We start from the raw sequence: 230,686 nt of genomic DNA, 5'->3' as shown, positions 1-230,686 counted from the left end.
CAAGCTGTTCGATCGGGTATCCGCGGTAACGAAGGATTCCCTGGTCGCCGTCGATGTAGGTAATCGCCGACTTCGTCGAGGCAGTGTTGACGAACCCACCGTCGAGAGTCGTGTAGCCGGTCGTAGCCAGCAGCTTTCCCAGCTCGATGCCGTCATTGCCTTCGGTCGCCTTGGCAATGGACATGATGTGTTCGCCACCGGGATAGGTGAGGGTGGCTTTGGCGTCATTCTCAGCGGGCACGAATGGTCCCTCTCGAACTCTTGTAACGGACACGTACGTAAAACGGACACTTCTATCGTCGATAGAGAAACTAGTCTCTCGGCGCCTCGGACGCCCACGGAGGGTCGGCACCCGGGCGAGAAACCGTGATGGCTGCTGCTCGCGCGGCGAACCCCAATGCTCGTTCCCAGTCTCGCTTGCCCATGTCACTCAGGGCACTCGATGTGACAATGTTCTCTTTCTCCAAATATGCGAGCAGGGCCCCGTGGACCGTGTCACCAGCGCCGATGGTGTCGACGACGTCGACCTGCACGCCGTCCACCCCAATCTCACCGGACGTCGTGAACACCGAAATTCCGTCGCCGCCACGCGTCATGACCACTGCGGTGACTCCGGCCGCGAGCCAGTCGTCGACCGTCGAACCGTCCGAACCCAATCCCAGCCAGTGAGAATCATCCTCGGACACCTTCAGAATGTCGACCGCAGGCAACCACGTGAGAAACCGTCGTCTGAACCCGTCGGCCGTGATGTCTCCGCTCGTGCTGTCGATGGCTGCGGGACGGATGTTCGGATCCAGCATCGTCAGTTTCCCAGCCGCGTGCGCGCGGTGGAGCAACGCGGCATACATCGATGCACCCGGCTCGTACAGCAACGAGAGCGTTCCGAACGACAGCGTCGTGATCTCGTCCGGCAGGTCACCTGGATCCTGCACCAGACGGTCCGCCGTACCGTCCGCGTAGAACGAGTACTGGGCGCTGCCGTCGTCGGCGAGATTGGTCATGGCAAGCGTCGTCGGCTCGTCCCCTCGCTGGACAAGCGAGACGTCGACGCTCGCATCACGCAGGCTCTGCAGAATCTGCTCGCCGAACGGATCGGTCGAGACCCGCGACAGGAACGACACCTTCTCGCCGAGACGGCCGAGCGCGATCGCGACGTTGAACGGCCCACCGCCGAGCTTCGGCGACAACAACGGGCCTTCGTGGACCGGAACGAGGTCGACCAATGCCTCTCCGCACACCAGTATCGTCATGCTGCTCGATACTCCATTCCCCAAGTGCCCGTCCAGGATTCGCCGGGCTTCAAGACGAGGAGATCGATCTCGGAGTTGAACGCATCCGGCGGGCACGTCATCGGTTCGATTGCCAGCGCTCGCCCGCGATCGGGGTACGCCTGGTCCTTCGCCGGGTCCGCGGTGAACACCTGCACCCAGTCGAATTCCCGGTCGGTCCACAGAATTGTCGCAGCGCCGTCCGGGCTCCGGAGGTAGTGCCTCGCCCTGCCGTCGGGGTCCGGCAGCTCGGCGCTGAAGGGTGTGTCCAGCCAGATCCCTTTCAGCGACTTCGGCTCGGTGAAGTCGTAATCCGACCCCGCCGTCGGCACCGATGGGCCGTTGGGCAGGTTCCGCACCGGGTCCAGCTGCAGACGCGTACCTGCCGAGAACTCGAGCGCGCAGTCGTCCAGAGGAACGTCGCCGACGCGTACGAAGGTGTGAAAGCCCATCCCGTAGGGCGCGTCGGTGTCACCGTCGTTCTGCGCCGTCGCCGTGACGACCAGCCCGTCCTCGGTGAGTTCGTGCGCGACGGTCACCGTCAACCGATACGGCCACCCCTCGTGCTGACCGACATCGACGGATTGCTCGACGCGTGACGGCGAGCGGTCCACCAACGTCCAGTCGACGCGACGGACGAACCCATGGCTTGCATTGTTGCGGGAAGGCTCGGTGATCTCGAGCCGATGTTCGGTACCTTCGAACGTGAAAGTGCCGTCGGCGACGCGGTTGGGCCACGGCGCAAGCACGAGTCCGGCCGACAGCGGCGGCTTCTCGCCCACCTTCCAGGTCTCGGTCAACGGCACACCGTCGAATTCGAGCATCCGTAGCCCCGCGCCCGTCGAGGCGACCTCGGCTCGGTACCTACCGCTGGTGAGCAGATAACTCTGTACGTCAGCCATGGGTGCCATTGTCCACCACCTTCCCTACTCGATAGCGAATGAACGCCGGAAGAGCCAACGCGGCGATCGAGACGCCGATGACGACGAGCACTCCACCACCCGCTGCAGCCGCCGCCGTCCCGACCGAAGCGGCCGCCGCGCCGTGCAGAACATCGCCCACTCGGGGGCCTCCCGCCACCACGACGATGAACACTCCTTGCAGGCGGCCACGCATCTCGTCGGTGGCAACTGTTTGAAGCATCGTGGATCGGAACGCGGCCGAAATCATGTCGGCGCCACCACCGAGGGCAAGGAACGCCAAGGCGAACCACAGCGCGATCGCCGTTGCACCGTCCGCTGCGAGACCGACCGCGACACCGAACCCGATCATCGCGACGCCCCAGACCACGATGCAGATCAGCACCGCGAGACCTTGGCGCCGCACTCGGGGCAGCCAACCGGAGAAGACTCCGCCGATCACCGCACCGGACGACATCGCTGCGAACAACATGCCGAGTACCGGCCCGCCCGTCGCCGGATCCCCGAAGCTCTCGTGTGCGATCTGTGGGAACAGCGCGCGCGGCATGCCGAACACCATCGCGATGATGTCGACGACGAACGACGCCAACAGCACCTTCTGCGTCGCGAGGTAGGCGAAACCCTCGAACACCGACCGCAATCCAGCTCGTTGCCCGGTCTTGGCCGGGGGAATAGCGGGCAACTTGAACACGGCCCACAGCGTCGCGAACAGTGCAATGGTGTCGATCAGGTACAGCGTCTCGAGTCCGATGAGATAGATCAGGATGCCCGCGCTGAGGGGACCCGCGATCGCTCCGAAGTTCATCACGGTCATGTTGAGCGAGTTCGCGGCCGGGAGCTGCTGGGCCGGGAGAATCCGCGGAAGGATCGCACTTCTGGTCGGCTGGTTCACCGCGAAGAACGCTTGTTGAACTGCCAACAGCACGAGAATGATCCAGACGTTGTTCAGGTCGAGAAACGCCTGCAACCAGAACAGCGCCGAGGTCCCGATGAGACCGCACGTGGTGATCATGAGCAGAGTGCGGCGATCCATTACGTCCGCGAGTGCTCCACCCCATAGACCGAAGACGATGAGCGGGACCAGCGCGAACACACCCGTCAGCCCGACGTAGGCGGAGCTCAGGGTGATCTGAAAAACCTGTTGCGGCACAGCCACGATGCTCAGTTGGGCACCGATGACCGTGACGATGTTGGCGAGCCACAACCGGCGGTATGCCGGGGTTTTCAGAGGCGTCGTATCGGCGAGAATGCCGCGAAGCGTGCTCACGGCTGCAGGCGCTCAACTTTTCCCGTGGCGACCGTGAGACGGATTCTGTTGTGCAGACGAGACTTTCGTCCCTGCCAGAACTCGACAGTCTCCGGCCTTACCCGGAAACCTCCCCAGTGCGGCGGAACAGGTACGTCCCGGCCCTCGAACTCCGCTGTCACCGCGTCGAGCGCATCGTTCAACGCCGCACGCGAGGAAATCGGCCTCGACTGCTGTGACGCCCACGCACCCAACTGCGAACCACGAGGACGCGACGCGAAGTACTCGGCAGTCATCTCCGCCGACACCTTCTCGGCGGTGCCTCGGATCGTCAACTGACGCTCGATGCCGATCCACGGAAACGTCAGCGATGCATAGGCAGTGTGCTGCAGCTGGGCGCCCTTGTCGGAGTCGTAATTGGTGTAGAACACGACACCGTCGGCGTCGAGTCCCTTGCACAGAACCGTCCGGGTCGACGGGCGGCCGTCGGCGTCCACGGTGGCCAGGACCAGCGCGTTCGGCTCGGGAATCAAGGCCTCGATCGCGTCGGCGAGCCACTCCCGGGCTACCGGCAGCCAGCCGTTCTGCAACCGGTCGACGTCGAGATCGAGGTCTTCCTTGTAGTCGACACGCATGTCGGCGAGGGGTGGTTTGTCGTTCCGCACGAACCCAGACGCTACTCCCGGGTACGACCCGCTAAAGTTCACCCACAGGCAAGCCCGGAGATGGAATCGACCCTTGCAGTTCCACGGGCCCGATCAGGAAGAGTCCACGCGAAATGGCTGTTCAGCAGATACCGGAAGATTTCGTCAGTGGGCTCGAAGGCGTCGTGGCGTTCACCACCGACATCGCCGAACCGGACAAGGACGGCGGCGCACTGCGCTACCGCGGCGTCGACATCGAGGATCTCGTCTCCAAGAACGTCACCTTCGGCAACGTGTGGGCGCTGCTCGTCGACGGTCGCTTCGGCCCGGGACTGCCGCCAGCCGAGCCCTTCCCCTTGCCCATCCACACCGGCGACGTCCGCGTCGACGTCCAAGCCGGACTGGCGATGCTCGCCCCGATCTGGGGCTATCAGCCGCTCCTCGACATCGACGACGCCACCGCCCGCGACCAGCTCGCCCGCGCGTCCGTCATGGCGCTGTCCTACGTCGCGCAGTCGGCCCGCGGTATCTACCAACCCGCTGTGCCGCAGAAGAAGATCGACCAGTGCGAGACCGTCACCGCACGCTTCATGACGCGATGGAAGGGCGACCCCGACCCCGCGCACACCGAAGCCATCGACGCCTACTGGGTTTCCGCCGCCGAGCACGGCCTCAACGCATCGACGTTCACCGCACGCGTCATCGCGTCCACCGGCGCCGACGTCGCTGCCGCACTCTCCGGAGCCATCGGCGCCATGTCAGGCCCACTGCACGGCGGAGCACCGGCTCGTGTGCTGCCGATGATCGAAGAGGTCGAGAAGACCGACGACGCCCGCGGCCTCGTCAAGGGCATCCTCGACCGCAAAGAAAAGCTCATGGGCTTCGGCCACCGCGTCTACCGCGCCGAGGACCCCCGGGCCCGGGTGCTGCGCGCGACCGCCAAGCGTCTCAACGCACCGCGCTACGAGGTTGCGGCCGCGTTGGAGCAGGCAGCACTTGCCGAACTGCGTGAGCGTCGACCCGACCGCGCCATCGAGACCAACGTCGAATTCTGGGCCGCAGTGATCCTCGACTTCGCCGAAGTTCCGGCACACATGATGCCGGCGATGTTCACCTGTGGCCGTACCGCCGGATGGTGCGCGCACATCCTCGAGCAGAAGCGCTTGGGCAAGCTCGTGCGTCCTGCCGCGATCTACACCGGACCCGCGCCCCGTACCCCCCAGTCCGTCGACGGGTGGGGCCAGATCGTCTGAGGCGGGCTCGGGGGGTTGGTGCTTGCCTCATCGAGGTGACCGAATGACTCATTCGGTCACTTTCGGGCGCGAACGCGCACCTTCCAGCCGAGGCGCAGGTTGCAACCTCCGCGCTGGCTGAAACCTGCGCGGCGCACCCACACCGGACCGAATGACTCATTCGGTCACTTCCGGGTGTGAACGCGCACCTTCCAGCCCAGGCACGCGTTGCAACCTGCGCGCTCGCTGGAACGTGCGCGGAGCGGCGCAGTCTACACGATTTTCGGCTATCCACAGGCTGGCTATCCACATCTACCGCTCCGATCGGGCAGCGGTCAGCATTGCCGCATGCACATCGGTGAAGATCCCCTGCTGCTACGACGCGTGCTGATCCGCAGCGGATCGACGGACAGCGATATTCGGAGCGCGAAAGCAGACGGATCGATCACCACCCTCCGCCGGGGCGCCTTTGCGGCGACGGCTGCACTCGATGCGATGCGCGCTGAAGACCTGCATCTACTCGCGATCCGAGCGAACCTGTCCGCGGCCAAAAGCCAGCTGGTGGTGAGTCACCAATCAGCCGCCGTCCTACACGGATTCGCAATGTGGGCTCCGGAACTCACGCGGGTGCACGTCACAGCGAATCGAACTTCAGGCGGTCGGAAAACGAAGTTCCGTCATGTCCACGCAACTCCTCTCACTGCCGCTGACCTGGTCATGGTCGATGGCATCGAGGTCACTTCCCCGGACCGAACCGTTGCAGATTTGCTCAGGATTCTCCCGTTCGAGGCGGGCGTATGCGTCGGCGATTCCGCACTTCGGGCCGGTTCGGCGACCAAGCCCGGGATCATTGCGGCGCTCGAACGATCGGGTGGCCGAGGACTTGTCACCGCCCGACGCACGCTTGACTTCTGCGATCCACGAAGCGAGAGCGTCGGCGAGTCTCGCACCCGCGTGTTGCTTCACCGACTCGGCTTTCCTGCGCCTGAGCTGCAGGTGAATCTGTACGACGAAGCGGGCCGTTTTCTGGGCCGAACGGATTTTCTGTTCGTACTCGGCGTCATCCTCGAGTTCGACGGCATGGTGAAGTACACCAAGCACCTCCGCCCTGGGCAAACAGCAGCCGACGTTGTCGTCGCAGAGAAGCTTCGCGAAGACGAGATGCGCGCGCTGGGTTGGGTGCTTCTGCGATGCACGTGGTCCGACCTCGACCATCCGGAGCGATTCGCCGCCAAGCTGAAGCGCGCATTCGAGCTTGCTGTGTCGCTCCCGTCGCCGCGCACCAATTCTCGCCCCTGAACGCGCACCTTCCAGCCCACGCGCCGGTTGCAACCTGCGCACCCACTGGAACGTGCGCGGAACACAGTGGAAAACTCCCCAAGCCCAACCAGCCGTGGGCACCACCTTCCAAACCTGCGCGCAACCGCCCGACGTGCAGCGACTACCCTGTAGCTGCCATAATCCCTCGACGCTAGGATGCGCTGCTCAATGGCCGATTTGCCGATCATTCCCGCCGATCTTCTGCCCGCCGACGGACGTTTCGGCTGCGGACCATCCAAGGTTCGCCCCGAGCAGCTGCAATCCCTGGTCGACGTCGGTGCATCCGTGTTCGGTACGAGCCACCGTCAGAAGCCGGTCAAGGACGTGGTTGCACGCGTACGCAGCGGACTCAAAGATCTGTTCGACCTTCCCGAGGGTTACCAGGTCGTGCTCGGCAACGGTGGCACCACCGCGTTCTGGGACGCCGCCGCATTCGGCTTGATCCGCGAGAAGTCCCTGCACCTGACCAACGGCGAGTTCAGCTCGAAGTTCGCCTCGGTGGCCAAGAACAACCCGTTCATCGGCGATCCGATCGTCGTGAAGGCCGAGCCGGGCAGTGCCCCGGAGCCGACGTCCGATCCGTCCGTAGACCTCATTGGGTGGGCACACAACGAGACGTCGACGGGTGTCGCCATCCCAGTGAGCCGTCCGGCCGGATCCGAGAACGCGCTCGTCGCCATCGACGCAACGTCCGGCGCAGGCGGTTTGCCGGTGAACGTCGCCGACTCGGACGTCTACTACTTCGCACCGCAGAAGTGCTTCGCTGCCGACGGTGGCTTGTGGGTTGCACTGATGAGCCCGGCAGCACTCGCCCGCGTCGACGAGATCGCCTCCAGTGGCCGTTGGGTCCCGGACTTCCTGTCGCTTCCGATCGCGATCGACAACAGCAGCAAGGACCAGACCTACAACACCCCCGCGGTGGCGACGCTCTTGCTGTTCGCGGACCAGATCGAGTGGTTGAACTCGCAGGGCGGCCTGGATTGGGCTACCGGACGCACGGCTGATTCGTCGTCGCGCCTGTACGACTGGGCCGAGAAGAGTGAGTTCGCGACGCCGTTCGTCGAGAACCCGGCGCACCGCAGCCAGGTCGTCGGCACCATCGACTTCGACGAGAAGATCGATGCCGCGCAGGTCGCGAAGGTCCTTCGCGCCAACGGCGTCGTCGACACCGAGCCGTACCGCAAGCTCGGGCGCAACCAGCTGCGCGTCGGCATGTTCCCTGCGATCGAGCCGGACGACATCACCGCTCTCACCAAGAGCATCGACTGGGTCGTCTCCACGCTGAACTAGCAGCACGCTCACAGCTCGGGCGCCCTCAGCGAGGCATAGACTGGCGAGAAATTCGCAAGTCGACTTACCTCGAAAGGGCGCCCGATGCGTGTTCTCGTCGCTCTGTCGAGGCTGCGCGTCACCATCGCCTACGTCGCAATCTCGGTCGTGGTCGCGCTCCTGATGGACCGACTTGGACCACACTCTCAGTGGCGTGTTCTGCACGAGGCAAGTACCAACCTTCACAATCTGAGTGACGGCCATGTCGCCACCCTTGTCACCAGCGCATTCCTCACCGACGGTGAGCTGAACTGGGGATGGCTTGCGGCCGTGGCCTTGGTCTTCGCGGCCGCGGAATGGATCTCGGGATCGAAGCGATTCCTTCTGACTGCAGGCGTGGGCCACGTCGGTGCCACGGCAGCTGTTGCCGTGGGCCTGTCCGTCGGGATTCACGCCGATCTGCTTGCCGATTCCCTCGCTATGACTGTCGACGTCGGGATCAGCTATGCGGCAGCCGCTGTCGTCGGATCCATGATCGCCTACCTGCCCGCCCGCGGGATGGTCGTCTGGGCCACCGGGTGGATCGTCGCCGTCGTCGCTGCTGCGATCTCGGATCCGTCCTTCACAGCCTTCGGCCATGCGGGCGCGTTGGTGATCGGTTTCGCGTTGGGCGCAGCGTTCGTACACAACGATGGAAAACGGTTGCTTTCCAATCGATCTCACTCCGACGCTACCGAACGTATGCAACCGCAGCACTCGGTGACTAGTCTTTGACACTGGCACGAAACAAGCGTGTCGGACACCAGCTGAACATCACGAGTGGATTACAGTCGAGGGACGATATCGCGAGTCGGCGCGATGAGGAGGTCAAGGTGCGAGATCTACGCGTGGTCGGTCTCGAACCGGACGGGCAGTACGTAATCTGCGCAGATCCCAAAACCGGCGACAAATTCCGGCTTCCGGCCGACGACAAGCTCCGCGCGGCCTCCCGCGGTGACATCGCTCGACTAGGACAGATTGAGATCGAAATGGACAGTTTGCTTCGCCCCAAGGAGATCCAGGCTCGCATCCGAGCCGGCGCCACCGTCGAGCAGGTTGCCAACGACTCCGGGATGGCGCTGAGCCGTGTCGAGGTGTTCGCACACCCCGTGTTGCTGGAACGCTCACAGGCCGCGTCGATGGCCCAGGCAGGTCACCCCATGCGTCACGACGGTCCGGCGGTGCAGACTCTCGCAGAGATCGTCGCCCTCGCCTTCCGCGCCCGTGGCCACCATCTCGACGAGGCCACATGGGACGCGTGGCGCGACGAGGACAACAAATGGGTCGCCCAGCTGAAGTGGCAGGCAGGACGCACAACCAACAAAGCTCACTGGCAGTTCCTTCCAGACGGCCACGGCGGAACGATCACCGCGTTGGACGACGCCGCAGCGGAATTGGTCGATCCTGACTTCGGACGCCAGCTCCGCGGGCTCGCTCCGGTTCGTGCACTCGAGGTTGCCCCCGAGGAATCCCAGCAGTCGTTCGACGATTACTACGGCACGACCGCGGACAGCGAACTCGAAGCCGACGTCGAAATCGAGGAAGACGTCCCGTCCGCGGTGAACGAGCCCAAGCACGACTCAGCTCCAGCACCCAAAAAAGATAAGAAGGGCAAGCCCGCGATGCCGTCGTGGGAAGATGTTCTGCTGGGTGTCCGCAGCAGCGGTCACAACTGAACATGGTCGGCTGACACCGATCGAGAAGGGTGCCGGGAGTGGGGGCCAAAGCATCGACCATCTGGTACATCGACGCACCCGATCCGATCTCGCTGTTGCGGGAAACGACGTCGTCGGACTGGGATGCAGCTACAGCCCTGGTGGGGAGATTGTTCCCCGACAACATCGCTGTACCGAACGGCGAAGGACCGATCACACGGTCGGCGGGCGCCTCGCCTGACGAGGTGTTCATCGGGTGCTACCCGGGAGCCACCGTCATCTGCGGAAACAACCTGTCCATCGCGAAACCGTCACTCATTCCCGAATTCTGGACCAGGCCCCTGGCGTCGGAGCGCACCTACCTCGTAGCGACCGATCCGACGACTGCATGGGGCGCTTTCGCCTACTGGGAACGCGGCACGCTACGCAGGTCGTTCAGCGCGACACCGATCTACATCTACGAGGACACCGGTCTGCCGCTTGTCTGGGAGCGACCGTTCTGGGCCGGCGAACGTCCATTGATCTATCCTCCTGACGTCATGCCGGACCCGCTGTCTCTGCCCTTTCACCCGCAGGAATTCGCCGAGACCGCCAACGCGGAGTGGCTAGGATTTCGCTACACAGGTGTCCCGCGTGGGGACGAGTTCGACGCGAGTTCGTTGCCGGTGTGTGGGTTCACAATGTACGAGCCGGGTCAGCAACCTCAGCCAGCAGTGGTGGAACCACCGTCGGTGCCCGAGGAGAAGAAGTTCATGCGCTGGCTACGACGGAAATCCCCAGAACCACAAAGCTGATCACGGCTCCGACGCACGCTCCGTAAACAGGCCATCTCCAGACTGGCGTAGCACGCCACCGCACCACCGTCGGTGCTGCTCCACCGACGACGATCAGGTTGATCCCGATTGCAAGAAGGACATTGATGTCGGCCAGTTCACGGCCGAATGCGGTGAGCGCAGCGCCGACGAGAACTGCACAAAACAGTGCGACGGGGATGCCGGTGTAGAGGACCTCATGGTCGGGGGCAGGAGTGGAGCCTGCGGGAACGACCCGGGAGGCAGGAGTGGAGCCTGTCGGAACGACCCGGGAGGCAGGAGTGGAGCCTGTCGGAACGACCCGGGAGGCAGGAGTGGAGCCTGTCGGAACGACCCGGGAGGCAGGAGTGGAGCCTGAGGGATCGACCTGGTTCACAGGAGTGGAGCCTGCGGGGGTGTCTGAAGTCGCACACGCTCGTAGAACGCCATGGCGGCGGCGGTGGCGACATTGAGTGAATCCGTTCCTGGCGCCATCGGGATGCGTGCACGAACGTCGGTGGCGCGCATGGCGTGTTCGGTCAGTCCGGGCCCTTCGGCTCCGAGTAGTAGTGCCACTTTCTCGCCCGTCATTGCCTCGGCGAGCGGTATCGCCGTCGGATTGGGAGTCAGCGAGATTGTTTGAAAACCACTCTCTCGCAGTATGTTCAGCCCCCTCGGCCAGTCGGGAACACGTGCGAACGGAACCCGCAGTACGTGGCCCATCGACACCCGCACCGCGCGTCGATACAGCGGATCAGCGCATGCCGCACCGAAGAGCACCGCATCCGCGCCGAGTCCGGCCGCGTTGCGGAACATCGACCCGAGATTTTCATGGTCGTTGACCCCTTCCAGCACCACGACCGTTCGTGCGCGCTCGAGCACCTCGGCGAGGTCCAGTTCCGGCGGTCGATGCGCCGCAGCGAGCACTCCTCGATTGAGGTGAAACCCGATAGCCTCGGCCATGACCTCCGCGCTCGCTCGGTAGAAGGGGACGTCGACGCCATCGAGGCAATCACCGAGTTCTTGCAGCCGACGGTCGACCCCGAGCAAACTGATCGGACGGAACCTCGACGAGAGCAAGCGCTCCGCCACCAGAACGCCTTCGGCGATCACCAAGCCTTTCCCGTCGGGTAGGTCGGGACGGCGATCGGACGAGTTGAGATCGCGGAAGTCGTCCAGCCTGGAATCGGCGGAGTTTTCGATGTCGATTACGTGTACCACGTGTCCATCTTGGCACCTGTATGAAAAGCTCGACTGCGATGACTACCGAAGACACGATCAACATCAGAACGGCCACCGACGACGACTGGGACGCGGTCGCACTTCTCGACGCCCACGCGTTCGGTGAGCACCAAAATTCGGAGGACCTCGCCGAAACTCAGATTCTGACGAGCTCCGAGCACGTTGTCATGGCGTGGGATGGAAGCACGCCCGTCGGCGTCGCGATGCATTTCCCGATGTCCGTGACGGTCCCCGGCGGCGAACAGGTGGACGCGTCGGGTGTGTCGTGGGTGTCGGTCGCGCCCACCCACCGAAGGCGCGGCATTCTCCGCCGCATGTTCACCGAACAACACCGCAAACTCGACGCCGCGGGAGCGCCGCTGTCGCTCCTCACTGCCAGTGAAGCGACGATCTACCGTCGGTTCGGATACGGTCCTGCGACGGAGGAACACGCAATCGTGCTCGACCGTCGGTTCGCACAGTTCCACAAGTCGGTTCCACCCGTCACCGGAGTCCGTCTGATCGAGTCGACGGAAGCGTCGACACTGCTGCCCGAAATCTACCACCGCTGGCAGTGCAAAACTGCTGGGGCACAGCCGAAGCCGCCGATTCGCTGGCAGCGATTCTTTGCCGACCGGGAGAACCGTAGGCATGGACTGACCGAGCTGTTCTTCATCGCGCACGCCGACGGTTACGTCGCCTATCGCCGGAGTCCTACCGAAAGCAAGGTCGTCGTTCAGGAGTTCATCGCCGTCACAGATCAGGCATACGCCGAGATGTGGCAAGTACTCGCGGGGATCGATCTCGTCGACACAATCGAGGTCAGCCAGGCCCCGGACGAGGCGCTGCCATTCTTGCTGACGAACAATCGTCTGCCCAAGATCACCGGCCTTCACGACGCACTGTGGTGTCGGATCATGGATGTGAAGGCAGCATTGGAAGCACGCACCTACGGCGTCGACGCCCAGTTCGTCCTCGAGGTGGAAGACCCGTTCCTCGACGCAGGCGGCACCTTCGACGTGACGATCTCTGCGGGCGCAGCGACTGTCACGCGTACCGAAGCTGCACCAGACGCGAAGGTCGGTCTCGACGTCCTCTCGTCGATGTACTTCGGAACGCACCGTGCGACGCGATTCGCCGCCGCGTCGAGGCTGTGGACCCGCGATCCGGAGGCACTCCATACGGTCGACATCGCCTTCGCGACCGATCGGGCCTCGGTCATGGGCTGGGCGTTCTAGAGCGTGTCTCTTAAATTGGGTCCGTTTTCGTTTTCATCGCCGGGCGGTGGTTGTGGTTGCGGGAGTGCAGAACTGCCGCGCACAGGACAACGCCCCCGAGGAATGTCATGGCGTACTTGTCATATCGAGTGGCCACACCACGCCACTGTTTGAGCCGCCCGAAGCCACGCTCGACGGTGTTGCGGTGCTTGTACATCGTCGGATCGAAACCCGGTGGACGACCACCGGCGGACCCCTTGTCGGCCCGTCGCTGCTTCTGGTCGCTGCGCTCGGGAATGGTGTGTTTGATCTTGCGGCGACGCAGTTCGGTGCGGGTACTGGGATGGGTGTACGCCTTGTCGGCGAGCAATCGGTAGTCCTGGTCCCCACCGGCAGCTCGGTGGGCATCGAGCAACGGCACCAACTGTGGATTGTCCCCGGCTTGCCCACCGGTCAGCAGCATCGTCACCGGCGAGCACGTCAGGTCGGTCAGTGCATGGATCTTCGTGGTGAATCCTCCGCGAGATCGACCCAACGCGTGGTCAGCGGGTTCGTCGACGGATTTCTTGTAATTCGACAAGGCCCCCTGTGAGAGTGTCGGCTCGCGCACCGGCCGCATGCTGATGCGCCCGGACGCTGGTCGAGTCGATCGAGAGCACCGCCCCGATATCGCCGTCGAGTTCTTCCGGGTCGAGACCGAACACCTCGGCCACCGCGGCAAGCATCTCGTCGTAGGTGCCATCGAAGGACCATCGGTGGTGGCGTTTCCACACCGTCTGCCACGGACCGAAGTCCTCCGGCAGATCTCGCCACGGACACCCGGTACGGAATCGGTATGCGATGCCCTCCAGAATTCGCCGGTGCTCGGCGAACCGCCGCCCACGTTTTCCCACGTCGGTGGGTATCACTGGCTCGACGATCTCCCAGAACTCGTCACTGATCACTCCCACGCGCGTCATCGAAATATCATCGCTGACAGCACCTCTCAAATTTGGGAGACACGTTCTAGACGATCCCGGCCCCGCCCAGTGACCGAATGTCTCATTCGGTCACCCCAGGAGGTGTACGCACACTTTCCAGCCCGCGCGCAGGTTGCAACCCGCGCCCTCGCTGCAACCTGCGCGTTCAGCGGCGCAGGTGACCGAATGAGACATTCGGTGCGGCCAGACCGCCCAGACCGCCCAGACCGGCCAGACCGGCCAGACCGGCCAGACCGGCCATAGGCTGACATTTGTCATGCCCCGGCCATGACTCTGTCACCGCAACCGATGACGCCGTGCACTACTGGTGGACACGCGATCCGGCGAAGCTTGGAGGCATGAGACAACCGGATGAAGGAAACCTGTTCACGGACATGATGGAGCTCGGACCCGCTCCGACGATGGCACGGGAGATCGTTGTCATCGTCATCACGCTGGCAGTGTTCGGGGTCGTGTTTGCACTCGTCGGGTCACCATTGCCCATGATCATCGTCGCAGCGCTCGCAGCGGTGTTCATGGCCGGTCGGTTCGTGCTGGGGCTGCGCGAATGGAGCAAGCGATGAGCATCATCGAGGTGGCGGGTATGACACGCCGATACGGAAGCGGCAAGTCCGCTTTCGAGGCAGTGAGCGGGCTGGACCTTTCGGTTCAGGAAGGTGAGCTGTTCGGTCTTCTGGGCACCAACGGTGCAGGCAAGACATCGACTCTCGAAGTGATACAGGGCCTTTCGACCCCCAGCGAGGGAACGGTGTCGATCATGGGCATGGAACCGATTCGGGATCGCCGCGACGTACGTCCGAATCTCGGGATCATGCTGCAGAAGGGCGGATTGCCGTCCGACCTGACCGCGCTCGAGAGCCTCGAGATGTGGGCGGGCACCTGCAGCAATCCACTGTCGGCCATGGATGTGCTCGGCCGCGTCGACCTCGCAGATCGCGCCGGCACCAGGGTGAAGTTCCTGTCCGGTGGTGAGCAACGCCGCCTGGATCTGGCGTGCGCGATCATCGGCCAACCTCGCGTGCTGTTTCTCGACGAACCGACGACGGGTCTCGATCCCGAAAGTCGTCGCAACACATGGACACTGATCGAAGAACTTCGAAACTCGGGTGTCACGATCATGTTGACGACGCACTATCTCGACGAAGCCGAGCGACTCTGCGACCGACTGGCGATCATGCACAAGGGGCGCGTCGTGCGGAGCGGAACCGTCGCAGAGGTCGTCGGCGATCACCCGGCGAGTATCCATCTCGAACTGCCTTCCGTACCACTGCCGGAACTGCTGTCCGCTCGTATGAGCATCGAGGACGGCAAGCTCGTCGTCGTCACGTCCGAATTGCAGGACACGTTGACCGAACTGCTCGTATGGGCTCAGCGAGCCGGCGTCCGAATCCAGGGTCTCGATGCTCGGGCCGCATCGCTCGAAACCGTATTCCTCTCCATTGCAGACGAATTCGACGACCGTAGGGAGATTGCCGCATGAGCACCATGACCACACTGTCCCGGGCGGAGTTCACGCTGCTGGTCCGCAACCGCGTACTGCTGTTCAACGCGCTCGTCATGCCGCTTCTGTTCCCGGTGGTGTTCCTGTTCATCGGGCGCGAAGACGGCGCCCTGCCCGACGCCATCGTGTCCTCGGCGCTCGAGGTATTCGCCCTCTTCCTCTTGGTGTTTCTCGTCTACTACAACCTGTTGTCGTCCTACGCGACGAGGCGGGACGAGTTGGTACTCAAGCGACTTCGCACCGGCGAAGCGACCGACAATCAGATCCTCCTCGGCCCCGCGGTACCGTCGTTCGCGCTGACCGCGCTGCTCACGGTCGTCGTCGCCGGTATCGTCCTCGTTCTCGGTGGCAACCTGCCGGTCAATCCTCTGCTGCTCGTCGCGGCCCTGGGTGGAGGTGCTGCGATGTTCGCGGCGCTAGCCCTGATCACGTCGACGTTCACCAGAAATGCCGAAGCAGCGCAGATCACCAGCTTGCCGATCATTCTGCTGGCGATGGCGGGTACTTCCTTCATGCGTGACATCGCGCCGGACTCCCTCGCCCCGGTCATCGACCTGACTCCGATCGCGGCGGTCCTGGATCTGGTCAACCTCGGTTGGATCGGCACGACGGATCCGACGACGGATTCACTCTCGTTCGCCGAGACTTTCTCCCCCGCCCTGCAGCCACTGCTCGTCATCGCGGCATGGATCGTCGGTTCGATCGTGATCGCCAAGACGCACTTCCGCTGGGAACCGCGCGCGTAGTGCTGACCTGAGTCGACTGTGGAAATGTGGAGTACATGGAACTGAGGCGCTATCTCGACCCCCGCACCACGTGGCGGGACACCTCGGAGGTCGACAAGGTGCGGCTGTACACCCGGCAGTCGTTCGTGGGAATCGTCCTGGCCTTCACGGTCCCCGGCTTGGTCGAGTCGATCTCGAACGCGTCCTGGTTGTCGGCGGTAGCACTGAGTGTGTCCGCCGTGGCTGCGGTGTTCGTGTTGTTGCGGTTACCACGCATCGGCGGAACCGGGGCCGGAAGCATCCGCATCCCCCTTGCAGTGAGTGTCGGGGCCGCAATCCTCGCCGGGGTGACCGGAGCTGCCGCAGTTCCGGTCTGGGCATTGCTGGTCGGATCGATCCCCGTATGCGTCCTCCTCACTCCTGTATGGACATTGGTACTCGCGATCGCACTCGGTGTAGCGACGTCGATGACTCGCTTCGGAGTGCCCGGAGCGGTGACGGCTTTCGCTGTGGTGATGCTCATGTCTGCGACTGCGCGACTGTCGATCTGGTTGCTGCGCATCGTGACCGAGCTGGATGATTCGCGCCACGCCGCAGCACAATTGTCGGTTGCCGAAGAGCGACTGAGGTTCTCCCGGGACCTACACGACGTGGTGGGCCGGGCGTTGTCGGCCGTCGCAGTGAAAAGCGAACTGGCGGCCATGCTCTCACGCCGGGGCGACGACCGAGCGGCAGCACAGATGGACGAGGTTCGCGAGCTGGCGCAGCAGTCGATGGCCGAGGCTCGCCAGCTCGTACGAGGGTATCGGTCGATCGACCTCGAAGCAGAACTCGGCGGTGCCGCGTCGCTTCTGAGCGCCGCGGGCATCGATACCGAAGTTCATGGTGCAGCCGAATCGGTGGCACCCGAGTTCGCCGAGGCTGCGGCGTGGGTCGTGCGTGAGGGCGCCACCAACATCCTCCGGCACTCGGAGGCCACTCGTTGCCGCATCGAGGTGACACACGATTCGCTCCGTATCACCAACAATCGTCCACGTGCATCGACGTCGACGGACGGGACCGGTCTCGCGGGACTGGCCGAACGCCTGGCAGCCGTCGGGGGAACCCTCGACACGACCGGTGATTCGGACGAATTCACCGTGACCGCGACGTTCGCACCTAGGGTGGCATCATGATTCGAGTACTGCTTGCCGACGACGAGAATCTGATCCGCACGGCGCTCGCGACAATGCTGGCGCTGGAAGACGACATCGAGATCGTCGCACAGACGGAATCCGGCGAAAGCGCTGTCACCGCCGCGAAGGAATTCGCCCCCGACGTCGCTGTTCTCGATCTGCAGATGGGTGGCATCGACGGCATCGAGGCGGCCTCCGCGATCGCTGCGGCAGTCCCGTCGTGCGCGTCGATCATCGTCACCAGTCACGGCCGTCCCGGGTACCTGAAGAAGGCGCTATCGGCGGGAGTGCGCGGTTTTCTCCCGAAGACCACTTCGGCGTCGACGCTCGCCGAGGTCGTACGCACTGTGCACGGCGGTGGACGCTACGTCGATCCCACACTTGCGGCAGAGGCAATCGGGGCCGGGGACTCGCCGTTGACTCCGAGAGAGTCCGACGTACTCGAATTCGCAGCCGACGGCGCAACAGTGGCTGAGATCGCTGCTCGTGCACACCTCTCCCAGGGCACGACAAGAAACTATCTGTCCGCGGCAGCCGCGAAGCTCGGTGCGGCCAACCGCCACGAGGCGTCGGCGATCGCACGCCGTCACGGCTGGATCTGAAGCACATCCAACACAGGCAGCCGACGCCCGGTCGCCTGCCGGGACACTCGGACCCGGAGATTGTTGTGCCGCAGCAGATACACGGCCGCGAACAGTCCCGATGCCACCGATACGACGCCGCCCACGATCAGCGGCGCCCGAGGATCGACGACGTCAGCGAGCCAACCGAGCACCGGGTTGCCGATCGGTGTTCCACCGAGGAAGCACAACATGTAGATGCCCATCACCCGGCCGCGCATGTCCGAGGGCACGGACATCTGCAGAATGTTCATCGCCGAGGTCGAGAACGTCAGGTTCAGCGCGCCCGTCGGGATCAGCAGCACCGCAACGAGAATGTAATTCGGCATCAGTCCAACGAGCAGTTCGAAGATGCCGAAGCCGAGCACGGCTCCGATGAACAGGCGTAACCGCGGCGCGGTGGCACGGCGGGCAGCGAGCGTCGCACCCAGCAGGGTGCCGACAGCAAGCGTCGTCGACAGGAGCCCGTACGCGTCGGCGCCACTGCCGAAGGAGTTGCGTGCCAGCACTGCCAGACTCAGCGGAAAATTCAGGCCGAACGTAGACACCATGAAGATCGTCGCAAGCAGCACTCGGAGATCCGGTCTTCCCCACACATAGGCGAATCCAGCGCGGACCTGCCCCTTGGCTCGCGGTGCCCGTTCGACCGAGTACAGATCTTTCGCCCGCATGGCGACCAGCGCACCGAACACGGCGGCGAACGACACTGCATTGATCAGGAACACCCAGCCGGTGCCGACGAACGTGATCAGCACACCCGAGATCGCGGGGCCGATGATGCGCGCCATGTTGAACGTCATGGAGTTCAATGCAATTGCGTTGGCCAGCGTCTTCTCGCCGACCATTTCGATCGTGAACGACTGACGTACCGGGGCGTCGATGGCCGACGAGCAACCGAGAATGAACGCGATGACGTAGACGTGCCACAGTTCGACGACGTTGCCGACGTCGAGTACGCCGAGAACGAGGCCGCACGCCGCTGCGAAAGCCTGGGTGATCATCAGGAGCTTGCGTTTGTCGTACCTGTCGGCGAGTACACCGCCCCACACCGACAGGATCAGAGTCGGCCCGAACTGGAGCGCCATGACGATACCGACGGCAAACCCGTTGCCGCCGGACAGCGTCAGAACAAGCCAATCCTGCGCGACGCGCTGCATCCAGGTACCGATGAGCGACACGATCTGCCCCGACGCCCACAATCGGTAGTTGCGCGTGTGTAGCGCAGCAAAGATCGTAGGCACGTACCTGATAGTAACCCTAGGTAACTACTCCGAGTCGTTCACGAGCGCGCTGATGATCCCGACCGCTTCGCGCAGGATGGTGAGCTGACCCTCGTTCAATCCCGCCAGCTGCGCGGTCATCCATGCCTCGCGTGCGCTGGCCTCGTCCGCGATCAACGTCTGCCCTGCTGGGGACAACGACACGATGACCTGGCGGCCATCGGTGGGGTGAGCTGTACGCACGACCAGACCCAACTCTGCCAACGATGCGATGACCCGCGTCATCGAGGGTGGCTGCACTCGCTCACGAGCGGCGAGCGCTCCGGGCGTCATATCGCCCTCACGGCTCAGCGTCGCGAGAGCTGACAGTTGAGTCAACGACACCTGCGAGTCGACCCTCCTCCCCCTCAGGTGGCGAGTCAAACGCACGACGGCCAGCGAGAGATCGCTGGCCAATTCACGGTTGTCCTTAACGCTATATCCCGACGTCACAGCGCAGAGACTACGCCTAGCTGGACGAATCAGCTCAGGTAACCGCCTCGGTGATCGGTCCAAGCGAAAAATACGCCACGAAGAGCAGCGCGACGATCCAGAGCAAGGGATGAACCGACTTGATCTTGCCGCGTCCGACAGCGAGCACGACCCAGGTGATGAATCCGACGCCGATACCGTTTGCAATCGAGTACGTGAACGGCATCACAAGGATCGTCAGGAACGCCGGTAGGGCGATCTCGAACTTCGTGAAATCGATGTCGCGGACCTGACCGATCATCAGCGCACCCACGACGACCAGGGCTGGAGCGGCAGCTTCGATCGGAACGATGGCAGTCAACGGCGTCAGGAACATCGCGGCGAGAAAGAGAACTCCGGTCACGACGTTGGCCAATCCGGTTCGCGCACCCTCGGCGATGCCCGATGCCGACTCGACGAAGACGGTGTTCGACGACGCCGACGCCCCGCCACCGGCGATCGCGCCGGTCCCCTCGATCACGAGCGCCTTGCCGATTCCGGGCAAGACGCCCTTCGAATCGACGAGTTTGGCTTCCTTGCCCAAGCCGGTCATCGTCCCCATGGCGTCGAAGAAGTTTGCCAACACGAGCGTGAACACGAGCAGGCTCGCAGCGAGCACACCGATACGGGTGAACGCGCCGAACAGGTTCACATCTCCGACGAGCGACAGATCCGGAACACGAAACAACTGCTCCGGCAGGATCGGCACGCTCAGATTCCAGCCCTTCGGATCGACCCCGTTCGACGGGCCGACGTCGGTGAAGGCTTCGACGATCGCAGCTACGAGCGTGGTCACGACGATTCCGATCAGCAGACCGCCCCGCACCTTCCGGACGACGAGGATGCCCATCAGCAGCAGACCGAAGACGAATACGGCCGTCGGCCAGGATGCGATGGAGCCGTCGATACCGAGCCCGACGGGGACGGTTGTGCCCGCGGTGTCGGGAATTCTCCGCACGAAGCCGGAGTCGACGAGGCCGATGAACGCGATGAACGCGCCGATGCCCGCTGCGATTGCCGCTTTGAGCTCAGCCGGAATCGCATTGAACACAGCAGTCCGGAAACCGGTCACCGCCAGCAAGACGATGATGATGCCGTCGATAACGACCAAGCCCATCGCCTCGGGCCACGTCACTTGCGGGGCGATCGTCACCGCGAGCAGCGTGTTGATTCCGAGACCAGCGGCAATCCCGAAGGGGTAGTTGGCCACGATGCCGAACAGGATGCTCATGAAGCCGGCGACCAGTGCCGTGACCGCCGCGACTTGTGCCACGGGAAGGATGTTGCCGAGTACGTCGGTCTTGGCCGCTGCGTCGTCGGCGGAGAAGCTGCCGAGGATAAGCGGATTCAGCACCACGATGTAGGCCATCGCCACGAAGGTGACGACACCACCACGTACCTCGGATCCGACAGTGGATCCTCGTTCGGTGATCTTGAAATAGTTGTCCAGGAGCCGGGACTGGAAAGCCATAGGGGTAACCTACATTTCGTGGAGCGAGAGCCGGAACCGACCGAGCTCAGCCGCAGGCTGACCGACCCCGCGCCCGTCATCGCCCTCGGAATCGCACTGTGGGTGGCGGCAACAGTCGTCGTGCTGATCGTCGATCGATGGTCGTCCGCTCTGCCCGTGTGCCTGGCCGGTATCGGCGTCGGCACCGTCGGCTTCGTACTGTTTCTCGTCCAGCGCGCTGCGGCCAGACGGGGGAGTAAGACTGCCCAGCGTGGCCTCGACTGAACGTGCTTGCCGTCACTCGCCCGCTGTAGAAGTAAGCGTCATCACTGAATATGGCCGTTGACGTGCGGAAACTCACCTCTGAATCGGTTGAGTTACACAGAATTAACGTGGACGATGGGTTATGTCAGATACACGAAACCCATTGATATACGAAAGCAAGGCCATGAAGCTCGTTTCGCAGTTCCGTACCCGTCGCAACCACGCTCGTTCCCTCCGCGCCCTCTACGCCCGCGCGCACGCCGTCAGCAGCCCCTCGATGCGCGACGAACTCCTCGTCATCGCGCAGCGATCCGATTTCTCGCGCTGACCGCTCCGCTCCCGTAGATCCACAGCAGTCCCCATAGGGTCCCGAACGCCCAACCCGCGAGCACATCCGTAGTCCAATGCGCGCCCAGGTAGATCCGAGAAAACCCGATCACCAGGCTCGACGCAACAGGCAGTGCCAGCACCGCGGGACGATGCAGCCACGGGGTGGTCGATCGCAGCATCATCGCGATCGCCACCGTGGCCAGCAACGCCGACATCGTGGCGTGGCCCGACGGAAACGAATGGGACGAGATCTCGACCAATCGCTCCGGTATCGGTGGCCGTTCGCGCCCGAAGATCAGCTTCGCCAGGCTCATCACACCCCAGCCGGTCAGCATCGCACCTGCCACTACGACGGCGTCGGCACGTCTGCCCCTCCTGAGCAGCAACACGCAGCCCACGATCGACCAGACGAACATCGACACGGTGTTCCCGAGCGTCGTGATCACCCAGAACATCGTCGTCAACCACGCGACACGGTGCTCGACCATAGCCTGCAGCACATCACCGTCCACTCGGACGCTCCGCTCCGTCGGCCAAGTGAGTGATGCCGTCCGGCGTCACCCACCACGCAACATCCCGCTCCCCCGTGATCGCTCCGGACAACCGAACGACGAGATCGCGGTGAACGACGACCTGCCCGACGGGAAGCTCCAATCCGAGGGCCGCACAGGCCAGCACTGCCCTCGGCTCCCGGTCCCATGAGCTGACCCGCCCGACGCCCACCACTTCCGCGTCGACCGCCTCCGAGGCGGTGCGCACATCGAGTATCGAGGCAAGCACCGACGCGGTCTCCATCGAGGACAACACCGCGACCTCGGCGGGCACGACGGATACCAACCACGGTCGATCGAGCACGAGCGCATCGTCGGGATCGACCAGCGCACCCGAGATCGCACGAATTCTCGGTGGCAGGTCCAGGTCGTCGAGATGCACTCGTCCAGCGATGACAGCATCCGCGACAAGGCGGTGTGCCCTCGCAATCACTGCTGGGGTCGGTGAGCGCAGTGGATCCGCGAGCCGCTCTATGATCAGGCGCGCAAACCACGCGCTGTCACACCTGTTCGATGCCAACGCGGAAGCGAGCGCGTCGGCGTGTGGATGGTCGAAGGGGTCGAGAAGCCCGTCGAACGTCTCCTCGGACGGGGGCCGGAAGGACTCCAGTCGCTCGCCGTCGATGTCTGCGTGGGTGCGTAGCCACCAGGCGGTGTAACCGAGCCGGTCCTGCAGCGCCGCCGCAGTGCCCGGATCGGTGACGAGCTGCGTCAACGCCTGCGGCCACCGACGCTCGTCCACCAGGTCCAGATCGCGCACGGCAAGAAGAACGTCGGGCTCCTCCGGCAACGACTCCCACCACGACTCCTCGTCGTCGAGTTCGTGGTCCGGCGCCGTCGGAAGTTCGTCCGTGACGATGCCGAATCCCCATCCGACTCCGACCGCGCGAAGCGCCTCTGCACCGAACCTGTCGACGACTTCCGTCGCCACGAGACCGAAGGGAGATTCCTTCGACAACACACTTGCCAGTGGCGCGTCGGGAAGAAGCAGTTCGTCTGCCGCGCGGAGTTCACCCTCGGAATCGGTCAGCGGAAGCGACCCGAGCCACGACGGCAATGCGCGCGCAGCGGCAGCGAGGGACAGAATCGACTCGGTGAGCGTCTCGACTGATTCCGTGTCGTCCCAGTCGAGATCGTCGAGGAGTGCTTCCACCGCCGGATCGGACAACAGATCGGACGCCGTCGCCTCGACCGCACCCAATCGCGACAACAGTGGACTGGCAGCGTCGGGATGGACCAGTCGTGCCCAGTGGACGGCCCCTGCGGCTCGGATGTCCTCACCGAGAACGGTTGTTCGAGGCCCCGTCACCGTGCGGCCGTCGGTCAGTGGAACTGGTAGCGCAGCAAGCTCTTCCGCGGCGATACCGTCGACGACCAGCGGAGCCAACGCGTCGTACAACGCTCTCCACCACGACGGCTCCCGGGCTACACCCGTGAGCATCTCGGCAAGCTCGGCGAGACCGAGTCGGTGAACTCCGACAGCTGCGAGTGCAGTGGCGTCACGAGGACCCGACAACGAAGCGGACACCAGTCCGGGGAAGACGTCGACGAGTACGTCGCCCAGTTTCTCCGTCAACCCCGGCAACACCGTCGCTCTCGACGGCACGAGATCGTCCCCCGAACATCCGAGAAGCCATGCAGTCGTGGTCGATTCACGCAGCATCCGCTCTCGCAACACACCGTCGACTGCACTACGCGCGAACCCGGGAACGGGCACGAACGACGGCCGGTAGCGGCCAGGGAGCGCAGCGAGCACGTCGCCGTAGCCATCGGCGACTCCGCGCACGTCGGCTCCGGGAAGGACGCGGCGACGATCGGGTTGCATCGCCACGTCGGCAACGACCAGCACTGGCAGAGACAACTCCTCGTCCGAACGAGTCGGTGCACGAAGGACATCCGGGCTCGCCGGACGGGGAACGTCGTCGACGAGCGGAATCAGCCACCTGGCGTGCTCGGTACGGTACTGCCACCATCGAAGATCGCCGATCGTGACCAGGTCCAGCCCGCCATCGAGTTTCTCGACGTCGCGGTGGATCACATCTCCGGCTACGTCGATCGACTCGAGGGATTGAAGTTCGAGCAGCAGATCCACGGCCTCGCTGCGCATCGAGTCCAATACGGCGTCGGCGTCGGCGTCGCGAAGCCGCAGCACGATCTCCGATGCGAACCCCGCGGCCGGTGGCTCGCGGGACGGCCATACCAGCCGAAGAACCGGGATCCCGACGCCAGGTGCGGACAGCCCAGCGTCGGCCAGCGCCTGCTGCGTCGCGCTCCTGCTGAACGCCACACCGCCTGCAGCCGAACGGAACTCGATGTCGTCGCTGACGGCTCGGACAGCGGTGAACCCGACCCCGAACCGGCCGACACCGTCGGTTTTCGCCGACACACGAAGCGCGGTCAATGCATGGACACCACCGATGTCCAACGGGGCACCGGTGTTGGCAACATGAACAGCACCGCCGGACGACCACACTCGCATCGAACCGAGAATGCCTGCGCGGGAGGCTGCATCAGCGGCGTTCTGCGCGAGTTCCGTCAACAGCCGGTCTCGATAGCCACCGCGAACGAGGTCGTCCTCGGTGGCGGCATCTTCCTTCAGCCGAGTCGGCGAGGACGACCACGCCGAGAGCGTTGCGGCCCGGATGGACTCGGTGTCGAACGGATCTCTCAGTTCGTCGATTGCGCGTCCTGCGGTGCACTCTCGGTCTCGGCCACTGTTTCGGTCGGAGCCACTGCTTCGGTCGGAGCCGCCGTTTCGGTTCCAGCCTCCGGTGTCGGCGCGCGCTCTGTCACGTCGAGAGCGGCGTCGTCGTAGGGATCGAACTGCGGAGATCCTGCACCAGTGGGCAATTCGGTGTCCGAATGAGCACCGCAGCCGTACTCGGCGTGCACGACGCGTCCGTCCGCGGCGTACTCGTTTCCGCACACTCCGAATGCCGCGGACAGCGATCCGGCGATCGGAAGGTAGAACCCGCACAGCCCACACGTGGACGGCGCCGCCTTGGCCGTCTCGCTGTCCGGGCCGAAGTCGCCGTCGTGCCAGCGCTCAGCGGCGTCGAGACGCCCTTCCCTGCTCGTAACCTGGGTCCGCCCCAAGCCGAGCTCGTAGGCGACGTCATCCACAGCCGGGTCGCCGGTCGCGACGTATCCGGGCACCAGACGGGGGTCCTGATGCCGTGGAGGCAGGAGATCACCGGGGCCGAGATCGCCGGGGCGAATCCGCTCCTCCCACGGCAGCCAGCCCGGCGCGACGATCGCATCGGGGCCGGGAAGAAGAACGATTTCACTGATCGTGGCCACGTCCGCCCCATCGGGTGCAGCAACGACGACGGCCCATTGCCAGCCTCGGTAGCCCTGTAGCTCGGCGAGAAAACGGTGGGTTGCGGCAGTGTCATCTTCCGAGGTGACGCCGAGATAATCACCGACACCGCCCTCTGCCGCATCGATCAGCGCTTCGTGGGCCAACTCCCTGGCATCGGCTAGGACTGGACGAATCTGGTCGAGTTCTGGAGAAGATGTGAAACTCACACATTCATTTTGCCGCATCACTTCGAAAGCGCCCAGTTCGGGCTGCCATGATGAGGTCATGTCGGCCTCGTTTCGTGTCCTGCTTGGCCTTCTCGTGTGGGCCGCACTGCTGGCGGGCTGCACATCCTCCACCCCTGCCGCTACGGATTCTTCGGCCACGGACCTGTCCGTATCGGTCGTACGCACCCTCCCGCACGACCGGACCGCGTTCACCCAGGGGCTGGAAGTATCCGACGGTCGCCTGTACGAAAGCACTGGTCGCAACGGGTCCTCTTACATCACAGTGTCCGATCTCGTCACCGGCGCCGAACTCCGCCGAATGGACCTGTCCGCTGACTACTTCGGCGAAGGGTTCACCGTCGCCGGCGACACCGCATGGCAGATCACCTGGCAAGACGGGGTCGCGATCGCGCGCGACCCGCAGACTCTCGAGGAGCTCCGCCGCGTCGAGTACGACGGTGAAGGCTGGGGGCTGTGCGACATCCCGGACACCGGCCTGGTGATGAGCGACGGGTCGTCGACGCTGACCTTTCGTGACCCAGTGACATTCGAGGAGACTTCGACGGTCGAGGTGACCTCGGGCGGACAACCGGTGGCGAACCTCAACGAACTCGAATGCACCGAGGACGGTTCGGTGTACGCGAACGTATGGCGCACCTTCGACATCGTCCGGATCGATCCGAGCACCGGAGCCGTCACCGCCATGATCGATGCCCGTCCGCTGTGGGATGCGATGACGGCAGACGAGCGAGCCGGCGCCGACGTGCTCAACGGCATCGCGCAGATCCCCGGAACCGATCGCTTTCTGCTGACTGGAAAGCTGTGGCCGACCATGTACGAGGTGGAGTTCACAGACTCCAAGTGAGTCGGTGTTCTCCACCGCCGCAGATTTAGGACAGAATTGACTCGTGACCGATCCCCGCGACTCCGACGCCCCACCGGGTGAGGACCATCCAGGGTTCGACAACTATCCGCCCGCTGGTCAGGAGCGGAGCCTGCGGAGTGACCCGCATGGACACGTTCCGAGCCGGCGGACGCCGCTGCCGCCCCTGCATCCCACACCCCAGAAGTCCCCGACGCAACCGTCCGCGGGAGCGAAATCACAGGGTCCGAAGCCTCCGCCGATGCCCCGCAAGCTGACCGTCACGCGCGTTGCTGCGATGCGCAGCCGTGAGCTGACCGGCAAGGGCATCGCAACGTTCCAGCGAGCAGCCAAAGCCGATGGTGCCGACAAGTCGGGGTTGACCGCACTGACCTACGCCACGATGGCGAACTTCGCATCCGACGCCGCCATGGCCGTGGCCCTCGCGAACACGCTGTTCTTCTCCGCGGCGACCGGCGAGGACAAGACGAAGGTGGCGTTGTATCTCGTCATCACGATTGCACCGTTCGCGTTGATCGCTCCGCTCATCGGACCGATGCTCGACCGGCTTCAGCACGGTCGACGGATCGCGCTGGCAACGTCGTTCCTGTTACGTACAGTGCTCGCGGTGGTGCTGGTGTTCAATTTCGACAGTTGGCTCCTGTACCCAGCGGCCCTCGGAATGCTGGTCCTGAGCAAATCGTTCGCAGTGCTCAAGAGCGCAGTGACGCCCCGCGTGCTGCCGCCCGAGATCGACCTCGTCAGGGTCAACTCGCGGCTGACGGTGTTCGGTCTGCTCGGCGGAACCATCGTCGCCGGAGGTATTGCCGGAGGTATCGCATTCATCGCCGATTCACCCGGTGCACTGTGGTTCGTTGCGGCCGTCACCGTGTTCGGTGCGTGGCTGTCGATGCGCATTCCGTCGTGGGTGGAGGTCACCGAGGGCGAAGTTCCGGCCACGCTCAGCTATCACGGCGACAACGCCCAGACCGAGGTCATCCGGCGTGGAAAGTCGACTGCTGCGCCGGCAAAGGCCCGGCGGCAGCCGCTCGGTAGATCGGTCATCATCGGATTGTGGGGCAACGGAACCATTCGAGTGCTCACCGGATTCCTGACGCTGTACGTCGCCTTCGTCGCGAAGGCCCAGACAGACCACGAACCCATCAAGCAAGCAGCGATGCTCGGACTCGTCGGCGCGGCCGCTGCGATCGGCAATTTCGCGGGCAACGCCACGGGTGCGCGCCTCAAGCTCGGCAAACCTGCCATCGTCGTACTCAGGTGCACAGCGGCAGTCACGTTCATCGCGATCGTCGCTGCCGTCACCGACAGTCTGTTGACGGCAGCCCTGGCGGCCCTCGTCGCCTCGTGCGCGAGTGCCCTTGCCAAGGTCTCCCTCGACGCATCACTGCAGGCGGATCTGCCTCCGGAGTCGATAGCCTCCGGCTTCGGGCGGTCCGAGACAGTTCTACAGCTCTGCTGGGTGCTCGGCGGCACCTTGGGGGTTCTGCTGCCCACCGAGTACTGGCTGGGCTTCACCGTCGTATCGGTAGTGCTTACGATCGGTCTCGTCCAAACGTTCCTGACCTACCGCGGGCGATCCCTGCTCCCCGGCTTCGGCGGCAACCGGCCCGACCACGCCGACCAGGAAGTACCGACTACCGTTTCGTAGTCTTTCCACATCGACAGAACGTGAGCCAAGTGAACTTCGCACCGAAGACCAAGAAACTACTGGCCATCGGAACCGCCGGTCTCCTCGTCATCGGCGTCGCATCTGTCGCTGTCCTGGCGCTCCTGATCTCGGATGCGCCAGATCATCGACCGACCATCACCGCGTACGCCGACGGAACGGCCGTCACGGTCGAGCCCTACCTGTACTGCCCCGTCGAGGCGCCGCTGTGCGCCCCCGACGGAGTCAGTGCGAGCGTTCCGGTGCGAGCCGGCCGTCCGCTGCAGCTATCGCTACCCTCCGAGATCACCTCGGCACCGTGGATCGTCGCAGCCGTGTACTCGGACGGCAGTGACTCGAACGGCAGTGGCAACGTTGTGGAGACCGACACGCTGTACCTACCCGACCAGAAGCTCGGACTTACAGTCGCACCGGTCGACGACGGCGGCCGGGAACTGCTCGGCGTCGAGATCAGACTGCCGTCCGGGGTGATCTCCTCCGATACCGCGCAGGAGGAGATCATCAGCCACGCGATCTGGTCGATCGCGACGAGCTAGACGCCGACGTTTCCGGGGGTCAGCTGTCGAGTTCCCGGGCCACCGCGCGAACGACCTCGGAGATCTTCTGGGCGGTCTTGCGGTCCGGGTACTTACCCTTGCGCAGCTCGGGCTGAATCGTTGCCTCGAGCAGCGTGATCATGTCCTCGACCATGCCGTGCAGCTGGTCCGGGGTGTGCTTGCGCTCGACCGGCTCACGGCGGTTCGGCGTGTTCTGACGCACGGTCGGTGCAGGTTCGATGACCGTCAGGCTGAGCGCCTGCGGTCCACGGCGTCCCGCGGCCATCCCGAACTCGACGCGCTGGCCCGCCTTGAGGCCCTCGACACCTGCCGGGAGCGCCGACGAACGGACGTAGACGTCCTCACCTTCCTCCTGCGAGAGGAAGCCGAATCCCTTGTCGACGTCGTACCATTTCACCTTGCCGGTAGGCACTGCGCTCACCCGTCCATTTGTCTCGTATGGTCTTGCTGGCATAAAATTTCGCGCCCCGCACAACTAGGCAGGACGCGAATGCACCAGTCTAGCGCGAAGGGAAGGTGCCGGGCACCTCGGTTTCCTTCGCGGCTACCGTTGCCCGTGTGACCGAACGACGACACAGCGCGAACTCCCTACTCCTGCGGTTGGCAATGACTCTGTTCGCAGCGGGACTTCTCGCCATCGCAGCGATATTCTTGGTGCCTGCGGTCGGCGGGAACGAGCCACCCTTGTGGCTGTACCTGACGGCGATGATCGCCGCGCCGCTCGGGTTCGTCCTGGCGCTGGTTTACGCACTGATGTCCGGCCGGCGTGCGCGATAGAGAGGGAGTACTGGCGATGCGAGTGATTCTGAACATCATCTGGTTGATCTTCGGCGGGCTGTGGCTCGCGCTGGGCTACTTCGCAGCGGGCATCATCTGCTGCATCCTCATCATCACGATCCCGTTCGGCATCGCCTCGTTCCGGATCGGCGTCTACGCACTGTGGCCGTTCGGCAAGACCGTCGTCGAGCGGCCGACGTCGGGAGTCGCGTCGGTCATCGGAAACGTGATCTGGCTGATCGTTGCCGGGGTGTGGTTGGCGATCGGCCACATTGCCACGGCGATCGCGATGGCCATCACCATCATCGGCATACCGCTCGCCGTCGCGAACCTGAAGATGATCCCGATATCGCTCATGCCGTTGGGCAAGGACATCGTCGACGCCTGAAGTCAGCGCACAGTCTCATTGCGAAACGACACGGGAACCTTTCGGCATGGCCGCAGCATCCAACTTCCGGTGGAGGTAAATTCCTTCCCGGCCGGGGCACCTCGATGCCCGGCCGATGCGAGAAGGGCGGATGGACTGTGTACAGGTGCACTGTGACGGCGCGATGCCGTGGATGCATGTTCGACTCCCGTCGCGAGGCTCGGCGGTGATGGCGGCACGCGACTGGGTACTCGCGATCGATTTCGGTACCTCCAACACCGCTGCAGCGCATACGAGCCCGATCAGCGGTGCGGTGGAGGCGCTGCCCCTGTCGCACAATCGCACGACGATGTCGTCGTCGGTGTTCGTCGAATCGCCGGATCGCATCGCGGTCGGCGACGTAGCCAGCGACCGCGCCGAATCGAACCCTGCCGCATTCATCCCGGCCCCGAAACGCGCGATCGGGCAGGGAGTGGTGACGGTCAACGGGTACACCGTCCCCGCGGCGGTACCCGTGGCTGCTGTTCTCGACTCGGTCATCGCACGTGCCACCGCTGCCCACGGCGGTTCCGCGCCGTCGAAGTTGGTACTCACACACCCCGAAGCCTGGTCTCGACGCGAGATCCAGGTGTTACTCGACGCCGCCGCCCAGCTCGGTCACGATCCGTCTCGGGTGACCACGGTCTCCGAACCTCGTGCTGCCGCGCACTACTACACCCGCGCGCACACGGTGACGCCGGGAATGAAGATCGCCGTCTTCGACTTCGGCGGAGGCACCCTCGACGTCGCGGTGCTCGAAGCGAACAGCCACGGGAGCTTCGACGTCGTCGCCGCCCGCGGCGACAACGGATTGGGTGGAAAGAACCTCGACGCGCATCTGCGGCGTTGGGTGGATCAGCAACTCGACGTCCGCGACCCCGACCTGCTCGACTTCCTGCGCACCAGGGCCCCTCTGGACGTGCGATATGCCCTCGACGATTCGATCCGTCGAGCGAAGGAACTGCTGTCGGAGGCACCGTCCGCGACGATCGCGATCACCGGCGACGGACGCACCGAGCGTTTCCAGATCACCCGGGACGAGTTCGAAGAGCTGATCTCCCCGGTGTTGGACAAAGCTGTCGAGCTGGCCAGGTCGACGCTGCTCGACGCCCGCATCACCGAGCCAGGCCAACTCGAAGCGCTGTACCTCACCGGCGGGTCGTCGAGGATCCCGGCGGTACACGAAAGACTGCGCCCCCTCGGACCGATCGCGACGCTGGACGATCCGAAAACCGTGGTGGCGCAGGGAGCGTTGGCGGCCGCCGCACCAATCGTCCACAGCTCGCAGGGCCCGACACACAAGCAGCAGGGCCCGACACGCACTCCTGGACCACAGCCGACGCGGCCGGCTCCAGCGGTACCGAAGCCGCCGACGACGGCATTCGCCGAGTGGCCGAGTCCGCCGACCGAAACACCTGGGCACCCCGATCCCGCTACGGGTGGGCGCAAGAAGTTGGTGATGGCAGGTGCCGCAGTCGCGGTCGTGGCGATGGCAGCCTTGGCAGGATTCTTCGTCCTCGATCGAAGCGGCGGCGATTCGGACGCACCGACTGCTGGGGGACCCAGCTCGAGTGCGGCACAGGACGTCGATCCGGCCGTCGCGTCGGGAGGCGGAGCTGCGGGCGATACGCCGCCGACGACGAAAGAGGCTGTCGTCGCGGGTCTTCCGCCGGCACTGCGCTCGGAGCTCTCGGAGTGCAAACAGACCGGAGAGACCGACAACGGCGGGGCGCAGCTGCAATGCCAGATCGCGGCGGACAGCTCGTTGACGAGCGGGATAGTCGAAGAGAACAGCGGGGCGTCGTACATCACGGTCTCAGTGGATGTCCGTGAGGCAAAGAAGCAGGTCCTGCGGCTCCGGCAGGGGAATCAGAACGACACCGCGGCCGCCGACAATCAGATCGTGGAGAACGTCGCTCGCACTGCCGCGGCACACCTGTCCGCTGCAGAGATCACCGGCGCTTACTCCATCGCTTACGCGAACGGCGCGACCGGTGTGATGGTGGGGTACTACGACGCGGTCGGAGCCGACGGTGCGAAGACCTTCCTCAGCCGCGCAGGATTGATCAACTAGCACCCGGCGACAACGCTTTCCACAGAAGAGCTGCCACAGGAGGGGCTGCCAGGACCGATCCGGTCCAGGCTGCCCCTCCTGCTGCTTTCGACAGAAGCTGTCGAGCACTGACCGATCCTCGAGTCGCGGGATTTCTTTTCGGTGCCGGGAACCTTTCGCAGAGCCGGGTGCATCCAACTATCGACCGCAACAACGAGAGCACGCCCGAAAGAGGACATGCCATGCAGAACGACGACAAGACCGTGTACGACAGCACCGACGCCGCCGAGTACAAAGCCGAACTCGACGCGATCGCCAACGATCCGAACATGAGTGTCGAGGAGAAAGCCGATGCCATCACCAACGCCATGGAGGCCGAAATGAACGAAATCTCCTCTGCCAGTTCTACATCCGACGCAAAGGTAGCTGCCTCCGAGCCGGCAGCGTCCTCGGCAGAGGTGACCGCCGACCCGTCGACAGCCTCCTACGGCGACTCCTCTGCCGCCGCATCGGAATCGGCGCCCTCTGCAGAGGTACCGCCTGCCGAGGCTCCCTCTGCATCGACGGTCAACGAGGCCATCGGGGTCAGCGGTCAGGTCGACTACGTCTCGCCACGCGACGTGGACGGTGACGGCCTCATCGATCTGACCCATTCGCGAGTCGACGGAATCGACACCATCACCCACTACAACGAAGATGGCACGATCACCCTGATCGAGCAGGACACCGACTCGAACGGCACCTACGAGACCGCCGCAGCGCAGCACTCCGACGGCACCATCCGTGTCGCCGAGGATCTCGACGACGACGGCGACGTCGACCTGGCAACGTTCCACGACCCCGTCAGCGGCGCGCCGGTCCGCCAGGACACCATCGAGGGCAATGCGATCACTGAAACATTGATCGACTCGAACCTGGACGGCCAGGTGGACGTCGTGCTGATCGACTCGAACGGCGACGGCCGGTTCGACACCGCGATGGTCGACTCCGATGCGGACGGCCGCATCGACGCCACCCTCGTCGACACCGATGGTGACGGCCGATTCGATCTGGGCGAGCTCGACAGCAACGGCGACGGGACCTTCGACACCGTGGCCACCGGCGCCGACACGGACCTCGGCACCATCGAGAGCCTCGAATCGGCCATTCCCGCCGACGACAACTACCACGCGCAGGCCGGCACTTACCCCGCCGAATCGCAGAGCGACCTCTGACCGAACTTTCTTCGACGACATTCTTCGACGACAAGGGGCCGACCGATGCACGAGTTCGATCCGACCGCGATGTGGCCGTCCGATGCGGCAGATGATGTCGCCGACGGGTGTGTCGCAGAGCAGGCCACCGCGGACTACTCCGACGACAGCATGGCAGTCGCCGAGTTGATCGGCGCATCGGCCGGCCCCCATCACGAAGACCAGTACCAACCCGAACCCGTCTACACACGCCCCGAGCCGGGTGCAGCCTCCGCGGCCGACTCCCTGGCAACGGGCAACCCTGCACTCGATATAGACCTGTCCGACATAGATCTCTCCGACACCTCAGGCGCCGATTCCGACAGCACCGAAGGTGCTTCTACGCCACCTGGTGACGCCGACGCAGTGCACGGAAACCCCGCGCAGTGGACGATCAACTGGTTCTACCAACAGTTCGACGGATACTGCGGCCCCGCGGTCGTCGGACAACTCGTCGCCGAATACACCGAGGCCGACATCAGCGACCCCCGACATCTCGTCGACCGCGCAGTCGAGTTGGGCCTGATGGCCGGTGATGATCCTGCCGGCGGAATGACACTGCCCGACATCGAGATCCTTCTCGAAGATCAGGGCGTGCCCGCCACCATCAGTTCCGGGTCCCTCGACGATCTCCGCGCAGCCCTCGACAACGGGCAGGGCGTCGTCGCGATGGTCGACTCCGGCGAAATCTGGAAACCCGAGCACGAAGGCGTCGAGGACAACCGCCCCGACCATGTCCTGGTCGTCGCCGGCATCGACGACGCACGCGGCGTCGTCATTCTCTCCGACCCCGGCGTGCCGAACGGCAATCAGCTCGAAGTTCCGATCGAGCAGTTCGAGCAAGCCTGGGCTGACTCCGGTAATCAGATGCTCGTGGCCGACGATTCGGATCCCGACTTGGTGCCGGCCGACAGCGACTCGACCACCACGACACCGCCCGTGTCCGACACGCGGACGGCCAGAACGACGGTCATCTCGCTACGCTCGTGAACCACCAGGCACAATGAACACACCAAACCTCAGGGCGCGCCAGCACAGCCCGCGGCGAAGTCAACCGAACAGTAGCGAGGTGAACGATGACCGACGACCACATGGCCTTACTGCGTGAGCTCGCCGGCGACCTGCCACCGCTTCCCGACGAGGTCTGGAACTGCGCCCTCGACGCCGCGTTCGACCCCGATGCAGCCGCCGACTCCGACCTCGTTCCCGAGATGGACGATCATCCCGTCGTCCCAGAAGACGAGGACATCGTGCTCGACGACATCGTGCTCGAGGATGAGGACATCGTGCTCGACGACGCACTTCAACCCGCCGACGACAGCGATAGCGATAGCGACCTCTCCCTGGCCGACGACCTGGCGATCGACCCCGTGGGCACAGAACCCGGCGACGACGGCATTCATCACCTCGACATCGATCTCGAACGCGTCGACGAGCCAGGCGAAGACCTGCTTTGACGCGACCTACCGCTGGGCCGTGCAACGCTCCGTGGAAGCTCGGTGCTGCCGCGGGCATGCTCACCTCCGCTCGGGTTCGTACCGGTGGGTACTATCCTTCCGCCGGGGTGGAACGGCAGGGATTCGCAGCATCGGGGGTGGAATGAGCGAGTCAGAGCTGATCGCGGCATGCCGTCTAGGTGACCACCGCGCATTCGCCGACCTCGTCGGCCGATACCGCAACAACGCGTGGCATGTCTGCCTGCAGATCACCGGCAACACTCACGACGCCGAAGACGCGTTCCAGGACACCGTCACTGCCGCCTGGCAGAATCTGCACAGGTTTCGCGGCGAGGCACGCTTCAACACCTGGCTGCACCGCATCGCGGTCAATGCAGCCCTCGCTGTCGTACGACGCCGAAAGCCCACCGCGAGCCTCGACGACGACACCACCGACGAGCCTGGCATCGACCTCGGCCATGATCAGCCTCGAATCGACGACCGGATCGCGACCGCATCGGTCGTCCATCAGGCCTTGAACGAGCTGCCCGAGGATTTTCGCGTCGCGATCGTGCTCGCCGAGTTCGCCGACCTGCCCTACGCCGATATCGCCGAACATCAAGGTGTGTCGGTGGCAACGGTCAAGACCCGCATCCACCGTGCACGTAAACAGCTCGCAGTCCTGCTCGGTCCCCGCACCGACGTCCACTGACAATCGCCGGTGCCGGGCCCACAGAGATCGAACGCCGCAAAGCCGTCCGGCACACCCCATTCGCTGGGTGCGCCGGACGGCTCGAGTTGAAGTCGGCCGCTCTACTCTGCGTTCTGATCAGCCTGCTCGAGGATCAAATACTGTGCGCTGATCTTCTGGTCGACGTCCTTCTTGTCGTCCGTTCCGTACGCTTCGCCGACGTATCGCCCGTTGGCGACCAAGCAATAGTCGGTCGTCCCGTCCGTGGTGTCCTTGCTCAGGCACACGGCGTCGGGAAGTCCCTGTGGTGACGGCGCTTCCACATATCCCTGCGAGGTGAGGTCGTTTCCGAATTCCTCGACGATCATCTGTGCGCCTGCGTCGTCGGACGCCCGGTAGACGTTCGTCTTGTACACAGCGTTGTGGTCGGAACCGGCCTCCGTGAGGACGCGGTAGGTCAACGGCGGGTTGATCGAGCGGTGTGCCATTCCGCGAGGACCGTAGGAAGCCATGTCGTTACCGGAATCGGCCTGCTCGTCTCCTTCGGGAATGGCATAGAGGAGGATCTTGTCCTGGTCGATCATGGGCAGTTCGGCCGGCTCGCCCCCGTTTTGAGCCAGGGTTGGTTGCGCCGGGAACTGGTCGATCAGCGGGCCCTGCAGATCGAGCGCGCGGGCCACGGCCTCAGCGGTCCACTCCTTGTCGTCGGCGGGCGCTTTGGCCCACGTGTAGAGCAGGTAGTTGTTGTGCGCGGTGAACGCGTTGACCGACACCTCGGGACCAGCACTGTAGGAGTATTCCGACGTCGAGACCAAGGTGTTGGGCAGGATGCCGATCGTCTCGGGGGTCTCGACGCCGGTGCCGTCGGTATCGACGGTGGTCAACCCGGTGTGCATCTCCTGAGCTGCTGCCGAAGCGTCGTCGGCATTCTCGAAGCGCAGGACCATCTGCACGAGTGAGCGCGATGGGTCGGTGACGGCCGTGGTCGACGTTGCGGCCGTGGAGACGTACCCGTAGAGCATGCCGTGGGTTTTCGCGACATCGGCTGCATTTCCGCTGAGGACCGAGTTGAGGTTCTCATGGCTGCGGATGACCATCGTGGGCATTTTCGCCGTGACCAAGTTCGGGTCCACCTCGAAGGGCACCACGACGAACTCGGCCAGTCGTTGGGTCTCCACATCGAGAATGTTGTCCTTGGTGGCACGACCGAATTCCGGAGCCGGACTAGTGGGATAGCTCCCGGTATCGAGTGCCGCCGGGTCGACCGTGCTCGCCGAACTCGCATCTCCCCCAGACTTCGCGACGGATAGGCCGTCGCTGCTGTCGGTGCCGCATCCGGCAAGTACCGCACCAGCGCAGGCAATCGCCCCTGCACGCCTCAGCCATGTTCTCGAACGCACGCGAAGATCCTCTCGGTTGAAAGCCCGGTCGCACAACGACTGCGCCGGGCTCGTTGTCGGTGTCACTGACTGTTGGATGCATCCGGCACTGCACAAGGTTCCCGCACCGAGGGCACCAATTCCTCTCGACCGATCCACGGAGGTGTCGACCGGGCACCGTTCCGCAATCCGACGGTGGCCGGGGTTAGAGTCGACACCCGCGCAGATCGTGGCGCACCGGTGTCGACAATCGAGGGCGAACGAAGCGGAGGGACAGCGAACGTGAGTGACACAGCAGCGCCTCCTGCCCCGGCGACCGATCGCGCCGCGGCACTACTCGAGACGATCACGACCAAGATTCTGCGCCCGTTCCAGTACGACGCGATCGCCGACCTCGCCGCTCGCCGCGCCGCGCAGGACCTCGCCCGCACCGTCGTTGTGGTCGGTGAAGTCAAGCGCGGCAAGAGCTTCCTCGTCAATGCTCTCGTCGGATTCCGGGACGCCTCCCCCGTCGGTGTCGACGTGACCACCTCGACGACCTTGTCGTTCACCGACGCCGACGCAGGTGCACCAGGCGGGGGCGCCGAACTGATCTATCCCGACCGCACCGAGGCGATCACCCACGCAGACCTGGAGGACTGGGTCTCCTGCGAAGGCGCACGCGTCCGCGATGCCCGAGCGGTGGAGCTGCCGACTCGCGCAGTGGTTGCCGTGCCCGACAACCGGATGGGGGCCACGACGGTCATCGACACTCCCGGCGTCGGCGGCCTCGATCCCTCGTACGCCGCTCTGGCGGCCGACAGCGCAGCTCGAGCGTGCGTGGTGGTGATCGTCTGCGACGCGTCCACCCCGCTGACCGCACCGGAGATGGAGTTCATCTCCTCCACTGGTGCCGGTGTCGAGGCACTGATCGTGGTGGTGACCAAGACCGACAAGAACGTGCGACGGTGGAGGCCGATCGTCGAGCAGAACACCACCCTGTTGCGCGAGCATCTCGGTCGCGAAATCCCGGTGCTTGCGGTCTCGAGCCTGCGGGCCGTCGTCGCCGCCGAGATGCCACCAGGCGCTGCCCGCGACGCGGCCGAGCATCGTTCCGGGATCACGGCGCTACGCGCATTGATCGAGACGAAACTTGCTGTCGCCGGTCAGCTTCCGGCTGCCAGCGGACTCCGGACCGCAGTAGATGGGTTGAAGAGCCTCGCTGACGACCTCGCCCTTCAGATCGCTGCGATCAACGATGCCGCTCGGGTGGTCCCAGATCTGACCGCGCAGCTCGACGAACTGAAGGAGCTCAAAGACCACTCCCAGCAGTGGGAGCAATATCTCCAACGCGATCTGACGCTGATCCGCCAGAACGCCACCGCCGAACTCGACCGACGCCTGGATGCGATCCGCGAGAAATGGACGAGCCGGATCAACAAGAACGGGATGGAAGTGCTGCGGAAGAATCCGCAGCACTTCACCGCCGAAATGGAGAGAGACTTCCAGTCGGCGATGGCCGAGTCGATGACGGTCTTCCTCGAGCAGCTCTACACCACCATCGTGCAACCGCGCTTCGATTCCGATGTTGTCTGGGAGGAGATCTACGAGCAGGTCGTGGCGACCCTGTCCGGCCGCACGCTCGATACGCACTCCGTCGCCGGCAAACGTCAAGGCCTGCTGGATCCGTCGATGCTGACCATGGGAGTGATGGGATCGTCGATGCTCGGTGGCATCGTCGGACTCTCCACGGTAGTGGGAGTCGGAGCAGTGGTGGGGATCGCGTGGGTAGGTTTCAACCTGGGGTTTCGTGCCATGCGTGCCGGAAAGACGAATTTGCTGACCTGGATGAGGGAAACGACGGCGGCGACCAAGACAACGACCGCCCGCACATTCGAATCGACCATCGCCCTGGCCCGCCCGGAGATCGTGATTCGCTATCGCCAGCATCTCAAGACCTCGATCGCACAGTTGCAGACACAGATCAAGGACGCCGAAGAGAGTGCTCGGTCGGATACGGCCGTGCGGGAGAAGAAACGCGACCGTCTGGAGAACAATCTGAAAGTGGTCAACGGCAACATCGCACGCGCCGAAGCACTCATCGCCGAACTCGCCGGAGCAGGGCGATGACTGCGTCTTCAATGCCGCTCGATCCGGTCCGCGCAGGACTCGATCGCGCCCTGCACGCCCTCGCGGCACTCGGCCCGGATTTGGCCGGTCACGCCAATCGCATCGGCGCCATCTTGTGGTCGCCGCCGCGGATCGTCGTCGTCGGCCGTCTCAAAGCCGGAAAATCGACGTTGGTGAACGCCCTGATCGGCGCCAAGATCGCCGACACCGCCGCGCTCGAGGCCACCAGTGTCGTCTCGGTGTACCAAGAGGGTGCGCCAGCCCGCGTCGAGGCAGTGCTGCTCGACGGCACCCGGACACCGGTGCGCACCGACCGCGGCCGGATCCACAGCCTCGACATCGCGCCGCACGACATCGCCTACCTGCACCGGTGGTTGCCGTCAGCCGCGATCCGCGAGTACACCCTCGTGGACACCCCCGGGTTGGCGACGTTGACGGCCGAGAACGAAGCTCGAACCCGGCGGGTCCTCATCGACGGATACGACCAGACCCGCACCGCGTCCGTCGATGCCGACGCCGCAGTGTTCCTGTTCGACGGGGCTCCCCGGGCAGACGAGATCGATTTCCTCCGCCAACTCGGCTTCACCCCATTGACCGCCTTGGGAGTGCTGTCGCGCGCAGACGGCTTCGGTGAAGGTGCTCTCGGAGCCCGCGATCCGCTCGCGCATGCGGGCGAGCACGCGATACGACTGTCGGCCCAGCTCGCCGATACCGTGATGACCGTCGTTCCGATCGCAGGTCTGCTCGCCGAGACCTCGCACACCGGAGCTCTCACCGAAGCCGACGCCCGCGCGCTGCACGCCATGCACGGCATCGACCCGTTCGATCTGATCGACCTGCTCGACTCCGACGACGACGCGCTCGTCCCTCCGCACATGCGTGGCCGGTTGGTCGACCTACTCGGCGAGTACGGCACGATCCACGGCCGGAGCATCGCCGCACAGGGCGCTGCAGTGCTCAACGACTGGCTCGTCACGCATTCCGGCGTGCCGAGATTGCAGAATCTGCTTGCCTCTCATCTCGGCGTGTTCGCTGCGGTGAAACGGGCCCACCGCATCCTCGGCGAACTCGACCGCCTCGCCTACAGTCGCCCCGAACGCGAGCACATTCGCGACATCGTCGATCGCCTGCGGTCCGACCCGGCGCTACACACCGTCGTGCTGTTCGGTCACCTCGAAGCGATGCTCGGCACCGATCCGGCATCCCCGGTCACCCAGGAATTGCGTCGCCTCGTCGAACACTCCACACCAGCACTGAAGCTGGGTCTCTCCCCCACCGCCGGGCCCGACCACGTCCGCGCAGCCGCGCTGGACAAACTCGCCTGGGCGCACAGCCAAGCCCTCGTCACGCTCACCGCCGCCGAAGATGCCGCGCTTGTCGCCCTGATCCACACGTACGGAAACCTGAGCCGATGACGGCGGCGGCGTCCGAAGCTGGACACTCGGTCACTTCTGTCACTTCAGCCCCACCCGAAGCGATGTGACTTCTGTCACATAACGATGGGGTAACGGAAGCGCAACGCCCGAGCGTCACCCGCACTCCAACCCTGTTAGCTGCAGGTTCGTTCGTTACCGAGAATTGGGTTCGCCGACGCGGCAGTTCGGACCCAAAATGAAACAGTTACCAAATGGTGACACTCCGGGGGAACTTCAGTACGGTCAGTGGCGGCTGAGAAACTTCGGCCGAATCCGTACCCGTAGCGCCAAACCTCGTCCCGCGGGAACGGACCCCCACAAGAACACCCAGGGGACGAGGACGGGGGACCCACACGTCCTCTCGGATAACCGGAAAGCTGTGCTAGAGCACAACTTTCCTTGGGGTGAAGCCCAACATCTCTTTCGGGAGAGTTGGGCCGGGCTACCTCTCAGCCCGAACCCGACAGCTGACCTCGCAGGCGCCAGTGGAGAGGATTTCAACTCGTATGAGCGGACGTCATCGCAAGCCGACCACCACCGGCCGCACCGTAGCCAAGGTCGCCGTGACCGGCGCGATCATGGGCACAGCAGGTCTGGCCTTCACCGGCACCGCCAGCGCTGCCCCTGATTCCGACTGGGACCGCCTCGCACAGTGCGAAGCCGGCGGCAACTGGGGCATCAACACCGGCAACGGTTTCCAGGGCGGCCTGCAGTTCTCGCCGAGCACCTGGACCTCGCACGGCGGCGGGCAGTACGCCGCCTCTGCCAACCAGGCCAGCCGCGAAGAGCAGATCGCTGTCGCCGAGAAGGTGCTCGCGTCGCAGGGCTGGGGCGCATGGCCTTCCTGCTCGTCGAGCCTCGGGCTCAGCAGCGCGCCTTCCGAGCGCAGTGTCCCGGCGTCGCCGGAGACTGCTCCCGAGGCACCGAAGCTTCCTGACCTCACCAGCATCCCGACGGTCGACGGCACCGCCGAGGTCATCGACGGCATCACCGGCGCAGTTCAGACGATCACCAACGACCCGCAGATCGCCACGCTGATCAAGGACGCGACCCAGGGCATCCAGCTCGATCCCCAGTTGGTCGAGTTCTACCAGGCGAACAAGGCATTCCTGCCTCAGTAAAGTCCTACGTCACTACGAAGAAGGCCCCCGATCACTCGGGGGCCTTCTTCGTTGTGGAGAAGTTTCAGATGTGGGGTAGTTCTAGCGATTGACGACGGTCACGGGGTGGGCATACGGCAACTCGTCCAAAGGCAGCGGGAACTCGGTGTCCTCGCCGTAAGGAGACAAGCCTCCCGAGCGTGAGGAGGCCAACTCACTCACCGCGTGGTCGCCGCGTGCGGTTTCCGGCCAGCCTGGATCGACGTAGGGCTTCTTCGACTTGTTCACCATGCGCCTATTTTGACACCTGCGCTGCGGCATCCGCCAGCCCAGGTCACTAATCTGATAGGCGATGACCGAAACAGCAGCGCCACCGGACCTCGCCACCTGGTTGAAGTCCCGTACCGATACCGAACTCGTCGGCACCCTCACGCTGCGCCCGGACCTGACCGTGCCGCCGCCGTCGACCATCGCTGTACTCGCCGGACGAGCCGAGCAGCGTGCCTCGATTCTCCGAAGCGCCGACACTTTGGACACCCTTGCCCTGACGGTTCTCGAGCTGCTCGCCATCGAGGGCGCCCACGAGATGCCAGTGCCACGCACGCAACTCGACGCTGCCATCGACAAGCGCGCAAGCGTCAAAGCCGTCGACAAGGCGCTGACCGCGCTTCGCGAGCGTGCACTCGTGTGGGGTACCCGCTCGCTCCGCATGACGCCCGCTGCTCGTGATGCGGTGCCGTGGCGGATCGGCCGCATCCTCGACTCCACCGAGGTCCTGACCCCGGAGCGCATCACCGAGGCGCTGACCGGAATCGACGAGAGCTCGCGCAAGCTGCTCTCCACGCTCGCCCGCTCGTCGCCTACCGGCCGCACACGCGACGCCGCGCCGGGCACCTCACCCGACCGGCCCGTCCAAAAGCTCTTGCAGGCGGGCCTGCTGATCTGGCTCGACGAGCAGACCGTCGAACTTCCCGCTCAGGTCGGCCAGGCGCTGCGCGGCGAACCGATCTCGGACCCTACGTCGATGACACCGCCCAAGCCACAGGCGACCAAGAACGCTCTCGCCGACATCAACGCGGCCGCCGCAGGCGAAGCACTCGAGTTGATTCGACACTGCGCAGCGATCATCGATGCGCTGGCGGTCAGCCCGGCTCCCGCTCTGAAAGCCGGCGGTCTCGGCGTGCGCGAGGCGAAGCGCATCAGCAAGGCCACCGGTCTGGACGAGGCTCAGGTGAGCCTGCTTCTCGAGCTGCTGGCAGGCGCATCGTTGATCGCGAGCGGAACTCCCGACCCGGTGCCGTCGAACGATTCCGGCGACGACTATTGGGCACCGACTGCTGCGGTCGACTCCTGGATCACCGCAACTCCGGCCGCACGCTGGCACGCGATCGCATCGGCATGGCTCGATCTTCAGCGAGCGCCATGGTTGATCGGCATGCGCGATCCCAACGACAAACCCGTCGCTGCGCTGTCCGAGGAAGTGCGGTCTCCCGCCGCGCCTCGCGATCGTCGGACCATCCTCGAATATCTTGCCGAATTGAGTTCGGGTACGGCGACGACCCCGACCGACGTCTCACGTGGACTGGCGTGGCGGCGGCCACGGTCTGCTGCACGCTTCGGGCTACGCCCAGTGGAGAAGATGCTCGACGAGGCCACCACTCTCGGCATCGTCGCGCGCGGTGCTCTGTCGACACCGGGCAAAGCACTACTGCACGGGGGCGACGCCGAGGCCGCGATGCGCGACGCACTCCCGACGCCGATCGACTACGTGCTGCTGCAGGCCGACCTGACACTCGTCGCGCCAGGGCCGCTGGAGCCAGACCTGCACGACCGAATCGGGCTCGTCGCCGACGTCGAATCGGCAGGCGCAGCGACGGTGTATCGCATCACCGAGGACAGTCTTCGCCGCGCTCTCGATGTCGGGCTGAGCGCAGCTGAGCTGCACTCACTGTTCGGGACACATTCACGAACCCCGGTTCCGCAGGGGCTCAGCTACCTCATCGACGACGTCGCCCGCCGCCACGGCCGATTGCGGGCGGGCATCGCGTCGTCCTTCGTACGATGCGAAGATCCGGCACTGCTGGCCGAGGTCCTGACCTCGAGCGCTGCGGAACAGTTGGCGCTGCGGGCATTGGCGCCGACGGTCGCCATCTCACAAGCATCTCTCGCGGAAGTAATGAATGTTCTCGGCGCGGCGGGCTTCGCCCCCGCAGGCGAGGACGCGAACGGCGCCATAGTGGACCTGCGGAGCCGCGGCGCGCGGGTCGCTGTCCGGCGCTCGCGTGCCCACTTCCGTAGTCCAGCCGTACCGACCGACGAACAGCTCGGACGCCTCGTCACCGAATTGCGGGCGGGTGAACGGGCGTCGACTGCCGGCGGGCAAGCTGTCCGTTCCGACGGAACGCGTGCCACCGGCACCGCAACGTTGGCATTGCTGCAGACGGCGTTGAAGGTACGTCGCAGCGTCACCATCGGCTACGTCGATGCACAGGGCACGGCGTCGCAACGCGTCGTCGACCCCGTCGGAATGGGTGGCGGGCAGCTGGAAGCCTTCGATCCGGCGACCGGCGAGATCCGGCGATTCACGCTGCATCGAATCACCTCGGTCGCCCTGGTCGACTGACGCGGCTCCGCCTGAAATTCGGCATGGGCGGCTCCGCCGCAGTGACATGGTTGAGTGCACCCTGGTGCACTTATTCATGCCACTAGAGCGGAGCGACTCGTGCGCACATGGCGCTACTGGCCCGAAGTCTGGACAATGGAGAAGTTGCGCACTTTCACGTGCGTCCAGAAGTGCTCTAGGAGGAACAAGTGACCGACGGACCTTTGATCGTCCAGTCCGACAAGACGCTGTTGCTCGAGATCGACCATGCCCTTGCCGGTGAAGCGCGCGGCGCGATCGCCCCGTTCGCCGAGCTCGAACGCGCCCCCGAGCACGTCCACACGTACCGCATCACGCCGCTTGCCCTGTGGAACGCTCGCGCCGCCGGACACGACGCCGAACAGGTCGTCGATGCCCTCGTGAACTACTCACGCTACGCAGTTCCGCAGCCGCTGCTCGTGGACATCGTGGACACCATGGCCCGCTACGGACGACTGCAGCTGGTGAAGAGTCCGGTGCACGGACTGTCGCTGATCAGCCTCGATCGTGCGGTCCTCACCGAGGTCATGCGGCACAAGAAGATCGCTCCGATGCTCGGCGCCATGGTCGACGAGGACACTGTCATCGTTCATCCGAGCGAGCGCGGGCACCTCAAGCAGATGCTGCTCAAGATCGGCTGGCCCGCCGAGGACCTCGCCGGTTACGTCGACGGTGAAGCACACCCGATCGAACTCGACACCGAGGGCGCCAAGTGGACGCTGCGCGACTACCAGGAGATGGCCGCGGACTCGTTCTGGGCCGGTGGCTCCGGTGTCGTGGTGCTTCCGTGTGGCGCGGGCAAGACGATGGTCGGCGCCGCTGCCATGGCCAAGGCGAAAGCGACGACGCTGATTCTTGTCACCAATACCGTCGCTGGACGCCAGTGGAAACGCGAACTCATTGCGCGGACCTCGCTCACCGAGGAGGAGATCGGCGAGTATTCGGGTGAGCGCAAGGAGATCCGACCTGTGACAATTGCCACGTATCAGGTCATCACTCGTCGGACCAAGGGTGAGTACAAGCACCTGGAATTGTTCGACTCCCGAGACTGGGGATTGGTGATCTACGACGAGGTGCACCTCCTCCCCGCACCCGTGTTCCGCATGACGGCCGATCTCCAATCGCGCCGCCGCCTCGGTCTTACCGCGACCCTCGTACGAGAGGACGGCCGCGAAGGCGACGTCTTCTCTCTCATCGGGCCCAAGCGCTACGACGCGCCGTGGAAGGACATCGAAGCGCAGGGTTGGATCGCGCCCGCCGAGTGCATCGAAGTACGCGTCACGTTGACCGACGCCGAGCGGATGGCCTACGCAGTGTCCGAGCCGGAGGAGCGCTACAAGCTCTGCTCGACCGCTCACACCAAGGTCGCCGTCGTGAAGTCGATTCTGGCCAGGCACGAGGATGCTCCGACACTGGTCATCGGCGCGTACCTCGACCAACTGGACGAGCTGGGTGAGGCATTGAATGCTCCGGTCATTCAAGGTTCGACGAAGAACAAGGAACGCGAAGTACTGTTCGACGCCTTCCGGCGGGGCGAGATCCAGACGCTCGTCGTCAGCAAGGTCGCAAACTTCTCCATCGATCTTCCGGAAGCATCCGTGGCGGTGCAGGTTTCGGGAACGTTCGGTTCGCGACAGGAGGAAGCTCAGCGACTAGGACGGCTCCTACGGCCCAAGCACGACGGCGGGCAGGCCCATTTCTACTCGGTCGTGTCCAGGGACACACTCGATGCCGAGTACGCGGCGCACCGTCAGCGATTCCTGGCCGAGCAGGGTTACGCCTACCGCATCACCGATGCCGACGACATGCTCGGACCGGCCATCTGAGCTGCGGAGTGTCACATGCCACGTGGCGTGCGTGCTACTAATGGGCATGTGCGCCGATTCCAGTTCCCTGTCGATGTAGCCCACGCCAAATCGGTGAACGAGACGATGGCCGATGTTCGGCGGCTGCGCGTCTCGGCCATCGTCACTGCGGTGGTGTTGATCGCTGCGGCAGCGTGGTTCTTCTGGCTTGCGCACCCGTGGTCTTACATTCTGGGCGCGGTGTTCGTGATCACCGCGGCAACCTCACTGTGGGTCACGGTGTGGGCGCCGCGAAAGGTCGGCACCGTCGAAGATCTGTACAAGAAAGGGAGCCTGGTTCCGGCGGTCATAGCCGAGACACGCGCCCGCGGCGTCACTCTGCTGGCGCTGATCGACATCGCCAAACCCGAGGCAGATTCTCCGCATTACGCCCTCGTCACGCGAAGCATCAGATCGCTCCCCGGCCACGAGTTGGTCGAAGGTGAGTTGGTTCCGTCGATCTCGGTCCTGTCCGACCGCACCAAGAACACGATCAGCGACAGCTGGCAGATGGTATCGCCCATGCCGATCGCGTGGGGGACGACGGACATGTCGGTTATCGAGCGCGCAACCGCTGAAATCAGCGAGGCGGAATGGTCGCTGCTGGTGGCGAATATCGGTCTGTCGGAGAAGGTTCGTGAGGCCGACAATCAGCAACTGCTGGTCGACCCGCACGACCTTCCCGACGACCTTAGGTAGCCCGCGCCCACGTCGATCAGCTCAGGGCAGGGATGACTTCCCGCTCGAAGAGTTCGATGCCGGTCCGGTCGTAGGCGGCTTCCGGGAAGTAGAAGATGCCGTACTCGAGGCCTTCGTTCTTCAGCGCGGTGAGGTTTTCTACGATCTGTTCCGGGGTCCCGACGCCCGGTAGCCCGCGAAACGCACCCAGCGCACCCTCTGCCTTCTCGGCGCCGACGTACGTCGTGAGCCGGTCCTGCAGCTGCTTCAACCGATCCTCGACCTCCGCTTCGGTGGACCCGATCGCCACGTTGTAGTTGGCCGAACGAACGATCGCACCGAAGTCGCGACCGACGGTCTCGCAGTGCCCTCGCAGCAGCTCCGACTTGTGGGTGAATCCTTCCAGTGTGCCGTCGAAGTTGGTGTAGTCGGCGTACTTGGCCGCTATCTTCAACGTCACCTTCTCGCCGCCTCCGGCGATCCACAGGGGAATACCGTTCTCCTGCAACGGCTTCGGCCAGACGCGAGCACCGTCGACCTGGTAGTACTTGCCATCGAGAGTAGCCGAGCCGGTCTCCCACGCCTGCTTGAAGATCTGCACGCCTTCGTCGAGCGCACCCAGCCTCTGCCCACCGGAGGGAAAACCGTAGCCGTATGCGCGCCATTCGTGCTCGTACCAACCGGCACCGATGCCCATCTCGACGCGTCCACCGGAGATGAGGTCCACCGTCGCAGCGACCTTGGCCAGGTATGCAGGATTGCGATACGCCATCGCAGTGCACATCTGTCCGAGACGAATGCGCGACGTCGACGCCGCGAATGCCGACATCAGCGTCCAGGCCTCGTGCGTCGCCTCCTCGGTCGGTTCCGGAACGGTGTGGAAGTGGTCGTACACCCAGAGGGACTCCCACGGACCGGAATCGGCTGCAGTAGCGAGATCCCGCATCACCCCCCACTGCTCTGCAGGGTCGATACCGACCAGGTCGAGTCGCCAGCCTTGGGGAATGAACAGTCCGAATCGCATGCTCCGAATTCTACCGATGCGGCAGGCATAGACTGTGCGACCATGAGCACAGGCTCGCTCGCCCAACTGTTTCAGTCGCACCGAAGCCATCTCCTCGCGGTCGGTTACCGCGTCACCGGAAGTGTCGCCGACGCCGAGGATGCAGCACAGGAAAGCTGGCTCAGACTGTCCGCTTCCGAGGCCGAATCGATTGTGGACCTGCGTGCGTGGCTCACCACCGTCGTCGCGCGGATCTGCCTCGACCGGCTGAAGTCGGCAGCGTCACGGCGGGAAAGCTATGTCGGCCAATGGCTTCCGGAACCGGTCGTGTCGGCGTGGAACGCTCCGCCATCGGATCCGCTCGACGTCGTCGTACAGCGGGAGGACAGCAGACTCGCAGCCCTCGTCGTACTCGACACACTCACACCCGCCCAGCGCGTGGCTTTCGTGCTGCACGACGGCTTCGCCGTGCCCTTCGACGACGTGGCGTCCATTCTCGACGTGTCCCCCGCCGCAGCCCGCCAGCTGGCGTCGCGTGCCCGTAAGCAGGTCGACGCGACGCCTGCTGCGGTCCCCGATACCGAGCACGACGAGGCGGTCACCCGACTCATGACGGCGATGGCGAGCGGTGACCTCGACCGCGTTCTTGCCGCTCTGCATCCGGACTGCCGGATGATCGGCGACAGCGGCGGCACCACTCGCACAGCGGCGCAGGTGGTACGCGGCCCGAGCAAGTGTGCTCGGTTCTACCTCGGCCTGGTGTCGATGTACGGTCCGGAGTCATTGACGTCGATGTCGCCGGCGTCGGTGAACGGCCAGCTCGGTTACTACTCCCGTGGTCTTGTCGGACAGCGAAGCTTCCCCGCCCGCGCCGGCGGCTTCACCGTCCGCGACGGGCTGGTGTGGGCGTCGTACGACTTCGCGAACCCTGCCAAGCTCGGAGGCGTCAGCGCTGAGCTGGATGCTCGGCCTGCGGAGTGAGCCGAGCGTCTGCACTTTCCCATGGCACGCGACACGCATCACCTGAGCTGAAGCCCTGTTCGGTGATGCCTAGTGACGAGTTGATTCGAGCGCGCATGTTCTCCAGGCCGATCTGGAAGGTCAGCTCGACGACGCCTGCGCGGCCGAACCGTTGTTCCAGATCGGCGACCTGAGCGTCGGATACGGAATCCGGCGTGGCAGTCATGGCATCGGCATAGGCGATGGCTGCTCGCTCGTCGTCGGTGTACTTCGGCGACGTCTCGTAGTCACCGATCTCTTTCAACCTGTCGACATCGAGGCCGTCGAGTCGTTGGATCATCGTTCCGAAATCCACACACCACGAGCAGCCGAGCGTCCACGCGACCCGGTAGACGGCGAGCTCCCGAACGCTGGGAGGCAGCGTCGTCGACGCTTTGTCGGCCGCGAATTCTTGCGTGAGGGAGGTGAAAAACAGCTTCGGATGGTGCGCGAACACCGCGAAAGGCTCGGGCACTTCACCGACCATCTTGGCGGCGGCGCGGTATGCAAGGCGGACCAGAATTCCAGCGTCGGACGGAGCGACCGGTGGTATGCGCGACATGAGTTCTCCCGAAAGTAGTAGGACATCTACTCTCTTCGACGAGCTGCCGGTCGGAAATGTGACACCAGCTACGCTGCAAGAATGTCCGCGGAGCATCAGAGCCGAACTGTCGAACGTCTACGACCCTTCGGATCGACGATCTTCGCCGAGATGACAGCACTCGCCGTCGCAACAGGCGCGGTCAATCTCGGCCAGGGATTCCCCGACACGGACGGCCCTGCGTCGATGCTCACGGCAGCGAAGGACGCCATCGCCGGCGGGCTCAACCAGTACGCCCCTGGCCCCGGTATGCCGGTGTTGCGCGAGGCCATCGCCGCCGATCGCAGCCGCAACCACGGCATCGAGTACGACCCCGCAGATCAAGTTCTCGTCACCGTCGGTGCCACCGAGGCAATCGCCGCGACCATCCTCGGGCTCGTCGAACCGGGTGAGGAGGTTCTGCTGATCGAGCCGTACTACGACTCCTACGCCGCAGCGGTCGCGCTTGCCTGCGCCAGGCGCACGACTGTGCCACTGGCCCCGGACGGTTCGGGCTTTGCCGTCGATCTCGACGCTCTCGAGCAGGCGATCACTCCACGGACGAAACTGTTGGTCGTCAACTCGCCACACAATCCGACCGGGATGGTCATGACGCGCGACGAACTCGTCCGAATCGCCGAGATCGCCTGCGAACACGACCTGCTCGTCCTCACCGACGAGGTCTACGAACGCCTCGTCTTCGACGGCTCCACCCACGTACCCATTGCCACCCTCCCCGGCATGTTCGAGCGAACCGTCACTGTGTCCAGCGCGGCGAAGACGTTCAACGCCACTGGTTGGAAGACCGGCTGGGCGCTCGGTCCAGCCGATTTGATCGATGCGGTCCGCGCCGCGAAACAATTCATGACGTTCGTCGGCGGAACCCCGTTCCAACCCGCGGTGGCGCACGCACTCATCCACGAGGCCGAATGGGTGAATGCACTGCGGTCCGGTCTCCAGGCCAAACGCGATCTCCTGTCCACGGTGCTGTCCGAAGCCGGATTCGACGTGAAGTCCAGCAGCGGAACGTATTTCGTGTGCGCCGACGTCGCACCTCTCGGCGAGAGCGACGCGGTCGAATTCTGCCGATCGCTACCGCACCGAATCGGCGTCGCCGCCGTACCGGTGGCAGCCTTCGTCGATCATCCGGCACCGTGGAAGACATTGGTACGCTTCGCTTTCTGCAAGAAGGACGAAGTCCTGAATGAGGCAGCCGACAGGCTGCACACACTCGCCGCGGGCCGATGACAGCCAGAACGATCCCCGTCGACTTCGTCGTCAAAGCAGTCTCGCTCGCCGCCAGTGGTGGCGTCGACCTGTCCTATCCGCTGTCGATCGCCGGCATCGGTCCAGAGACATTGAAAGATCCCCACTCTCGGCTCACCGCAAAGCAAGTCACGTTGTTCACCCAGGCTACCTGGCAACTCACCGACGACGAGTTGTTCGGATTGTCCTCGACGCCCATGCGCCGTGGGAGCTTTCGGGTCATCTGTCTGACGCTCATTCACAGTCCGGATCTGGCCGCAGCCATGGAACGGATGTCGGAGACGACGCGAGTGCTGTCGGGGATGCCGCCGATGCTGATCACTCGCGGCGAGAAGTCGACGCGATTGACCATTCCACCTGCGGACAACAGCCACCTACCCGACAGTGCACGGGAAGTGGCAGGCCAACTGCTCACCGACTTCCGGATGGTCCTCGTCCACCGTTTCGCTGCGTGGCTGATCGGTGGCAGGGTGAAACTCCATTCCGTGGAGCTACCGTACGAACTCGGCGATCCCGCAACGGGAAAACTCTACGACCGAATGTTCGGCACCCATGTCACCTACGGTGCGCCTGCAGCGGTGCTCGAATTCGACAACGCTGCGATGCGCGCACCGATAGTTCAGACCGAAGAGACGTTGGCGGACTACCTCCGCGAGTCGCCGAATCTACTGTTCACTGCCCGAGATTACGACAGCACTGCATCGTCGCAGGTTCGTCGGGCATTGGAGCTCGGGCTGCACGGCGGGGCTCCGGGTACCGTCGAGATGGCCGAGATGCTGTCGGTCAGTACTGCGCATCTTCGACGCCTGTTGCGCCAGGAAGGGACGTCGGTCAACCAGATTCGCGAAGAAGTGATGCTGGACGCGGCCGTATCAGGGTTGAGTCGAGGGGATTCCGTCGACGATATCTCCAGCAGACTCGGGTTTTCTGAACCGTCGGCGTTTCGACGGGCGTTCAAACGGTGGACCGGCCGAACGCCGGGTGCCTACCGCTAGACCTCGTAGGGGAACTGATTATCTTCCCTCGTGTACTCGAGCCTCCAGGGGTCCTCGGAACGGCTCAGTAGACGCCACCCGTCGTTCTCGACCTGCTTTTCGATCTCGCGCAGGCTCTGCCGCATGTCGGCCGCCCACTCGTCCCGTGGCGAAAGGAAGCCCCAGGTTCGAGGTACCGGGAACGTTGCGCTGAAGTACCTCGGTTCCTTTCCGACCACTCCGACGAAGCGCATGTACGCAGCACCTGACTGCGAGCTGAGCGTCGCGAGTAGGGCCTTCCACCATTGGCGGGCCCCCACCTCTTCGATTCCGATCACAAGATTCGACGACGTGTCCGGCATGAAGTAAGTGTGCACGCGACGGATGATCGTGGGCCGCGGTCGACGGTCACAGATTGGGGAGTCGAACGACCCTATTGGGCGCCCTCGCCGTTGCCGTTGAGTGATAGACGGATCAGTCATCGACGAGGAGGGGCAATGCAAACAACACACACCAACGCACGGTCACCACGAATCACCAATAGCATCTGGTCGAACATCGCGGCGGTGGCGGCCGCCGTGACCGGAGTTCTCGCGTTCACCGGAGCGATCGGACTCATCGGTGGCGGTACCGACTTGGGCACTGAAGTCCCACAACGCTTGCCGTGGAACAGCATCGTCCTTGCAGGTGTCGCTCTTGCACTCGTGGTGGGAGTGCCGACGACGGCTGCAGCTTTGGCGCTCTGGAGCGCCATTCCTCGGGCGTCCCTGATCACGATGACTGCAGGGGTCCTTCTCATCGTGTGGATCGTCGGGCAAATAGCTGTCATTCGCGAGTTCAGCATTCTGCAGGTCGTGTTCGGCCTGGTGGGCGTGCTACTGGCAGCAGTCGGATGGCATTTGAGTAGAAGCCGAACAACCGAGGATGTCGGGAACGGCTGAGATTCGACAGTTGGAATGCGCCGAGGATTCTCCCGCCCGCTGTCGTCACTCCTAGCTCACACAGAACTCGTTGCCCTCCGGGTCGGTCATCGTGATCCACGTACTCGGGCCGACCTGCCCACGATGCAGAACTGCGGCACCCGCGTCGACCAGTTGTTGCGCGACGGCCTCCCGTTCGTCGCCGACCCGGATATCGAAGTGCAGCCGGTTCTTGACTGTCTTGGACTCCGGCACCGTCTGGAACAACACCCGCGGACTCCCGGGTCTTTCCGGGTCCGTGATGGCAGCTCCCATCTTCCAGACGAGCTGGCCGTCGAATACGAGGGTGTCTTCCTCGCTGGCATGACCGGCCTGAACGAGGCCCTGGATGAAGTCGCTGTCGGACGGCTCGACCTGCCAGTGCAGAGCTGCTGCCCACCACTTCGCCTGCTGGTGAGGATTCTCGCTGTCGATCGCAACCTGAATGTCGTAGCCCATGGGGACACGATAGAACCCGACACCGACATATCGTCGGGAGTCAGCCGACATTCTCCGCTGCGGTGTTCAACGCGGCAGCGACGTCGTCGAGGATGTACGGAATCGTCAGGACCGTGAGCCCACCGAACGCGAAGTTCTTGTCCGCGGTGAACGACTCGGTGGAAGCGGTGCGGCCTCCGGATACGACGGGCTGTTCGGCGACGAGGGGTTCGGCGAGGAACGCGGCGAGCGAGGGCTTGTCGTACGCGACGACGAACATCAGATCGGACGCGATCAGCGGAGCCTGCTCGTAACTCAGTTCGAAGTAGACGGCGTCGTCGTCCTTCTTCGGATCGGCCTCCTGGATCGACTCCTCGTTGACCAAGCCCAGCTGCTCGAGGAATTCGATTCGAACGTCGTGGCTCTTGCTCACCGAGAACACTCCAGGCCCACTCGGGAGCGTGAGGGTGATCGTTTTCCCTTTCAACGCAGGATATTCCGCGGCGACGTCGGCGATCTCCTGCTCGGTCGCGTCCACGAGTGCGGCTGCATCGGACTGCTTGCCGAGAACCTGCCCCGCAATGGTGAGCTGTTCCTCCCACGATGCTGTCCATGGCTGATCCGGGTAGGCGACGACGGGGGCGATCTCCGACAGCGCGTCGAACTCTTCCTGGGTGATGCCCGAGTAGGGAGCAAAGATGACGTCCGGCGCTACCTCCGCGAACTTCTCGACCGGAACCTCACCGGTGCCGTCACCCTCGAACAGAGTCGGCGTTGGGGCACCGAGATCGTCGAGAGTCTGCCTGTCCCAGGTCAGTACGCCCTCCGCGTCGGCGCCGTAGGTCTCCCCCACGAACGAGGGCATCGCCGCCGGAACGACACCGAGCGCGAGCAGGGCGTCCTGGTTGGACCAGCCCCAAGTAGCAATTCGTGTCGGAGCCGACTCGATCGTCGCGCTTCCGAGTGTCGACTCGATGGTGACCGGGAAAGTATCCCCGGAACCCGCTGTACTCGTCGTCGCCGACGCGTCCTCTGCGGGGCCGGAACCGCATCCGACCAATGCGACAGCAGTGGACAGCGCGGCCATCAGCAATGTCGTACGACGCAGCACTGTGGCGTTCTTCATGAGCGGCGACCTCCGGGTTCGGATCGAGACGCGCAAAGGTAGCACATAAACAAGGGTTGCCTACCCTGCATTCAACTACTGGAACATACGTTCGAATGGCGCTAGACTCACCGGCATGAGTATCGAGGTGCAGGGTTCGTTGTTCACCGACGAGGACTCGGACCTCGGACACCTGGGCGCATCGGTCACCCGACGCGAACTCAGCCGCGGCGCCTGGGTGGACGTGCGGCCCGGATGGGCAAGTTCGGTGGACCTGTTCGATCGACTCGTCGGAGACGTCGACTGGCGCGCAGAGCGACGTCAGATGTACGACCGAGTCGTCGATGTTCCACGGCTCGTCAGGTTCTACTCCGAGACCGAACGGTGGCCGAATGCTGCCTTGATCGACGCCAAGACGGCACTCGACGCGCACTACCGCCAAGAACTCGGCGAGGAGTTCGCCACCGCCGGTCTGTGCTACTACCGAAACGGATCCGACAGCGTCGCGTGGCACGGCGACAACATCGGCCGAAGCGCCACCGAAGATACGATGGTGGCCATCGTATCCCTCGGCGCTACAAGGCAATTGATGCTCAGGCCGCGAGGAGGTGGGCCGTCACTCAAGTTCACCCTCGGACACGGAGATCTGATCGTCATGGGCGGTTCGTGTCAGCGAACCTGGGAACATGCCGTTCCCAAGAGCACCCGCGCGACCGGCCCACGCGTGAGCGTGCAGTTCCGGCCGCGCGGAGTACGTTAGGCCCTGCGCCCCTCCACTGCTGCGGCGAGAGCGTCGAGTTGCGTTGCAGTGGTGGACCAGTCGAGGCACGCGTCGGTGATGGACTGCCCGTAGGTGAGCTCGTCCTTGTGCCCGAGGGTCAAGTCCTGGCGACCTGCTTCGATGAAACTCTCGAGCATGACGCCGACGATTCCGTGCTCGCCCGCTGCGATACGCGCGGACAAGTCGGTGACCACGTCGACCTGCTTGTTGTGGTCCTTGCGACTGTTGCCATGGCTGGCGTCGATGACGACACGTTCGGGCAGCGACGACTTCCGCAGCCGGGCGACGGTGTCGGCGACCGAGTCGGCGTCGTAGTTCGGCCCGTCGGTTCCGCCACGCAGGATGACGTGGCAGTCGGGGTTGCCCGTGGTCCGAATCAAGGCCGCCTGGCCGTCGAGATCGGTACCCGGGAACACGTGGCTCGACGCCGCCGCGCGGGTTCCGTCGACCGCGACCTGGACGTCACCCTCGGTCGAGTTCTTGATTCCGACCGGCATCGACAGTGCGCTGCAAAGCTGCCGGTGTACTTGGCTGGCTGCGGTGCGAGCACCGATGGCGCCGTAGCTGACCAGGTCGGCGATGTATTGCGGTGTGATCGGGTCGAGGAACTCGCACCCCACCGGCAGACCGAGCGCGGAGATGTCGACGAGTAGCTGGCGCCCCACGCGCAGCCCCTCGTTGATATCGAACGAGCCGTCGAGGTGAGGGTCGTTGATCAGGCCCTTCCAACCCAGCGTCGTACGCGGCTTCTCGAAGTAGACACGCATGACGATGTGGAGGCGATCGCCCAGCTCGGCGGCCTTCTCCGCGAGCCTGCGCGCGTAGTCCATGGCCGCAGCGGTGTCGTGCACCGAGCATGGTCCGACGATGACGATCAGGCGGTCGTCGCGGCCGTCGAGGATGTCGACGACACCGTCGCGGCCGCGGCGAACTGTCGCGGATACCGCGTCGTCGGCCGCATGTTCACGGCGCAGCAACGACGGCGCCACGAGCGGACTGATGCTGATGGTGCGCTGATCGTCGAGATCTGTGTCCATGGGGGTGATGTCGATAGTCATGAGAAGTTGTCTACTTTCTCAGACCGGCTCTCGCAGAGCTCCACGCGCACGTCGAGCCGGTCTGTATCCGGCTCGTGGGGTGGGGGCTTCAGCGCATGGCGTCGCTGGCTGACCCACCCGGGGCCGGCCTGCTAAACCAAAAATATGCGCGCTGCATGGGCACGACGGTAGCACGCCTTCCCGACCGAGGGCCTCCGGCCCCAGTGGCACGCTCGAGTGTCCGGGAGTGCACTTAACCGTGCCACTATGCCCGGAGGGCATCGTTCAACTTCACCAGCGTCGGCAGCGCCTTTTCCACTGCCCGACGCTCGGCAGCCGACAGCTTCCCGATCTCGGCGGCAAGCACTTCCGCCCGACGGTCCGTTCGACGCGCCCGTCGGGCAGCACGTTCGTCGTTCACCCGCAGCACGACGGCACGCCCGTCCGCCGGATCGGGAAGCCGATCGAGCAAACCCTTGTCGACCAAGGTCCGCACGAGCGTGCTGACCGTGTTCGGGCGAAGCTTCAGACGCGAAGCGATATCGCCGATCCGGCTGTCGGGAAACACTGCGACGGTGCGAACGACCTCTGCCTGAGCGAGAGGCAGCGTCTCGTCGGTACCGGATTCGTCGAGATGCGCACGGAGGACGCGACGAAGATCGAACGCTGCATCGAGCAGACCACGTGCAATGCCTTCGTCCGGGTGGCTCATGACACAGAACTATATCTGTCACAGATATTGTTTATCCATCCCGCGCAGGATAGCGTTCCCTTACCTTCAGCACGATTCCGATTCAAGAGGCCCCGTGAAACGAACATCGATCGTCTTTTCCCTCATCGCCACAGCCGCACTCGTGACCTCGTGCAGTTCCGGAGATGCACCCGCCGACGAATCTGTCACGACGACCACCGTCGAAGCGGTAGCCCAATCCCCCGGGCCCACCGGGATTCCCGACGGCATGGGCTCGCCCGGCGTCGACGACGGCGTATTCCCCCGTACCGTCGGCCACTTCGGAGGCAGCACCGAAATCCCCGCCGAACCGAAGCGTGTAGTCGTCATCGCCACCGGGCAACTCGACGCGGTACTGACACTGGGAGTCGTGCCGACCGGCGTTGCTTACGGCGATGGGGCAGCACTCGTCCCTGACTACATCACTCGAGAATTTCCGCAGTACAGCGACGAACTCGCCGGCTTGGTCGACGTAGGTAGTCGCCAGGCCCCGAATCTCGAAGCGATCGCACAACTGGAACCAGACCTCATTCTTGCCAACAAGGCAGCATCCGAGGACAGCTACGACACGCTGTCCGCTATTGCACCGACCGTACTCACCGAGGGGACGGGCGTGAACTGGAAGCAGGACTTCCTACTCCTGGCAGATGCCCTCGGCCGCACCGAACAAGCGCAGTCGTTCATCGACGACTTCGTCACGCGAGCAAAGGATCTGGGCCAGGAGGTCAGTACCGCCAAGCCGACTGTTTCGTTCGTCCGATTCACCGCCGACCGAGCCCGCGTGTTCGGAGTCCCGTCGTTCGCCGGATACATCGCCTGGGATGCAGGTCTCGCTCGACCCGAAAGCCAGCAGTTCGACAAAACCTCGCAGGACTTCAGCGAAGAAGAGATCCAATTGGCAAACGCCGACTGGGTTTTCGTCGGCAGTCAGACGTCCGAGACAGGCTCGCGCGCCGAGACATACACGACCAATCCACTGTGGACCGGAATGAGCAGCTCGACCGAGGGGCACATCGTGACGGTCGACGACGATCCCTGGTACCTCAACGCGGGCCCGACCGCCGCGACCATCGTGCTCGACGGACTGTCCGAGTCGTTGACGAGCTGACCCCCGGTGCGTGCGCAGTCGCACGCACCGGCTTTCCCAAATAGGTTGCGCACAACTTAAATGTGCACTACTGTTCCTGAGGTGACCAACGAACTCGCACTCGATCGCCAGGTGTGCTTCGCGCTGTACTCCGCATCGCGGGCAACCACCGCGGTGTATCGCCCGATGCTCGAGCGTCTCGGCGTCACCTACCCCCAGTACCTCGTGCTCCTGGTGCTGTGGGAAAAGGACGGGCGCGGTGTCCGCGAGATCTGTGCCGAACTCGAACTCGACACCGGCACACTGTCACCGCTGCTCAAGCGACTCGAAGGACTCGGTTTCATCGAGCGTCGCCGTCTCACATCGGACGAACGCCGGGTCGAAATTCACCTGACGGAGTCCGGAAGCGCACTACGGTCCGAGGCACTCGACATCCCCAGACAGCTCGCTCACAAGACCGGCATGACGGTCGAAGACCTGGAACATCTCCGAGACTCGCTGGTCAAGCTGACCGGCGCGCTACACGACACAGAAGGGCAGTCACTCACATGAAAACCATCTACACCGCCGAAGCACTGGCTACCGGCGAAGGCCGCAACGGCCACGCACGCACCTCCGACGGACGACTCGATCTCGACCTCGCGATCCCCGAGGCAATGGGCGGCAGCGGCCAAGGTACCAATCCCGAGCAGCTCTTCGCCGCCGGCTATGCAGCATGCTTCCATTCGGCACTGCAGCTCGTCGCTCGCCAGGCGAAGGCCGACATCACCGATTCTGCAGTCGGCGCACGTGTCGGCATCGGCCCCAACGATGCCGGCGGTTTCCAGCTCGAGGTCACCCTCGAAGTCACGCTGCCCAATCTCGCTCACGACGAGGCCCAGGCACTTGCCGACCAGGCACACCAGGTGTGCCCGTATTCCAACGCCACCCGCGGCAACATCGACGTCACCGTCACCGTCACCGACGACTAGAAAGAGGTTCCAACTGTGCAAGCCAAGGAAATTCATCTCGCATCGCGCCCCAATGGCGAACCGGTATCGGACAACTTCCGCACCGTCGCCACTGAACTGCCATCCCTGAATGACGGCCAGATTCTGGTGCGGAACATCGTCATGTCCGTCGATCCCTACATGCGCGGCCGCATGAACGACGTCAAATCCTATGTTCCCCCATTCGCACTCGACGCACCGCTCGACGGTGGAGCCGTCGGAGAGGTCATCGAGACTCGCAACGATGCGTTCTCGGTCGGCGACGCAGTCAGCCACGGGAAGGGTTGGCGCGACATCGCCGTCGTCGACGGAAAAGGTGCGCGAACGGTGGATCTGTCTCGTGCGAAAGCGTCGGCGTACCTCGGCGCACTCGGAATGACCGGCCTCACTGCCTATTCCGGTCTGACAGATGTCGCGCAGTTCAAGGCAGGCGACACCGTCTTCGTGTCCGGCGCGGCTGGAGCGGTCGGATCGCTTGTCGGCCAGATCGCCAAGGCTCTCGGCGCCGCACGCGTCATCGGCAGCGCTGGCTCGCCCGCGAAAGTAGCACGTTTGCTCGAGCTCGGCTTCGACGCGGCGTTCGACTACCACGATGGATCCGTGAAAGAGCAACTGGCACAGGCCGCCCCCGACGGAATCGACGTCTACTTCGACAATGTGGGCGGTGACCACCTCGAAGCTGCGATCGCGTCCGCGAACAAGTACGCACGGTTCGCGCTGTGCGGCGCGATCTCTCAGTACAACGCCACCGAGCCGACACCTGCTCCACGCAATCTGGCCTTGGCCATCGGCAAGGAGTTGACGCTGAAAGGCTTCATCGTCGGGTCGTACAGCCACCTTGCCGGCGAGTTCTCCGAGAAGATGGCCCAGTGGTTGGCCGACGGCGTCATCGAGTGGGACGAGACCGTCGTCGACGGTCTCGAGAACGCTCCAAGCGCATTCATCGGTTTGCTCCGCGGCGAGAACACCGGAAAAATGGTCGTCTCGATCTGACCCGTGAACGACCCGTCAGTGGGTAGTCCCGTCGGTGGGTAGTGATGTCCCGACGTCACTACCCACCGACGGGCGCGAAGCGCACACCGGTAAGTTCCTCGGACTTGCTCCACAGCGCGGACGCGACCGCGCGGTCCCTCGCACGCGAACTCGGGCCGACGATGGTGGGATAGTCGCTCAGTTCGGATCGCCCGTCCGGGCCGATATACAACCCGCTGGTCACCTCGGGTGAAGTGGCTGCGTACAACTCGGGCAGCGCACCCATCTCAGCGCTCTGTGCAAGCATCTTTCCGCCAATGGCCATCACAGTGTCCTGAAACGACTCGGTCCGCCCCTGCAGATTCGTTCGAGCGTAGCCAGGATGCGCTGCAACCGATTTCAACTCCGAACCCACCGCAGCCAGTCGTCGATCGAACTCGAGAGCGAACATCAGATTGGCCAGTTTGGACTGTCCGTACGCCGGCCAACGGCGATAGGACCGGCGCTCGTAGTTCGGATCGTCGAGGTGAATACGCCCGATCTGATGCAATCCACTGGACAGTGTCACGACACGATCGGTGACCTTGCTCGCCAGCAGACCCGTCAGCGCGAAGTGCCCGAGATGGTTGGTACCGAATTGCATCTCGAATCCGTCGGCCGTGCGTCGAAACGGCACGGCCATGACGCCGGCATTGTTGATCAACACGTCGACCGAGTCCACGGTGCTCGCGAACGATCGAACCGATTCCAGATCCGCCAGATCCAGTCGTCGCACATGTGCTCTGGGACCGATGCTACGAGCCACCGCATCGCCCTTGGCCGTGTCCCGACAGGCCAGAAGGACATCAGCCCCGGCGCCCCCGAGCGCCCGGGCAGTCACCTCACCGAGTCCACTGTTGGCACCGGTGACGATGAATTTTCGACCCGTCAGATCGCCGAGGTCTTTCGCGGTCCAACGGCGATCCGGTGTCATGCTGGAAAGCCTAGCGCTTCCGGACTGAAGCGGGCCTGAACACCTACTGAGGCATCATTAGAGTGAGGCCATGGTCCGTGCTCCCCTTCCTCTCCGCGACGGTCTCGGACCCACCCGCATACGCATGCCCGACGCGTCGCAGTTCGGGACGATCCTGGATTACCTCGTCGACAGATTTCCGCAGGATTCCGCTCGGCTGCGAGAGAAGATGGACCTGGGGGAAATTTTCGATTCGTCGGGAACTCCGCTGGCAGTGGCGTCGCCGATCGTTCCGCGCGCCGACATCTATCTCTATCGTGATCCCCCCGTCGAGCCGGTTGTGCCGTTCGCGACCCCGGTCCTTCATCGAGACGAGAACCTGTTGGTCGTCGACAAACCGCACTTTCTCGCCACGATGCCGCGAGGGGCATACATCGCACGGTCGGCTCTGGTGGTACTCCGCCGGGAGTTGGATCTGCCCGAGCTCAGTCCGGTACATCGCCTCGATCGGCTCACTGCAGGTGTCCTGATGTTCACGGTGCGCCGCGAGGTTCGACGCGCCTACCAGGAACTTTTCGCCGAGCGGGCTGTCACCAAGGTGTACGACGCAGTCGCGCGTTACGAACCGAATCTGTCGCTGCCTGTCACGCTGCGCAGCCGAATGATCAAGGAGCGTGGCGTACTTCGCGCCGAAGAAGTGCCGGGTGAACCCAATGCGGAGACCTTTCTGGAGCTGTCCGAGCACGATGGGCGACACGGGATGTACACGTTGCACCCGAGAACCGGACGCACACACCAGCTCCGGGTGCACATGAATTCGCTCGGCATTCCCATTCTGGGAGACAACTTCTACCCGGAGTTCTACGACGTGGCTGGAGACGACTACTCGACGCCGCTGCAGCTCCTGGCGCGATCGATCGAGTTTCGTGATCCGTTCAGCGGAGAACGACGTCGCTTCGAGAGTGACAGACGGCTTCGTCTCCCTATTTAGGCATGGACAGCACATCGCCGTGCGCTGCATTGTTCTCGGCGATCTCGACGGTACGAACATCGATTCGATGTGACAGCACTGCCAGCGTGAACAATCCGATTGCCACGCTTATCAAGGCGAGGAATCCCTCCTGAGCGAAATCCACCAGTGCGTTCAGCAAGGTGAAGATCAGCGCCGCGATTCGCAGCGTTCGAAGCGGCCACAACTTGCCGCTTCGAAGTCGGATGACCGAAGGAAGCGCCAATGACAGAGTGAGACAGGACGATACGAACAGAATTCCGCTCGCGATTCCCATTCCGTCGATATCGATCGTGGTGTCGGTCGTATCCACATGGAGGTCGCCCAACACCAATTCCACAATGCCGAACACGACGCCGACGAATGCCGCGAGCGTCATGGCCCAGGAGACGAGCGGCACCCATCGAGGACTCTTGAAGAAACGCGGAATCAAACGTGGAGCGAACTTCTGTGCGTCGTACAGGCGAGAACTGCCGGATCTGCAGTTCTCGAGTAGTAACCGTAGACCTGCGACGGTTTGCGGTTCGGCGCCCTCGGCCTCGGCACGATCGACCATCCGTAGCGCCCAGGCTCGTCGATGCTCGGGAAGCCCGTGCGTGACGCCCTGCGCCGCGATATGCGCTGCGTTGGCCAGAGTCTCCTCCTGCGAGGGCCGTCTGGCGTCGCGGACGATGCGATTACCGACGAGGACGACGACCACCAGGATGTACATGATCTCCGACGACGGCCCGTAGAAGTAGTCGTTGTCCTTGGTGACGAACTTGCCGACCTCGTCGAGGAACAGACCGAAACCGATGCCACCGAGCACGACGGCGAGCGCTCGCACCCCGAACCCGAGGAACATCCATCCGAGCAGTAGCGCCAGCATCATCAGCGCCCCGCCGTAGAGTGCATGCGCGATGTGCAGCGTCTTGCCACCCACCTGCGGATAGTTGGTAAGTTCGAGATACAAGCGAGTGACGAGAATCGTTGCGACGGCGATGATCATGAAGGCTTCGGCACTGGTACTGCCATATGCATCACGAAGCACACGCGAGCGGCGAACCGGGACGTGCGTCGCGGTAATTTCCCTGGTCACCGCTCAAGTATGGGCGTCAACCACGGTGCGCACTCGAGTTTGTCCGAACTTGATCAGCGATCGAGTAACTTGACAAATTAGTTTGCCGAAACTGCAATGTATGGATGAGTACCGCCGATCCGAACATCGATGACGTCATTGCTGGAGTCGGTCCCAGACTCCGTAGCCTACGGACCGAACGCGGAACGACGCTGGCATCGCTGGCCGAGACGACCGGCATCTCGCTCAGCACCCTTTCGCGACTGGAGTCCGGGGACCGGAAGCCGAGCCTGGAGTTGCTACTCCCCATCGCGCGTGCACATCAGATACCCCTCGACGAACTGATCAGCGCTCCGCCGGTCGAAGACCCCCGCGTGAAGTCGAATCCGGTTCGACGCGATCAGGTCACCATCCACCCGCTCACGCGTCGACCCGGCGGTATGCAGGCGTACAAGATCGTCGTCGACGGAGGACGTAGTGAACCAGACCCGCGCGTCCACGAGGGCTACGAATGGCTGTACGTCCTCAACGGCAGGCTGCGTCTCGTGCTCGGTGAGCATGACATCGTCATGAAGCCTGGGGAGGCCGCCGAATTCGATACCCGCGTGCCGCATTGGTTCGGCTCCGTCGACGAACGGCCTGTCGAGATACTGAGCCTGTTCGGTCCGCAGGGTGAACGAATGCATGTTCGTGCGAAGCCAGCAGAGTCTTGAGTCACGTGCGGAAGACAGTATCTCCGCGTAGTTCAGGGAAGCGAGCTGTCATGTTGTCGATCTGCCGGTACATGTCATAAAGCTCACGGCGCAGGGTGGCCGCTTCCGAATCCAGTTCCTTCGCTCGTTTCGCAGCCTTGTCGGCACGTGCGCGGAATGCTCGTGCTTGAGCAATCTCGATCGATGCCGTGCACGTCTCTATGTACTCGGCCAGCCCAGCTGCGAACAGCCGTGCCTGTGCGAGGTTCACCGCGTACAGCTCGTCGCCGTAGCTGTCGTCACGCCGGGTGTCGTCGATGGTGCTGCCCTTGCCACTAGCAGAATATTGTCTGTCGAAACCTTACGCTTGCATCTGACAATCGGACCATTCGTCTACGAAAACACGATTGCCAACACTACCGAAGCCGAAGTCGCTGCGATCGCGAGGATGATGAGCGCCGCTACGACGCGTTGATGCACCGAGCGTCCGCCAGGCCCGGAGCTGCCGTCCGGGAAGTCCTCGTCGAGGAAGTCGTCCGAGTCGACTCCTGTTTCGTCGAAGTAGACGGTGTCCCTCGGGGGAACCCAGTCCTGCCCGTTGTTGCGAATCGCCGTCGTCAGCCGTTCGAGGCGGTTCCTGGCGTGCGTTGGGTAGTACTCCGACGGGGCGTTGATCGGCAGTGCCCGCGCAACACCGATCGCAGACCCATGGCGCGCCTCCAATGCCGCGAACGCGGACGCTGCCGTGGGATCGTCGTCGGATTTGCCGGTCAGGAACCATGCCGCCCCTGCCGAGGCACGGTCCCCCATCACCAGGTATGTGTAGGCAAGCAACTCGAGTATCGGTTGCGACGCAGGCTCACGACGCAATGCTGCGTACAGTCGGTCGCGCGCACCACCGTGGTCCCCACGAGACAAGTCCTGCTGTGCCTGATCGATCACGTCCACCCGGTCAGCCTAGCGCCGGGGCGGTCGTACCAGCATCTGCGCGTGGCAAAGTTCGCCGATGGCAACAAGAGTCATCTGTCGACGGTTTTTCGACAAGCGACGAACAGGCGGGTCTCGGAAATACGAAATCCGACCCTCGAGTGTCCCCACCGAAGTGACATCGCTGTCGCCCAGGCATCCGCTCGATCAGCTTCCGGGATGAGCGGATGGACCTGACGGCGCTCATCGAAAGTCGGCATCGGGTTCGGCTACCGCAACATCGGCAAGCAGTCACGATTCTGCACCCTCGGACCCGCTGTACGCAGCAGCGACGGCCGCAGTGGCTTCATCACAGCTGGGCACTGCACATCAGGGAAGGCCTCCACCCCGGCGTACCTCTCGCAGACCAGCGACGCTCTCGGTCCGCAGGCACTGATGGGCAACGTGGAGTCCGCCGTTGACGCCGACGCGGCCAACGACTCCGCGATCATCTGGGCCCCCGCCGCTGCCGACGCCAGCCGCATCGCCGGTCGATGGCCCGTCGCCGGGATCATGGCCAATGCGGACGTGCCGAACCTCGTCCAGCCGGGAGACCCCGTCTGCATCAACGGCGCCCGCTCGGGTGTCGTATGCAGCCGCTTGATCAGCGCCGACGGCTACAACATCCGTACTGAGGCCGTCACGCAGGGCAACGACTCCGGCGCGCCGGTCTTCGTGGTCGCCCCCTCCGGGTCGGCGATCCTCATCGGTATCCACCGCTGCGTTGACGGCAACGCCGGCATGGCGACCTTCATCAGCACCGTACTCGACCGGCTGCACGCCACCGTCGCTCTCGGCACCGGCCAGTAAGGCGTCTCGGGCCCGTTTTCGCTGGTAGAGCTGGCATCCTGGAGCGCATGGCACCCTCAGGAGAGCATCGCCCGGAGAATCTCGGACAGGCGGCGGTTCATGCAGCCGCCGTTGCGACGAGCAACTCGGCCATCGCGCTACGCAAGCAGGTAACCGACCTCACTAGGCATGCGTCCGGCAAGACCATCACCGAGCAGCTCAAGATCCTCACGAAGCAGGCGGGCATCGCGGAGAAGGCCGCGGCGAACTTGGCGATCGTCGCAGCGGCTCTGAAGATCCGCGAGGACGCGGCCAAGACGTGGAACAACAACGCGCCCAAGGACTCCGAACTCGACGCCGCACGCAAGGCCATCCAAGATGCGCGACAAAAACTCAAGGACGCTGCCACAGCGAGTGGCGATACCAGCGCAGCCAAGACTGAGCTCGAGAACGCGTCGAAGAAGCTCAAGGAGCTCAACGACAAGCGGAAGGCCGCCGACGCCGCGTACGACAAGGCCGAGGAGAAGGCCGAGGAGAAGCTCAAGGAGATAACCACGGGTAGCGGTACCGAGCAGGACTCGTCCGGGCGCGATGTACCCGGCGGCACCGACTCTGGCACGCCCGCTCCCGGCACCGGCTCCCCTCGACCGAGCGGCGAGAACGGCAAGCGCAGCGACCCGAGCAAGACCAGCACCGGTACCGGTACCGGCACACCGAAGCCCAGCAACACCCCCGCCGCCACTCCCGCGGCGGCGAAGCCCACCGAGACCAAGACCAGCGGCGGCGATGACCTCTCGTCGCTGCTCACCCAGCTCGCCTCTCAGCAGCAGCCCCAGTCGCAGCAGGGGCAGCAGCAGGCGCAGCCCGCCGCGTCCACTCCCGCGACCACCCCGCAGCAGACCCAGCAGCCGGAGAAGGACAAGACGAACCCGCTCGACAAGCTGTTGGGCGAGGACGGCGTGCTCGATACCGCCGACCTCACCGGTCTCATCGGCACGCCGCTCACGCTCGGCGGAGGCTCGGCGCCGACTACCAGCGCTCCCGCCGCAGTGACGCCGTCCTCCCCCGCGGCGCCGTCGACTCCGTCGGCCACGGGTCTCAGTGCCAGTGCCACGGCGAACGCACAGCCTGTGACCTCCGGTACCTCCTCGACCGGCCTGAACACGGGCAGCGACGTGTCGGGTCGCTCGGGTGAGCCTCGGTCGGCGTTCTCGGTCGGCCCGGAGACCAAGACGTCAGGCGCCACGGGCACCAGCGCAGGCGGTGCGGCTCCGGCCAGCGCGACGGGTACGCGACCGATGGGCGCCGGCGGCATCCCGATGATGCCGATGGGCGGCATGGGAGGGCCGGGTGGCGCGGGCAAAGACCGCGAGCAGGCGCAGACGGTCAGCGCTGCTGGCAACCCCGAGTCCGATGCGCTGCACGGCCGGCACACGGCGTCCGAGTCGGTGCCCGGCGGCACGATCGCACGCGGAGACGGAAGACGGAGCGGTCCGCCGGCTGATGCCGCATAGTCCGCCACCGGCGATCGGTTCGGCTTCGGGTTTAAGCCAAGCTGCAGCGCGTTTCTCTACTCAGGTTCAGTCGCTACCTTCAGCGCTGTCCACGAACCCGCGTGCTTGATGTGCGACTCGGTGGCGAACACGTAGTGCCAGTCTCCGAACTCGCCCTTATCCCGGACGAAGCGCGCCCAGTTCTCGGCGGCTTCCCGTTTCCGGAGAACGTCGGCGTCGAGAGCATTCTTGTCGGATTTGCCTTCGATCAACCAGTAGACCCCCGCAGTGTCGATCGCGATGAAGTCCGGGAAATAGCTGCCATCTCGACTCGTCGGAATGAAGGCAGGGCCGTTCGTGTACAACCGCAGCCACCATGCGATGTCGTCGTCGCGGTCGAGCAAATGGGCGATCTTCCACTCAGTCGACCCGGCGTCGAAGGTTGCTACGGACATGATGTTGCGCTGCCAGCCAGTGAATTGGACGTGCTTGACGAACTTGTCGCTGTAGGCATCGCGCGCCGCGTCGATGATCACCGGCTCGACCGGCAGTGTGACGGGTTCAAGGTCGTAGACCATCTGACGAAGGCGCTTACTGTAGGCATCGTTGATGAGGCGGGTCATGCCTCCGATCGCCTGCTGACGACGGTTCTCACCCCATTCGGCGGTCTCGTTCCCCGTAACGACACCAGCGCCCTTCAGGAAGGCATTGGTGATCCGCCGCGCCGCGCGCTTCTCCGAAGCCGATTCCTCAACCTGACGGAAGATCGCTGCGGTCAGGTCCTCGCGGATCGTGTCGATCCCGAGGTACATCTGCTGGGCCTCGACGTTCTTCTGCGGCGCGACCTTGATGGTGATGTCGTCGTGGTCGTCGCGGGTTGCGATCAATGCGTCTTTGGCAAGGAAGGTCGGGATCTCAGTGATGAACCGAGCACCAGCAGCCTGCGCATCCCCATCCGGAATGTCTGAGAGGCTGAACGACGCCACCGACATTCGGGCGACGCGTCTCGGGAACAGAATCTGTGGCGCGTTCCCGACTCGTCCCATCGGCTGGGGTGCGGGCTCGGCGATCCTGTCATCGGTCTCTTGGGTGAAGAGAGTCGGCTCAGAATCTTCGCCGCCGTCCGTATCGATGAACGTGAGTGGCTGAACGCCGGTGCCCGGCTCTAGGACGTCCTCATCGGGATCTGCTTGGCCTTCGAGCCCCGCCCCGCCCAGGTTCGTCGGGCTGGTTGGTAGCTCTGGGTCGGGCACTGCAAGGTCGCCAGCAGTCGTCGCCGCGCCTTGCTCATCGACGTCGACCTGTGAGGGGGCGATCTCGATGCGCTCACGAAGCGCATCTTTCTGCGCCAACAGCTGCTGGTACGAGTCGTGCGCTACCAGGTCAACCTGATCGACCATGGCCACCTGCGTGAGAACTCCGAACGGCAACCGGAGACCTCGGCCTAGAATCTGCTCGGTCAGTCCTTGCGACGCCAACCGCCGCAGCGCGACGATCACTGCGATATTGCGGACGTCCCACCCTTCGCGGAGCATGTTGACGCTGACGATCGCCCGGATGGGTGACTCCGGCGCTTCACAAGCAGCGAGGGCGGCAAGAGCCTCGTCGGAGGACTGGGACGTGATCTCCAAGACCGCAGCGGGATCCCCGATGAATCCGTCCTGGGCGAGTGTCTGTCCGACCTCCGTCGCGTGGTCAATCGAGGAGCATACGACGAAGAGCACTGGCTTGATCTGGGGTAGATCTGGCCGGGTAAGGAGAAACTGCCGGTACGCGGTCTCCTTCTTCCGGAGCAGGTGGCATGCATCAGCCAGCTGAGTGCGCTCGTCCTTAGTCCCATCTTTTCGGTACACGATCACGGGGGTCTTCACGTGACCGTCCGCGATCGCCTCCCCGAGCGTGTACTGAAAAATCACTTTGCCCAGATCCGACTTGGAAGGTGTCGCGGTCAGACCGATCAGCGCCAGCGGGTTCAACTCTCGAATCGCCGCCGAGAACGCCGTGGCCTTCTCGTGGTAGATGTGGTGCTCATCAGCGATCACTAGCAGGTCGTCGGCTTGCTCCAGATAGGAGTACAGGTCATCGCCGAGGTTCTCGTCGGTGTCGCGGACCTTGCGGGAGACCTTGTCCGAGGGCCGAATCAACTGCTGGACGTTGAACACGAACACCTTCAAGGCGTCCGGGTCACGTAACGCCGCGCCAACAGCGCCCGCTCTGAAATTGTCGGGAGTGATAACGATGGGCTCGTGGTCGGCACCGGCCACGTACTTCGCCGACGCCGCGTCAAAATTGTCCAGGGTCTTGTTCTGGATGACGCTCCCCGGCGTCACCACCAGCACGTGCCGAACTCCCTGCGCGGCGGCGTAGTCGACCAGCGAAGACATCAGGTAGGTCTTGCCAACACCGGTGGCGAGGTCGGTTACAAGCTCCGGGAAGCCCTCCGCGGGGGTGGCAATACCGACAGCCTTAATGACTGCCTCCAGCGCGCGTCTGTTGGGATCTCGCAGATCAAACCGAGCGGCGATCTCGTTGATCAGGAGTTCATCGAAGACGATGTCGACGGACATAGTCACTTCACCGTCCTCTTCGGGAACAGGTCCCGCGGCGCCTTCCTCAGGCGTGACCCGGGGGACAGCTCCGTCAGCAGCGCCTGCGCTTCTGGGAGCACAACCTTCGCTACCACCACAGCTTTTTCCTTGACGCCGAGCTGCTCGACCACCGTGTGTACTACGATCTCGTCTGCGACACCGTCCACTACCGCAAGCCTCTGACGACCTCGGACGCCGCAGAACACCGGGTGGTCGGGCGTGAACGTGAACTTCAACTGTGCCGCTACCGACCGCGACCACATTCCGTTGATTGCTTCCGGGGACAGGTAGACATCACCGTCTTCGTCGTCCACCTCATACATCGACGGAGCTACCTCGAGGTGGGTGAACCCGCCACCGCCGTGCCACTTAACTGTGACCGCGTCTCGCGTGCGAGTCCTCCTGTTCAGCTCGGTCTTGACCGATTTGGTGACGTCGACCTCCGACAACGCCCCATTTTTGCCAACCTGCCCCAGAAGAGCAAGCAAAGTCGCGGTGTCGTCAGCGCCGAGACTGAGTTCGCCTCGCTTCTGAGCATCCCGAACAGCACCGGCCAACACCTTCGCGGCGTTAAGCGTCAGCGGCGGCGCTTCAAGATCATCGCCTTCTGCGGGAGGGTTGCCGAGTACGCGCCCGAGGGTTGTCTGGAATTGCTGTGCAGCTTTGGGGTCTACATCCAGCGGGAGTGAGACCCCGTTCGCTGCTACGCGCACGGATGAGGTCGTCACGCCTCCAGGGTCGTCTCCCTTGAGCATCCGAATCAGCCGGGGCTTGGTGAACGCCTCGACAGTGTCGGCGATCAACTCACTAGTGACCCAGCGGCGCCCCATCTTGTGGGCTACCGCGGCTGTAGTCCCGGAGCCGGCGAAGCAATCCAACACGATGTCGCCCGGATCGCTCCCGATCTGAATGACGCGTTCCAAGAGTCGTTCAGGCTTCGGGGTGGCGAAGGCGTTCAGGTTCGGGAAGATCGCCTTGACTTCGGCCTTGGCCTCGCGGTTGTGGCCGACTAGGTCGTTGGTCCACCAGGTGGAGGCGACAAGGCCCTTCTTCGGCACGTAGGCCTTACGGCCCAATCTGCCTTCACCGCCTGAGCGGAGCAGGATCTGCGGCCACTCCCCCTGGTCGTACCGTTCGCGCGCGCGGACGCGAGCTTCTGCGAGTGGGACGGTCAGCGCTACCGCCATTACGTTCTGCCGAACGTCGTCGGGCTTGACGCCACACAGTTCAGCGCGCTTGTGAACGTCGCCCAAGTCGCGAAGTTCATACGGCGCGTACTCGTTCATGATCTCGAGGATCTGAGACTGTTGAGTCCACCAACAACGACCACGAGCGGGGTAGACACGCTCGCCCGTCATCGGGTGCTCGATGGCGTAGACCATGCCTTGGTGGGTCTTGGCCCCTGGGGCGGTGGGGTTGTCGTCGAACCACGGCCGCGGGTCTCGGTCTGGCGAGGAGAATCGCGCGTCGGACTCAGCGGTTCTCGGAAGGCGGTTGGGGCTCCACTCGGGAGACGCCCGATAGACGAGCAGCGTGTCGTGGTCCACCGACAGCGTCTTTGCATCGTTCCGAGTCGAGTCAGCCTTCTGCCACGCCACTTCTGCAGCAAAGTTATCCGAACCGAGAATCTCGTCCATCACGGACCGGCAGCGGTGCACCTCAACGTGGTCGAGATGCACCCACACCGACCCGTCCTTCGAGAGCAGAGGCTTGATTTGCCGCAGCCGGTCTCGGAGCATGGTGAGCCAGATCGAATGCTCGATGTTGTCCTCGTACTGAGTAAACGCCTGGCCGGTGTTGAAGGGCGGGTCGATGTAGACGAGCTTGACCTTGCCCCGATACTTCGCCGCCCACTCAGGTGTCTTCGCTAGCGCATCGAGAGCATGCATGGCATCGCCCGTGATCAAGAGGTTGTCCACGGTTGGCTCGGGAAGGTCATTGGGTCGATCCGCCGGCGTGGGGGCTTCGATCCGGTCGACCTCGCGTAGGAGTCGCACTTCGCGGACGCGGGGGTCGTCATGGTCAGTGAAGGTGTAGTCGTACTTGCCATCACCGGTCGAAAGGAGCGCCCGGTCCTTGTCCGTCCACGTAAGTTCGAGCCGACCTGTGTGCCTCGCCATGCCCTCGCCCTCAATGACCTTCTGTGACTACTACGGGAACTACCTTACGGCGGGGACGAGGAGGGCCCCAGCAATGCATCTCCCGGTGGCGCGGCGGATGCAGTGGCACCGGAGGAGACCTCGCAATGCATCCCGGTTTCGGCCTACGGTCGAGCCATGGAACCGGACCAGTTGCTCACCATCCCCGAAGCGATCGAGAAGCTGCGCATATCGAGAACCCATTTCTTCCGGCTGAAGCGCGAGGGCATCATCACCGACATCCGCCTCGGGCACCGCACCCTGATCCCAAGCCGCGAGATCACCAGACTGATCGACGAGAGGTACCGTCCGCCGACACCGGGGAGCTGCTACTCCATCGCCGCGGCCTGCACCGCAGGGTCCGCCGCGACCGCGGCGGCGAGCTCGGCGGCGGTCATCTGGTACGCCGCGGCGAGGGGTAAGAGCTCGGTCACCCGCGCCGGACGCTCTCCCCGCTCCGTTCTACTCAAGACCGCCTTGCTGATCCGACTCGCCTCGGCGGCCTGGTAGACCGTCAGTCCGGCACGTTCGCGTACCCGTCGTAGCACTGTGCCGGCGTCGGCGTCGGCGTCGGCTCCTGTGACTCGTTTCGGTGTCCATTGCGGCTCCTCGTCACCCATGTGGCCATGCTCCAGGGATTTACTGAGGCATGGGTGGCGGCGCGCCGGGACGATGGCGAACTCATAGCCCGGTGAACGATCGACCCGCGAGCAAACCTCCCCCAACCTGCTACGTCGCCTGGATACGCTTCGGAGATGGGAGACGATGACGCGGCCGAGGACCGCATTGCGGACCTGAAAGCTCCGCGACTTGGTGAGGAGACCGCCGATGTCATGATCACAGTCAAGACCTACCCCAACCCCAGCGAGACCTACGGCGAGACCGTGTGCGTGGCCGGTGTACGCCTCGACCGCGGCCAGCCCGATTGGATCCGGCTGTACCCGGTGAAGTTCCGCAACGCCGACTTCGATAGCCAGTTCAAGAAGTACGAGATCATCCGGATCAACGGCACCTACCACCAGGCCAACGACAACCGTCCCGAGTCTTTCCGGCCGCGCCAGGACGAGATGGTGCACGTTGAGCGGCTCGACACCAAGAAGAACTGGCTGCTGCGGCGCACCAAGCTCGGCTCCCTCATGGGGGAGACGACGATGTGCGACCTGCTCGCACAGAATCCGAAAGGGGCATGGCGACGCCGTCGCCGTCACTCGGGCTGATCAAGCCCACCGACATCGAAACGTCCGTGGTGAATGGTGACCCGTGGACCACGGCCGAACAGACGAAGGTGAATCTCGCGTCCGAGCCCGACCTGTTCGGGACCTCGATGGAACCGCTGGAACCTGCACCGTTCGCGGTCCGATACAAGTACCGATGCGCCGCCTCGAAGTGCCCCGGGCACGACCAGAAGAATCTCGACTGGGAGGTGGGGCAGGCTGGCCGACGGTGGCGAACCGAATACGGCGACGCTGGTGCTCGCGAAGCAATGTTGAAGCGGTGGCGTGACGACATGGTTTTGTCCGAGAAGGACATCCACTTCTACGTCGGCAACCAGAACCGGTACCGACGCAGCTTCTCCGTGCTGGGCACCTGGTACCCGAAGTTCGAGAACGCTTTGTTCTAGACGTGCACCACAGCGGCGTTGGGGCGGGTCTGAAGCACCCGGTCCACGACGATGTTCCGGTGGCACTCGGCGTGGTCGTGCTCGAAGCACAGCAGTGCCACCGCACCTCCATCCAGGAGCTCGCACACGTGCGCGAGCGCATCGGTCGCGTCGGCGGTGTCGAGCACCTCGCGGTACCTCGCCAGAGATTCGGGCTCGCCAGCGCGGAACCCCGCGCGGTTGTCCTTCGGGTTGCCCAGGGCGCGGTGATGGACGTACTCGATCCCAGCGGCACGTAAGGCCGCGGCGAGCTTCGTCTTCGACAGACCCGGCTTACGGCTGAGGGGTGTCAGGCGCACGTCCACGAGCACTCGCACGTCCTGGTCGAGGAGTTGAGCAACGAGGTCACCGACGGTCTTGCCCTCGTAGCCGACGCTGACCAGGGTGCCGTTCTCGTCGTACTTGAAGTCAGCTGATGCCACCTGACTATCCTGCACCACGCCGTGCGCGGGGATTACAGCAACCGGCGAATACGCGGCGCGGGTCACAACCGCTGCTGGATGAACAGCGGCCGATGGAACCGCTCACCCTCCGGGTGATCGAACCGCTCCCAGCCGAGCGACGCCCAGAACCCGTGCGCCTCCTCCGAGTACGCGAACAACCGCCGATCCGGATGCCGCTCCTGCAGTGCCCGCACCACTCGGGTGCCGACACCACGACCACATTCGGCGGTGGCCACCTCGAGGAACTGGATCTCCAACCGCTCCGGTCCCAACTCCGGCACATCGACGTACTCGGGGTTGATGCCGCCGGGGTCGTCGAGTTCGACGCGAGCGACTTCGGCACCGCCGTCCAGCACCTGTACGTACCAGGGGTCGTCGAACAGGTACGGGACGTCGCCCCACCACCGCTCGTTCTCGTAGGCGGTCTCGAAGTTGAACGGCGGCACCCAGGAGTACCGGTTCGCGTCACCGCGACGCAGGTCTACGAGTTCGAGCGACATCTCGGTGGTCAGTCCTGGAGTTCGAACGGCACCGAGGAGTAGTACCGGTCGAACTCCCGGTACTCCCCGATGTCGCTGAGCAGCCGCGCCACCGCGAGCTCGTACCGGGTGATGCGCAGCCCCTGATGTCCGCCGCCCAAGGGAAGGATGCCGCGGGCGCCGTCGACGTTTGCGTAGTTGAGTCTGTCGACCAGCGATCCGTGCCAGAAGAAGTCGACCAGGCTGATCTCACGGATTTTCGAGTCGGGGAAGTTCTCCGACCACTCGAAAGACAGGTCACGGTCGTCTCGGTTCTCGGCCATCCCGTAGCGATCGTGAGGTCGATGTCGGGCCGGTACACCACTATCTCGGCGTGGCTGTCGTGGTCGAGACCGGAGGTATCACCCGGACCTGACCATGCGCCGAAGCGGTCGCGGTAGGTGGGGCCGATCTTCAGGATGCGGTGCCAGTCGCTCGCGGTGGAGTCGGCTACTAGGGTGCGCAGCTCGTCGAATGTCATGGGGGCCTCCGTATAGGGATGGTCGCGAGCGGAGCGCTCGCGCGGTGGCGTCAGGGTAGGCGGCGGTACCGACAGTCGACGTGGCGTTCGGTGCCCGCGACAAGGCGAGGCGCGGCTCTGGTGCCCACCGGACGGTCGGCGCGACTGGCCTACTCCCGCGCGAACACCTTCGGCCATATGCTCCGCCAGTTCCGTGCATCGCGCTCGAAACGGCTGTTTGCGCGAACCGCGCCTGCCAAACGCTCCGGTGGAACTCCCGCCTCCAGCAACAGGCACACGGTCAGGACCCATCGCAGGGACCGGGTGATGTAGTGCATCTCGGTGAGGTCTGGATTCTCCCCCTCCTGGCGCAGCCCATGTGCAAGCGTGTTCCGCTGATCCGTCACCGCGCGCTTCCAACGGTTGATCCGACCGACACACTCCGGAACAGCCTCGGCCGCCCGGCCCGCCAATGCCTCGATGCGGCTGGGGAACGACGGCTCGTAGAGGTATTGCCCGACTGCCTGCTGAAGCGCCTGTCGCACCTCGTCGGGAATGTCGGCGTCCTCCAGTCCCGCTGCGGCCGCGTCGACAGTCTCCCCCGTCCACCGACGTTCGCCCGGATACAGCCGCCGGTGGAGATTCTCGGCTGCGGTGCACAGGCTCAACGCTTCGGTCTCCACCGTCTGGAACTCCCCGGCGTAGGACGCCGCGAGAATCTGTGGCACCGGCGATACCCGCTGCGAGAGTTCAAGCCACCGGCCGATGAAGTCGGCGCCACCGGCACCTTCGAGCGTGAGGAGAGTTTCCTCGGTGCAGTCGCGGGGCGCGGACGCGTCGACCACGTGGCCGTACACGTCTGCGGAGTCCCCACTCGGGACTGACAGGTTCAGCTGGCGGACGCGGCACTCGGCCCCGTTGAGAATCGTGAGCGCGGTTGCGATTGGTGTCGCGACGGTGGACACAATCGTGGACAACGGAAGCTCGTGGTCGAATGCCAACTTCAGGCGTGTGCCCGTCGTGAGAACGATGTCCGGACCACCGAGCGTCGGGATTGATGCCAGCGGCTCGAACCGCACCTTCCCGGTTGCGGGAGTCGACACAACCCCCTCGGCGGCGTCCGGCGGGTCATAGACCCACTTCATCGGTGTCATACCGGTGTCGGGCAACTCGGTGTGGACCGAAGGCAGGTTGGCGAACGCGTGGAGTCCGGTGACATCCAAGGTCACCGTGTCGAACTCGGTCTCGTCGTCGGGGAGCAGCGCGCCGACGAAGCACCAGTCCGCGCGCAGCACCTCGCGGCTGCGTGGTTCGTCTTCCCCGGGGCTCGGGAACCCGAGCAGGTGGCGACGCATGGAACGCAGACCCCATAGCGACACTTCGCCGGGGTTGATCGCGGTCGCGCCCAGCACGACGGCGTCGTCGGTGACGCGTTGCTGCGAAGGGCCGCCGGCGAAGGATCCGGGTCCGCGCTGGGTCCACTCGACGATCGGGTTGAAGCTGGGACTGACCTCAAGCTCAACGCGGTTGTCCCGGAACCTCAGCACGCCGGTTCGGGGTGGCGTTGCCGTCGTCTCGGCTGCCATTGCCTTGGACACCACCTGGAACTGTCCGATGGTCTCAGGGGTCTGCTCCGGGAACCGATCCACCATATGCAGCTACTCCTCTGCCAGTACAGGTGTCGGCGACTCGCCGAACGGGCGGCGCCAGAGCGCTCCCACTTCGTCGGCAAACTGGATGTCGGCGCGAACCTCGGCGTCACCGTCGACGACGTACAGCACACCGGCAGACTGGCCGGCCGGAATGACCCGGGGAAACCTGTCGATCATCTGCTGCTGCATGTGTTGGAGCACCTGGGACCCCTGCGGCGAGTTCACGAACTGGCCGGACAACATGGGACCGAAGCTACCCAGTTGACCCAGCTGTGACATCTGCGAACCGAATCCGGACCCCGGCGGCAATCCCGAGTACATCGACTGAGCCCGCTGCCCGATGGCGTCGAGACCTCCGCTCAAGCCCTCTGACAGCACATCGTGCACAAGCTGCCGCATGGAGATGTTCCCCTTCGCCGGTCGGCACCGGTCCGACGAATGGTCGCCGTCGTCCTCCACCGTGTACACGTCGACATCGAGATCGGTGATGGGTCCGGAGGTGCCGTTGTTCACCTTCACGGCCCAGAGGTTGGTTCCGATCGGCAGCGCTTCGATCGAGACGGTCACTGCACGGATGCGCCCACCGCTGTTGCCAGCCTCCGTGGGCGCCCCGTAGTTGACGTTGGTGATGATGTCGCGGCCGGCGTTGACGTTGCGCTGCGACGAGGTGAAGGCCTGCGCGGGAGCAGACGAACCGTCTACTGCTCCCGCGCCCGTGGAGGGTGGGGCGGCTCCTGAGGGGCGCGAGCCGACACTCCACCGATCCGCACCGAACCGTCCGCGGCGATGTCCTCGGCGATGACGCCGCTTCCACCGTCGACCGAGACATTCACGACTTCGATGTCACCACCCACCGACGCACGGCGGATGGCGACGCCGACCGTTGCCGGGAGCTCGGGAGCCTCATCCTCGACCGCGGCAATCAGGACCTGCGCGAGGTTGAGCAGTTCTACGTCGCTGCCCGCACCGGCCTGATCTAGCTTCTTCGCGAGAAGCGCGCGACGGAGCTCTTCCTCAGGGTCTTGCTCCAGGCCCACGACCTCGCCGCTGACCGATCCGTACTTGCTCGTGATCCAGCCCTTCACCGCAGCGTAGGCATCGCCGATCGCCTTCTTCGTGGTCTCCCGCGCACCGTCCGATGCGCCGAGTGCGATCGCAGTTGCGATCACTGTGACGGGTTCCATGTGCCACCTCCAGCCGTGGGCGCTGCGTCGCGGCGCCCTGCATTGAAGGTAGCCACCGGTACCGACAGTCATCGGAGGGAGGAGGGTCCAGCTACATCCTCGCTTGGGAGACACGCACAGACTCAGGGTCACGCGGAGGGTCACGCAGGGTCACGTTTTCTAGGAATGTGCAGGTCACAGGGTCATGCGGAGGGTCACGCAGGGTCACGGATAGAAATCCGCCGAAATCTATCGCGTGACCCCCTCCGTGACCCTCTACGCGGAGGATGCACCCCGCGGTTCCACCACCGTGAGGCCCGTCGACGCGGTGTAGACGGTCGCGCCACCCACGTTCCCCGCGGTGATCTTGCCGCCGCCGTGGAGCTTGTTGAGCTTCCGCCGAGCCTTCTCGCGTTGGGCATCGGTCGGCTTCTCCACATCGAACAGGGCCTGCGCGGCGGACGTCACTGTGACCCCGCCGGGGCGCCGCGCCAGCTCCTCGAGGTCGGTAGCGTCGTGGATCGTCATGGTGCCGTGACCCCGTCGTGATTGATCTGGAACGGGCCGACCTCGGCGGAGGGCTGCTTCAGGTGGCTCAGCCGAACGATGGGGTCGCCCGGCTCTCCGCCGAGGTGGATCACCGAACCGGCGCCCGACGTAATCCAGACGCTGCCGTACAGCTTCTCGATTGCCGGCGCGGTGACGTCGCTCGTCTTGCGGTCGTGGTGCAGTTCGAGGACGTCGACCCCAGCCGCGAGCACCGTCTGCCGGGCCCGGTTCCAGCCGGCGCCGACTTCATCGGAGCTGAGTCCGAGCGCTGCGTCTTTCAACGAGTCGACGATCACCACGTCGGCCTTCGCCTTCTCCGCCATCGCCAGCAGCCGCTCCGGGTGCGCTGCGAGATCCTCCGGCGGCGGTCCCTGCCACACGATCAGCCGCTGCGCGAGCTCGTCCTCGGGGACCTCGCCGAGCTGCCGCCGGAGGGCACGCGCGATCTGCTTCGGGCGGTCCATCGCCAGGTACAGGATCCTGTCGACACACTTGACCGGATAGGCCAGCACATCGCCGCCGGTGATCATCGCCGCGACCAGGTTGCCCGCGAGGGTGGACTTGCCGACGCCCTGAGGGCCCGCCACGATCAGACCTTCACCCTCGGCCCACAGGACTTCCTCCCCGGCGCCCCAGACGGCAGGCGTGACGTCGGTGATGCTGTGGATGAAGCTGCCGCCGTCGACGAACCGGTCACCACTCACCTCGGGCTCCCGCAGCCGTTCCCACGCGCTTCGGGCGGTGCGGGAGAGGGCGGCGTCGACCGCTTCCGTGCGATCCGCTCGGGTCATGCTCATCGCCGCTGCGACCTCGATACCGCGCTCCTCGGGCGGCAGCATCGTGAGGTACGGAGCCAGCCTGACGTACAGCGAATTCCGCTCGGAGTTCCGCTCGATGATCGCATCGGCGACGAGTTGCTGCTCGGCGCTCAGGGGCTCGGCCGGGGCAACAGGCGGGAGTGCTACTGCCGGCGCCGGAGGCGTAGGGGCACCCGGCGCGGGCGGCACCGTGAACGGCTCCGCACCTGGAGTCGAAGCTGAAGCTCGGATCGAAGTGGATCGACAGCGGCTACGTCGTCGCGGACGAGCTCGGCGTCGCACCGTACCCGGACACCCTGACCGCTGCGTGGCCTAATGCGCTCGCCGGTGTCGGTCTTCCCATGTCCGGCTCCACGATGCACGCCACTCGTGCGCCACCCTGATGCACCTGAACGGCGTCCCCGTGGTTGTGATCGCCGCGTGGCTCGGGCACCAGGATGCCGGCTTCTCGCTGAGGACGTACGCGCACAGCACGAACGACGCACGCGCTGACGCCGCAGCCACTCTGGGGAGCATCACGGCGGGAAAGAAGAAGGACGCGAAGTGACACGGACTGTGTCACCTTGGGGAGCCGCCGGAGGAATAAGGAATCCGATGTGTCAGGTCGTGTCAAATCGGGCCGATCAGGAACCGTCTCCGGAAACAGAAAAACCACCCGTCACCAGGTGGTTCTTGAAGTGGCCAGGGCCGGGATCGAACCGGCGACCTTCCGCTTTTCAGGCGGACGCTCGTACCAACTGAGCTACCTGGCCGGGCGGCACCGGTGACAATGCCATCTCGTGAACTACACGCAACTCGGAACTTTCGAACCGATTTTGCGACCCTGACGGGACTCGAACCCGCGACCTCCGCCGTGACAGGGCGGCGCGCTAACCAACTGCGCCACAGGGCCTTGCTGTAAAACATCTCCCCTGAAGGAGACTTGCCGTCGCATACTCTAGCAGGCGATAAACCTGCTTCGAACCGCGGCGGCCTGAAAGAGACTGCTGTACTGCTGGCCGGTTTGTCAATTCCGACCTTTTCCTACGTACCCCCTACGGGATTCGAACCCGCGCTACCGCCTTGAAAGGGCGGCGTCCTAGGCCGCTAGACGAAGGGGGCCCGACGAAATCATCCGACCTCGAAGATCTTCGAGACCGAACTGCTCCGCCGTTACCCTCAACGGCGTTCCGTTGGGAGCTGGGATAGCTTAGGACACTTTTCGCGCAAAACTCAAACCGTGAGGTCAGAGGCTGTTTCAGTCGCGTCGAGGCCGAGGTCGCACCATCCCTCGGTGCGCCAACGACCGAGCCACTGGGGCGTCGCCATCGCGTAGAGCACCACTTCCAAGGATTCCTCGAACAGCGCACGGAGGTTGCTGCTGCCAGAGACGAGATCTGCCATGTATCGCTGCCCCGCCATGGAAGCCGCCAGCACGCGCATGAACTTCTCCGGGCCGAACTCGGGATCGAGGTCGCCCATGTCCTGCGCGCGACGTGCGAGCTCCGCGCCTGCGGTACCCCACACGCGCCCACCACCGTTCTGTACCTCGCTGTAGAACTCCGGCTCGACGATCAACCGGAATTCAGCTCGGACGATGACGTCGTCCTGGAAGCTCCGCGCGATGTCGTCGATGATCCCGTGGATCACATCGAACGGGTGCCGAGTGGACGACTTCCACTTGTCGGTTATTGCAACGTACTTCTCCAGCGCGGCGCTCAGCACTGCTCTCGCCAGGTCTTCCTTCGACTGAAAATGGAAGTACATCGCACCCTTGGTGGCATTGGAGCCCTCGAGGATCGTGTTGACCGACGCTGCCGCGTATCCGCGTCGCGCGAACTCCGATGCTGCGGCCTCCACTATTGCCGCTCGGGTTCGCCGAGCGCGCTCCTGTTGTGCCATTGCTTCCGTGCCTCCGAACCCGAGCGACCTGCATCTATCAGCAGGCATGATCGCTTGCCGAGCGTATGTCAAACGACGTACACAGGACCGACCACTTGATCGGAAAACGCATTCGAAACCGGAATTCGGACAAATCTCCGACGATACGCAAACAATCCGAGTGGTACGATCCAAACGGCTCGAGTGCGCTGCAGGGGGTGCGCACTCGAGCTGCCAATCCACGAAGCCGGTCGACTCGACTGCTGTCGAATGCGACACCGCTGCGTGGTCACGAGCAGACTTCGCTCGCCTTACAAACAAGTCGTCATTGTAAGGCACGAATTCGACGAATCACCCCCGAGATCTCGCCCACATGCCCACATGCGCACATCGAATGTCGGTTTCGACTCGTCGACCGGCATTGTGTCCGTTGTGTCACGACGCCTACATCGAGACTTCGCGTTCAGCGACAACAAGGATTCAACCCGCTGCACCGCGACCGAATCGACGGATGCCCGGTTTCGAGAACAATCCGCAGATGGCCGAGAAAATTCGGTGACATCACGAATGTGATTGCCCAACAGAACAATCAGGATCGATCAGCGGCATCGGTCGGCACCGAAATCCGATTTCGTAATTCGTTGTAGTGATTGACTATTCGACGACAATCTCGTCGAATTCCCTGCAGCGGAGCAGTTCTCAATGGGGGTTCGTATAACAGTTGCGCCTCGACCTACGAGGAAATGCCCCGACGTAGCGCCCGAACCCTAATGTGATTCGCAACACATCGTGGTCAGCGTCGACAACGAATTCAGGTGAGAGCATGACTCTTCGAACAACCATCGTCCGCTCGACAGGAACCGTTCTCGCGTGCGTCATGGCCCTGATCGGCCCCTGGACAGCCGGTGCGGATCCGGTCGGTGACTTTCTGAACCCTCCGCAGGACCCGTCGCTGGCGACACCCACACCGCTCGGCGAGCCATGGTTCGTACCCCCTCCCGGATTCGAAAGCGCCTTGCCTGGAACAGTTCTCAACACTCGATCAGTCCAGGTCGGGCCATTGATCACTCCGGTTCGTTCCACTCAGATCCTCTTCCGAACGACCGACTCCAAAGACCGACCAGTCGCGGGCGCGACCACTGTGATCGTGCCGACCGCCCCCTGGACGGGTCAGGGATCGCGCCCAGTCGTGGCCTACAACATGGCCATCGACTCTCTCGGAAACACGTGCGCACCGTCATGGACGCTGCCGCGCGGAATTGCGCCGGAAATTGCTGCGGTACAACTCTTTCTCGCCAAGAACTATGCGGTCGTCGTCACCGATCATCAAGGACCACGCCAGGCGTACGCCGCCGGACGCATGGCCGGGCATGCAGTTCTGGACGCCCTCAGGGCGATGGTCAATCTCCCCACCCTCGGGTTGCCTGCAGAATCCCCGATTGCCATGACCGGATACTCGGGAGGCGCGATCGCGTCGGGCTGGGCCGCGCAACTGGCACCGGTCTACGCACCCGAAGTCAACATCGTCGGAACCGCTTTCGGCGGCGCACCGATCGACTATCGGATTCTGCTCGGTTCGATGAACGGCAATGCTGCATCGACGTTGTTTCTTGCCGCGGCGATGGGCGTTGCTCGCGAATACCCGGAGATGTTCCAGTTGATGAATGCAAATGGGCTGCGCCTTGCCCAGATAGCCAAGGACATGTGTGTCTACCTACTCGCCCCTGGCGGCCTCGTTGCCCCGATTCCGGTACAGGCACTGTCCGATGTTCCCAACGTCGATCGGACCCCGATCGCCGAGGAGATCATCCGACAGACCCGCATGGGCGGCGACCTGGCTCCTACGACGCCGGTGTTCATCTACCACGGTCAGCAGGAATTCTGGATCCCGAAAGAGGGCGCCGAAACCCTGTACGACGAATGGTGCGCCAACGGCACACAGGTTCGACTGGAAGAGTATCTAGGCGAGCATCTGGTCGTTGCGATCTCCGGGCTACCCGGTTCGCATCGATGGATCGACGACAGGCTCGCCGGAATCCCCGCACCCGCCGGGTGCAGCAGTTTCGGCAGATAGTCGGAGGTGTCCAGGGGCGCGTATGTCAGCTCGCAAGTGGACCCACTACACTTTCGATCCGCGCCCCTATAGCTCAGTTGGTAGAGCTACGGACTTTTAATCCGCAGGTCGTAGGTTCGAGTCCTACTGGGGGCACCATTGTGACCAAAAATTCGCTGGTCGAGCGGGTGCAGTGCGAACAATCGACCTCTTTTCCACGATCTGCCAGCAAACACGGAGCAGCAGAGGTCCGCGTCATGCGAGCACGGCCGTACACTCGGTAACGGTTCGACGTCGGGGAACGAACAAGTCCTGGGGGACATTCTCCGACTATCAGCCGGTAGCTGTGGCGCGCCGCGGAACTCGACAGAGTTCCCAGCGAAGTTACGGTGCCGTAGGCTGGCCACGGTTATCCGCAATGTATGGAGGCAATTCAATGGCGAGGGATCTGACACAGCTGGAGCTGCTCCAGGAGCTCGTTCCGGTTGCGGAAGACAACGTCAACCGGCATATGTCGATGGCGAAGGAATGGCACCCGCACGACTACGTGCCGTGGGACGAGGGCCGCAACTTCGCCGAGTTGGGTGGCGTCGACTACAACCCCGAGCAGAGCAAGCTCTCCGAGGTCGCCAAAGCTGCGATGATCACCAATCTGCTCACCGAGGACAACCTCCCCTCCTACCACCGTGAGATTGCCGAGAACTTCTCACAGGACGGCGCCTGGGGGACGTGGGTCGGTCGGTGGACCGCCGAAGAGAACCGCCACGGCATCGTCATGCGCGACTACCTCGTCGTGACCCGCGGTGTCGATCCCGTTGCACTCGAAGAAGCACGCATGATCCACATGACCAACGGCTTCGCCTCGCCCGCCGGATCCCTCACGGGACTGCTGCACTCGGTGTCGTACGTGACATTCCAGGAACTCGCGACGCGCGTGTCGCACCGCAACACCGGCAAGGTGTGCGACGACCCGATCGCCGACCGCATGCTCCAGCGCATCGCGGCGGACGAGAACCTGCACATGATCTTCTACCGCAACATCAGCGCTGCGGCTCTCGACATCGCGCCCGACCAGACGCTCGACGCGTTGTCGGACATCGTCATGAACTTCCAGATGCCCGGCGCAGGAATGCCGAACTTCCGCCGCAACGGCGTGCTGATGGCCAAGCACGGCATCTACGACCTCCGTCAGCACCTCGAGGACGTCGTGTGGCCCGTTCTGCGGAAGTGGAGGATCTTCGAGCGCGACGACTTCACCGGTCGCGGCGAGAACAAGCGCGAGGAACTGGCCGCATTCTTGGAGGATCTGGAGAAACAGGCCACCAAGTTCGAGGAAATGCGCGACCGCTCACTCGCACGCGAGGCCAAGAAGGCGGAAAAGCAGGCTTCCTAGTAGCTGCCTGACCACAGATCACGCCCGGCACCATCACGGTGTCGGGCTTTGATCGTTGAAAAGACCGAACACGAAAACGAACGAGGCTCTCCCCCTATGACACTGCGGATCGGTTCACTCGAACTCCAGAGCCCGGTAGTGCTCGCCCCGATGGCCGGTGTGACCAATGTTGCTTTCCGGACATTGTGCCGTGAGCAGGAACTCGAGCGAGCCGGGAGTACTTCCGGCCTCTACGTGTGCGAGATGGTCACCGCTCGCGCCCTCGTCGAGCGCCAGCCCGCAACGATGCACATGACCACATTCGGCCCGAAGGAGACTCCGCGGTCGCTCCAGCTCTACACGGTGGATCCCGAGACTACATACGCTGCCGCGAAAATGATCGTCGACGACGATCTGGCCGATCACATCGACATGAACTTCGGCTGCCCCGTCCCGAAAGTGACCAGGAAGGGTGGCGGCGCTGCGCTGCCGTACAAACGAAACCTCTTCGGGCGGATCGTGGCGGCAGCAGTGAAAGCCACTGCAGGAACGGACATTCCGGTCACCGTGAAGTTCCGAATCGGTATCGACGACGAGCATCACACACATCTCGACGCCGGGCGAATTGCGGCGTCGGAGGGTGCGGCTGCCGTGGCGCTCCACGCACGAACCGCATCACAGCGGTATTCCGGGACCGCAGACTGGACCGAGATCGCGCGACTGAAGGACCACGTCACCGACGTTCCAGTTCTCGGCAACGGGGATATCTTCTCTGCCTCCGACGCGGTACGCATGATGGCGGAGACGGGCTGTGACGGCGTCGTCGTCGGCCGCGGGTGCCTCGGGAGGCCGTGGCTTTTCGCCGAACTCAGTGCTCGCTTCGCCGGTCGCGAAGAACCTGCCCCGCCGACTCTCGGTGAGGTCGCAGTCGTGATCAGACGGCACGCAGAGCTGCTGGCAGCCCACCATGGCGAGGACAAAGGCCTCCGGGAGCTACGGAAGCATGTTGCCTGGTACCTACGCGGGTTCCCGGCAGGCTCCGATCTGCGGGTGTCGATGGCACTGGTGAAAACATTGTCCGAATTGGACGACCTTCTAGGACAACTGGACCCGACGGTTCCGTTCCCCAAGGACGCTGAAGGTCCGCGCGGGCGACAGGGGTCCCCTGGGGCGGTGTCCTTGCCGGAGGGTTGGCTCGACGACCCGGAAGACATTTCGGTGCCCGTGGGTGCAGACCTGATGCACTCGGGCGGCTGACCCGCTCCTGACGTGGTCGATTGCCGCCGAAGTGGACCGCACAGCTTTCCTAAGTATCATGGCTGGGATCGCCTGACGGACGGCGAATGATTCGCAAGGAAGGTCAGGGAAAGAACACGTGGGTGACGATCGAGATTCGGGCCCCCCTGTGTCCGACGGTCGGGCTCCGTGGGAGCGCCCGATTTCGCAGATTCACCGGCCGACCCCCGACCCTGTCACCCCTGCGAGCCCACCCGAACCCGATCGTGAGACCGACAGCGGACGGCTGAGGCGCCTCGGCAAGCGATCGACTACCAACTCCGACGCAGTCTCGGTGGCCGAATTGATGGGCCGAGGGACCGAGACCAGGGCGCCCGCGGCTCGTCGACCGAAAACGGCCGCCGCGCATCCGGACGTCGACGCTCCCACCGAGAAAATCGACCCGATCACGGCCCACACCCCACCGCCGATTCAAGCGCAGCCCGAGGCAGTCGGCGTTCCCGCCGACGAACGCCCGGCCCTCACTCGACTGGCGATGAGCAAGGTGCGCCGCCGGAAGCGGGTACGCAACGTCACCCGCGGGTTCGTCTCGATCATCGCGATTCTGGCGGTCGCACTCACTGGAGTCGTGTGGGGCTACCTTCGCAGCACCGACCGAGGCTTCGCACAGGTTGCAGCCCTGGATCCGGACTCGGCGGATGTCGTCGATGCCGCAGGCCAGTACGGCGACGAAACCTATCTGATCGTCGGAACCGACACGCGAGCCGGAGCCAGTGGTGAGATCGGCGCCGGCACAGTCGCAGATGCTGAAGGCGCCCGATCGGACACCGTCATGCTCGTCAACATTCCCGCCGATCGCAGCCGAGTCGTCGCAGTGTCGTTCCCTCGCGATCTCGACGTCGAGCGGCCCGAGTGCGAGGGCTTCGACAACGACAGCAACACGTACACCGGCGAGATGTATCCCGCCGCCGACGGCGACAAGCTCAACGCAACGTACGCACTGGGCGGCCCGAAATGCCTGGTGAAGGTCATTCAGAGGATCTCGGGACTGAAGATCGGGCACTTCGTCGGCATGGATTTCGCCGGCTTCGAATCCATGGTCGACGAAGTCGGCGGCGTCGAGGTCTGCACGCCCCAACCCCTCGTGGACTACGAGCTTGGAACCGTATTGCCGAACGTCGGCGAGCAGCGAATCGACGGTCGTACCGCCCTGAACTACGTGCGCGCCCGAAACGTCGAGTCCGAGGGCAACGGCGACTACGGTCGCATCAAGCGCCAGCAGCGATTCCTCTCCTCGCTTCTGCGGTCCGCACTGTCGAACAACGTGCTCCTCGATCCGGGCAAGCTCAACGGCTTCGTCAGCGCCTTCACTCGCGACACGTTCGTCGAGAACGTCAAGACTCAAGACCTGGTGACGCTGGGCCGTTCGCTGCAGAACGTCGACGCGGGGGCAGTCACATTCCTGACGCTGCCGACAGACGGCACCAACGACTGGGGCAACGAGATACCGGTCGACAGCGCGATCGATGCGCTGTTCACTGCGATTATCGACGACCTCCCACTCCCCGGCGAAGAACGAGTCGAGCCGACACCGGCACCCGAGGAGTCGGCAGCGACCGCGGTTCCGACGCTGGCCGTGGATCCGGAGACCGTCTCCGTCCAAGTATCCAACGCGTCGGACATATCCGGAATGGCTGCGACAGCGTCGGCCGAACTGGCGACGTACGGATTCCAGATACTCGAGGTCGGCAACTTCGTCGGAACCGCAGCCCAAACCGTCGTTCGATACACCCCCGGCCAGGAATCCGAAGCCGCCACGGTCGCATCCGCGATCCCCGGAGCCGTCGTCGAGCAGGCCGCAGGGCTGGACAACGTCGTCGAGGTCATTCTGGGCGCCGACTACCCCGGCTATACCGCTCCGCCGGCAGCGTTGGGTACTACCGTCGAGGTGACGGAGGTCGACGGCAGCACCGCGGCACCGCCGTTGCCGGAAAACCTCGCTTTCACCAACGCTGCCGACGACACCTGCGCCTGAGCTGATCCATTCACGCCCCGTTCACCCACGCGACCACGAATAGGTCGGTACGACGCACTAAACTTCGGCCTATGCGCGTCGCCTACAACGAACAGATGAACGATTTGGCCGATCTCCTCGGTGAGATGGCCTCCTTGGCCGGTTCCGCCATGGACAAGGCCACCCAGTCACTCCTCCAAGCCGATCTGGTCCTCGCGGAGCAGGTCATATCGGAACACGACAAGATCACCGAACTCAGCACTGTGTGCGAGGAGAAGGCGTTCTCGTTGCTCGCGCTCCAGGCACCAGTCGCCACCGACCTCCGCTCGGTCGTCTCCGGCATCCAAATCGTCGCCGACATCGACCGAATGGGCGCCCTTGCCCTGCACGTCGCGAAGATCACTCGTCGACGCCACCCCAAACATGCCCTCCCCGAAGAGGTCAACGGGTACTTCGCCGAGATGGGTCGTATCGCAGTCCAGCTCGGGGCTTCTGCCCGCGAGGTCCTCGAAACCCGCGACCCAGAGCGTGCAGCCAAGCTCCGCGAAGAAGACGAAGCGATGGACGATCTGCATCGCCACCTGTTCACGGTCCTGATGGACCGCGAGTGGCAGCACGGTGTGGCAGCGGCGGTCGACGTCACCCTTCTCGGACGCTTCTACGAGCGCTTCGCCGACCACGCAGTAGAGGTCGGCCGTCGAGTGATCTTCCTGGTCACCGGTGAGCTGCCCGTCGAACTGGGCTCCACCTCCAAGATCCCGAACGCCTGACCCTCGGGTCTGCCCGGGCCTGGTCTGCTGGCGCCCGAATTCCACCGAATGACCCATTCGGTCACCGACTGTGGTGACCGAATGGGTCATTCGCTTGTGCAAGGGGTGACCGAAAGAGACATTCGCTCCGCTCACGAGACCGAAAGAGACATTCGCACACTCAGAGTGACCGAACTAGACATTCGCTCCGCCCACGAGACCGAAACAGACATTCGCACACTCAGAGTGACCGAACTAGACATTCGCTCCGCCCACGAGACCGAATGAGACATTCGGTCACACCAACCACGAACCAACCCCCGCGCACGAAAAACCCCCGCACGCGCATGGCGTCCGGGGGTCCTTACGTCACTGCTGGTTATCCGAAGCGTCCGGAGATGTAGTCCTCGGTTGCCTTCTGAGACGGATTGGAGAAGATCTTCTCGGTGTCGTCGATCTCGATGAGCTGACCGGGCTTGCCGGTGGCCTCGAGGTTGAAGAAGCCGGTCTGATCGCTGACGCGAGCTGCCTGCTGCATGTTGTGCGTCACGATCACGATCGTGAAGTCCTTCTTGAGCTCACCGATGAGGTCTTCGATGGCGAGCGTAGAGATCGGGTCGAGTGCCGAGCACGGCTCGTCCATGAGAAGGACGTCGGGCTGTACGGCGATCGCGCGGGCGATGCACAGACGCTGCTGCTGACCGCCGGACAGTCCGCCGCCGGGCTTGTCGAGGCGGTCCTTGACCTCGTTCCACAGGTTCGCGCCCTTGAGGGAGCGTTCGGCGATCTCGTCGAGCTCCTTCTTGCCCTTGCCGCCCTGAAGCTTGAGGCCTGCGACGACGTTGTCACGGATGGACATCGTCGGGAACGGGTTGGGGCGCTGAAAGACCATACCGATGGTGCGTCGCACACCGACAGGATCGACGCCGTTGCCGTAGATGTCCTCGCCGTCGAGCAGCACCGATCCTTCGACGCGGGCACCCGGGGTGACCTCGTGCATACGGTTCAGCGACCGCAGAACGGTCGACTTTCCGCAGCCCGAAGGTCCGATGAATGCGGTGACGCCACGCGGCGGAACAGCAAGGGTGACGTTCTGGACGGCGTGGAACTTGCCGTAGTAGATGTTTACGTCTTTGAGGTCGAGACGCTTTGCCATGGTCGGCTCCTGTTATTTCTCGAGCAGGGTGTCTGGGTGGGGTGAAGTCGTCAGAAGTTCTTGGGCGAGAAGAACTTGGAGACCAACTTCGCGCCGATGTTGAGCAGAGCAATGATCAGGATCAGCGTCAGTGCTGCTCCCCACATGCGCTCGGAAGTGAGCGCGCCGGTTCCTGCTTTCTGCAGGTCGACCATCATCAGCGGCAGTGAAGTCTGCGGCCCGGCAAAGAGATTGAAATTGATTGCAGTGGCCGATCCCACGAGGATCAGCACCGGTGCTGTCTCACCCATCACTCGTGCAAGGGCGAGCATGATGCCGGTCACGATGCCGGACAGAGCCGTTGGCACGACGATCTTCGCGATCGTCTTCCACTTCGGAACACCGAGTGCATACGACGCTTCGCGAAGGTCCTGCGGAACGATCCGCAGCATCTCCTCCGAGGACCGCACGATCACCGGGATCATGAGTAGCACCAGAGCGAACGACACTGCCAAGCCGGATCGTTCGAATCCCAGTGTCGCGATCCACAGTGCGTAGATGAACAGTGCTGCGACGATGGACGGCACACCGGTGAGAATGTCGACCATGAACGTCGTCAAGCGGGCCAGGCGAGTCCCGACGCCGTACTCGACGAGGTAGATGGCGACGAAGATCCCGATCGGGATGGAGATCAACGCGCAGAACAAACCTTGCGTGAGTGTCCCGATGATGGCGTGGTACGCGCCTCCACCCGCGATGAACTGGGTGATGCCGGCCTGCGAGTTCTGCCACCACGCCGGTGCCACTACTGCGCTGATGCCTCGCGAGACGACCGTATAGAGGACCCAGATGAGCGGAACGAGCGCGACCAACACAGCGAGACTGACCAGAACGGTTGCTGCGTTGTTCGAAAATTTACGACGGACGCTGACGCCCTTGAAGGTCGGTTCCTTGACCGGACGATCCATGGTTGCGGTCATGGCCTAGTCCTTCTTTCCTGCGATCGCGGCGCGAGCGCCTGCGTTGACCACGAAGGTGAGCACGAACAGGACCAACCCGGCGGCAATGTAGGCGCCGGCCTGCAGCTGATTGTTGAACTCGCCTGCCGCGAGGGCGATCTTGGTGGCGAAGGTGCTGCCGCCGTCGAACAGGCTCCACCCGAAGCTCGACTGCACGCTGCGGATGATGATGTAGAGCGCGATGGTCTCGCCGAGAGCGCGGCCGAGGCCGAGCATCGAACCGCTGACGAAGCCGGACTTACCGAACGGTATGACCGTCGTACGAACTACTTCCCAACGGGTGGCACCGAGAGCGAGAGCCGCTTCGATCTGTCCCCTGGGCGTCTGTACGAAGACCTCGCGGGTGACCGCGGCGATGATCGGCAGAATCATGACGGCGAGGACGATGCCGCCCGTGAAGATGGTGCCACCACCCGCGATCGAGACCGAGCCGGTCGCGAACAGCGGGAACCACGCGAGATTGGCATTGAGCCACTCTGCGAACGGGCTGATGGCAGGCGCCAGAACGTACAGGCCCCAGAGTCCGAACACGATCGACGGGACGGCCGCCAAAAGGTCGATGACGTATCCGAGCGGCCCGGCGACCTTTTTCGGCGCATAGTGCGTTAGATAGATGGCAATTCCGAGCGCCACCGGCATCGCGAGAAGCAGAGCGAAGATCGACACAGTCGCCGTCACCAGGAACAGGTCGCGGATACCGAACACCATCGCCGCCGTGTCCGAGGTGTTCCACTGCCCGTTGTAGGTGAGGAAGTTGACCGTGTTGTTCTGCAGCGACGGGATTGCCCGCCACAACAGAAACGCTCCGATCGCGGCAATGAGGACGATGATGAAGACACCCGAGCCCGTGGCGAGGGTGGAGAAGATCCTGTCACCTGGGCGAGTTACAGTGCCGCCCTTGGCCTTTTTGTCCGACAATTGCTTGGGTTCTTCCGTGTTCCGCGGCGCGCCGCCAGCGGAGATGCTCGCCGCAGATGGAACGCCGGTGATCGAGTGGGTGTCGCTCATACCGCTCACGTCTCTCGTGTGGTGGTTGACGACGGGGGTCCTGCTTCGACGCCGCAGCCTTCAGACCGGGGCGTCGAAGCAGGATCTCGTCTCATTGAATCAGGCGATTGCGTTGATCGCAGTGACCAAGCGCTCTTTGAAGTTCTCGGGAAGCGGGACGTAGCCTGCTTCTTCCAGGCCCTGCTGTCCTTCGTTGGCTGCACTGAGCAGGAACGACTTGACTGCTGCCGAGGTGTCGGCGTCGTAGCCTGCCGAGCAGACGATCTCGTAGGTAGCGAGGACCAGCGGGTAGGTGTCCGCGGCGTTGCTGGCGTAGAGAGCGTCGATGTCGATGACGAGGTCGTTGCCCTCACCCGAGAACTCGGCGGTGTCGATGGCAGCACCTGCCGTCTCACTGCTCAGCTCGACCGGTCCGTTGCCGAAGTCGACCGACGCCGTTCCGAGGCTCTCCTGGTCGGCGAAGCCCTTCTCGACGTAGGTGATCGAACCGGGGGTAGCTGCCACAGCCTGTGCGACGCCGGACGAACCGTTTGCACCCTCACCGACGCCACCGGCCCAGTCGGAGCTGTGATCCAGCGTCCATGCCTCGGGAGCAGCGGCGGAAAGGAAGCGCTGGAAGTTGTCGCTGGTGCCCGAGGAGTCGGACCGGTATACCGGGGTGACTGCTGTGGCGGGAAGATCGACGCCCTCGTTCAACGCCGCGATTGCCGGATCGTTCCAGGTCGTGATGGCGCCGGTGAACATCTTCGCGGCGACGTCGGGAGTCAGCACTACGGTGTCGACGCCTTCGAGGTTGTAGGCGATCGCGACAGGTCCGAAGACGAGCGGGAGATTCCAGGCCGGGTTGTTCTCGCAACGCACTGCTGCCTCGGCGGCCTGGTCTTCCTTGATTGCCGAGTCGGAGCCTGCGAAGTCGACAAGGCCAGCGACGAACTGAGTGCGGCCGTTGCCGGAACCACTGGTCGTGTACTCGACGGCCTTGCCTGCGCAGACACCCGAGTAGATGGACGTGAAGTTGGACATCGCGTTCTGCTGCGCGGACGAGCCTTCACCGGTGAGGGGCGACTTGCCCTCACACGTAGCTGCCGAGTCCGTGCCCGCAGCAGATTCGACGTTCGCGTCGCTACCGCATGCGGTCAGCATCATCGCGCCGATCGCCACTGCGCCTACGAGAGACGCGCTGCGCTTGAGCTTCACCTGTTTCCTCCGAGGAATCTTGTGCCGTGTTCGTCGTGCGAAGCGAAAGCCTTCGAACGACGAAGATAAAGGTGCCGGCCTCGAGATGACCCTCGCACCGGGCAGCGTCGGCGCCACCCAGTGCAAAAGGTAAGGGCAGCCGGTTGACGGCTGCCCCCAGAAGGGTGAACGGAAGATGAACAGCGTGGTCAGAATGTCCGTTTCAGTGACGCATATATGCGGCGTCGACGTGAAAACGCGTGAAACCAAGGCGTTCGTATGTGTGGACCGCGGCCGCGTTGTCGGCCTCGACGTACAGCAGAACGTCGCTGAGCTCGCGGTTTCGTAGATAGTGCAGCCCGGCAAGCGTCAGAATTCGACCGAGTCCGCGTCCCTGAGCCTGCGGATCGATGCCGACCACGTAGACCTCACCGATCTCGTTCTCGCCTGCTTCGGCGGGGTGCACCTTGGTCCAGTGGAAGCCGAGGAGTGTGTCCGTTCCCTCTTCGAAAGCGAGGAATACTCCCGCCGGATCGAACCACGCTTCGTCTCGCCGCTCGGCGATGTCTTTCTCCGTCCACCCGCCCTGCTCCGGATGCCAGGAGAATGCTGCGTTGTTGACGCGCAGCAACTCTGCGTCATCCTGGTGCCCCCGGTACGTGCGCAGCGAGATGCCGTCCTGCACGACCACGTCGGGCAGCTCCGGCGTTCCGAGGGGACGTCGCATCTGCAGCAGTTCGCGCGCGACTTCCAAACCGAGCGCGCGTGCCACTGCCTGGGCGGGTTCGAGATTGCCGTGTGCCCAGACTCGCGCGCCGGGTCCACCTTCCGACAGCGCTCGCTCGACGAGCATTCTGCCGGTACCGCGCCTGCGAAACTCCGGGTCGACGACCACCTCCGCCATCGGCGGCGTACCCGCGACGACTCCCGCGTAACCGACGATCGTGAATCCGCTTGTGGCTACGAGGTGTGTCACCTCATCCGACGCGACCGCTTTCACGGCCTGCTCGGACAGTGGCGCCGTGCCGTCCACCTCGGTGGCACGCAGCACGATGGAACGGATCTCCTGCGCCACGATCGGCGTGATCGCGGCAGGGTCCAGCCGGGCAATATCGAACGAAACAGTCATCGTCGGTCAGTTCTTGCTTCCGTGAGTCGCGCCGCCCAGAGAACTGAATTCGACGCTGGCGGTATCCGTACCGTCGAGGTCATCGTCACCGTCGACTACGACGGGCCCGCCCTTCGAACTGCGACTCGGCCGAACTGCCTTGTAGCCGACGTTGCGCACGGTCCCGATGAGGGACTCGTATTCGCTGCCTAGCTTCGCTCGCAAGCGACGGACGTGGACGTCGACAGTTCGGGTGCCACCGAAGAAGTCGTAACCCCAGACCTCCTGCAGCAACTGAGCACGAGTGAATACCCGGCCGGCGTGCTGAGCGAGGTACTTGAGGAGCTCGAACTCTTTGTAGGTGAGGTCGAGCGGACGACCACGAAGACGCGCCGTGTAAGTGCCCTCGTCGATGACAAGTTCGCCGAGCGTGATTTTCCCCGACGCTTCAGGACTTGCGACGCCTCCGGAGCGCCCGACCAGAAGACGCAACCGTGCGTCGAGTTCGGCTGGACCGGTCCCTGGCAGCAAGATGTCGTCGAGACCCCATTCGGAGTTGACGGCGACGAGGCCACCTTCGGTGAGTACCGCAACGACCGGAATCGCCGAACCGGTGCTCCCGAGTAGGCGACACAATCCGCGCGCTGCAGCCAGATCCGTGCGCGCATCCACCAGCGCAATATCCGCAGAGCCCGCTTCGAGAAGCGAAGAAACTTCGGTAGGTGCGGGCCGGACATGATGCGCGAGAAGTGCAAGGCACGGTAGAACCGCCTCCGGGTTCGGGTCGGAGGTCAGTAGCAGGAGTTCCACTCGGCCTCCATTCTTACCGCTGTCACGTCGGCTCCTCCAGCGAGGTCGACTGCTTGTCCAAGCAATCAGACTAGCGTGTCATCGGGGTCGACCGCCCGTTGCAGTGCCCGACTCGCGAGAGTGGAGCCTGCGGAATGACCCGGCTTGGCGAGAGTGGAGCCTGCGGAACGACCCGGCTTGGCGAGAGTGGAGCCTGCGGAACGACCCCGGGGGCGCGGGAGTGGAGCCTGCGGAACGACCGGCGCCGATCGGTCACAATGGTCGTCATGCGCAAACTGATCATCGGACTCGTGAGCCTGGCGGCTCTGGCACTCGTCGTGGATTTCGGGGCGGCGGCGTACTCGGAGTACCGCGTGTCTCGCGCGATTCGTGACGGCGGAGATCTGTTGTCCGATCCACAGGTCATCGTTCATGGCTTCCCCTTCCTGACCCAGGCCGCGGACGGCAAATATCAGAACGTCGAGATACGCGCGCAGGATGTGCCCAACGACTATGTGGGTTCGACGACGATCGAAGCGAACCTTCGCGGCGTTTCGGTACCGCTGTCCGACCTCGTGAACGGGTCTGTGAACGCGGTACCCGTCGACGAACTCGACGGCCGCGTGCGCATCGAGGCGACGGACCTCGGCCGCTTCCTGGACATCGTCGACCTGCAGGTGTCCGCTCCGCCGGCTGACAAGTCCGACGGCACGGGCGGGTCGGGGGGCTCGGGGATGACCACGAACGGCGGCGTCGTTCTGACCGGGACGGTGCCGGTCGGACCGATTAGAACCGAAGTGAGCGTGCAAGCCGATCTGATCCTCGACGGTGACAGCGTCGACATCGTCGCCAGTGACTTCTACTTCGGTCCTGAGGGAAATGCCGATTTCACGATTCCCGATTTCGCGAAGCCGACGGTGCTCGGCCTGTTCACCAAGACCATCGACCGGCAGACGCTCCCGTTCGGGGTGCTCCCGACCGACGTTTATGCGGAGGGTTCGCAAATCGTCATCGAAGGCAACGCAAAGAACGTGACGATCGACCTGGAGCAGATCGAAGCGCCATGACCGGTCTCACTGTTTTGCTCGTCGTTCTGATAGCGGCGACAGCATTCGGTCTCGTGTACAGGTCCCGCGCTGGGAAGGTGCGCGTGTCCGAATCCGCAGGTTCACCCGAGCTGCGCGCACTGCTTCTCACTGCGGGCGTCCCTCTCGATGCGCCTGTCGTGCTGCACTTCTCGGCGGATTGGTGCGGTCCATGTGCCGCAGTCCGACGAGTAGTGAGTCAGGTGCTGTGCGACCTCGACGGACCGGTCGAGGTCGAACTGGACATCGATGCGAATCCTGAGCTCGCCCGTGCGATGAACGTCATGTCCTTGCCGACGACATTCGTCCTCGGCGAGGGTCTCGTCGAGCGGGCACGTATCTCCGGCGTTCCGAAAGCCGAGGCACTGCGCTCCGCCCTGGTGAACCCGTAGTTTCTGCTGGTCCGAGTTGTCCGGTAGGATGCTCGATGTGTTGTCCCGCCAAGAGCTGTTGCTCACCAGTCGCCGCACGGTTGACCTGTGCCGTCTGGGCGGTTGTTGCTGTCGCTGCTGCTGATCCGTTCGTGCCGCTGCGCCGTCGTGCGTAGATAGGCCGCTGAGTCCGTCAGGACTCGAGCCGAGATCATCGAGAACGTGCACGTTCGATGCCGTTCGCATTAGCTGCATTTCCCCGACGCAGGAGCATTCACTCACGATGTCAATAGACACCGCACCGTCAGTTTCCCAGGTCGATGTACGGGGCCCACGCTTTGCTGCGTGGATCACCACCGCCGTCCTCGCCGCCGTTCTGGTTCTCTCCACGTTCGCCACCACGGCGGCTGGTGTTCTCCTCGCCGTACAAGCCGTGGTCTTCGCGATCGGCGCCGCTCGTGGACCCCGGAACAGTCCGTACGGCACTATTTTCGCCACATTCGTCGCACCGCGTCTGTCGCCGACGTCCGAACGTGAGCCAGTCGCACCACTGAAGTTCGCACAGCTCGTCGGCTTCGTGTTCGCTGCTGTCGGCGTTCTCGGTTTCGCGCTCGGATCCCCCGTCGTCGGCACCGTCGCCACCGGCTTCGCACTGTTCGCGGCCTTCTTGAATGCCGCGTTCGCGTTCTGCCTCGGCTGCCAGATCTACCCCCTCGTGGCGCGGCTGCGGACACAATCCGCACGCGCCTGATCGCTCGACCCACCATTCACCGAAGTACCGAAAGATCGAAAGGAAACCCATGGCTCGCTCCGACGTCCTGGTCTCTGCCGACTGGGCCGAGCAGAACCTGAATGCCCCGAAGACCGTCTTCATCGAGGTCGACGAAGACGCAAGCGCCTACGACGGCGGTCATATCGAAGGCGCAGTGAAGCTCGACTGGCGCAAGGACCTCCAGGATGCGGTCCGCCGCGACTTCCTGAACCAGGAACAGTTCTCCGATCTGCTCTCGTCCAAGGGCATCGCCAACGACGACACCATCGTTCTGTACGGCGGAAACAACAACTGGTTCGCGGCATACGCCTACTGGTACTTCAAGCTGTACGGGCACAAGGATGTCAAGCTCGTCGACGGCGGCCGCAAGAAGTGGGAGCTCGACGGACGGCCCCTCTCGAAGGACATCGTGACCCGCGAGGCCACCCAGTACCACGCCGAGGCTCCCGACCTGTCGATCCGCGCGTTCCGCGACGAGGTCATCGACGCCATCGGAAACAAGAACCTGGTCGACGTCCGTTCGCCCGACGAGTTCTCCGGCAAGATCCTCGCGCCTGCGCACCTTCCGCAAGAGCAGGCACAGCAGCGCGGGCACGTCCCCAGCGCCATCAACATTCCGTGGAGCACCACGGCCAACGAGGACGGCACGTTCAAGGACGACGACGCTCTCGAAGCTCTCTACAAGGACAAGGGCTACGACGACGGCAAGGCGACCATCGCCTACTGCCGCATCGGCGAGCGCTCGAGCCACACGTGGTTCGTCCTCAAGGAACTGCTCGGCAAGTCGGACGTGAAGAACTACGACGGCAGCTGGGTCGAGTACGGCTCCCTCGTCGGAGCACCCATCGAGTTGGAGGTCCACTGATATGTGCGGTGCACCCGTTCAAGGTCAGACCATTCCTGCAGGAGTCGACGTCGAGAAGGAAACGGTCATCACCGGCCGCGTCCTCGCGACCGACGGTGAGCCAGTAGCCGGCGCGTTCGTGCGTCTGCTCGACGGCACCGGCGAGTTCACGGCAGAGGTCGTGGCATCCGGTACCGGTGACTTCCGCTTCTTCGCCGCACCGGGCACCTGGACGCTGCGTGCGCTCTCGGCGTCGGGCAACGGCCAGGCCGACATCACCCCCGAAGGCGCAGGCATCCATTCGGCGAACGTGACCGTCGGAGTCTGAGTTTCAGCTGACATCGAAGAACCCCGCACCCTTAGGTGCGGGGTTCTTCGTGTTCTATGTGGCTGCGCGCCGGGGCGCTGGGGTGACCGAATGAGTCGTTCGCTCCAGCCCGGGCCGCCACGCGCACCTTCCAGCCCAGGCACACGTTGCAACTTGCGCGCTCGCTGCAACCTGCGCGCCAGGGCGCTGGGGTGACCGAATGAGTCGTTCGCTCCAGCCCGGGCCGCCACGCGCACCTTCCAGCCCAGGCACACGTTGCAACTTGCGCGCTCGCTACAACCTGCGCGCCGGGCCGCTGGGGTGACCGAATGAGTCGCTCGCTCCAGCCCGGGCCGCCACGCGCACCTTCCAGCCCAAGCACACGCTGCGCGCCCGCGAATGCTCAGCCCTGTGCAGGCTCCGGAACGATCGCGGTCGCCGGTTGCTGGGCCTGCTCGGGCACCGTCGAGTACTGCGGCGGAAACACACCGGGGGGCGCGATCCCTAGCGACTCCAGGAATGCTCCGAGATCGCTGTCACGCGTGACGGTCCCGGGTGCCGGCACGACCTGCGAGCTTGGCTCCGCCGACTGCTCCTCGACCGGGGATTCCTCGACGGGAGCGTGCTCGGCGTCGTTGTTCTCCCGCTCGGTCTGTGCCAGATCGGTCACCCAAGCGACAATCTTTTCGCTCTCCCACTCCCGACCGTCGCCGGGATTGTTGTTCCAGTACAGAAGATGCTGGAGGAACCCGATGAAGATGTATGGCTCGACCACGACGTCGACGATGCCTTTGTTGTTCTCGACGAGTCCGACGCCTTCCTTGTGCAACTTCTCGCGAATCTTGTCCGCGCCTGGACCCATCGCCCAGTTGAGGTCGGCCAGCAGCTGGTCAGGCGTCAGCTGCTCCCAGGCTTTCTGTTCGTCGACCTCGTAGAGCTGATCCGAGACTTTCAGCAGAACCTCGAGGAGCGTCTCGTCCGATTCGAGCCAGTTCTTGTTCGTGACGATATCGACGATGGCACGCGTCGCGATCGAGGTGACTGCGCGCGCGAAATCCGCGACGGTCTGAACCGGATTCAGAACAGTCAATCGCATCTGCCCCAGAACCCCCAGGGCCAGTTGCAACGCGACGATGTTGTCCGGTGCATCGCATGCCAGGTCGTACGGCCGGCACGACCACGTCACCTTGTCGTTCAGCGTCCCGTAGTCCTTCGGCGTCCTGGATTGGAAGCCGCCGCGGGTCGGGCCTGGCTCGTCGAAGTTCGGAGCACCCGCCGGGCGGTACGGGTCACCGATCATCATGACGCCGGCAAAGTCGTCGCCGGTCACGAGTGCGTTCGGGTCTCGATGCCCGAGTTCCAACGCGACCCGCTCGACGACCTCGGCGCCGACGCTGTAACCGAGCAGCACAAATTTCGTGTTGTCACCGCACTTGGTCTTGTACTCGTCGAGCAAGCGGTTGGTGGAGGCAATGCCGCTCGCGACCGACTGCTGGTAGGTCTCGACGTCGGACAGCAAACCGACGCCGTACGTCGACGGGTACGGCACGTAGAGCCACCCGACCGAGCCGGGGCTGTTGGCGTTGACCTCGCCGATCGGGAGTGTGACATTTCCCACCCAGTTCGACGCCACCGAGCGGGGCTCCTCGTTCAAAGGATCACGATCGGCGTCGGAGTCCGTCGCTCCCGAAACCGCAAGCATCAGAACGTCTGGACAGTCCTGGGCGTAGTTGTTCGGATCGATGTTCGGCCCCTCCGAGGATCCGGTCCCCGCAGAACCACTGTCCGAAGACCCTGAGTCCGCGGACCCAGTCCCCGGCGCCGCGGACGCTGCACCAGGCACCACCAGCAGCAACGCCGCAGCCATCGTCACCGATACGGACAGAAACGAGCCAGCACGAAATTGGCGCGGCATCAACAGATCCTTCCCCAAGCCTGAAACCCCTCGAACGCACAGCAGCGTCGGACTCGATCGACCCCCAGTCCGACGCTTCTTGGAGAAAGTACCGTGTCGACTGCGTTCTGTAGACCCAGAACGCTGTGTTCGGCTAATCGCACGGCCGAACACTGTGACACGCCACTATCCCTGCGTTCCTCTCATAGGCCGAATTTCCAGCCGTGGTCCCTCTGGGTCTAAACTCGGCGACGTGGTCATCTTCTTCGAGGTTCTGCTTGCGCTCGCCGCAGTCGCCATCATCGCGTTCTCGCTGTACGTCGTCTTCCGCTTGGTCACCGACGAATCGTGAGTGAGCGCGCCGCCGACGAACCGGACGGCACTCGGTCTGCCAATGACGCGATCGCCGAGGCCGCCGAGAAGTTCGCGTCTACCTCGGCGCGCAACATTCCGATTCTTCCTGACATTCCACACCCCGAGGACACAGCGAACCTTCGCCTCGGACCGGATCTGAATCCCGCCCTGCTCGCGCTGCTGCCGTTGGTCGGCGTCTGGCGTGGCAACGGCGAAGGCCGCGACCCCGAGACCGGCGAGGAATACGCGTTCGGTCAGCAAATCGTCGTGACACACGACGGTGGCGCTTACCTCGGCTGGGAGTCTCGCTCGTGGCGCCTGGACTCGGATGGCAATTACGCCCACCCGGACCTCCGAGAGGTTGGGTTCTGGCGAGTCAGTGGCGGCGACGGTGAAAAAGGTAGCGCGAACGAAGAGGTCCTCGAGCTCCTGCTGACGCACAGCACCGGACTCGTCGAGCTCTACTACGGCCACGCACTCAATCAATCTTCGTGGGAACTCGCGACCGACGTCGTGATTCGATCCACCTCGGGCGCACTGGTCGGCGGCGCCAAACGGCTGTACGGAATCGTCGAGGGCGCCGATCTGGCCTACGTCGAGGAGCGCATCGGCGCCGACGGAGAGCTGGCGCCCCGGCTGTCTGCACGTCTTTCTCGCTACATCGGCTGACATCCGCACACGCGAACGGCCCCCGAGCCATACCTGATCTGTCAGGTCTCGGTCGGACGGACCGAGGGCTCGGGGGCCGGGTAGCTGCCGGGGATTCGCTCGCCGCTCGCGCGGGTGTGAATCCGTCAGCGGTAGCGGCTAGCTGGCAGCCACCTCACGCGTCCTAGAGTTCATCAACTTCAGACCACCTCCTCTCTCGTGTACTCGATAAAGTACGCCGAGATTCGTGGGTGCGCAAAGGATTATTCGACTGTTCCTCCGACAGCGAAAGTCCGAGGTCGATCACCTGGTCAGCGACGGAATCGGCGGGTAGTCGATGGGTGACGAGCACGACTGTTCGGTCCCGCTCGACCACCCCGCCGTCACGGTCGAGCAGGCGCCTGAGTAGCTCGGCGCCGCTGCGGTCGTCGAGGTGTTCCGTCGGTTCGTCCAACAGCAGAACCGGTGCTCTGGACAGCACAGCCCGAGCCAACAGAAGCCGTCGTCGTTGACCTCCCGAGACGGCCCGAGCGCCCCCGATCAAGGTCGTATCGACACCCTCGGGCAACTCCGCCACCCACTCCCCCAGCCCCACCGTCGCGAGCGCATCACGGGCTTCGTCGGCAGAGACGTCTCCGCGAGCGACCCGCAGATTCTCCAGTATCGAAGTGTCGAAGAGATGTGCATCCTCGGCGAAGAACAGAGCGCCGTCGACATGCTGCACTGACGGAATCAGGCCGGCGAGACCCACCAGCAGGGTCGTCTTTCCCACCCCACTCGGCCCGACGACGGCAATCCGACTCCCCGCAGGAATATCGAGCGGCTCCGCCGTAGCCACACCGGACGGCTCCACCGTAGTGGCACGGTTGAGTGCACCCTGGTGCGCTTTTCCGTGCCACCGGGGTTCAGCAGCATCCAGCAGCCCCATGATCCGTGACGCCGCCACCCGAGCCCTCGTCAGCGCGACGGCTGCGCCAGGCAAGACGGACGTCGCCTCGAACGCCGCCAGCGGTACGAGCACGATGATGGCCAGGGCCATCGGAGTCATTCCGCCTTCGGCGCCCCCGGTCGGTCCGTACAACGAGATGCCGACGAGCAACGATCCGAGCACCGACGCCCCGATCGACAACGGGAGCGCGGCGTCTGCGAATGCACCGGGCAGTGCAGCACGATCCCTCGACGTCACCGACGAACGGTTGGCCGCTGCGGCCTCCCCGAGGGTGTCGTCGAGTCGACCCGCGACCCGAAGCTCTGCCCCGTGGTCGAGCGCACGAACCGCAGCTTCGGTGAACTCGGTGCGGGCCGTGGCGCCCTCGGTCTCGGCCATGCGCGCTGCCCGTCCCGCGAGAACAGGGGCAAGTACACCGGCCAGCAGCAGAGCCAGGAACAGAATCGACGCAGCTGCGGGCGAGACGAATGCCACCAATGCCACCGCAGCAACCATCATGATCACCGACACGCAGATCGGCACGATCGCGCGCACAACCACGTCGCCCAGCGCATCGATATCGGCGCCTGCCCTGGCCATCAGATCGCCTCGGCGGAGTGTCAGTGTGGCGGCCGGGGGTCCGTCGGCGAGTCGTTCGTACAGGCGAGTTCGTGCGGACGTCATTCCGCGCAAGGCGGTGTCGTGCGTTGCGAGCCGCTCCAGATAGCGGAAGACTCCACGAGAAATTCCGAGAGCACGCACTGCAACGACCGCGACCGTGAGGTCGAGGACCGGGGGCATCTGCCATGCTCGCGTGATCAACCACGCCGATACGGCAGCCAGCGTCAGCGCGCTACCGAGTGTGGCGACACCGGCGAGGGTAGCAATGGCAACTCGGCCAGGTCGAAGCTCGAACAATCCGAGCGCGCGACGCAAGTCAGTGAACATGACGAGCGCTCACTTCCACGACCTTGTCTGCGGACGCGAGCACTGCAGGTCGATGTCCCACCATGATCACCGTGCGGCCCTGAGAGGCGAGTTCCCGGATCGCGCCGAGCACACGCGCTTCGGCAGCGTCGTCGAGATGGGCGGTCGGCTCGTCGAGCAACACCACAGGGGCGGGCGAGCCGAGGACACGCACCAACGCGAGACGCTGGAGCTGACCGAGGGACAGTCCTACTCCTCCAGATCCGACCGTCGTCTGCCAGCCGAGCGGAAGTTCGGCCAGAACATCGTCGAATCCAGTTGCTGTGCAGACTTTTTCGAGAATTCGAGCGTCGGGCTGGATGCCGGTGAGCGCGAGATTGTCCTCGAGGGTTCCCGGCAACAACAATGGACGTTGGGGCAACCAGGCGACCTGCGACCACCACGACGCCAAGTCCACATCTGCCAGCTCGGTGCCGCCGATCGTGACAGTCCCCTCGCTCGCAGTCGTCAGACCCAGCAGCACGTTCAGCGCAGTCGTCTTTCCTGCCCCGTTCGGCCCCGCCAGCACGGACACGGAACCGGGAGCGAAGGCCGCGTCGAGGCGATACGGAGCACTCCCGTTGCGCGCGTCTGCCGAGATCGACCTCAGTGTGATCACTGCGCCCCTCGCGTCGACGATGTCCGTTCCGCGTGCCACATGACGTGGACGATCCAGGATCCCGAACGCCTGGTCGGCTGCCGCAACACCATCCTCGGCGGCATGGAACTGAGCGCCGACGCGCCGCAGCGGGACGTACACCTCTGGCGCCAGCACGAGCGCGATGATTCCTGCTTCGAGCGCCATGTCGCCGAACACCAACCGCAAACCGATACTCACAGCGACGAGCGCAACACACAGTGTTGCAAGTAGTTCCAGCACCATCGAGGACAAGAACGCAATCTTCAGCGCTCTCATCGTCGCGCGCCGATGTGCATCTCCGAGCGCACGCACGCGAGCCGCCGGGCCCCTCTCACGCCCCAGAGCGCGAAGCGTCGGCAATCCGGCAAGCAAATCCAGCAGCTGCGCCGACAGCCGAGTCATCGACTCCAGTGTTTTCTCGGCTCGTCCTTTGGTCAACAAGCCGATCAGGATCATGAAGATCGGAATGAGCGGCAACGTGAAGAAGATGATCAACGCCGACGTCAGATCCTGCGTCACGATCACCACGAGCGTCAGAGGTGTGAGCGTTGCCGCCAGGACCAGTGAGGGAACATAGCCGGTCAGATACGGCTCCAGGCCGGTGAGAGCACGGGTGACGACGGTGGCAATGGACTCCCGCTCGGCATCGAGGTCCCTCGGATCCATCTTCGACGCCACCGCGAGGACCTCGTTCTCGAGTTCCTCGACGACCCTCGACGCAGCGCGGTGGCCGTATCGCGACTGTGCCCACGCCGCGACGGTACGAACTGCGATGGCCCCGAACAGAATCCACAGGTGCACCAACCAGTCCGAGAGCGAACGCGCGTCCGAGGTTATGACCCCTGCCAGCACTGTGCCCAGCGACACCGCGGTGACGATGATCGCCGCGGTATCGATCAGCGCAAGGACGACGATCAGCACCAGATAACGGCGAGCCGACCGCGAGTAGCGCCACAGCCGTGGGTCGACCGGTCCGCGTGACGTGCGCTCGGTGGTGGTCACTTGGAGCGGCCGAGCGACAATCCGATCGAATCCGGAATATGTGTGGTCGAGATGCGCTTGCGGAACACCCAGTACGTCCACGCCTGGTACCCGACGACGACCGGTGTCATGAACGCGGCGGCCCACGTCATCACCTTCAACGTGTACGGGCTCGACGACGCATTCTCGATGGTGAGGCTGTAGGCGACGTCGGTCGTCGAGGGCATGACATCGGGAAACAGCGAGCCGAACAGCAGCACGACGACGGAGACGATCGCGATCGTCGTGAACACGAACGCCCACCCCTCACGGACGCGCGCGGTGAGAGCCACGACGGCGATCAGCGACACTGCAGCGAGCGCGACCATGATCCACGTCCACGATGTGCCGTAGGCGAGCTGCGTCCACACTGCGAATGCGCCACCCACCACAACCGCTGGAATCGAGAGCCGCACAGCCATTTTCACGGCATCTTCGTGGACGTCGCCGGACGTTTTGAGCGCGATGAACACTGCTCCGTGCAGCGCGAACACGAGCGCCATCGTCGCACCACCGAGCAGCGCGTACGGTCCGAGCAGGTCGAAGAAACCGGCTGTGACCTTCTTGTTCTCGTCGATCGCCACCCCACTGACGATATTGGCGAAAGCAACTCCCCACAACACCGCCGGGACCCAGGATCCGATACCGATTCCGAGGTCACAGCGTCGCCGCCACACCGGGTTGTCGATCTTTCCGCGGTATTCGATGGCGCAGATCCGCAGGATCAGTGCCACGAGGATGAGCAGCAGCGGAATGTAGAAGCCCGAGAAGAGCGTCGCGTACCACTCGGGAAACGCGGCGAACAGCGCTCCACCTGCGGTGATGAGCCACACCTCGTTCCCGTCCCACACCGGGCCGATGGTGTTCAGCACCGCGCGACGACGCTTTTCACCCATCTCCGGGTCAGCGTGTCGGCCGAACACCGGCATCAGCATCCCGACGCCGAAATCGAATCCTTCGAGAACGAAGTATCCGGTGAACAGAACGGCTATAGCGACGAACCAGAATTCTTCGAGTCCCATGGTCTTCTTCCTCAGTACGCGAACGAAAGTTGCGTGGTCTCATCGTCGTCCGACTCATCCTCCGTGTGCGGGTGCGCGTCGTGTTCGAGCGGCCCCTCGATCACGTATCGGCGAAGGAGAAAGAACCAGACGCCTCCGAGGGCCGCGTAGATCAGGGTGAACGTGACGAGCGAGGCGACAACCAACGTCACGGGATGATCGGACACCCCTTGGTCGACGGTGAGTCTGATCTGATCGATTCCATTGAGATTGGGCGCTACGACCCAGGGTTGGCGGCCCATCTCGGTGAAGATCCAGCCTGCACTGTTGGCCAGGAAAGGCGTCGGGATGGCGGCGAGACTGAGCCACGAGAACCATCGCTGGTCAGGGACTCTGCCACCCCGCGTCACCCACAGCCCGGCGAAGGCAAGCAGAGCCGATCCGGCTGCGAGGCCGATCATCATGCGGAACGCCCAGTAGGTGACAAACAAGTTCGGCTTGTAGTTGCCCGGTCCGAATTGCTGCTCGTACTGCTCCTGCAGTTGGTTGACGCCCTGCACTGTCGCGTCGAAGTCGTTCTCGGCGAGGAACGATGTCAGGCCTGGAATCGAGATCAAGTGGGTCACGGACTCGCAGTTGTTGTGCGTGCCGACGGTCAGCAGGGAGAACGACGCTCCGGTTTCGGTGTCGCACAACGATTCTGCCGATGCCATCTTCATAGGCTGCTGCTCGAACATCAGCTTGCCCTGGATGTCACCGGTGAGCGCGAGCGCTCCGCCTGCGACGATCATCACCACGAACGACAGACGTGCAGCCGGTCGGAACATACTGCGCGAGTCCGTCTGCTTGCCCTTACGAGCCTCTCGCACCATCCACCACCCCGAGATGCCGGCGACGAACGTGGCCGCGGTCAGGAATGCGCCTGCGACGGCATGCGGGAATGCCGCCAATGCAGTGCTGTTGGTCATCAACTCCCAGATGCTCGTCAGTTCCGCGCGACCGGTCTCGGGGTTGTACCGGGCGCCGACGGGATGCTGCATCCACGAGTTCGCGGCAATGATGAAGTACGCGGAGGCGTTGACTCCGATCGCGACAAGCCAGATCGTCGCCAAGTGAACGAGTTTCGGAAGCCGATCCCAGCCGAAGATCCACAGCCCGAGGAAAGTCGACTCGAGGAAGAATGCGACGAGCCCCTCGAGCGCGAGCGGTGCGCCGAAGACGTCGCCGACGAAACGGGAGTATTCGCTCCAGTTCATGCCGAACTGGAATTCCTGCACTATTCCGGTGGCCACACCGAGGGCGAAGTTGATCAGGAAGAGCTTGCCGAAGAACTTGGTGAGCCGGTACCAGGAGTCCTTCTTGGTGATGACCCACATCGTCTGCATGGCGGCGATGATCGGCGCGAGCCCGATCGTCAGCGGAACGAGGATGAAGTGGTAGACGGTGGTGATGCCGAACTGCCACCTCGAGACGTCCAAGGCGTCCATGGATACTCCGAACTCTTCGGCCCCGCGGGAAGGTAACGATGCGTTACCGCTGCACAAGGGCTTGCCGCAGCAAGTCCGAGACTACTACTACGTGTAGTAGTAGTTCAACCGGCGCTTGCCTCGTCGCCGATCGTCTCGACCGCCAGATCGACCATCGAGCGGAACTCGTCGGCGATGGCAGGCGTACCAAGGGCGACGCCGTTGAGCGAGACCACCCGGGCCGCAAGCGTGATACTCGAGATCAACCAAACGCCATCTGCCGCAATGAGATCGGCAGGGAACACATCGGCCCGCTCGCACGTGTATCCCTTGTCGGCGGCAACGCGGAACAGGGCCTCGACTGTCGTGCCCGCGAGAATGCCGTGATCAGGGGGTGGTGTGATGAGTGTCTTACCCCGGGCGATCACCACCGTCGACCGCGGTCCTTCCAGGACTCGCCCCTCACTGCTCGTGAAGATCACGTCGTCGGCGCCACGGCGCGCCGCGTGGCGCAGTGCCGCCATGTTCGTTGCGTACGACAACGTCTTCGCACCGAGCAGCTGCCATGGTGCCTGGGCTGCGAAATCCACCGAATACCCGCGTTCGAGGGTGATGACCGCCACACCATCGGCCCGCGCCTTGGCTACACGCTCGTGCAGCGGGCCCACCGTCGCGTAGCCGGTAGGTTCGCCGCCGCATTCACGCCCGCGACTCAGAACTAGACGCAGGACCCCTTCGTCCTCGGACGTCCGAGTCCATTCGTCGACGGCGAGTCCGATCACCAGACGCCACTCGTCCGGATCGGGCGCCGGAAGATCCAAGGCACGCGCCGACGCCAGCAGTCGTTCCACGTGGAGTTCGACGGTGCACGGCGCACCACCGCGTACCAGAATCGTCTCGAAGATGCCGTCGCCACGCACCGCCGCCAGATCGTCTGCGTACAGAAGAGGCATGTCTGCGTCGTGAACCTGCCCGTCGAGGGTGACTACTACGCGTTCGGACATGCCGCCACCCTAGAGCAGTGGGGTCAGTCGGCCCGATCCGCTTGGGCCATGACGTCGCGGTACTCGTCGAGATCGATCTCCTCTGCCACGACCGTCTTGGTGCCGTTGTACACGTCACGGTCGATCTCGTCGTCTGCATTGGCTACCAGCATTGCGACGAACGTATCGCCGTTGACGTTGAGGAAGGTACGGAAGATCCCGGCAAACCAGTCGACGGCGATGAGCAGGCCGACCGCCTCGAACGGCAGATCCAACGACGTCGCGAGGAACATCGCGACGACAGGGAACCCGCCGGGCACGGTGATGGTGCCCATGTTCAGCAGAATCGCCAGACCCATTCCGAGGGCGATCTGGCCGAAACTCAAACTGATGTCGCCGGCCTGTGCGAGGAACATGACGACGATCATGTAATTGAGGACCGCTCCGTAGGAGCCCATCGTCAATCCGATCGACAGCGTGAAGTTCGCGACCTTCTGACTGACGCCTACCTTCTCCACGGTGTTCTTGAGAACCGTCGGGAATGTCACTGCCGAACTGGTGGTCGTCACCGCGATCGCTGTCTGCTCGGTGAGCTTGCCCGGCAATTTCCTGGGATCCAGCCGGGTTCGGATCGTCACGACCACCACGAACAGAACGAAGAGGATGAGGACGCCGAGGAGGGTGGTCCCCAGGTAGCTCAGTGCAGTAGAGACGACGGAGACACCGACATCACCGGCAAGAGCAGCGAGCAGGCAGAACACACCGACCGGCGCAATGAACATCACCAGACGGATCATCGTCAGCACGATTTGCTGGATCTGATCGACGAACGTGAGTACCCCGGTGTCGCCGGTCTTGTTGATATGACTGCGCAGTGCAATGCCGAAGAGGAGTGAAAAGACGATGATCGGCACCATCGTCGCCGTCGACATCGCGCTGAAGATATTGGTCGAGACGAAGTTCAGCAGCGTGTCCTGCCAGCCCAACGCCTCGCCTGCGGATTCCTCGAGACTGGGATCGAGGGACTGGCTGAAGACCATGCCTGCACCGGGCTGGATGAGGCTGCTGAGCAACCACGCCAGTACGGCTGCAACGACGGAGAATCCGATCATCCACTTGAAGGTTCGTAGCGCGATCTTGCCGGTGCCGGTGCCGGACATGGATCCGGTCGCCACGATCACCGACGCCATCACCAGCGGCACTATCGACATCTGGATCAACCGGATGAACAGATCACCGACGAATTTCAGGTTTGCGGCCCAGTCGCCGACCACGAGACCGAATACGATTCCTCCGACGGCAGCGAGACCGATTTGTGCTGCCGGGTGACCCATGATTTTCACGTCCACGAAACTAGATCCGACGAATCGCGAGACGGTATCGGACGTGTTGCGCGCACGTAATTCGTCGGCCATGTGCCGCCGACAACCCGGGACTTCCATCGATGCTCCTACTATGGAAGCCGTGTCCGATTCCGCCGTCATCAGTCCTAGCCCGCTTCTCACTCTCCCCGGCGCTGTGCCGTCACCGGAGGACACCGCCGACAGCGCTGTGGCCTGGCATTACGGCAACCCGTTCGGTGAGCAACGCGACGCGACATCGGGAGCGGCAGTCATCGACCGCTCGCACCGCTTCGTCATCGCGATCAGCGGTGCGGAACGACTGACGTGGCTCAACACGATCTCCAGCCAGCTCGTCTCCGACCTTCCCGACGGGCGGTCCGCAGAGAATCTGTCCTTGGACGTCAATGGACGTATCGAGCACCACTTCGTTCAGACCGACCTGGGCGGTGTGACGTGGATCGACACCGAACCCACGTCGGGCCTCGATCTTCTGTCGTTTCTGAAGAAGATGGTGTTCTGGTCCAAAGCCGAACCTCGTGAGGGCAGTGAGCTCGCCGTCGTGAGCCTGTTGGGAGCCGAGTCGGCCCGGATCCTCGAGTCGGTCGGCGTCACCGTACCGACCGAGTTCTACGACGCCAGTGCGCTCGAGGGCGGCGGCTTCGTCCGGCGGATGCCGTGGCCGGGCCCGACGGCATTCGACCTGCTGGTCCCCCGCGCCGCGCTGACCGAGTGGTTCACCCGGCTGCGCGACGCCGGCGCCACACCTGCCGGAACCTGGACGTACGACGCCCTCCGCGTGGAATCGATTCGTCCTCGCGTCGGTGTCGACACCGACGAGAAGACCATCCCGCACGAGGTCCGTTGGATCGGGGGCGTCGCCGAACTCGGAGCGGTGCACCTCGAGAAGGGGTGCTACCGCGGCCAGGAAACCGTGTCGCGGGTGCACAACCTCGGTAGGCCACCTCGGCACCTCGTCCTGCTGCACCTCGATGGATCCGCCGACGGCCGACCGGTCACCGGCGACCCGGTGACCGCGGGAGGACGCACGGTAGGTCGACTCGGCACCGTCATCGATCATTTCGAGCTGGGGCCCGTTGCGCTTGCCCTGATCAAACGCACCATCCCGACGGACACCGAACTCGTCGCCGGACCGTGTGCCGCGTCGATCGACCCGGACTCGATTCCGAGCTACGACGACGTTCAGGCGGGTCGGGCCGCCGTCGACCGGTTGCGCGGCCGGTGACAGGACGGGTCGAAGCCGTGTGCGTCGTGCACGCCGATGTTCCGCTGGGCCGACGTGGGGTTGTGAGCAGTGCCATCGACAAGAGGCCCGTGGACGGCCCCGTCGACGTCCACGAACTCGGTCTTGCCGGCGATCACAGCAGCGACACCAAGTTCCACGGTGGCGTCGACCAGGCCGTGTACGCCTACGACGAAGCCGAGGCCCAGCAGTGGGCGTCGGAATTGGGACGCGACATTCCATCGGGCTGGTTCGGCGAGAATCTGAGGACGTCCGGTGTCCCGGTGACCGACGCCGTCGTCGGCTCGCTCTGGCGCGTCGGCGACCTTGCGTTGGAAGTGACGATCGCGCGCACGCCGTGCGGGACGTTCGCGCGCTGGGTCGGTGAGTCCGGTTGGGTCAAGCGGTTCACTGAGCGAGGGGATGTCGGCGCCTACCTGCGGGTGGTGGAGCCGGGCACTGTCGAGCGCGGCGCAACGATCCTCGTCGAGCATGTCCCGGCGCACGGAGTCACCGTCCGGGACCTCTTTCGGGGCACCAACAAGTCGGGGTTGACTCGGCTTCTCGAAGACCCGAAACTACCGGTCAAAGTCGCCCGCGACGCGCGGGCTGCGCTGAAAAAACCGGTGTGAGTCGAAATCGTTACCTTAGCGACGGGTATTTGCGCTGGTAAAGGGTACTGAGAGCAACCGAACAGCTCGGACACGGACTCCGTATGAGCATCTAAGCGATTCGCGCGCTAGAGTGTGTGCCAGGAAGAAATACCAAATCTAACGGGGCGCCCAAATTTCCCCAGGCCGCCCCGCAAGTCCGCGAGGGGGCAACGCCATGGGCCGAGGCAGGGCTAAGGCAAAGCAGACAAAGGTCGCTCGTGAGCTCAAGTACAGCTCGCCGACAACGGACTTGGAGAGTCTGCAAAGAGAGCTCTCCGGTGGTTCGTCCAACTCCCACCGTGGCGGTATCACCTCGGGCGGCATCTCTTCTTCTGACGCGGACGGCTATTCCCGCGTCGAAGAAGATGAATACGAGGACTGGCGACGCTGAGAAAAGCGATAGACACGAATGAGGGGGAGCCGCAGTGCGGCTCCCCCTCATTCGTGCGCTGTTGATTCAGAAACGCGGGTGGTTGCCCACGAGCAGCGCACGTTCGGTCGTGGCTGTCTTGTCCGTCGACTTCTTGACCGATCCGAGGGTCCAGCAGTCGATGTGACGAGCGGTCAACACAGCAAGTGCGCGATCGACGTCCTCGGGCGCGACGATGGCGACCATTCCGACGCCCATGTTGAACGTCTGCTCCATCTCGGCGCGCTCGACTCGTCCGCGCTGTGCGATGAGCGAGAACACCGGTGCTGGACTCCACGTGGTGCGATCGAGTTCGGCGACCAGTCCCGCAGGCATGACCCGTCCGAGGTTGTTCGCAAGTCCACCGCCGGTGACGTGGCAGAACGTCCGCACGTCGGTTTCCGCGGCAAGCGCAAGGCAGTCCTTGGCGTAGATCTTCGTCGGCTCGAGCAGTTCCTCGCCCAGGGTGCGACCGAACTCCTCGACGTGACTTCCCAGGTCCATGTGGTTGATCTCGAGCAGGACCTTGCGGGCAAGCGAGTAACCGTTGGAGTGCAGGCCCGAGGAGCCCATTGCGATGACGACATCGCCGGGGCGCACGCGATCGGGTCCGAGCACTGCGTCCGCCTCCACGACACCGACTCCGGTGGCCGAGAGGTCGTAGTCACCGTCGGCCATCAGTCCGGGATGCTCAGCGGTCTCCCCGCCCAGCAGCGCACATCCGGCGATGATGCAGCCCTCGGCGATGCCCTTGACGAGCTCGGCGACCATCTCCGGGACGACCCGGCCGACAGCGATGTAGTCCTGCAGGAACAGCGGCTCCGCTCCGCAGACGACCAGATCGTCGACGACCATAGCGACGAGGTCGAGGCCGAGGGTGTCGTGCTTGCCTAGGGCCTGCGCGACGGCGACCTTGGTGCCGACGCCGTCGGTCGATGCGGCCAGGATCGGCTCGCGGTAGTCGCCCTTGAGCGCGAAGAGTCCGGCGAATCCGCCGAGGCCGCCCATGACCTCGGGTCGCGATGCCTTCTTCGCGAGCGGCGCGAACAGCTCGACTGCCCGATCACCTGCGGCGATGTCGACACCTGCCGCGGCGTAGGAAGCACCACCCGAGGAGGTTGCGCGGGGTGGTCGGGTTTCCTCGGTCATGCGGCTCCAGCCCTTGTACTCGTATTCGTGTTGCGCGTTGTCTGCACGCAATTGCGCTCTAACGGTACCGGAGCCGGGATGCGGTGCGGCGACTCCGTCGCCAGTGGCACGGTTGAGTGCGCCAGGACACACTTAACCGTGCCACTAGCGCGGAGCGGCTCGGTACTCCTACGGTCGACTGAGTGCACTCGCGTTGGCGTTGGAGGACTCCGAGGGCTGACCGGCCGCGGAGGCAAGCATCCCTTCGAGAACGTGCTTACCCAGCGCATTGTCCGCGGGCAGTTCGATGGGGTACTTGCCGGTGAAACAGGCTGTGCACAGCCTCGATTCGGGCTGCTCCGAGGCTGCGATCATGCCCTCGGTCGAGATGTACCCCAGAGAATCGGCACCGATCGCTTGCCGGACTCCTTCGAGGATGCCGTCCTCGGAGTCGACACCGTTGGCGATCAACTCTGCCGGAGAAGCGAAGTCGATGCCGTAGAAGCACGGCCACCGGACCGGAGGAGACGCGATGCGGACGTGGATCTCCAGCGCACCGGCTTCACGCAACATGCGAATGAGCGCGCGCTGGGTGTTTCCGCGGACGATCGAATCATCCACTACCACGAGTCTTTTGCCGCGAATGACCTCTTTGAGAGGATTGAGCTTGAGCCTGATACCGAGCTGACGAATGGTCTGCGACGGCTGAATGAAGGTGCGTCCGACGTAGGCGTTCTTCATCAAACCCTGGCCGTAGGGAATCCCCGAGCCCTGCGCGAATCCCACGGCTGCGGGAGTACCGGACTCCGGCACAGGAATGACGAGATCGCCCTCGGCGGGGTGCTCTTTAGCGAGCCGGCGGCCGATCTCGACACGAGTGGAGTGCACCGACCGTCCGCCGATGACACTGTCCGGACGCGCGAGGTAGACGTACTCGAACACGCACCCCTTCGGCTCGGGCGCAGAGAACCGTGAGGAGCGAACTCCGTCCGCGTCGATCGCGAGCAACTCTCCCGGTTCGATGTCGCGGACGAACGCAGCGCCGACGATGTCGAGCGCGGCAGTCTCGCTGGCGACCACCCAACCGCGATCGAGACGCCCGAGGCACAGCGGGCGAACCCCGTGCGGATCACGCGCGGCATACAGGGTGTGCTCGTCCATGAAGGTCAGGCAGAACGCGCCCTTCAGCGTCGGCAGCAATTCCATCGCGGCCTGCTCGATGGTGCAGTCGGCTGCCTTGTGCGCCAGAAGAGCTGCCACGACATCGGAATCCGACGTGCCATTGCCCTGCAGACGGTCACTGATGAGTCCCTGCTCGCGGGCACGCGTCGCGAGTTCGGCGAAGTTGACCAGATTGCCGTTGTGCCCGAGCGCGATACCCGTCCCCGCTTTGGTGGTACGGAATATGGGCTGTGCGTTCTCCCAGGTCACCGAGCCGCTGGTGGAATAGCGGCAGTGTCCGATGGCGACATGACCCGGCATCGCGCCGAGAGTCTGCTCGTCGAACACCTGACTGACCAGGCCGAGATCCTTGAAGACCAATACCTGCGAGCCGTCGGACACCGCGATACCCGCGGCTTCCTGGCCCCTGTGCTGCAGCGCATAAAGCCCGTAATACGAGAGCTTTGCCACATCCTCCCCCGGTGCCCAGACTCCGAAGACACCGCACTCTTCGCGCGGCTCGTTCTCGGGTTCGTCTACGGGTTTGCCTAGCAGAAGATTTGGACTTGTTACCGACAGATCGGCAGAGGTCACAGCACTGCTCCCTAAGGGGGCCGGGGCGGGGGGCACGGCCTAGTCTACTGGCCGTCAGGGCGTAGCAACGCATCGTGGGCGTTCTTCCATTCCCGAGTCGGCCATCTGCCGTCCATGTGTCGCTCAGGCGCGAAGGATCGGCAGCCAATGCCCCACTTCGCTCGCGCGGCTTCCCGACGCGGTGATCGACCCGTCTTTCAGTGCGTCGTCGAACTCTCGAACTCCTGTGGCGACCTCGAGCCAGGTGCGCGGATCGGTCTCGACGACGTTCGGCGGCGTCCCACGGGTATGTCGCGGTCCTGGAATGCACTGGACTGCCACGAACGGCGGTACGCGCACCTCCACGCTTGAACCGGGCGCACTCTGAGCGAGTGTGCGGGCGGTGGTGCGGACAGCATCGGCCAGGGCGGCGCGGGGCGGGGCGTCGCGCGAACCGTCGCGCACCCACTCCGAGACGGCGAGCACGGCCGCTCGGACTTGTTCAGGGGTCACGGTCTTGCTCGGAGCCATGCGGATCAGCCTAGGACCAGGGCTGCAGGGCCGGTGCGTCGCGCAGCCAACACTGCACCCGACGCATTCACCGCGTAGTGCAGCAGAGCGGGCGCCAGCACACTGCCGCTTCGCCGACGCAGGCACGAGAACACCCCTCCCGCCAGGGCAGTGCCGACGACCGTCCCGAGCACCGAATCTCCGGCCGCACGAGCCGGGTGAATGTGCCACAGCCCGAAGAAGATCGGCGACAACGTGGGTGCCACCGCATCGAAGACGCTGCGGAACACCAACTCCTCTGCCACTACCGTTCCGACGGGTATCCGCAGCAGCACCCACTCGGCCAGGTCGTCGTCCGACGGTCGAACCCGCTGAGCCAGCGCCGGGACGGACGCGACCACCGCCGATCCCACGACGGGCACCGCCGCGGCGCCGAGACCCCACGCCAGACCGCTTCTCCAGTTTTTCAGGCCGAGAGGTGCTCGGGTGACAGCGACGAGCGATACCCCGAAAGCTGCGTTCACGACTGCGCGACTGCGGTCGGAAAGCGCCAGATGAGGGACGACAGCACCGCTCCACGCCGTCGTCACTGCACCGAGCACGAGGGCTTTCACTTCTCCGGGCCGTCCCGGCCCGCGTACTCGTCCATGACGGCGCGAACCTTCTCGGTGTCCTCGTCCGTCCAACCTTCCGGTGCGGCGATCGCGACCCATCCGTCGAGCACGAGCGTTCCGTAATTGTGGCCGTGCCCGTCGGGGACTCCCGCGGCGTTCGTGAGGTCTGCGGCGACCTGCCAGAACGTGACGATCGGGAACCAGCGCATGTCCGGCAGTCGATCCGGCCCCGGGGCTTCGGACAGCCAGTCGGGACGGGAGAACAGCAGATCGGGCGACCACCAGACCACAGGATCCGACGCGTGTTGCACGTACAGGACTCGCGGACTGAGCCACGGCTCGCCCTCGGGCGGGATGCCCGACGAGTTGTCGGCGAATCGGACGACGAGCCCATCGGCGTAGACGGGCCGCACCTCGGGGCTACCAGGGTCGCGGCGGGTGACGAACTGCCCCCACAGTCGGTTCGCGTTCGGTGGGCCGACCCACAGGACACCGTCGACGCTGTCGCGGATCTCGGCCAGACCGTCGAACGCGCCCTCACCGGACTGAGTGCCGAGGCTTTCGCCGTACACGTACAGGCGCGGACGCGTCTCCTCCGGTTCCTGCAGCCAGCGCGCGCGAACCTTGTCGATGAGCGCCTTTCCGGCTTCTGCTGCTTTTTCGCGCTCCGCGAGGAAAGATATCCAGCTCGGCAAGTACGAGTACTGCGCGGCGACGGTGGCGACGTCTCCGCCGAACATCAGCTCTTCGGCCTCGATCGCGGTCGGGTTGACCCACCCGGTACCGGTCGTGGGAACTACGACCAGGGCTTGTCGTTGGAAGGCGCCGGTTCGTTCGAGTTCTCGCACGACGATGTCGAGTCGCTCATCCTGCGTCCCAGCGGTCTCCAGACCGGAGTAAACACGAATCGGCTCGAGCGCAGGTCTGCCGAGCCCGTCGGAAATTTCCTCGGCACTGAGACCGCTGGCGACGAAGTTGCGTCCCTCGAAACCGAGTGTGTCCCACGGCGCCGAAGATTCTGGACTACCCGAACGTTCGGACCTGGCCGGTTGTTCTACGCCCTCACGAGTTTCGTTGTTCTGCAGGCTGAAAGCCGAGTTGGTGACGTCGGAGACAGCGCGCAGCAGTACGCCCTGAACGAGCGCGATGACGAGCACAAGAACCAGCACGACGCCGATGACGTTGGCGACCTCGCGAGGCATCTTGACGACCCGGTTGATCTGACGGGCCACGAAACGAACCAGATCTCGCAGCACACGCGTCGCCGAGATCGACAGTGCCCCAACAGCAATACTGAGAGCGCCGGTGCGGAAGTATCCAGTAGTGGTGGTGCCTTCGGCGTCCATCAGCTCCGCGAGCTCTCGTTGCCAGCCCGCGGACAGGAAGAGCATGTACAGAGCTGCCAGCGCCGCAATCGGAGGAATGGCGTACTTGATCCGCAGTTCGACCCTCCGCGGCAGCGGCCACCACGACTTGCTCGCCAGGAACCATCGTCGCACCGCCCACCCCACTGCGACGCCGAAGCCGTACCCGATCGCGGCATTGATACCGCCGATCAGCCCCTGAAACAGCCAATCTCGCGGCAGCAACGACGGTGTCAGAGACCAACAGAAGAACAGGGCGCCGAACGCGATACCGGTGAAGTCGAGCTGGAGCAGCCCCCACAGCCACATGACGAAGGGATGCTTGCCGGGAGAGGGTACGGCGAAATCGAGAGCATGACGGTGGTGCGTGTGTTCGTGCTCGACCGTCTCGGTGCCTGCCCGCCGGGCCTTCGGAGCTTCCGATGCCTCCGGGGTCTCCGAAGCCTCTCCCGTGGACACAGACCTACCCGAATAGTCTGGGAAGTGTGCTCTCGAAGGTGTCACGGAGTTCGGTCATCTTGACCGCGAACTGACCCTGTACCTCGATCTCGTCCGAGCCTTCGTCGACGACGCCGATACGCGTCCACGGCAGACCACGGGCGGTGCACATGCCGGTGAAGCGAGTTTCCTCGGTGCGCGGGACAGCCACGAGAACGCGACCGGAAGACTCCGAGAAGAGCGTGACGAACGGGTCCGCACCTTCGGGAAGCAGGATGCGGCAACCGGTTTCGCCGGCCAACGCGGCCTCGACGACGGCTTGCGCCAAGCCACCTTCGGACAGGTCGTGTGCGGCGCTGACGAGGCCGTCGCGTGATCCTGCCAACAGAATATCGGAGAGCAGCTGCTCCCGAGCCAGGTCGACTCTGGGCGGAACTCCCCCGAGGTGATCGTGCTCCACCTGCGCCCAGATGGATCCGTCGAACTCGTCGTGGGTGTCACCGAGCAGAATCAACGTTTCGCCCGGTTCCAGACCAAGGCCCGTCGGAATGCGGCGATGCACGTCGTCGATGACTCCGAGAACGCCGACCACAGGCGTCGGCAGGATGGGCTCGGAACCGGTCTGGTTGTAGAAGCTGACGTTTCCGCCGGTGACCGGGATGCCGAGCGTGACGCAGCCGTCGGCGAGACCGCGTACTGCCTGCTGGAACTGCCACATGACGCCCGGGTCCTCGGGCGATCCGAAGTTGAGGCAGTTGGTGACGGCTTTCGGCGTCGCACCGGTGACGGAGACGTTGCGGAACGCCTCGGCCAACGCGAGCTGGGCGCCCTGGTACGGATCGAGCGCGGTGTAGCGACCGGATGCATCTGTGGCGAGCGCGATTCCGCGGCCAGTCTTCTCGTCGATCCGAATCACTCCGGCATCAGCGTTCTCGGCAAGAACAGTATTCCCGCGGACATAGCGGTCGTACTGTTCGGTGATGAACTTGCGGCTGCACAGCTGCGGCGAGCCGATCATCTTCAGAAGCGTCGCCTTCAGCTCGTCAGCGGTCTCGGGACGCTTCAACGACGCCGTGGTGTTCGCGACGAGCGCGTCCTGAGTCGCCGGACGCTGCACGGGGCGCGAGTAGACCGGGCCGTCGTGCGCCACCGTCTTCGGCGGGACGTCGACGACTGTCTCGCCGTGCCAGGTGATCTCGAGGTTGTCGCCGCCGGTGACCTCGCCGATGACCGTCGCGAGTACATCCCACTTCGCGCAGACGGCCATGAACTTCTCGACGTTGTCGGGCGTCACCACAGCACACATGCGCTCCTGGGATTCGCTCGACAGCACCTCGGCGGGCGTCATACCGGTTGCGCGCATCGGCACCTGCTCGAGCGCGATGTGCATGCCACCACTACCGGCGGACGCGAGTTCGGACGTGGCACAGGACAGGCCTGCGCCACCCAGATCCTGGATCCCGACGACGAGCTTGTTGGCATATAGTTCGAGGCAGGCCTCGATGAGCACCTTCTCGGTAAAGGGGTCCCCCACCTGCACCGCCGGAAGCTTCTTCCTGCCCCCTCCGGTCTCGTCACCGTCGAAAGTCTCCGAGGCCAGGACGGACACGCCGCCGATTCCGTCAAGACCCGTGCGGGCGCCGAACAGAATGATCTTGTTTCCCACGCCCGACGCGAACGCAAGGTGCATGTCCTCGACGCGCATGACGCCTGCACACAGCGCATTGAGCAGCGGGTTGCCGGCGTACGAGGCGTCGAACACCGTCTCGCCGCCGACGTTGGGGAGGCCGAGGGAGTTTCCGTACCCGCCGACTCCCCGCACGATGCCTTCGAGGACACGCCGGGTGTCGGGCGCATCTGCAGCACCGAAACGCAGCTGGTCCATCACGGCGATCGGACGCGCACCCATGGCCATGATGTCGCGAACGATGCCGCCGACACCGGTCGCGGCGCCCTGGTAGGGCTCGACGTACGACGGGTGGTTGTGGCTCTCGACCTTGAACGTGACGGCCCACCCGTCACCGACGTCGACGACGCCCGCGTTTTCACCGATACCCGCGAGCATCGAGGTGCGCATCTCGTCGGTGGTGGTTTCACCGAAGTACTTCAGATGGACCTTCGAGGACTTGTACGAGCAGTGCTCGCTCCACATGACCGAGTACATCGCAAGCTCGGCATCCGTGGGGCGGCGACCGAGGATCTCCCTGATACGGGCGTACTCGTCGTCCTTGAGCCCGAGTTCTCGGTACGGCTGCGCCACATCGGGCGTAGCAGTAGCGATCGAAACGGTGTCGGTCTTTGCTGAGCTAGCGGACACGAGGAGTGGGGTCCCTTCCTGGAGCGAAATGCCAGTGGGAGTCTATCCGTGCAGGGCGACAGGCCCCAAAGTGAGCATGCGAACATACCTGCGTGGACATTGCACTGACGGAGAACGATCTGGCCTTTCCGGGCGTCCTGACGCCTCAAATGGTGGTCAAGGGTGTCGATATCCCCAGCAAGGCCGTCGTGTGCTTCTTTGCCGAAGTGATCGAATCCATAGCCGGTCAGGGTCGGGCACGAGTGCTGTCGATCCTGCGGTCCGAGCACGGTGAACATCCCGTGTACGAGATCGAGCGCGGCGGCGAGCGGCTCGCAGTGTTCCATCCAGGCGTCGGCGCGCCCCTTGCAGCGCTGTTCCTCGAAGAGGCCATCGCGCTCGGATGCTCGGAATTCGTGGCCGTCGGCGGTGCGGGAGCGCTGACCGATCAGCTAGGGATGGGCCACGTCATGGTCGTCGACAGTGCGGTTCGTGACGAGGGCACGTCGTTCCACTACCTGGCGCCGGGACGTGTCGTCGACGCCGACCCGGACGGGGTCACGGTGCTCCAGCAGGTGCTGACCGAGGCCGGAATCGATCACGTTACGGGCCGATCGTGGACGACCGATGCGCTGTACCGCGAAACCCGCAGCCGAGTGTCGCGGCGGGTCGAGGAAGGGTGCCTGACGGTCGACATGGAGGCGTCTGCGTTCTGTGCGGTCGCGAAGTACCGCGGGGTGCGGTTCGCACAGCTGCTGTACGCGGGCGATTCTTTGGCCGCCGACTGGGAGCACCGCGGCTGGACCAAGGCCGGCAGCGTCCGCGAGCAGCTGTTCTGGCTCGCCGCCGATGCGTGCCTGCGGTTGGAGCCCCAGTTGTCGAGCTAGCACGCTTTTTGCCGAGCGTGGACTCCTGCTCGGAAGCTAGCAGGGGTCCATGCTCGGCAAAACTGGTCCTAGTGTCGCGTGTTTGAATTGGTTTGACAGTGTCGGGATGCGAAAATGAGGGATGCGAATCGCACCTCTCGGGTTGATCGACGGCGACAGGGACAAGCTCGAAGCGATCTTGCGGGCACCGACCGCGCCTGCAGGGTTGGCGTTGCGGGCGAGGATCGTGTTGCTCGCCGCCGATGGGGTGTCGAATTCGGAGATCGCACGCAGGTGCGGCGTTTCGCGTCCGACGGTGATCACCTGGCGTGGACGGTACGGCGAACGAGGCATCGACGGCCTGTCGGACCTGCATCGATCGGGCCGGCCGCGGACGCTCGATCACTCGGCGATCGTGACAGCGACGTTGATGCCGCCACCGAAGAAACTCGGTGTCACACATTGGAGTTCGAGGTTGCTAGCCGACCATCTCGGGATAAGTTTCTACGCTGTAGCCAACGCTTGGCGTGAGTACGGTGTGCAGCCGTGGCGGGCGGAGACGTTCAAATATTCCACCGACCCGGAGCTCGTCGCCAAGGTCCACGATGTCGTCGGTCTGTACCTCGATCCACCCGAGAACGCGATCGTATTGTCACTGGACGAAAAGTCCCAGATCCAGGCCCTCGACCGCACCCAACCGATGCTCCCGATGCAGCCCGGTTCGGTCGAGAGGCACACCCACGACTACAAACGACATGGCACCACAACACTGTTCGCAGCACTCGATATCGCCACCGGCAAGGTCACCGCCTCCTGCAAACCGCGCCACCGCAGTACCGAATACCTGGCGTTCCTCAAACAGGTCGCACGGGCCTACCCCAGCCAGGAGCTGCACCTGATCGCCGACAATTACGCCACCCACAAGACCCCCGAAGTCAAAGCCTGGCTAGCCGAGAACCCCCGCATCGCAGTCCATTTCACTCCGACATCAGCGTCGTGGCTCAATCTCGTCGAAGTGTGGTTCGGGGTCATCCAACGTCAAGCACTCGGCCGCGGCGTCTTCACCTCCGTCACCGATCTGACATCGAAAATCCGTGCGTTCATCAACGGCTGGAACACCCGCGCCACACCATTCGTCTGGACCAAAACCCCGGAGGAAATCCTCAAGAAAGCGACCCGTAAAACGACTTCAAACACGAGCCACTAGCTACTCGGCCGGCGCGAGGAAAGCCCCGAGTGCATCGGAGTACGCCGCGACATCCGACGCCCCCATCAGCTCGCGCGAGCTGTGCATCGCCAACTGAGCGGCGCCGACATCGACGGTCGACAATCCCGTGCGTGACGCAGTGATCGGCCCGATCGTCGACCCGCAGGGCAGATCGGCTCGATGGACGTACCTCTGCAACGGCACGTTCGCCTGATCGCAGGCCAGCGCAAAAGCGCCCGCACCGGCCGAATCCGTTGCATACCTGAGGTTCTGATTCACCTTCAGTACCGGTCCGCCGCCCAGTTCGATGCGATGGGCGGGCTCGTGCCGGTCCGGATAATTCGGGTGCGTCGCGTGTGCCATGTCCCCGGATGCGCAGACGGAACCGGCCATGGTTCGCAGGAATTCCTCACGCCCACCGCCGCGTCCGAGAACGATGCGCTCGAGCACCGTGTTCAACAGGTCCGAAAATGCCCCGCGGTCGGACATACTGCCGACTTCCTCGTGATCGAACAGCGCGAGGACAGGTGTCACCGCAGTCGGATTCTGCACTGCTGCAATCAAAGCCTGAGTTCCGGCGTAGCAGGTCCCCTGATTGTCCAGGCGCGGCGCACTGACCAATTCGGATTCGACTCCGACCACCGCGCTCGGAGCGAGATCGTGCGTCATCAATTCCCACCCCAGCACTGCCGACGGGTCGACTCCTTCACGTTCGGCAACGTATCCCAAGAACGACCGGGGCGAATTCCCCACGCCCCACACAGCATTGACGTGGCGCTGCGGATCGAGGGTGACACCTTTGCGGTCCTCGGACAGATGAATCGCCAACTGGGGTACCCGCAGGATCGGTTCGTCGACCTTGACGAGAACCTCACGCAAGCCGTTGCCGTCACGAACGCTCAGTCGACCGGAAACTCCGAGATCGCGATCGAGCCACGAGTTCAGCCATGCACCGCCGTATGGTTCGAGGCCGACCATCTGCCAGCCTGCGGACTCGAGATCTGGATGCTGCTTGACCCGCAAGTTCGGACTGTCGGTATGACCGCCGACGATACGGAACGGTCCAGAGCTTTCGGTGCTCCACGCGACGAGGGATCCGCCGCGGATGAGGTAGTAACGCCCGGCCTCGGTCGGCCACGCGTCGGTTTCGTCGACGCGAACGAATCCCACCTCCTCGAGCTGCACCGACACCGTCCGACACACATGGAACGGCGAGGGTGACACATCGACGAAATTGCACAGACCGGCAGCAGACGCGTTGGACGACATGGGAACCATTGTGTCAGTTGCTGCGTCGAACAGACCAAGGAGCACAGAACCAAGTCCATTGAACTTCGGAGGAACAGTGAAATTCGAATCGTCGTTGGCCGAGCAGGCCTCGTACGCAACAACCGTCGCGTTGATCCGCAGGAAGGTGATCGCCGCGTTCGAACGGCACGGCGTCAAGGTGACGAAGGTCGACGCCATGACCTTGAAGTCCGGCTCCGATGGCTACATGGGACTGGACAACCTGGTCGAACGGTGCCGAAACGCGCAACGCCGACATTGGGACGACATCATCGAAGCGCACGTGAAAATCATGATCGAGTCGCAGAAACTCAGCGATCCGGACTACGTGCTGGGCCTTCCCGACGACGAGTTCTACATGCGCCTCCGTGAGCGCGTCGTGCCCTTGGGCATCCTTCGGGATACCGAAGAGCATCAATACTCTCGGCCGCTGGTGGACACGCAGGATTCACCGAGGCGAGTGCTCAATCTGACGTTTCCAGACCTCGCCTTGACCCTGTCGGATCGATACCTGAAGAACCGAGACATGGAGGCTGCGTGGGCATTCGGCCGCGAGAACACCGGTGCGATGGCATTCGACACATCTGAAGCCATGGTCAAGGACGGCATAGCCATCGAAGTGCAGCGGGGCGACTCGATCTACCTGGCGTCGAAGATTGCCGACATGCCCACCCTCATCGCAAACCATCTGGGAGAGGCACCGTTCGGCGTGCTGTTCGCCATTCCGAACGCGTACGAGATCGACTACTACCGCCCGCGCGATCTCGACGAGATCACGCAGGCGACAGAGCTTTTGGTAGGTCTTGCACAGGCGTTGTCCAAGAACACCCCGAACCCGCTGTCACGAGATGTGTTCTTCTGGAGGGACGGCGAATTCTGCCAAGTGTCCGATCGAGATGAGATCACCCCGAACGGAATCTTCGCAGACACACTCGTCGAACTCGCGGACCGATGAGGGCTAGTGCATACCCGATATACAGAAGACGTTGCCGTCCGGGTCGGCCAGCGTGACCCACCTGAAGTCACCCATGGTGTGCTGTTCTTTTTCCGACGCACCCGCTTCGACGAGCCGAGCGAGTTCGCTGTCCAGATCGGCCGTCGTCAGATCCATATGGATACGGTTCTTGCCGGGCGTCGGATCGTCGGTCTTCTGAAACGCAAGCCGATACGGGGCCCCGGCGAGAGCGACGACGTAGAACCAACCCTCGTTCTCCTCGACGATCTCGCCGCCGGTCTGCTCGGCCCACCACCGCGCGAGCGGGCCGGGGTCCAGGGAATCCATCGTGATCATGCCAAGTGTCAGAGTCATGTCGGCAGACTAGCCCGAGCTACCGACACGTCAGGCGGAGACGATGGCGTCCAATGCCGAGTAGAAGATGCCGAGACCGTCGTCGCTCGGGCCGGTGAGTGGCTCGGTCGCGTGCTCGGGGTGAGGCATGAGTCCCACGACGCGCCCGTTGGCCGAAGAGATGCCGGCGATGTCTCGCTGGGATCCGTTCGGGTTGGTTCCGCTGTAGCGGAAAACCACCCGGCCCTCACCTTCCAGCTCGTCCAGGACATCCTTCGACGCCTGGAAGCGGCCCTCGGCGTTCTTGACCGGGATGAGGATCTCGGCACCGGTTTCATAGCGCGAAGACCACGCGGTTTCGCTGTTCTCGACCTTCAGCCACTGGTCACGGCATACGAAGTGCAATCCTTCGTTGCGAGTCAAGGCACCCGGAAGCAAACCGACCTCACAAAGCACCTGAAATCCGTTGCAGATACCGAGCACAGGCATGCCGCCCTCGGCTGCTTTCACGACCGATTCCATGACGGGAGCAAACCGGGCGATGGCGCCTGCGCGTAGGTAGTCACCGTAGGAGAACCCACCGGGGACGACGATGGCGTCGACGTTCTTCAAGTCGGCGTCGGCATGCCACAAGCTGACAGCCTCGCCGCCTGCGAGGGTGACTGCGCGGGAGGCGTCGACGTCGTCGAGAGTCCCGGGAAAAGTGATGACACCGATGCGTGCACTCATGAGAGGCGGGTTACCTTCCAGTCCTCGATCACCGTATTGGCGAGCAGGGACTCGGCGATCTTCTCGAGTTCGGCGTCGTCGACACTGTCGTCGACCTCGAGCTCGAAGCGCTTGCCCTGACGGACATCGGTCACTCCGGCCACGCCGAGACGTCCGAGCGCACCTGCGATGGCCTGACCCTGAGGGTCGAGAATTTCGGCCTTGGGCATGACGTCGACAACAACACGGGCCACGTGGGAGCTCCTCGAGATATAGGTACCGGCAGGTGGAGAGTCTACGCAGGACCTCGTGCAGGCGCGAAACTGCGCTTACTGTGGAGTCATGCGGCTGACTCACTTCGGACATTCGTGTGTACTCGTCGAACTCAACGGAACGACCGTCCTCTTCGACCCCGGCAATTTTTCGCACGGGTTCGACGGAATCACCGATCTCGACGCCATCCTCATCACTCACCAGCATCCGGATCATGTCGACCTGGAACGACTTCCGGCTCTCCTGGAAGGCAATCCAAGTGCAGCGCTCTATGCCGACCCGATGACGGCGTCGCAGCTGGGTACGCGGTGGACGGCCACTCAGGCGGGCGATGCCTTCTCCGTCGGCGGCATCCAGGTGACGGGCGTCGGCGGCACCCACGCCGTCATCCATCCCGAACTGCCCGTGATCGACAACACTGGCTACCTGCTCGGTACCCCGGAGAATCCCGGTCAGCTCCTGCATCCGGGTGACTCGCTGTTCGTGCCCGAGCAGAAGGTCGACGTTCTCGCGCTGCCTACCGCCGCGCCGTGGTCGAAGCTGTCGGAGACGATCGAGTTTCTCCGCGCCGTGGCACCCCGGACGGCCTTCCCGATCCACCAAGCCGTCGTCGCCGAACAAGCGCGCGGAATCTACTACGGGCGTTTCAAGGACATGGCCGACGAGAACACCGAGTTCCGCACGTTCGACGAGGAAACGAGCGTACAGATCTAGCCGGTGACCTCGGGCGGCAGCACATCGAGCATCATGACCTGCGAACCGTCCCACTGGTAGCGGATTGCCACCGGTCCGCCCTCAGGGGCGGCAAATGCTTCGTCGCGCACGAGCCAGCGATAGTTCACGGTCACGGTGTCCACGGTCTGGCCCACCACCGACGAGAATCTGTACGGCTCGGCCGTCGCCGTACCGAGGTAGACGCCGTCGTGGAAGAACAGATGGTGGTCTGGGGTGCTGGCAGTTGCCCGTTCCGACGTGGCGGAAACCCAGGTGAACGACGCGCACGGGTCGCCCATCGAGTAGGCGACCCACGGCGCATCGTCGAAATACAGCGGCAACGACGCCACTGCATCCGTCACGACGGGAGACTTCAGGGCCAGGCACACCACGGGCGGCCCTGGAAGGGCTTCCGGTTCCGCGGCCGGAACAGTAGGAATCTGAACCTGCGGTGGGAGGGCTGGAACCTGGTCGCTGACGTCGGGTAGCGCTCCGACCGACGGCGCGATCGTCTTGGTGACATTCTGCCGCCCCGGTGCTGCGGACGATTCCGAGACAGCTGTTGCCGTTCCGTTGTCGGACTGCGCGCATGCCACCAGGGAAATCGCACTGAGTCCCACGAGCAGAAGTCGTTTCATGAGCCACCTCGAGTTCGTTGCACGTCTCGAGGGAACATCGTCCGGAACCAATCGGTCTGTTACGGGCATCCCGCCCAGTGGCACGATTGAGCGCATCGGAGTGCACTTAACCGTGCCACTAGCGGCGGAGCCGCGGCCACTAGCGGCGGAGCCGCACCGGCAGAACAGCGGCGGAGCCGAACCTTCGACTAGGCCGCCCGACCGATCTTCCGGACGTGCTCGTACACACCGGGCGTCGCTCCGCTGTACAGCGAGAGATCGACAGCATCGAGAATCGCTTGTCTCGGACCGGAGCGGCCGAGTTGCTTGGCGCTCACGGCCAGTCGGACCAATCCACCGCGACGCGCGGTGCGCCCTGCACCGATCACGAGCGCGCGGCACCACCACGGTTCGGCTTTGAAACCCTCACCGATTCCCAGAACACGCCCTCGCACATGCGAACCCGATTCGAGATCGTGAATTGCAGTCACCCCTGCAATCATTCGGAACCCGGCATCCGGAAGTGCGGACACAGCACCGGGCGAGGCGATCCAGCGAGGCGCTGCGAAAACCCGTGTACGCAAACCGGTCTGCTCCATGACGCGGTCGGCGGCCATCAATCGAAGTCGGGCTTCGTGCCGCGGCAGAGTCGCGAACTCCGCGCGACGACGCTTGGTCGCGGCCTGGTCGTAGCCATGAAGGATGATCGCATCGCCCTGATCCCGACGTCCTCGCAACCAGTCCTGCGTGCTCTCGTCCTGTGTCAGGCGATATTTGTCCTTGAGCCTGGGCGCGACCAGCAGCGAGAGCGCAACGCCACGCTTGTCGAGTTCACGGGCGAACTCTGCCGCGTTCTCGCAGGTGTCGTCCTTGATTCCGCTCACCGACACGATCAGTGCTCCTGACATGAGTCGAGCCTCGCACACCAGGGTGAACGAGGCTCGACGGCAGAATTGATCGCGTCTAAACGGCGATGGTTTCCTTCGGCAGGATCTTGTCGATCGCGGCGAGGACCTCGGGCGCATCCGGTTCCGTGCGAGGGCGGAATCGGTTGGTGACCACACCGTCCGGAGAGATGAGGAACTTCTCGAAGTTCCACTGAATGTCTCCCGCGGTGCCGTCGGCATCCTCGGTCTTGGTGAGTTCGGCGTACAGCGGGTGCTGATTCTCGCCGTTGACGTCGATCTTCTCCATCATCGGGAAGGTGACGCCGTAGGTGGTGGAGCAGAATGTCTCGATCTCCTCCGCGGTGCCCGGCTCCTGTCCACCGAACTGGTTGCAGGGGATGCCGATAACCGACAGGCCCTGCGATGCGTAGTCGGTAGCGAGCTTTTCGAGCGTGGCGTACTGGGGGGTCAAACCGCACTTCGAGGCAACATTGACGACCAGGACCGCCCTGCCTGCATACTCATCGAGCGAGGTGGGCGCACCGCCCAGCGTATTGATGCCGATATTCTGGACTTCAGTCATTTCTTGAACTTACCTGTGAGTACCGACATGTGGTGAGTCGGCATGCGAGAACACAAAAGAGCGACCCTCTTGGTACGAGGATCGCTCTTTTGCTACACACCTGATGACGGGGGGTGCGCGTCACCAGGTGGGGTCCTACGCCTTGACGGCGGTCTTCTCCAGTTCGACGTGCTTGTCGTCTTCGGGAAGGTGGTCGTCGACCATGGTCTCCTCGTCGAAAGGCAGGCCACCGTCGAGCACGGTCTTGACGCGGGAGGCGTCGATCGTCTTGGTCCACGTTCCGATGAGCAGCGTAGCGACAGCGTTGCCGGAGAAGTTCGTGACTGCGCGAGCCTCGGACATGAACCGGTCGATGCCGACGATGAGGCCGACCCCGTCGAGCAGTTCGGGGCGGTGGCTCGACAGGCCACCTGCCAGCGTCGCCAGGCCGGCTCCGGAGACACCCGCCGCGCCCTTGCTGGCGATGATCATGAACAGCAGGAGCGAGAACTGCTCGCCGAGCGAGAGCGGCATGTTCATGGCGTCGGCGATGAAGATCGAGGCCATCGTCAGGTAGATCGCGGTGCCGTCGAGGTTGAACGAGTAGCCGGTCGGGACGACGATTCCGACGGTGGTGCGCTCGACGCCGACGTGTTCCATCTTGGCGATCAGACGCGGCAGTGCGGACTCGGAGGAGCTGGTGGCGACGATGAGCAGGTACTCACGGGCCAGGTACTTGACCAGCTTGAAGATCGAGAAGCCGGAGACGAACTTCAGGATCAGGCCGAGGAAGAAGAAGACGAAGATGAAGCAGGTGATGTAGAACGCCAGCATCAGGGTGCCGAGCTGGATGACGGCGTCGAAGCCGGTCTTACCGACGACACCGGCAATGGCACCGAATGCGCCGATCGGAGCGAGCCACAGGATCATCGTCAGAATGCGGAAGACGAGCTTCTGTACTGCACCGATTCCCTTGAGAATGCCTTCACCCTGCTTGCCCATTGCCTGCAACGCGAACCCGACGAGGATCGCGACGAACAAGGTCTGCAGAACACTGCCCGCGGTCAGCGACGACAACAGGCTCTCCGGAATGATGCCGGCGATGAAGTCCATCGTGCCGCCCGCACCCTCTGCGGTCTTGGCGTACTCCGAGCCACCTCCGGGGACGATGTTCAGACCCTGTCCGGGCTGGATCAGGTTGCCGACGACCATGCCGATGCCGAGGGCGATGGTCGACATGGCGATGAAGTAGGCGAGCGCAAGGCCACCGACCTTGCCGACACTCGCTGCGGCCCGCACCGAACCGATGCCAAGAACGATGGTGCAGAAGATGACCGGGCTGATCATCATCTTGATCAAGCTGACGAACAGGGTACCGAGCACCGCCAAGTCGACCGCGAAATCCTTGGCGGTCAGACCGACGATGACACCGGCGACCACGGCGATGATCACGGCGATGTAGAGCCAGTGGGTCTTGTCGCGCTTCTTCTTGGGTTCGGGAGCCGGGTTCCGGTTCTCGTCAGCAACGATGCTGGTAGTCATGGTTACGTCCTTTGTGACTTATGGAGTGAGTTGGATCACGCCTTGCTAAGGGACGATGTTGGTAGAGATCGTGATGACAGTCACGAATACGTTCATTCTGTTCACACGGCACGTTCACGAAACGAGGCAGCACGTGGCAAGACGACCGACGAGTGTCGCAGGACAGGTCCTGGTCCTGCAGTTGATCGTCATGGCAGTGATCGTCTGCGCCGGCGGCGTGCTGACGATCATCAACGAGAGAACCAACAGCGACGAAGCCACGCGCCGCGAAGTGATCGCTGTAGCAGCAAGTATCGCGAACGAACCGTCGACGCCGATCTCGATTCAATCCGAGAATCCGAGTGCCGTTCTGCAACCGGAGACCGAACGAATCCGAATGATCACGGGCGTCGATTTCATCGTCGTCATGGCGCCGGACCGCACCCGGTTCACGCACACGACCGTCGACCTCATCGGCAAACCGTTCAGCGGCAACATCGACCGCGCGCTGGCGGGCGAGACGTTCACCGAGACGTACGTCGGCTCGCTCGGCCCGTCGATACGGTCGGTTACGCCGGTGACCGATGTGAACGGCGACATCGTCGGACTCGTCTCTGCCGGCGTCACGCGAGACAAGATCAGCGACCAGTTCGTGAAGGGTCTGCCGCTGATCGTCGGCGTCGTCGTCGCGGCCTTCATCGTCGCGGCGATCGGTTCGGTGGCCCTCAGCCGGAGATTGCGCAGGCAGACATTGGGGATGGCGCCGGACGAACTGCGGTCCATGTACGAGCATCACGACGCCGTTCTCCACTCCATCAGCGAGGGCCTGCTCGTGTTCGGAAAGAACGGAACCGCGGAGATCGTCAACGACGAGGCCAGACGCTTGCTCGACCTTCCGGATGGCCCGGTCCGTCGCGCAGATCTTCCGGAATCGTTGCAGCACATGTCTTCCGGTGGCGAACTTCACTTGACGGACACCCGGGTTCTGGTCGTCAATCAAGATCCGGTGATGTGGGAGGGGCGCACGCTCGGGGACGTTCTCACCATTCGCGATCGAACCGAATTACAGGGCATGATCGGCGAACTCGACTCGGTGCGCAGTTTCGCCGAGTCCCTGCGATCGCAGGCACACGAATCGGCGAACCGTCTCCACGCTGTCATCACGATGGTCGAGCTCGGCCGTCCACAGGAAGCCGTGGAGTTCGCGACGGCGGACCTCGAGTTGTCGCAACATCTCATCGACCGGTTGATGGGGTCGGTGAACGAACCTGCGCTTGCCGCGTTGCTGCTCGGCAAGGTGAGCCAGGCGGCCGAGCAAGGCGTCGAACTGACGATCACCGAGGACACCGCCCTCGATCACGCCGGAATAGTGACTCCGCGCGAATTGGTCACGCTGGTCGGCAATCTGATAGATAATGCAATCGATGCGTCGAAGGAGTCCGAACAGCCGTGGGTCGAGGTAACAGTGCGTGACTCGACGTCCGAACTAGTGGTCCGTGTATCGGACAGTGGTCCCGGAATGCCCGCCGAGGTGCTCGAGACCGCGCTGACGCGAGGATATTCGACCAAATCCGGCTCTCGCGGCCTCGGACTCGCGCTTGTCACCCAGGTCGTGGCTCGCTATCGCGGCACGTTGACGTCCGAGGTGACGTACGGGTCCGTGCTGACGGCGAAAATTCCCACGGAGCATACGGCGTGATCCGAGTATTGATCGTCGAGGACGAGCCACTCATCGCCGAAGCGCACCGCACGTACGTCGAGCGCATGCCGGGGTTCACCGTCGTCGGGATGGTCCACACCGGATCCGCGGCGCTCCGAGCGGCAAGCGAGGCCACTGAGCCGATCGACCTCGTGCTTCTCGACATCGGGCTGCCCGACTCCAACGGAATCGACGTCGCCGCCGCGCTCGGCGGGCTACGTCCAAGTCCCGACGTCATCGCCATCACGTCGGAGCGAGATCTGTCGGTGGTGCGATCGGCGGTCGCCCACGGCGTCGTGCTGTACCTGCTGAAGCCGTTCACCTTCGCGGCGTTTCGTGACAAGCTCGAACGCTACAGCGAATTCCATGATGCGTTGCCTGCTGGCGAGAACGCCGCGAGTCAACGTGACATAGACCGAGCAATGTCGCACCTGCGCACCGCGGACGAGCGGTTGTCGACGCCGAAAGGTATTGCGCCGCAAACCATGGACGGGGTCACCGCGATCGTCCGAGATGCACCGGGTGGCCTCAACGCCTCCGAGGCCGCCAAGCTGGTCGGGGTGTCACGAGTGACGGCTTGGCGCTACCTCGAGCGACTCGCCGACGATGGCCTGGTCGTCCGAAACACCGAGTACGGCAAAGCCGGTCGCCCCCAGGTTCGATACGTGTGGAAGTAGGCGCTCCGCGCCCAGTCACCCCAGGTCGCTCCGCTCCAGTGGCATGGTTAAGCGCGCTTGGGTGCACTTAACCATGCCACTGGGCGGGACGCCCTGACCTCTAGGCTTTACGCAGCGCCGGTCTGCTGCACGATCCAGGCGTACTCGAAGGCTGCTTCCTTCCACTTCTCGTACCGCCCACTGACACCGCCGTGCCCGGCACTCATCTCGGTCTTCAGCAGCAGCTCGGAGTCACCCGTCTTCGTTGCTCGCAGTGCTGCAACCCATTTGGCGGGCTCGACGTACAAAACGCGAGTGTCGTTGATGGAGGTGATCGCCAGAATGGACGGGTAGTCCTTGGCCTCGACGTTTTCGTAAGGGCTGTACGACTTCATGTACTTGTACACCTCCCTGTCCGCCAACGGATTACCCCACTCGTCCCACTCGATGACGGTGAGCGGCAGCGACGGATCGAGGATCGAGGTCAGCGGGTCGACGAACGGTACGTTCGCGAGGATGCCGTTGAACAGCTCGGGTGCCAGGTTGGCCACGGCGCCCATCAGCAGTCCGCCTGCACTGCCACCGTCGGCGACCAGATGTTTCGGTGACGTGCGACCCGTATCGATCAGGTGCTGTGCCGCTGCGACGAAGTCGGTGAAGGTGTTCTTCTTCGTCAGCGTCTTGCCGTTCTCGTACCAGTGCCGCCCCATTTCGCCGCCCCCACGAACATGCGCGACGACGAAGACGATCCCGCGGTCCAGCAGCGAGAGCCGCGCCACGGAGAACCCAGGATCCATCGACGCCTCGTAGGACCCGTAGCCGTACAGCAGCGTCGGAGCAGGCCCCTGCGGAACGTCCTTGCGCACTACGATCGACAGCGGAATCCGCGTACCGTCCGATGCCACAGCCCAATCACGATGTTGTACATAGTTGTTCGCGTCGAAGTCACCCAGAATGGGCTGCGACTTGCGGAGCAACAACTCACCGGTCGACAGGTCGTAGTCGTAGACCTGCCCCGGCGTGATGAACGAGGTGTACACCATGCGTAGCAATGGCTGCTTCCACTCCGGGTTCGACCCTGTCCCGACAGCGAACAGTTCTTCCTCGAACTCGAGCTCGCGATACTCGCCGTAGCCGTCGGCTCCGAGCGGCCAGATCGCCAATCGCGTCAGCGCCTCCCGACGGTAGTTGAGCACGAGGTGATCGGCGAATGCGTCGACATCCTCGAGGCGGACATCGTCGCGATGCGGAATCAGGATGGTCTGATTCGACGGGTCGTCGACAGGTGCGTCGGCGAGCAAGAAATTCTCGGCCTTCTCCCCCTCTGTTCCCCAGCCGTTGACGGATCCGTTGTGCTGGATCAGAAATCGATCCTCGCCCTTGACGACCGCGTGTTCGACGCTGTACTCGACACCGGCAACCCGAGGGAGTACGACGCGGAACTCGCCTTCGGGGTTCTCGGATTCGAGGACGAGGCACTCGGAGGTGATCTTCGAGCCGACCCAGATCATCAGGTACTTCTCGCTACGGGTCGACCCGAATCCGACCCAGTAGCTCTCGTCGGGCTCGTGGAAGACCTTGACGTCGTCCGAGGACGGCGTGCCGAGCCTGTGCCGCCACACGGTGTCCGGGCGCCAGGATTCGTCGACGGTCTGGTAGAAGACGTGCCCGTGGTCTATCGACCACGTCGCGCCGGTAGAGACCTTCTCGATCTCGTCGGGGAGCATCTCTCCGGTCCGAAGATCCTTGAAACGCAGCGTGTACCGCTCATCGCCCTCGGTATCGGTGGAGTACGCCAGCAGGTTGCCGTCCTGACTGATGGAGAATGCGCCGAGCGAGAAGAAGCTGTGCCCCTCGGCTTCGAGGTTCGAATCGAGCAGAATCTGCTCGTTCGGCACTTTGGCAGGAGCGGAGCCTGCGGAGTGACCATCGGAGGCGGGACCGGAGAGGTCGGGCGGCGTCCAGTCGTCGGGCGAGGCAACAGGGCAACGGCATTGCAGGCCATAGGACTTGCCCTCGATGGTCCGCGAGTAGTACCACCAGTCACCCATTCTTGTCGGAACGGACAGGTCCGTTTCCTGGGTACGTGACTTGATCTCGTCGAATATCTTTCCGCGAAGTTCCTCGAGGCCGGCAGTCTGCTGCTCGGTGTATGCGTTCTCCGCCTCGAGGTGGGCGATGACCTCTGGGTCTTCCTTCGCACGCAACCACTCGTAGTTGTCGACGAACGTGTCGCCGTGGTGCGTCCGCTCGAGCGGTACCTTCTTGGCAATGGGTGGAGTTACTGTCATGGCTTGACCCAATCGTCGAAGTTGAGGCCCGAAATACGTTCGTATGCCTCGATGTACCGTGCTCTGGTTGCAGCGACGACTTCGTCCGGAAGCGCGGGCGGAGGGACGTCACTTCGTCGGTCCCACCCCGATTCCCCCGTCAGCCAGTCGCGGACGTACTGCTTGTCGAAACTAGGTTGCGTTCGACCCGCTTCGTATCCATCGGCGGGCCAGTAGCGCGAGGAGTCGGGAGTGAGAACCTCGTCGGCGAGCACGAGATTGCCATCGGAGTCCCGGCCGAACTCGAACTTCGTGTCTGCCAATATGATTCCGCGGTCCAGCGCGAAGTTCGCAGCGCGAACGTAGATTTCGAGTGTGTCCTCACGGAGCTTGAATGCGAGCTCCTCGCCGACCTTGTCGACGACGGCCGCGTAGTTCACGTTCTCGTCATGCTCACCGAGTGCAGCTTTCGCGGCGGGGGTAAAGATCGGTTCGTCGAGTTTGCTCGACTCGACGAGACCGTCCGGCAACGCGACGCCGCACACCGCTCCGGTCCGCTGGTAGTCGGCCAGTCCCGAACCCGTGAGATAGCCGCGGGCGACGCATTCGATCGGCACCATCTGCAGCCGCTTCACCACGAGAGCCCGACCGAGCAACTCCTGCGGGATTCGTTCGTCGAGGGGGTCGCCGGCGAGATGATTCACACCGCCGAGTTGGTCGAAGAAGAACACGCTCATCGCCGTCAGGACGCGTCCCTTGTCGGGTATCGGCGTATCGAGAACGTGGTCGTAGGCGGAGATGCGATCGCTCGCGACGAGCAATAGATGGTCGTCGTCGACGATGTACAGATCGCGAACCTTGCCGCCGGCCAGATGCTGGTAGCTACTGAGAGTTGGGCGCACGCGGTCAACCATATCCGGGCCTGGTTTCGCGCACTGTCGGTGACAGGAGAACAATGGTTGGTGATGGCAACGAAACAAGAGGTAGCAGGAGTCGGCTTCAGGTCTGAACGCGGACCCGTACTCATCGCCCTGATGCTCAGCACGTCCCTCGTCGCGCTGGATTCCACGATCATCGCGACGGCAGTGTTGACGATCGTCGGCGATCTCGGTGGATTCAGTCAGTTCCCGTGGTTGTTCTCGATCTACTTGCTGGCACAGGCTGTGTCGGTACCGCTCTACGGCAAGCTCGCCGACCTCTTCGGGCGCAAGAAAATCATGTTGTGGGGAATCGGAGTGTTCCTGCTCGGCTCGATTCTGTGCGGCCTGGCGTGGAGCATGCCTGCGCTGATCGTGTTCCGCGCCATCCAGGGACTGGGCGCTGGAGCCGTCCAACCGATGGCGATTACCATCGCAGGCGATATCTACACGTTGCAAGAGCGCGCGAAGGCTCAGGGCTACCTCGCGAGCGTGTGGGCGATGTCTTCGGTGCTCGGACCGGCCCTCGGCGGATTCTTCTCGGAGTTCTTGTCATGGCGATGGATCTTCTTCGTCAACATTCCGCTGTGCGCGCTCGCAGCATGGATGCTGATCAGGCGGTTCCACGAAGAACCGGTCAGCGGCCCAAGACCCAAGATCGACTACCTCGGTGCCGGCTTGTTGACCGTCGGCGCTACTGCAGTGCTGCTCGGCCTGCTCGAAGGCGGACAGTCCTGGGCCTGGGGGTCTGGCATATCAGTCGGGATATTCGCCGCCGGCATCGTCTCGCTTGCTCTGTTCACGTGGCAACAGACCCGTGCCGAAGAGCCCATCCTGCCGCTGTGGGTGTTCACGCGACGCGTCCTCGTCGTCAGTAGCCTGATTTCGCTGCTCGTCGGCGCGATCGTGCTCGGTCTGACGTCGTACGTTCCGACGTTCGTCCAAGGTGTTCTCGGCACGGGAGCCATCGTGGCGGGCTTCGCGCTGGCGACCCTGACGCTCGGGTGGCCGATCGCCGCGTCACTGTCGGGGAAGTTCTACCTCCGATTCGGCTTCCGGGCGACGGCCTTGACCGGCGGCTCCATCGCGGTTTTCGGAACCGGCCTCGGCGTTCTCATCGGCGCCGGCTCGCAGATCTGGATGGTCGCGGCCGTCTGCTTCGTCGTCGGACTCGGCATGGGGCTCATCGCCAGCCCGACGCTCATCGCAGCGCAATCCAGCGTCGAGTGGGACGAGCGAGGTGTCGCAACCTCGACCAACATGTTCGCCCGATCGATCGGCAGCGCAGTTGGCGTCGCGATCTTCGGGGCGATCGTCAACTCACGGGTCTCCGGGGATCCGGAGCCCGAACAGCTGTCCGACGCCATTCATCTGGTCTTCATCGGAGTGGCTGCCGCCGCAGTGCTCATGCTTCTTGCCGCGATGCTCATGCCGGGCCGCGGTTCCGGCCCATCGTCACCCGACTCCGCCTCAGCACCCTCGAACGGCTCCGCCACAGCACCCTCGAACGGCTCCGCCACAGCACCCTCGGACGGCTCCGCCTAGAGCGTGTCTCTTAAATTGGGTCCGTTTTCGTTTTCATCGCCGGGCGGTGGTTGTGGTTGCGGGAGTGCAGAACTGCCGCGCACAGGACAACGCCCCCGAGGAATGTCATGGCGTACTTGTCATATCGAGTGGCCACACCACGCCACTGTTTGAGCCGCCCGAAGCCACGCTCGACGGTGTTGCGGTGCTTGTACATCGTCGGATCGAAACCCGGTGGACGACCACCGGCGGACCCCTTGTCGGCCCGTCGCTGCTTCTGGTCGCTGCGCTCGGGAATGGTGTGTTTGATCTTGCGGCGACGCAGTTCGGTGCGGGTACTGGGATGGGTGTACGCCTTGTCGGCGAGCAATCGGTAGTCCTGGTCCCCACCGGCAGCTCGGTGGGCATCGAGCAACGGCACCAACTGTGGATTGTCCCCGGCTTGCCCACCGGTCAGCAGCATCGTCACCGGCGAGCACGTCAGGTCGGTCAGTGCATGGATCTTCGTGGTGAATCCTCCGCGAGATCGACCCAGCGCGTGGTCAGCGGGTTCGTCGACGGATTTCTTGTAATTCGACAAGGCCCCCTGTGAGAGTGTCGGCTCGCGCACCGGCCGCATGCTGATGCGCCCGGACGCTGGTCGAGTCGATCGAGAGCACCGCCCCGATATCGCCGTCGAGTTCTTCCGGGTCGAGACCGAACACCTCGGCCACCGCGGCAAGCATCTCGTCGTAGGTGCCATCGAAGGACCATCGGTGGTGGCGTTTCCACACCGTCTGCCACGGACCGAAGTCCTCCGGCAGATCTCGCCACGGACACCCGGTACGGAATCGGTATGCGATGCCCTCCAGAATTCGCCGGTGCTCGGCGAACCGCCGCCCACGTTTTCCCACGTCGGTGGGTATCACTGGCTCGACGATCTCCCAGAACTCGTCACTGATCACTCCCACGCGCGTCATCGAAATATCATCGCTGACAGCACCTCTCAAATTTGGGAGACACGCTCTAAGTGGCACGGTTGAGTGCACCAGAGGAACCCTAAACGTGCCACTGGCGGCGGAGCCGCCAGTGATCCACAGCCCTACAGCCTTACAGGCCTACACGCTCGAGCATGGCGTCGAATTCTTCGCTCGCTTCGGCTTGACTGCGGCCCGCTTCGAGTGCGCCGTTGTACACGGCGAGGGCCTCTTCTTGGTACTTCTCGTACTTCTTGAGCCACTGCTCGGAGTTGACTCGCCAGTAGCCGATGATCTCGAACTGCCTTACGGGATAACCGAGTTCCTTGCGAAAGTACTTGCGCACCGTACGCGAGGATGCTGCTTCTCCGGCGAACCAGATGTATCCCTCACCATCAGGAAGCGTGTACTGGCGGACTGCGTCCTCGAGCACGCTCGCGCAATCACCGTTGCCCGAACCGATTTTCCAGTCGTACGTGACGTCACCTGCAGTCTCGAACTGCTGGATGTCCCCGCGCTCGAGTACCTCGACGATCGCGTGCGCCTTGGCGCCCGCTGAAAGTTCCTCGACGATGCGGCCGAGCGCGGGCAAGCCCGTCATGTCGGCAACGAGCAGCTGCCACTCCACAGAATCAGGAATGTTGTACCAAGATCGAGGACGGGTCCACAGAACAACCTGTCCCACCGAGGCATTCAACGCCCACGTGGCCGCTACTCCCCCCTCGTGCGCGACGAAGTCGATGACGAGAAGACCTGCATCGGAGTCGAATCGACGCACCGTGTAGTTGCGACCCGCCGGGACAGGATCGACGTCGTGATACCACCACGCCCCGTCGATCTCGGTCATGGCCGGTGGTCGGTCCTCGCCTTCGCGCGCGAAGAAAATCGTGATGCACTCGTCGGGAGCCCCGATCGAGGTGTATTGCGCTACTTCGTCACCACCGAACGTGACCCTCACCATGTGTGTGGTCAATTGCTCGACGCCCACCACCTCGGCGAAGTAGAAACCTCTGTCAGTCATGTTCGTCCCATCCAAGCGTCCACCGCGTACCTATCGGGTGATCGCCACAAGCCATTCGTCAGCGTAAATCTCTCGTGAGCCAGGCTAGCCTAACTTCCCTCGGGGCTGGAGGTCCGGCATAGGCGAACGAGACCTCGGACCGGTGAGTCACTCGACCGGGAAGCCGTGCGCAGTCGGTCCGCAATGCCCAAGATGAATTAGGTAAGACTATGGTGTGTGTCGGTTGCCATCAGTATGCGCGTTTCGGACACCAGAAGGACAGGTAGGAGACATGGCGAAGCTGCGACGCGAGGAGCAGATCCAGGGACTGAGCTTCGGGAGGACACGCGCCTCGAGTCCAAGAACGTCCCTCGCACCCCCGGCTTACTGCAGCAGACCGCGCTTGCGCACGCGATCAATCACCGGAACCCCGACCGTCTGTCCCCTCCCACCGAAGCATGAGCCTGCCTACATATGACATCCGCCTGGAATCCGCCCAAGCACATACCCGTTTTCTTCGACATCCCGGACACGCCGCCCCAGCGCCGAATCAGAATCTACGACGGCATGTCGCCGCTGCGCCTGGCGGCGTCGATCATCCGATCGGCCGGCTGGCATGCGGCACTCGGGTGCCTGCTCCTGGTGCTGTACAACACCGCGATGACGCTCGTGCCGCTGGCATTGGGTGCTGCGATCGACCGCGGCATCGGGCCGGTCACCACGGGCACCCCTGCCGGTGAGGCCGTCGGTGGGTTCCTGCAGTGGCTCGCCGTCCTCGCAGGCCTCTACGTGGCCATCAACCTGACGTACCGCTTCGGCGGGCGCATCGGTTGGTTCGCTGTACAGCGTGCGAAGTACGAGCTGTCGTCGCGAGTGATCGAGCGCATCCTCGACGCACGCGGAACCGCCGGCGGACCCCAGCTTCCAGGTCGGCTGCTGTCGGTGGCAACCTCCGACAGCGACCGGGCCAGCAGCGCACTCTATTTCGCGGTGTACCCACTCGGCAACATCGTCGCTGTGGTCGTCGCGGCTGTGTCGCTGTTCGCGATCCACCCGATGCTCGGCCTGACCGTCATCCTCGGGTCGCCATTGCTGTTGGCACTCATGGCCGTTGTCGCACGTCCACTGCAGAAACGCGCGGAAGAGGAACAGGAAGGCATCGCGGACGCCGCAGGTATCGCCGCCGACCTGGTGTCCGGGTACCGAGTGATCTCGGGCATCCACGCTCAGCGCGCCGCCGCGAACCATTACCGAGGCGTGTCCCGATCCGCCCTGCGTGGCACTCTCGCGGCCAACAAGGCAGAGGGCGCGGTCATCGGCATCAACAATGCTCTCACCAGTCTGTTCGCGGGCGTGGTGACCGTCATCGCCGCGGCGCTCGCATTCAACGGCTCCATCTCGATCGGTGGTCTGATCGCCGCTGCCGCCATGGCACAGGTGCTACTCGACCCGCTGAGAAGTCTCATCGAAGACGCCGCAACGCTGGGTGCGATGGTGTTGTCGTCAGCCAAGCGTGTTCTCGATCAACTCCACATCGGCCCCGATCCGGAGGCACTCGGAACCCATCGGATCCCGGCGTCTCCGACGCTCAGCATCCACTCGCCCCAGATGACCGACCCGATCGACGTCGGCCCCGGCGAATTTCTCGTGATCGACCCGTCCGCGATCGACGCCGACGGGCTTGTCACCGCGATGACCTTGACCTCGCGCGGCGAGCAAGACAAGAGCCCGAACATCACACTCGACGGACGGCCCCTGCGAGAACATGACCCTGCCGAGGTCCGCCGCCACATACTCGTCGCACCCCATCAGCCGGATCTCCTCGAACCGACGTTGTTCGCCAATGTGGCATCCTTGGAGGCAGTTCCAGGGTCGGACGAGCACGCCCGAGCCCGCGACGCCCTACAGACCGCCCGCTGTGACAGCCTCGAGCACGAACTCCCCGACGGCTACGACACCCATATCGGCGACGGCGGCAGAACCCTGTCCGGTGGCCAACGACAACGCGTGGCACTCGCCCGCGCACTACATCGCCGGCCGCCGGTACTCGTCCTGCACGATCCGACGAATTCCGTGGACTCGGCCACCGAGAACGACATCGCCATCAGAGTGCGTTCGGCGCGAGAAGGATTCACCACGATCGTCATCACATCCTCGCCCGCCTTCCACGCAGTGTCCACGAACAGCATCGCAGGAGAACTTTCGTGAGCGATTCCGAACTGCAGCGCCTCCCCGTCGCCGACTGGCGCGAGATGCGCAACGAGATAACAGAACTCGCAGAGGGAAAGAAGGCGAGGATCGCGGGGATCCTCCTGCTGCTGCTGATCTCGGCGGCCACGACGCTCGTCCTCCCACTGACCATCGGATGGATCGTCGACACGGTGACCGCCAGCGGCGCGTCGGAAGTTCCCGCGGTGTTCTGGTGGCAGTTGACTGCATTGGTCGCGGCTGCCCTCATCGGCGGCGTCGTCGAGTTCTTCGGCATGGTCGCGCTCGGGCGCGTCATCGACACGATGGTCGCGGACCTGCGTGAGAAGTTCATGTCGGCGACACTGGATCTGCCGGAGACCGAAGTGGAACGAGTGGGTGTCGGAGACATCGTGACTCGCGCCGCATCCGACACGCGCAACGTGTCCGAAGATCTCCCTTCGATCCTGCCGACATTGTCGGCAGCGATCTTCACGATCGTGCTGACCGTCATCGGGGCCGCGGCCATCGACTGGCGCTTCGGCATCGCTTTCTTGCTTGCCACGCCGTTGTACGTGCGGGCATTGAAGTGGTATCTCCCTGCGGTGCCGCCGGTGTACGGAGCACTGCGCTCGGCAGACAGCACCCGCGGCGAACGTGTACTCACCACACTCACGGCGCTTCCCACTGTTACCGCATTTCAGACCGGCCAGGCGCGTGTCGACGAAATTCAGAGCGCCACATGGGGTGTGGCACGTTGGGAGGTGCGCGCTCGAATCATGCAGAACCGTTTCTTCGGCCGCATCAACCTCGCCGAGGCCGTCTGTCTGCTTCTTATCGTCGGATGTGGGTTCGTCCTCGCTGCACGCTATGGCACCTCGCTGGGTTCGATCACGGCCGCGTCGCTATTGTTCCTGCAGGTCACCGGACCGATCTCGATGCTGATGTTCGTCATGGACGATTTGCAGTCCGCCGCAGCATCTCTCGCACGGGTCGTGGGTGTCACGAAGAACTACGCTCCCCCGGCGGCCGTGCCGGCTTCAGCAGTCGGGCAGGACGGCCCCGTCGTCGAAGTTCGTGATGCATCCTTCTCCTACCTGCCGGAGCACCCAGTGCTGAACGGCATCGATCTGACTCTCCACGCCGGGGAGCACCTCGCCATCGTCGGCACGAGCGGTTCGGGCAAGACAACGCTCGCCCGCCTGATTGCCGGGGTGCGCGAGCCGGGCAGTGGAACCATCGACGCATCGGTGCACCGATCACAGATCGCGTACCTGAATCAGGAGGGACGGGTTTTCTCGGCAACTCTGCGCGAGAATCTTGCGTTAGCCGCGACGGACGCTTCGGACGAGTCACTCACGCACGCACTGTCACTCGTCGGCGGAGATTCCCTTCTCGCGTCGCTCCCAGATGGCCTCGACACCGAACTCGGCGAGGAAGGCCACCGCATCACCGCAGCGGACGTTCAGCTGCTCGCGCTGGCCAGGCTGGTCCTGCACGACCCCGTAGTCGCGATCCTGGACGAGGCCACGGCAGAAGCAGACTCGCGCAACTCGGCTCTGCTCGACGAGGCGACGGCGAAGGCGCTGGAGGGCCGGTCGGCGATCGTCATCGCGCATCGACTCTCGCAGGCCCGCGCGTGCGACCGCATCGTCGTCCTCGAAAACGGGTCGATCGTCGAGGAAGGCACACACGAGGAGTTGCTCGACGCCGCGGGCCGCTACGCCGAGCTGTGGACCGTGTACAGCGCCGACATACATCACCGAAATCAGGTAAGGCTAGGTTAAGCTGAACAAGGTTAGGCTATCTGACGTCAGGCCTCGCCGGACCTATGCCGAGGAGCACCTGTGAAGACCTGCATCGCCACCGTGTCGCTCGGCGGAACCCTCGCCGACAAACTCGACGGCATCGCCGCGGCAGGCTTCGACGGCGTCGAAATCCTCGACGCGGACCTCGCCGCATCACCACTGACGGACGCCGAAGTCGCCCAACGCTGCAACGATCTCGGCTTGACGGTCGATCTCTACCAACCCTTCCGGCGCGCCGAGGGCGTCACCGGCACCGAATTCACCCAAGTCCTCGAACGCTTCCACCGCGAATGCGACACCATGGAAGCTCTGGGGGCCGACGCCATCCTCGTCGTCTCCAACACCGACGCCGACGCCATAGACGATCGGGACCTCACCGCATCACAGTTGCACGCACTCGGCGCCGCCGCAGCCGAACACGGCGCCACCGTCATGTTCGAAGCCCTCGCCTGGGGCACCCACATCAACCGAGTCGCCGACGTCGAAGACGCGCTCACACGCGCCGACCACCCTTCACTGTCCCTCGTCGTCGACACCTTCCACCTCTACGCCGTCGGCGACGACATCACGGACGTGCAAGCCCTCGTTCCCCGCAGCATCGGGTTCGTCCAAGTAGCCGACGCTCCCTGGATGGATCTCGAACTGATCCAGTGGAGTCGGAACCACCGCTGCTTCCCCGGCGACGGCGACTTCGACGTCTTCGCCCCCGTCGCCGCACTCCTCCAATCCGGCTACACCGGACCACTGTCGCTGGAAATCTTCAACCCCGGTTACCGCGAACGCCCTGCGGCCGAAGTCGCCGCACACGGAGCGGAATCCCTCAGCGACTTGATCAACCGACTCGAATACACGACCACCTGAACCACGGAAGGTACAGATGACTGCGTCCACGCACGCCCTCGCACCCCTCGTCCTGGACGGAGTCGTCCCGTATCCGCCGGAGTTCGCGCAGAAATACCGCGAGAACGGCATCTGGCTCGACCAGACGTTCACCGAGTTCCTGTTCGCCTCGATCGAGCAGCACTCGGAGGATACTGCACTGATCTTCGGTGACACCCGAATCACATACGGCCAACTGGGCGAACGGATTCTGACGCTCGCGGCCGGGTTCGAGCGGCTCGGGATCCGGCGGGGCGACCGCGTCGTGGTCCACCTACCGAACATTCCCGACTACGTGGCGCTGGTGTTCGCGCTCTACGAGATCGGCGCAGTACCCGTCCTCACCCCGATTGCGCTGCGCCTGCACGAAATCGGCTACATCGTCGAAGAGTCCGCGGCCCGCGGGTACATCACCACCGCCGCACACGACGGGAACGATCTCGCGGCTCTCGCAGCCGAGCTGAAGTCGTCGTCGTCCACGCTCGAACACACGATCATCGTCGGTTCCGGTGGACTCGAGCCGCTTCTTGCACAGGGCACACTGGAACACCGACGGCGATCCCTGCCGTCGGATGTGGCGTTCCTGGCACTGTCCGGCGGCACGACCGATCGCCCGAAGCTCGTTCCGCACACCCACGAGACCTACCTCGCGTCCGTCCGAGCCGCAGCGGCGATGACCGACATCACCTCCGACACCGTGCAACTCGTCGTACTGCCGATGTCGCACAGCTTCGCGATGCGTTCCCCGGGATACCTCTCCACCCTCGCGGCCGGCGGCACCGTCGTCATGGCCCCCAACGGCAGCCCCGACGTCGCCTTCCCTCTCATCGCCGAGCACGGCGTCACCATCGTCGCGCTGGTCCCCCCGCTTGCACTCGCCTGGCTGAACTCGTCGCTGAAACTGCAACACGACCTGTCCACGCTCGCCGTCATGCAGGTCGGCGGCGCCAAGTTCAGCCCCGACTCGGCCCGTCGCGTCCGGCCGGAGCTCGGCGCAACCGTCCAACAGTCCTTCGGCATGGCCGAAGGACTGCACACCTTCACCCGACTCGATGCGAGCGAGGACATCATCACCACCCGCCAGGGCCGGCCGACCACCGACGCCGACGAGATCCGCGTCGTCGACGCTCACGACGTGGACGTCGAAATCGGCAGCGCCGGTGACCTTCTGACCAGAGGGCCCTCCACAATTCGTGGCTACTACAACGCCCCCCAGCACCAGCATGTCTTCACCGAGGACGGGTTCTACCGAACCGGCGACATCGTCGTCCAGGACGCGGACGGCTACCTGACGGTCACCGGACGATCCAAGGACCAGATCAACCGCGGCGGTGAAAAAGTCGCACCCGCCGAGGTCGAGGATCTGCTATTGGCACACGAATCGGTCCACGAAGCATCGGTACAAGGCATTCCCGACGCCGTCCTCGGCGAACGGGTGAAGGCCTTCCTGCTGCCGCGCGCGGGTGTAGATCCGAAAACGCTGTCGCTACCCAAGGTTCGCCAGTTCCTGAAGGGCAAAGGTCTCGCCGCCTACAAGCTGCCCGATGTGGTCGAACTGGTCACCGAGTTCGAGCGGACAGCTGTCGGCAAGATCAGTAAGCGAAAGTAAAAAGACTGCGCTGCAACGAGTGTGGGCTCGGATCTGATCCGGGCCCACACTCGTGTCTCCTTACACCGACTCCGCAGGCTGCTGCAGGTCCGCCAGGACCTCGAGCCAACGTTCGAGCCGTGGATCCTCCGCCAGCACGATGTAGTCGACCTTCTCTACCCCTGCGGTGCGCCACTGCTCGACGAGTTGCATCACGCGCACCGAATCCATCCCCTGCTCACGTAGGTCCAACCCGTGGTCGAGTTCTTCTACCTCCACGTACAGCACGTGTGCGACATCTTCCTGTGCCTGTTCGCTACTCAATGTCATTGCTGTTCGACTCCTTCGTCGCTTTGTTCCAGTAGTCGTGTGAGCTGTGCACCCCAGTGGGCTCGGCCGCGTGCGGTGAGGATCACCGACGTGTGGTCTTCGCCGTCGGCCTGTGTGATCACGGTCCGCGGGAGATGGGTACGCCAGGCGTCGAGTCCAGCGGTGAGTCCCTGGGCTTCCAAACTGTCGATTGTTTCCCGCGCCACCACGACGAGCGACGCGCAGTCGAGTCGGCCTCTTGTGGGTTGCGCCATGAGTTGTTCACATCGGCTGCCTGACACCGCGAACGCTTTGACGAGCGTCTGGTTCGCAAACAAGGCGCGGCTTCCTTCGTCGCCGAGAATGGCGAACAAGTCCTCGCGTCTGCTTTCCAGGTACTCCAGCTGGGCATGCCGGTCGTCGACGAGCGAGACATCGGGCGCAGGCGTCTCGCGGGCGCTCGTCGGATAGGTGTCGATGATCGTCAAGGAATGGATCTCCTCTCCTCTCGAGCGAAGCTCCTGTGCCACGGCGAACATAATGTGTCCGCCGTAGGACCAGCCGAGGAGGTCGTACGGCCCGGTCGACTGCACACGTTGCACCGCATCCGCGTAGACGACCGCCAGTTCGGCGAGCGTGTCGAATTCGATGTCGACGCCGCCGTGTGCCGGGTCCTGCAACCCCACAACACCCAGCCCGTCCGGTACGTACTCGGCCAACACGTCGTACGCGGCCGCATCGCCTCCGTACATCGTGTGTGCGCAGAACAGATAGCGCCCGGACGAGGACGGCGACAGCGGGACGAGTATCGCGTCGCAGACGTCGGTCGAGGTGACCGTACTGTCCGCGCGCACCTGCGCTGCGACAGCCAAACTTGCAACGGTCGGGTTCTGGAACACGTCGTTCAGAAGCAACGACGTGCTGACTTCCTCATTCGCCCGAGCGACCAACCGGACGGCGAGCAACGAGTGTCCGCCGAGACGGAAGAAGTGGTCGTCTGCGGCGAGCACAGTGTCGTCCGCGAGTCCCAGAACCTCGCGGAACAACCGCCCGATGGCCTTCTCCACGTCGGTCGTGGGTTCCCGTCCGCCGGTGCGGGTGGTGGTGAGGTCGGGTGTGGGGAGGGCGCGGCGGTCGAGTTTGCCGTTGGGTGTGGTGGGGATGTCGGTGATGGGGATGAAGACGGTGGGGACCATGTAGTCCGGTACCCGGTCGGTCATGAACGCGCGCAGTTCCTCACCGGTGACGTCGGTGGCGTCGGGGGTGTCGGGGCGGGTGTGGTAGGCGGCGAGGTATTTTCCGGTGCCGTTGGGGTGGTCGACGGCGGTGACGACGGCGGTCGATACTGCGGGGTGATGTTCGAGGACGGTGCGGATGTCGTCGAGTTCGATGCGGAATCCGCGGATCTTGACCTGATCGTCCGAACGCCCCAAATATTCGAGGTGTCCGGTGGTGGTCCAGCGCACGAGGTCACCGGTGCGGTAGAGACGTTCGCCTGCGGTGGTGGCGATGAAGCGGGTGGCGGTGAGGTCGGGGCGGGCGAGGTAGCCGTCGGCGAGTTGGATGCCGCCGAGGTAGAGCTCACCGGTGATCCCGGCCGGGACGGGTCGTAGCCAGGTGTCGAGTACCCGCACGTGTGTGTTGGCGACGGGCACACCGATCGGGACGGTCACCACGGTGTCGAGTGCATCGGCGTGTACTGGTTCTGCGGTGACGTCGACGGCGGCTTCGGTGGGGCCGTAGAGGTTGTGCAGGTCGGCGCCGGTGAAGAGTCGGTCGGCGTCGGCGGCGGTCCCGGCGGGGAGGGCTTCGCCGGAGAAGAACACCCGCCGCACCGATGCCAACCGGTCCGGGTCCGGAGAGGCGGTGACGAATGCGGCGAGCATCGCGGGTACGAAGTGCAGCACCGTGACCTGGCGGCGGTCGATGATGTCGGTGAGGTAGTCGGGGTCTTTGTGGCCGCCGTCCTTCGCGACGACGAGGGTGGCGCCGACGACGGCGGGGAGGAAGAATTCCCACACCGAGACGTCGAACACCGACGGGGTTTTCTGCAGAATCCGATCACCGGCGCCGATCTGGTAGTCGGTGGCCATCCATGCCAGGCGGTTGACGATCGCCCGATGGGAGATCGCGACACCTTTGGGGCGTCCGGTGGTGCCGGAGGTGAAGATGACGTAGGCGGTGTCTGCGGGGGTCAGGGTTCGGGCCAGGACCGGTGCTGCACTCTCACCCCGGTTCAGGCGTGCCGTTACTGCCGGGTCGGCCAAGAAATCGTGGGTGATGATCATGGCCGGGGTGGCGTCTTCGAGGATGTGGGTGATGCGTTCGGTGGGGTAGTCGGGGTCGATGGGGACGTACGCTGCGCCGGCGCGGATGACGGCGAGGAGTGCGGTCACCAAGTCCACACTGCGGGGGAGTTGGACTGCGACGCGGTCTCCTACGTGTACTCCGTGCTCGATCAACACATGCGCGAGCGCGTTGATGCGTGCGTCGAATTCGGTGTACGTCCACTCGGTTCCGGTGTCGTCTATGACGGCGAGCGCATCCGGAGCGACAGTCACACGGTTCACGATCAACGCATCCAACGTCGAATCCACCACCGACACAACCGGACCGGCGGACCACGCAGCCACCGCCGCCACATCGCGCGAGGGCACCACGTCCAGCGACGCGATCGAGCGGCCCGGGACGGTTGCGAACACGTCGACGATGCGCTTCAGAACAGTGGTGAACCTCGCGGCAACCTCGGCGTCGAACAGATCAGGCCGATACGACAACCGCACCCACGTCTCGGCGCCCGCTTGCGCGGCGAACGTGAGCGGGTAGTGCGTCGCTTCCCGCCCGGACTCGCCGAGAATCTTGATTCCAGCGTTGTCCCGGACGAGTTCGAGCGTCTCGGAGTCGGACGGATAGTTCTGGTAGACCATCAACGTGTCGAACAGCGGATGGTGTCCGCTCAGACGCTGCAGCTCGGCGAGCGATACCTGATGGTGCTCGATGAGCGCGGAGTTCTGGTCCTGCACTCGGCGCACCGTCTCGGCGAGGCTCGCATTGCCCTCGAGCTGCACGACCACCGGAACCGTGTTGATGAACGAACCGACTGCGTCCTCGACCGCGTCGACCTCGGGGGGACGACCCGACACGACGGCACCGAAGACCACAGTGCTCTGACCTGTGATCGTATTGAGGAACACCGCCCACACGGTCTGCAGCAGGCTGCTCATCGTGGCGCCGGCCGATCGCGCCACATCGGCGAGCGCGGCGCTCGTCTCGGCGTCGAGAGTCACCACGATGTCTTCGGGCAGGCCCGCGACGCTCGCGGCGGCACCGGGCGCGACGACGGTCGGCTCGGTGACCGGGGCGAGCACCTCGGCCCACCGCTGCAGCGAGGCTTGCGCATCGCGTGCAGTCATCCAGGACAAGAACTTCGCGAACGACAGGTCCGGCTCGACCACATCGGTCGGCCGACCGTACGCCTCCCACATCGTTTCGAGGAGTCGCACCATCGACCAACCGTCGACGAGTGCGTGGTGAATGGTCAGGATGAACGCGTGCCCGGTCGGATACCGCACAACCGTCGCACGCATCAACGGCGCACGGGAGAAATCGAAGCGAGTCGCGCGGTCGCGTTCGGAGACCTCACCGACGGCGAACTCGTCAGCGACGTCGATGACCGTGACCGGGAGGTCCACGGCGGCCGGCACGACCGCAACGGACTCGCCCCGTGCCGTATGAGCGATCGCGATCTTCATGTTCGGGAACCGCTCGAGCAACTGGTCCAGGGCAACCCGGAAGCGCTCGGGCTCACCGGCACCGTCGAGGTGATACACGGTCTGAGCCGCGTAGACGTCGACTCCCCCGTCACTCGAACCGAGCATCGACTCCAACACGAGCCCGTGCTGTAGCGGAGTCAGCGGGTGCACATCGGCGAGCTCACCGTAAATGCTTTCCCAGCGCTCGAGGTCGGCTTGCGTCACGCCGGGGGCGAGTACGTCCGACGGAGAGCGCCTGACCGGGACCGCAGAACGCGCGTATTCGACGAGAGCGCCCAGCGCCTGGACCCACAGCTCGACGAGCTCTGCGACCTCGTCCGCGGACAGGACGCCGGACGCGTAAGCGATGTCGCCGCTGAGCATCCACCCATCGCCTTCGGGCACCGCGGCGATGTTGATGTCGGCCGCCGAGTCGATACTTTGACCGGCAGTCTCGTACGCGTCGATACCCGGCAGTTCCGGCGCGAGATCCCACGCCGCGTTCTCATCGGCAGCGTCTCCGCCGGCGAACTGACCGAGGTAGTTGAACCCGATCTGTGGGCCGCGCCCGGACCCCAGCCGCTTACCCACCTCGGGATTGAGCTGCCACAGCATTCCGAAACCGATACCGCGGTCGGGGACTGCGGCGAGTTGCTCCTTGATACGAAGCACTGCCTCCGCCGCGCTCTGCGGGTCGAGGACGGCGCGGACCGGATCGACATCTGCGGTGTCGAGCACCACGGGGAAGAACGACGTGAACCAGCCGACGGTGTGCGACAGATCCGCACCGGGAACGATGTTCTCCTCCCGGCCATGACCTTCGAGGCCGATGAGCACTCGCCGATCGGTCGTTCCCCGTCGTGAACGCCATGCACCGACCGCGATCGCCAAACCGCCGAGCAGGACGTCGTTGATCTCGGCCGAGAGCACATGGGGCACATCGGTCAGAAGCGCCGACGTCAACGCAGGCGGCACGCGTACGGCGGCGACGGCCGTCGTGTCGGTGGTATCGATCGCCGGGTCGAGTTCACGTGAACCCAGCAGTGGCTCCTCGATTTCCGACGCCGACCAGTAGTCGGCCTGAGCGAGAAGGTCAGCGTCACGAGCGCGCGCGGCCAGTGCACTCGACCACGCCGCGAGTGAAGTACCCACCGCAGGAAGCGGATCCGTCGCCACGCCGGTTTCCAATTCCCAGGCATGGGTCAAGTCGTCACCGATGATGCGCCACGACACACCGTCCACGACCAGATGGTGGATGCCGAGCACCAGTCGCCCGGTGGGCTCGGCGTCACTGGTCACCCAGCGCGCCTGCCACAGCACACCGTCCTGCAGGTTCATGGACTGTCCGAACTCGGCGACCAACTCGCCGGCACGCGCGACCCACTGCGGATCGGACCACATGTACGACGTCGACTCGGAGCGTAGGCGACCGGCCGTCGAACTCTGTGATGCGATCTCGAATCGCCAATCCCTCTCTCGCACAAGCCTGCCGCGCAGTGCCGCATGGTGATCGACAACGCGGCTCAGTACCCGCGACACGAGCTTCTCGTCGGCACCCGCGGGTGTCACGAAGACTGCGGACTGCACGAACGTACCGAAGGTCGGTGAATCCACCATGGGAACCGCAATCGGCCACAGACCTGACGACAGCACCTCGGGGCTGGCGTCACCCGATTCCTCCGCGGCGCGCGCATCGGCCAGCCGGGCCAATGCCGAGACCTTCCGCGCGGTGAAGACCTCGGAGGCCTTGATCGTGACGCCGGCACGCCGAGCCCGCGACACCACCTGGATCGACAGGATGCTGTCACCGCCCAGCCGGAAGAAGTCGTCGTCGACCGAGAAGGCTGCGTCCGCCGACAGCCGGAGCACGTCCCGAAAGATCTCGGTCAGCGTGCGTTCGGTGTCGGTCTCCGCGGCTCGTCCCGAACCACCCGTCGGCGTCAACTCCGGCGCGGGCAGAGCGCGTCGATCGAGCTTGCCGTTCGGTGTCAGCGGGAAGAAATCGACGCGGATGTAGCTACTCGGCACCATGTATTCGGGTAGGCGTTCTTCCGCGTGAGTGCGCAAGAACGTGCTCACATCGTCGGTAGCGGTGTAGTACGCGGCGAGCATTTTTCCGCCACCCGGATGATCCGCCGCGATGACCGCAGCGGACACCACGTCCGGATGGGTTTCGAGCACCGCTCGAACTTCGTCGGGTTCGATGCGATAGCCGCGGATCTTGACCTGCTCGTCGGCGCGACCGAGGTAGTCGATGTTCGCCGAGGAGTTCCAGCGGGCCAGGTCACCGGTGCGGTACATACGCTCGCCCGGTTCCCACGGGCACGCGACGAAGCGGTCCGACGTGAGGGCGGCTTGCCCCCAGTAGCCGCGGGCGATTCCCGCGCCCGCGAGGTAGAGCTCACCTGCAACGCCGGGGAGGGTCGGCTGCAGGTTTTCGTCGATGATGTATGCCCGCGTGTTGAAGATGGGGGTTCCCACGCTCGGCGTGGCGCTGTCGGCAAGGTCTGCGCCGAGCGCGTTGATCGTGTACTCGGTCGGGCCGTAGAGGTTGTACGACTCGACCCCGGGTGCATCGCGCAGTTGCTGCCACAGGCGCTCCGGCACAGCCTCACCACCGAGCGAAACGAACACGACTCCGGGTGCCTCGGACGACACCGATCGTCCCGCCGGACGGTCGCGTTCGAGGAGTCCCTCATCGACCAGTACCTGTCCGTACGACGGCGTGACATCGAAGCCGTCGACGCGTGTGTGGTCGTAATGAGTGAGCAATCCGTGTGGATCGCGGCGCAGCTCGTCGTCGATGACATGCACTTCGTGGCCGTTCAGCAACCAGAACAGCTGTTCCCACGAGGCGTCGAACGAGAACGACGTGGTGTGCGCGATTCTCATCCGTCGTCCGGCCTGATGCGCGACGACGCGGTCGAAGATCTTCTCGACATGGTTGACGTACATGTTCGTCAGGCCGCGGTAGCCCACGGCGACGCCCTTGGGCCGACCCGTCGAGCCAGAGGTGAAGATGATGTACGCGAGATGGTCGAGCTCGATCCGGCCGCCGCGGTCGGCATTCGTGATCGGGCCGGAGTCGAAGGCGGCGATGCGCTCGCGGGTCGCGAGATCATCGAGGTCGACGCCGCGCGTTTCACCGATCCGGTTCGCGTCCCGACCGGTCACCAACGTCACCGTTGGACGCGCGAGACCGAGCATGTAGCCGATGCGGTCGTCCGGTAGCGCGCTGTCGATCGGCACGTAGGCCGCACCGACGGCGAACACCGCGAACATCGCGATGACCATGCGCTCATCGCGTGGCAGAAGCAGCGCGACGCGGTGCTCGGACCGGACGCCCGCGTCGAGCAGCAGTCGAGCGTATCGATTGACCTCTGCGGCGAACTGCGTGAACCTGAGAACACGATCTCCCGCGACGAGCGCAGTTTCCGCCCCGGACAGGCGGACCTGCTCGTCGAGCAGGTCCGCCACCGTGACTGCCGGGACCTCGCGGACCAGGTCCGCGGCGGTGCCGGTGTGCGGCACTGCTTCGTCGGCCAGCAGGGCGGAGAGCTGCCCGACCGGGCCGTCGAGATCTGCCGCGAGCGCGATCAGCACCTGAAGGAAACGTTCGAGCAATTCCTGCGCAGCCGCCTCGGTGTACGCATCGTGGCGGTACACCAGCCGAACATGCAGGAAGGGCTTACCGTCGACCTCGGACGGATCGATCGCGAACGTGACCGGATAGTGCGTCTCGTCGTCGACGTCCGTCGCCACCAGCTCGAGGTCGCCCTCTACGGCCGCGGCCTCCGGAGGAAGGTTCTGCACCACGAACAGCGTGTCGAACATCGTCGACATGTCGGCCGCGGCCTGGATTTTGGTCAGCGACGCGTAGGGATGATCGATCACCTGCAACTGCTCGTGCTGCACGCGGGTAAGCAGGCCTCGTACCGAGTCGAACGGTGAAAAGCTCACTCGCAACGGGACAGTGTTGAACAACAGCCCGATGATTCGGTCGGAGTCGGCGAGCTCCGGCGGACGTCCGGAGACGGTGTTGCCGAATACGACATCGTTGCTGCCGACCAACTGCCCGAGAGTGACACCCCACGCTGCCTGCAGCACCGTGCCGACGGTGACACCGGACGTCCGCGCGGCAGCATGTACTGCGGCCGCGGCGGCGCTGTCGAGATCGTGATGCAGTTCACCCGACCCGTCGCGCCCTTCACCGACGCCGAGCCCGGCCGGCCAGACGAGCGTCGGACCGGCCAGCTCGGCGAGGTACGAACTCCACGCGTCATATGCAGCGTCGACGTCCTGATCGGCCAGCCAGTCGAGGTAACTACGGAACGACGCCGGACGCACTCGCGCCGGGTACTCGGGGTCTCGGTAGGTATCGAAGATCTCGTCGAGAACGGCGCTCGTCGACCAACCGTCCAGCAGGATGTGCTCGAACGTCATCGCAAGTTTCCACTCGTCGACACCGTGTTCGATGAGGGTGAAGCGAATGAGCGGCGGCGTTTCGAAGTCGAACGGCACACCGCATTCCTCGGCGAGGAATTCCGTTGTCCCGACACCCAGTTCGCGCCACTGCGCCAACCGGATGAGCCGGATCGGTGCGTCAGCGACAGCCGGGATGACCTGAGCCTCGCCCGACGGCAGGAACGCCGAGCGGAGATTCGGATAGCGACAAAGAACTGTGCGGACGGCCGCCACCAGACGGTCCGGATCGAGCGCGCCGACGACGCCCTGCGTCACCTGAGACATGTACGAGTTGTGGCCACCCGACTCACGGGCCCGCACCATGTGATAGAGCAAACCCTGCTGCAGAGGTGACAGCGGAAGCAGTTCGGCGGCAGCACCGTAGCGTGCTCGGACGCTCTCCTCGTCGGCGGCGGAGAGGGTCAACCGGTCCGCGCGACGCACACTGAGCGGTGAGCCTGCCGGGGCCTGCGGGGCTGGCTGCACTGACGGGGCCGCCACGATGACCGCGTCTGCGATCTCGTCCACGATGGCTGCAGCGATCTCGTCGGCCGGCAAGACAACCGCAGCATCCGCGTCGACCTCGACCCGTACCGACCGTGTCCCCGAGTCGGTGCCAGGTCTGCCGACGAGTACCCGAACCGCGATCGGCGTGGTCGCTGGACCGGCCGCCGTACTGTCGGCGTCGGTCGTGAAGACACTGACCCGCGCGTGCGGTGTCGGAAGATCGTCGAAGAACGAACCGAATCGGGCATGCCCAGCAAGTCCGGCATAGTCCGCGGCGCGTTCGCGAATCGGCTCGAGGCGTGCGGCAATCGACGCACCCGTGAGATCCGCGGCGATCTGCAAGTCGTCGACGACAACTGGCAGGCCCACCACCGTGTCGGTGTTCAACGGTGCGGCGACCTCGAGAACCAGATCGCCGTCGACGAGATCGCTCGATTCGAGCGCGCGTACCACCGCGGCGACGATCGCCGCCCGCACAACGCCCGCATCCGCAACCGCGGGAGTCTCGCGGACCGTGATCGCGGAAAGCTGCCGTGCCGATTCCACCGGCCCGCGGGCCGGCTCTGCGCCGTCGCAGTCGGCAAGTTCGTCGACCCAGTCCTCCCAGAACGGATCGTCGAGAACGGCGGTCCAGTCCTCGTCGGAACGCGAATCCCGATCGGTCGGAACAGCGACGATCTCCATCGCGGTACCAGCGCGGTACGCGGCAACAAGGGCGGCCACGACCTCCCGCGCAGTGTCGAGAAGCTCTGGGTTGACCACGTCTGCGGACAGTTCACCGCTGCCGTCGTCGCGGACGCCCAACCGAAGTGACGCCAAGTGCGGCGCCGCGAGTGCGAGGTGCGAGGTCGCCGCGAGCCACATCGAGTCGTCGCGAACATCGAAGTCCGGCAGAAGAATTCGGGTGCTGTACGAGACGGCGGCGGGCCGTTGCGCCGTGCCGTGGAGTGCCGCACGAACGAGCTGGGCAAGCTGCCGTACAGGCAATCCGGGGTGACGGGCACCCAAGACCAGGAAGTATCGAGCGGTCTCGAGCAGGCGTGATGTCGTCTCCTCGACGAACAGTTCACGGGTGGCGTCGAGTCCGATGCGCAGGGTTCCGTCGGGCCGCCGATCGAGGGAGTACACCAGGTCGTACAGCGCCGGGATCGAATCGTCGACGCCATCGTGGGAAGGCAGTAACGGCACGAGCGACGCGTCCGGATTCGCGGCGGCCTCGCGATTGTCGCGGAATGCGGCCATGACCTGAAAGATCGGACTCAGACCGGGGATTCGCGTGGGGTTGACGGACTCGACCACGCTCTCGAACGGCACGAGTTTGTGTTCCACCGCACCGAGGAGGCGGTCCCGGACGCCACTGAGCGTGTCGCCGAAGCCGAGCGCCGCATCGATGTCCACCCGCACGACCACCGAGTTGACGAAATATCCGACGAGGTCGGCCAATTCGGGTTCATCGCGCAGGGTCACGGGCGTACCGACCGGCACGCGTGGACCGGCGCCTTCGTTCCACAGGGCGAGCGAAAGCGCTGTGATGACCGCGTGCAGCGGCGTGGCCCGCTGTTCGACGAGGAGATCGTCGACCGTGTCGGTGTCGCCCTTCGACAGCACTGCCTCGGCGGATCGAATCGTGCGCTCGTCGGTGTCGCCGCGAGCATGATCGAGCGGCAGCGGCGTTTCGACCGGCAGACCGACGAGCAGGTCCCGCCAGTACTCGAGTTCGACCTGGTGACGCGAACCGACATCGTCTCGGTCGCCGAGGACTTCGCGGTGCCATACCGCGAAGTCGGCGTACTGGACCGTGAGTGGTTCGACGTGATTGCCCGTGTAGAACGCCGTCAGGTCGCGGATGAGCGGCTCGACCGAATTCTCGTCGGTGACCATGTGATGAGCATGTGCCACCAGTACATCGCCGTCTTCGTGCCGCAGCAGCGTGAACTGCATACCGAAGTCGGTGGCCAGTTCGAGTGGTGCGACAAGGAGTTCGCCGATACGCGCGTCGACCTTGCTGCGCTCGATCTTCTCTTGTCTCAGCAGGCCCTGCTGAGCCTCGTGCACGACCTGAATCGGTCTCGACGATTCTTCGTCGAAGACGAACGTGGTGCGTAGCACTTCGTGTCGGTCGACCAGTCGGCGAATCGAGTCCCGCAGCGCGTCCACGTCTGCGCGATCTCGGAACTGTAGGGCCTCGACTGTGCGGTAGATCGTCCGGTCCGCGACCTGCTCGGCCAACCACAGCGATTGCTGACCGTACGACATCGGCAGCTTTTCGGGTCGTTCGACGTGACCGACTCGAACCACCGGACGAGTGACGCGTGAGGCGTCCCCGACGACCCGGGCCAGTTCTGCGATCGTCGGATTGTCGAAAACCTCACGCAGAGACAACGACACGTTCATTGCCGCATTCACTCGGGAGACCACGCCGCTCGCGAGCAGCGAGTGGCCGCCCAAGCGGAAGAAGTTGTCGTCGACGCTGAGGACGACGTCATCGCCGAGATGCAGAACTTCGGAGAACACGCGCGCGAGTGTCTGCTCGGACGCGGTTACCGGCAGTCGGCCGCCGAGGCCCGCGCCTGCTCCGAGATCGGGGGCAGGCAGGGCGCGACGGTCGAGCTTGCCGTTGACTGTCACCGGGAACGCATCGAGCACGGTGAAGGTCGACGGGACCATGTAGTCGGGCAACGTGCCTACGGCTTGCTCTCGGAGTACCTCGACGAAGTTCGCAGGCGACTCGCCCGTGGCCGTGACGTAGGCGGCGAGGAACTTGCCACCTGCCGGGTGATCCAATGCGAGCACCGCTGCGCGCCGAACCCCGGGATGCGCTGAGATCGCAACTTCGACCTCCTGCAGCTCGAGTCGTTGGCCACGGATCTTGACCTGGTTGTCGGCGCGGCCGAGGAACTCGAGCGTCCCGTCCTCGGTCCACCGTGCGAGGTCTCCGGTGCGATACATGCGCGAGCCGTCGGCATCGAACGGGTTCGCGACAAAGCTGCCCGCGGTGAGGTGCCCACTGCCGACGTATCCACGGCCCAAAAGGAATCCGGCGGCGTACAACTCGCCGCCGGTACCGACCGGAGTCGGCTCTAGGTCCTCGTCCAGGACATAGAGCTGGGTGTGTGGATTGGGGCGACCGATCGACGTCGCGATTCGCTCGGCCCGCTCTCGGTAGATGACGTGCGAGACACCGATCGTCGCTTCCGCCGGGCCGTATCCGTGGTACAGCGTCGTCGTCAACTGATCGCGGAACCGGCTGAACAAGTCGGGGGTGAGGACTTCGCCGCCACACCACACGTGCCGGACGCCCGTGAGCGCCGACGCGCCACTTGCCGACCGTTCGAGGTCGAGCACGAGGAGCGCGTCGAGCATCGACGAGACGAGGTACAGGTACGTGACCTGCTCCTTCGCGATCAAGTCGAGCAGGTACTCGGGGTCCTTCTCGCTGCCGGTCGCCGCGACGACTACACGTCCACCGGACACGAGCGGAAGCAGAATCTCGTTCACGGAGATGTCGAACGCGAGGGGCGCCTTGAACAGCGACGCGTCGTCGTTGCCGAACATGAGCACGTGGTCCCGCTGCCACGTGAGTCGCTCGCAGATCGCATCGTGTCGGATCATCGCGCCCTTCGGCGTTCCGGTCGATCCCGAAGTGAAGATCACGTATGCGAGCTGACTGCCGTCGAGCTCGAGCTGCGGGGCCACCGACGGGAAGTCGCCGTACTGCCAGTCGTCGAGATTCACCACGATCGATTCGATCGGAAGCGACGGCTGGTCCTCGGCCGCGACGACAGCGATCTTCGCTGCGGAGTCTTCGATCACGCGGTCACGCCGAGCCGCGGGCCATTGCGGGTCGACCGGCACGAAAGCACCACCGGCGGTCATGATCGCCAGCGCCGCGACGACCATCTCGGCCGATCGCGGCAGGCAGATCCCGACGACCCCTTCGGTGTCGAGGCCGGACCGGAGCAGCCGATGCGACAGTTGTGCGATCTTCTCGGACACGTCGCGATACGTGAGTCGGCGGTCGCCGTCGACGAGAGCGACAGCATCCGGAGTTGCGCGAGCCGCTGCCGCGAACAGCTCGGGGACAGTGGCGGTGACCTTGGGAGAAGTGTGGTCGTTCCACCGTTCGTGCAGGTCGGCAATGTCCACGGACGCGGTCATGAATCTCCCAAAAGTTAGCTTAGCCAAACCTATTGTGACAATACTGTGGTGCCCACGTTGGTGATGTCAAGCTGACTGCCGGGCACTCCCCCGGTTGCACAAATCGATACCTCCGGGGACACAAGATCTCAGCGTCGACGACGGACCTCTCGGATGAGCAACCACACGAGATATCCGCCTCCCGCAACCACGGTCACGACACCGACCGGCAACGCGACCGGGAGTAGGTGCTGCGCCGTGACGTCGGCCCCGGCCAGCAAGAACGCTCCCGTGAACGCCGCAGGCGCGAGGGTCATGCCTGGGCTGCGAGTCAGGCGACGGGCGATCTGCGGGGCCGCGAGCGCGACGAACACGATCGGGCCTGCCGCCGCCGTCACGGTCGCGGTGAGCGCGACACCGATCACGAGCACGACGAGGCGGACACGTTCCACACGCGCGCCCGTGGCCTTCGCGGCGTCGTCGCCAAGTTCGAGTTGCTTGAGGGCGGGCGAGAACACCGCCATGATGCCGAACAGTAGAACGACGACTCCAGTGCCCCAGAGCACTTGATCCCAGCTGGTACCGGTGAGCGATCCGGCACCCCACGCTGCGGCACTCAGGGCGACCTTGAGCTTTGCGCTGAGCATCAACCACGTGTTCAGCGAGGTCAACATCGCGGAAATAGCGATTCCGACGATGATCAGGCGAAATCCCTGCACCCCACCCCGCCACGCGAGGAGGTAGACGACGGCCGCCGTAGCGATACCGCCGACCAGCGCCCCTGCGGCCAACTGCAGATAGGAACCGTGGATCAAGATGATCACGATCAGCGCGCCGGAGTAGGACCCTGCGGTGAAACCGATGATGTCCGGTGACGCCAGCGGATTGCGGATCAGCGACTGGAAGGCTGCGCCGGACACCCCCAGCGCGGCACCGAAAACGACCGCTGCGACTGCCCGCGGTGCCCGCCATTCGACGACGACAGTGCGTGCGAAAGCGGCGTCCGGATCTCCGGTAATTGCAGCCCATACCTGCGTAAGGCTCAGCGGGTAGTCGCCGAGTGTCAGTGCCCACACCGTCACCACGAGCGTCGCCACCGCCAGAACGGCGCACACCACGGTACTGCGGCCATGCCAGCGCACGGCGTAACCGCCCTTGCGAACCACGAGCGTGCGGTGTCCGAAATTCACCCGCCGCTCGGTAGCAGTCGCGAGACCCACCGGATTCACAGGCCACTCACCTTTGCTCGGCGGACCAGATAGATGAGCACTGGGGCGCCGACGAACGCGGTCACGATGCCGACCGGGAACTCGCCCGGCCGGATGACGACGCGTCCGACGAGGTCTGCGGCGAGCACGAGCGATGGGGCTAGGACGAGCGTGTATCCGATGATCCAGCGCTGATCCGGGCCCACAATCCAGCGCGCGACGTGCGGCACCATCAGGCCGACGAATCCGATCGGACCGGCGATCGCCGTCGCGCCGCCGGCCAGCAGCGTCACCGCGACGATCACGATCACCCGCGTGCGAACGACGTTCGCGCCGAGCGCGCTGGCCAGGTCGTCCCCCAGTGCGATGGTGTTCAGTGAACTGGCCGCGATCGCTGCCAGCACCACTCCGATGATCAGGAACGGGAGCACCGGCAGCAGAACGTCCCAACCTCGATCGACGAGACTGCCTGCGTACCAGCCGCGCATCTGGTCGAACGTCTTCGGATCGGTCAGAACCCAACCGGTCACAATGCCGGACAGGACCGCTCCGAATGCGACACCCGCCAGCGTCAGTTGGACGGGGTCGGCACCGCCGCGCCCCATCGATCCGATCACGTAGACGACGACGGTGACGACCAGCGCGCCGAGAAATGCGAACCACACGTACCCGCTGACGGTGGTCACACCGAACGCAGCAATGCCGACCACGACGAAGAATTCGGCGCCGGCGTTGACTCCGAGAATGCCGGGATCGGCAAGCGGATTGCGGGTCAAAGCCTGGATGAGCGCGCCGGACACCCCGAGTGCGAAGCCGACGGCGAGACCCACTGCCGTTCGTGGAATGCGCATGTCCCACACGACGAACGCGTCGCCCTTGCCCGTGTTGTGCAGCAGTGCGTCGAACACGACCGACAGCGGGATGTCCTTCGATCCGACGGCGATACTCAGGACCACCAGGACGACCAGCGAAGCGATCGCGACGATCAATCCCAGCGCGCGACGTCCGAGGCTCGTCGACGCGGTTGCGCGGCGAACCCCCTCCGGCGTTTGTGCGGGCGGAGGAGTATGCCCGGTTCGTGTTGTCACTCGGCTTCTCTCCTGACGGTGGACGCACATCCAGCCGCCTCGTCTTCTACGAGGCGGCTGGATCAAAGACGGGTCTGGCCTAGGCGCCCGTGTTGAGCGCCGATGCCTCCAATTGCGGAACAACTTCGTCGAGCCACCACTGGACGCTCGACGGAGTCGGCGGATTCACCGCGAGCCACTGCGGTCCGTAGAGGTAGACGAGCGTCCCGTTCTTCGCGGCGGCAAGCTCGGGAACGCGGGGATCGGCTTCGAACGCCGTCCTGAACTTGTTTTCCGGGTCAGCAGACTCGTGAGTGACAATGAATACGACGTCAGCGGAGAACTTGTCGATGTTCTCCAGCGAGTACTTGGGCGCGTTCGCCCCGATACTGTCGCCCTCGCCTGTCGGCTGCCCGTCTCCGGGTGTCAAGCCCAAGGCCTCGATGGGCTCGTTCGCATATTCGGTGAGCTGAAGCTGCTGATCCTCGCCATCGAGCACACCCAGCTGAAAAGTCTTGCCCTGCAGGCCGGGCAGCTTCGCTGCGGCCTCCGACAGCGCGGCGTCGTACTTGGCTTCGGTCTCTTCGACGATCTTCTCGTCATGCCCGGTGAGCGCCGCAAGAGAGGTCAGGTTGTCCTGCCAGCTGGTGTCGCCACCTTCGTCCGTCGTCTCCAGACCGACATAGGTTGGCGCGATGGAAGAAAGCCGCTCGTAGAGCTGCTCGTCGACGCCCCATACACTCGTCAGAATCAGGTCCGGCTCGAGCGCCGCGATCGCCTCGGGCGAGTCCGTGTATTCCGCAGTGAATAGGTCCGCGTTGAACTCGCCGTCGTAGAGGCCCTGCAACCACGGGTAGTCGTCGAGGTCGGACTCTTCACCCGAAACCGCGATGGGCTTCTCGTCGAGGATGTCCAACAACCCGATCCAGTCCACTCCCATAGCGACGATCCGCTCAGGCTTCTTCTCAACGGTCACGTCACCGTAGGCGGCGTCGACCGTGACCGGGAACGCACCGGTGCTCGACGCACTGTCGCTCGACGCACCGTTCGTGGCACCGTCGGACGAGTCGCTCGCGCAACCCGTGAGCGCCAAGCCGACACTGACCAGGCCGGCAAGTAGTGCTGTCGCGCGACTTCGCGCGGAAAGCGGTTTCATTGAATTCCTCTCGTTTACTTCTAAGGTTTCGGGTCGGTCAGACGGTCGCAGAATCCGCGACGGACTCGCGCTGCGCGATCACGTCACGGAGCGACTTGGGTCGCAGGTCGGTCCACTGCTGTTCGATCCACTCGAGCACTGCGGCGCGCGGCGCACCGTCCGGGGCTCCGAAAACGATCGCCCATCCACCTGGGACCGGCTTGAAGGTGGGCCACAGCGAGTACTGCTCTTCATGGTTGACGAGCGCGAAGAAGCGGCCCTCGTCGTCGTCGAACGGGTTGTTCGCCAACTCTTCTCCTTCGGTTGGTCGCCTGCAGCTACTCGGTACAGCGATACGGATTGTCCGACAGGTTGCTCGCGCAGCGGACATATCGCACAGGAGAGTAGCAACGAAAGCGAGTTAAGGCTAGGCTATCTTCAGCACCACACGGTCGCCCGGGTCCGCGATTGCCGGATCCAAGCGTGAGGCCACCGGGCTCAGATAGAAAGACCAGACGATTGCCGAAAATGACCATCCACCAAGACGGTCGCTCCACCTCGTCTGGTCTCGCCCCCACACCGGTTTCCACTGACCGACTCAGCGTCGATTCCGCCACGATCGGTTACGACCGACGAGTTATCTCCGAGCAACTGAGCGTGTCGATTCCCGACCAGTCGTTCACCGTCATCGTCGGACCGAACGCCTGCGGCAAGTCGACACTGCTGCGTGCTCTGTCTCGGCTCATCAAGCCGAACTACGGGCAGGTGATTCTCGACGGGGTGGACATTCGTACTTATCAGACCAAGGAAGTCGCCCGCCGCATCGGCCTGTTGCCGCAAAGCGCTATCGCACCGGACGGGATCACCGTCGCCGATCTGGTTGCCCGCGGCCGGTTCCCACATCAGAAGCTCATTCGGCAATGGACCGCATCCGACGAGTCGGCAGTGCTGACGGCGATGGATGCAACGGGAATCACCGAACTGTCCGGACGATTGGTCGACGAACTGTCCGGCGGACAGCGCCAACGCGTCTGGGTGGCAATGGCTTTGGCGCAAGAGACCGAGATCATGCTGCTCGACGAGCCGACCACCTTCCTCGACATCGCCCACCAGATCGAACTTCTCGAGCTGTTCACGGACCTGAATCACCTCGGCCGGACGCTCGTCGCGGTACTGCACGACCTCAACCATGCGGCCCGGTACGGAACCCACCTCATCGCGATGAAGGACGGCGCCATCGTTGCCGAGGGCGCGCCGTCGGAAATCGTCACCGCCGAACTCGTGCACGAGGTCTTCGGACTCGAGTGCGTCGTCCAGCCCGACCCGATCACAGGCACGCCGGCGGTCACACCGCTGGGCCGGCAGCGCAAGTAACTGCCCACAGCTCCTCCTCACAATGGCTCCAACACTAGTGTTAGGTTAGGCTAAGCATTTTCCTAGTGAAGGAGTTCGGTGTGATCGAGGTTCGTCTTCCGCTGACGTCCGCGCAGTTGGGCGTTTGGACTGCAGAGCAGGTCACACCGGGTGCCGACGCCTTTCGAATCTCGCAACTGATCTGGCTGGACGGCGACATCGACACCCCGCTCTTGGAGCGTGCGATCGACGTCGCGATATCCGAAGCAGACGTCCTCGGCCTTCGCCCCGTCGAGGATGCCGACGGACTACCGGTGTTGCACCGGACGAGCGGGGCAGTCGGCACGACGACAGTGGTCGGCGTCGCCCAGCCGGACACCCGGATCCGGACCGGAGCGTGGACGAGGTGCCACGAATTCGGCGCAGGCGACGACCGGTTCGAATCGATGTCGGTGATCCACCGCCGAGCGGAAGGCTGGGCGTGGGAGTTCGCCACCCATCACCTGTTCCTGGACGCCTACGGCCTCGGATTGGTGACCCGCCGCGTCGCCGAGGTGTACACCGCACTCGTCGACAACGAGCCGATCCCGCCGCGATGGTTCGGGGCGTACTCCGAACTCGCAGAAGCGGGCGCCGCGAACGTCGACGACCACTGGTTGCAACGATTCGAAGCCGTCGACGACATCACTCCGATCACCTTCGACGCGTCCCGACAGTTCTTCCTCACCGACGCTCGAACGCACGTCACGATCTCGGCCACCGTGGCCGAGTCGATCGACCAGTTGGCTCGTACTGCCCGCGCGACGTGGTCCGATGTCGTCGCCCTGGGCTGGGGCCTCTACACCGCAGCCCTCGTCGGCCGAGATGCGTTCGCCGTGCGATTGCCGCAGATGAACCGGTCCGGGCGGCCCGCTCTGACAACTCCGGCGATGCTCGTCGGAGCAGCCCCGGTGGCCTTCCGTCCGAGCCCGTCGGCAACCGTGCGCGAACTCTTGCAGCAGGTGAGCAGTGAAGTGCGAACCGCTGCGCGTCACACCGTGGCCGGGGAGAAACTGGCGCGCATGTGGCCGAACGGGCCCGACGACTACCAGGCGATCCCACAGTTGAATATCAAGGCGTTCGACTACAACCAGTCCTTCGGTCCGATCCGTGGGCGCCAAGAAACGATCGCCAGCGGACCGGTCGGCTTCCTCGACCTCATGGCGTATCGCGATTCGGTCCACGGATTCCTATTGGACGTGGCTACGAGCGATCCTGCAGTGGCGGCTTCCGGAGTGATCGACACAGCGAATGGATTCGTGCGGTTCCTGGGTCGGCTCGCTGCCGTTCCAGAGAGTCGGATCGCGTCGGTGAGGGTGGTCGACGCTGATGTCTCGTTCTCGGCCGGTCCGGTTGTGTCGGTGGCGGATTCGACGGTCGATGCGGTGATTCGACGTCAAGTGGCGGTGTCCGCGGATGCGGTCGCGGTCATCGACGACACCGGAACCGAGTGGACGTACACCGAATTCGACGCGCGGGTCAACGCGCTCGCGCATGTCCTGCTCGAGCACGGAGTACACATAGGGGACCGGGTCGCGGTCGTCCTACCCCGCAGTGTCGACTTGGTGACCGCGTTGTTCGCGGTCATCCGAGTCGGGGCAGCGTATGTGCCTGTGGATCCGGAATATCCGGATGAGCGAATCGGGCACATCCTCGACGATGCAACCCCCACTGTGGTGATCACCCGCACTTTCCTCGACGACCCCGCGGTATCGGCACGCCTGACACGAGGCGAGGCCACCCCGCCGGTCCTGACACGAACCCTCACCCCCGCCGACACGGCGTATGTCATCTTCACCTCCGGCACCACCGGACGCCCCAAAGGCGTCACCATCTCCCACCGAGCGATCATCAACCGCCTCACCTGGATGGCCACCGATTACCGAATCAGCGCCGGTGATCGGATCCTGCAGAAAACCCCCGCCGTCTTCGACGTCTCCGTCTGGGAATTCTTCCTCCCCGCCGTCGTCGGCGCCACCCTCGTCATAGCCACAGACGGCGGCCACAAAGACCCCTCGTATCTCGCCGACATCATCGACCGCCACCAGATCACCGTCCTGCACTTCGTCCCCGCCATGCTCGGCGCATTCCTCACCTCCGCCCCCGACCCCGACCGGCTGGCATCGCTGCGGCGGGTGTTCTTCTCCGGCGAAGCCCTCCCCGCCCCCAACGCCGCCGCCGCCGACCGACTCTTCGCTGGTGCCGACCTGCACAACCTCTACGGCCCCACCGAAGCCGCCGTCGACGTCACCGCAGAACCCGTCCACGCAGACTCCCTCGCCGATGCGGTGACCGTGCCCATCGGCACACCGGTCGCGAACACGCACGTGCGGGTGTTGGATTCGTGGCTCAGGCCGGTTCCGGTCGGGGTCACCGGTGAGCTCTACCTCGGCGGCACCCAACTCGCCGACGGCTACATCGCCCGACCCGACCTCACCGCCACCCGCTTCATCGCCGACCCCACCGGCTCGGGTCAACGCCTTTATCGCACAGGCGATCTCGTCCGCTGGAACCACGACGGACACCTAGACTACCTCGGGCGCTCCGACGATCAGGTCAAGATCCGAGGCTTCCGCATCGAACTCGACGAGATCCGCACCGTCCTCGAACAGCACCCCGCCGTATCGACCGCCATCGTCATCGCCGCCGAACACCCGGCCGGCACCGGAAAATATCTCGCCGCCTACCACACCGGCACCGACGTCGATCCCGACGAACTACGCGCCTTCCTCACCGACCGACTACCCGACTACATGGTCCCCACCGTGTTCGTCCCCATCGACACCATCCCCACCACACCCAACGGCAAACTCGACCGCCGCAACCTCCCCACACCCGACCTCACCGGGGCACTGGCCGGCGGACAACACCCCACCACGGTCACCGAAACCACCCTCGCCACCGTGTTCACCGACATCCTGCACCTCCCCACCGACACCGAACTATCGATCGACGACGACTTCTTCCGCCTCGGCGGCGACTCCATCTCCTCCATCCAAGTCGTCACCAGAGCCCGCCGCGCCGCCATAACCATCACCGCCGCCGAAATATTCACCCACCGCACCATCAAAGCCCTGGCAAAAATCGCCGACACCCGCACCCACACCGAATCCGGCCCGACCGCCGTCACCACCGCACCACTACTACCGATCGCCGCCCACCACCACAGCCGACCCGGCTTCGACCACTTCACCCAATCCTTCGTCTTCACCACCCCACCCGACCTCACCACCGACACCCTCCAACGAATCCTCACCCGCGTCATCGGACACCACCCGACCCTGCAGGGCCGCCTCGATATCGACGACACCGGCACACCACACTTCACCGACACCGCCACCCCGATCGAAGTCACCGCCCGACTCGACACCGCCGAATTCACCCACGGCTGGTCCGGACCGCGCTGGCCTGCGTACGTCACTGCCCTAACGACGCGGCTCTCCGAGCAGCTCGATCCGACGAACGGGATTTTGTGGCGCGCCACGTGGTGCACCAATCCCGACATCGCCAATCCCGACATCGCCAATCCTGGTGACGCCAATCCTGGTGACGCCGATCCCGGTGACACCACCGGCCGACTCGTCATGGTCGTCCACCACCTCGCCGTCGACGGAGTCTCCTGGCGCATCCTCGAAGACGACCTCGCACACGCCTGGAAACTCGACACCGGCACCACCGACACCGACCTGCTATCGGTCGGCACCTCCATCACCACCTGGACCCACGCACTGACCGAGCAGGATGTCACCGACCAACTCGATCACTGGAGCACGGTGGTGAACGCGGTCGTCCCGCTGTTCGGCGGGACTGGAATCGACCCGGAGCGCGACACCCAGGCCACCGTCACCACCATCGACGTGAAAATCCCGGCCGGGCCCCTGATGAACGACGTCACCACCGCACTCTCCGCGAGCGTCGAAGACATCCTGCTCACCGCACTGACCGCCGCAACCGGCGCCTGGCGCGCACGCCACGGCCTCGAACCACTCCCGATCACCATCGGCATGGAAGGCCACGGCCGCCAAGAAACCCTCGTCCCCGGGGCAGACCTCTCACGCTCGATCGGCTGGTTCACCACCTGGTACCCAGTCCTCGCCGACCTCACCGACCTCGACCCCCACACCACCATCACCGACCCCACCCTCGCCGCCGACGCAGTACTACGCATCAAAGACACACTCGCGCGCATCCCCGACCGCGGCATCGGTTACGGCATACTCACCCACCTCGACCCCGACGCAGCCCTACCCGCCACCACACCCGACCTCGGATTCAACTACCTCGGCAACTTCAGTGCAGGCAACGGCGCCGCCAAACCATGGTCCAATTCGCCTGAGTTCTCCGGAATTCGCGCACACCTGCCGAAAAACATGCCCGCTGCAGCAGTGGTGGATGTCAACATCGCGGTTCTCACCGGTAGCGACGGCGACCCCATGTTCGATGGATCTTTCGCCTATGCCGAGAATATTCTGACGAGCGAGCAGGCTCACGAACTCGTCCAGTTGTGGACCACCGCGTTACAGACGCTCGTCACCTACGCCACCAGCGTGGGTGCCGGCCGCGTCCGTCGTTCCCTCGCGGACTTCACCGCCAGCGATATGACCTACGGTGACCTCGCCGCGTGGGAACACCGCTACGGCGACATCACCGACGTCCAACCGTTGACGCCACTGCAACACGGCATGGTCTTCGAATCCATGCTTGGTGACAGCGCCAGCGTGGACCTGTATCTCACGCACACGCTGGTCCACGTCACCGGAACGCTCGACAACGAACGGCTCGACAGAGCCCTGCGCACGTTGACCGAGATCTATCCCAACCTCAAAGCGGCGATCACACCGGCCTCGAACGGTGACTACGTCGCCGTCATTCCTACGCACGCGACGATCGAACTCACCGCAGTGAATGGCATCGGCGAGGCAGATGCCGTGGACAAAGCCGTGGCACGGAACCGGGCCATCCCGATGGCGCTCGACGAAGCGCCGTTGATGCGTGTCACCGCAGTGACCACCGCAAAAGACCACCACACCCTCATCCTGACCATCCACCACGCCATCACCGACGGCTGGTCCACCCCGCCACTGATCGCCACACTGCTCCGCGCCTACAACAACCCCACCACCCCCGCACACCCCGACCCCACATACCCGACCTTCCTCAACTGGCTCACCCACCACGACCACACCACCTCACTCGACACCTGGACCACCGCCCTCGCCGAGGTCACCGAACCCACCCTCATCGCCACCACCAGCACAACCACCACCGACACAGCGCACCCGATCGAACACATCTACACCATCGACACCACCCTCACCGAACAACTCACCACACTCGCCCGCACCCACAGCGCCACCCTCAACAGCGTCATCCACACCGCCTGGGCACTGACCCTGGGCGCCATCACCGGCCAACCCACCATCACCTTCGGCACCACCGTCTCCGGACGACCTGCCCACATCGACGGCATCGACACCGCCGTCGGCATGTTCCTCAACACCATCCCCACCCCAGCCCACCTCGGCAACAACCCCACCGCCGGCGAACTCCTCGACCAAATCCACCACCACAACACCACCGTCCTCGACCACCACCACACCCCACTACCGGACCTACACCACCTCACCGGCCTCCCTGCCCTCTTCGACACCCTCCTCGTCTACGAGAACTACCCCATCGACGACGACACTGACACACACCACGACCTCACCATCACCGGAGTCGACATCCACGACTCCACCCACTACCCCCTCACCCTCGGCATCCTGCCCACACCCACCCACATCACCATCGAACTGTCCTACCAACCCCACCGCATCACCCACGACACCATCACCACCCTCACCACCCTCCTCGACACCGCCCTCCGCACCCTCGCCACCGCACCACACACCCGAATCGCCGCCATCCCCCTCCTCACCGACCACGACCACACACAACTCGCACGATGGTCGACCGGACCCACACAACCGAACCCGAACACCACCCTCGACACACTCATCCGCACCCAAACCACCCACACACCCCACGCCGTCGCCGTCACCGACGACGACGGCACCACCATCTCCTACGCCGACCTCGATACGCGAGCACAGGCATGGGCCACTCATCTAGCGGGACTCGGCGTGCGTCGGGGCGACCGTGTCGCGGTCATGCTTCCACGCAGTATCGACCTCGTCAGCGCACTCATCGCGGTGATACGCGCGGGCGCAGCCTATGTCCCCATCGACCCCGACTACCCCACCGAACGCATCACCCACATCCTCGAAGACTCTGCCCCGCTCGCAGTCATCACCACCATCGACCTCCACACCCACCACCACAAAGCACTCGACGCTGACACCGTCGTCACCACCACCGCATTACACCAATCCCCAACCCCCGACACCACACTCACCGACTCCACACTCACACCCGCTGATACCGCGTACGTCATCTTCACCTCCGGCACCACCGGACGCCCCAAAGGCGTCATGATCTCCCACCAAGCCATCATCAACCTCATCACCTGGCGCCAAACAGTCTTCCCCCTCACCGAAGGCGACCGCGTCCTCCAGAAAACCAGCATCGGATTCGACGTCTCCGTCCCCGAATTCTTCTGGCCCCTCACCATCGGCGCCACCATCCGCCTCACCCGCCCCGGCGGCGACAAAGACCCCCACTACCTCACCGAGATCCTCCACACCGAACCCATCGGCTTCGTCGAACTCGTCCCCACCATGGCCCAAGCCATGCTCGACGCCGGACTCGACCTGAACAACACACCCCTACGCCACCTCGCCCTCGGCGGCGAAACATTCCCCACCACCCTCGCCACCACCCTCACCGACACCGGAACCGCCGTACACATCTGGAACACCTACGGCCCCACCGAAGCCGCCGTCGAAACCACCGGACACCACCTCAACCCCACACACCCCGACACCGACACCGGCACCGGCACCGGCACGACCACACACACCTACGGCACCAGCGTGCCCATCGGCACCCCCATCACCAACACCACCACACTCGTACTCGACCCCTGGCTACGACCCGTCCCCGCAGGCATCACCGGTGAGCTCTACCTCGGTGGCGTCCAACTCGCCGACGGCTACATCGCCCGACCCGACCTCACCGCCACCCGCTTCATCGCCGACCCCACCACCAATTCAGGCCAACGCCTCTACCGCACAGGCGATCTCGTCCGCTGGAACACCGACGGACACCTCGACTACCTCGGCCGCACCGATGATCAGGTCAAGATCCGCGGCTACCGCATCGAACTCGACGACATCCGCACCGTGTTGGAACAACACCCCGCCGTCACCAGAGCCGTCGTCACCGCCGCCGACCACCCCAGCGGCACCGGAAAATACCTCGCCGCCTACCACACCAGCACCACCAGCGACCACGCCACCGACGTCACCGACGCCGAACTGCGGGCCTTCCTCACCGACCGGCTACCCGACTACATGGTCCCCACCGTGTTCATTCCCATCGACACCATCCCCACCACCCCGAACGGCAAACTCGACCACCGCAACCTCCCCACACCCGACCTCACCACCGCCCTCACCGGCGGACAGGAACTCGACACCGATGCGGAGAAAGCACTCGGGCGACTGTTCCACGAAGTCCTGGGACTCGCGGACGACACCACACTCACCGCAGACGACCACTTCTTCCGCCTCGGTGGGCACTCCCTGACCGCGACCCGCGTCGCGGCCCGTATCAACGCCGAACTCGGCACCTCCCTGACCCTGCGCGAAGTGTTCACCACCCCCACCATCGCCGGCCTCGCCGACCTCATCGACACCACCCTCGACGCCCTCGACGACGTCGCCGCCGCAGGACACCTCCCGCGAGTACGGATCACCGACATCACGGTCCCCGACCCGATCCCCGCCTCCTACGGCCAACAAGCACTCTGGGTCATCGACCAACTCGGCGGACCCGCCGCCCAATACGTCGTACCCACGATCTGGACCCTCACCGGCGACCTCGACACCGCCGCCTTCACCGCCGCCATCGGCGACCTCATCACCCGCCACGAACCCCTCCGCACCCTGCTCGTCGAACACGACGGCACCCTCACCCAACACATCGTCGACCCCGCACACGTCACCGAACGACTTTCGATCCAGATCACCGACATGCGGCACAGCACACCCACCGACGTCGACACCCACATCGATGCCCTCATCGCCACCGGATTCGATCTCGCCGCCGACCTCCCCCTCCGCGTCGCCGTCTTCCGGACCGCACCCGATCACGGGACCGCCGAGGATCACTGGACGATCGCTCTGATCGCGCACCACCATGCCATCGACGAATGGTCCACCCCCGCCCTCATCGCCGACCTCGCCGCCGCCTACACCGCACGACAGGCCGGCACCGCCCCCACCTGGCCGCCACGACCGGTGACCTACGCCCACTACGCAACCTGGCAACGCGCCACCCTCGGTGACGCCGCCGACCCCACCTCCGAACTCGCCGGCCACCTCGAGTACTGGCGCACCACCCTCGCCGACGCCCCCGAAGAACCGATCATCACCCTCGACCACCCCCGCCCCACACAACCCACCCAACACGGCACCGACCTCACCTTCACCATCGACCCCCACACCACCACCACCGCAGCCCGCACCATCGCCGCGAACAGCGGAGTCACGATGTTCACCCTCACCCACACCGTCACCGCCATCACCGCATCACTGCTCGGCGCCGGCACCGACATCGTCATCGGCTCCCCCGTCGGCGGACGCACCGAAGACGGACTGCACAACCTCATCGGCTACTTCGTCAACACCCTCCCCCTACGCCACCACCTCGACCCGAACAACACCTTCACCGACCAACTGACCCAAACCCACCGAACCGTCCTCGACGCATTCGCCCACCAACACGCACCCTTCGAACACATCACCCGCACCACCAACACACCCCGCACCACCAACCGCACACCCCTCTTCCAAATCCTCCTCACCCACAACAGCACCGACGGCGAAACCACACTGGACCTACCCGGTATTAACGTCACCAATATCGGGCCTGCCGCGCTCGGCGCAGTCAAGACCGACCTCGATCTCGACATCACGGACACCCCCACCGGCATGGTCGGCTACCTCACCTACGCCACCGAACTGTTCGACCCCGCCACCATCGACCGATTCATCGCAACCTTCGAACGCGTCCTGAAAACCCTTGTCGCCACACCAGGCACACGACTGGCAGCACTCGATGCCCTGCCCACCGCCGATTCGGAACACATCTCCACACTCTCGACGGGTCCGGTTGTGTCGGTGGCGGATTCGACGGTCGATGCGGTGATTCGACGTCAAGTGGCGGTGTCCGCGGATGCGGTCGCGGTCATCGACGACACCGGAACCGAGTGGACGTACACCGAATTCGACGCGCGGGTCAACGCGCTCGCGCATGTCCTGCTCGAGCACGGAGTACACATAGGGGACCGGGTCGCGGTCGTCCTACCCCGCAGTGTCGACTTGGTGACCGCGTTGTTCGCGGTCATCCGAGTCGGGGCAGCGTATGTGCCTGTGGATCCGGAATATCCGGATGAGCGAATCGGGCACATCCTCGACGATGCAACCCCCACTGTGGTGATCACCCGCACTTTCCTCGACGACCCCGCGGTATCGGCACGCCTGACACGAGGCGAGGCCACCCCGCCGGTCCTGACACGAACCCTCACCCCCGCCGACACGGCGTATGTCATCTTCACCTCCGGCACCACCGGACGCCCCAAAGGCGTCACCATCTCCCACCGAGCGATCATCAACCGCCTCACCTGGATGGCCACCGATTACCGAATCAGCGCCGGTGATCGGATCCTGCAGAAAACCCCCGCCGTCTTCGACGTCTCCGTCTGGGAATTCTTCCTCCCCGCCGTCGTCGGCGCCACCCTCGTCATAGCCACAGACGGCGGCCACAAAGACCCCTCGTATCTCGCCGACATCATCGACCGCCACCAGATCACCGTCCTGCACTTCGTCCCCGCCATGCTCGGCGCATTCCTCACCTCCGCCCCCGACCCCGACCGGCTGGCATCGCTGCGGCGGGTGTTCTTCTCCGGCGAAGCCCTCCCCGCCCCCAACGCCGCCGCCGCCGACCGACTCTTCGCTGGTGCCGACCTGCACAACCTCTACGGCCCCACCGAAGCCGCCGTCGACGTCACCGCAGAACCCGTCCACGCAGACTCCCTCGCCGATGCGGTGACCGTGCCCATCGGCACACCGGTCGCGAACACGCACGTGCGGGTGTTGGATTCGTGGCTCAGGCCGGTTCCGGTCGGGGTCACCGGTGAGCTCTACCTCGGCGGCACCCAACTCGCCGACGGCTACATCGCCCGACCCGACCTCACCGCCACCCGCTTCATCGCCGACCCCACCGGCTCGGGTCAACGCCTTTATCGCACAGGCGATCTCGTCCGCTGGAACCACGACGGACACCTAGACTACCTCGGGCGCTCCGACGATCAGGTCAAGATCCGAGGCTTCCGCATCGAACTCGACGAGATCCGCACCGTCCTCGAACAGCACCCCGCCGTATCGACCGCCATCGTCATCGCCGCCGAACACCCGGCCGGCACCGGAAAATATCTCGCCGCCTACCACACCGGCACCGACGTCGATCCCGACGAACTACGCGCCTTCCTCACCGACCGACTACCCGACTACATGGTCCCCACCGTGTTCGTCCCCATCGACACCATCCCCACCACACCCAACGGCAAACTCGACCGCCGCAACCTCCCCACACCCGACCTCACCGGGGCACTGGCCGGCGGACAACACCCCACCACGGTCACCGAAACCACCCTCGCCACCGTGTTCACCGACATCCTGCACCTCCCCACCGACACCGAACTATCGATCGACGACGACTTCTTCCGCCTCGGCGGCGACTCCATCTCCTCCATCCAAGTCGTCACCAGAGCCCGCCGCGCCGCCATAACCATCACCGCCGCCGAAATATTCACCCACCGCACCATCAAAGCCCTGGCAAAAATCGCCGACACCCGCACCCACACCGAATCCGGCCCGACCGCCGTCACCACCGCACCACTACTACCGATCGCCGCCCACCACCACAGCCGACCCGGCTTCGACCACTTCACCCAATCCTTCGTCTTCACCACCCCACCCGACCTCACCACCGACACCCTCCAACGAATCCTCAGTCGGATCGCCGCAGCCCACCCCACGCTCGGAGCTCGCATTCGCCGCTCCGAGACCTGGGAGTTCACGCTTCCCTCCACAACGGTCGAACCGCCGATCGAATCGCTGACGGTATCGGATGGTTGGTCGAGCCCGCAGTGGCTGAGGACAGTCGACGATCTCGTCACCCGAATGTCCGATCAGGTCGACCCGACGAACGGGATTTTGTGGCGCGCCATGTGGTGCACCCACTCCGACGACACCAACTCGGGTGACACCACCGGCCGGCTCGTCATGGTCGTCCACCACCTCGCCGTCGACGGTGTCTCCTGGCGCATCCTCGAAGACGACCTCGCGCACGCCTGGACACTCGAAACCGGCACCACCACAACCGAATTGCTACCGGCAGGCACCTCGATCACCACCTGGACCCACGCACTGACCGAACGCGCACACGACCGCGATCTCACCGACCAGCTCGAGCACTGGACCACCGTCGCCGACGCCACACACCCCCTCTTCGGCGACCGCAGCATCGACCCCGAGCGCGACAACCACGCCACGACCGGACAGATCCACCTCACCGTTCCCGCCGACCTCACCGCCACCCTTCTGGGCGACGTCACCACCACACTCACCGCGAGCGTCGAAGACATCCTGCTCACCGCACTGACCGCCGCAACCGGCGCGTGGCGCGCACGCCGCGGCCTCGAACCACTCCCGATCACCATCGGCATGGAAGGCCATGGCCGCCAAGAAACACTCGTCCCCGGGGCAGACCTCTCACGCTCGATCGGCTGGTTCACCACCTGGTACCCACTCCTGGCCGACCTCACCGACCTCGACCCGAACACCACAGTCACCGACCCCACCCTCGCCGCAGACGCAGTACTACGCATCAAAGACACACTCGCGCGCATCCCCGACCGCGGCATCGGCCACGGCATACTCACCCACCTCAACCCCGACGTAGCCCTACCGACGACCACCCCCGACATCGGATTCAACTACCTCGGCACCTTCACCACCAGCACAGCCGGCGACCGGTCGTGGGCAAGTGCACCGGAAATCCCCGGCATCCGCGGACACCTCCCCCCAGAACTCCCCGCCGCAGCAGTGATCGACATCAACATCGCCGCAGTGTCGAACACCGACGGCGCCACCATCCTCGACGGATCCTTCGCCTACGCCCAAAACATCCTCACCCGCGAACACGCACACGAACTCGTCCAACTGTGGACCACCGCCCTGCACACACTCGCCGCCTACACCACAGGCGCAGGGGCAGGCCGCACACGCCGATCCCTCACCGACTTCACCGCCACCGACCTCACCTACAACGACCTCGCCACCTGGGAACACCGATACGGCGAGATCACCGACGTCCAACCTTTGACGCCGCTGCAACACGGCATGGTCTTCGAGTCGCTCCTCGGGGCTGTAACCGGTACCGACGTCTATCTCACCCACACTGCGGTGACGGTGACCGGACCGCTCGATCTGGACCGACTACGCACCGCCCTCACGCGACTTACGGACACACACCCCAATCTCAAGGCCGCGATCACGCCAGCCGCGAACGGCGACTACGTCGCCGTCATCCCCACCCACGCCACCATCACCCTGTCCCACATCACTCTCGATACCGACAACACCACCGCGATCGCGGCGATCCTCGACGCAGACCGGGCGATCCCGATGGCGCTCGACGAAGCACCGTTGATGCGCGTCACCGCGGTCACCACCGCAGCGCAGCACCACACCCTGATCCTGACCATCCACCACGCCATCACCGACGGCTGGTCCACCCCGCCACTGATCGCCACACTGCTCCGCGCCTACAACAACCCCACCACCCCCGCACACCCCGACCCCACATACCCCACCTTCCTCAACTGGCTCACCCACCACGACCACACCACCTCACTCGACACCTGGACCACCGCCCTCGCCGAGGTCACCGAACCCACCCTCATCGCCACCACACCAGACACCACCACCAGCACCAGCACCAGCACAGAAACCAGCAGCACAGAACTACCCACCGAACTCACCTACACCATCGACACCACCCTCACCCACCAACTCACCACACTCGCCCGCACCCACAGCGCCACCCTCAACAGCGTCATCCACACCGCCTGGGCACTGACCCTGGGCGCCATCACCGGCCAACCCACCATCACCTTCGGCACCACCGTCTCCGGACGACCTGCCCACATCGACGGCATCGACACCGCCGTCGGCATGTTCCTCAACACCATCCCCACCCCAGCCCACCTCGGCAACAACCCCACCGCCGGCGAACTCCTCGACCAAATCCACCACCACAACACCACCGTCCTCGACCACCACCACACCCCACTACCGGACCTACACCACCTCACCGGCCTACCCGCACTCTTCGACACCCTCCTCGTCTACGAGAACTACCCCATCGACGACGACAACACAGCACACAACAACGACCTCACCCTCACCGACGTCGACATCCACGACTCCACCCACTACCCCCTCACCCTCGGCATCCTGCCCACACCCACCCACATCACCATCGAACTGTCCTACCAACCACACCGCATCACCCACGACACCATCACCACCCTCACCACACTCCTCGACACCACCCTGAACACCCTCGCCACAGCACCACACACCCGCATCGCCGCCCTACCCCTACACACCGACTCCGATCACGAACAACTCGCACACTGGTCCACCGGACCCACACAACCAACCCCCAACACCACCCTCGACACACTCATCCGCACCCAAACCACCCGCACCCCCAACGCCGTCGCCGTCACCGACGACACACAGACGCAATGGTCGTACACAACGATCGACATCCGCGCAAACGCACTGGCCCACATACTCATCGAACGCGGCGTCCAGGTCGGAGACCGCGTCGCAGTCATACTCCCCCGCAGCGTGGACCTGGTGACCGCACTGCTCGCCGTCATCCGAGCAGGCGCCGCGTACGTCCCCATCGACCCCGACTACCCCACCGAACGCATCACCCACATCCTCGAAGACTCCACACCCTCACTCCTGATCACCACCGACAGCGGCACGGGTATCGACAGCGGCACGGGTATCGAGAGTGGCACGGGTATCGACGGAGTGTTCCTCGACGACCCGGCGATCGCTGCACGTGTGACGCGGGGCGCGAGCGCAGCACCAACGCTGACGCGGACGCTCACCCCCGCCGACACCGCCTACGTCATCTTCACCTCCGGCACCACCGGACGCCCCAAAGGCGTCATGATCTCCCACCAAGCCATCATCAACCTCATCACCTGGCGCCAAACAGTCTTCCCCCTCACCGAAGGCGACCGCGTCCTCCAGAAAACCAGCATCGGATTCGACGTCTCCGTCCCCGAATTCTTCTGGCCCCTCACCATCGGCGCCACCATCCGCCTCACCCGCCCCGGCGGCGACAAAGACCCCCACTACCTCACCGAGATCCTCCACACCGAACCCATCGGCTTCGTCGAACTCGTCCCCACCATGGCCCAAGCCATGCTCGACGCCGGACTCGACCTGAACAACACACCCCTACGCCACCTCGCCCTCGGCGGCGAAACATTCCCCACCACCCTCGCCACCACCCTCACCGGAACCGCCGTACAGGTATGGAACACCTACGGCCCCACCGAAGCCGCCGTCGAAACCACCGGACACCACCTCAACCCCGCAGACACCGACACCTACGGCGCGAGCGTCCCCATCGGCACCCCCATCACCAACACCACCACACTCGTACTCGACCCCTGGCTACGACCCGTCCCCGCAGGCATCACCGGTGAGCTCTACCTCGGTGGTATCCAACTCGCCGACGGCTACATCGCCCGACCCGACCTCACCGCCACCCGCTTCATCGCCGACCCCACCACCAATTCAGGCCAACGCCTCTACCGCACAGGCGATCTCGTCCGCTGGAACACCGACGGACACCTCGACTACCTCGGCCGCACCGATGATCAGGTCAAGATCCGCGGCTACCGCATCGAACTCGACGACATCCGCACCGTGTTGGAACAACACCCCGCCGTCACCAGAGCCGTCGTCACCGCCGCCGACCACCCCAGCGGCACCGGAAAATACCTCGCCGCCTACCACACCAGCACCACCAGCGACCACGCCACCGACGTCACCGACGTCACCGACGCCGAACTGCGGGCCTTCCTCACCGACCGGCTACCCGACTACATGGTCCCCACCGTCTTCATCCCCATCACCACCATCCCCACCACACCCAACGGCAAACTCGACCGCCGCGCCCTCCCCACACCCGACCTCACCACCGCCCTCACCGGCGGACAACACCCCACCACCGACACCGAACTCACCCTCGCCGCAATCTTCACCGACATCCTGCGCCTACCCGCAGACACCCCGATCTCCATCGACGACGACTTCTTCCGCTTGGGTGGACACTCACTGACCGCAACCCGCGTCGCCGCCCGAATCAACGCCGAACTCGGCACCTCCCTGACCCTGCGAGAGGTGTTCACCACCCCCACCATCGCCGGGCTCGCCGCGATCACCGACACCACCACAGCACACCTGTCACGAATGCACGTGGCAGACATCGAGGTCACCGACCCCATCCCGGCGTCCTACGGCCAACAAGCACTCTGGGTCATCGACCAACTCGGCGGACCCGCCGCCCAATACGTCGTACCGACGGTCTGGACCCTCACCGGCCACCTCGACACCACCGCCTTCACCGCCGCCATCGGCGACCTCGTCACCCGCCACGAACCCCTCCGCACCCTGCTCGTCGAACACGACGGCACCCTCACCCAACACATCGTCGAAACCGAACACGCCGTCAACACCCTCCCCATCCAGATCACCGACATGCGCGAAAGCGAACCCGCAGACATACAAGCCCACATCGATGCCGTCGTCGGCGCACGATTCGACCTCGCCACCGACCTCCCCCTCCGCATCGCCATACTGCGCAACGCACCCGACCAATGGACGATCGTCCTCGCCGCACACCACCACGCGATCGACGAATGGTCCACCCCCGCCCTCGTCACCGACCTCGGCGCCGCCTACACCGCACGACTCGCCGGAACCACCCCCACGTGGACACCACTACCAGTCACCTACGCCCACTACGCAACCTGGCAACGCACCGTCCTCGCCACCGAACTCGACCACCACCTCGACTACTGGCGCACCACCCTCGCCGACGCCCCCGAAGAACCGATCATCACCCTCGACCACCCCCGCCCCACACAACCCACCCAACACGGCACCGACCTCACCTTCACCATCGACCCCGACACCACCACCGCAGCCCGCACCATCGCCGCGAACAGCGGAGTCACGATGTTCACCCTCACCCACACCGTCACCGCCATCACCGCATCACTGCTCGGCGCCGGCACCGACATCGTCATCGGCTCCCCCGTCGGCGGACGCACCGAAGACGGACTGCACGACCTCATCGGCTACTTCGTCAACACCCTCCCCCTACGCCACCACCTCGACCCGAACAACACCTTCACCGACCAACTGACCCAAACCCACCGAACCGTCCTCGACGCATTCGCCCACCAACACGCTCCCTTCGAACACATCACCCGCACCACCAACACACCCCGCACCACCAACCGCACACCCCTCTTCCAAATCCTCCTCACCCACACCACTTCCGACAGCGACGAAGAACCCACACCGGAACTTCCCGGACTTCGCAGTGCCAACTACGGCCACACCTCACTCGACGCAACGAAGACCGACCTCGAACTCGACATCGTCGACACCCCCAACGGCATGGTCGGCTCCCTCACCTACGCCACCGAACTATTCGACACCGCAACGATCAACCAATTCATCGCAACCTTCGAACTCATCCTGCACACGCTGGTAACCGCCCCGGACACACGTCTGGCAGCACTGAATGCAATCACCGACGACGAACGCGACATCATCGCCGCCTGGTCGACCGGAGCCAGCGAACCCGCAGCCGGCACCACCCTCGACACACTCATCCGCACCCAAACCACCCGCACCCCCAACGCCGTCGCCGTCACCGACGACACACAGACGCAATGGTCGTACACAACGATCGACATCCGCGCAAACGCACTGGCCCACATACTCATCGAACGCGGCGTCCAGGTCGGAGACCGCGTCGCAGTCATACTCCCCCGCAGCGTGGACCTGGTGACCGCACTCCTGGCCGTGATCCGAGCAGGCGCCGCGTACGTACCGATCGACCCCGACTACCCAGGCGAACGCATCACCCACATCCTCGAAGACTCCACCCCCACACTCCAGATCACCACCACCGAACTCGAGACCACCGAACTCGGAACGAACGCGATACACCTCGACAACCCCGACATCGCGGCACGCCTCGACACCGGACACACCACCGCACCGGTGCTGACACGGGCCCTCACCCCCGCCGACACCGCCTACGTCATCTTCACCTCCGGCACCACCGGACGCCCCAAAGGCGTCATGATCTCCCACCAAGCCATCATCAACCTCATCACCTGGCGCCAAACAGTCTTCCCCCTCACCGAAGGCGACCGCGTCCTCCAGAAAACCAGCATCGGATTCGACGTCTCCGTCCCCGAATTCTTCTGGCCCCTCACCATCGGCGCCACCATCCGCCTCACCCGCCCCGGCGGCGACAAAGACCCCCACTACCTCACCGAGATCCTCCACACCGAACCCATCGGCTTCGTCGAACTCGTCCCCACCATGGCCCAAGCCATGCTCGACGCCGGACTCGACCTGAACAACACACCCCTACGCCACCTCGCCCTCGGCGGCGAAACATTCCCCACCACCCTCGCCACCACCCTCACCGGAACCGCCGTACAGGTATGGAACACCTACGGCCCCACCGAAGCCGCCGTCGAAACCACCGGACACCACCTCAACCCCGCAGACACCACCTACGGCACCAGCGTCCCCATCGGCGAACCCATCACCAACACCACCACCCACGTCCTCGACCCCTGGCTACGCCCAGTACCCGCAGGCATCACCGGCGAGCTCTACCTCGGCGGCATCCAACTCGCCGACGGCTACATCGCCCGCCCCGACCTCACCGCCACCCGCTTCATCGCCGACCCCACCACCAATTCAGGCCAACGCCTCTACCGCACAGGCGATCTCGTCCGCTGGAACACCGACGGACAACTCGACTACCTCGGCCGCACCGACGACCAAGTCAAGATCCGCGGCTACCGCATCGAACTCGACGACATCCGCACCGTGTTGGAACAACACCCCGCCATCCGGGCCGCCATCATCATCGCCACCGACCACCCCGCCGGCACCGGCAAATACCTCGCCGCCTACCACACCAGCACCCACACCACCGGCACCCACACCACCGACGGGGAACTGCGGGAGTATCTGACCGACCGGCTACCGGACTACATGATCCCCACCGTCTTCATCCCCATCGACACCGTCCCGGTCACCGCGAACGGCAAACTCGACCACCGAGCCCTCCCCACACCCGACCTCACCACCGCCCTCACCGGCGGACAACACCCCACCACACCCACAGAACACACCCTCGCCACCATCTACACCGAGGTGTTGGCACTACCGAGTGATGCACCCATCTCCATCGACGACGACTTCTTCCGCCTCGGCGGCGACTCCATCTCCTCGATTCTCGTCGTCTCGAAAGCTCGCCGTGAAGGCCTGCAGTTCACCGTGCGAGACGTCTTCGAAAAGCGCACGATCGCGGGTCTGGCCGGGGTACTGGACATTCCAGAGATCGCGGCAGAACCGATTCCGCTCAGTACCTCGTCCACGCTCGAACGGCTCCGCGAGGCCGGCGACGAGCCGAACGATTGGGTCTACACCGAGCTGGTTGCGATCGACCGGACAGCTCTGTCGGGCCTGCAGTCCGCGTTCGCCTCGCTTGTGAACAGGACCGATGCGTTGCGGATGAGGGTTTCGCCGTTGAACCGTCGGCTGTGGACATCTGAGATCGCCCCGGCGGGAACGGTCGATCTATCGAAGCAAGTTGTCGAACTCGATCCGGAGACCAGTGACTCCGCCGCAGCCTCCCGCGTCGCATCGTTGATCAGCATCACGGAGGGTCTACCGGCAGCAATCGCAACGTGGGGCACACCCACCCAGAGTTGGCTACTGGTCGCTGCGCATGCCGCGGCTGCCGACCGAGGCTCGGTTCACGAGATCGCCCGTATTCTTACCGGGCAAGTCGAGGGTTCGGCGACTGTGTCACTCGAGTCCGCGCTGGAAGCGATCGATACCGCGGGACAGAACCTCGACGGCGAACTCGCGCAGCGTTGGGTCGATGCGACTGGTATCAGCCGGCTAGTTGATTCGACCATGTGGTCCGCCGGCAACCATGCACACATGCGAGCTGATCTGGCGGTCGAGACATCGGACTTGCCGGAGCTCATCGCCGAGTCTCTCCGCCGGATTGCACAGAGCAACTCGACGGAGGTGACGGTCGATCTCGAAACGACTACGGCATCCCCAAAACCTGCGATCGGGCCGTTCACAGCAACGTGGCCGTACATCAGCGGTCTGTCCGAAGCCGAACGACGACAGTATTCGTTGCTTCGCTACCACAACCGTGCGGGGCGGCGGAGCTTGCGGAAGTTGAGCGATTCCATTGCGCTCGTGACTAACACCGTCGGAAAACTCGCCGACCCAGGCTTGAGGGAGGGCGTGGAGACCGCCTACCGTTGCGTGATCCGCTATTGCGTCGCCGACGGTGCCGCGGAGCTCGACATCATCGGCCTCTCGGAAGGTGCCGTGGCAGAGCTGGAAATCGAACTGTCCACACAGTTCGATGCCGCCACCGACAAGAAGCGCAGCGAGGCATGACGACGGCCTGGAAACCACCGAAGCACCTTCCCGTTTTCTTCGAGATCCCGGATACTCCACCGGCACAACGGATCACGATTCGGACGGGGATGTCGCCGCTGGGGCTCACGCTATCGGTCATCCGGTCGGCGGGCTGGTATGCCGCTGGGGGTTGCCTGTTGATCGTATTGTTCAATGCCGCGAGTGCTTTGGTACCGCTGGCGCTCGGGGCCGCGATCGACGAGGGAATCGGTCCGGTCACGAGAGGTACCCCTACCGAGGATGCGCTCGGCGGCTTTCTACTGTGGGTCGCCGCGATCGCGGGTCTGTATCTGGTGATCAACGTGACGTATCACTTCGGTGGGTGGATCGGCTGGTATTGCGTCCAGCGCGCACAGTACGAACTGTCCGCCCGGATCGTCGAACGAATACTCGATGCTCGGGGAACGGCGGGACCCGCACAGCTTCCCGGGCGCCTGTTGTCGGTCGCCACCTCGGACAGTGACCGGGTCGGGTTTTCGCTCTACTTCGCGATCTACCCGCTCGGCAACGTGGCGGCCGTGCTCGTCGCGGCGGTGTCTCTTTTCGTCATTCATCCGGTCCTGGGCCTGACGGTCATCGTGGGCGCGCCGCTCTTGCTCGTATTCATGGCGATCGTCGCCCGCCCCCTGCGAAATCGCGCCGAACAGGAACAGGAGGGAATCGCCGATGCCGCAAGCTCCGCGGCCGACCTCATCACCGGCTATCGGGTCATCAGCGGCATCCACGCACAGCAGGCGGCTGCGAACCACTATCGGCGGGTGAGCCGGACGGCGCTGCGTGGCACGCTCGCCGCGAACACGGCCGAGGGTGCGGTGCGGGGAACGAATGCCGCGCTCATGGGCCTCTTCGCCGGAGTGGTCACTGCCGTCGCCGCCGCGCTTACCTTCGATGGTTCGATCTCGGTCGGCGAACTCATCGCGGCTGCCGCGATGGCTCAGGTGCTGCTCGAGCCGTTACGTGAGTTGATTGAGGTGGCCGCAACGATCGGGGCCCAGGCATTGGCTTCGGCGCGGCGGGTACTCGACCAGCTACACGTCGAACCGAATCCGGAAGCACGCGGTGACACTCCGGTGCCGGATCCCCCGTTGCTGCAGATCACGACACAAGACATCGAGTCACTCGACGTCGAACCGGGCGAGTTCGTAGCGATCGAGCTCGCCGCAGTCGACGCCGACGCATTGGTCGCGGCCTTGACACTCGCCGGGAGCGTCGGAGCGCAGGTGAAAATGAACGGCCAACCACTACCGAGCTACGATCCTTCCGCGATCCGACGGCTGATACTGGTCGCACCCCATCAGGCGGATCTTCTCGAAGACACAGTGTTGGCGAGCGTCATGTCCGGGAGCACCGATCGCGATCGGGCCGTCGCAGCGCTGCGCACGGCACGCTGCGAAAGCCTCGAACACGAGTTGCCGCTCGGCTACGAGACACCGATTTCCGACCTCGGTCGGACGCTCTCCGGCGGACAGCGACAACGCGTCGCTCTGGCCCGGGCTATCTGTCGCGAGCCCCGAATTCTCGTCCTGCACGACCCTACGAACTCGGTCGATTCGGCAACCGAGTCCGACATCGCCGAGCGGGTCCACACGGCCCGCGCCGGAATGACGACACTCGTGATCACGTCGTCTGCGGCATTTCATGCAGTGGCCGACCGCAGCGTGCGTCGACCCCCTGGCCAACTCGTCGCGAGCGTCCCACCGAAGAGCCTCGACTCATGAATTTCGCGGTCGACGCCAACGATCCGCCCCGCCTGCCGGTTGCCGATCGGCGACAGATGGTCAGCGAGGTGCGCACACTGGCCGCGGGCAGCTGGTGGCGAGTGGGCGGGATCATGGTGCTGCTGCTGGTCGCCGCCGCGTCCACGCTCGTCCTACCGCTGACGGTCGGCTGGATCGTCGATACCGCCTCGCGCAGCGGTCAGTCCGGAATTCCGACCGTGTTCTGGTGGCAACTGGCAGGCCTGGGTGCGGCCGCGATCGTCGGTGGCGCCGTCGAGTTCTTCGGTGTCGTGGCTCTCGGACGTTTGATCGACACGATGGTCGCCGAATTGCGGGAGCGGTATCTCACCGCGGCACTCGCATTGCCGGAAGCCGAGATCGAACGGGTGGGTGCGGGCGACATCGTTACCCGCGCGGCAACGGATACCCGCAACGTGTCAGAAGAGTTCCCGACGATCTTGCCCGCTGTGGCCGCAGCTGCATTCACGATCACGTTGACGCTCGTCGGGACCGCTGTTATCGATTGGCGTTTCAGCGTTGCGTTTGCGCTGGCGGTGCCGTTGTACGTCGCGGCTCTGCGCTGGTACCTCCCTGCCGTCCCGCCGGTCTACGCCGTGCTGCGCTCGGCTGACAGCACCCGCGGCGAACGCGTACTCACCACCTTGTCGGCGCTGCCCACCGTCAAGGCCTTCCACGCCGGTCCCGGTCGTGTTGCACGGATTCGCACGGCCGCTTGGGAGGTCGCCAGGTGGGAGGTACGCGCAAAAATCATGCAGAACCGCTTGTTCAGCCGCATCAATCTCGCGGAGGTCGTCGGACTCCTCGTCGTCGTGGCGTGCGGTTTCTTCGTGGCGGCCCCTCGGGGCACCAGCCTCGGCGAGATCACTGCCGCATCGTTGCTGTTCTTGCAGGTCGCGGCGCCGATCTCGGGACTGTTGTACGTCATGGACGACCTGCAGTCCGCGACGGCGTCACTCGCCAGGGTCGTCGGTGTGACGCACGACCTGCCCCGGCACTCGGAACCGACCGAGCCCGCCGAGACGTCGTCGCCGGCCACGGAGTCACTGGTACACGTCCACGACGTCAGCTTCGCCTACCGCGCCGATCATCCGGTACTCGACGGCGTCAGCCTGCACGTATCCGCCGGTGAACACGTCGCGATCGTCGGCACGAGCGGATCGGGAAAGACCACACTCGCTCGGCTCGTCGCGGGGGTGCGAGAACCGGACAGCGGACGAATCGACCTCGCGGTCACCCGCGCACAGATCGCCTATCTCAGCCAGGAAGGGCATGTGTTCTCCGGAACCCTGCGGGAGAATCTACTGCTCGCCGCACCGGGTTCAACGGACGACATGCTTCGATCCGCGCTGCAGATCACGCGAGCCGACACCCTGTTGAAGTCCCTGCCGGACGGTCTGGATACCGTCCTCGGCGAGGAGGGGCATCGAATCACCGCCGCTGACGTGCAACTTCTGTCGCTGGCACGAATGGTCCTGAGTGACCCTGCCGTTGCAATCCTCGACGAAGCGACCGCGGACGCCGATTCGAGCAATGCGGCGTTGCTCGACGACGCGGCTGCGCAGGCTCTGCGCGGGCGCTCGGCAATCGTCATCGCCCACCGACTCTCCCAGGCACGAGTGTGCGATCGAATCGTGGTCCTGGAAGGCGGCGCCTTGATCGAGGAGGGCACCCACGACGAGCTACTTGAAGCGGGTGGCCGATACGCACATCTGTGGCTCATCTACAGCGCACAGCTATAGCCCGGCTTCCTCGAGCATTTCCTCCCAGCGATTGTCGGCGTCTGCCTCTGCGGCTCCGGCGTCGATCAACTGCTGGTACTCGCTGTGTAGCCGGTCTTCGACCGCTTCGTACTTCTGGAGCCACTCTTCGGCGCGAACGCGCCAGTATCCGATGGTTTCGAACTGCGCATTGCCGAAGCCACGCTCTTTGCGCAGGTACTTGCGCACGTCTCGGCTCGTGGCCGCCTCTCCGGCGAACCACACGTAGCCTTGGCCATCCGGAAGGGTCTCGGCGCGTACGGCGTCAGCCAGGCGCGACGGCCCATGACCGTTTCCGCCGATCAGCCACTCGATGCTCAGGTCCGCATTGGTCTCGATCGGAATTTTGTCGCCGTTGTCGAGAACTTCCACGATCGCTCGAACCGGGAACCCGTCCGGTAGCTCTTCGACGGCTCTAGACAAGGCTGGAAGCCCTGTCAGGTCGGCAACGAGCAGTTGCCATGCGGTGTCGCTCGGCGGGTCGTACCAACCTCGAGGTCCCCACAGTCCGAGGACGTCGCCGGGTGCCGCGGCCAGGGCCCATGACGCCGCGATGCCGCCCTTGTGCGCGACGAAGTCGATCGACATTTCCTTGGCGGTCGCGTCCCAGCTCCGAACCGAGTAGTTGCGATATTCGGGCTCGTCGATGTCGTGGTACGCCCAGTCGCCGTCTTTCTCGGTCATCGCCGGCGGCTTGTCCTCGCCCTCGCCGGCGAAGTACAGCGAGACACACTCGTCAGCGGCGCCGTTCGACGTGTAGTCAGCCAATCCGTCACCGCCGAATACCACCCGCACGAGCGAGGGCGAGATGCGTTCCGTGCTCACCACCTCGGCGTAGAAGAAGCGTTGCACTCCCTTGATCCCCACGTGACACCCTTTCTTCTTCGGTTTGAAAGTTAGGCTATGCTAATCACCTAAATGGTGTCTAGCCGCGCCAGCATGAAGGGCGGCTGATACCCGTCATCACGGGCCGCTGGTGAGGTACCCGCCGCCACTCGGGAAGTACTTGAGCGCAGCGTAGTCCGTGCCGTCGCTGGTACGGAGGCGGTCGACGACGAGTGCATGGTTACGGCCGCGATGGGCGTTGGGGCCGGCGACGATGGCCATTCCGTCGTTTTCGCGGATGAATACCCTGCCGGGCGTCCCGCCATAAATTCCTTGTGAGACGTGAGCCTCTGTGATCGAAATGCGCTCGCCGCGATAGTAGGTGAAGGCGTTCGGGTACGGGTCGGACATCGCTCGAATCAACCGGTCGAGGTCGGATGCCTCCCACGACCAGTCGATCAGGCTGTCGGTTTCGTGCCGCTTGTGAAAGAACGTGCGTTCCCTGAGGTCTTGGGGACGCCACCGGGCGGTTCCGTACTCGATACTGTCGAGTGCTTCGAGGAGCACTGTGGGAATCAGATCGATTGTGTCCCTGACCAATTGTGTCGCGGTATCTCGGGGGCCGATCGGAATCGAAGCCTGCGTGAGGATGTCTCCGGTGTCGAGTTCGCCGTCCATTCGGTGTGCGGTCAACCCAACTTCTTCGGCACCGCTGATCAGAGCCCATGCGATCGGCGAGAAACCAGTAAACTTCGGCAGCAGCGAGTCGTGCAGATTGAGCGTTCCGTGTGGTGGGTGGGCGAAGATCTCCGGCGGCAACCAGGTGCGCCAATTATTGGCGATGATGATGTCAGGATTCCAGGCATGAATTTGTTTACGCAGGATTGCGTCCGGGCGTCGAGCAAGATGGACTTCAAGTTCGTGCTCGCGGGCAAGATCCTCGACCGAATCGGCCCAAATGCTCTCGTAGACCTGGTCGCTGGCCGGATGAGTGACGACGCCGACCACCTCGTGGCGGGAGTCGATCAAGGTCTGCAGAGTCTTCTGCCCCCAGGTCTGGTAACCGAACATCACCACTCGCATGACGAACCTTTCATCGAAACGACATCTTCGAACATTGCGCGTGAGGCGCCGCGGCCTACGTGAGCACCGCGTCCAGCATGGCTCGTGACGCCAAGGAATCGACCAGCTCGCCGGATCGCACAGCGATGTTGGACAGTAGGGACGAGGTCAGACCGTGTGAGTGCTCGGTCCCGCCTTGCAAGTAGATTCCTCCGGTGATCTCGGTGGACGTACGAAGCCGGTAGTCGCGCTCTACCTCCGGGCTTCCGTCGGCGGCGAACACGCATTCGTCGGCGACCGAACCGAGAATGCCGCGCAGGTCCAGCGGCCTGAAACCTGTTGCGTAGACGACAGCGTCGCACATGAGTCGCTCTTCCCGTCCGGTCGGGCGATGCAGAACCGACACCTCGACGCCGGTATCGGTCTCGCGAGGGACCGACACCTCCGATGCGCCACGCACGAACAATCGACGCTTGCCCGTCACCCGCTCCGTGTATTCACGGTTGTAGAGATCCTCGATGAGCGGAAGGTCGACAGCCGAGTAGTTGGTGCTGCGGTGGTAGGCAATGAGCTGCTCGCGAAGCTGCGGCGACGACACATAGAAGTCGTCGACGGCTTCAGGATCGAAAACCCGGTTGGCATAGGGACTGTCGTCCGCAGGGCTGTATCCGTACTTGCCGAAGACGCCGTGCACTTCGGAATCGGGGTAGCGCTCGTGGAGGTGAGCCACCACCTCGGCCGCGCTCTGCCCTGCACCGACGACTACGAATCTGCCATGCTTCGGTTCCGGGAGAGCCTCCAGATGATCGAGCACGCGGTGATTGTGAAAGACCCGAGCGCCGGCCGACACGCCGCCGGGAAGGATTGCCGTGAGACCACCGGCCAGTACGACGTTGCGCGCACGCAGGAGCTGCGACCCGAAGGCACCCTGTACCCGGACTTCGAAAAGTTCGCCGTTCCAAGAGACTTCGGTCGCCGTGGTGCCGTACAGCACATCCGCGTCGACCTTGTCCGCAGCCCATCGCAGGTAGTCGTGGAACTCGATGCGTGAGGGAAAGAACGTCTGAAGGTTGATGAAGTGGGTCAACCGGTCTCGCTGCGCGAGATACTCGAGAAACGTGTACTCACTTCTGGTGTTGCGCTGGGTCGCCAAGTCCTTGAGGAACGAAATCTGCATCGTCGCGCCCGGCAGCAGCATTCCGGGGTGCCATCTGAACTCCGGCTGCTTCTCGACGAACACCGACGTGATTCGTTCTTCGGCAGGCACTTCGGCATTGCGTTCCTGCAATGCGATGGCCAACCCCAGGTTGGACGGGCCGTATCCGACTCCGAGAATGTCCACTACATCGGTAGCGCTGTTCACCTTGAGCACGGGCCGTCCTTAGTCTGTCGGGAGTTCAACCAACTAAGCTTAACCTATCCAAAGTCGAAAAGTTGAGGCTATCTAGAGCGTGTCTCCCAAATTTGAGAGGTGCTGTCAGCGATGATATTTCGATGACGCGCGTGGGAGTGATCAGTGACGAGTTCTGGGAGATCGTCGAGCCAGTGATACCCACCGACGTGGGAAAACGTGGGCGGCGGTTCGCCGAGCACCGGCGAATTCTGGAGGGCATCGCATACCGATTCCGTACCGGGTGTCCGTGGCGAGATCTGCCGGAGGACTTCGGTCCGTGGCAGACGGTGTGGAAACGCCACCACCGATGGTCCTTCGATGGCACCTACGACGAGATGCTTGCCGCGGTGGCCGAGGTGTTCGGTCTCGACCCGGAAGAACTCGACGGCGATATCGGGGCGGTGCTCTCGATCGACTCGACCAGCGTCCGGGCGCATCAGCATGCGGCCGGTGCGCGAGCCGACACTCTCACAGGGGGCCTTGTCGAATTACAAGAAATCCGTCGACGAACCCGCTGACCACGCGTTGGGTCGATCTCGCGGAGGATTCACCACGAAGATCCATGCACTGACCGACCTGACGTGCTCGCCGGTGACGATGCTGCTGACCGGTGGGCAAGCCGGGGACAATCCACAGTTGGTGCCGTTGCTCGATGCCCACCGAGCTGCCGGTGGGGACCAGGACTACCGATTGCTCGCCGACAAGGCGTACACCCATCCCAGTACCCGCACCGAACTGCGTCGCCGCAAGATCAAACACACCATTCCCGAGCGCAGCGACCAGAAGCAGCGACGGGCCGACAAGGGGTCCGCCGGTGGTCGTCCACCGGGTTTCGATCCGACGATGTACAAGCACCGCAACACCGTCGAGCGTGGCTTCGGGCGGCTCAAACAGTGGCGTGGTGTGGCCACTCGATATGACAAGTACGCCATGACATTCCTCGGGGGCGTTGTCCTGTGCGCGGCAGTTCTGCACTCCCGCAACCACAACCACCGCCCGGCGATGAAAACGAAAACGGACCCAATTTAAGAGACACGCTCTAGGCGCGCCGACGAGCCAGCGGTATGACCAGCGGAGTGTGCGACTCCGGGTCCTCGATGATCCGGCACGGCATGCCGAACACCGATTCGACCAGCTCAGCAGTGATGACATCCGCAGGTTCACCGGACGTGACCACCTCACCGTCCTTCATCGCGATGATGTGATCGGCGTAGCGGCAGGCGTGGTTCAGATCGTGCAATACGGCAACCATGGTGTTGCCCTGTTCACGGTTGAGCTGCGAGCACAGTTCCAGCAGGTCGATCTGGTGGGCGATGTCGAGGAACGTCGTCGGCTCGTCGAGGAGCATCAACGGAGTCTGCTGCGCCAGAACCATTGCCACCCATACCCGTTGCCGCTGACCACCGGAAAGCTCGTCGACCAGGCGTCCGGACAGTTCGGTGACACCGGTCGCGTTCATCGCGAACACGACCGCGGCCTCGTCCTCCCTCGACCACTGCTTGATCAGCTTCTGATGCGGATAGCGTCCTCGCGCAACGAGATCGGCGACGGAAATGCCGTCGGGCGCGATGGACGTCTGCGGCAGGAGGCCGAGGCGTCGGGCAACTTCTTTCGCCGGGTACGACGAGATGGCCTTGCCGTCGAGCAGGACGGTTCCCGCCTCTGGCTTCAGCAGCCGTGACAACGCCCTGAGCAGGGTCGATTTACCACACGCGTTGGGACCGACGATGACGGTGAATTTGCCGTCGGGTATCTCGACGGACAGGTTCTCACTGATGATCCGCTTGTCGTAGCCGATCGTCACGTTGTCCGCGTGCAGTCGCGGTTGCTTCTTCTCGGTCATAACCTGAGTCACTGCTTTCTACCTTCCCGAGCCAACAACCACACGAAGTATGCGCCGCCGATCGACACCGTCACGACCCCGACCGGCAGCTGCGTAGGAGCGAAGATCCGCTGCGCCACCCAATCGCTCACGACGAGCAGGAATGCACCCATCGCCGCCGACGGGATCAACGACACGCCTGCAGTCTTGGTCAACCGCCGCACCAGCTGCGGCGCGGCAAGCGAAATGAACGAGATCGGGCCTGCAGCCGCAGTGACCAACGCCGTCAGAGCGACTCCGAGAACCATCAGCAGCAGCCTTGTCGGCTCGGCGCGAATACCGAGCGCCTTGGCTGCGTCGTCACCCATCTCCAGCATCGGCAGTCGCTTCGCGATGACCGCCAGAAGCGGAGTGATGACGATCAGGACGGCGAGGACCGGTCCGACCTGCGCCCAGCTCAGACCGTTGAGGCTGCCCGCACCCCACACCGCCGCTGCCATGGCGTCGGCCAGGTCGGCCTTGATGATGAGCCAGGTGTTGATCGACGCCAGAATCGCGCTCATTGCGATACCGACGATGATCAACCGGAAGCCCTGCACGCCCTTCTTGAACGCGAGGAGGTACACCACTGCGGCAGTGCAGATTCCGCCGATCAACGCGCCGGCACCGGTCTGGTAGTAACCGCCGCCGAGGGTCAGGATGACGATGAGGGCGCCGGTGTAGGCACCGGTATCGAAGCCGATGATGTCAGGACTACCCAACGGATTTCGCGTCAGCGACTGAAAGATCGCCCCGGATACACCGAGGGCACCACCGAGCAGCAGTGCGAGCGCGACGCGAGGGAAACGCCACTCCATGACGACAAGTTCGGTGAACCTCGGTGCGTCGGAGAACAACGCCTGCAGTACTGCGCCCGGCGCGATCTGGTAGTCACCGGTCCCGAGTGCGATGACCGACACCACCAGTGAGAGCACCACGAGGATCGAACAAACCAGAACGGTTCGGACGTCGATCCGTCCGTTGATCCTGTCATCGGCAATCCTGAGAATACGAACCTTGCGACCGAAGTCGACGTCGGAATCTGCAGATTTGGGCTCGATCACTGTCACAGACCACTCACCTTCTTGCGACGAACCAGAAGGATGAGGACAGGGGCGCCGACGAACGCAGTCACGATGCCCACCTGAAGCTCACCGGGCCTGATCACGATGCGCCCGACGACGTCGGACAGGAGCAACAGGCATGGCGCCGCAGCGACGGTGTACAGAAGAATCCATCGCTGATCCGGACCGACGAACCAGCGAACCATGTGCGGGATCATCAGACCCACGAACCCGATCGGCCCGGCCGCAGCGGTCGCGGCACCGGCGAGCAACGTCACCGCGATGACGCCGATGACGCGCGTGTTCTTCACCTTCGCGCCGAGCGACTGCGCGAGGTCGTCACCGAGAGCGATGGCGTTGAGCGGGCGGGCGATGACGATCGCAAGAATCAAGCCGAGAATCACGAAGGGCCCGATAGCAAAGGAAATATCGAGCCCTCGACCTGACAACGAACCCGCACCCCAGAATCGCATCTTGTCGAATGCCTCGGGATCGATCAGTGTCAGTCCCGTCGTGATTCCGCCGAGCATTGCTCCGAGAGCAATCCCGGCCAGCGTCAACCGAATCGGCGTAGCCCCGGCCCTGCCCATCGATCCGAGCGCATAGACAGCGACGGTGGCCAGAATCGCCCCGAGGAACGCGAACCAGATGTACGACCAGATTCCGGTGAATCCCAGCAACCCGACGGCGAGGGTCACGAAGAACGCGGCACCGGCGTTGACACCGAGAATCCCTGGATCCGCCAACGGGTTTCGAGTCATCGCCTGGATCAGAGCGCCACTGACACCGAGCGCGATTCCGACGATCAACCCGAGGACCGTTCGCGGCACCCGTAGTTCACGAATGATGACGGCGTTGTTGGATTCGTCGTACGCGAACAGGCCGTTCCACACCTCGTTCAACGGGATGTATTTGATGCCGACTGCGATGGAAAGCAAACAGATCACGGCGAGAAGGCCGATGACGACGAAGAGTCCGAGGGTGCGGCGTGCGTTGGTCTTGGCGAGCCCCCCTGGAGTGGACGGACTCTCCAGTTGCCCGGCCGCCGGTGCTTCCATATGACCGGCGTCACCGGCTTTGCTCGCTACCGTCGTCATGCAAGCGCTCCCGAGACTCAAATTGAATTAGGGATACCTTACACAGGCCTGAGTAGCCTCTACGACTGCGTCAGAGCCCCCGCGAGTTCCGCGGCCTTCGCGTCGAGCTCCTCCCGCTGCGGCGACGTCGGCCTGGCGCGCAACCCGAAACCGTCGCCGGTCGTCCTGGGAATCACGTGAAGATGGACGTGGAAGATTTCCTGGCCCGCTACTTCCCCATCGGCGAGGAAGAAGTTGACTCCAGCGCACCGCGGGTCGGTCGCGCGGAGCGCCGCGGCGATCTTCTGCCCGACGACGAACAGGTGGCCACCGGTCTCAGGATCGAGTTCGGACAGGCTGCGGGCCTGCTGTCGTGGCACGACCAGAACGTGTCCCCGCGTGAACGGTCTGATGTCCATGAACGCGACGGCCACCTCGTCCTCGTACACCAGGCTGGATTCGGCGTTCCCCGCGATGATCTCGGCAAATATCGTGTACGGATTCATATGCAGACCCTAATTCTGGTCATTCCGCAGGCTGCACTCCCGCCCGAGTCCAAGGCTGCACTGCGTCACCGGTGGCCCACGACTAGGGTCTGCCCATGGGCATACTGGGAGGCGTTCTCTTCGACATCGACGGCGTACTGGTCACGTCGTGGAAGCCTGTGCCCGGGGCCGCAGAGACGCTCGAGTTCCTCGACAGCAAAGACATCGCGCGGGCATTCCTGACCAACACCACCTCCAAGACCCGCTCCCAGATTGCCGACGCACTGACCCGCGTAGGCATGCCCGTGCACGCCGACGAAATCGTCACCGCTGCCTCGCTGACTGCCGACTATCTGCGCGAAACCTATCCGGGGGCGAAGACGGTCCTGATCAACAACGGAGATATCGCGGGCGACATGCCGGGGATCGAGTTCGTCGAGGAGTCGGGTGACGACCCGGACGTCGTCGTCGTCGGCGGCGCGGGGCCTGAGTTCACCCATGAGCGACTCAGCCGCGTCTATGACTGGCTGTGCCGCGGCATCCCCGTCGTCGCCATGCACCGGAGCCTGATGTGGACGACAGGAGCCGGACTGCGGATCGACACCGGCATGTATCTCGCCGGAATGGAGAAGGCGTCCGGGCACAAGGCAAAGGCGATCGGAAAGCCTGCACCACTCGGGTTCCAGACAGCAGCCGAGCGAATGGGTGTCGACCCGGTGGACGTGGTGATGGTCGGCGACGACCTGGACAACGACGTTCTCGCCGCCCAGGTCGTCGGAATGACCGGGGTCCTCGTGCGGACCGGAAAGTTCCAGCAGGATGTGCTGGACCGCCGCGCCAAACAAGAATTCGGACTACAGCCGAGTCATGTCATCGACTCGGTGGCGACGTTGCCGGAGGTCCTTCGCACCCGTGTGTGAGGCCCCATTCTCCTAGATCAGAGAATCGGCGACGGCGTGTACTTGGCCCCCGACGGGAACTGGCTGACGAGCGACTCGACCTCCGACACGACGGCCGCGACCTGCGTCTCGGCTGAACCGATGAACGCTGACTTGTCGGCCAGTGCCGCGTCGAGGGCGGCGCGGTCGAGCGGGATGCGCACGTCGGCTGCGAGCCGGTCGAGCAGATCCGGCTCCTGGCCCTGCTCCCGCATCGCCAGCGCAACAGCGACGGCATGCTCCTTGATGGCCTCGTGCGCGGTCTCGCGGCCGACTCCCGCGCGCACCGATGCCATCAACACCTTGGTCGTCGCGAGGAAAGGCAGGTAGCGCTGCAGTTCCTTCGCGATGACGGCCGGGTACGCGCCGAACTCGTCGAGGACGGTCAGGAACGTCTCGATCATGCCGTCGATCGCGAAGAACGCATCGGGAAGTGCGACGCGTCGGACGACCGAGCAGAACACGTCGCCCTCGTTCCACTGCGCGCCCGCGAGCTCCGCTGCCATCGATCCGTATCCGCGGAGGATCACCTGAAGTCCGTTGACCCGCTCGCACGAGCGGGTGTTCATCTTGTGCGGCATCGCCGAGGATCCGACCTGACCGGCCTGGAAACCTTCGGTCACCAACTCGTGTCCGGCCATCAGGCGAACGGTATGTGCAAACGACGACGGCCCGGCACCGAGCTGGACCAGCGCGGAGACGACCTCGTGGTCGAGTGAGCGCGGGTACACCTGGCCGACACTGGTGAGCACGTGGCGGAAACCGAGGTGATCAGCGACGATCCGTTCGAGTGCGGTGAGCTTGGCAGAGTCACCGTCGAACAGGTCGAGCATGTCCTGTGCGGTGCCCATGGGGCCCTTGATTCCGCGGAGCGGGTAACGCGCGATGAGTTCCTGCAGCCGCGCCAACGCGAGCAACATTTCGTCGGCGGCAGAGGCGAACCGCTTGCCGAGCGTCGTCGCCTGCGCGGCGACGTTGTGGCTGCGGCCGGCCATGACCAGTGAAGAGTATTCGGCGGCGCGTTCGGCCAACCGAGCGGCAACGGCGACACCGTGTGCGTGCACGTGTTCGAGCGACCGCACGATCTGCAGTTGCTCGACGTTCTCGGTCAGGTCACGGCTCGTCAGTCCTTTGTGGATGTGCTCGTGGCCGGCGAGCGCATTGAACTCCTCGATCCGCGCTTTGACGTCGTGCCGGGTCACCCGCTCGCGCTCGGCGATCGATGCGAGGTCGACCTGATCGATGACTCGTTCGTAGTCGGCCACAGCACCGGACGGCACATCGACGCCGAGGCTGGACTGCGCTTTCAGAACGGCGATCCACAGCTGACGCTCGAGGACGATCTTGTGTTCCGGAGACCACAGGTCCACCAGCTCGAGGCTTGCATAACGGGTGGCAAGGACATTCGGAATGGTCACAGGTATCCAGTTTACGTGCCGTACGACTGGGCCGGCGCGACGACGTCCAACACTTCGAGCAGCATGCTCTTCGCCATGGCCCGCGGTGCCGGATCGACCTCGCCGAGCGCACCCACGACTGCACCGTCGACGACCGCGACGAGCCTGCGCAGTTGCTGCTCGTGCACGATCCGACCGGACCGACGCAACACGTCGGTCAAGAGGTCGTCGATCTGCGCGCGCAGTCGCAGCTGGACCTCGCGCAGTTGCGGATGCCGGGCGGACGCGATGAACCGCTCGTACCGCGCGACGAGCTTTTCCCGTCCTTCGCCCTGGCCGTCCTCGGGGCCGATCAACAGGTCGACGATCAACATGGCCGTCGACTCCACATCGTGTGCCAGGTCCTGCAGTTCGTCGATGCGCCCTCGCATGACCACCAGCTCACGGTTGCCGAGGACCTCGACAGCACAGGCGATGAGGTCGTCGAGTGATTCGAAATAGTAGGTCGTGGAGGCCAAGGGCAATCCGGCCCTCGTCGCGACAGCTCGATGCCTGACGGCGTCGAAACCGCCCTCGACCAGCAGGTCCGCGGCCGCGCATGCCAATGCATGCCGTCGACGCTCTCCCTTCGGAGTCGCGCCCGACACCTTGGTCGGCGAGCCGGCCGATCCTGTTGACATTCGAACTATGGTGCCAGCCCGCGCCGATCCGTCTGAGGTAAACGGGTCTTTCACCCGTGTGGAATCGTTAACAATATGAACACCCGAACAATCGATCTGCGCTCGGACACCGTCACCCGCCCCGATGCCGCGATGCGGAAGGCGATGGCGGACGCCGAGGTCGGTGACGACGTTCTCGACCGAGACCCGACGATGGCGGCGCTGGAGGAACGGGTGGCGGCCACCCTTGGTTACGACGCAGCCCTGTGGGTTCCGAGTGGCTCGATGGGCAACCTCATTGCGTTGATGATCCACTTGCGGCGCGGTGACGCCTTCCTCGCTCCGGAGCACGCACACGTCCTCGGTTCCGAACTCGGGACCGCCGCATGGCTCGCGCAGGGCATGCCGCAGGTGCTCCCCCACGACGCCGGACCTGGCCGTCCGACTCCGAACTCCGTCGCAGCAGCGACTGGCGCCGGCCCGTACTACGCACTGGCCACCACGCTGCTGTGCCTGGAGAACACCCACAACTTCGCCGGCGGTGCAGTATTCGACGTGGACGAGTGGAACGGTTTGCTCGGCGCGGCCCGGCAGGCGAACCTGCTGGTTCACCTCGACGGGGCGCGCGTGTGGAACGCTGCGGTCGCGTTGGACGTCCAGGTGTCGGATCTGACCCGAGGCGCGGACACCGTCCAGGTGTGCCTGAGCAAGGGCCTCGGTGCACCCGTCGGATCGATGCTGGCAAGCGACAGCAGCCGCATCACCGAGGCCAGGCGGATCCGCAAGATGCTCGGCGGCGGCGTCAGGCAAGGCGGGATCCTTGCAGCCGCTGGGCTGCTCGCCTTGGACAACATCGATTCACTTGCCTGCGATCATGCCAATGCCAGGCGGCTCGCGGACGGCTTGCGCGAGCGCGGCTGGAGCGTTGAACAGCCGCAGACGAACATCGTGCTCGCCGACGGCCCGATGAGCGTCGGGGAATTGGCGACGCTCGGGATCGCTGCCGTCACGGTCACCGGCAGGACTCGTTTCGTCACGCACCGAGACGTGTCGGAAGCCGATATCGACGAAGCGCTGGCGCGACTCGGAGATGCGTAGCTACCTGTTTTCGCGCACTGCGGGGCTCAGAATCGGACCCAGCCTCACCAGTGCTTCGTCGATGTCGGCCGTCGACCCGGCGAACGAGAATCGCACGGTGTGGTGCCCGTGCACGGTGTCGAAATCGACGCCCGGAGCAAGCGCGACGCCTGTAGCGGCCAGAACCTGTTCGCACCAGGCACGCGAGTCCTGCGTCAGATGCCCGATGTCGGCATACGCGTAGAACGCCCCGTCTGCAGGTGCGAGATCGGTGACACCGGCGGCGGTCAGGCCGTCGAGCAGGATCTGGCGGTTGACGGCGTAGCGGCGAACGTGGCCGTCGAGTTCCGCCCGAGATTCCTCGGTGAATGCCGCGATTGCCGCAACCTGGGAGATCGCGGGCGGGCACACCGTCATGTTCGACGCGAGGCGTTCCACGGCACGGTGCAGGTGCTGTGGGAGCAGCATCCAGCCGAGCCGCCAACCCGTCATCGAGAAGTACTTCGACACAGAGCCGATCACCACCGAGCGCTTCGACGTCTCCCATGCACTCGACGTCCGCGCGCCACTGTTCTGCGCACCGTTGTAGGAGATTCCGTGGTAGATCTCGTCGGAGACCAGCAGGGTGCCGTTGACCTCGCACCAGCGCGCGATCGCGGCGAGTTCGTCGGCGTCGATGATGGTGCCGGTCGGATTCGCCGGGCTGGCGATGATCAGGCCCTTCGGCGGTTCCGGCAAAGCGTCGAGCATCGCTGCGGTCGGCTGGTACCGCGAATCGGTGCCGCAGTCGAGTTCGATCACTCGACAACCCAACGCGGCCAACGTATTCCGATATGCGGGGTAACCGGGCCTGGCCATGACGACGGTATCGCCCACGTCGAACGCAGCGAGAAAGAGCAGCGTGAACGCGCCGGAGGACCCGGTAGTGACCACAACGTCGTCAGCGGTGACGTCGACCCCTGATTCCTCCGAATGGTAGCGAGCGATCGCCTGTCGAAGCGGCAGGATGCCCAGTGTTTCGGTGTAGCCGAGAAGGTGCGTGTCGAGGGCATCTCTTGTGGCCTGTAGAACCGGTGCCGGAGCCGAGGTCGACGGTTGGCCCGCGGCGAGCGACAACACATCCCCGTGGGTGCGGTTGCGTACCGCAGCAGCTTTGAACACGTCCATGACATGGAACGGTTCGATCCGGGATCTGTTGGACCCTGCGCTGCCTGACCCTGCTCTGTCTGATTCGCTGACCACTCTGTCGAGGCTATCGGAGCGTGGAACACTGGAACGATGCCCGACGCCACCCTGCCCACCACGTATCCGACCGCGAACGACGTCGCCGACGCACTCGACGCACTGCGGTCGTCGACGCCGCTGGTGCAGTCACTGACGAATTTGGTGTCCGCGAACTTCGTGACCAACGTTCTGCTCGCAGCGGGAGCAAGCAACGCCCACATCGACAACGTCCACGAGGCTGCCGGATTCGCAGCCATAGCGTCCGGAGTCCTGGTCAACCTCGGCACTCCGGACGACGGCACTGCGGCGGCGTTCACACTCGCTGCCGAATCCGCGACGGCTTCAGGCACACCGTGGGTTCTCGATCCGGTGGGTGTCGGCGGACTGCCGTGGCGAACGGAGCTCGCAGCAGGTCTTTTGACGCAGCGCCCGACGGCCATCAGGGGAAATGCGTCGGAGATCATCGCGCTCGCCGGACTCGGAAATTTCGGACGGGGCGTCGACAGTTCCTCGGAGTCGGAGGGCGCGCTACCTGCCGCGGTGGCGCTCCTCCAGTTCGCGCAGGTGGTCTCGGCCTCGGGCGCAATCGACTACATCGTCGGGCGCGGCGAATCAGGCACTGTGGGAGTACGCGTACTGGGCGGCAGTCCTCTGTTGACCAAGGTGACTGCGACGGGATGCGCACTCGGCGGGCTTGCGGCGGCCTATCTCGCCGTGACGCCGTCCTCGTTACTCGGCCTCACCGCAGCACACACGCATGTCGCTGTCGCATCCGAACTGGCACAACGCAATTCGTCGGGTCCCGGATCGTTCGCGGTGGCCTTCCTCGATGCGCTCGCCTCGATCACCCCCGAGGACATCCGCGCCCAGGCTCGCATCGAACGCCTGGATCTCTGAGGACTGTTGTCCACAGGCGCTGAGTTATTACAGCGAGATGCGACCGTCCACGGCCGCCAACCCGATATCGGTACGGAAATGGCTGCCAGGCAAGCGGATCGGCTCGATCTTTCGATATGCATCCGCCCGCGCCGCAGCGAGATCCGACCCGACTCCTACGACGCTCAGCACCCGGCCACCCGCCGAGACAACGGCGCCGTCCTTCACTGCCGTTCCGGCGTGCAGAACGCCGTCGGCGTCGGCACCGGTGATCGCGTCACCGGTCCGCGGACGACCTGGGTAGTTCTCTGCAGCGAGTACGACGGTCACGGCTGCACCGTCTTTCCACTGCAGCGGCGGCAGCGAACTCAACGTTCCGGTAGCGGTGGCATTCAGTGCTTCTCCGAGAGGAGTCTCGAGCAGCGCTAACACTGCCTGCGTCTCCGGATCGCCGAATCGGCAGTTGAATTCGACCACTGCGGGGCCCTGCGCACCGATCGCGAGCCCTGCGTACAGCAGGCCGGAGAACGGGCATGAACGCTTGACCATCTCGGCAGCGACGGGCTCGACTACCTCGCTGACGATCTGTGCGACAACCTCGGCAGGCAGCCACGGCAACGGGGTGTACGCACCCATACCGCCGGTGTTCGGTCCGGTATCTCCGTCGCCGACACGCTTGTGGTCCTGCGCGGGGAGGAGCGGAACAACAGTCTCGCCGTCGACGAGGCAGAACAGCGATACCTCGGGTCCGTCGAGAAAGGACTCGAGCAGGACAGGGTGACCGGTTTCGAGAAGCTCGGCGGCGTGGTCACGAGCAGCCAGACGATCGGTGGTGACCACGACGCCCTTGCCTGCGGCGAGACCGTCGTCCTTGACGACCCAGTTCGGCCCGAATCGGTCGAGGGCCTCGTCGAGCTTGGCCGGGGTGTCGACGATCTCGCTGTGTGCTGTGCGGACGCCTGCCGCAGCCATGACGTCCTTGGCGAATGCTTTCGAGCCCTCGATGCGGGCCGCGGCGGCCGACGGACCGAACGTGGCGATGCCGGCCTGGCGGAGCGAATCGGCAACACCGAGCACGAGAGGAACCTCGGGCCCGATGATCACCAGGTCAGCTTCGAGCTTGCGCGCCAACTCGGTGACGGCATCGCTGGACGCGACGTCGACGGGATGCTGCTCGGCGAGCTTCGCCGTGCCTGCATTCCCGGGGGCCACCAGCAGCGTGCTGACCGACGGGTCCTTGCTCAACGCAAGGAGGAGGGCGTGCTCACGAGCACCGGAACCTATGACGAGTACGCGCACAGTGCATCAGACTATCGGCAAAGGCCCGTGCCGATGAAACACCGGGTCAGCTCAGGTCGTACATCGCGACTCCGTCGACCGTGACCGGCGAGTAGTTCGCGGTGACCCACTCCGAGATCTCGGCGGACGTGCCCGAACTGCTACCGCCCATGCCGCCACCGGCGATGAAGTAGTGGATCTGGCCTAGTTCGACGTATTCCTGGAACTCCGCCAACGTCGGTGACGGGTCGGTGCCGTTGAAGCCGCCGATCGGCATGACCGGCTCCTCGGTCGCGAGCTGGTAGCCGGAAGCAGTGTTGGAGCCGATCGCGGCGGCGACCCAGGTGTACTTCTCGGCGTCGGCCTCGAGCAACGAGGTGATCGCTTCGGTGGGATCACTGCCGCGGAGAAGTCCACCCGCACCGTCGCTCGGCATACCTGCAGGCATCCGACCAGGCCCACCGTCGCGCATGCCACCCATTCCGCCCATACCCGTGGACGGCCCGGCGGTGACGATGGAACCGGTGTGCGGAGTGTTGATCGTGTCGACGGCATAGGCAGTCGGACCGGCCAAACCTGCAAATATCACCACCAGAGTCGTTGCGGCGGCCAACTTCCCGCGGGTCATCGCAGGAATCAGCAGCAGAACTGCGCCGATCAACCCGGTCACAAACACCGCCCAGCGCAACCACGGAACGAAATCGGCGCTGCGGCCCAGGAGAACCCACGCCATCGCAACTGCGGCCATCGTCGCCGCGGCAAGGCCGATGCGCACCCAGTACCGATCACGATGACGCCACGCCAGCACGCTGCCAGCACCGATGAGTGCCGCCACGGCAGGTGCGAGAGCAACTGTGTAGTACGAGTGGAAGATGCCGGCCATGAAGCTGAACACCAACCCGGTGACGAGCAGCCACAGACCCCACACAGCCAATGCAGCGCGTTGCGGATCGGTACGGGCGACCCGTCCACGCAACACCAGACCGAGCACCAACAGAATCAGCGCCGACGGAATCAACCAGGCAATCTGGCCGCCCTGGGAGGCGTCGAACATGCGGCCGACGCCGGTTTCACCCCACATGCTGCCGCCCCCTCCGCCCATACCCGTACCGCCTGCACGCATCCCGTCGGCCATACCTTCTGCCACGCTGCGGCCTCCACCCGGCGTGACGCTGCCGGTCTCGTCACCGTTGAGGCGCCCGAGGCCGTTGTAACCGAGTGTGAGTTCGAGGATCGAATTGTTCTGCGATCCACCGATCCACGGCCGCGAGGATGCGGGCCACAACGAGGTGGCCACGAGCCACCAACCGGCTGCCACGATCGCAGCTCCCAGCGAGGCGAACAGTTGCGCGACGCGCGTCAGCAGCTTCGGTGGACCTGCGAAGAGGTACATCATCGCGATCGGCGGGATGACGAGCATGACCTGCAGTTGCTTCGTCAGGAACCCGAATCCGACGAGCACCCCGGCGAGCACGAGCCACCGGGTTCGCCCGTCTTCGACCGCTCGCATCGATGCCCAGACCGCAGCGATCATGAGGAGCACGAGCAAGGCGTCGGGGTTGTTGAATCGGAACATCAGAGCGGCTACGGGAGTCACGGCGAGCGTAAGACCCGCGAGGAGTCCTGCTGCAGCACCGAACTGACGCTTGATCGTCGCCCACAGCAACGCGACGGACCCGACGCCCAACAACGCCTGTGGAATCAGCATCGCCCATGAACTCAGTCCGAATATCCGAACCGACAGCGACATCAGCCAGAGCGACATCGGTGGCTTGTCGACGGTAATCGAGTTGGCCGCGTCGGACGATCCGAAGAAGAACGCCTTCCACGACACCGAACCAGCCTGTACTGCAGCGGAGTAGAACGAGTTTGCCCAACCAGAGGAGCCGACACCCCAGATGTAGGCGACGGCCGTGCCGACGAGTAGCGCTGCGAGTGCGATCCACTCCCAAGCCCTGTTGCTGCGAGGTGCGGGTGCTGCGGCTTCGGACTGCCGCTCCATCAACGTAGTCACAGCGGAAGCGCCTCTTTGTTGCGGAACACCAAGCGGAGAGCCACGAATCGGCACACTGTGGCAACAAGATTGGTGACGACGAGTACACCGAGTTCGACATGATGTGATGCGTCCGGCACCGCTGAGTGGAGGACAAGAAGCGAACCGCTGGTGATGAGCAGGGCGAATCCGAACACGATCAAGCCCTGCACGTGGTGCTTACCCGCGTCGTGCGGACCCCGGACTCCGAAGGTGAACGCTCGATTTGCTGCAGTGTTCAGCACTGCAGTGATGAGCAGCCCCGAGAAGTTCGCGGCCTGCGCACCGATAGTCGGTTGCAGAATCAGATAGAGCAGGGCGTAGGCGATCGTGCTTGCGATTCCGACGATGCCGAATCGGACCAGCTGCCCGATCATCCCGTGCGGTACTCCGGCCACGAGCGGCTCCCGTCCCAGACTGTTCCGTAGCTCGGCTACCGGCAGTTCACCCGTGGCAAGTGCGCGCCCGACGCGCCAGCACCCTTGAAGATCCTTGACCGCGGTGTCGACGATGTTGACGCTGCTGCCCGGGTCGTCGACCCAGTCGACCGGCACTTCGTGAATACGCAAGCCCGCCTTCTCCGCGATGACGAGGAGTTCGGTGTCGAAGAACCAGCCGGTGTCCTGCACGAGTGGCAGAAGTGCGCGGGCGACGTCGGTACGCATCGCCTTGAAGCCGCACTGGGCATCGGAGAACCGCGCCTGAAGTGAGGCACGCAGAATCAAGTTGTAGCTGCGCGAGATGAACTCGCGCTTCGCGCCGCGGACGACGCGCGACGAGCGAGCGAGCCGCGAACCGATCGCGAGGTCGGAGTGTCCCGACATCAACGGAGCGATCAGCGGCATCAGCGCGTTGAGGTCGGTGGAGAGATCGACGTCCATGTACGCGACGACGTCGGCATCGGAAGCGAGCCAGACGGCCTTCAGCGCCCGCCCCCGCCCCTTCTCTCCGAGGTGATGTACCCGAACGCCGTCGATCTCCGCGGCCAGTCGCTGCGCGACCGCGAGGGTGCCATCGGTACTTGCGTTGTCGGCGATGGTGATCTGCGACCGAAGAGGAATGTTGTCGTCGAGGTGGGCACGGAGTCGACGTATGCACTGCTCGAGGTCGACTTCCTCGTTGTAGACCGGAATGACCACCTCGAGCGTGGCCGTGTGACCGGAGCGCGAGCCGGTCCGGCGACCGTCCGGCTTCAGTAGCGAGTTCGATGTCATGGGACAAGATTGGCGTCCTTGGCTGCGACGGCCCTGCGTCCATGCTGGCAGTTTCCTGGGTGCGGCCCGGGGCATACCCTTTCCTCATGGCTTCCGTCTTCAGCAAGATAATCAGTGGCGAGATTCCGGGACGATTCGTGTGGGAGGACGAGGACGTCGTCGGGTTTCTGACGATCGCTCCAGTGACCCAAGGCCACACCTTGATCGTCCCGCGCGAGGAGATCGACCAGTGGCAGGACGTCGACGGCGCAGTCTTCGGCAAGCTGACCTCAGTGGCCCAGAAGATCGGACAAGCCGTCGTCAAGGGCTTCGATGCCCCGCGAGCGGGCTTCCTGATTGCGGGCTTGGAGGTTCCACACCTGCACCTGCACGTCTTCCCTGCATACGACATGGGCAACTTCGACATCTCCGGTGCGGATCCGAGCCCATCGGCGGAATCTCAGGACGAGGCGGCGTCGAAGATCAGGGCGGCGCTCACCGAGCTGGGCTACGGCGACAACGTTCCTGCCTGATCGGTTTCGACACATGCACCGGTCGTCGCTGACGATTGCCGCCCTCGGCACCCTGCTCACCCTCGTCGCATTCACCGCTCCCCTCGCGACCATCAATTCGACGGCGTCCACACTCGGCAGCGACGCAGCCGGCAAGACGTGGATCCTGAGCTCGATGAGCATCGGGCTCGGCGCCGCGCTCCTGACGGCAGGGACGCTGGCCGACGACTTCGGCCGTCGACGATCGTTCGTCGTCGGTGCGATCGTCCTCGCTGCCGGCTCCATCGTCTGCGCGCTCGCGCCCAACACACTGATCTTCGTCATCGCCCGAATCCTGCAAGGCGTCGGCGGCGCCGCCCTTGTCGCGTCCAGCCTCGGGATCATCGCGCACACCCATCCCGTCGGCCCCGTCCGCGCCCGCGCCAGCGGCGTATGGGGTGCGGCCGTCGGGGCAGGTATCGCCCTGGGCCCCCTTGTCTCGGCAGGGCTGGACCGGATTGCGACGTGGCGCGATGCCTACTGGGTGCTGGCGGTGGCAAGCATCGCCCTTGCTTACGCTGCGCACCGCCGCGTCGGCGAATCGAAGATCGACACCCCGCGCGGGCTCGATCCGGTCGGTGCTCTCCTGCTCGGTGCCGGAGTCAGTGCTCTGTTGGCAGCGTTGGTCGAGGGCAGGCAAGGGTGGTCGCAGCCGTTGCCGATCGGACTGTTCGTCGCCTCCGCGCTACTACTGGGGATGTTCGTGATCGTCGAATACCGCGGTGAATCAGCGATGTTGGACTTGACGCTGTTCACCCAACCCGCCTTCGTAGCCGCGACGTTCGCGGCACTGATGACCGGCGCGGGCATCATCGCATTGATGTCGTTCATGTCCGGGTTCCTCGGGAACGCATACGGAATCGATGCTCTGAGCGCGGCATTCCTGCTATTCGTGTGGTCGGGGACGTCCGTCGTCACCGCGCTTCTCGCCCGTCGCATCCCTCCGCGCGTCTCCGGCGGCACACAACTGGCAGTCGGACTGCTCGGAGTCGCTGTGGGACAAGTTTTTCTACTCGGCCTGTCCGAGGACTCCACCTGGACGCGGTTGGTTCCCGGCCTGTTGATCGCGGGCGTTTCGAGCGGTGTCGTCAACGCAGCGTTGGGACGCGAGGCAGTCGCAAGCGTTCCGCCCGGGCGCGCAGGCATGGGGAGCGGCGCGAACAACACGGCCCGGTACGTCGGCTCGGCCGTCGGGGTGACCGTGGTGGCGGTACTGGCTGTACCGGTCGGTACGCCGACAGCTGCAGGGCTGGTCGAGGGGTGGAACAGCGCCGTGCTGTTCACGACCGCGGCATCGATCCTGGGTGCGTTCGTCGTGCTTGCCTGCCGAAGCAAAGCTGCCGCGAGCTAGACCGATCGTGGGAGTTCCACGCGGAACGTTGCGCCTTCGCCGGGAGTGCTGTCGACCGTCACGGTTCCGTCGTGCGCTGCGACGAGAGCGGCGACGATCGACAAACCCAGTCCGCTGCCACCGCTTTCGCGGGTGCGTGAGGAGTCCGCTCGGTAGAACCTCTCGAATACGTGCTCCGCTTCCTCGGGGGCCAAGCCCGGCCCGGTATCTCGAACCTCCAGCACCACAGACGAATCGGTGGTCGACACACACACGGTGATCGAGGCATCGGCCGGAGTGTGCCTGATGGCATTTCCGACGAGGTTGGCCAGCACCTGACGAAGCCGCGCGTCGTCGCCCAGCACTTCGGGAATGCCGGGTCCGGGGGACACTCTCAGCGCGATGTCGCGTTCGATGGCAACGGCTTTGGCATCGTGGACTGCGTCGGCGGCGATCGCCAATACATCCACCGGTTGTCTCTCGAGCGGGCGTTGCGCATCCAACCGCGCCAACATCAACAAGTCCTCCACGAGCAGACCCATGCGCGCGGATTCGCCTTCGATGCGGTTCATCAGCAACGTCATGTCGGTCATCGCGCCCTGCCGATACAGTTCGGCGAATCCGCGGATCGTGGTCAGCGGTGTCCGTAGTTCGTGGCTGGCATCCGCGACGAATCGCCGCATCCTGTTCTCCGACGCACGCGCCGCGTCCTCCGATGCCTCGCTTGCGGCGAAGGCACGCTGAATCTGAGACAGCATGCCGTTCAACGCGATCGAGAGTTTGCCGACTTCGGTTCTGGAGCTTCGTTCGGGTATTCGCTCGTGCAGGTCGCCCGCCGCGATCGCAGCAGCGGTTTCCTCCACCTCGGCCAGTGGTCGCAGACTGCGACGCACGACGAAGTACGCGAGAATCGCGAGTACTGCTAGGACGATCGCGCCGATGACCAGCTGGAGGCCGACCAGTCGGTCGACGGTGATCCGAGCCGGAGTCAAGCTCTGTGCCACCACAGTGGTGCCCTCGGAATTGGTGACGGTCAACACCCGCCACTCGGTGCTACCGCCGTCGGTCGATCCGACGGAGGTCGGCCTCGATGTGTCGATGCCTTCCACATCGGGTCGGTCGGAGTTGGCATTTTCCTCGAATTCCACCTCACCGGAAGAGTTGGTCGTCTTCACGTAGAAGTCACTTGGCGGGCGCCGCGACTCGCTAGGCGGAGGCGGCGGCAACGTCCGTGGCTCTGCCCACCCGCGCGAAGCGTCGTACAAGCTTTTGTCGACGCGTTGGATCAGCGAGCTGTGCAGTGCCGAAGTCACCGCCACGCCGGAGGCCAGCAGGCCGGTGGCGACGAGAAGGAGCAACGCCGCAACCAGCGTGAACCGTAGCGGCATGCTCCTGTCGTTGGCCAACGCCTTCATCGCGGCTGCCGCATGACGTAGCCGACGCCTCGGAGGGTGTGGATCAACCTGGTCTCCCCAGTGTCGACCTTCCGCCGCAGATAGGAGACGTAGGACTCGACGACGCCGACCTCGCCGCCGAAGTCGTAGTGCCACACGTGGTCGAGGATGCGCGGCTTGCTCAATACCGTGCCGGCGTTGACCATGAAGTACCGCAACAACGTGAACTCGGTAGGCGACAACGACACCGGCTCGCCGGCCTTCCACACCTCGTGCGTGTCGTCGTCGAGGTCGATGTCCGCGAACGAGATTCGCGACGGTGCGGTTTCTTCCATCTTGCCCGAGCGTCGCAGGATTACTCGAAGCCGCGCGACGACCTCCTCGAGGCTGAACGGCTTGGTGACGTAATCGTCGGCGCCGAGCGTCAGTCCGGTGACCTTGTCCTCCACCGAGTCACGTGCAGTGAGGAACAGTGCGGGCGCGTCGATGCCGTCGGCGCGCAGGCGCCGGAGCAGGCCGAACCCGTCCATGCCAGGCATCATGACGTCAAGGATCACGGCCTCTGGGCGGAAAGTCTTCGCCTTGTCGAGCCCGTCGGGACCGGACGACGCCGTCTGGACGTCGAATCCTTGGAAACGAAGACTGACCGACAGCAGTTCGAGAATGGTCGGTTCGTCGTCGACGATCAAGACGCGCGCCTCGGGAGTTTCGCTCACACGCCCATCATGACCCCGGCACCTGCGGAGTCCCTGCACTCCCGCTGTGAGGTTCCTGTGAGGATTTGCGGCTCCGCCGCACTGGCACGGTTGAGTGCCCCAGGGTGCACTCAACCGTGCCACTAGGAAGTGGTACTTTGGTACCAGTCTCGATGACTGACGGACGAGCGCACCGTACCCGGCCGACGACAAGACGGTGCATGGGAGTGTTTTCTCATGGCTTGGATCGTTCTCGTAATTTCCGGCGTCCTCGAAGCAGTCTGGGCGACGGCCCTCGGCAAGTCCGACGGCTTCTCACGTCCCGTTCCGACGATCGTCTTCGCGGTCGCCCTCGTCGCCAGCATGGGCGGACTAGCCGTCGCGATGCGGACACTTCCAGTCGGCACCGCGTACGCGGTGTGGGTCGGCATCGGCGCAACGCTCACCGTCGCGTACGCGATGATCACCGGCGACGAGACCGCGTCGTGGATCAAGGTCGCGCTGCTCATGGGCATCGTCGGCTGCGTTGTCGGGCTGAAGCTACTGCACTGAGTGGTCGAGCGGTTACAGTTACTTTCATGAATTGGGTGTCCGCGATCACATTGCCCGCTCGCGCCGGGATCGCCATCGCCGAAACGGCCATCGAAGTGTCTGGCGCGATACTCTCGACCACCAGGTTCGCCCTCGAAAGCGGTGCTGCCGCACCCGCCAACATCGCAACGCTCACCAACCCCAAGGGCGGGACGATGCAGCTGCTCGCCCAGCTCGGGCAGCTCACATCGGACGATCGCGCGCTCGGCAATGCCCTCCGCGAAGGCGGGCCTCTCGACCGACTGCTTGCGCCCGGTGGCGTCGTCGATCGATTGACCTCCGAGGAAGGCACCCTCGAGCGGCTGCTTTCGGCCGGTGGACCGGTCGACCGCATCACCGCCCCCAATGGCCCACTCGAACGACTGCTCGCCGAGGACGGCCCACTCGAACGACTATTGGCCGAGGGTGGCTTGCTCGACCGCATCACCGCCGTCGACGGGCCGCTCGAACGGCTCACTGCAAAGGACGGTCCGCTCGAGCTTCTGACGCGAGAGGACGGAATCATCGAGCGCGCGATCCAGGAGGGTGGGCTGCTCGAACAGCTGTTGTCCGAAGGTGGAGCGATCGAGCGGTTGACGGCCAAGGACGGTCCGCTGGATCAATTGGTCACCCTGTCGCAGACTCTTGCTCAGCTGGCTCCCAATCTCGAGCGCATGGGCGCGAGCATCGACATCCTGCAGGACACGGCCGAGATCCTCGCGCAGGCCGTCAATCCTTTGGGCGAGCTCGTCGGGCGACTCCCGAACCGCTGGCTCAAAGGTGGGAAGCAGACCGTCCACGAGCTTCAATGACGCAAGTGTTCACCGAAGAACTCGAATACTCGCCCGAACGCGTCCTCGGCCTGCTCGCCGCGCCATCCCATGCCGGTGATGCGCGCGAAAGCACCTGCAGGCCCTGACGGCAGTGCGTTGGCGAAACTGTGACTCGCACCGGGGTAGGTCTTCACATCGTGTGCAATGCCTTTCGCGGACAGCACTTTTTCGATCTTCTTGCCCGCACCGATCAGCGACGGATCGTTCTTTCCGTACGACGCGACGATGGGGCACGCTCCCTCGAGTGCTTCCTCGACATGCCGCGGAGTGATGCCGTAGAACGGCGCGCTGGCACCGAAACCCTTGGGCGAGAGTAGTAGAGCGAATCCCCCGCCCATACAGAATCCGACGATTCCCACCTTGCCGGTGACGTCAGGGTGCTCAGCGAGGAAGTCACGAGCAGCCAACAGGTCGTCTACGGCGACGCCACCCTGACCCAGTAGCGCTCGGAACACACCCGTCACACATTTGCGGATGCCCCCGCGGGTATATAGATCCGGGGCAAGCGCGACGTAGCCCTTGTCGGCGAATCTCCGGGAGATGTTGCGTGTGTCGGCGGTGAGCCCGAACGCATCGTGCACGATCACCACACCCGGGCCAGGGGCGTCGGGCAGTTCGAGCACTGCATCGATCGGTCCGGCGGGTGTCTCTACGGAGATGTCGGTCACGTACGCAGGCTACGCGCAATCACGAGTCGTTGGATCTGGTTGGTGCCCTCGAAGATCTGCGTGATCTTCGCGTCGCGCATGTACCGCTCGACGCGGAATTGGCGGGTGTAGCCGTAGCCGCCGAAGACCTGCACCGCGTCGGTGGTCACCTTCATGGCGGCGTCGGTTGCGACGAGCTTCGCGACGGACGCGCCGCGCGAATAGTCGAGTCCGGCATCGCGTCGACGAGCGGCGTCGATGTAGGTGGCTCGTGCCGAGTCGACGGCGGCCGCCATGTCCGCGAGCAGGAAACCGAGCCCCTGATGGTCGACGATCTTCTTGCCGAAGGTCGTGCGCTCGTTCGCATACGCGACGGCGTCGTCGAGTGCTGCCTGAGCGATTCCGACTGCCACAGCTGCGATGCCGAGCCGCCCGGAATCGAGTGCGCTGAACGCGATCTGCAGACCCTGCCCCTCAGCTCCGAGTCGACGCTCGCCGGAGACGAACGCATCGTCGTAGCTCGCCGAGGTAGTGGGCACCGCATGCAGGCCCATCTTCTCCTCCGGCTTACCGAACGACAGGCCCTGCTGATCCTTGGGAACCAGGAAGCAGGACACACCCTTCGAGCCCTCGCCGGTTCGGGCGAACAGATTGTAGAAGTCGGCGATGCCACCGTGAGTGATCCAAGCCTTGGCACCGTTGACGACGTAGCCGTCGTCCTTCGGAGTTGCTTTGCAGGTCAGCGCCGCGGCATCGGATCCGGCTTGCGGCTCGGACAGACTGTAGGCGCCGATGAGGCTTCCGCCGAGCATGTCCGGCAGCCACCGCTTCTTCTGCTCCTCGGTGCCGAACGCGAGCAACGGCGAACACGCGAGGCTGTGCACACTCACAGCGACCGCGACGGCCGCCCACCTCGCTGCGAGCTCTTCGAGAACCTGCAGGTAGACCTCGTACGGCTGACCGCCACCGCCCCACTCCTCCGGGAACGGCAGGCTGAGCAGACCGGCGTCGCCGAGCGTGCCGAACACCCCGTCGGGGTAGGTCTCGTTCTTCTCGTGCTCGTCGACGATGGGGTCGAGCACCTTGTCCGCGACATCGCGGGTGAGCTGGATGAGGTCACGGGCTTCCTCGGTGGGAAGCAGACGATCGACAGACACCTTTAAGACTCCTCACAGTACTGACGTTTCCCCCACAGTACTGTATCCAGTATTGTCTGGCGCATGACCACAGCGCATGCGACGGCCCGCCGCGCCGAACTCTTCGATCAACTGGTCGAGCTGTTGCTGTCGCAGGGCTTTGCACACCTCACCCTCGATGACATTGCCGCACGCCTGCATTGCAGCAAGTCGACGCTCTACACACTCGCCGGAAGCAAGGAACAGCTGGTTCGAGCGGCGACTGTTCACTTCTTTCGCGGTGCCACCGACCGGGTGGAGGCGTCCATCAAGGGGATCGAAGGATTCGCCGACCGGCTCACGGCTTACCTGTCCGCGGTAGGGGTCGCGCTGGAGCCTGCGTCTCGGCAGTTCATGGACGACCTGGCCGCGTTCGCGCCTGCCCGCGAGGTGTACGAGCAGAACACGGCATTCGCCGCGAAACGCGTCCAAGAATTCATCGACGACGGTGCCACCTCCGGAGAGGTGCGCAGTGTGCATGCTGCATTCGTCGCCGATGTCGCAGCGTCGACGATGGCGCGGATCCAGTCGAGGGAAGTGTCCGAACGGACAGGTCTCGACGATTCCCAGGCGTACGCCGAGCTGGCCGCACTGTTGACGACCGGCATCACCGGCTGAACACCCGCAGCTGAAGCTCGAGCAGCACACGATCGTCCGGGTCCTTCAGATCCGTGCCGAGTATGTCTTCGACGCGCTTTATCCGGTACCGCAATGTATTCGGGTGCACCTGCAGCTCGCGTGCAGCACCTCGCACGTCACCGAAATGCGCAAGGTACACCCTCAAGCTCTTGGTCATGGTCGATGCGTTGTCGGCGTCGTACCGACGAAGATTCTCGATTCGGGGATCATGAAGGTGCTCGTGATTGCCGACGAGTTCGATGATTTCACCGAGCAGCACAGACGTCCTCGACTCGGCCAGCGTGGTGACCCTGTTGGTACCGACCGTCCGATCCAGCACCCGGTCCACTTCGAATCGCGCTGCGGCGACGTCATCGAGCGCTGCGACCGGCGACACGAGCGCGGCTCGCAGCGCGGTGCCCGTGCGCTTCTCGATCCGGCCGATGGCATCGCGGGTCCAGAACTCGAGCGATCGTGCCGACACATCCCCTGGAAACAGCACGTAGATCCGCTCGCCCATTGCAGTGGCCAAGGAGCTTCGATGGAATGCGCTGGCGTGCAGCCTGATAGAAGCGGCATGGTCGGCGATCGCGTCGCCGCCGATCCCCGCGAATCCGATCACTGCGGCCGGACCGGACGACGAGATCGACAGTGCCGCAGCCAGTGACGGGACATCGACCCCGCCGCCGCGTCCGCCGAGAAGCCGTTGGATTTGCACTGTCTCGTTGGTGGGGGCGTCGAGAACTCTCTTGATCAGCCTGGCAGCAACGGCCGCCGCGCCCCGCAGGACCGCGTCGGCATCGGCGTCGATCGGCCGCTGTCCTTCCTGAACCCAGATCGCTCCCAGAGTGGTCGCTGTCCCCGCGGCGTCGGGGATGGATCGAATTCCGACGACGAGGCGACGACGGATCCCCAGCGTGTCGTCGGCAGGTACCTCCACGACGTCGTCACTACGCCTGATTCGATCGAAGACTCCCCATTCGTTGAGACGTCGAAGATAGTCGACCGGACCTTCGCGACCGAGAATCGACAGCGTCCGCAACTCGTCCGCTGCGTCGTCGGTCGCCGAGTACGCAAGAACATGAGAGCGCGCGTCCTCGATGCTCACCATCCCTTTGGTGAGCGATGCAATTGTGCGGGCAAGCCCGTAGAGGTCGGTGTCGTCGAGGGCGGTGTCGTCGATCTCCGCACGTTGAACCGTGTGGTCGAGGACGCTCCGAATCATCGACAGCAGCCGCTCCCAACGGGTTTGAGGATGCACCGACACGAGGGCGATTTGGCTGACGCGAGCTGCATGATGCATCTCGATCGAGGCTTGCTTGACCATGACCACCCGCGGGCGTTCCTCGAGGCGCCGCAGCGCTAGCTCGTCGATCCAGGCAACGGCGTCGTTGTCGGGAACTCCGACCACTAGACACAGATCTGCCCATGTCGTCGCGCCGGCGAGATCATCCGCGTCCATGAGCGACACCGACCCGACCGAGACGTCACGACCCTCAGGCGTCGACACCACCTCGACGAAGGCCCCGTGCAATGCGCGGAGCAGCGTCTGCAGCGGAACACCTTTGTTCATCTCACCAACATAGACCTATTCTCTTTGGCCGATCGGAAGAATACAAGCGGCACGGATCCGACTTCAATAGCCACTAACACCATCGAAGAAGGAGGACTGCCATGGACGCCGTCACCTCGGTACCAGCCCCGATCAACGAAACAGTCAACTCGTACGCGCCCGGTAGCCCCGAGCGAACCCGGCTCCGGACCCAGCTCGACTCGCTGCAGTCCAACCCGACCGAGATTCACCAGGTCATCGGCGGTGTCCATCGCACTGCTGGTGGGCCTCGTGAAAACGTCGTACAACCACATCGGCACTCGTCCGTCATCGGCAGCTTTTCCAATGCAACGCACGACGACGTGCGCGACGCCATCGAGTCGGCGACGGCCGCGGCTCCCGCATGGCGAGAGCTCCCGTTCGACGACCGTGCCGCTGTGTTCCTTCGCGCCGCAGATCTGTTGGCGGGTCCGTGGCGCGAGAAGATCGCAGCCGCCACCATGCTCGGACAGTCCAAGTCCGCGTATCAGGCCGAGATCGACGCACCGTGTGAGCTCATCGACTTCTGGCGGTTCAATGTCGCGTTCGCCCGGCAGATTCTTGCGGACCAGCCGGTGTCCTCGCCCGGCGTCTGGAATCGCGTCGAGTACCGGCCGCTCGAAGGGTTCGTCTACGCGATCACGCCGTTCAACTTCACCGCAATTGCAGGCAATCTGCCGACCGCGCCGGCGCTGATGGGCAACACGGTGTTGTGGAAGCCGTCGCCGACCCAGGCCGTCGCCGCGTACCTGACAATGCAGTTGCTCGAAGCAGCCGGCCTCCCGCCCGGAGTCATCAACCTCGTGCTCGGTGACGGCCCGCTCGTCTCCGAAGTTGCGCTCGCAGATTCGCGTTTGGCGGGGATTCATTTCACGGGTTCCACTCCCACCTTCCAACGCCTGTGGCGCGAGGTCGGCAACAACATCTCGAACTACGACGCCTACCCGAGGCTCGTCGGCGAAACCGGTGGCAAGGACTTCGTCGTCGCACACGGTTCCGCGGATCCTGAGGTGTTGACGACTGCGCTCATTCGCGGCGCGTTCGATTACCAGGGACAGAAATGCTCCGCGGCGTCGCGGGCGTTCGTACCGAAGTCCGTGTGGGCGAAGATGGGTGATCCGTTCATCGAGCAGGTCTCACAGCTGAAGTACGGCGACGTGACCGACCTGTCCAACTACGGCGGCGCCGTCATCGACAAGCGTGCATTCGATCGCAACGCAGCTGCGCTCGATCGCGCGAAGTCGACGTCAAGTCTCACCGTCGCGACAGGTGGAACGTGCGACGACTCCGAGGGCTATTTCGTTTCCCCCACAGTGCTTCTCGGAGACGACCCTAGCGACGAAGCATTCAACACCGAGTACTTCGGCCCCATTCTCGCGGTTCATGTCTACGACGATTCGGTACCGGGGTCCTACGCCGAGGTCTTGAAGAAGGTCGACGCCGGATCGAAATATGCACTCACCGGTGCGGTCATCGCGAACGATCGTGGTGCGGTCGACGCCGCACACAAGGCATTGCGTTTCGCGGCAGGCAACTTCTACATCAACGACAAGCCCACCGGAGCCGTCGTCGGCCAACAGCCCTTCGGTGGCGCCCGAGCATCGGGAACCAATGACAAAGCGGGTTCGCCGCAGAACCTGCTTCGCTGGTCGTCGGCTCGCACCGTCAAGGAGACCTTCGTGGCGGCGACCGATCACCGCTACCCGCACCAGGACGGCGAGGGATCGAAATGACGACTGTGCTCAACAACCCGCTGCGACCTGCACTACTGGCCGCCGCTCGGTCACCTCGGCTCGAGGGTGCGATGAGCAGGATGCGCATCACCAGGAAGCTCGTCGACCGTTTCGTCGCAGGGGAATCCGAGCCCGACGCCGTAGCCGCGGTGCTGGCGTTGGTGAATTCCGGACGATTCGTCTCCGTCGACTACCTCGGCGAGGACACTGTGGATTCAGCCCAGGCGCAGGCGACCGTCGACGCCTATCTATCTCTGTTGCAGTCGTACTCGACGATGGATGCAGCGCCTCGTTCGCTGGAGATATCGCTGAAGTTGTCGGCGTTGGGCCAGGGAATCGACAGGTCGCTGGCCTTGGCGAATGCACGGACAATCTGTGCGAAGGCCGAGCAGGTGGGCGTGTGGGTGACGGTTGACGCCGAGGATCACACGAGCACGGATTCGACGCTGTCGATCGTTCGGGAGCTCCGGGTCGACTTCCCCGATCTAGGTACGGTCCTGCAGGCGTACCTGAAACGCACCGAGCAGGATTGCCACGAGTTCTCCGGTCCGCGGTCGCGAATTCGTCTGTGCAAGGGCGCATACAACGAGCCGGCCTCCGTCGCGTTTCAGAAACCCGTCGACGTCAGCGACTCGTACGTTCGGTGCCTGCAAATCCTCATGGAGGGTGACGGCTACCCGATGGTTGCCTCGCATGATCCCGAGATGATCGACGCCGCAGACCGATTCGCTCGGGCAGCTGGCCGTGACGTGTCGAGCTACGAGTACCAGATGCTGTACGGGATCCGCGACGCGGAGCAAGCGCGCCTCGTCGCGGACGGCAAGCAGCTGCGCGTCTACGTTCCGTACGGCAATCAGTGGTACGGATACTTCATGCGGCGTCTCGCTGAGCGCCCGGCGAACCTGATGTTCTTCGTGCGGTCACTGGTGTCGAGGAATTGAGCTGGTTACGGTTGCGATCTGCACGCCAGCATTGAGCTCAGGCAGCGTCGACGATCAGGGCAGTAGCGTAACTGCGCCCGGCTTGACCTTTCAGTCGTCCCGCCACGACCTCGTGTGAGACGAACCCGACGTGCGTCAGTGAATTCGACGTGCGTCAGTGAATTCGACGTGCGTCAGTGGATTCGACGTGCATAGAGTACGACGGGGATCAGCACCAGTGACAGGACGCCGCCCGCCAGGGACAGTGTCGCGTAGCTGGTGCCCGCGACGACGACTCCGGACAGCGCGCCGCCTCCTGCTCCGGCCAGGGCGATCAGTACGTCGACCGATCCTTGAACTTTCGCGCGTGATTCGGGTTCTGTGGCGTCGACGACGAGCGCTGTGCCGGCGATCAGTCCGAAGTTCCACCCCAGCCCGAGGAGGGCAAGAGCGAGGATCAACAGTCCGAGAGAATCGGCGGGGGCGAGGGCGGCGGTTACTCCTGCCCCGAGCAGTGTCACTCCTGATGCGATGGCCATCGGTACGCGGCCAACTGTATCGACGAGTCGGCCAGTGATCAGAGACGGCAGATACATTGCCCCGACGTGTATTCCGATGACCAGGCCCACCTCGCCGAGGCCGTGGCCGTGCGCGCGCATGTGCACCGGTGTCATGGTCATGATTGCGATCATCGCGATTTGAGTCAGCACCATGACGGTGGCGCCGACGGCGACTCCGGTGTCGCGTGGCGGGATCGGCTTTCGACCCGCCTCGTCGCTGACCCCGGACGTGTTGCTGCGCGTGACGGGGTCATCGGGTGTTGGGCGGGGTAGGTGGCGAGCAATGAGCAGCGGATCGGGTCGCAAGAACGCGAACAGGACGGCACCTGCGGCGAGGTAGACCACTGCTGCCAGGAGGAAAGGCCCGGCCAACGCGGGGACGCCGACGGTTGTGGCGAGAACGCCAAGTGGTTCGACGAGGTTCGGACCGGCTACTGCTCCCAGGGTGGTCGAGACCATGGCGATGCTGATTGCCGTGCCGCGTTGAGTGGGCAGGGCTAGGTCGGTACCGGCGTAGCGTGCTTGCAGGTTCGTGGCCGTTCCGGCTCCATAGACGAACAGGGCGATGAACAGCAGCAGCACGTTGTCGAGGACGGCGGAGGCGACGACGCCTACCGCGCCGACTCCACCGAACGCAAATCCAGCGGCCAGCCCGATCCTACGTCCGTGTGCTTGCGAGACTCGTCCGACCAGGAACGCTGCAAGGGCCGAGCCGAGGGTGAACAGTCCGGCTGGCAGACCCGCGAGGCTGTCGGTGCCGAGCATGTCCTGCGCCAGCAGTGCACCGACGGTGATACCGGCGGCAAGTCCTGCACCGCCAAGGATTTGGCTGAACACGACGACGGTCAATACTCGCCGTTGCACGGTGCGGCGCGCGGCGTCGTCACCGGCTATGCGGGCCGCTTCGCTGGTTGCGTCAGGCGCTGACATCGAGGTTCACTACCTTGCTCGATCGCCATTCGATGACGCCCTCGTCCATGGCCTTGGCGTCGAATCCGTTGTCCCGTAGCCATTGGGCGGCCTCACGGGCCAGTCGACAGAATTCACCGCGACAGTAGACGACGACGTGAGCGCCGGTAGGGATCTCGCGATACCGCTCGGGCAGTTCGGACAACGGAATCGACACCGCGTTCGGGAAGTGGGCGGTGTCATATTCATCCACCGGTCGTACGTCGATGACCGTCATGTCCGTGGTGACCGCCGTCGCGTCGATCGTCGGTCCACCGTCGACCGCATCGTGGCCCGACAGATACTTGTCGAGGACGTCCCGCAGGACCGGTGAGCGAAGCAGGCCTACTCGCTTGAACGCGATGTACAACTGCGCTACGTCGTCACCGGCGAGCGAGTAGTGGACCGTTGTGCGCTCACGACGGGTCTTGACCAGACCAGCATGCTTGAGCGTCTGCAGATGCGCCGAGATGGTGGTCAGAGCGGTATCCGACAACCTGGCCAACGCATCCACCGAATGCTCGCCCTGCGCGAGAAGTTCGATCAACTCCAACCGCTTGCCGTGCCCGAGCGCCTTGACCACGGTAGCCAAGGAGTCGTACACGTCCACCTTGCCTGGGCTATTCCCGTCTCGCATGGAATAGGAGACTATCAGCAGCGACGCAAATGTCGCAGACCTCTGAGACCGATCTCTTGGAGCCGACGTATCGCAGCGCCGTCCGCCAACCGGGATACCCGTCAGCCCGGTCTGTGGACTCGGTCCGTTCAGCAGCGCATCATGACTCCGTGGACTATCGGGCAGTACTCGAACGGATCGTGACGTGGGCAGCGAAGGATCCAAATGTGAGGACCGTCGTTCTGACGGGATCGGCTGCCTCGGGCGCCCTTCACGAGTTGTCGGATCGCGACATCGAGTTGCACGTACTTCGCACCGCACCTTTGGAACAAGACGATTCCTGGTGGAACTCGCTCGGGGAGGTGCTCGCAGTCGAGCGTCTCACGAACGGTGACGACCAACCGACCAGGCTCGTCTACTACGTCGGAGGAAAGATCGACTTCACGCTCGTCGGTTTCCTAGAGCGTGTCTCCCAAATTTGAGAGGTGCTGTCAGCGATGATATTTCGATGACGCGCGTGGGAGTGATCAGTGACGAGTTCTGGGAGATCGTCGAGCCAGTGATACCCACCGACGTGGGAAAACGTGGGCGGCGGTTCGCCGAGCACCGGCGAATTCTGGAGGGCATCGCATACCGATTCCGTACCGGGTGTCCGTGGCGAGATCTGCCGGAGGACTTCGGTCCGTGGCAGACGGTGTGGAAACGCCACCACCGATGGTCCTTCGATGGCACCTACGACGAGATGCTTGCCGCGGTGGCCGAGGTGTTCGGTCTCGACCCGGAAGAACTCGACGGCGATATCGGGGCGGTGCTCTCGATCGACTCGACCAGCGTCCGGGCGCATCAGCATGCGGCCGGTGCGCGAGCCGACACTCTCACAGGGGGCCTTGTCGAATTACAAGAAATCCGTCGACGAACCCGCTGACCACGCGTTGGGTCGATCTCGCGGAGGATTCACCACGAAGATCCATGCACTGACCGACCTGACGTGCTCGCCGGTGACGATGCTGCTGACCGGTGGGCAAGCCGGGGACAATCCACAGTTGGTGCCGTTGCTCGATGCCCACCGAGCTGCCGGTGGGGACCAGGACTACCGATTGCTCGCCGACAAGGCGTACACCCATCCCAGTACCCGCACCGAACTGCGTCGCCGCAAGATCAAACACACCATTCCCGAGCGCAGCGACCAGAAGCAGCGACGGGCCGACAAGGGGTCCGCCGGTGGTCGTCCACCGGGTTTCGATCCGACGATGTACAAGCACCGCAACACCGTCGAGCGTGGCTTCGGGCGGCTCAAACAGTGGCGTGGTGTGGCCACTCGATATGACAAGTACGCCATGACATTCCTCGGGGGCGTTGTCCTGTGCGCGGCAGTTCTGCACTCCCGCAACCACAACCACCGCCCGGCGATGAAAACGAAAACGGACCCAATTTAAGAGACACGCTCTAGACGAACGTGGCACCTACGATCGTCCCTTCACCATCTTGCTCGACAAGGACGACGAAGCCGCCGGTTTGCAGCTCGTTCGGCGACCGCCGGAGACACCCGATCAAGCGATGTTCGACGAATGTGTGAACTGGGCCTATGCGGCTGCCCTCATGGTCGCCAAAGCGATTGTCCGACAAGAACCGTGGTCGGTCAAAGTACGCGACAACGACTTGAAGGCAGAGCTGCTGCGGATGATCGAGTGTGACCACTCTCTCCGGCACGGCGACGCGCACGACGTTCGATACCTCGGCACCAGGATGCGCCAGTGGATGGACACCGACATTCAGCAACGCCTCGAAAAGTGCTGGGCCGCATTCGGTCTAGCCGAGAGCCGGATCGCGCTGGAGTACACGCTCGACTTGTTCCAGGAAGTCGCCTCTCGCGTTGCGGTCACCGCAGCACTGCGCGATTTCCAGCATGCCGCGGTACGTGCCGAAATTGACAGGATTCAATGCTCGACCCCTGACGTCGAGCACTGAAATCTGCTGTCTCCCTCTCTCTGCTAGAAGGGTGGGGGTTCGTTGGCTTTTTCGTGTTGTGTGCGGAGTTTGTGGATGTGTTTGTGTTGTCGGAAGTGTCGGCGGAGTATGCGGATTCGGGTGCGGGCGGTGTCGGTGTGGGCGGTGTTGAGGTCGGTGCGGGTGGGTGGGGTGGTGTGTGGGGGCATGTTGGTTTCCCACCAGGTGGCGGTGGTGAGGTCGGGGGTGGTTGTGTCGGGTGTGGTGTTTTTTCGGGCTCGTTTTCGGGTGCGGGGTGGTGTGGGGCAGCCGAGGTTGGGGAGGGTGATCGTGCGGAGGCCGGCGGGGCTGGTCCAGAGGATCGCGCCGCCGGTGAGCATGGCGGCGGTGAAGGTTTTGGTGGTTTTGAGTTGGTGGTGGCCGGTGCAGACGGGGTGGAGGTTTTCTTCGATGCTCCAGCCGCCGTGTCGGGGGTCGGTGTGGTTGTAGGGGACGATGTGGTCGAGTTGGCAGCGGGTGGAGGGGATGTCGCAGCCGGGGTGGGTGCAGGTGCTGTAGGTCATGCGGATGCGGGCGGCGAGTTCGGAGCTGGGTCGGTAGGTCAGTGCTCCTGGGGGTGGGCTGGTGTGGCCGCCGTGTCCGTCGGGGTGGGATCCGGCGGCGAGGGCGGGGTTGTCGGTGATCGCGGTCAGGAGTGCGGTGATCAGTTGTGCGCGTGCGTAGTGGCCTCCGGGGGTCCTGCCGGTGCCGGCGGCTCTGCCGGTGCGGTGGCCGCGGTGGTGTTGTTTGGTGGTGGTGGGTCGGTGCGCCGGGACGGTGGCGGCGGGTCTGATGCGGCCGCGGAAGAGTAGTCGCCATACTCGGGCGCCGCGGCTGGTCGGCCCGGCTGCAGCTTCCGGGTCGGGCCCGCTCGCCGTATCGGGTTTGGGTTTCTCGGGCGGTGTGGTGGTGTCGTTCGCGGAGTTCGTCTTTCGGGCCGGACCGGTGCCCGACCCGCTCCCCGTGTGGGGGCCACCGTCGTCAGGATCACCGTCGTCCGGGGCGCCGTCATCGTCCGGGCTGCCACCGTCATCGTCCGGGCCACCGCCACCCTGCGGGCCATCGTCGTCCGGGCCGCCACCGTCATCGTCTGGACCACCGCCACCCTGCGGGCCATCGTCGTCCGGGCCGCCACCGTCATCGTCTGGACCACCGCCACCCCGCGGGCCGCCACTGTCGTCGTCCGGATCTTCGTCGTCCGGTTCACCGTTGTCCGGTTCATCGTTGTCGTCTGGCTCGTCGCTGTCGGTGTCGGTGCCCGGTGTTGTATTCGCATCCCCGGGCGACTGTGTTCGGCGGGCGTTGTGGAAGGCCTCGGATTGGGTCAGTTCCACCAGTAGGGCTTGCCATTTTCCGTCTTCGGCGAGCATCCGCGCCAACTCCGGATCCAGTGGTGTTCCGTCGGCGAGGACTGCGGGAGTCTGGCTCAACCCGAGCAACGTTTCGACTTCGATCAGGATCTGGATCAGATGCCCCCGGCGGCCGTCGGGGAGATCAGCGACCCCGTACTGCGGACACTGCTCACCGCGATCGCAGCGGCACTGCAGAGCGTGCTCGCCGTGCAGCAACGCCAGCAGTGCATCGACGCGTAATTCCCGTGCCGACCGCGGGTCCTGAGCGCAGACCGATCCGACCAGTTCTTCGATCAACGCTTCCGCTTCGGCGCCTTCGACGTCGGTCATGGTGACCTTGAGCTGTGAAGATCCGTCTCCTTCCTGGGTGACCGACAGTCCGCGTTGCCCCTTCACCGATGCCGAGCGCACCCTGGAGGCTTCTTGTGGGTCGTAGTCCATCCACATCTGCCACAGCATCAGCCGCAGGATCCGCGGACCGACCGTCTCGGCGAGCGCGAGGGCCTCGAATTCGAGGGCGTCGATGGTGTCATTGCAGGCTTTGCCGAGTACCGATGCGATCGCGGTCACTCGTGCCCAGTCGAGGACTCCGCAGACCATCCGTAGCGCTGTCAGTGGCAGCCTGTTCAGGGTCAATCCGACATCGACGAGTGGACGCGCGACGCGTTGGGAGACCCCGAGTGCTGCCGCTACTTCGCAGACCACGGACCGCATCACCGTCAACGCATCGCCGTCGCGGTCCTCGGCGTCGGCGAACCGGATTTCGGCGATCTCGCACACTGTTTCCACCATCTGTGCGCGGGAACGGTTCTCCCTCGATCGGCAGCGGGCAGCGAACACCGACAATCCGGCTACACAGGCATCACTGACCGCCGCATCCACCGACGGATTTATCGCGGTGTTGTGGCTGGTGGAGGTACCCGCCGCATTCCCTGTATCGAACATACGTTCGAGGATATCGGACCCCACCGACACAAACCGGACCACGAATAAAGAGTCCGGAGCTTGACAGCGTCGGCACAATAAAACGGACAAATGGCTCGTCCCGAGATACCCAAATCACCAAGAAAGCCCCGATAAAGATGGCAGAGAAGAAGCCCACCAAAGACCCGGCAGCAGCGGTGGTCGAGAAGATCGCCTCCTACCCCGAGCCATACAACGCAGTCGGCAAGCGGCTCCACGAGGTGATTCTGGAGGCTGCTCCGGAACTGCAGCCGAGGCTCTTCTATGGAATGCCTGGCTACGCGAAGGGCAAAGGTCCGATCCTGTGCCACTTCATCGCCGAGAAATACATCGCTTTCGGGCTTTCCGAGAAGGCCAATGTCGCTGTAGGAGAAGATGCATCCGACAAGCTCATGCCGTCGGGCTGGTTCCTCACCGAACTCGACGAAGCAACAGAAAAGCGGATCGCCGCGATCGTGCGGCGCGCGGTCCAGTAGATCACCGTCGCCGGTAGAGCCTCTCTGGCCGTCCGACGCTCCCGTAGTCCAGCGACACGTCCACCCTGCTGATGCTTGCAAGATATTCCAGGTATCGGCGCGCGCTGGATCGTGAGATCCCCGACCGCTCCGACATTTCGGTGGCAGACACAGGACCCTCGAGCTCGCGTAGCTTCGCCTCGACGAGATCGAGCGTCACGCGACTGAGTCCTTTGGGAAGATCTGCCGCCGCCCCGGCGACGCCGAAAGCCTTGTCGACCGCTGCTTGCTCGGCCTCGTCGATGACACTCAGCGACAACCGTGTCGTCCGATACTGTTCCAGCCTCGCGTTCAGGACAGCGAATTTGAACGGTTTGATCAGGTAGTGCACGACACCGCTCCGCAGCGCCTTCTGCACAGACGCCACTTCTCGTTCACTGGTGATGACGAGAATGTCGACGTCGGGTACTTCGTCACGGAACTTTCCGATGAGGTCGAGCCCGCTCATGCCCGGAAGGTGGACGTCGAGCAGGACCAGATCCGGTCGCATCGTCGTCACTGCCTCGATCGCAGCCTGGGGAGTGTGCGCGACCCCGCACACCTCGAAACCTTCTGCCTTGCCTACGAACCCGGAATGCACCTTTGCAACCATGAAGTCGTCGTCGACGACGAGAACGCGTATCACTGCTGCTCCTTCATCACCGCTCGAAACACCGTCCAGTCGGCGCCCGAGAGTAGTTCCGACCCGACCGATACGTCGCCGCCGCGGCGTCGACACGCCAACCGTACGAGTGCAAGCCCGAATCCATGACCGGTGCTCGCGGACCCTCGTGTGCTCCAGCCCTGTTCGAAGATCCGTTCCACATCCGACGCCGCGACACCGGGACCGTCGTCGAATACCGCGACGGTTATCTCACCGTCGTTCTCCTGCAACGAGATACGTACTCGACCGTCGCAGGCGGTGACAGCGTTGTCGACGAGATTGCCCAGGACGGTGCACAGATCACGCGACAACGCCCCCCCATGATGGCCGAGCGCCGAACCGTCGACGATCTCGATCGACACCGAACGATGCGCAGCAGCACCGATCTTCGCAATGAGCAGCGCCGCGACACCGACATCGCCGACGGAGTCGGTCACGGCCGACGTGGCATCCTCACGCCTCGCCGTCAATCCCTCTACGTAACGAACAACTTCGTCGTACTCGTGGAGTTGGACGAGCCCGGAGATGGTGTGCAACTGATTGTCGAATTCGTGGATATGTTCACGGAGCGCTGTCGAGCTCGTCTTCGTCACCCCCAGCTCCTCCTCTATGTCGGTGAGCTCGGTACGATCTCGGAACGTGGTGACCGTTCCGACTGCCTTTCCCTTCGACACGATCGGAACCGTGTTCAACACCAGCACTCGATCCCCGACCAGCACGATCTCGTCGGCGGTGGCCACGGTACCGAGCAGCACATCGCGTAACCGGTCGGTCAGCCCGAGCTCGTCGACAGTCATTCCTTTGCTGCCGTAGTCGATATGCAACAAGTCGTGCGCACTCTCACTCATCAGCAGCACCCGGCCGTGCGGATCGAGTGCAATGACGCCTTCCTTGAGACCGCGCAGCATGGCCTCGCGTTGCCCGACCAGATCGAGGATCTCACTGGCCTCCATGCCCAGAGTCTGTCGCTTCACTCGACGCGCGAGCAGCACCGACCCCACTCCGCCGAGCACCGACGCAACCGCGAGATAGACGATCAGATTGGGCGCCGCCTGAAGGAAGCGATCCAACGCCGACGGATAGCGATCTCCGACGATGGCAGTTCCAACCAGCGTGCCCGAATCGTCCAGAACCGGCACGTGCGCCTCGACTGCCCTGCCGAGCGGCGTTTCGGTCAGCCCAACCCACGACGCGCCTGCCGGCGACCCCACAGCGGATCCGACTTGTTCGGGAACAGTGGACAGCACGACGACGCCATCGACACCCGCCAACTGTGCGTAGTCCAGCCCGGAGACCGCTCGGACGGATTCGACGGCGCTCTGCAGCCCGGTCCTGATGCGGGGCTGCGCCGACGGCAGCAACTGGCGGACGACGGGATTGGCGGCCAGTGTCTCGGCGGCAGATTGCGCTCGTCGACCTGCGTCACGCTCGAACGTCGAGGACGATTGTGCGAGCGACAGGCCACCGATGGCGACGAGCACTACGACGACGATGAGCAGCTGCAACCTCAGCAGCTGGGCAGCCAGCGTCGTTCTACGCACGGAACGACCCTACGTCCCCCCGCCCACGACCGACCAAGAATCCGTGTGAGCACAATGGACACAAATGAAACTGTGGCCGCAAGGGTGACCGCAATCACAAAGTGTTGTTGACTATCGACGTGCCCACAATGAGTGTTCGAACTGCAGCCAGCGCCCTGTGCGTGTCGGTCGCTGTTCTGGTGGGCGCCTGCGGGTCGGAACCTGCAGTGTTCGCGGGTTCTGCAGGCAACGAGCGCGTCCGGTTCGTGGTCCCGTCCGACGCGGGTGGCGGTTACGACCTCACTGCCCGCAACCTCACGCAGGCACTGGCTTCGGACGACACCGATTTCGACGTCGTGGTTCTCCCCGGCTCCGGCGGCGTCGTCGGGCTCGGCCGGTTGGCCCTCGAGAGCGGCGATCCCGATCTCGCGATGGTCATGGGTCTGGGTCTGATCGGTGCGCTCGAGACTACGGAATCGGATCGTACGATTGCCGACGTCACCCCAGTAGCAAAGCTTCTGGAAGAACCGGAAGTCGTTCTTGTTCCAGATAATTCGCCGATTCGAACTATGGACGACCTGGTTTCCGCCTGGCGGGCGAATCCGGCCGAACTGAGTTTTGCTGGAGGTTCGGCCGAGGGCGGCGCCGACGGACTCTTCCGAATCCTGCTCGCCCGGGCCATCGGCGTCGACGCCTCCGCGTCGAGGTACCGCCAGTTTGAAGGCGGCGGCCAACTCCTGCCCGCTTTGCTGACAGGGGAGGTCGACGTCGCCACCACCGGTGTCAGCGAATATCTGGACCAGATTTCTGCGGGAACCGTTCGTGCACTTGCGATCAGCTCTGCAGAACGCATCGAAGTCATCGACGCTCCGACCGCCCGCGAAGCGGGGGTGGACGTCGTCTTCGCCAACTGGCGAGGACTCCTCGTACCGCCCGGTTTGACGCAGGAAGAAACAGACGTGTGGATCGACCGCATCCGAGATCTGGATGCGTCCGCCGCCTGGCAGGACATTCTCACCAGAAACGGTTGGCGTAGCTCCGTCCTGACCGACTCCGAGTTCGCCGAATTCCTCACCGAACAAGCAGCATTCGTGCACGAGACATTGCCCGTCACGAACAACAGCTGATTCCCCCCGGCTTCACCCTGCTCGAATAGAAGGAGTACACCCATGCTCGTGATACTGGGCTTCCTCATGGTTGCCGTCTTCATGTATCTGATCCTGACCAAACGCGCGACGCCAGTCGTGGCGTTGACATTGGTCCCGGTTGCGTTCGGCCTGTTGGCCGGCGCGGGCCTGGGCATCGGTGACATGATCACCGACGGCATCAAGTCGCTCGCTCCAACTGCGGCCCTACTGTTCTTCGCCATCATCTTCTTCGGCATCATGATCGACGTCGGGTTGTTCGACCCGCTGGTGAAGGGGATCCTCAAACTCGTCAAGAACGATCCGATGAAGCTGGTCGTCGGCACCGCAGTGCTCGCGATGGTCGTTTCGCTCGATGGTGACGGATCGACGACGTTCATCATCGTGACCTCGGCTATGTTGCCGCTGTACCTGAAACTCGGTGTGAGCCCGGTCATCCTGACAGTCGTTGCGGGATTGGCCAACGGCACGATGAACATCATTCCGTGGGGCGGCCCCACAGTGCGTGCAGCATCCGCACTCGGCATTTCGCCCTCCGAGGTGTTCATCCCGATGGTGCCGTCCCTCATCGTCGGCTTGATCATCGTGCTGGCATTCTCCGTCCACCTCGGCATCATGGAGCGACGACGCATCGGTTCACTCGTCTACGATCGCCAGCTGGTGAAGCAGGGCGCGTCGACAGACACCACCACCGGTCGCGATGGCGGCACGGGCACCGGCGGCGGTGACGGCAGCGCAGGCCAGTTCATCGACGGCCTCGACCCCAACCGGAACACGCTGCGGCCGAAGCTGCTGTGGTTCAACGCAACTCTGACCGTTGTCTTGCTCGTCGTTCTCGTCATGGACATCCTCCCCATCCCGGTACTGTTCATGATCGCCGCATCCATCGCACTCGCGGTGAACTTCCCGAAGGTCAAGGAGCAGGGCGAAGCTATCGCACGGCATTCCTCGTCGATCGTTTCCGTGGTCGCTATGGTTCTCGCTGCTGCAATTCTCACCGGTGTCTTCCAGGGAACCGGCATGGTCGAAGCGATGGCCGAGTGGCTTCTCAATGTCATCCCGTCGGGAATGGGTCCGTACCTCGCCGTCATCACCGGCGTACTGTCCCTCCCCTTCACGTTCTTCATGACGAACGATGCGTTCTACTTCGGAATTCTTCCGGTGCTCAGCGAAACTGCGGCGCAGTACGGCATCGAACCCGTCGAAATGGCGCGTGCATCGATCACCGGCCAGGCGTTCCATCTGCAGAGCCCACTGGTTCCGGCAATCCTGTTGCTGGTCACTCTCGCGGGTGTCTCACTCGCCGACCATCACAAGAAAGTCCTGTGGCGCGCTGCAGTCATCTCGCTCACCATGCTGGTCGTCGGAGTCGCCCTCGGGCAGATCCCGTTCGGCTGACCCCTACCTCCACTTCGAAAGGCACATCATGTCCGTCGTAGTAATCCACAACCAGTCCGACGAGGGCCGTAGCGCACTCGAAGCCGGCATCCGCGAAGCGGAAAGTCGCGGCGCCGAACTCGTTGTCGTCCATGCACTGTCGGGCTCACCCGACACTCGCGCCCAGGCACAGGAGCTCGCCGCCGTCGAAACCGCGGTTCACGTTCTGGCACCGGATGCCCGTGTGGAAGCTGCTCTCCCCGATCCCGACGCAACCAGCACCCTCCTCACGCTCGTCGACAAGGTCGACGCCGAGCTGGTCGTCATCGGATCACGCCACCGCAGCGCCGTCGGCAAGTTCCTGATGGGTCAGACGGTCCAGCGTCTGCTGCTCGAGATTCCGGTCGAGATACTTCTCGTGAAATCGCGGTGAGCTGACCCCCAGGTTTCGTCACCCCGCCACTCGGGCACACACCGGGAACATGAACAATGTCTTTCGGTAGCACGAGACCGCAACCGTTTCCGGGGAGGGCGCCTTCATGAGTACGACCACCGTCGACGCCGTTGTGATCGGAGCCGGGCACAACGGCCTCGTCGCCGCTGCAGCCTTGGCCGATGCGGGGTGGGACGTTGTCGTATTGGAGGCAGCGCCTGAGCCCGGAGGCGCGGTGAGAAGCGCGGAACTCGTCCCCGGTTATACGAGTGACCTGTTCAGCGCTTTCTATCCGCTCGGTGCCGCATCGCCGGCGATGAAGTCACTCGAGCTCGAACGTCACGGACTGCGATGGTGCCGCGCGCCCGCAGCGTACGGTCACCCCAGATTCTCCGCGGACGAGGACGCACCGGTAGTGCACGCCGACGTCGCAGCCACCGCCGCAGCTCTTTCGGCATACGACAAGGCTGACGGTGACGCCTGGATCGCACTGTTCGAACAGTGGACTCGGATCAAGAAACCGCTGCTCGACGCGTTTCTGGGCCCGTTTCCACCGGTTCGCGCCGGTGCGTCGCTCGCCCGGACGCTGGGGACGGCCGAGACCCTTCGATTCGCCCGATTCATGGCCCTACCTGCGCGGGTCATGGCGCACGAGACCTTCCGCAGCTCCGCCGCACGATGCCTACTGCTTGGAAACGCAATGCACGGCGACGCCCCGCTCGAAGCTGCAGTGAGCGGAGCGATGGGGTATCTACTGACGATGATGGCTCAGGACGTCGGTTTTCCGGTTCCCGAAGGCGGGTCGAGCGAGCTCACTGCAGCCCTCGTCCGCCGTGTAGGCACAGCCGAAGTCAGATGCGACAGCGAAGTCACACGAATCGATGTCGTGGATGGGCGAGCACGATCGGTACACACCGCATCGGGTGACACCGTCCGAGTACGGCGGGCGATCATCGCCGACGTGTCCGCACCGATCCTGTACGACACCCTGTTGCCCACCGATGCCGTTCCCCCGCGAATGCGCAGGGATCTCGCGAACTTCGAGTGGGACACTCCCGTCGTCAAAGTGAATTACGCTCTCGATCAGCCGATTCCGTGGTGTTCGAAGAGTCTGTCCCAGGTGGGCACCGTCCACCTCGGGGCCGACGACGACGGATTGTTGCGGTGGACCACCGACCTGGCTACCGGAGTCCTGCCGAAGCGTCCGTTCATGTTGTTCGGTCAGATGACCACGGCAGACCCGACACGATCACCCAACGGAACCGAAAGCGCTTGGGCGTACACACATTTGCCGCGCGGGATCGTCGATGACGCATCGGCGGACACCATCGCCGAACGGGTGGGCGACGTACTCGAGGAGCATGCGCCGGGATTCGCCACGTCGATCGTCGGCCAAGTCGTTCAGCGTCCATCGGACTTGTCGGCGGCCAACTCCAGCTTGTACGGCGGCGCCGTCAACGGCGGAACAGCTCAGCTGCACCAGCAGCTGATCTTCCGGCCTACCCCCGGTCTCGGACGGCCCGAGACGCCCGTCGAAGGCCTGTTTCTGGGAAGCTCGTCAGCACACCCGGGAGGCGGGGTGCACGGAGCCGGCGGCATGAATGCGGCCCGAGCTGCGTTGCGTCAACAGGGAGTTCTCGGCGCGGTACGAAAAAGGGTGACCAGTTCCTTGTTGGAACTGGTCACCCGGTAGTTCTGGTGAAACTGAACCTTACAGAGCGCTGTCCACCGTCTTGAAGCGTCGAACGCTGGGCACGACCGAAGCAGCTTCCAGCAGGCGGTGGACTGCATGCCCCTCTACCAGGCACCAAGTGGTACCGGCCGATTCGGCAGTTTCATCGAGTGCGGTGAACACAGTCAACCCGGCGATGCCGAAGAAATCTACATTCGTGAGGTCCAGAATCAGCCGAACCCCTACGGAGACGCGGCCGCAGACGTAGTCACGCAGGATCGGCGCGCTGCGCATGTCGATGTCCCCGTGCACTCTGACCAGAACGGCGTCGGTGCCTGTACTGATCGAGGTGAAGATCGCCCCGGTAGCAGCAACCGCTACCGAACTCTCGGTCCTGGCCTTCGACCTCGTGGTGCCTTCGTCATCGAGATTGTGCGGAGAAACAGTCATAGCCATCCCATCGTTGATCGATTAGGAGGAATCCCGAGTCCGGGTGAGTGAAACAGAGACTGCCGAGGCGAAAGCAACGGCCTCTAGCTGTCGAGCTACACCTGCGGAAAATCCTCCGACAACGGCTGCTAGCTCAACCATGACCAACCTTACGCCATTAG

At 64.1% G+C, this 230,686-nt stretch carries 188 protein-coding genes, 4 tRNA genes, 6 pseudogenes and 2 riboswitches (1 of these 200 cut by a window edge); of the genes and pseudogenes, 94 read left to right on the top strand and 104 right to left on the bottom strand.

Features of this window, described 5'->3' with window-relative positions:
- The 5 genes from WDS16_RS00990 to pdxH all read right to left on the bottom strand — a co-directional run.
- A protein-coding gene (locus tag WDS16_RS00990) for a citrate synthase (protein ID WP_338889817.1) crosses the window boundary here: on the bottom strand, positions 1–241 show its 5' end (the start). It extends 1,058 nt beyond the left edge of the window; 241 of the gene's 1,299 nt are visible here — the first part of the coding sequence; it begins with the start codon at positions 239–241; the stop codon falls past the left edge of the window.
- Between the two features lie 70 nt (positions 242–311).
- Complete coding sequence (locus WDS16_RS00985) at positions 312–1,250, bottom strand: carbohydrate kinase (RefSeq protein ID WP_338889815.1); 939 nt, start codon at positions 1,248–1,250, stop codon at positions 312–314.
- Complete coding sequence (locus tag WDS16_RS00980) at positions 1,247–2,179, bottom strand: aldose 1-epimerase family protein (RefSeq protein ID WP_338889813.1); 933 nt, start codon at positions 2,177–2,179, stop codon at positions 1,247–1,249. The genes WDS16_RS00985 and WDS16_RS00980 overlap by 4 nt, the downstream gene beginning before the upstream one ends.
- The gene (locus WDS16_RS00975) at positions 2,163–3,455 is read right to left on the bottom strand and encodes an MFS transporter (protein WP_338889812.1); all 1,293 of its coding nucleotides are present in this window, start codon (positions 3,453–3,455) and stop codon (positions 2,163–2,165) included. The genes WDS16_RS00980 and WDS16_RS00975 overlap by 17 nt, the downstream gene beginning before the upstream one ends.
- Complete coding sequence (gene pdxH / locus WDS16_RS00970) at positions 3,452–4,069, bottom strand: pyridoxamine 5'-phosphate oxidase (RefSeq protein ID WP_338893219.1); 618 nt, start codon at positions 4,067–4,069, stop codon at positions 3,452–3,454. The genes WDS16_RS00975 and pdxH overlap by 4 nt, the downstream gene beginning before the upstream one ends.
- 143 nt (positions 4,070–4,212) lie before the next feature.
- Between pdxH and WDS16_RS00965 the strand changes: the two genes are divergently transcribed.
- The 6 genes from WDS16_RS00965 (at position 4,213) to WDS16_RS00940 (ending at position 10,387) form a co-directional block, all read left to right on the top strand.
- Complete coding sequence (locus WDS16_RS00965; protein WP_338889810.1) at positions 4,213–5,331, top strand: citrate synthase 2; 1,119 nt, start codon at positions 4,213–4,215, stop codon at positions 5,329–5,331.
- A 327-nt stretch (positions 5,332–5,658) separates the two neighbouring features.
- Positions 5,659–6,609 (top strand): hypothetical protein, encoded by a 951-nt coding sequence (locus tag WDS16_RS00960; RefSeq protein WP_338889808.1) that lies wholly within the window; start codon positions 5,659–5,661, stop codon positions 6,607–6,609.
- Positions 6,610–6,798: 189 nt separating this feature from the next.
- The gene (gene serC / locus WDS16_RS00955; RefSeq protein ID WP_338889806.1) at positions 6,799–7,920 is read left to right on the top strand and encodes a phosphoserine transaminase; all 1,122 of its coding nucleotides are present in this window, start codon (positions 6,799–6,801) and stop codon (positions 7,918–7,920) included.
- Positions 7,921–8,004: 84 nt separating this feature from the next.
- Positions 8,005–8,673 carry a rhomboid-like protein gene (locus WDS16_RS00950; protein ID WP_338889804.1) on the top strand — a complete coding sequence of 223 codons (669 nt, stop codon included), beginning with the start codon at positions 8,005–8,007 and terminating at the stop codon, positions 8,671–8,673.
- Between the two features lie 98 nt (positions 8,674–8,771).
- Complete coding sequence (gene sepH / locus WDS16_RS00945; protein ID WP_338889802.1) at positions 8,772–9,614, top strand: septation protein SepH; 843 nt, start codon at positions 8,772–8,774, stop codon at positions 9,612–9,614.
- 38 nt (positions 9,615–9,652) lie between these two features.
- Positions 9,653–10,387 (top strand): DUF6928 family protein, encoded by a 735-nt coding sequence (locus WDS16_RS00940; RefSeq protein WP_338889800.1) that lies wholly within the window; start codon positions 9,653–9,655, stop codon positions 10,385–10,387.
- Here WDS16_RS00940 and WDS16_RS28185 read toward each other — a convergent pair.
- Together WDS16_RS28185 and WDS16_RS00930 are read right to left on the bottom strand one after the other, a co-directional pair.
- Positions 10,344–10,781, bottom strand: a complete 438-nt coding sequence (locus WDS16_RS28185) for a DUF2537 domain-containing protein (RefSeq protein ID WP_422395734.1) — start codon at positions 10,779–10,781, stop codon at positions 10,344–10,346. The genes WDS16_RS00940 and WDS16_RS28185 overlap by 44 nt on opposite strands.
- Entirely contained in the window at positions 10,778–11,605 is an 828-nt protein-coding gene (locus WDS16_RS00930) for an RNA methyltransferase (RefSeq protein ID WP_338889799.1), read from the bottom strand. The genes WDS16_RS28185 and WDS16_RS00930 overlap by 4 nt, the downstream gene beginning before the upstream one ends.
- Before the next feature lie 38 nt (positions 11,606–11,643).
- Between WDS16_RS00930 and WDS16_RS00925 the strand changes: the two genes are divergently transcribed.
- Positions 11,644–12,843 (top strand): GNAT family N-acetyltransferase, encoded by a 1,200-nt coding sequence (locus WDS16_RS00925; protein ID WP_338889798.1) that lies wholly within the window; start codon positions 11,644–11,646, stop codon positions 12,841–12,843.
- Positions 12,844–12,853: 10 nt separating this feature from the next.
- Here the strand turns inward: WDS16_RS00925 and WDS16_RS00920 are convergent.
- Positions 12,854–13,781: pseudogene (locus WDS16_RS00920) on the bottom strand (IS5 family transposase).
- Between the two features lie 359 nt (positions 13,782–14,140).
- On the opposite strand from WDS16_RS00920, the gene WDS16_RS00915 reads away from it, so the two are divergent.
- The 5 genes from WDS16_RS00915 to WDS16_RS00895 are packed head-to-tail and all read left to right on the top strand — an operon-like array spanning position 14,141 to position 17,805.
- Positions 14,141–14,365 carry a hypothetical protein gene (locus WDS16_RS00915; protein ID WP_338889797.1) on the top strand — a complete coding sequence of 75 codons (225 nt, stop codon included), beginning with the start codon at positions 14,141–14,143 and terminating at the stop codon, positions 14,363–14,365.
- The gene (locus tag WDS16_RS00910) at positions 14,362–15,282 is read left to right on the top strand and encodes an ABC transporter ATP-binding protein (protein WP_338889795.1); all 921 of its coding nucleotides are present in this window, start codon (positions 14,362–14,364) and stop codon (positions 15,280–15,282) included. The genes WDS16_RS00915 and WDS16_RS00910 overlap by 4 nt, the downstream gene beginning before the upstream one ends.
- Complete coding sequence (locus tag WDS16_RS00905; protein WP_338889794.1) at positions 15,279–16,049, top strand: ABC transporter permease; 771 nt, start codon at positions 15,279–15,281, stop codon at positions 16,047–16,049. The genes WDS16_RS00910 and WDS16_RS00905 overlap by 4 nt, the downstream gene beginning before the upstream one ends.
- A gap of 35 nt (positions 16,050–16,084) precedes the next feature.
- Positions 16,085–17,203 (top strand): sensor histidine kinase, encoded by a 1,119-nt coding sequence (locus tag WDS16_RS00900; protein WP_338893217.1) that lies wholly within the window; start codon positions 16,085–16,087, stop codon positions 17,201–17,203.
- Positions 17,200–17,805 carry a response regulator transcription factor gene (locus WDS16_RS00895; protein WP_338889793.1) on the top strand — a complete coding sequence of 202 codons (606 nt, stop codon included), beginning with the start codon at positions 17,200–17,202 and terminating at the stop codon, positions 17,803–17,805. The genes WDS16_RS00900 and WDS16_RS00895 overlap by 4 nt, the downstream gene beginning before the upstream one ends.
- Here WDS16_RS00895 and WDS16_RS00890 read toward each other — a convergent pair.
- Genes WDS16_RS00890 through WDS16_RS00880 form a run of 3 tightly spaced genes read right to left on the bottom strand, consistent with a single transcriptional unit; the run spans position 17,790 to position 21,024 of the window.
- Entirely contained in the window at positions 17,790–19,055 is a 1,266-nt protein-coding gene (locus WDS16_RS00890; protein ID WP_338893216.1) for an MFS transporter, read from the bottom strand. The genes WDS16_RS00895 and WDS16_RS00890 overlap by 16 nt on opposite strands.
- A 33-nt stretch (positions 19,056–19,088) precedes the next feature.
- The gene (locus tag WDS16_RS00885) at positions 19,089–19,535 is read right to left on the bottom strand and encodes a MarR family transcriptional regulator (protein ID WP_338889792.1); all 447 of its coding nucleotides are present in this window, start codon (positions 19,533–19,535) and stop codon (positions 19,089–19,091) included.
- 34 nt (positions 19,536–19,569) lie between these two features.
- Complete coding sequence (locus tag WDS16_RS00880; RefSeq protein ID WP_338889791.1) at positions 19,570–21,024, bottom strand: NCS2 family permease; 1,455 nt, start codon at positions 21,022–21,024, stop codon at positions 19,570–19,572.
- An 18-nt stretch (positions 21,025–21,042) separates the two neighbouring features.
- On the opposite strand from WDS16_RS00880, the gene WDS16_RS00875 reads away from it, so the two are divergent.
- Positions 21,043–21,288: a DUF2530 domain-containing protein gene (locus tag WDS16_RS00875; protein WP_338889790.1), complete on the top strand. Its 246-nt coding sequence runs from the start codon at positions 21,043–21,045 to the stop codon at positions 21,286–21,288.
- Between the two features lie 275 nt (positions 21,289–21,563).
- Here the strand turns inward: WDS16_RS00875 and WDS16_RS00870 are convergent, their stop codons facing one another.
- Genes WDS16_RS00870 through WDS16_RS00860 form a run of 3 tightly spaced genes read right to left on the bottom strand, consistent with a single transcriptional unit; the run spans position 21,564 to position 25,694 of the window.
- Positions 21,564–22,052 (bottom strand): phosphatase PAP2 family protein, encoded by a 489-nt coding sequence (locus WDS16_RS00870; RefSeq protein ID WP_422395801.1) that lies wholly within the window; start codon positions 22,050–22,052, stop codon positions 21,564–21,566.
- Between the two features lie 46 nt (positions 22,053–22,098).
- Positions 22,099–24,819 carry a sacsin N-terminal ATP-binding-like domain-containing protein gene (locus tag WDS16_RS00865; RefSeq protein WP_338893215.1) on the bottom strand — a complete coding sequence of 907 codons (2,721 nt, stop codon included), beginning with the start codon at positions 24,817–24,819 and terminating at the stop codon, positions 22,099–22,101.
- Positions 24,816–25,694: a DUF3027 domain-containing protein gene (locus WDS16_RS00860; RefSeq protein WP_338893214.1), complete on the bottom strand. Its 879-nt coding sequence runs from the start codon at positions 25,692–25,694 to the stop codon at positions 24,816–24,818. The genes WDS16_RS00865 and WDS16_RS00860 overlap by 4 nt, the downstream gene beginning before the upstream one ends.
- Positions 25,695–25,734: 40 nt before the next feature.
- Between WDS16_RS00860 and WDS16_RS00855 the strand changes: the two genes are divergently transcribed.
- The 3 genes from WDS16_RS00855 to WDS16_RS00845 are packed head-to-tail and all read left to right on the top strand — an operon-like array spanning position 25,735 to position 28,761.
- On the top strand, positions 25,735–26,541 hold the full coding sequence (locus WDS16_RS00855) for a glutaminyl-peptide cyclotransferase (protein WP_338889788.1): 807 nt from the start codon (positions 25,735–25,737) through the stop codon (positions 26,539–26,541).
- A gap of 43 nt (positions 26,542–26,584) precedes the next feature.
- On the top strand, positions 26,585–28,207 hold the full coding sequence (locus tag WDS16_RS00850) for an MFS transporter (RefSeq protein WP_338889786.1): 1,623 nt from the start codon (positions 26,585–26,587) through the stop codon (positions 28,205–28,207).
- 29 nt (positions 28,208–28,236) lie between these two features.
- Positions 28,237–28,761, top strand: coding sequence for a DUF2771 family protein (locus WDS16_RS00845; protein WP_338889785.1), 525 nt, complete (start codon positions 28,237–28,239; stop codon positions 28,759–28,761).
- Between the two features lie 19 nt (positions 28,762–28,780).
- Here WDS16_RS00845 and WDS16_RS00840 read toward each other — a convergent pair whose 3' ends face one another.
- Positions 28,781–29,194, bottom strand: coding sequence for a cold-shock protein (locus tag WDS16_RS00840; RefSeq protein WP_338893213.1), 414 nt, complete (start codon positions 29,192–29,194; stop codon positions 28,781–28,783).
- Between the two features lie 146 nt (positions 29,195–29,340).
- Here WDS16_RS00840 and WDS16_RS00835 point away from each other — a divergent pair, with 146 nt between their 5' ends.
- From WDS16_RS00835 to WDS16_RS00805, 7 genes are all read left to right on the top strand, one after another.
- Positions 29,341–29,559 (top strand): hypothetical protein, encoded by a 219-nt coding sequence (locus WDS16_RS00835; protein WP_338889784.1) that lies wholly within the window; start codon positions 29,341–29,343, stop codon positions 29,557–29,559.
- A gap of 16 nt (positions 29,560–29,575) precedes the next feature.
- The gene (locus WDS16_RS00830; RefSeq protein ID WP_338889782.1) at positions 29,576–29,947 is read left to right on the top strand and encodes a YccF domain-containing protein; all 372 of its coding nucleotides are present in this window, start codon (positions 29,576–29,578) and stop codon (positions 29,945–29,947) included.
- Between the two features lie 208 nt (positions 29,948–30,155).
- Positions 30,156–32,039 carry an Hsp70 family protein gene (locus tag WDS16_RS00825; protein WP_338889780.1) on the top strand — a complete coding sequence of 628 codons (1,884 nt, stop codon included), beginning with the start codon at positions 30,156–30,158 and terminating at the stop codon, positions 32,037–32,039.
- Between the two features lie 221 nt (positions 32,040–32,260).
- Positions 32,261–33,232, top strand: a complete 972-nt coding sequence (locus WDS16_RS00820; RefSeq protein WP_338889778.1) for a hypothetical protein — start codon at positions 32,261–32,263, stop codon at positions 33,230–33,232.
- A gap of 45 nt (positions 33,233–33,277) precedes the next feature.
- Positions 33,278–34,240: a C39 family peptidase gene (locus WDS16_RS00815; RefSeq protein ID WP_338889776.1), complete on the top strand. Its 963-nt coding sequence runs from the start codon at positions 33,278–33,280 to the stop codon at positions 34,238–34,240.
- A gap of 86 nt (positions 34,241–34,326) precedes the next feature.
- On the top strand, positions 34,327–34,707 hold the full coding sequence (locus WDS16_RS00810; RefSeq protein WP_338889774.1) for a hypothetical protein: 381 nt from the start codon (positions 34,327–34,329) through the stop codon (positions 34,705–34,707).
- Between the two features lie 142 nt (positions 34,708–34,849).
- Complete coding sequence (locus WDS16_RS00805; RefSeq protein ID WP_338889772.1) at positions 34,850–35,398, top strand: RNA polymerase sigma factor; 549 nt, start codon at positions 34,850–34,852, stop codon at positions 35,396–35,398.
- 101 nt (positions 35,399–35,499) lie between these two features.
- Here WDS16_RS00805 and WDS16_RS00800 read toward each other — a convergent pair whose 3' ends face one another.
- On the bottom strand, positions 35,500–36,777 hold the full coding sequence (locus tag WDS16_RS00800) for a DUF7373 family lipoprotein (protein ID WP_338889770.1): 1,278 nt from the start codon (positions 36,775–36,777) through the stop codon (positions 35,500–35,502).
- Positions 36,778–37,038: 261 nt separating this feature from the next.
- On the opposite strand from WDS16_RS00800, the gene WDS16_RS00795 reads away from it, so the two are divergent.
- From WDS16_RS00795 to WDS16_RS00785, 3 genes are all read left to right on the top strand, one after another.
- Positions 37,039–38,865 carry a dynamin family protein gene (locus WDS16_RS00795; protein ID WP_338889768.1) on the top strand — a complete coding sequence of 609 codons (1,827 nt, stop codon included), beginning with the start codon at positions 37,039–37,041 and terminating at the stop codon, positions 38,863–38,865.
- Positions 38,862–40,280: a GTPase gene (locus WDS16_RS00790; protein ID WP_338889766.1), complete on the top strand. Its 1,419-nt coding sequence runs from the start codon at positions 38,862–38,864 to the stop codon at positions 40,278–40,280. The genes WDS16_RS00795 and WDS16_RS00790 overlap by 4 nt, the downstream gene beginning before the upstream one ends.
- A 275-nt stretch (positions 40,281–40,555) precedes the next feature.
- Positions 40,556–40,778, top strand: a riboswitch (cyclic di-AMP (ydaO/yuaA leader).
- An 8-nt stretch (positions 40,779–40,786) separates the two neighbouring features.
- On the top strand, positions 40,787–41,401 hold the full coding sequence (locus WDS16_RS00785; RefSeq protein ID WP_338889764.1) for a transglycosylase family protein: 615 nt from the start codon (positions 40,787–40,789) through the stop codon (positions 41,399–41,401).
- 81 nt (positions 41,402–41,482) lie between these two features.
- Here WDS16_RS00785 and WDS16_RS00780 read toward each other — a convergent pair whose 3' ends face one another.
- Positions 41,483–41,671: a hypothetical protein gene (locus tag WDS16_RS00780; protein WP_338889763.1), complete on the bottom strand. Its 189-nt coding sequence runs from the start codon at positions 41,669–41,671 to the stop codon at positions 41,483–41,485.
- Between the two features lie 61 nt (positions 41,672–41,732).
- Here WDS16_RS00780 and WDS16_RS00775 point away from each other — a divergent pair, with 61 nt between their 5' ends.
- The 3 genes from WDS16_RS00775 (at position 41,733) to WDS16_RS00765 (ending at position 46,564) form a co-directional block, all read left to right on the top strand.
- Positions 41,733–44,003: a helicase-associated domain-containing protein gene (locus WDS16_RS00775; RefSeq protein WP_338889761.1), complete on the top strand. Its 2,271-nt coding sequence runs from the start codon at positions 41,733–41,735 to the stop codon at positions 44,001–44,003.
- A 188-nt stretch (positions 44,004–44,191) separates the two neighbouring features.
- The gene (locus WDS16_RS00770; RefSeq protein ID WP_338889759.1) at positions 44,192–45,847 is read left to right on the top strand and encodes a DNA repair helicase XPB; all 1,656 of its coding nucleotides are present in this window, start codon (positions 44,192–44,194) and stop codon (positions 45,845–45,847) included.
- A 48-nt stretch (positions 45,848–45,895) separates the two neighbouring features.
- Positions 45,896–46,564 (top strand): DUF3239 domain-containing protein, encoded by a 669-nt coding sequence (locus WDS16_RS00765; protein WP_338893640.1) that lies wholly within the window; start codon positions 45,896–45,898, stop codon positions 46,562–46,564.
- 16 nt (positions 46,565–46,580) lie between these two features.
- On the opposite strand, the gene WDS16_RS00760 is transcribed toward WDS16_RS00765, so the two are convergent.
- Complete coding sequence (locus tag WDS16_RS00760; RefSeq protein ID WP_338889758.1) at positions 46,581–47,567, bottom strand: LLM class F420-dependent oxidoreductase; 987 nt, start codon at positions 47,565–47,567, stop codon at positions 46,581–46,583.
- A 42-nt stretch (positions 47,568–47,609) separates the two neighbouring features.
- On the opposite strand from WDS16_RS00760, the gene WDS16_RS00755 reads away from it, so the two are divergent.
- Positions 47,610–48,527, top strand: a complete 918-nt coding sequence (locus WDS16_RS00755; RefSeq protein ID WP_338889757.1) for a sigma-70 family RNA polymerase sigma factor — start codon at positions 47,610–47,612, stop codon at positions 48,525–48,527.
- Here the strand turns inward: WDS16_RS00755 and WDS16_RS00750 are convergent.
- On the bottom strand, positions 48,493–49,107 hold the full coding sequence (locus WDS16_RS00750) for a carboxymuconolactone decarboxylase family protein (protein WP_338889756.1): 615 nt from the start codon (positions 49,105–49,107) through the stop codon (positions 48,493–48,495). The two genes, WDS16_RS00755 and WDS16_RS00750, sit on opposite strands and share 35 nt — an antisense overlap.
- A gap of 81 nt (positions 49,108–49,188) precedes the next feature.
- Here WDS16_RS00750 and WDS16_RS00745 point away from each other — a divergent pair, with 81 nt between their 5' ends.
- Together WDS16_RS00745 and WDS16_RS00740 are read left to right on the top strand one after the other, a co-directional pair.
- A complete protein-coding gene (locus WDS16_RS00745) occupies positions 49,189–50,373 on the top strand; it encodes a pyridoxal phosphate-dependent aminotransferase (RefSeq protein WP_338889755.1) in 1,185 nt (394 codons plus the stop codon).
- Complete coding sequence (locus WDS16_RS00740) at positions 50,370–51,386, top strand: AraC family transcriptional regulator (protein ID WP_338889753.1); 1,017 nt, start codon at positions 50,370–50,372, stop codon at positions 51,384–51,386. The genes WDS16_RS00745 and WDS16_RS00740 overlap by 4 nt, the downstream gene beginning before the upstream one ends.
- Here WDS16_RS00740 and WDS16_RS00735 read toward each other — a convergent pair.
- Positions 51,383–51,742 (bottom strand): hypothetical protein, encoded by a 360-nt coding sequence (locus WDS16_RS00735; protein ID WP_338889752.1) that lies wholly within the window; start codon positions 51,740–51,742, stop codon positions 51,383–51,385. The genes WDS16_RS00740 and WDS16_RS00735 overlap by 4 nt on opposite strands.
- Before the next feature lie 120 nt (positions 51,743–51,862).
- Here WDS16_RS00735 and WDS16_RS00730 point away from each other — a divergent pair, with 120 nt between their 5' ends.
- Positions 51,863–52,306, top strand: coding sequence for a hypothetical protein (locus WDS16_RS00730; RefSeq protein WP_338889751.1), 444 nt, complete (start codon positions 51,863–51,865; stop codon positions 52,304–52,306).
- 51 nt (positions 52,307–52,357) lie between these two features.
- On the opposite strand, the gene WDS16_RS00725 is transcribed toward WDS16_RS00730, so the two are convergent.
- Together WDS16_RS00725 and WDS16_RS00720 are read right to left on the bottom strand one after the other, a co-directional pair.
- Entirely contained in the window at positions 52,358–52,783 is a 426-nt protein-coding gene (locus tag WDS16_RS00725) for a VOC family protein (protein ID WP_338889749.1), read from the bottom strand.
- A gap of 40 nt (positions 52,784–52,823) precedes the next feature.
- Entirely contained in the window at positions 52,824–53,888 is a 1,065-nt protein-coding gene (locus WDS16_RS00720; protein ID WP_338889748.1) for an ABC transporter substrate-binding protein, read from the bottom strand.
- A gap of 115 nt (positions 53,889–54,003) precedes the next feature.
- Between WDS16_RS00720 and WDS16_RS00715 the strand changes: the two genes are divergently transcribed.
- Positions 54,004–54,627, top strand: a complete 624-nt coding sequence (locus WDS16_RS00715) for an alpha-ketoglutarate-dependent dioxygenase AlkB (protein WP_338889747.1) — start codon at positions 54,004–54,006, stop codon at positions 54,625–54,627.
- Here the strand turns inward: WDS16_RS00715 and WDS16_RS00710 are convergent.
- A complete protein-coding gene (locus WDS16_RS00710; RefSeq protein WP_338889746.1) occupies positions 54,624–55,706 on the bottom strand; it encodes a 3-deoxy-7-phosphoheptulonate synthase in 1,083 nt (360 codons plus the stop codon). The genes WDS16_RS00715 and WDS16_RS00710 overlap by 4 nt on opposite strands.
- Positions 55,707–55,950: 244 nt before the next feature.
- A complete protein-coding gene (locus WDS16_RS00705; RefSeq protein WP_338889745.1) occupies positions 55,951–56,397 on the bottom strand; it encodes a MarR family winged helix-turn-helix transcriptional regulator in 447 nt (148 codons plus the stop codon).
- Positions 56,398–56,491: 94 nt separating this feature from the next.
- Here WDS16_RS00705 and WDS16_RS00700 point away from each other — a divergent pair, with 94 nt between their 5' ends.
- From WDS16_RS00700 to WDS16_RS00685, 4 genes are all read left to right on the top strand, one after another.
- Positions 56,492–57,523, top strand: a complete 1,032-nt coding sequence (locus WDS16_RS00700) for an iron-siderophore ABC transporter substrate-binding protein (RefSeq protein WP_338889744.1) — start codon at positions 56,492–56,494, stop codon at positions 57,521–57,523.
- 81 nt (positions 57,524–57,604) lie between these two features.
- Positions 57,605–58,054 carry a MarR family transcriptional regulator gene (locus tag WDS16_RS00695; RefSeq protein WP_338889743.1) on the top strand — a complete coding sequence of 150 codons (450 nt, stop codon included), beginning with the start codon at positions 57,605–57,607 and terminating at the stop codon, positions 58,052–58,054.
- The gene (locus WDS16_RS00690) at positions 58,051–58,473 is read left to right on the top strand and encodes an organic hydroperoxide resistance protein (RefSeq protein WP_338889742.1); all 423 of its coding nucleotides are present in this window, start codon (positions 58,051–58,053) and stop codon (positions 58,471–58,473) included. Before WDS16_RS00695 ends, WDS16_RS00690 begins: the two co-directional genes overlap by 4 nt.
- Before the next feature lie 15 nt (positions 58,474–58,488).
- On the top strand, positions 58,489–59,484 hold the full coding sequence (locus WDS16_RS00685) for an NADP-dependent oxidoreductase (RefSeq protein WP_338889741.1): 996 nt from the start codon (positions 58,489–58,491) through the stop codon (positions 59,482–59,484).
- Between the two features lie 58 nt (positions 59,485–59,542).
- On the opposite strand, the gene WDS16_RS00680 is transcribed toward WDS16_RS00685, so the two are convergent.
- Positions 59,543–60,436, bottom strand: coding sequence for an oxidoreductase (locus WDS16_RS00680; protein ID WP_338889739.1), 894 nt, complete (start codon positions 60,434–60,436; stop codon positions 59,543–59,545).
- 70 nt (positions 60,437–60,506) lie between these two features.
- Here WDS16_RS00680 and WDS16_RS00675 point away from each other — a divergent pair, with 70 nt between their 5' ends.
- Positions 60,507–61,406, top strand: a complete 900-nt coding sequence (locus tag WDS16_RS00675) for a pseudouridine synthase (RefSeq protein WP_338889738.1) — start codon at positions 60,507–60,509, stop codon at positions 61,404–61,406.
- Here the strand turns inward: WDS16_RS00675 and WDS16_RS00670 are convergent.
- Positions 61,399–62,412 (bottom strand): hypothetical protein, encoded by a 1,014-nt coding sequence (locus WDS16_RS00670; RefSeq protein WP_422395875.1) that lies wholly within the window; start codon positions 62,410–62,412, stop codon positions 61,399–61,401. The two genes, WDS16_RS00675 and WDS16_RS00670, sit on opposite strands and share 8 nt — an antisense overlap.
- A 194-nt stretch (positions 62,413–62,606) precedes the next feature.
- On the opposite strand from WDS16_RS00670, the gene WDS16_RS00665 reads away from it, so the two are divergent.
- On the top strand, positions 62,607–63,194 hold the full coding sequence (locus WDS16_RS00665; RefSeq protein WP_338889734.1) for an XRE family transcriptional regulator: 588 nt from the start codon (positions 62,607–62,609) through the stop codon (positions 63,192–63,194).
- Position 63,195: 1 nt separating this feature from the next.
- Here WDS16_RS00665 and WDS16_RS00660 read toward each other — a convergent pair whose 3' ends face one another.
- Both WDS16_RS00660 and WDS16_RS00655 read right to left on the bottom strand, forming a co-directional pair.
- The gene (locus WDS16_RS00660) at positions 63,196–63,444 is read right to left on the bottom strand and encodes a hypothetical protein (RefSeq protein WP_338889732.1); all 249 of its coding nucleotides are present in this window, start codon (positions 63,442–63,444) and stop codon (positions 63,196–63,198) included.
- A 122-nt stretch (positions 63,445–63,566) separates the two neighbouring features.
- Positions 63,567–64,121 (bottom strand): DUF6584 family protein, encoded by a 555-nt coding sequence (locus WDS16_RS00655; protein WP_338889731.1) that lies wholly within the window; start codon positions 64,119–64,121, stop codon positions 63,567–63,569.
- Positions 64,122–64,535: 414 nt separating this feature from the next.
- Here WDS16_RS00655 and WDS16_RS00650 point away from each other — a divergent pair, with 414 nt between their 5' ends.
- Together WDS16_RS00650 and WDS16_RS00645 are read left to right on the top strand one after the other, a co-directional pair.
- A complete protein-coding gene (locus WDS16_RS00650) occupies positions 64,536–64,949 on the top strand; it encodes a hypothetical protein (RefSeq protein WP_338889729.1) in 414 nt (137 codons plus the stop codon).
- Positions 64,950–64,996: 47 nt separating this feature from the next.
- Complete coding sequence (locus WDS16_RS00645; protein ID WP_338889727.1) at positions 64,997–66,442, top strand: hypothetical protein; 1,446 nt, start codon at positions 64,997–64,999, stop codon at positions 66,440–66,442.
- Between the two features lie 56 nt (positions 66,443–66,498).
- On the opposite strand, the gene WDS16_RS00640 is transcribed toward WDS16_RS00645, so the two are convergent.
- The 3 genes from WDS16_RS00640 to WDS16_RS00630 all read right to left on the bottom strand — a co-directional run bounded on the left by WDS16_RS00640 (position 66,499) and on the right by WDS16_RS00630 (position 71,767).
- Positions 66,499–68,988, bottom strand: coding sequence for a DEAD/DEAH box helicase (locus tag WDS16_RS00640; RefSeq protein WP_338893639.1), 2,490 nt, complete (start codon positions 68,986–68,988; stop codon positions 66,499–66,501).
- 2 nt (positions 68,989–68,990) lie between these two features.
- Entirely contained in the window at positions 68,991–71,129 is a 2,139-nt protein-coding gene (locus WDS16_RS00635; RefSeq protein WP_338889726.1) for a site-specific DNA-methyltransferase, read from the bottom strand.
- Between the two features lie 347 nt (positions 71,130–71,476).
- Positions 71,477–71,767, bottom strand: coding sequence for a helix-turn-helix transcriptional regulator (locus WDS16_RS00630; protein WP_338889724.1), 291 nt, complete (start codon positions 71,765–71,767; stop codon positions 71,477–71,479).
- Positions 71,768–71,902: 135 nt separating this feature from the next.
- On the opposite strand from WDS16_RS00630, the gene WDS16_RS00625 reads away from it, so the two are divergent.
- Positions 71,903–72,364 (top strand): hypothetical protein, encoded by a 462-nt coding sequence (locus WDS16_RS00625; RefSeq protein WP_338889722.1) that lies wholly within the window; start codon positions 71,903–71,905, stop codon positions 72,362–72,364.
- Positions 72,334–72,768, top strand: a complete 435-nt coding sequence (locus WDS16_RS00620; RefSeq protein ID WP_338889720.1) for a hypothetical protein — start codon at positions 72,334–72,336, stop codon at positions 72,766–72,768. The genes WDS16_RS00625 and WDS16_RS00620 overlap by 31 nt, the downstream gene beginning before the upstream one ends.
- Here WDS16_RS00620 and WDS16_RS00615 read toward each other — a convergent pair.
- The 8 genes from WDS16_RS00615 to WDS16_RS00580 form a co-directional block, all read right to left on the bottom strand.
- Positions 72,765–73,229: a DUF488 domain-containing protein gene (locus tag WDS16_RS00615; RefSeq protein ID WP_338889718.1), complete on the bottom strand. Its 465-nt coding sequence runs from the start codon at positions 73,227–73,229 to the stop codon at positions 72,765–72,767. The genes WDS16_RS00620 and WDS16_RS00615 overlap by 4 nt on opposite strands.
- A gap of 62 nt (positions 73,230–73,291) precedes the next feature.
- Entirely contained in the window at positions 73,292–73,750 is a 459-nt protein-coding gene (locus WDS16_RS00610; protein ID WP_338889717.1) for a GNAT family N-acetyltransferase, read from the bottom strand.
- A gap of 8 nt (positions 73,751–73,758) precedes the next feature.
- On the bottom strand, positions 73,759–74,052 hold the full coding sequence (locus WDS16_RS00605) for a hypothetical protein (protein WP_338889715.1): 294 nt from the start codon (positions 74,050–74,052) through the stop codon (positions 73,759–73,761).
- A gap of 346 nt (positions 74,053–74,398) precedes the next feature.
- Positions 74,399–75,880, bottom strand: coding sequence for a HEPN domain-containing protein (locus tag WDS16_RS00600; protein WP_338889713.1), 1,482 nt, complete (start codon positions 75,878–75,880; stop codon positions 74,399–74,401).
- Between the two features lie 6 nt (positions 75,881–75,886).
- On the bottom strand, positions 75,887–76,447 hold the full coding sequence (locus WDS16_RS00595; RefSeq protein WP_338889712.1) for a hypothetical protein: 561 nt from the start codon (positions 76,445–76,447) through the stop codon (positions 75,887–75,889).
- 131 nt (positions 76,448–76,578) lie between these two features.
- Positions 76,579–77,064: a hypothetical protein gene (locus WDS16_RS00590; RefSeq protein WP_338889710.1), complete on the bottom strand. Its 486-nt coding sequence runs from the start codon at positions 77,062–77,064 to the stop codon at positions 76,579–76,581.
- Positions 77,065–77,319: 255 nt separating this feature from the next.
- Positions 77,320–77,571 carry a hypothetical protein gene (locus WDS16_RS00585; RefSeq protein ID WP_338889709.1) on the bottom strand — a complete coding sequence of 84 codons (252 nt, stop codon included), beginning with the start codon at positions 77,569–77,571 and terminating at the stop codon, positions 77,320–77,322.
- Positions 77,568–78,599 (bottom strand): AAA family ATPase, encoded by a 1,032-nt coding sequence (locus WDS16_RS00580; protein ID WP_338889707.1) that lies wholly within the window; start codon positions 78,597–78,599, stop codon positions 77,568–77,570. Before WDS16_RS00580 ends, WDS16_RS00585 begins: the two co-directional genes overlap by 4 nt.
- Positions 78,600–78,619: 20 nt before the next feature.
- Here WDS16_RS00580 and WDS16_RS00575 point away from each other — a divergent pair.
- A pseudogene (locus tag WDS16_RS00575) lies at positions 78,620–78,957 on the top strand (tyrosine-type recombinase/integrase); the annotation flags it as partial.
- A gap of 131 nt (positions 78,958–79,088) precedes the next feature.
- Here the strand turns inward: WDS16_RS00575 and WDS16_RS00570 are convergent.
- The 4 genes from WDS16_RS00570 to WDS16_RS00555 all read right to left on the bottom strand — a co-directional run bounded on the left by WDS16_RS00570 (position 79,089) and on the right by WDS16_RS00555 (position 80,291).
- Positions 79,089–79,162: transfer RNA gene (locus tag WDS16_RS00570), tRNA-Phe, on the bottom strand.
- Positions 79,163–79,228: 66 nt separating this feature from the next.
- A tRNA-Asp gene (locus tag WDS16_RS00565) sits at positions 79,229–79,302 on the bottom strand.
- A 136-nt stretch (positions 79,303–79,438) separates the two neighbouring features.
- Positions 79,439–79,511, bottom strand: a tRNA-Glu gene (locus WDS16_RS00560).
- 111 nt (positions 79,512–79,622) lie between these two features.
- On the bottom strand, positions 79,623–80,291 hold the full coding sequence (locus tag WDS16_RS00555; RefSeq protein WP_338889705.1) for a TetR/AcrR family transcriptional regulator: 669 nt from the start codon (positions 80,289–80,291) through the stop codon (positions 79,623–79,625).
- Positions 80,292–81,093: 802 nt separating this feature from the next.
- Between WDS16_RS00555 and WDS16_RS00550 the strand changes: the two genes are divergently transcribed.
- The 6 genes from WDS16_RS00550 to phoU all read left to right on the top strand — a co-directional run bounded on the left by WDS16_RS00550 (position 81,094) and on the right by phoU (position 87,715).
- Positions 81,094–82,344 (top strand): lipase family protein, encoded by a 1,251-nt coding sequence (locus WDS16_RS00550; RefSeq protein ID WP_338889704.1) that lies wholly within the window; start codon positions 81,094–81,096, stop codon positions 82,342–82,344.
- Between the two features lie 62 nt (positions 82,345–82,406).
- Positions 82,407–82,482 (top strand) — tRNA-Lys (locus WDS16_RS00545).
- A 277-nt stretch (positions 82,483–82,759) separates the two neighbouring features.
- On the top strand, positions 82,760–83,716 hold the full coding sequence (locus WDS16_RS00540; protein ID WP_338889702.1) for an acyl-ACP desaturase: 957 nt from the start codon (positions 82,760–82,762) through the stop codon (positions 83,714–83,716).
- Between the two features lie 96 nt (positions 83,717–83,812).
- Complete coding sequence (dusB, locus tag WDS16_RS00535; RefSeq protein ID WP_338889701.1) at positions 83,813–84,952, top strand: tRNA dihydrouridine synthase DusB; 1,140 nt, start codon at positions 83,813–83,815, stop codon at positions 84,950–84,952.
- Between the two features lie 118 nt (positions 84,953–85,070).
- A complete protein-coding gene (locus WDS16_RS00530) occupies positions 85,071–86,966 on the top strand; it encodes an LCP family protein (protein WP_338889699.1) in 1,896 nt (631 codons plus the stop codon).
- A 71-nt stretch (positions 86,967–87,037) separates the two neighbouring features.
- Positions 87,038–87,715: a phosphate signaling complex protein PhoU gene (gene phoU, locus WDS16_RS00525; RefSeq protein WP_338889697.1), complete on the top strand. Its 678-nt coding sequence runs from the start codon at positions 87,038–87,040 to the stop codon at positions 87,713–87,715.
- Between the two features lie 358 nt (positions 87,716–88,073).
- Here the strand turns inward: phoU and pstB are convergent, their stop codons facing one another.
- The 6 genes from pstB to WDS16_RS00495 form a co-directional block, all read right to left on the bottom strand.
- Complete coding sequence (gene pstB, locus WDS16_RS00520; RefSeq protein WP_338889696.1) at positions 88,074–88,850, bottom strand: phosphate ABC transporter ATP-binding protein PstB; 777 nt, start codon at positions 88,848–88,850, stop codon at positions 88,074–88,076.
- Positions 88,851–88,900: 50 nt separating this feature from the next.
- Entirely contained in the window at positions 88,901–89,809 is a 909-nt protein-coding gene (gene pstA, locus WDS16_RS00515; protein WP_338889694.1) for a phosphate ABC transporter permease PstA, read from the bottom strand.
- Between the two features lie 3 nt (positions 89,810–89,812).
- A complete protein-coding gene (pstC, locus tag WDS16_RS00510) occupies positions 89,813–90,856 on the bottom strand; it encodes a phosphate ABC transporter permease subunit PstC (protein ID WP_338889693.1) in 1,044 nt (347 codons plus the stop codon).
- Between the two features lie 99 nt (positions 90,857–90,955).
- Positions 90,956–92,053, bottom strand: a complete 1,098-nt coding sequence (gene pstS / locus WDS16_RS00505; RefSeq protein WP_338889691.1) for a phosphate ABC transporter substrate-binding protein PstS — start codon at positions 92,051–92,053, stop codon at positions 90,956–90,958.
- Between the two features lie 202 nt (positions 92,054–92,255).
- Complete coding sequence (gene mshD / locus WDS16_RS00500; protein WP_338889689.1) at positions 92,256–93,161, bottom strand: mycothiol synthase; 906 nt, start codon at positions 93,159–93,161, stop codon at positions 92,256–92,258.
- A gap of 6 nt (positions 93,162–93,167) precedes the next feature.
- On the bottom strand, positions 93,168–93,950 hold the full coding sequence (locus tag WDS16_RS00495; protein WP_338889688.1) for a response regulator transcription factor: 783 nt from the start codon (positions 93,948–93,950) through the stop codon (positions 93,168–93,170).
- Positions 93,951–94,216: 266 nt separating this feature from the next.
- Between WDS16_RS00495 and WDS16_RS00490 the strand changes: the two genes are divergently transcribed.
- The 5 genes from WDS16_RS00490 to WDS16_RS00470 all read left to right on the top strand — a co-directional run bounded on the left by WDS16_RS00490 (position 94,217) and on the right by WDS16_RS00470 (position 97,329).
- Positions 94,217–94,996: an LmeA family phospholipid-binding protein gene (locus WDS16_RS00490; RefSeq protein WP_338889687.1), complete on the top strand. Its 780-nt coding sequence runs from the start codon at positions 94,217–94,219 to the stop codon at positions 94,994–94,996.
- A complete protein-coding gene (locus WDS16_RS00485; protein ID WP_338889686.1) occupies positions 94,993–95,406 on the top strand; it encodes a thioredoxin family protein in 414 nt (137 codons plus the stop codon). Before WDS16_RS00490 ends, WDS16_RS00485 begins: the two co-directional genes overlap by 4 nt.
- Positions 95,407–95,668: 262 nt before the next feature.
- Positions 95,669–96,136: a DUF4395 domain-containing protein gene (locus WDS16_RS00480; protein ID WP_338889684.1), complete on the top strand. Its 468-nt coding sequence runs from the start codon at positions 95,669–95,671 to the stop codon at positions 96,134–96,136.
- A gap of 49 nt (positions 96,137–96,185) precedes the next feature.
- Positions 96,186–97,022, top strand: a complete 837-nt coding sequence (locus WDS16_RS00475; RefSeq protein ID WP_338889683.1) for a sulfurtransferase — start codon at positions 96,186–96,188, stop codon at positions 97,020–97,022.
- A gap of 1 nt (position 97,023) precedes the next feature.
- Positions 97,024–97,329 carry a DUF1416 domain-containing protein gene (locus WDS16_RS00470; protein WP_338889682.1) on the top strand — a complete coding sequence of 102 codons (306 nt, stop codon included), beginning with the start codon at positions 97,024–97,026 and terminating at the stop codon, positions 97,327–97,329.
- Between the two features lie 382 nt (positions 97,330–97,711).
- Here the strand turns inward: WDS16_RS00470 and WDS16_RS00465 are convergent, their stop codons facing one another.
- Positions 97,712–99,223, bottom strand: coding sequence for a cutinase family protein (locus WDS16_RS00465; protein ID WP_422395733.1), 1,512 nt, complete (start codon positions 99,221–99,223; stop codon positions 97,712–97,714).
- 381 nt (positions 99,224–99,604) lie between these two features.
- Here WDS16_RS00465 and WDS16_RS00460 point away from each other — a divergent pair, with 381 nt between their 5' ends.
- Positions 99,605–100,225 (top strand): FABP family protein, encoded by a 621-nt coding sequence (locus WDS16_RS00460; protein WP_422395874.1) that lies wholly within the window; start codon positions 99,605–99,607, stop codon positions 100,223–100,225.
- A 163-nt stretch (positions 100,226–100,388) separates the two neighbouring features.
- On the opposite strand, the gene cydC is transcribed toward WDS16_RS00460, so the two are convergent.
- The 6 genes from cydC to WDS16_RS00430 form a co-directional block, all read right to left on the bottom strand.
- Complete coding sequence (gene cydC, locus WDS16_RS00455) at positions 100,389–102,080, bottom strand: thiol reductant ABC exporter subunit CydC (protein WP_338889679.1); 1,692 nt, start codon at positions 102,078–102,080, stop codon at positions 100,389–100,391.
- Positions 102,070–103,740 (bottom strand): thiol reductant ABC exporter subunit CydD, encoded by a 1,671-nt coding sequence (gene cydD / locus WDS16_RS00450; protein WP_338889677.1) that lies wholly within the window; start codon positions 103,738–103,740, stop codon positions 102,070–102,072. Before cydD ends, cydC begins: the two co-directional genes overlap by 11 nt.
- Positions 103,737–104,780 (bottom strand): cytochrome d ubiquinol oxidase subunit II, encoded by a 1,044-nt coding sequence (gene cydB, locus WDS16_RS00445; protein ID WP_338889676.1) that lies wholly within the window; start codon positions 104,778–104,780, stop codon positions 103,737–103,739. The genes cydD and cydB overlap by 4 nt, the downstream gene beginning before the upstream one ends.
- Positions 104,781–104,791: 11 nt before the next feature.
- Positions 104,792–106,246: a cytochrome ubiquinol oxidase subunit I gene (locus WDS16_RS00440; protein ID WP_338889675.1), complete on the bottom strand. Its 1,455-nt coding sequence runs from the start codon at positions 106,244–106,246 to the stop codon at positions 104,792–104,794.
- Positions 106,247–106,350: 104 nt separating this feature from the next.
- A complete protein-coding gene (locus WDS16_RS00435) occupies positions 106,351–107,229 on the bottom strand; it encodes an aminodeoxychorismate lyase (protein ID WP_338889674.1) in 879 nt (292 codons plus the stop codon).
- A gap of 23 nt (positions 107,230–107,252) precedes the next feature.
- On the bottom strand, positions 107,253–108,551 hold the full coding sequence (locus tag WDS16_RS00430; protein WP_338893637.1) for a dicarboxylate/amino acid:cation symporter: 1,299 nt from the start codon (positions 108,549–108,551) through the stop codon (positions 107,253–107,255).
- A 112-nt stretch (positions 108,552–108,663) separates the two neighbouring features.
- On the opposite strand from WDS16_RS00430, the gene WDS16_RS00425 reads away from it, so the two are divergent.
- The 3 genes from WDS16_RS00425 (at position 108,664) to WDS16_RS00415 (ending at position 110,835) form a co-directional block, all read left to right on the top strand.
- Positions 108,664–109,794: a folate-binding protein gene (locus WDS16_RS00425; RefSeq protein WP_338889673.1), complete on the top strand. Its 1,131-nt coding sequence runs from the start codon at positions 108,664–108,666 to the stop codon at positions 109,792–109,794.
- Positions 109,791–110,423, top strand: a complete 633-nt coding sequence (locus WDS16_RS00420; protein WP_338889671.1) for an MOSC domain-containing protein — start codon at positions 109,791–109,793, stop codon at positions 110,421–110,423. The genes WDS16_RS00425 and WDS16_RS00420 overlap by 4 nt, the downstream gene beginning before the upstream one ends.
- A gap of 196 nt (positions 110,424–110,619) precedes the next feature.
- Positions 110,620–110,835: a DUF3073 domain-containing protein gene (locus tag WDS16_RS00415; RefSeq protein ID WP_072806788.1), complete on the top strand. Its 216-nt coding sequence runs from the start codon at positions 110,620–110,622 to the stop codon at positions 110,833–110,835.
- 66 nt (positions 110,836–110,901) lie between these two features.
- Here WDS16_RS00415 and purM read toward each other — a convergent pair whose 3' ends face one another.
- The 6 genes from purM to purL all read right to left on the bottom strand — a co-directional run bounded on the left by purM (position 110,902) and on the right by purL (position 118,958).
- Complete coding sequence (gene purM, locus WDS16_RS00410; protein ID WP_338889667.1) at positions 110,902–112,002, bottom strand: phosphoribosylformylglycinamidine cyclo-ligase; 1,101 nt, start codon at positions 112,000–112,002, stop codon at positions 110,902–110,904.
- A gap of 168 nt (positions 112,003–112,170) precedes the next feature.
- A complete protein-coding gene (gene purF / locus WDS16_RS00405) occupies positions 112,171–113,736 on the bottom strand; it encodes an amidophosphoribosyltransferase (protein WP_338889666.1) in 1,566 nt (521 codons plus the stop codon).
- A 123-nt stretch (positions 113,737–113,859) separates the two neighbouring features.
- Positions 113,860–114,246, bottom strand: a complete 387-nt coding sequence (locus WDS16_RS00400; protein ID WP_338889664.1) for a sterol carrier family protein — start codon at positions 114,244–114,246, stop codon at positions 113,860–113,862.
- A gap of 5 nt (positions 114,247–114,251) precedes the next feature.
- Positions 114,252–114,839, bottom strand: coding sequence for a CPBP family intramembrane glutamic endopeptidase (locus WDS16_RS00395; RefSeq protein ID WP_338889662.1), 588 nt, complete (start codon positions 114,837–114,839; stop codon positions 114,252–114,254).
- Entirely contained in the window at positions 114,836–116,662 is a 1,827-nt protein-coding gene (locus WDS16_RS00390) for an alpha/beta hydrolase (RefSeq protein ID WP_338889661.1), read from the bottom strand. Before WDS16_RS00390 ends, WDS16_RS00395 begins: the two co-directional genes overlap by 4 nt.
- Positions 116,663–116,666: 4 nt before the next feature.
- Positions 116,667–118,958: a phosphoribosylformylglycinamidine synthase subunit PurL gene (gene purL, locus WDS16_RS00385; protein ID WP_338889659.1), complete on the bottom strand. Its 2,292-nt coding sequence runs from the start codon at positions 118,956–118,958 to the stop codon at positions 116,667–116,669.
- A 92-nt stretch (positions 118,959–119,050) separates the two neighbouring features.
- On the opposite strand from purL, the gene WDS16_RS00380 reads away from it, so the two are divergent.
- Both WDS16_RS00380 and WDS16_RS00375 read left to right on the top strand, forming a co-directional pair.
- On the top strand, positions 119,051–119,824 hold the full coding sequence (locus WDS16_RS00380; RefSeq protein WP_338889657.1) for a nucleoside phosphorylase: 774 nt from the start codon (positions 119,051–119,053) through the stop codon (positions 119,822–119,824).
- Between the two features lie 121 nt (positions 119,825–119,945).
- Positions 119,946–121,010, top strand: a complete 1,065-nt coding sequence (locus tag WDS16_RS00375; RefSeq protein WP_338885902.1) for an IS630 family transposase — start codon at positions 119,946–119,948, stop codon at positions 121,008–121,010.
- Here the strand turns inward: WDS16_RS00375 and WDS16_RS00370 are convergent, their stop codons facing one another.
- Positions 121,011–122,288: a M18 family aminopeptidase gene (locus tag WDS16_RS00370; protein WP_338889656.1), complete on the bottom strand. Its 1,278-nt coding sequence runs from the start codon at positions 122,286–122,288 to the stop codon at positions 121,011–121,013.
- A gap of 67 nt (positions 122,289–122,355) precedes the next feature.
- Here WDS16_RS00370 and WDS16_RS00365 point away from each other — a divergent pair, with 67 nt between their 5' ends.
- Positions 122,356–123,252: a hypothetical protein gene (locus WDS16_RS00365; protein WP_338889654.1), complete on the top strand. Its 897-nt coding sequence runs from the start codon at positions 122,356–122,358 to the stop codon at positions 123,250–123,252.
- 3 nt (positions 123,253–123,255) lie between these two features.
- Here WDS16_RS00365 and WDS16_RS00360 read toward each other — a convergent pair whose 3' ends face one another.
- The 3 genes from WDS16_RS00360 to purS are packed head-to-tail and all read right to left on the bottom strand — an operon-like array spanning position 123,256 to position 124,547.
- Positions 123,256–123,606 carry a VOC family protein gene (locus tag WDS16_RS00360; RefSeq protein ID WP_338889652.1) on the bottom strand — a complete coding sequence of 117 codons (351 nt, stop codon included), beginning with the start codon at positions 123,604–123,606 and terminating at the stop codon, positions 123,256–123,258.
- Between the two features lie 30 nt (positions 123,607–123,636).
- Positions 123,637–124,314: a phosphoribosylformylglycinamidine synthase subunit PurQ gene (gene purQ, locus WDS16_RS00355; protein ID WP_338889651.1), complete on the bottom strand. Its 678-nt coding sequence runs from the start codon at positions 124,312–124,314 to the stop codon at positions 123,637–123,639.
- Positions 124,311–124,547: a phosphoribosylformylglycinamidine synthase subunit PurS gene (purS, locus tag WDS16_RS00350; protein WP_338889650.1), complete on the bottom strand. Its 237-nt coding sequence runs from the start codon at positions 124,545–124,547 to the stop codon at positions 124,311–124,313. The genes purQ and purS overlap by 4 nt, the downstream gene beginning before the upstream one ends.
- A gap of 88 nt (positions 124,548–124,635) precedes the next feature.
- Between purS and WDS16_RS00345 the strand changes: the two genes are divergently transcribed.
- Positions 124,636–125,280: an MBL fold metallo-hydrolase gene (locus WDS16_RS00345; RefSeq protein ID WP_338889649.1), complete on the top strand. Its 645-nt coding sequence runs from the start codon at positions 124,636–124,638 to the stop codon at positions 125,278–125,280.
- Here WDS16_RS00345 and WDS16_RS00340 read toward each other — a convergent pair.
- The 4 genes from WDS16_RS00340 to WDS16_RS00325 all read right to left on the bottom strand — a co-directional run bounded on the left by WDS16_RS00340 (position 125,277) and on the right by WDS16_RS00325 (position 128,888).
- On the bottom strand, positions 125,277–125,918 hold the full coding sequence (locus WDS16_RS00340) for an LppP/LprE family lipoprotein (protein ID WP_338889648.1): 642 nt from the start codon (positions 125,916–125,918) through the stop codon (positions 125,277–125,279). The two genes, WDS16_RS00345 and WDS16_RS00340, sit on opposite strands and share 4 nt — an antisense overlap.
- 188 nt (positions 125,919–126,106) lie before the next feature.
- Positions 126,107–126,805: a DUF2334 domain-containing protein gene (locus WDS16_RS00335; RefSeq protein ID WP_338889647.1), complete on the bottom strand. Its 699-nt coding sequence runs from the start codon at positions 126,803–126,805 to the stop codon at positions 126,107–126,109.
- Between the two features lie 55 nt (positions 126,806–126,860).
- Complete coding sequence (locus tag WDS16_RS00330) at positions 126,861–127,367, bottom strand: glutathione peroxidase (RefSeq protein WP_338889646.1); 507 nt, start codon at positions 127,365–127,367, stop codon at positions 126,861–126,863.
- Positions 127,368–127,502: 135 nt separating this feature from the next.
- On the bottom strand, positions 127,503–128,888 hold the full coding sequence (locus WDS16_RS00325) for a cation:dicarboxylate symporter family transporter (RefSeq protein ID WP_338889645.1): 1,386 nt from the start codon (positions 128,886–128,888) through the stop codon (positions 127,503–127,505).
- 190 nt (positions 128,889–129,078) lie between these two features.
- Here WDS16_RS00325 and WDS16_RS00320 point away from each other — a divergent pair, with 190 nt between their 5' ends.
- Positions 129,079–130,566, top strand: coding sequence for a sensor histidine kinase (locus tag WDS16_RS00320; protein WP_338893636.1), 1,488 nt, complete (start codon positions 129,079–129,081; stop codon positions 130,564–130,566).
- Positions 130,563–131,243: a response regulator gene (locus tag WDS16_RS00315; protein WP_338889643.1), complete on the top strand. Its 681-nt coding sequence runs from the start codon at positions 130,563–130,565 to the stop codon at positions 131,241–131,243. The genes WDS16_RS00320 and WDS16_RS00315 overlap by 4 nt, the downstream gene beginning before the upstream one ends.
- Positions 131,244–131,350: 107 nt before the next feature.
- Here WDS16_RS00315 and WDS16_RS00310 read toward each other — a convergent pair whose 3' ends face one another.
- Both WDS16_RS00310 and WDS16_RS00305 read right to left on the bottom strand, forming a co-directional pair.
- Positions 131,351–133,513: a S9 family peptidase gene (locus tag WDS16_RS00310; RefSeq protein WP_338889641.1), complete on the bottom strand. Its 2,163-nt coding sequence runs from the start codon at positions 133,511–133,513 to the stop codon at positions 131,351–131,353.
- On the bottom strand, positions 133,510–134,394 hold the full coding sequence (locus WDS16_RS00305) for a phosphoribosylaminoimidazolesuccinocarboxamide synthase (RefSeq protein WP_338889639.1): 885 nt from the start codon (positions 134,392–134,394) through the stop codon (positions 133,510–133,512). Before WDS16_RS00305 ends, WDS16_RS00310 begins: the two co-directional genes overlap by 4 nt.
- Positions 134,395–134,457: 63 nt before the next feature.
- On the opposite strand from WDS16_RS00305, the gene WDS16_RS00300 reads away from it, so the two are divergent.
- Positions 134,458–135,954 (top strand): MDR family MFS transporter, encoded by a 1,497-nt coding sequence (locus WDS16_RS00300; protein ID WP_338889637.1) that lies wholly within the window; start codon positions 134,458–134,460, stop codon positions 135,952–135,954.
- 10 nt (positions 135,955–135,964) lie between these two features.
- On the opposite strand, the pseudogene WDS16_RS00295 reads toward WDS16_RS00300, so the two are convergent.
- Positions 135,965–136,892: pseudogene (locus WDS16_RS00295) on the bottom strand (IS5 family transposase).
- 130 nt (positions 136,893–137,022) lie between these two features.
- Positions 137,023–137,910 carry a siderophore-interacting protein gene (locus WDS16_RS00290; RefSeq protein WP_338889635.1) on the bottom strand — a complete coding sequence of 296 codons (888 nt, stop codon included), beginning with the start codon at positions 137,908–137,910 and terminating at the stop codon, positions 137,023–137,025.
- A 453-nt stretch (positions 137,911–138,363) separates the two neighbouring features.
- Between WDS16_RS00290 and WDS16_RS00285 the strand changes: the two genes are divergently transcribed.
- The 4 genes from WDS16_RS00285 to WDS16_RS00270 are packed head-to-tail and all read left to right on the top strand — an operon-like array spanning position 138,364 to position 144,372.
- Positions 138,364–140,097, top strand: a complete 1,734-nt coding sequence (locus WDS16_RS00285; protein WP_338889633.1) for an ABC transporter ATP-binding protein — start codon at positions 138,364–138,366, stop codon at positions 140,095–140,097.
- Positions 140,094–141,863: an ABC transporter ATP-binding protein gene (locus WDS16_RS00280; protein ID WP_338889632.1), complete on the top strand. Its 1,770-nt coding sequence runs from the start codon at positions 140,094–140,096 to the stop codon at positions 141,861–141,863. The genes WDS16_RS00285 and WDS16_RS00280 overlap by 4 nt, the downstream gene beginning before the upstream one ends.
- A 60-nt stretch (positions 141,864–141,923) precedes the next feature.
- Complete coding sequence (locus WDS16_RS00275; protein ID WP_338889631.1) at positions 141,924–142,745, top strand: sugar phosphate isomerase/epimerase; 822 nt, start codon at positions 141,924–141,926, stop codon at positions 142,743–142,745.
- Between the two features lie 16 nt (positions 142,746–142,761).
- On the top strand, positions 142,762–144,372 hold the full coding sequence (locus WDS16_RS00270) for a (2,3-dihydroxybenzoyl)adenylate synthase (RefSeq protein ID WP_338889630.1): 1,611 nt from the start codon (positions 142,762–142,764) through the stop codon (positions 144,370–144,372).
- 60 nt (positions 144,373–144,432) lie between these two features.
- Here WDS16_RS00270 and WDS16_RS00265 read toward each other — a convergent pair whose 3' ends face one another.
- From WDS16_RS00265 to WDS16_RS00240, 6 genes are all read right to left on the bottom strand, one after another.
- Positions 144,433–144,681, bottom strand: a complete 249-nt coding sequence (locus tag WDS16_RS00265; protein ID WP_338889628.1) for a phosphopantetheine-binding protein — start codon at positions 144,679–144,681, stop codon at positions 144,433–144,435.
- A complete protein-coding gene (locus WDS16_RS00260; RefSeq protein WP_338889626.1) occupies positions 144,678–157,541 on the bottom strand; it encodes an amino acid adenylation domain-containing protein in 12,864 nt (4,287 codons plus the stop codon). The genes WDS16_RS00265 and WDS16_RS00260 overlap by 4 nt, the downstream gene beginning before the upstream one ends.
- A gap of 128 nt (positions 157,542–157,669) precedes the next feature.
- Positions 157,670–158,749 (bottom strand): FecCD family ABC transporter permease, encoded by a 1,080-nt coding sequence (locus WDS16_RS00255; RefSeq protein ID WP_338889624.1) that lies wholly within the window; start codon positions 158,747–158,749, stop codon positions 157,670–157,672.
- Complete coding sequence (locus tag WDS16_RS00250) at positions 158,746–159,816, bottom strand: iron chelate uptake ABC transporter family permease subunit (RefSeq protein ID WP_338889622.1); 1,071 nt, start codon at positions 159,814–159,816, stop codon at positions 158,746–158,748. The genes WDS16_RS00255 and WDS16_RS00250 overlap by 4 nt, the downstream gene beginning before the upstream one ends.
- Positions 159,817–159,895: 79 nt before the next feature.
- Positions 159,896–160,951, bottom strand: a complete 1,056-nt coding sequence (locus tag WDS16_RS00245; RefSeq protein WP_338889620.1) for an ABC transporter substrate-binding protein — start codon at positions 160,949–160,951, stop codon at positions 159,896–159,898.
- 37 nt (positions 160,952–160,988) lie between these two features.
- Positions 160,989–161,240 carry an MbtH family protein gene (locus WDS16_RS00240; RefSeq protein ID WP_338889618.1) on the bottom strand — a complete coding sequence of 84 codons (252 nt, stop codon included), beginning with the start codon at positions 161,238–161,240 and terminating at the stop codon, positions 160,989–160,991.
- A gap of 209 nt (positions 161,241–161,449) precedes the next feature.
- On the opposite strand from WDS16_RS00240, the gene WDS16_RS00235 reads away from it, so the two are divergent.
- The 4 genes from WDS16_RS00235 (at position 161,450) to WDS16_RS00220 (ending at position 185,830) form a co-directional block, all read left to right on the top strand.
- Positions 161,450–162,304: an ABC transporter ATP-binding protein gene (locus tag WDS16_RS00235; RefSeq protein ID WP_338889616.1), complete on the top strand. Its 855-nt coding sequence runs from the start codon at positions 161,450–161,452 to the stop codon at positions 162,302–162,304.
- 80 nt (positions 162,305–162,384) lie between these two features.
- Entirely contained in the window at positions 162,385–182,331 is a 19,947-nt protein-coding gene (locus WDS16_RS00230) for an amino acid adenylation domain-containing protein (protein ID WP_338889614.1), read from the top strand.
- Positions 182,328–184,070: an ABC transporter ATP-binding protein gene (locus tag WDS16_RS00225; protein ID WP_338889612.1), complete on the top strand. Its 1,743-nt coding sequence runs from the start codon at positions 182,328–182,330 to the stop codon at positions 184,068–184,070. Before WDS16_RS00230 ends, WDS16_RS00225 begins: the two co-directional genes overlap by 4 nt.
- Entirely contained in the window at positions 184,067–185,830 is a 1,764-nt protein-coding gene (locus WDS16_RS00220; RefSeq protein ID WP_338889610.1) for an ABC transporter ATP-binding protein, read from the top strand. Before WDS16_RS00225 ends, WDS16_RS00220 begins: the two co-directional genes overlap by 4 nt.
- Here WDS16_RS00220 and WDS16_RS00215 read toward each other — a convergent pair.
- The 3 genes from WDS16_RS00215 to WDS16_RS00205 form a co-directional block, all read right to left on the bottom strand.
- Positions 185,825–186,715, bottom strand: coding sequence for a siderophore-interacting protein (locus WDS16_RS00215; RefSeq protein WP_338889608.1), 891 nt, complete (start codon positions 186,713–186,715; stop codon positions 185,825–185,827). The two genes, WDS16_RS00220 and WDS16_RS00215, sit on opposite strands and share 6 nt — an antisense overlap.
- Before the next feature lie 96 nt (positions 186,716–186,811).
- The gene (locus WDS16_RS00210; RefSeq protein WP_338889607.1) at positions 186,812–187,756 is read right to left on the bottom strand and encodes a methionyl-tRNA formyltransferase; all 945 of its coding nucleotides are present in this window, start codon (positions 187,754–187,756) and stop codon (positions 186,812–186,814) included.
- A gap of 55 nt (positions 187,757–187,811) precedes the next feature.
- Positions 187,812–189,107, bottom strand: coding sequence for a lysine N(6)-hydroxylase/L-ornithine N(5)-oxygenase family protein (locus tag WDS16_RS00205; protein ID WP_338889605.1), 1,296 nt, complete (start codon positions 189,105–189,107; stop codon positions 187,812–187,814).
- Between the two features lie 122 nt (positions 189,108–189,229).
- Here WDS16_RS00205 and WDS16_RS00200 point away from each other — a divergent pair.
- Positions 189,230–190,157 (top strand): annotated as a pseudogene (locus tag WDS16_RS00200) (IS5 family transposase).
- Positions 190,158–190,167: 10 nt separating this feature from the next.
- Here the strand turns inward: WDS16_RS00200 and WDS16_RS00195 are convergent.
- From WDS16_RS00195 to WDS16_RS00180, 4 genes are all read right to left on the bottom strand, one after another.
- Positions 190,168–190,971: an ABC transporter ATP-binding protein gene (locus tag WDS16_RS00195; RefSeq protein ID WP_338889603.1), complete on the bottom strand. Its 804-nt coding sequence runs from the start codon at positions 190,969–190,971 to the stop codon at positions 190,168–190,170.
- An 8-nt stretch (positions 190,972–190,979) separates the two neighbouring features.
- Positions 190,980–192,059: a FecCD family ABC transporter permease gene (locus WDS16_RS00190; RefSeq protein ID WP_338889601.1), complete on the bottom strand. Its 1,080-nt coding sequence runs from the start codon at positions 192,057–192,059 to the stop codon at positions 190,980–190,982.
- Positions 192,056–193,111: an iron chelate uptake ABC transporter family permease subunit gene (locus tag WDS16_RS00185; RefSeq protein WP_338893635.1), complete on the bottom strand. Its 1,056-nt coding sequence runs from the start codon at positions 193,109–193,111 to the stop codon at positions 192,056–192,058. The genes WDS16_RS00190 and WDS16_RS00185 overlap by 4 nt, the downstream gene beginning before the upstream one ends.
- A 98-nt stretch (positions 193,112–193,209) precedes the next feature.
- The gene (locus WDS16_RS00180) at positions 193,210–193,635 is read right to left on the bottom strand and encodes an HIT family protein (RefSeq protein WP_338889599.1); all 426 of its coding nucleotides are present in this window, start codon (positions 193,633–193,635) and stop codon (positions 193,210–193,212) included.
- 95 nt (positions 193,636–193,730) lie between these two features.
- Here WDS16_RS00180 and WDS16_RS00175 point away from each other — a divergent pair, with 95 nt between their 5' ends.
- A complete protein-coding gene (locus WDS16_RS00175; protein WP_338889597.1) occupies positions 193,731–194,534 on the top strand; it encodes an HAD-IIA family hydrolase in 804 nt (267 codons plus the stop codon).
- Positions 194,535–194,551: 17 nt separating this feature from the next.
- Here WDS16_RS00175 and purB read toward each other — a convergent pair whose 3' ends face one another.
- Together purB and WDS16_RS00165 are read right to left on the bottom strand one after the other, a co-directional pair.
- Entirely contained in the window at positions 194,552–195,970 is a 1,419-nt protein-coding gene (gene purB, locus WDS16_RS00170; protein ID WP_338889595.1) for an adenylosuccinate lyase, read from the bottom strand.
- Between the two features lie 11 nt (positions 195,971–195,981).
- Positions 195,982–196,629, bottom strand: a complete 648-nt coding sequence (locus tag WDS16_RS00165) for a TetR family transcriptional regulator C-terminal domain-containing protein (protein WP_338889593.1) — start codon at positions 196,627–196,629, stop codon at positions 195,982–195,984.
- A gap of 75 nt (positions 196,630–196,704) precedes the next feature.
- Here WDS16_RS00165 and WDS16_RS00160 point away from each other — a divergent pair, with 75 nt between their 5' ends.
- Complete coding sequence (locus WDS16_RS00160) at positions 196,705–197,706, top strand: GntG family PLP-dependent aldolase (protein ID WP_338889591.1); 1,002 nt, start codon at positions 196,705–196,707, stop codon at positions 197,704–197,706.
- Here the strand turns inward: WDS16_RS00160 and WDS16_RS00155 are convergent, their stop codons facing one another.
- A complete protein-coding gene (locus tag WDS16_RS00155; protein ID WP_338893634.1) occupies positions 197,707–198,852 on the bottom strand; it encodes an aminotransferase class I/II-fold pyridoxal phosphate-dependent enzyme in 1,146 nt (381 codons plus the stop codon).
- 111 nt (positions 198,853–198,963) lie between these two features.
- On the opposite strand from WDS16_RS00155, the gene thiM reads away from it, so the two are divergent.
- A complete protein-coding gene (thiM, locus tag WDS16_RS00150) occupies positions 198,964–199,806 on the top strand; it encodes a hydroxyethylthiazole kinase (RefSeq protein ID WP_338889589.1) in 843 nt (280 codons plus the stop codon).
- Between the two features lie 27 nt (positions 199,807–199,833).
- On the opposite strand, the gene purD is transcribed toward thiM, so the two are convergent.
- Genes purD through WDS16_RS00135 form a run of 3 tightly spaced genes read right to left on the bottom strand, consistent with a single transcriptional unit; the run spans position 199,834 to position 204,309 of the window.
- Positions 199,834–201,084 carry a phosphoribosylamine--glycine ligase gene (gene purD, locus WDS16_RS00145; protein WP_338889587.1) on the bottom strand — a complete coding sequence of 417 codons (1,251 nt, stop codon included), beginning with the start codon at positions 201,082–201,084 and terminating at the stop codon, positions 199,834–199,836.
- A 46-nt stretch (positions 201,085–201,130) separates the two neighbouring features.
- Positions 201,131–203,077, bottom strand: a complete 1,947-nt coding sequence (locus WDS16_RS00140; protein WP_338889585.1) for a glycosyltransferase family 39 protein — start codon at positions 203,075–203,077, stop codon at positions 201,131–201,133.
- Positions 203,074–204,309: a bifunctional glycosyltransferase family 2/GtrA family protein gene (locus WDS16_RS00135; protein ID WP_338889583.1), complete on the bottom strand. Its 1,236-nt coding sequence runs from the start codon at positions 204,307–204,309 to the stop codon at positions 203,074–203,076. Before WDS16_RS00135 ends, WDS16_RS00140 begins: the two co-directional genes overlap by 4 nt.
- A gap of 86 nt (positions 204,310–204,395) precedes the next feature.
- On the opposite strand from WDS16_RS00135, the gene WDS16_RS00130 reads away from it, so the two are divergent.
- Positions 204,396–204,821, top strand: a complete 426-nt coding sequence (locus tag WDS16_RS00130) for an HIT family protein (protein WP_338889581.1) — start codon at positions 204,396–204,398, stop codon at positions 204,819–204,821.
- Between the two features lie 13 nt (positions 204,822–204,834).
- Positions 204,835–206,190 (top strand): MFS transporter, encoded by a 1,356-nt coding sequence (locus WDS16_RS00125; protein ID WP_338889579.1) that lies wholly within the window; start codon positions 204,835–204,837, stop codon positions 206,188–206,190.
- On the opposite strand, the gene WDS16_RS00120 is transcribed toward WDS16_RS00125, so the two are convergent.
- Positions 206,187–207,557, bottom strand: a complete 1,371-nt coding sequence (locus WDS16_RS00120) for a HAMP domain-containing sensor histidine kinase (RefSeq protein WP_338889578.1) — start codon at positions 207,555–207,557, stop codon at positions 206,187–206,189. The genes WDS16_RS00125 and WDS16_RS00120 overlap by 4 nt on opposite strands.
- Positions 207,558–207,580: 23 nt before the next feature.
- Positions 207,581–208,279, bottom strand: coding sequence for a response regulator transcription factor (locus WDS16_RS00115; protein ID WP_338889577.1), 699 nt, complete (start codon positions 208,277–208,279; stop codon positions 207,581–207,583).
- 139 nt (positions 208,280–208,418) lie between these two features.
- Positions 208,419–208,482, top strand: a riboswitch (guanidine-III (ykkC-III) riboswitch).
- 13 nt (positions 208,483–208,495) lie between these two features.
- Between WDS16_RS00115 and WDS16_RS00110 the strand changes: the two genes are divergently transcribed.
- Positions 208,496–208,810: a multidrug efflux SMR transporter gene (locus tag WDS16_RS00110; protein WP_338889576.1), complete on the top strand. Its 315-nt coding sequence runs from the start codon at positions 208,496–208,498 to the stop codon at positions 208,808–208,810.
- A 26-nt stretch (positions 208,811–208,836) separates the two neighbouring features.
- A complete protein-coding gene (locus tag WDS16_RS00105; protein WP_338889575.1) occupies positions 208,837–209,640 on the top strand; it encodes an ABC transporter in 804 nt (267 codons plus the stop codon).
- Here the strand turns inward: WDS16_RS00105 and WDS16_RS00100 are convergent.
- Together WDS16_RS00100 and WDS16_RS00095 are read right to left on the bottom strand one after the other, a co-directional pair.
- Entirely contained in the window at positions 209,634–210,329 is a 696-nt protein-coding gene (locus WDS16_RS00100) for a dienelactone hydrolase family protein (protein ID WP_338889574.1), read from the bottom strand. The genes WDS16_RS00105 and WDS16_RS00100 overlap by 7 nt on opposite strands.
- Positions 210,326–211,465 (bottom strand): acyl-CoA dehydrogenase family protein, encoded by a 1,140-nt coding sequence (locus tag WDS16_RS00095; protein WP_338889573.1) that lies wholly within the window; start codon positions 211,463–211,465, stop codon positions 210,326–210,328. Before WDS16_RS00095 ends, WDS16_RS00100 begins: the two co-directional genes overlap by 4 nt.
- Positions 211,466–211,528: 63 nt before the next feature.
- On the opposite strand from WDS16_RS00095, the gene WDS16_RS00090 reads away from it, so the two are divergent.
- On the top strand, positions 211,529–212,101 hold the full coding sequence (locus WDS16_RS00090) for a TetR/AcrR family transcriptional regulator (RefSeq protein WP_338889571.1): 573 nt from the start codon (positions 211,529–211,531) through the stop codon (positions 212,099–212,101).
- Here WDS16_RS00090 and WDS16_RS00085 read toward each other — a convergent pair.
- The gene (locus WDS16_RS00085; protein WP_338889570.1) at positions 212,091–213,674 is read right to left on the bottom strand and encodes a helix-turn-helix domain-containing protein; all 1,584 of its coding nucleotides are present in this window, start codon (positions 213,672–213,674) and stop codon (positions 212,091–212,093) included. The genes WDS16_RS00090 and WDS16_RS00085 overlap by 11 nt on opposite strands.
- Positions 213,675–213,775: 101 nt before the next feature.
- On the opposite strand from WDS16_RS00085, the gene pruA reads away from it, so the two are divergent.
- A complete protein-coding gene (gene pruA / locus WDS16_RS00080) occupies positions 213,776–215,425 on the top strand; it encodes an L-glutamate gamma-semialdehyde dehydrogenase (RefSeq protein ID WP_338889569.1) in 1,650 nt (549 codons plus the stop codon).
- Positions 215,422–216,366, top strand: a complete 945-nt coding sequence (locus WDS16_RS00075) for a proline dehydrogenase family protein (protein WP_338889567.1) — start codon at positions 215,422–215,424, stop codon at positions 216,364–216,366. Before pruA ends, WDS16_RS00075 begins: the two co-directional genes overlap by 4 nt.
- A 173-nt stretch (positions 216,367–216,539) precedes the next feature.
- Here WDS16_RS00075 and WDS16_RS00070 read toward each other — a convergent pair whose 3' ends face one another.
- Both WDS16_RS00070 and WDS16_RS00065 read right to left on the bottom strand, forming a co-directional pair.
- Positions 216,540–217,835, bottom strand: a complete 1,296-nt coding sequence (locus WDS16_RS00070; protein WP_338889564.1) for an MFS transporter — start codon at positions 217,833–217,835, stop codon at positions 216,540–216,542.
- Positions 217,822–218,490 carry a metalloregulator ArsR/SmtB family transcription factor gene (locus tag WDS16_RS00065; RefSeq protein WP_338889563.1) on the bottom strand — a complete coding sequence of 223 codons (669 nt, stop codon included), beginning with the start codon at positions 218,488–218,490 and terminating at the stop codon, positions 217,822–217,824. Before WDS16_RS00065 ends, WDS16_RS00070 begins: the two co-directional genes overlap by 14 nt.
- 149 nt (positions 218,491–218,639) lie before the next feature.
- On the opposite strand from WDS16_RS00065, the gene WDS16_RS00060 reads away from it, so the two are divergent.
- From WDS16_RS00060 to WDS16_RS00050, 3 genes and pseudogenes are all read left to right on the top strand, one after another.
- Entirely contained in the window at positions 218,640–218,951 is a 312-nt protein-coding gene (locus WDS16_RS00060; protein WP_338889562.1) for an aminoglycoside 6-adenylyltransferase, read from the top strand.
- 26 nt (positions 218,952–218,977) lie between these two features.
- Positions 218,978–219,905: pseudogene (locus WDS16_RS00055) on the top strand (IS5 family transposase).
- Between the two features lie 22 nt (positions 219,906–219,927).
- Positions 219,928–220,437 (top strand): annotated as a pseudogene (locus WDS16_RS00050) (aminoglycoside 6-adenylyltransferase); the annotation flags it as partial.
- A gap of 23 nt (positions 220,438–220,460) precedes the next feature.
- Here the strand turns inward: WDS16_RS00050 and WDS16_RS00045 are convergent.
- Complete coding sequence (locus WDS16_RS00045; protein WP_338889560.1) at positions 220,461–222,752, bottom strand: DUF222 domain-containing protein; 2,292 nt, start codon at positions 222,750–222,752, stop codon at positions 220,461–220,463.
- 137 nt (positions 222,753–222,889) lie between these two features.
- Here WDS16_RS00045 and WDS16_RS00040 point away from each other — a divergent pair, with 137 nt between their 5' ends.
- The gene (locus WDS16_RS00040) at positions 222,890–223,246 is read left to right on the top strand and encodes a DUF1801 domain-containing protein (protein WP_338889559.1); all 357 of its coding nucleotides are present in this window, start codon (positions 222,890–222,892) and stop codon (positions 223,244–223,246) included.
- Between the two features lies 1 nt (position 223,247).
- On the opposite strand, the gene WDS16_RS00035 is transcribed toward WDS16_RS00040, so the two are convergent.
- On the bottom strand, positions 223,248–223,910 hold the full coding sequence (locus WDS16_RS00035) for a response regulator (protein ID WP_338889558.1): 663 nt from the start codon (positions 223,908–223,910) through the stop codon (positions 223,248–223,250).
- On the bottom strand, positions 223,907–225,469 hold the full coding sequence (locus WDS16_RS00030) for a sensor histidine kinase (protein WP_338889555.1): 1,563 nt from the start codon (positions 225,467–225,469) through the stop codon (positions 223,907–223,909). The genes WDS16_RS00035 and WDS16_RS00030 overlap by 4 nt, the downstream gene beginning before the upstream one ends.
- Before the next feature lie 128 nt (positions 225,470–225,597).
- Here WDS16_RS00030 and WDS16_RS00025 point away from each other — a divergent pair, with 128 nt between their 5' ends.
- The 4 genes from WDS16_RS00025 to WDS16_RS00010 all read left to right on the top strand — a co-directional run bounded on the left by WDS16_RS00025 (position 225,598) and on the right by WDS16_RS00010 (position 230,096).
- Positions 225,598–226,575 (top strand): Bug family tripartite tricarboxylate transporter substrate binding protein, encoded by a 978-nt coding sequence (locus tag WDS16_RS00025; RefSeq protein WP_338889553.1) that lies wholly within the window; start codon positions 225,598–225,600, stop codon positions 226,573–226,575.
- Positions 226,576–226,617: 42 nt separating this feature from the next.
- Positions 226,618–227,991: a citrate:proton symporter gene (locus WDS16_RS00020; RefSeq protein ID WP_338889552.1), complete on the top strand. Its 1,374-nt coding sequence runs from the start codon at positions 226,618–226,620 to the stop codon at positions 227,989–227,991.
- Positions 227,992–228,019: 28 nt separating this feature from the next.
- A complete protein-coding gene (locus WDS16_RS00015) occupies positions 228,020–228,403 on the top strand; it encodes a universal stress protein (protein ID WP_338889551.1) in 384 nt (127 codons plus the stop codon).
- Between the two features lie 106 nt (positions 228,404–228,509).
- Positions 228,510–230,096, top strand: coding sequence for an NAD(P)/FAD-dependent oxidoreductase (locus tag WDS16_RS00010; protein ID WP_338889550.1), 1,587 nt, complete (start codon positions 228,510–228,512; stop codon positions 230,094–230,096).
- Between the two features lie 18 nt (positions 230,097–230,114).
- Here WDS16_RS00010 and WDS16_RS00005 read toward each other — a convergent pair whose 3' ends face one another.
- Positions 230,115–230,525 carry an STAS domain-containing protein gene (locus tag WDS16_RS00005; RefSeq protein WP_338889549.1) on the bottom strand — a complete coding sequence of 137 codons (411 nt, stop codon included), beginning with the start codon at positions 230,523–230,525 and terminating at the stop codon, positions 230,115–230,117.
- Between the last annotated feature and the right edge of the window lie 161 nt (positions 230,526–230,686).

The sequence above is a fragment of the Rhodococcus sovatensis genome (assembly GCF_037327425.1).
Classification (GTDB): domain Bacteria; phylum Actinomycetota; class Actinomycetes; order Mycobacteriales; family Mycobacteriaceae; genus Rhodococcoides; species Rhodococcoides sovatense.
The sequence above is the reverse complement of the archived record's forward strand: the minus strand, read 5'-3'. Positions and strand labels throughout refer to the sequence as shown.

What these genes read in the sequence shown, in the direction of transcription:
- WDS16_RS00985 (WP_338889815.1), bottom strand. Translation starts at nt 1,250, where the DNA reads ATGACGATACTGGTGTGCGGAGAGGCATTGGTCGACCTCGTTCCGGTC.
- WDS16_RS00980 (WP_338889813.1), bottom strand. Translation starts at nt 2,179, where the DNA reads ATGGCACCCATGGCTGACGTACAGAGTTATCTGCTCACCAGCGGTAGG.
- pdxH (WP_338893219.1), bottom strand. Translation starts at nt 4,069, where the DNA reads ATGCGTGTCGACTACAAGGAAGACCTCGATCTCGACGTCGACCGGTTG.
- WDS16_RS00965 (WP_338889810.1), top strand. Translation starts at nt 4,213, where the DNA reads ATGGCTGTTCAGCAGATACCGGAAGATTTCGTCAGTGGGCTCGAAGGC.
- WDS16_RS00960 (WP_338889808.1), top strand. Translation starts at nt 5,659, where the DNA reads ATGCACATCGGTGAAGATCCCCTGCTGCTACGACGCGTGCTGATCCGC.
- serC (WP_338889806.1), top strand. Translation starts at nt 6,799, where the DNA reads ATGGCCGATTTGCCGATCATTCCCGCCGATCTTCTGCCCGCCGACGGA.
- WDS16_RS00950 (WP_338889804.1), top strand. Translation starts at nt 8,005, where the DNA reads ATGCGTGTTCTCGTCGCTCTGTCGAGGCTGCGCGTCACCATCGCCTAC.
- WDS16_RS00925 (WP_338889798.1), top strand. Translation starts at nt 11,644, where the DNA reads ATGACTACCGAAGACACGATCAACATCAGAACGGCCACCGACGACGAC.
- WDS16_RS00915 (WP_338889797.1), top strand. Translation starts at nt 14,141, where the DNA reads ATGAGACAACCGGATGAAGGAAACCTGTTCACGGACATGATGGAGCTC.
- WDS16_RS00910 (WP_338889795.1), top strand. Translation starts at nt 14,362, where the DNA reads ATGAGCATCATCGAGGTGGCGGGTATGACACGCCGATACGGAAGCGGC.
- WDS16_RS00905 (WP_338889794.1), top strand. Translation starts at nt 15,279, where the DNA reads ATGAGCACCATGACCACACTGTCCCGGGCGGAGTTCACGCTGCTGGTC.
- WDS16_RS00900 (WP_338893217.1), top strand. Translation starts at nt 16,085, where the DNA reads ATGGAACTGAGGCGCTATCTCGACCCCCGCACCACGTGGCGGGACACC.
- WDS16_RS00895 (WP_338889793.1), top strand. Translation starts at nt 17,200, where the DNA reads ATGATTCGAGTACTGCTTGCCGACGACGAGAATCTGATCCGCACGGCG.
- WDS16_RS00880 (WP_338889791.1), bottom strand. Translation starts at nt 21,024, where the DNA reads ATGGCTTTCCAGTCCCGGCTCCTGGACAACTATTTCAAGATCACCGAA.
- WDS16_RS00870 (WP_422395801.1), bottom strand. Translation starts at nt 22,052, where the DNA reads ATGTTCTGGGTGATCACGACGCTCGGGAACACCGTGTCGATGTTCGTC.
- WDS16_RS00860 (WP_338893214.1), bottom strand. Translation starts at nt 25,694, where the DNA reads ATGCGGCAAAATGAATGTGTGAGTTTCACATCTTCTCCAGAACTCGAC.
- WDS16_RS00855 (WP_338889788.1), top strand. Translation starts at nt 25,735, where the DNA reads ATGTCGGCCTCGTTTCGTGTCCTGCTTGGCCTTCTCGTGTGGGCCGCA.
- WDS16_RS00830 (WP_338889782.1), top strand. Translation starts at nt 29,576, where the DNA reads ATGCGAGTGATTCTGAACATCATCTGGTTGATCTTCGGCGGGCTGTGG.
- WDS16_RS00825 (WP_338889780.1), top strand. Translation starts at nt 30,156, where the DNA reads ATGGCGGCACGCGACTGGGTACTCGCGATCGATTTCGGTACCTCCAAC.
- WDS16_RS00820 (WP_338889778.1), top strand. Translation starts at nt 32,261, where the DNA reads ATGCAGAACGACGACAAGACCGTGTACGACAGCACCGACGCCGCCGAG.
- WDS16_RS00815 (WP_338889776.1), top strand. Translation starts at nt 33,278, where the DNA reads ATGCACGAGTTCGATCCGACCGCGATGTGGCCGTCCGATGCGGCAGAT.
- WDS16_RS00810 (WP_338889774.1), top strand. Translation starts at nt 34,327, where the DNA reads ATGACCGACGACCACATGGCCTTACTGCGTGAGCTCGCCGGCGACCTG.
- WDS16_RS00805 (WP_338889772.1), top strand. Translation starts at nt 34,850, where the DNA reads ATGAGCGAGTCAGAGCTGATCGCGGCATGCCGTCTAGGTGACCACCGC.
- WDS16_RS00790 (WP_338889766.1), top strand. Translation starts at nt 38,862, where the DNA reads ATGACTGCGTCTTCAATGCCGCTCGATCCGGTCCGCGCAGGACTCGAT.
- WDS16_RS00785 (WP_338889764.1), top strand. Translation starts at nt 40,787, where the DNA reads ATGAGCGGACGTCATCGCAAGCCGACCACCACCGGCCGCACCGTAGCC.
- WDS16_RS00780 (WP_338889763.1), bottom strand. Translation starts at nt 41,671, where the DNA reads ATGGTGAACAAGTCGAAGAAGCCCTACGTCGATCCAGGCTGGCCGGAA.
- WDS16_RS00775 (WP_338889761.1), top strand. Translation starts at nt 41,733, where the DNA reads ATGACCGAAACAGCAGCGCCACCGGACCTCGCCACCTGGTTGAAGTCC.
- WDS16_RS00760 (WP_338889758.1), bottom strand. Translation starts at nt 47,567, where the DNA reads ATGCGATTCGGACTGTTCATTCCCCAAGGCTGGCGACTCGACCTGGTC.
- WDS16_RS00755 (WP_338889757.1), top strand. Translation starts at nt 47,610, where the DNA reads ATGAGCACAGGCTCGCTCGCCCAACTGTTTCAGTCGCACCGAAGCCAT.
- WDS16_RS00750 (WP_338889756.1), bottom strand. Translation starts at nt 49,107, where the DNA reads ATGTCGCGCATACCACCGGTCGCTCCGTCCGACGCTGGAATTCTGGTC.
- WDS16_RS00745 (WP_338889755.1), top strand. Translation starts at nt 49,189, where the DNA reads ATGTCCGCGGAGCATCAGAGCCGAACTGTCGAACGTCTACGACCCTTC.
- WDS16_RS00740 (WP_338889753.1), top strand. Translation starts at nt 50,370, where the DNA reads ATGACAGCCAGAACGATCCCCGTCGACTTCGTCGTCAAAGCAGTCTCG.
- WDS16_RS00730 (WP_338889751.1), top strand. Translation starts at nt 51,863, where the DNA reads ATGCAAACAACACACACCAACGCACGGTCACCACGAATCACCAATAGC.
- WDS16_RS00725 (WP_338889749.1), bottom strand. Translation starts at nt 52,783, where the DNA reads ATGGGCTACGACATTCAGGTTGCGATCGACAGCGAGAATCCTCACCAG.
- WDS16_RS00720 (WP_338889748.1), bottom strand. Translation starts at nt 53,888, where the DNA reads ATGAAGAACGCCACAGTGCTGCGTCGTACGACATTGCTGATGGCCGCG.
- WDS16_RS00715 (WP_338889747.1), top strand. Translation starts at nt 54,004, where the DNA reads ATGAGTATCGAGGTGCAGGGTTCGTTGTTCACCGACGAGGACTCGGAC.
- WDS16_RS00710 (WP_338889746.1), bottom strand. Translation starts at nt 55,706, where the DNA reads ATGACTATCGACATCACCCCCATGGACACAGATCTCGACGATCAGCGC.
- WDS16_RS00705 (WP_338889745.1), bottom strand. Translation starts at nt 56,397, where the DNA reads ATGAGCCACCCGGACGAAGGCATTGCACGTGGTCTGCTCGATGCAGCG.
- WDS16_RS00690 (WP_338889742.1), top strand. Translation starts at nt 58,051, where the DNA reads ATGAAAACCATCTACACCGCCGAAGCACTGGCTACCGGCGAAGGCCGC.
- WDS16_RS00680 (WP_338889739.1), bottom strand. Translation starts at nt 60,436, where the DNA reads ATGACACCGGATCGCCGTTGGACCGCGAAAGACCTCGGCGATCTGACG.
- WDS16_RS00675 (WP_338889738.1), top strand. Translation starts at nt 60,507, where the DNA reads ATGGTCCGTGCTCCCCTTCCTCTCCGCGACGGTCTCGGACCCACCCGC.
- WDS16_RS00670 (WP_422395875.1), bottom strand. Translation starts at nt 62,412, where the DNA reads ATGATCATCGCCGTCGCAACGATTCTCGTCACTCGCTTGTATCTCGAA.
- WDS16_RS00665 (WP_338889734.1), top strand. Translation starts at nt 62,607, where the DNA reads ATGAGTACCGCCGATCCGAACATCGATGACGTCATTGCTGGAGTCGGT.
- WDS16_RS00650 (WP_338889729.1), top strand. Translation starts at nt 64,536, where the DNA reads ATGGGCAACGTGGAGTCCGCCGTTGACGCCGACGCGGCCAACGACTCC.
- WDS16_RS00645 (WP_338889727.1), top strand. Translation starts at nt 64,997, where the DNA reads ATGGCACCCTCAGGAGAGCATCGCCCGGAGAATCTCGGACAGGCGGCG.
- WDS16_RS00640 (WP_338893639.1), bottom strand. Translation starts at nt 68,988, where the DNA reads ATGTCCGTCGACATCGTCTTCGATGAACTCCTGATCAACGAGATCGCC.
- WDS16_RS00635 (WP_338889726.1), bottom strand. Translation starts at nt 71,129, where the DNA reads ATGGCGAGGCACACAGGTCGGCTCGAACTTACGTGGACGGACAAGGAC.
- WDS16_RS00630 (WP_338889724.1), bottom strand. Translation starts at nt 71,767, where the DNA reads ATGGGTGACGAGGAGCCGCAATGGACACCGAAACGAGTCACAGGAGCC.
- WDS16_RS00625 (WP_338889722.1), top strand. Translation starts at nt 71,903, where the DNA reads ATGGGAGACGATGACGCGGCCGAGGACCGCATTGCGGACCTGAAAGCT.
- WDS16_RS00620 (WP_338889720.1), top strand. Translation starts at nt 72,334, where the DNA reads ATGGCGACGCCGTCGCCGTCACTCGGGCTGATCAAGCCCACCGACATC.
- WDS16_RS00610 (WP_338889717.1), bottom strand. Translation starts at nt 73,750, where the DNA reads ATGTCGCTCGAACTCGTAGACCTGCGTCGCGGTGACGCGAACCGGTAC.
- WDS16_RS00605 (WP_338889715.1), bottom strand. Translation starts at nt 74,052, where the DNA reads ATGGCCGAGAACCGAGACGACCGTGACCTGTCTTTCGAGTGGTCGGAG.
- WDS16_RS00600 (WP_338889713.1), bottom strand. Translation starts at nt 75,880, where the DNA reads ATGGTGGATCGGTTCCCGGAGCAGACCCCTGAGACCATCGGACAGTTC.
- WDS16_RS00590 (WP_338889710.1), bottom strand. Translation starts at nt 77,064, where the DNA reads ATGGAACCCGTCACAGTGATCGCAACTGCGATCGCACTCGGCGCATCG.
- WDS16_RS00585 (WP_338889709.1), bottom strand. Translation starts at nt 77,571, where the DNA reads ATGACGATCCACGACGCTACCGACCTCGAGGAGCTGGCGCGGCGCCCC.
- WDS16_RS00555 (WP_338889705.1), bottom strand. Translation starts at nt 80,291, where the DNA reads ATGGCACAACAGGAGCGCGCTCGGCGAACCCGAGCGGCAATAGTGGAG.
- WDS16_RS00550 (WP_338889704.1), top strand. Translation starts at nt 81,094, where the DNA reads ATGACTCTTCGAACAACCATCGTCCGCTCGACAGGAACCGTTCTCGCG.
- WDS16_RS00540 (WP_338889702.1), top strand. Translation starts at nt 82,760, where the DNA reads ATGGCGAGGGATCTGACACAGCTGGAGCTGCTCCAGGAGCTCGTTCCG.
- dusB (WP_338889701.1), top strand. Translation starts at nt 83,813, where the DNA reads ATGACACTGCGGATCGGTTCACTCGAACTCCAGAGCCCGGTAGTGCTC.
- phoU (WP_338889697.1), top strand. Translation starts at nt 87,038, where the DNA reads ATGCGCGTCGCCTACAACGAACAGATGAACGATTTGGCCGATCTCCTC.
- pstB (WP_338889696.1), bottom strand. Translation starts at nt 88,850, where the DNA reads ATGGCAAAGCGTCTCGACCTCAAAGACGTAAACATCTACTACGGCAAG.
- pstA (WP_338889694.1), bottom strand. Translation starts at nt 89,809, where the DNA reads ATGACCGCAACCATGGATCGTCCGGTCAAGGAACCGACCTTCAAGGGC.
- pstC (WP_338889693.1), bottom strand. Translation starts at nt 90,856, where the DNA reads ATGAGCGACACCCACTCGATCACCGGCGTTCCATCTGCGGCGAGCATC.
- mshD (WP_338889689.1), bottom strand. Translation starts at nt 93,161, where the DNA reads ATGACTGTTTCGTTCGATATTGCCCGGCTGGACCCTGCCGCGATCACG.
- WDS16_RS00490 (WP_338889687.1), top strand. Translation starts at nt 94,217, where the DNA reads ATGCGCAAACTGATCATCGGACTCGTGAGCCTGGCGGCTCTGGCACTC.
- WDS16_RS00485 (WP_338889686.1), top strand. Translation starts at nt 94,993, where the DNA reads ATGACCGGTCTCACTGTTTTGCTCGTCGTTCTGATAGCGGCGACAGCA.
- WDS16_RS00480 (WP_338889684.1), top strand. Translation starts at nt 95,669, where the DNA reads ATGTCAATAGACACCGCACCGTCAGTTTCCCAGGTCGATGTACGGGGC.
- WDS16_RS00475 (WP_338889683.1), top strand. Translation starts at nt 96,186, where the DNA reads ATGGCTCGCTCCGACGTCCTGGTCTCTGCCGACTGGGCCGAGCAGAAC.
- WDS16_RS00470 (WP_338889682.1), top strand. Translation starts at nt 97,024, where the DNA reads ATGTGCGGTGCACCCGTTCAAGGTCAGACCATTCCTGCAGGAGTCGAC.
- WDS16_RS00465 (WP_422395733.1), bottom strand. Translation starts at nt 99,223, where the DNA reads ATGCCGCGCCAATTTCGTGCTGGCTCGTTTCTGTCCGTATCGGTGACG.
- cydC (WP_338889679.1), bottom strand. Translation starts at nt 102,080, where the DNA reads ATGTTCACTGACTTGCGTCGCGCGCTCGGATTGTTCGAGCTTCGACCT.
- cydB (WP_338889676.1), bottom strand. Translation starts at nt 104,780, where the DNA reads ATGGGACTCGAAGAATTCTGGTTCGTCGCTATAGCCGTTCTGTTCACC.
- WDS16_RS00440 (WP_338889675.1), bottom strand. Translation starts at nt 106,246, where the DNA reads ATGGACGCCTTGGACGTCTCGAGGTGGCAGTTCGGCATCACCACCGTC.
- WDS16_RS00435 (WP_338889674.1), bottom strand. Translation starts at nt 107,229, where the DNA reads ATGTCCGAACGCGTAGTAGTCACCCTCGACGGGCAGGTTCACGACGCA.
- WDS16_RS00425 (WP_338889673.1), top strand. Translation starts at nt 108,664, where the DNA reads ATGGAAGCCGTGTCCGATTCCGCCGTCATCAGTCCTAGCCCGCTTCTC.
- WDS16_RS00415 (WP_072806788.1), top strand. Translation starts at nt 110,620, where the DNA reads ATGGGCCGAGGCAGGGCTAAGGCAAAGCAGACAAAGGTCGCTCGTGAG.
- purM (WP_338889667.1), bottom strand. Translation starts at nt 112,002, where the DNA reads ATGACCGAGGAAACCCGACCACCCCGCGCAACCTCCTCGGGTGGTGCT.
- WDS16_RS00400 (WP_338889664.1), bottom strand. Translation starts at nt 114,246, where the DNA reads ATGGCTCCGAGCAAGACCGTGACCCCTGAACAAGTCCGAGCGGCCGTG.
- WDS16_RS00375 (WP_338885902.1), top strand. Translation starts at nt 119,946, where the DNA reads ATGCGAATCGCACCTCTCGGGTTGATCGACGGCGACAGGGACAAGCTC.
- WDS16_RS00370 (WP_338889656.1), bottom strand. Translation starts at nt 122,288, where the DNA reads ATGGTTCCCATGTCGTCCAACGCGTCTGCTGCCGGTCTGTGCAATTTC.
- WDS16_RS00360 (WP_338889652.1), bottom strand. Translation starts at nt 123,606, where the DNA reads ATGACTCTGACACTTGGCATGATCACGATGGATTCCCTGGACCCCGGC.
- purQ (WP_338889651.1), bottom strand. Translation starts at nt 124,314, where the DNA reads ATGAGTGCACGCATCGGTGTCATCACTTTTCCCGGGACTCTCGACGAC.
- WDS16_RS00345 (WP_338889649.1), top strand. Translation starts at nt 124,636, where the DNA reads ATGCGGCTGACTCACTTCGGACATTCGTGTGTACTCGTCGAACTCAAC.
- WDS16_RS00340 (WP_338889648.1), bottom strand. Translation starts at nt 125,918, where the DNA reads ATGAAACGACTTCTGCTCGTGGGACTCAGTGCGATTTCCCTGGTGGCA.
- WDS16_RS00335 (WP_338889647.1), bottom strand. Translation starts at nt 126,805, where the DNA reads ATGTCAGGAGCACTGATCGTGTCGGTGAGCGGAATCAAGGACGACACC.
- WDS16_RS00330 (WP_338889646.1), bottom strand. Translation starts at nt 127,367, where the DNA reads ATGACTGAAGTCCAGAATATCGGCATCAATACGCTGGGCGGTGCGCCC.
- WDS16_RS00325 (WP_338889645.1), bottom strand. Translation starts at nt 128,888, where the DNA reads ATGACTACCAGCATCGTTGCTGACGAGAACCGGAACCCGGCTCCCGAA.
- WDS16_RS00320 (WP_338893636.1), top strand. Translation starts at nt 129,079, where the DNA reads ATGGCAGTGATCGTCTGCGCCGGCGGCGTGCTGACGATCATCAACGAG.
- WDS16_RS00310 (WP_338889641.1), bottom strand. Translation starts at nt 133,513, where the DNA reads ATGACAGTAACTCCACCCATTGCCAAGAAGGTACCGCTCGAGCGGACG.
- WDS16_RS00300 (WP_338889637.1), top strand. Translation starts at nt 134,458, where the DNA reads ATGGCAACGAAACAAGAGGTAGCAGGAGTCGGCTTCAGGTCTGAACGC.
- WDS16_RS00290 (WP_338889635.1), bottom strand. Translation starts at nt 137,910, where the DNA reads ATGACTGACAGAGGTTTCTACTTCGCCGAGGTGGTGGGCGTCGAGCAA.
- WDS16_RS00285 (WP_338889633.1), top strand. Translation starts at nt 138,364, where the DNA reads ATGACATCCGCCTGGAATCCGCCCAAGCACATACCCGTTTTCTTCGAC.
- WDS16_RS00270 (WP_338889630.1), top strand. Translation starts at nt 142,762, where the DNA reads ATGACTGCGTCCACGCACGCCCTCGCACCCCTCGTCCTGGACGGAGTC.
- WDS16_RS00265 (WP_338889628.1), bottom strand. Translation starts at nt 144,681, where the DNA reads ATGACATTGAGTAGCGAACAGGCACAGGAAGATGTCGCACACGTGCTG.
- WDS16_RS00260 (WP_338889626.1), bottom strand. Translation starts at nt 157,541, where the DNA reads ATGACCGCGTCCGTGGACATTGCCGACCTGCACGAACGGTGGAACGAC.
- WDS16_RS00245 (WP_338889620.1), bottom strand. Translation starts at nt 160,951, where the DNA reads ATGAAACCGCTTTCCGCGCGAAGTCGCGCGACAGCACTACTTGCCGGC.
- WDS16_RS00225 (WP_338889612.1), top strand. Translation starts at nt 182,328, where the DNA reads ATGACGACGGCCTGGAAACCACCGAAGCACCTTCCCGTTTTCTTCGAG.
- WDS16_RS00220 (WP_338889610.1), top strand. Translation starts at nt 184,067, where the DNA reads ATGAATTTCGCGGTCGACGCCAACGATCCGCCCCGCCTGCCGGTTGCC.
- WDS16_RS00210 (WP_338889607.1), bottom strand. Translation starts at nt 187,756, where the DNA reads ATGCGAGTGGTGATGTTCGGTTACCAGACCTGGGGGCAGAAGACTCTG.
- WDS16_RS00195 (WP_338889603.1), bottom strand. Translation starts at nt 190,971, where the DNA reads ATGACCGAGAAGAAGCAACCGCGACTGCACGCGGACAACGTGACGATC.
- WDS16_RS00185 (WP_338893635.1), bottom strand. Translation starts at nt 193,111, where the DNA reads ATGGAAGCACCGGCGGCCGGGCAACTGGAGAGTCCGTCCACTCCAGGG.
- WDS16_RS00180 (WP_338889599.1), bottom strand. Translation starts at nt 193,635, where the DNA reads ATGAATCCGTACACGATATTTGCCGAGATCATCGCGGGGAACGCCGAA.
- WDS16_RS00175 (WP_338889597.1), top strand. Translation starts at nt 193,731, where the DNA reads ATGGGCATACTGGGAGGCGTTCTCTTCGACATCGACGGCGTACTGGTC.
- WDS16_RS00165 (WP_338889593.1), bottom strand. Translation starts at nt 196,629, where the DNA reads ATGTCAACAGGATCGGCCGGCTCGCCGACCAAGGTGTCGGGCGCGACT.
- WDS16_RS00160 (WP_338889591.1), top strand. Translation starts at nt 196,705, where the DNA reads ATGAACACCCGAACAATCGATCTGCGCTCGGACACCGTCACCCGCCCC.
- WDS16_RS00155 (WP_338893634.1), bottom strand. Translation starts at nt 198,852, where the DNA reads ATGGACGTGTTCAAAGCTGCTGCGGTACGCAACCGCACCCACGGGGAT.
- thiM (WP_338889589.1), top strand. Translation starts at nt 198,964, where the DNA reads ATGCCCGACGCCACCCTGCCCACCACGTATCCGACCGCGAACGACGTC.
- WDS16_RS00135 (WP_338889583.1), bottom strand. Translation starts at nt 204,309, where the DNA reads ATGACATCGAACTCGCTACTGAAGCCGGACGGTCGCCGGACCGGCTCG.
- WDS16_RS00130 (WP_338889581.1), top strand. Translation starts at nt 204,396, where the DNA reads ATGGCTTCCGTCTTCAGCAAGATAATCAGTGGCGAGATTCCGGGACGA.
- WDS16_RS00125 (WP_338889579.1), top strand. Translation starts at nt 204,835, where the DNA reads ATGCACCGGTCGTCGCTGACGATTGCCGCCCTCGGCACCCTGCTCACC.
- WDS16_RS00120 (WP_338889578.1), bottom strand. Translation starts at nt 207,557, where the DNA reads ATGCCGCTACGGTTCACGCTGGTTGCGGCGTTGCTCCTTCTCGTCGCC.
- WDS16_RS00110 (WP_338889576.1), top strand. Translation starts at nt 208,496, where the DNA reads ATGGCTTGGATCGTTCTCGTAATTTCCGGCGTCCTCGAAGCAGTCTGG.
- WDS16_RS00105 (WP_338889575.1), top strand. Translation starts at nt 208,837, where the DNA reads ATGAATTGGGTGTCCGCGATCACATTGCCCGCTCGCGCCGGGATCGCC.
- WDS16_RS00090 (WP_338889571.1), top strand. Translation starts at nt 211,529, where the DNA reads ATGACCACAGCGCATGCGACGGCCCGCCGCGCCGAACTCTTCGATCAA.
- WDS16_RS00085 (WP_338889570.1), bottom strand. Translation starts at nt 213,674, where the DNA reads ATGAACAAAGGTGTTCCGCTGCAGACGCTGCTCCGCGCATTGCACGGG.
- pruA (WP_338889569.1), top strand. Translation starts at nt 213,776, where the DNA reads ATGGACGCCGTCACCTCGGTACCAGCCCCGATCAACGAAACAGTCAAC.
- WDS16_RS00075 (WP_338889567.1), top strand. Translation starts at nt 215,422, where the DNA reads ATGACGACTGTGCTCAACAACCCGCTGCGACCTGCACTACTGGCCGCC.
- WDS16_RS00070 (WP_338889564.1), bottom strand. Translation starts at nt 217,835, where the DNA reads ATGTCAGCGCCTGACGCAACCAGCGAAGCGGCCCGCATAGCCGGTGAC.
- WDS16_RS00065 (WP_338889563.1), bottom strand. Translation starts at nt 218,490, where the DNA reads ATGCGAGACGGGAATAGCCCAGGCAAGGTGGACGTGTACGACTCCTTG.
- WDS16_RS00045 (WP_338889560.1), bottom strand. Translation starts at nt 222,752, where the DNA reads ATGTTCGATACAGGGAATGCGGCGGGTACCTCCACCAGCCACAACACC.
- WDS16_RS00040 (WP_338889559.1), top strand. Translation starts at nt 222,890, where the DNA reads ATGGCAGAGAAGAAGCCCACCAAAGACCCGGCAGCAGCGGTGGTCGAG.
- WDS16_RS00025 (WP_338889553.1), top strand. Translation starts at nt 225,598, where the DNA reads ATGAGTGTTCGAACTGCAGCCAGCGCCCTGTGCGTGTCGGTCGCTGTT.
- WDS16_RS00020 (WP_338889552.1), top strand. Translation starts at nt 226,618, where the DNA reads ATGCTCGTGATACTGGGCTTCCTCATGGTTGCCGTCTTCATGTATCTG.
- WDS16_RS00015 (WP_338889551.1), top strand. Translation starts at nt 228,020, where the DNA reads ATGTCCGTCGTAGTAATCCACAACCAGTCCGACGAGGGCCGTAGCGCA.
- WDS16_RS00010 (WP_338889550.1), top strand. Translation starts at nt 228,510, where the DNA reads ATGAGTACGACCACCGTCGACGCCGTTGTGATCGGAGCCGGGCACAAC.
- WDS16_RS00005 (WP_338889549.1), bottom strand. Translation starts at nt 230,525, where the DNA reads ATGACTGTTTCTCCGCACAATCTCGATGACGAAGGCACCACGAGGTCG.